This window comes from gamma proteobacterium symbiont of Scutellera amethystina (assembly GCF_059730845.1).
Genome location: NZ_AP035935.1, coordinates 566,128 through 796,813 on the forward strand (window position 1 = coordinate 566,128; position 230,686 = coordinate 796,813).

General features: G+C 55.9%; 192 protein-coding genes, 4 tRNA genes, 3 pseudogenes and 1 riboswitch (1 of these 200 cut by a window edge). Of the genes and pseudogenes, 119 read left to right on the forward strand and 80 right to left on the reverse strand.

Features of this window, described 5'->3' with window-relative positions; translation table 11 throughout:
- Positions 1-67 precede the first annotated feature (67 nt).
- Positions 68-283, reverse strand: a complete 216-nt coding sequence (gene rpsU, locus AC6I79_RS02720) for a 30S ribosomal protein S21 (protein WP_001144069.1) — start codon at positions 281-283, stop codon at positions 68-70.
- A gap of 281 nt (positions 284-564) precedes the next feature.
- Between rpsU and tsaD the strand changes: the two genes are divergently transcribed.
- Positions 565-1,578, forward strand: a complete 1,014-nt coding sequence (tsaD, locus tag AC6I79_RS02725; RefSeq protein WP_031280133.1) for a tRNA (adenosine(37)-N6)-threonylcarbamoyltransferase complex transferase subunit TsaD — start codon at positions 565-567, stop codon at positions 1,576-1,578.
- 30 nt (positions 1,579-1,608) lie between these two features.
- Here the strand turns inward: tsaD and plsY are convergent, their stop codons facing one another.
- Complete coding sequence (gene plsY / locus AC6I79_RS02730; protein WP_021509626.1) at positions 1,609-2,208, reverse strand: glycerol-3-phosphate 1-O-acyltransferase PlsY; 600 nt, start codon at positions 2,206-2,208, stop codon at positions 1,609-1,611.
- A gap of 107 nt (positions 2,209-2,315) precedes the next feature.
- Between plsY and folB the strand changes: the two genes are divergently transcribed.
- Both folB and bacA read left to right on the forward strand, forming a co-directional pair.
- Positions 2,316-2,675, forward strand: coding sequence for a bifunctional dihydroneopterin aldolase/7,8-dihydroneopterin epimerase (folB, locus tag AC6I79_RS02735; RefSeq protein WP_021509625.1), 360 nt, complete (start codon positions 2,316-2,318; stop codon positions 2,673-2,675).
- A 191-nt stretch (positions 2,676-2,866) separates the two neighbouring features.
- A complete protein-coding gene (gene bacA / locus AC6I79_RS02740; protein ID WP_031280132.1) occupies positions 2,867-3,685 on the forward strand; it encodes an undecaprenyl-diphosphate phosphatase in 819 nt (272 codons plus the stop codon).
- Between the two features lie 18 nt (positions 3,686-3,703).
- Here bacA and AC6I79_RS02745 read toward each other — a convergent pair whose 3' ends face one another.
- Positions 3,704-4,936 carry a multifunctional CCA addition/repair protein gene (locus AC6I79_RS02745; protein WP_104188250.1) on the reverse strand — a complete coding sequence of 411 codons (1,233 nt, stop codon included), beginning with the start codon at positions 4,934-4,936 and terminating at the stop codon, positions 3,704-3,706.
- A 141-nt stretch (positions 4,937-5,077) separates the two neighbouring features.
- Complete coding sequence (locus tag AC6I79_RS02750) at positions 5,078-5,701, reverse strand: TIGR04211 family SH3 domain-containing protein (RefSeq protein ID WP_010618709.1); 624 nt, start codon at positions 5,699-5,701, stop codon at positions 5,078-5,080.
- A gap of 205 nt (positions 5,702-5,906) precedes the next feature.
- On the opposite strand from AC6I79_RS02750, the gene AC6I79_RS02755 reads away from it, so the two are divergent.
- The 3 genes from AC6I79_RS02755 (at position 5,907) to hldE (ending at position 11,607) form a co-directional block, all read left to right on the forward strand.
- Positions 5,907-7,217, forward strand: a complete 1,311-nt coding sequence (locus AC6I79_RS02755) for a CYTH domain-containing protein (protein WP_498027540.1) — start codon at positions 5,907-5,909, stop codon at positions 7,215-7,217.
- Positions 7,218-7,250: 33 nt separating this feature from the next.
- Entirely contained in the window at positions 7,251-10,115 is a 2,865-nt protein-coding gene (gene glnE / locus AC6I79_RS02760) for a bifunctional [glutamate--ammonia ligase]-adenylyl-L-tyrosine phosphorylase/[glutamate--ammonia-ligase] adenylyltransferase (RefSeq protein ID WP_498027541.1), read from the forward strand.
- 67 nt (positions 10,116-10,182) lie between these two features.
- Positions 10,183-11,607: a bifunctional D-glycero-beta-D-manno-heptose-7-phosphate kinase/D-glycero-beta-D-manno-heptose 1-phosphate adenylyltransferase HldE gene (gene hldE / locus AC6I79_RS02765; protein ID WP_498006712.1), complete on the forward strand. Its 1,425-nt coding sequence runs from the start codon at positions 10,183-10,185 to the stop codon at positions 11,605-11,607.
- Positions 11,608-11,646: 39 nt separating this feature from the next.
- On the opposite strand, the gene ubiK is transcribed toward hldE, so the two are convergent.
- Entirely contained in the window at positions 11,647-11,952 is a 306-nt protein-coding gene (gene ubiK / locus AC6I79_RS02770; protein ID WP_010618705.1) for a ubiquinone biosynthesis accessory factor UbiK, read from the reverse strand.
- A 171-nt stretch (positions 11,953-12,123) separates the two neighbouring features.
- Positions 12,124-12,273: riboswitch (FMN riboswitch) on the forward strand.
- A gap of 109 nt (positions 12,274-12,382) precedes the next feature.
- Between ubiK and ribB the strand changes: the two genes are divergently transcribed.
- Positions 12,383-13,039 (forward strand): 3,4-dihydroxy-2-butanone-4-phosphate synthase, encoded by a 657-nt coding sequence (ribB, locus tag AC6I79_RS02775; RefSeq protein WP_481657323.1) that lies wholly within the window; start codon positions 12,383-12,385, stop codon positions 13,037-13,039.
- A gap of 53 nt (positions 13,040-13,092) precedes the next feature.
- Here the strand turns inward: ribB and AC6I79_RS02780 are convergent, their stop codons facing one another.
- Positions 13,093-13,476, reverse strand: a complete 384-nt coding sequence (locus AC6I79_RS02780; RefSeq protein WP_021509619.1) for a cell wall hydrolase — start codon at positions 13,474-13,476, stop codon at positions 13,093-13,095.
- A gap of 144 nt (positions 13,477-13,620) precedes the next feature.
- On the reverse strand, positions 13,621-14,388 hold the full coding sequence (gene zupT / locus AC6I79_RS02785; protein WP_021509618.1) for a zinc transporter ZupT: 768 nt from the start codon (positions 14,386-14,388) through the stop codon (positions 13,621-13,623).
- A gap of 201 nt (positions 14,389-14,589) precedes the next feature.
- On the opposite strand from zupT, the gene ygiD reads away from it, so the two are divergent.
- The gene (ygiD, locus tag AC6I79_RS02790) at positions 14,590-15,369 is read left to right on the forward strand and encodes a 4,5-DOPA-extradiol-dioxygenase (RefSeq protein WP_498027542.1); all 780 of its coding nucleotides are present in this window, start codon (positions 14,590-14,592) and stop codon (positions 15,367-15,369) included.
- 35 nt (positions 15,370-15,404) lie between these two features.
- Here ygiD and AC6I79_RS02795 read toward each other — a convergent pair whose 3' ends face one another.
- The 3 genes from AC6I79_RS02795 to tolC form a co-directional block, all read right to left on the reverse strand.
- Positions 15,405-16,568 carry a glutathionylspermidine synthase family protein gene (locus AC6I79_RS02795; protein ID WP_498027543.1) on the reverse strand — a complete coding sequence of 388 codons (1,164 nt, stop codon included), beginning with the start codon at positions 16,566-16,568 and terminating at the stop codon, positions 15,405-15,407.
- Positions 16,569-16,576: 8 nt separating this feature from the next.
- Positions 16,577-17,251: a DUF1190 family protein gene (locus AC6I79_RS02800; RefSeq protein WP_498027544.1), complete on the reverse strand. Its 675-nt coding sequence runs from the start codon at positions 17,249-17,251 to the stop codon at positions 16,577-16,579.
- Positions 17,252-17,392: 141 nt separating this feature from the next.
- Positions 17,393-18,865: an outer membrane channel protein TolC gene (gene tolC, locus AC6I79_RS02805; protein ID WP_058776524.1), complete on the reverse strand. Its 1,473-nt coding sequence runs from the start codon at positions 18,863-18,865 to the stop codon at positions 17,393-17,395.
- A 213-nt stretch (positions 18,866-19,078) separates the two neighbouring features.
- Here tolC and nudF point away from each other — a divergent pair, with 213 nt between their 5' ends.
- The 9 genes from nudF (at position 19,079) to AC6I79_RS02850 (ending at position 31,368) form a co-directional block, all read left to right on the forward strand.
- The gene (nudF, locus tag AC6I79_RS02810; protein ID WP_021509612.1) at positions 19,079-19,714 is read left to right on the forward strand and encodes an ADP-ribose diphosphatase; all 636 of its coding nucleotides are present in this window, start codon (positions 19,079-19,081) and stop codon (positions 19,712-19,714) included.
- Positions 19,711-20,136 carry a DUF1249 family protein gene (locus AC6I79_RS02815; protein WP_021509611.1) on the forward strand — a complete coding sequence of 142 codons (426 nt, stop codon included), beginning with the start codon at positions 19,711-19,713 and terminating at the stop codon, positions 20,134-20,136. Before nudF ends, AC6I79_RS02815 begins: the two co-directional genes overlap by 4 nt.
- Before the next feature lie 64 nt (positions 20,137-20,200).
- A complete protein-coding gene (cpdA, locus tag AC6I79_RS02820; protein WP_031280131.1) occupies positions 20,201-21,028 on the forward strand; it encodes a 3',5'-cyclic-AMP phosphodiesterase in 828 nt (275 codons plus the stop codon).
- A 3-nt stretch (positions 21,029-21,031) separates the two neighbouring features.
- A complete protein-coding gene (yqiA, locus tag AC6I79_RS02825; protein ID WP_058771368.1) occupies positions 21,032-21,613 on the forward strand; it encodes an esterase YqiA in 582 nt (193 codons plus the stop codon).
- Positions 21,614-21,659: 46 nt separating this feature from the next.
- On the forward strand, positions 21,660-23,555 hold the full coding sequence (gene parE, locus AC6I79_RS02830) for a DNA topoisomerase IV subunit B (protein ID WP_021509608.1): 1,896 nt from the start codon (positions 21,660-21,662) through the stop codon (positions 23,553-23,555).
- Positions 23,556-23,826: 271 nt separating this feature from the next.
- On the forward strand, positions 23,827-24,726 hold the full coding sequence (locus AC6I79_RS02835; protein ID WP_058776526.1) for a LysR substrate-binding domain-containing protein: 900 nt from the start codon (positions 23,827-23,829) through the stop codon (positions 24,724-24,726).
- Between the two features lie 258 nt (positions 24,727-24,984).
- Positions 24,985-27,108, forward strand: a complete 2,124-nt coding sequence (locus AC6I79_RS02840; RefSeq protein WP_215481563.1) for an Ig-like domain-containing protein — start codon at positions 24,985-24,987, stop codon at positions 27,106-27,108.
- A 47-nt stretch (positions 27,109-27,155) separates the two neighbouring features.
- Positions 27,156-28,034 carry an OmpA family protein gene (locus AC6I79_RS02845; RefSeq protein WP_498027545.1) on the forward strand — a complete coding sequence of 293 codons (879 nt, stop codon included), beginning with the start codon at positions 27,156-27,158 and terminating at the stop codon, positions 28,032-28,034.
- A 205-nt stretch (positions 28,035-28,239) separates the two neighbouring features.
- Complete coding sequence (locus AC6I79_RS02850; RefSeq protein ID WP_498027546.1) at positions 28,240-31,368, forward strand: Ig-like domain-containing protein; 3,129 nt, start codon at positions 28,240-28,242, stop codon at positions 31,366-31,368.
- 71 nt (positions 31,369-31,439) lie between these two features.
- Here AC6I79_RS02850 and AC6I79_RS02855 read toward each other — a convergent pair whose 3' ends face one another.
- On the reverse strand, positions 31,440-31,748 hold the full coding sequence (locus tag AC6I79_RS02855) for a putative quinol monooxygenase (protein ID WP_058759782.1): 309 nt from the start codon (positions 31,746-31,748) through the stop codon (positions 31,440-31,442).
- Between the two features lie 36 nt (positions 31,749-31,784).
- Positions 31,785-32,366 carry an NAD(P)H-dependent oxidoreductase gene (locus AC6I79_RS02860; RefSeq protein ID WP_132464291.1) on the reverse strand — a complete coding sequence of 194 codons (582 nt, stop codon included), beginning with the start codon at positions 32,364-32,366 and terminating at the stop codon, positions 31,785-31,787.
- Between the two features lie 162 nt (positions 32,367-32,528).
- On the opposite strand from AC6I79_RS02860, the gene AC6I79_RS02865 reads away from it, so the two are divergent.
- Positions 32,529-33,293 (forward strand): transporter substrate-binding domain-containing protein, encoded by a 765-nt coding sequence (locus AC6I79_RS02865; protein ID WP_159377955.1) that lies wholly within the window; start codon positions 32,529-32,531, stop codon positions 33,291-33,293.
- Positions 33,294-33,462: 169 nt separating this feature from the next.
- Here AC6I79_RS02865 and AC6I79_RS02870 read toward each other — a convergent pair whose 3' ends face one another.
- The 6 genes from AC6I79_RS02870 to AC6I79_RS02895 form a co-directional block, all read right to left on the reverse strand.
- Positions 33,463-34,326: a ketose-bisphosphate aldolase gene (locus AC6I79_RS02870; protein ID WP_021509600.1), complete on the reverse strand. Its 864-nt coding sequence runs from the start codon at positions 34,324-34,326 to the stop codon at positions 33,463-33,465.
- 103 nt (positions 34,327-34,429) lie between these two features.
- Positions 34,430-35,281 (reverse strand): class II fructose-bisphosphate aldolase, encoded by an 852-nt coding sequence (locus AC6I79_RS02875; protein WP_058776532.1) that lies wholly within the window; start codon positions 35,279-35,281, stop codon positions 34,430-34,432.
- A gap of 9 nt (positions 35,282-35,290) precedes the next feature.
- A complete protein-coding gene (locus AC6I79_RS02880; protein WP_132464297.1) occupies positions 35,291-36,382 on the reverse strand; it encodes a PTS fructose transporter subunit IIC in 1,092 nt (363 codons plus the stop codon).
- 11 nt (positions 36,383-36,393) lie between these two features.
- Positions 36,394-36,708 (reverse strand): PTS fructose transporter subunit IIB, encoded by a 315-nt coding sequence (locus AC6I79_RS02885; protein ID WP_058771378.1) that lies wholly within the window; start codon positions 36,706-36,708, stop codon positions 36,394-36,396.
- A 23-nt stretch (positions 36,709-36,731) separates the two neighbouring features.
- Positions 36,732-37,202 (reverse strand): PTS sugar transporter subunit IIA, encoded by a 471-nt coding sequence (locus AC6I79_RS02890; RefSeq protein ID WP_058771379.1) that lies wholly within the window; start codon positions 37,200-37,202, stop codon positions 36,732-36,734.
- A 17-nt stretch (positions 37,203-37,219) separates the two neighbouring features.
- Positions 37,220-38,779 (reverse strand): BglG family transcription antiterminator, encoded by a 1,560-nt coding sequence (locus AC6I79_RS02895; protein ID WP_159377954.1) that lies wholly within the window; start codon positions 38,777-38,779, stop codon positions 37,220-37,222.
- Positions 38,780-39,187: 408 nt separating this feature from the next.
- On the opposite strand from AC6I79_RS02895, the gene parC reads away from it, so the two are divergent.
- From parC to ftsP, 3 genes are all read left to right on the forward strand, one after another.
- Positions 39,188-41,461: a DNA topoisomerase IV subunit A gene (gene parC, locus AC6I79_RS02900; protein ID WP_498027547.1), complete on the forward strand. Its 2,274-nt coding sequence runs from the start codon at positions 39,188-39,190 to the stop codon at positions 41,459-41,461.
- Positions 41,462-41,499: 38 nt separating this feature from the next.
- Positions 41,500-42,237 (forward strand): 1-acylglycerol-3-phosphate O-acyltransferase, encoded by a 738-nt coding sequence (locus tag AC6I79_RS02905; RefSeq protein ID WP_021509595.1) that lies wholly within the window; start codon positions 41,500-41,502, stop codon positions 42,235-42,237.
- Positions 42,238-42,504: 267 nt separating this feature from the next.
- Positions 42,505-43,932 carry a cell division protein FtsP gene (gene ftsP, locus AC6I79_RS02910; RefSeq protein WP_031280127.1) on the forward strand — a complete coding sequence of 476 codons (1,428 nt, stop codon included), beginning with the start codon at positions 42,505-42,507 and terminating at the stop codon, positions 43,930-43,932.
- Positions 43,933-44,436: 504 nt separating this feature from the next.
- Here ftsP and dkgA read toward each other — a convergent pair.
- Positions 44,437-45,264 (reverse strand): 2,5-didehydrogluconate reductase DkgA, encoded by an 828-nt coding sequence (gene dkgA / locus AC6I79_RS02915; protein WP_498027548.1) that lies wholly within the window; start codon positions 45,262-45,264, stop codon positions 44,437-44,439.
- 205 nt (positions 45,265-45,469) lie between these two features.
- On the opposite strand from dkgA, the gene AC6I79_RS02920 reads away from it, so the two are divergent.
- On the forward strand, positions 45,470-46,387 hold the full coding sequence (locus tag AC6I79_RS02920) for an AraC family transcriptional regulator (RefSeq protein ID WP_058771382.1): 918 nt from the start codon (positions 45,470-45,472) through the stop codon (positions 46,385-46,387).
- 21 nt (positions 46,388-46,408) lie between these two features.
- On the opposite strand, the gene AC6I79_RS02925 is transcribed toward AC6I79_RS02920, so the two are convergent.
- A complete protein-coding gene (locus AC6I79_RS02925) occupies positions 46,409-47,068 on the reverse strand; it encodes a DedA family protein (protein WP_021509591.1) in 660 nt (219 codons plus the stop codon).
- A gap of 105 nt (positions 47,069-47,173) precedes the next feature.
- The gene (gene metC / locus AC6I79_RS02930; protein WP_021509590.1) at positions 47,174-48,364 is read right to left on the reverse strand and encodes a cystathionine beta-lyase; all 1,191 of its coding nucleotides are present in this window, start codon (positions 48,362-48,364) and stop codon (positions 47,174-47,176) included.
- 453 nt (positions 48,365-48,817) lie between these two features.
- On the opposite strand from metC, the gene exbB reads away from it, so the two are divergent.
- Both exbB and exbD read left to right on the forward strand, forming a co-directional pair.
- Positions 48,818-49,546: a tol-pal system-associated acyl-CoA thioesterase gene (exbB, locus tag AC6I79_RS02935; RefSeq protein ID WP_031280126.1), complete on the forward strand. Its 729-nt coding sequence runs from the start codon at positions 48,818-48,820 to the stop codon at positions 49,544-49,546.
- Positions 49,547-49,551: 5 nt separating this feature from the next.
- Positions 49,552-49,974, forward strand: coding sequence for a TonB system transport protein ExbD (gene exbD, locus AC6I79_RS02940; protein ID WP_021509588.1), 423 nt, complete (start codon positions 49,552-49,554; stop codon positions 49,972-49,974).
- Positions 49,975-50,086: 112 nt separating this feature from the next.
- On the opposite strand, the gene AC6I79_RS02945 is transcribed toward exbD, so the two are convergent.
- From AC6I79_RS02945 to AC6I79_RS02970, 6 genes are all read right to left on the reverse strand, one after another.
- Complete coding sequence (locus AC6I79_RS02945) at positions 50,087-52,444, reverse strand: Ig-like domain-containing protein (RefSeq protein WP_159377953.1); 2,358 nt, start codon at positions 52,442-52,444, stop codon at positions 50,087-50,089.
- A 196-nt stretch (positions 52,445-52,640) separates the two neighbouring features.
- Positions 52,641-54,446 (reverse strand): Ig-like domain-containing protein, encoded by a 1,806-nt coding sequence (locus tag AC6I79_RS02950; protein ID WP_159377952.1) that lies wholly within the window; start codon positions 54,444-54,446, stop codon positions 52,641-52,643.
- A 12-nt stretch (positions 54,447-54,458) separates the two neighbouring features.
- A complete protein-coding gene (locus tag AC6I79_RS02955) occupies positions 54,459-56,816 on the reverse strand; it encodes an Ig-like domain-containing protein (RefSeq protein WP_498027549.1) in 2,358 nt (785 codons plus the stop codon).
- A 195-nt stretch (positions 56,817-57,011) separates the two neighbouring features.
- Complete coding sequence (locus tag AC6I79_RS02960) at positions 57,012-58,817, reverse strand: Ig-like domain-containing protein (protein WP_498027550.1); 1,806 nt, start codon at positions 58,815-58,817, stop codon at positions 57,012-57,014.
- Between the two features lie 12 nt (positions 58,818-58,829).
- The gene (locus AC6I79_RS02965) at positions 58,830-62,234 is read right to left on the reverse strand and encodes an Ig-like domain-containing protein (protein WP_159377951.1); all 3,405 of its coding nucleotides are present in this window, start codon (positions 62,232-62,234) and stop codon (positions 58,830-58,832) included.
- A 193-nt stretch (positions 62,235-62,427) separates the two neighbouring features.
- Positions 62,428-64,272, reverse strand: coding sequence for an Ig-like domain-containing protein (locus AC6I79_RS02970; RefSeq protein ID WP_236569475.1), 1,845 nt, complete (start codon positions 64,270-64,272; stop codon positions 62,428-62,430).
- Positions 64,273-64,673: 401 nt separating this feature from the next.
- On the opposite strand from AC6I79_RS02970, the gene AC6I79_RS02975 reads away from it, so the two are divergent.
- Complete coding sequence (locus tag AC6I79_RS02975; RefSeq protein ID WP_150059411.1) at positions 64,674-65,996, forward strand: MFS transporter; 1,323 nt, start codon at positions 64,674-64,676, stop codon at positions 65,994-65,996.
- A gap of 837 nt (positions 65,997-66,833) precedes the next feature.
- Here the strand turns inward: AC6I79_RS02975 and AC6I79_RS02980 are convergent.
- The 5 genes from AC6I79_RS02980 to AC6I79_RS03000 are packed head-to-tail and all read right to left on the reverse strand — an operon-like array spanning position 66,834 to position 72,042.
- Positions 66,834-67,796, reverse strand: coding sequence for a Csu type fimbrial protein (locus AC6I79_RS02980; RefSeq protein WP_141496425.1), 963 nt, complete (start codon positions 67,794-67,796; stop codon positions 66,834-66,836).
- Positions 67,793-70,225, reverse strand: a complete 2,433-nt coding sequence (locus AC6I79_RS02985) for a fimbria/pilus outer membrane usher protein (RefSeq protein ID WP_159377950.1) — start codon at positions 70,223-70,225, stop codon at positions 67,793-67,795. The genes AC6I79_RS02980 and AC6I79_RS02985 overlap by 4 nt, the downstream gene beginning before the upstream one ends.
- Positions 70,225-70,923: a fimbrial biogenesis chaperone gene (locus AC6I79_RS02990; RefSeq protein ID WP_370445701.1), complete on the reverse strand. Its 699-nt coding sequence runs from the start codon at positions 70,921-70,923 to the stop codon at positions 70,225-70,227. Before AC6I79_RS02990 ends, AC6I79_RS02985 begins: the two co-directional genes overlap by 1 nt.
- 23 nt (positions 70,924-70,946) lie before the next feature.
- A complete protein-coding gene (locus AC6I79_RS02995) occupies positions 70,947-71,450 on the reverse strand; it encodes a Csu type fimbrial protein (protein WP_058771392.1) in 504 nt (167 codons plus the stop codon).
- 22 nt (positions 71,451-71,472) lie between these two features.
- Entirely contained in the window at positions 71,473-72,042 is a 570-nt protein-coding gene (locus AC6I79_RS03000) for a spore coat protein U domain-containing protein (RefSeq protein WP_021509578.1), read from the reverse strand.
- Between the two features lie 547 nt (positions 72,043-72,589).
- Here AC6I79_RS03000 and AC6I79_RS03005 point away from each other — a divergent pair.
- The 3 genes from AC6I79_RS03005 to AC6I79_RS03015 all read left to right on the forward strand — a co-directional run bounded on the left by AC6I79_RS03005 (position 72,590) and on the right by AC6I79_RS03015 (position 78,665).
- A complete protein-coding gene (locus AC6I79_RS03005) occupies positions 72,590-74,689 on the forward strand; it encodes a putative bifunctional diguanylate cyclase/phosphodiesterase (RefSeq protein ID WP_159377949.1) in 2,100 nt (699 codons plus the stop codon).
- Positions 74,690-74,851: 162 nt separating this feature from the next.
- The gene (locus AC6I79_RS03010) at positions 74,852-76,942 is read left to right on the forward strand and encodes a putative bifunctional diguanylate cyclase/phosphodiesterase (RefSeq protein ID WP_031280125.1); all 2,091 of its coding nucleotides are present in this window, start codon (positions 74,852-74,854) and stop codon (positions 76,940-76,942) included.
- Positions 76,943-77,234: 292 nt separating this feature from the next.
- On the forward strand, positions 77,235-78,665 hold the full coding sequence (locus AC6I79_RS03015; RefSeq protein WP_238561493.1) for an aminotransferase-like domain-containing protein: 1,431 nt from the start codon (positions 77,235-77,237) through the stop codon (positions 78,663-78,665).
- A gap of 12 nt (positions 78,666-78,677) precedes the next feature.
- Here the strand turns inward: AC6I79_RS03015 and AC6I79_RS03020 are convergent, their stop codons facing one another.
- The 4 genes from AC6I79_RS03020 to pepA all read right to left on the reverse strand — a co-directional run bounded on the left by AC6I79_RS03020 (position 78,678) and on the right by pepA (position 84,463).
- Complete coding sequence (locus tag AC6I79_RS03020) at positions 78,678-79,184, reverse strand: GNAT family N-acetyltransferase (protein ID WP_370586218.1); 507 nt, start codon at positions 79,182-79,184, stop codon at positions 78,678-78,680.
- Between the two features lie 63 nt (positions 79,185-79,247).
- Positions 79,248-82,103: a valine--tRNA ligase gene (locus AC6I79_RS03025; RefSeq protein WP_058757216.1), complete on the reverse strand. Its 2,856-nt coding sequence runs from the start codon at positions 82,101-82,103 to the stop codon at positions 79,248-79,250.
- A 5-nt stretch (positions 82,104-82,108) separates the two neighbouring features.
- Positions 82,109-82,567, reverse strand: a complete 459-nt coding sequence (locus tag AC6I79_RS03030; RefSeq protein WP_021506718.1) for a DNA polymerase III subunit chi — start codon at positions 82,565-82,567, stop codon at positions 82,109-82,111.
- Between the two features lie 384 nt (positions 82,568-82,951).
- Positions 82,952-84,463, reverse strand: coding sequence for a leucyl aminopeptidase (pepA, locus tag AC6I79_RS03035; protein WP_021506719.1), 1,512 nt, complete (start codon positions 84,461-84,463; stop codon positions 82,952-82,954).
- Between the two features lie 267 nt (positions 84,464-84,730).
- Between pepA and lptF the strand changes: the two genes are divergently transcribed.
- Entirely contained in the window at positions 84,731-85,831 is a 1,101-nt protein-coding gene (lptF, locus tag AC6I79_RS03040) for an LPS export ABC transporter permease LptF (RefSeq protein ID WP_031279533.1), read from the forward strand.
- A complete protein-coding gene (gene lptG, locus AC6I79_RS03045) occupies positions 85,831-86,907 on the forward strand; it encodes an LPS export ABC transporter permease LptG (RefSeq protein WP_021506721.1) in 1,077 nt (358 codons plus the stop codon). Before lptF ends, lptG begins: the two co-directional genes overlap by 1 nt.
- A gap of 115 nt (positions 86,908-87,022) precedes the next feature.
- Here lptG and AC6I79_RS03050 read toward each other — a convergent pair whose 3' ends face one another.
- From AC6I79_RS03050 to AC6I79_RS03060, 3 genes are all read right to left on the reverse strand, one after another.
- A complete protein-coding gene (locus AC6I79_RS03050; RefSeq protein ID WP_238561494.1) occupies positions 87,023-88,300 on the reverse strand; it encodes a DUF445 domain-containing protein in 1,278 nt (425 codons plus the stop codon).
- A gap of 23 nt (positions 88,301-88,323) precedes the next feature.
- Entirely contained in the window at positions 88,324-89,826 is a 1,503-nt protein-coding gene (locus AC6I79_RS03055; RefSeq protein WP_058776585.1) for a helicase HerA-like C-terminal domain-containing protein, read from the reverse strand.
- A gap of 170 nt (positions 89,827-89,996) precedes the next feature.
- On the reverse strand, positions 89,997-91,571 hold the full coding sequence (locus tag AC6I79_RS03060; RefSeq protein ID WP_375140417.1) for an ABC transporter substrate-binding protein: 1,575 nt from the start codon (positions 91,569-91,571) through the stop codon (positions 89,997-89,999).
- Positions 91,572-92,096: 525 nt separating this feature from the next.
- On the opposite strand from AC6I79_RS03060, the gene AC6I79_RS03065 reads away from it, so the two are divergent.
- Genes AC6I79_RS03065 through AC6I79_RS03075 form a run of 3 tightly spaced genes read left to right on the forward strand, consistent with a single transcriptional unit; the run spans position 92,097 to position 95,885 of the window.
- Complete coding sequence (locus AC6I79_RS03065) at positions 92,097-92,828, forward strand: gluconate 2-dehydrogenase subunit 3 family protein (protein ID WP_031279537.1); 732 nt, start codon at positions 92,097-92,099, stop codon at positions 92,826-92,828.
- Between the two features lie 32 nt (positions 92,829-92,860).
- Positions 92,861-94,630, forward strand: coding sequence for a GMC family oxidoreductase (locus tag AC6I79_RS03070; RefSeq protein ID WP_021506726.1), 1,770 nt, complete (start codon positions 92,861-92,863; stop codon positions 94,628-94,630).
- A 4-nt stretch (positions 94,631-94,634) separates the two neighbouring features.
- A complete protein-coding gene (locus AC6I79_RS03075) occupies positions 94,635-95,885 on the forward strand; it encodes a c-type cytochrome (protein WP_021506727.1) in 1,251 nt (416 codons plus the stop codon).
- 112 nt (positions 95,886-95,997) lie between these two features.
- Here AC6I79_RS03075 and AC6I79_RS03080 read toward each other — a convergent pair whose 3' ends face one another.
- The 5 genes from AC6I79_RS03080 to AC6I79_RS03100 form a co-directional block, all read right to left on the reverse strand.
- On the reverse strand, positions 95,998-96,675 hold the full coding sequence (locus AC6I79_RS03080) for a MarC family NAAT transporter (protein ID WP_498027551.1): 678 nt from the start codon (positions 96,673-96,675) through the stop codon (positions 95,998-96,000).
- A 385-nt stretch (positions 96,676-97,060) separates the two neighbouring features.
- On the reverse strand, positions 97,061-97,696 hold the full coding sequence (locus AC6I79_RS03085; RefSeq protein ID WP_498027552.1) for a hypothetical protein: 636 nt from the start codon (positions 97,694-97,696) through the stop codon (positions 97,061-97,063).
- A gap of 95 nt (positions 97,697-97,791) precedes the next feature.
- Positions 97,792-98,271 carry a carboxymuconolactone decarboxylase family protein gene (locus tag AC6I79_RS03090; RefSeq protein ID WP_021506730.1) on the reverse strand — a complete coding sequence of 160 codons (480 nt, stop codon included), beginning with the start codon at positions 98,269-98,271 and terminating at the stop codon, positions 97,792-97,794.
- A 12-nt stretch (positions 98,272-98,283) separates the two neighbouring features.
- Complete coding sequence (locus AC6I79_RS03095) at positions 98,284-98,889, reverse strand: FMN-dependent NADH-azoreductase (RefSeq protein ID WP_241798640.1); 606 nt, start codon at positions 98,887-98,889, stop codon at positions 98,284-98,286.
- Positions 98,890-98,900: 11 nt separating this feature from the next.
- Positions 98,901-99,326, reverse strand: a complete 426-nt coding sequence (locus AC6I79_RS03100) for a GNAT family N-acetyltransferase (RefSeq protein ID WP_021314487.1) — start codon at positions 99,324-99,326, stop codon at positions 98,901-98,903.
- 120 nt (positions 99,327-99,446) lie between these two features.
- Between AC6I79_RS03100 and pdxR (AC6I79_RS03105) the strand changes: the two genes are divergently transcribed.
- Complete coding sequence (gene pdxR, locus AC6I79_RS03105) at positions 99,447-100,826, forward strand: MocR-like pyridoxine biosynthesis transcription factor PdxR (protein WP_498027553.1); 1,380 nt, start codon at positions 99,447-99,449, stop codon at positions 100,824-100,826.
- 109 nt (positions 100,827-100,935) lie between these two features.
- Here the strand turns inward: pdxR (AC6I79_RS03105) and AC6I79_RS03110 are convergent, their stop codons facing one another.
- Positions 100,936-101,451 (reverse strand): YjjA family protein, encoded by a 516-nt coding sequence (locus AC6I79_RS03110; RefSeq protein ID WP_021506733.1) that lies wholly within the window; start codon positions 101,449-101,451, stop codon positions 100,936-100,938.
- 249 nt (positions 101,452-101,700) lie between these two features.
- Here AC6I79_RS03110 and AC6I79_RS03115 point away from each other — a divergent pair.
- The 5 genes from AC6I79_RS03115 (at position 101,701) to AC6I79_RS03135 (ending at position 105,732) form a co-directional block, all read left to right on the forward strand.
- Positions 101,701-101,785 (forward strand) — tRNA-Leu (locus tag AC6I79_RS03115).
- A 164-nt stretch (positions 101,786-101,949) separates the two neighbouring features.
- Positions 101,950-103,209, forward strand: coding sequence for a tyrosine-type recombinase/integrase (locus tag AC6I79_RS03120; RefSeq protein ID WP_498027554.1), 1,260 nt, complete (start codon positions 101,950-101,952; stop codon positions 103,207-103,209).
- Between the two features lie 155 nt (positions 103,210-103,364).
- Positions 103,365-104,060 carry a DNA-methyltransferase gene (locus tag AC6I79_RS03125; protein ID WP_498027555.1) on the forward strand — a complete coding sequence of 232 codons (696 nt, stop codon included), beginning with the start codon at positions 103,365-103,367 and terminating at the stop codon, positions 104,058-104,060.
- A gap of 9 nt (positions 104,061-104,069) precedes the next feature.
- Positions 104,070-104,453 carry a hypothetical protein gene (locus tag AC6I79_RS03130; RefSeq protein WP_498027556.1) on the forward strand — a complete coding sequence of 128 codons (384 nt, stop codon included), beginning with the start codon at positions 104,070-104,072 and terminating at the stop codon, positions 104,451-104,453.
- Between the two features lies 1 nt (position 104,454).
- A complete protein-coding gene (locus tag AC6I79_RS03135) occupies positions 104,455-105,732 on the forward strand; it encodes a DUF6575 domain-containing protein (protein ID WP_498027557.1) in 1,278 nt (425 codons plus the stop codon).
- Positions 105,733-106,035: 303 nt separating this feature from the next.
- Here AC6I79_RS03135 and AC6I79_RS03140 read toward each other — a convergent pair whose 3' ends face one another.
- Genes AC6I79_RS03140 through AC6I79_RS03150 form a run of 3 tightly spaced genes read right to left on the reverse strand, consistent with a single transcriptional unit; the run spans position 106,036 to position 107,587 of the window.
- On the reverse strand, positions 106,036-106,314 hold the full coding sequence (locus AC6I79_RS03140) for an ogr/Delta-like zinc finger family protein (RefSeq protein WP_498027558.1): 279 nt from the start codon (positions 106,312-106,314) through the stop codon (positions 106,036-106,038).
- The gene (locus AC6I79_RS03145) at positions 106,314-106,865 is read right to left on the reverse strand and encodes a phage polarity suppression protein (protein ID WP_498027559.1); all 552 of its coding nucleotides are present in this window, start codon (positions 106,863-106,865) and stop codon (positions 106,314-106,316) included. Before AC6I79_RS03145 ends, AC6I79_RS03140 begins: the two co-directional genes overlap by 1 nt.
- Positions 106,862-107,587 carry a phage polarity suppression protein gene (locus AC6I79_RS03150; protein ID WP_498027560.1) on the reverse strand — a complete coding sequence of 242 codons (726 nt, stop codon included), beginning with the start codon at positions 107,585-107,587 and terminating at the stop codon, positions 106,862-106,864. The genes AC6I79_RS03145 and AC6I79_RS03150 overlap by 4 nt, the downstream gene beginning before the upstream one ends.
- A 546-nt stretch (positions 107,588-108,133) precedes the next feature.
- On the opposite strand from AC6I79_RS03150, the gene AC6I79_RS03155 reads away from it, so the two are divergent.
- The 8 genes and pseudogenes from AC6I79_RS03155 (at position 108,134) to AC6I79_RS03190 (ending at position 116,286) form a co-directional block, all read left to right on the forward strand.
- Complete coding sequence (locus AC6I79_RS03155; RefSeq protein ID WP_498027561.1) at positions 108,134-108,400, forward strand: helix-turn-helix transcriptional regulator; 267 nt, start codon at positions 108,134-108,136, stop codon at positions 108,398-108,400.
- Positions 108,397-108,606 (forward strand): hypothetical protein, encoded by a 210-nt coding sequence (locus AC6I79_RS03160; protein WP_058781897.1) that lies wholly within the window; start codon positions 108,397-108,399, stop codon positions 108,604-108,606. Before AC6I79_RS03155 ends, AC6I79_RS03160 begins: the two co-directional genes overlap by 4 nt.
- A gap of 7 nt (positions 108,607-108,613) precedes the next feature.
- A complete protein-coding gene (locus tag AC6I79_RS03165; RefSeq protein ID WP_498027562.1) occupies positions 108,614-109,153 on the forward strand; it encodes a host cell division inhibitor Icd-like protein in 540 nt (179 codons plus the stop codon).
- Positions 109,150-109,374 carry a hypothetical protein gene (locus tag AC6I79_RS03170; RefSeq protein ID WP_498027563.1) on the forward strand — a complete coding sequence of 75 codons (225 nt, stop codon included), beginning with the start codon at positions 109,150-109,152 and terminating at the stop codon, positions 109,372-109,374. Before AC6I79_RS03165 ends, AC6I79_RS03170 begins: the two co-directional genes overlap by 4 nt.
- Positions 109,371-109,694 (forward strand): DUF5375 family protein, encoded by a 324-nt coding sequence (locus tag AC6I79_RS03175; RefSeq protein ID WP_498027564.1) that lies wholly within the window; start codon positions 109,371-109,373, stop codon positions 109,692-109,694. The genes AC6I79_RS03170 and AC6I79_RS03175 overlap by 4 nt, the downstream gene beginning before the upstream one ends.
- Positions 109,695-109,705: 11 nt before the next feature.
- The gene (locus AC6I79_RS03180) at positions 109,706-112,042 is read left to right on the forward strand and encodes a phage/plasmid primase, P4 family (RefSeq protein ID WP_498027565.1); all 2,337 of its coding nucleotides are present in this window, start codon (positions 109,706-109,708) and stop codon (positions 112,040-112,042) included.
- 854 nt (positions 112,043-112,896) lie between these two features.
- A complete protein-coding gene (locus tag AC6I79_RS03185) occupies positions 112,897-114,327 on the forward strand; it encodes a caspase family protein (RefSeq protein ID WP_498027566.1) in 1,431 nt (476 codons plus the stop codon).
- Between the two features lie 664 nt (positions 114,328-114,991).
- Positions 114,992-116,286 (forward strand): annotated as a pseudogene (locus AC6I79_RS03190) (tyrosine-type recombinase/integrase).
- A 210-nt stretch (positions 116,287-116,496) separates the two neighbouring features.
- On the opposite strand, the gene AC6I79_RS03195 reads toward AC6I79_RS03190, so the two are convergent.
- From AC6I79_RS03195 to AC6I79_RS03210, 4 genes are all read right to left on the reverse strand, one after another.
- Positions 116,497-119,517 carry a DEAD/DEAH box helicase gene (locus AC6I79_RS03195; protein ID WP_498027567.1) on the reverse strand — a complete coding sequence of 1,007 codons (3,021 nt, stop codon included), beginning with the start codon at positions 119,515-119,517 and terminating at the stop codon, positions 116,497-116,499.
- Positions 119,518-119,718: 201 nt separating this feature from the next.
- Entirely contained in the window at positions 119,719-119,916 is a 198-nt protein-coding gene (locus AC6I79_RS03200) for a hypothetical protein (protein ID WP_159377931.1), read from the reverse strand.
- A 244-nt stretch (positions 119,917-120,160) separates the two neighbouring features.
- The gene (locus AC6I79_RS03205) at positions 120,161-123,364 is read right to left on the reverse strand and encodes an Eco57I restriction-modification methylase domain-containing protein (protein WP_159377930.1); all 3,204 of its coding nucleotides are present in this window, start codon (positions 123,362-123,364) and stop codon (positions 120,161-120,163) included.
- Between the two features lie 275 nt (positions 123,365-123,639).
- Positions 123,640-123,795: a helix-turn-helix transcriptional regulator gene (locus tag AC6I79_RS03210; RefSeq protein ID WP_413230764.1), complete on the reverse strand. Its 156-nt coding sequence runs from the start codon at positions 123,793-123,795 to the stop codon at positions 123,640-123,642.
- Between the two features lie 19 nt (positions 123,796-123,814).
- Between AC6I79_RS03210 and AC6I79_RS03215 the strand changes: the two genes are divergently transcribed.
- Positions 123,815-124,961 (forward strand): IS3 family transposase gene (locus AC6I79_RS03215; RefSeq protein ID WP_159377929.1). Its coding sequence is split into 2 segments (ribosomal slippage): positions 123,815-124,062 and positions 124,061-124,961, totalling 1,149 coding nucleotides; the frame shifts between segments, so codons are not numbered across the junction.
- A gap of 191 nt (positions 124,962-125,152) precedes the next feature.
- Positions 125,153-125,938: a hypothetical protein gene (locus AC6I79_RS03220; RefSeq protein ID WP_236569472.1), complete on the forward strand. Its 786-nt coding sequence runs from the start codon at positions 125,153-125,155 to the stop codon at positions 125,936-125,938.
- A gap of 158 nt (positions 125,939-126,096) precedes the next feature.
- Here the strand turns inward: AC6I79_RS03220 and AC6I79_RS03225 are convergent, their stop codons facing one another.
- Positions 126,097-126,612: a hypothetical protein gene (locus AC6I79_RS03225; protein WP_159377928.1), complete on the reverse strand. Its 516-nt coding sequence runs from the start codon at positions 126,610-126,612 to the stop codon at positions 126,097-126,099.
- Positions 126,613-127,578: 966 nt separating this feature from the next.
- Here AC6I79_RS03225 and AC6I79_RS03230 point away from each other — a divergent pair.
- Entirely contained in the window at positions 127,579-128,457 is an 879-nt protein-coding gene (locus AC6I79_RS03230; protein ID WP_159377927.1) for an AraC family transcriptional regulator, read from the forward strand.
- Positions 128,458-128,600: 143 nt separating this feature from the next.
- Positions 128,601-128,930: a DUF1493 family protein gene (locus AC6I79_RS03235; RefSeq protein WP_159377926.1), complete on the forward strand. Its 330-nt coding sequence runs from the start codon at positions 128,601-128,603 to the stop codon at positions 128,928-128,930.
- 37 nt (positions 128,931-128,967) lie between these two features.
- Here AC6I79_RS03235 and AC6I79_RS03240 read toward each other — a convergent pair whose 3' ends face one another.
- Positions 128,968-129,747, reverse strand: coding sequence for an NAD(P)H-dependent oxidoreductase (locus AC6I79_RS03240; protein ID WP_159377925.1), 780 nt, complete (start codon positions 129,745-129,747; stop codon positions 128,968-128,970).
- A gap of 90 nt (positions 129,748-129,837) precedes the next feature.
- Here AC6I79_RS03240 and AC6I79_RS03245 point away from each other — a divergent pair, with 90 nt between their 5' ends.
- The 4 genes from AC6I79_RS03245 (at position 129,838) to AC6I79_RS03260 (ending at position 134,106) form a co-directional block, all read left to right on the forward strand.
- On the forward strand, positions 129,838-130,728 hold the full coding sequence (locus AC6I79_RS03245) for a LysR family transcriptional regulator (RefSeq protein WP_159377924.1): 891 nt from the start codon (positions 129,838-129,840) through the stop codon (positions 130,726-130,728).
- Positions 130,729-130,888: 160 nt separating this feature from the next.
- A complete protein-coding gene (locus tag AC6I79_RS03250) occupies positions 130,889-131,758 on the forward strand; it encodes an SDR family oxidoreductase (RefSeq protein WP_141496405.1) in 870 nt (289 codons plus the stop codon).
- Positions 131,759-131,801: 43 nt separating this feature from the next.
- Complete coding sequence (locus AC6I79_RS03255; RefSeq protein WP_088516723.1) at positions 131,802-132,980, forward strand: arabinose transporter; 1,179 nt, start codon at positions 131,802-131,804, stop codon at positions 132,978-132,980.
- A gap of 79 nt (positions 132,981-133,059) precedes the next feature.
- Positions 133,060-134,106, forward strand: a complete 1,047-nt coding sequence (locus AC6I79_RS03260; protein WP_058776427.1) for a DUF1176 domain-containing protein — start codon at positions 133,060-133,062, stop codon at positions 134,104-134,106.
- 33 nt (positions 134,107-134,139) lie between these two features.
- On the opposite strand, the gene AC6I79_RS03265 is transcribed toward AC6I79_RS03260, so the two are convergent.
- Complete coding sequence (locus AC6I79_RS03265; RefSeq protein ID WP_159377923.1) at positions 134,140-134,760, reverse strand: TetR/AcrR family transcriptional regulator; 621 nt, start codon at positions 134,758-134,760, stop codon at positions 134,140-134,142.
- A gap of 231 nt (positions 134,761-134,991) precedes the next feature.
- On the opposite strand from AC6I79_RS03265, the gene AC6I79_RS03270 reads away from it, so the two are divergent.
- The gene (locus tag AC6I79_RS03270) at positions 134,992-136,221 is read left to right on the forward strand and encodes an MFS transporter (RefSeq protein WP_127834575.1); all 1,230 of its coding nucleotides are present in this window, start codon (positions 134,992-134,994) and stop codon (positions 136,219-136,221) included.
- 56 nt (positions 136,222-136,277) lie between these two features.
- Entirely contained in the window at positions 136,278-137,246 is a 969-nt protein-coding gene (locus tag AC6I79_RS03275; protein ID WP_498027568.1) for an alpha/beta fold hydrolase, read from the forward strand.
- A gap of 49 nt (positions 137,247-137,295) precedes the next feature.
- Here the strand turns inward: AC6I79_RS03275 and AC6I79_RS03280 are convergent, their stop codons facing one another.
- Entirely contained in the window at positions 137,296-137,979 is a 684-nt protein-coding gene (locus tag AC6I79_RS03280; protein ID WP_058771427.1) for a YecA/YgfB family protein, read from the reverse strand.
- A gap of 206 nt (positions 137,980-138,185) precedes the next feature.
- Here AC6I79_RS03280 and AC6I79_RS03285 point away from each other — a divergent pair, with 206 nt between their 5' ends.
- The 4 genes from AC6I79_RS03285 to AC6I79_RS03300 all read left to right on the forward strand — a co-directional run bounded on the left by AC6I79_RS03285 (position 138,186) and on the right by AC6I79_RS03300 (position 141,989).
- Positions 138,186-139,205 (forward strand): isopenicillin N synthase family dioxygenase, encoded by a 1,020-nt coding sequence (locus AC6I79_RS03285; RefSeq protein WP_058780927.1) that lies wholly within the window; start codon positions 138,186-138,188, stop codon positions 139,203-139,205.
- Between the two features lie 18 nt (positions 139,206-139,223).
- The gene (locus AC6I79_RS03290; protein ID WP_159377921.1) at positions 139,224-140,006 is read left to right on the forward strand and encodes a MetQ/NlpA family ABC transporter substrate-binding protein; all 783 of its coding nucleotides are present in this window, start codon (positions 139,224-139,226) and stop codon (positions 140,004-140,006) included.
- A gap of 111 nt (positions 140,007-140,117) precedes the next feature.
- On the forward strand, positions 140,118-141,455 hold the full coding sequence (locus AC6I79_RS03295) for a serine hydrolase domain-containing protein (RefSeq protein WP_413230763.1): 1,338 nt from the start codon (positions 140,118-140,120) through the stop codon (positions 141,453-141,455).
- A 39-nt stretch (positions 141,456-141,494) separates the two neighbouring features.
- Complete coding sequence (locus AC6I79_RS03300) at positions 141,495-141,989, forward strand: RcnB family protein (RefSeq protein WP_031279558.1); 495 nt, start codon at positions 141,495-141,497, stop codon at positions 141,987-141,989.
- Here the strand turns inward: AC6I79_RS03300 and pdxR (AC6I79_RS03305) are convergent.
- Complete coding sequence (pdxR, locus tag AC6I79_RS03305) at positions 141,979-143,430, reverse strand: MocR-like pyridoxine biosynthesis transcription factor PdxR (protein ID WP_141496399.1); 1,452 nt, start codon at positions 143,428-143,430, stop codon at positions 141,979-141,981. The two genes, AC6I79_RS03300 and pdxR (AC6I79_RS03305), sit on opposite strands and share 11 nt — an antisense overlap.
- A gap of 105 nt (positions 143,431-143,535) precedes the next feature.
- On the opposite strand from pdxR (AC6I79_RS03305), the gene AC6I79_RS03310 reads away from it, so the two are divergent.
- Entirely contained in the window at positions 143,536-144,246 is a 711-nt protein-coding gene (locus AC6I79_RS03310; RefSeq protein WP_104093737.1) for a GNAT family N-acetyltransferase, read from the forward strand.
- Positions 144,247-144,271: 25 nt separating this feature from the next.
- Here the strand turns inward: AC6I79_RS03310 and AC6I79_RS03315 are convergent, their stop codons facing one another.
- From AC6I79_RS03315 to AC6I79_RS03325, 3 genes are all read right to left on the reverse strand, one after another.
- On the reverse strand, positions 144,272-144,823 hold the full coding sequence (locus tag AC6I79_RS03315; protein WP_159377920.1) for a hypothetical protein: 552 nt from the start codon (positions 144,821-144,823) through the stop codon (positions 144,272-144,274).
- A gap of 241 nt (positions 144,824-145,064) precedes the next feature.
- Positions 145,065-147,365, reverse strand: coding sequence for a phosphatidylglycerol--membrane-oligosaccharide glycerophosphotransferase (gene opgB, locus AC6I79_RS03320; RefSeq protein WP_159377987.1), 2,301 nt, complete (start codon positions 147,363-147,365; stop codon positions 145,065-145,067).
- 210 nt (positions 147,366-147,575) lie between these two features.
- The gene (locus AC6I79_RS03325) at positions 147,576-147,965 is read right to left on the reverse strand and encodes a tautomerase family protein (RefSeq protein ID WP_058757180.1); all 390 of its coding nucleotides are present in this window, start codon (positions 147,963-147,965) and stop codon (positions 147,576-147,578) included.
- A 120-nt stretch (positions 147,966-148,085) separates the two neighbouring features.
- On the opposite strand from AC6I79_RS03325, the gene AC6I79_RS03330 reads away from it, so the two are divergent.
- The gene (locus AC6I79_RS03330; protein ID WP_498027569.1) at positions 148,086-149,009 is read left to right on the forward strand and encodes a LysR family transcriptional regulator; all 924 of its coding nucleotides are present in this window, start codon (positions 148,086-148,088) and stop codon (positions 149,007-149,009) included.
- Here AC6I79_RS03330 and AC6I79_RS03335 read toward each other — a convergent pair.
- The gene (locus AC6I79_RS03335; protein WP_275028067.1) at positions 148,983-150,002 is read right to left on the reverse strand and encodes a glycosyltransferase family 32 protein; all 1,020 of its coding nucleotides are present in this window, start codon (positions 150,000-150,002) and stop codon (positions 148,983-148,985) included. The two genes, AC6I79_RS03330 and AC6I79_RS03335, sit on opposite strands and share 27 nt — an antisense overlap.
- A 415-nt stretch (positions 150,003-150,417) precedes the next feature.
- Between AC6I79_RS03335 and AC6I79_RS03340 the strand changes: the two genes are divergently transcribed.
- A complete protein-coding gene (locus AC6I79_RS03340; protein ID WP_498027570.1) occupies positions 150,418-151,371 on the forward strand; it encodes a YncE family protein in 954 nt (317 codons plus the stop codon).
- Between the two features lie 15 nt (positions 151,372-151,386).
- On the opposite strand, the gene AC6I79_RS03345 is transcribed toward AC6I79_RS03340, so the two are convergent.
- On the reverse strand, positions 151,387-151,941 hold the full coding sequence (locus AC6I79_RS03345; protein ID WP_021506764.1) for a histidine phosphatase family protein: 555 nt from the start codon (positions 151,939-151,941) through the stop codon (positions 151,387-151,389).
- A gap of 585 nt (positions 151,942-152,526) precedes the next feature.
- On the opposite strand from AC6I79_RS03345, the gene AC6I79_RS03350 reads away from it, so the two are divergent.
- The 4 genes from AC6I79_RS03350 (at position 152,527) to AC6I79_RS03365 (ending at position 157,459) form a co-directional block, all read left to right on the forward strand.
- Complete coding sequence (locus tag AC6I79_RS03350) at positions 152,527-153,915, forward strand: MFS transporter (RefSeq protein ID WP_021506766.1); 1,389 nt, start codon at positions 152,527-152,529, stop codon at positions 153,913-153,915.
- Positions 153,916-153,990: 75 nt separating this feature from the next.
- Complete coding sequence (locus tag AC6I79_RS03355) at positions 153,991-155,013, forward strand: LacI family DNA-binding transcriptional regulator (protein WP_058771438.1); 1,023 nt, start codon at positions 153,991-153,993, stop codon at positions 155,011-155,013.
- A 12-nt stretch (positions 155,014-155,025) separates the two neighbouring features.
- Positions 155,026-156,009: a nucleoside hydrolase gene (locus tag AC6I79_RS03360; RefSeq protein WP_021506768.1), complete on the forward strand. Its 984-nt coding sequence runs from the start codon at positions 155,026-155,028 to the stop codon at positions 156,007-156,009.
- A gap of 229 nt (positions 156,010-156,238) precedes the next feature.
- Positions 156,239-157,459, forward strand: a complete 1,221-nt coding sequence (locus AC6I79_RS03365; protein ID WP_021506769.1) for an MFS transporter — start codon at positions 156,239-156,241, stop codon at positions 157,457-157,459.
- Here AC6I79_RS03365 and AC6I79_RS03370 read toward each other — a convergent pair.
- The 3 genes from AC6I79_RS03370 to AC6I79_RS03380 form a co-directional block, all read right to left on the reverse strand.
- Positions 157,456-157,920, reverse strand: coding sequence for a YbaK/EbsC family protein (locus AC6I79_RS03370; protein WP_021506770.1), 465 nt, complete (start codon positions 157,918-157,920; stop codon positions 157,456-157,458). The two genes, AC6I79_RS03365 and AC6I79_RS03370, sit on opposite strands and share 4 nt — an antisense overlap.
- Before the next feature lie 95 nt (positions 157,921-158,015).
- Positions 158,016-158,810 (reverse strand): siderophore-iron reductase FhuF, encoded by a 795-nt coding sequence (fhuF, locus tag AC6I79_RS03375; RefSeq protein WP_159377917.1) that lies wholly within the window; start codon positions 158,808-158,810, stop codon positions 158,016-158,018.
- A gap of 147 nt (positions 158,811-158,957) precedes the next feature.
- The gene (locus AC6I79_RS03380; protein WP_021506772.1) at positions 158,958-160,052 is read right to left on the reverse strand and encodes a GGDEF domain-containing protein; all 1,095 of its coding nucleotides are present in this window, start codon (positions 160,050-160,052) and stop codon (positions 158,958-158,960) included.
- 229 nt (positions 160,053-160,281) lie between these two features.
- On the opposite strand from AC6I79_RS03380, the gene AC6I79_RS03385 reads away from it, so the two are divergent.
- A complete protein-coding gene (locus AC6I79_RS03385; RefSeq protein WP_058757170.1) occupies positions 160,282-160,566 on the forward strand; it encodes a DUF1435 domain-containing protein in 285 nt (94 codons plus the stop codon).
- Positions 160,567-160,654: 88 nt separating this feature from the next.
- Here the strand turns inward: AC6I79_RS03385 and AC6I79_RS03390 are convergent.
- The 4 genes from AC6I79_RS03390 to rsmC form a co-directional block, all read right to left on the reverse strand.
- A tRNA-Leu gene (locus AC6I79_RS03390) sits at positions 160,655-160,741 on the reverse strand.
- Positions 160,742-160,769: 28 nt separating this feature from the next.
- Positions 160,770-160,856 (reverse strand) — tRNA-Leu (locus AC6I79_RS03395).
- Between the two features lie 31 nt (positions 160,857-160,887).
- Positions 160,888-160,974 (reverse strand) — tRNA-Leu (locus AC6I79_RS03400).
- Between the two features lie 144 nt (positions 160,975-161,118).
- Positions 161,119-162,150: a 16S rRNA (guanine(1207)-N(2))-methyltransferase RsmC gene (gene rsmC, locus AC6I79_RS03405; RefSeq protein ID WP_104188325.1), complete on the reverse strand. Its 1,032-nt coding sequence runs from the start codon at positions 162,148-162,150 to the stop codon at positions 161,119-161,121.
- A gap of 106 nt (positions 162,151-162,256) precedes the next feature.
- On the opposite strand from rsmC, the gene AC6I79_RS03410 reads away from it, so the two are divergent.
- The 42 genes and pseudogenes from AC6I79_RS03410 (at position 162,257) to AC6I79_RS03615 (ending at position 212,237) form a co-directional block, all read left to right on the forward strand.
- A complete protein-coding gene (locus AC6I79_RS03410) occupies positions 162,257-162,667 on the forward strand; it encodes a DNA polymerase III subunit psi (RefSeq protein ID WP_031279565.1) in 411 nt (136 codons plus the stop codon).
- Positions 162,639-163,079, forward strand: a complete 441-nt coding sequence (gene rimI / locus AC6I79_RS03415; RefSeq protein WP_021506776.1) for a ribosomal protein S18-alanine N-acetyltransferase — start codon at positions 162,639-162,641, stop codon at positions 163,077-163,079. Before AC6I79_RS03410 ends, rimI begins: the two co-directional genes overlap by 29 nt.
- 20 nt (positions 163,080-163,099) lie before the next feature.
- On the forward strand, positions 163,100-163,780 hold the full coding sequence (gene yjjG / locus AC6I79_RS03420) for a pyrimidine 5'-nucleotidase (protein WP_058771442.1): 681 nt from the start codon (positions 163,100-163,102) through the stop codon (positions 163,778-163,780).
- An 864-nt stretch (positions 163,781-164,644) separates the two neighbouring features.
- Complete coding sequence (locus tag AC6I79_RS03425) at positions 164,645-165,241, forward strand: SH3 domain-containing protein (RefSeq protein WP_088516709.1); 597 nt, start codon at positions 164,645-164,647, stop codon at positions 165,239-165,241.
- Positions 165,242-165,263: 22 nt separating this feature from the next.
- On the forward strand, positions 165,264-165,761 hold the full coding sequence (gene tssJ, locus AC6I79_RS03430; protein ID WP_021506780.1) for a type VI secretion system lipoprotein TssJ: 498 nt from the start codon (positions 165,264-165,266) through the stop codon (positions 165,759-165,761).
- An 8-nt stretch (positions 165,762-165,769) separates the two neighbouring features.
- Positions 165,770-167,110, forward strand: coding sequence for a type VI secretion system baseplate subunit TssK (gene tssK / locus AC6I79_RS03435; protein WP_372771823.1), 1,341 nt, complete (start codon positions 165,770-165,772; stop codon positions 167,108-167,110).
- A gap of 19 nt (positions 167,111-167,129) precedes the next feature.
- Positions 167,130-168,371 carry a DotU family type VI secretion system protein gene (locus AC6I79_RS03440; RefSeq protein WP_021506782.1) on the forward strand — a complete coding sequence of 414 codons (1,242 nt, stop codon included), beginning with the start codon at positions 167,130-167,132 and terminating at the stop codon, positions 168,369-168,371.
- Between the two features lie 3 nt (positions 168,372-168,374).
- The gene (gene tssM, locus AC6I79_RS03445) at positions 168,375-172,004 is read left to right on the forward strand and encodes a type VI secretion system membrane subunit TssM (RefSeq protein WP_498027571.1); all 3,630 of its coding nucleotides are present in this window, start codon (positions 168,375-168,377) and stop codon (positions 172,002-172,004) included.
- A 14-nt stretch (positions 172,005-172,018) separates the two neighbouring features.
- Positions 172,019-172,732, forward strand: coding sequence for a type VI secretion system-associated protein TagF (gene tagF / locus AC6I79_RS03450; protein ID WP_021506784.1), 714 nt, complete (start codon positions 172,019-172,021; stop codon positions 172,730-172,732).
- Between the two features lie 17 nt (positions 172,733-172,749).
- Positions 172,750-173,760, forward strand: coding sequence for a type VI secretion system protein TssA (gene tssA, locus AC6I79_RS03455; RefSeq protein WP_498027730.1), 1,011 nt, complete (start codon positions 172,750-172,752; stop codon positions 173,758-173,760).
- 79 nt (positions 173,761-173,839) lie between these two features.
- Positions 173,840-174,367: a type VI secretion system contractile sheath small subunit gene (gene tssB / locus AC6I79_RS03460; protein WP_021506786.1), complete on the forward strand. Its 528-nt coding sequence runs from the start codon at positions 173,840-173,842 to the stop codon at positions 174,365-174,367.
- A gap of 2 nt (positions 174,368-174,369) precedes the next feature.
- Positions 174,370-175,866, forward strand: a complete 1,497-nt coding sequence (gene tssC, locus AC6I79_RS03465; RefSeq protein WP_021506787.1) for a type VI secretion system contractile sheath large subunit — start codon at positions 174,370-174,372, stop codon at positions 175,864-175,866.
- Between the two features lie 133 nt (positions 175,867-175,999).
- Positions 176,000-176,656 (forward strand): Ssp6 family T6SS pore-forming effector, encoded by a 657-nt coding sequence (locus tag AC6I79_RS03470; protein WP_058776444.1) that lies wholly within the window; start codon positions 176,000-176,002, stop codon positions 176,654-176,656.
- A gap of 647 nt (positions 176,657-177,303) precedes the next feature.
- Positions 177,304-177,786: an Hcp family type VI secretion system effector gene (locus tag AC6I79_RS03475; protein WP_072208636.1), complete on the forward strand. Its 483-nt coding sequence runs from the start codon at positions 177,304-177,306 to the stop codon at positions 177,784-177,786.
- Between the two features lie 404 nt (positions 177,787-178,190).
- Positions 178,191-178,817 carry a hypothetical protein gene (locus AC6I79_RS03480; protein WP_058777970.1) on the forward strand — a complete coding sequence of 209 codons (627 nt, stop codon included), beginning with the start codon at positions 178,191-178,193 and terminating at the stop codon, positions 178,815-178,817.
- Positions 178,810-179,217, forward strand: coding sequence for a hypothetical protein (locus tag AC6I79_RS03485; RefSeq protein ID WP_159377914.1), 408 nt, complete (start codon positions 178,810-178,812; stop codon positions 179,215-179,217). The genes AC6I79_RS03480 and AC6I79_RS03485 overlap by 8 nt, the downstream gene beginning before the upstream one ends.
- A gap of 273 nt (positions 179,218-179,490) precedes the next feature.
- Positions 179,491-181,311 (forward strand): type VI secretion system-associated FHA domain protein TagH, encoded by a 1,821-nt coding sequence (tagH, locus tag AC6I79_RS03490; RefSeq protein ID WP_498027572.1) that lies wholly within the window; start codon positions 179,491-179,493, stop codon positions 181,309-181,311.
- Positions 181,308-182,099, forward strand: coding sequence for a PP2C family protein-serine/threonine phosphatase (locus AC6I79_RS03495; RefSeq protein ID WP_021506792.1), 792 nt, complete (start codon positions 181,308-181,310; stop codon positions 182,097-182,099). The genes tagH and AC6I79_RS03495 overlap by 4 nt, the downstream gene beginning before the upstream one ends.
- A gap of 10 nt (positions 182,100-182,109) precedes the next feature.
- Positions 182,110-183,087: a hypothetical protein gene (locus AC6I79_RS03500; protein ID WP_058771450.1), complete on the forward strand. Its 978-nt coding sequence runs from the start codon at positions 182,110-182,112 to the stop codon at positions 183,085-183,087.
- Positions 183,088-183,103: 16 nt separating this feature from the next.
- Complete coding sequence (locus AC6I79_RS03505) at positions 183,104-183,928, forward strand: type VI secretion system accessory protein TagJ (RefSeq protein ID WP_159377912.1); 825 nt, start codon at positions 183,104-183,106, stop codon at positions 183,926-183,928.
- Entirely contained in the window at positions 183,918-184,493 is a 576-nt protein-coding gene (gene tssE / locus AC6I79_RS03510; protein ID WP_021506795.1) for a type VI secretion system baseplate subunit TssE, read from the forward strand. Before AC6I79_RS03505 ends, tssE begins: the two co-directional genes overlap by 11 nt.
- Positions 184,494-184,495: 2 nt before the next feature.
- The gene (tssF, locus tag AC6I79_RS03515; protein ID WP_498027573.1) at positions 184,496-186,370 is read left to right on the forward strand and encodes a type VI secretion system baseplate subunit TssF; all 1,875 of its coding nucleotides are present in this window, start codon (positions 184,496-184,498) and stop codon (positions 186,368-186,370) included.
- Complete coding sequence (gene tssG, locus AC6I79_RS03520; RefSeq protein WP_058775983.1) at positions 186,367-187,413, forward strand: type VI secretion system baseplate subunit TssG; 1,047 nt, start codon at positions 186,367-186,369, stop codon at positions 187,411-187,413. The genes tssF and tssG overlap by 4 nt, the downstream gene beginning before the upstream one ends.
- A 54-nt stretch (positions 187,414-187,467) precedes the next feature.
- Positions 187,468-190,077, forward strand: a complete 2,610-nt coding sequence (gene tssH / locus AC6I79_RS03525) for a type VI secretion system ATPase TssH (protein ID WP_282996619.1) — start codon at positions 187,468-187,470, stop codon at positions 190,075-190,077.
- 29 nt (positions 190,078-190,106) lie between these two features.
- The gene (locus AC6I79_RS03530; RefSeq protein WP_498027574.1) at positions 190,107-191,564 is read left to right on the forward strand and encodes a serine/threonine protein kinase; all 1,458 of its coding nucleotides are present in this window, start codon (positions 190,107-190,109) and stop codon (positions 191,562-191,564) included.
- Positions 191,565-191,580: 16 nt separating this feature from the next.
- A complete protein-coding gene (locus AC6I79_RS03535) occupies positions 191,581-193,509 on the forward strand; it encodes a type VI secretion system Vgr family protein (RefSeq protein WP_498027575.1) in 1,929 nt (642 codons plus the stop codon).
- Positions 193,510-193,518: 9 nt separating this feature from the next.
- On the forward strand, positions 193,519-194,313 hold the full coding sequence (locus AC6I79_RS03540; protein ID WP_058757152.1) for a DcrB-related protein: 795 nt from the start codon (positions 193,519-193,521) through the stop codon (positions 194,311-194,313).
- A gap of 3 nt (positions 194,314-194,316) precedes the next feature.
- On the forward strand, positions 194,317-195,579 hold the full coding sequence (locus tag AC6I79_RS03545; protein WP_394521402.1) for a polymorphic toxin type 46 domain-containing protein: 1,263 nt from the start codon (positions 194,317-194,319) through the stop codon (positions 195,577-195,579).
- Positions 195,580-195,581: 2 nt separating this feature from the next.
- On the forward strand, positions 195,582-195,932 hold the full coding sequence (locus AC6I79_RS03550; protein WP_394521403.1) for an immunity protein Tsi6 family protein: 351 nt from the start codon (positions 195,582-195,584) through the stop codon (positions 195,930-195,932).
- Between the two features lie 770 nt (positions 195,933-196,702).
- Positions 196,703-196,843: a hypothetical protein gene (locus AC6I79_RS03555; protein ID WP_394521404.1), complete on the forward strand. Its 141-nt coding sequence runs from the start codon at positions 196,703-196,705 to the stop codon at positions 196,841-196,843.
- 434 nt (positions 196,844-197,277) lie between these two features.
- Positions 197,278-198,342 (forward strand): ADP-ribosylarginine hydrolase Tri1, encoded by a 1,065-nt coding sequence (gene tri1, locus AC6I79_RS03560; protein ID WP_394521731.1) that lies wholly within the window; start codon positions 197,278-197,280, stop codon positions 198,340-198,342.
- 357 nt (positions 198,343-198,699) lie between these two features.
- Positions 198,700-199,170, forward strand: a complete 471-nt coding sequence (locus AC6I79_RS03565; protein ID WP_394521405.1) for a hypothetical protein — start codon at positions 198,700-198,702, stop codon at positions 199,168-199,170.
- 352 nt (positions 199,171-199,522) lie between these two features.
- Positions 199,523-201,658, forward strand: a complete 2,136-nt coding sequence (locus AC6I79_RS03570; protein ID WP_021506800.1) for a type VI secretion system Vgr family protein — start codon at positions 199,523-199,525, stop codon at positions 201,656-201,658.
- A 2-nt stretch (positions 201,659-201,660) separates the two neighbouring features.
- Entirely contained in the window at positions 201,661-202,815 is a 1,155-nt protein-coding gene (locus AC6I79_RS03575) for a DUF2169 family type VI secretion system accessory protein (RefSeq protein WP_282954869.1), read from the forward strand.
- Positions 202,808-204,100: a Tle-like phospholipase domain-containing protein gene (locus tag AC6I79_RS03580; RefSeq protein WP_021506802.1), complete on the forward strand. Its 1,293-nt coding sequence runs from the start codon at positions 202,808-202,810 to the stop codon at positions 204,098-204,100. Before AC6I79_RS03575 ends, AC6I79_RS03580 begins: the two co-directional genes overlap by 8 nt.
- Before the next feature lie 7 nt (positions 204,101-204,107).
- The gene (locus AC6I79_RS03585; protein WP_282954870.1) at positions 204,108-204,854 is read left to right on the forward strand and encodes an ankyrin repeat domain-containing protein; all 747 of its coding nucleotides are present in this window, start codon (positions 204,108-204,110) and stop codon (positions 204,852-204,854) included.
- A 134-nt stretch (positions 204,855-204,988) separates the two neighbouring features.
- Positions 204,989-205,615 (forward strand): ankyrin repeat domain-containing protein, encoded by a 627-nt coding sequence (locus AC6I79_RS03590; RefSeq protein WP_282954871.1) that lies wholly within the window; start codon positions 204,989-204,991, stop codon positions 205,613-205,615.
- A gap of 212 nt (positions 205,616-205,827) precedes the next feature.
- Positions 205,828-209,844, forward strand: coding sequence for an RHS repeat-associated core domain-containing protein (locus tag AC6I79_RS03595; RefSeq protein ID WP_394521406.1), 4,017 nt, complete (start codon positions 205,828-205,830; stop codon positions 209,842-209,844).
- 10 nt (positions 209,845-209,854) lie between these two features.
- The gene (locus AC6I79_RS03600) at positions 209,855-210,205 is read left to right on the forward strand and encodes a hypothetical protein (protein WP_394521407.1); all 351 of its coding nucleotides are present in this window, start codon (positions 209,855-209,857) and stop codon (positions 210,203-210,205) included.
- 636 nt (positions 210,206-210,841) lie between these two features.
- Positions 210,842-210,952 (forward strand): annotated as a pseudogene (locus tag AC6I79_RS03605) (RHS repeat-associated core domain-containing protein); the annotation flags it as partial.
- A gap of 295 nt (positions 210,953-211,247) precedes the next feature.
- Entirely contained in the window at positions 211,248-211,682 is a 435-nt protein-coding gene (locus AC6I79_RS03610) for a type IV secretion protein Rhs (RefSeq protein WP_236569469.1), read from the forward strand.
- Between the two features lie 357 nt (positions 211,683-212,039).
- Positions 212,040-212,237, forward strand: a complete 198-nt coding sequence (locus AC6I79_RS03615; RefSeq protein WP_159377905.1) for a hypothetical protein — start codon at positions 212,040-212,042, stop codon at positions 212,235-212,237.
- A 46-nt stretch (positions 212,238-212,283) separates the two neighbouring features.
- Here the strand turns inward: AC6I79_RS03615 and AC6I79_RS03620 are convergent, their stop codons facing one another.
- Positions 212,284-212,352: a SymE family type I addiction module toxin gene (locus AC6I79_RS03620; RefSeq protein ID WP_236569477.1), complete on the reverse strand. Its 69-nt coding sequence runs from the start codon at positions 212,350-212,352 to the stop codon at positions 212,284-212,286.
- 485 nt (positions 212,353-212,837) lie between these two features.
- On the opposite strand from AC6I79_RS03620, the gene AC6I79_RS03625 reads away from it, so the two are divergent.
- The 5 genes and pseudogenes from AC6I79_RS03625 to AC6I79_RS03645 all read left to right on the forward strand — a co-directional run bounded on the left by AC6I79_RS03625 (position 212,838) and on the right by AC6I79_RS03645 (position 216,074).
- Positions 212,838-213,176 (forward strand): hypothetical protein, encoded by a 339-nt coding sequence (locus tag AC6I79_RS03625; protein ID WP_159377904.1) that lies wholly within the window; start codon positions 212,838-212,840, stop codon positions 213,174-213,176.
- A gap of 375 nt (positions 213,177-213,551) precedes the next feature.
- Positions 213,552-213,908: pseudogene (locus tag AC6I79_RS03630) on the forward strand (hypothetical protein); the annotation flags it as partial.
- Positions 213,880-214,485 (forward strand): hypothetical protein, encoded by a 606-nt coding sequence (locus tag AC6I79_RS03635; RefSeq protein ID WP_159377903.1) that lies wholly within the window; start codon positions 213,880-213,882, stop codon positions 214,483-214,485. The pseudogene AC6I79_RS03630 and the gene AC6I79_RS03635, both read left to right, overlap by 29 nt.
- A 478-nt stretch (positions 214,486-214,963) precedes the next feature.
- Entirely contained in the window at positions 214,964-215,275 is a 312-nt protein-coding gene (locus AC6I79_RS03640; protein WP_394521408.1) for a hypothetical protein, read from the forward strand.
- A gap of 535 nt (positions 215,276-215,810) precedes the next feature.
- Entirely contained in the window at positions 215,811-216,074 is a 264-nt protein-coding gene (locus AC6I79_RS03645; protein WP_146068797.1) for a hypothetical protein, read from the forward strand.
- Positions 216,075-216,243: 169 nt separating this feature from the next.
- Here AC6I79_RS03645 and AC6I79_RS03650 read toward each other — a convergent pair whose 3' ends face one another.
- On the reverse strand, positions 216,244-216,918 hold the full coding sequence (locus tag AC6I79_RS03650; RefSeq protein ID WP_021506808.1) for a YtjB family periplasmic protein: 675 nt from the start codon (positions 216,916-216,918) through the stop codon (positions 216,244-216,246).
- A 107-nt stretch (positions 216,919-217,025) separates the two neighbouring features.
- Here AC6I79_RS03650 and serB point away from each other — a divergent pair, with 107 nt between their 5' ends.
- The 3 genes from serB (at position 217,026) to nadR (ending at position 220,871) form a co-directional block, all read left to right on the forward strand.
- Entirely contained in the window at positions 217,026-218,003 is a 978-nt protein-coding gene (serB, locus tag AC6I79_RS03655) for a phosphoserine phosphatase (protein WP_058780963.1), read from the forward strand.
- A gap of 13 nt (positions 218,004-218,016) precedes the next feature.
- Entirely contained in the window at positions 218,017-219,399 is a 1,383-nt protein-coding gene (radA, locus tag AC6I79_RS03660; RefSeq protein ID WP_021506810.1) for a DNA repair protein RadA, read from the forward strand.
- Positions 219,400-219,644: 245 nt separating this feature from the next.
- Positions 219,645-220,871 carry a multifunctional transcriptional regulator/nicotinamide-nucleotide adenylyltransferase/ribosylnicotinamide kinase NadR gene (nadR, locus tag AC6I79_RS03665; protein ID WP_010618490.1) on the forward strand — a complete coding sequence of 409 codons (1,227 nt, stop codon included), beginning with the start codon at positions 219,645-219,647 and terminating at the stop codon, positions 220,869-220,871.
- Positions 220,872-220,920: 49 nt separating this feature from the next.
- On the opposite strand, the gene ettA is transcribed toward nadR, so the two are convergent.
- The 9 genes from ettA to uca all read right to left on the reverse strand — a co-directional run.
- Positions 220,921-222,588: an energy-dependent translational throttle protein EttA gene (ettA, locus tag AC6I79_RS03670; RefSeq protein WP_071813584.1), complete on the reverse strand. Its 1,668-nt coding sequence runs from the start codon at positions 222,586-222,588 to the stop codon at positions 220,921-220,923.
- A gap of 116 nt (positions 222,589-222,704) precedes the next feature.
- Complete coding sequence (deoR, locus tag AC6I79_RS03675) at positions 222,705-223,469, reverse strand: DNA-binding transcriptional repressor DeoR (protein ID WP_058757230.1); 765 nt, start codon at positions 223,467-223,469, stop codon at positions 222,705-222,707.
- A 113-nt stretch (positions 223,470-223,582) separates the two neighbouring features.
- Complete coding sequence (urtE, locus tag AC6I79_RS03680) at positions 223,583-224,281, reverse strand: urea ABC transporter ATP-binding subunit UrtE (RefSeq protein WP_394521409.1); 699 nt, start codon at positions 224,279-224,281, stop codon at positions 223,583-223,585.
- A 1-nt stretch (position 224,282) separates the two neighbouring features.
- On the reverse strand, positions 224,283-225,074 hold the full coding sequence (gene urtD, locus AC6I79_RS03685; RefSeq protein WP_058771510.1) for an urea ABC transporter ATP-binding protein UrtD: 792 nt from the start codon (positions 225,072-225,074) through the stop codon (positions 224,283-224,285).
- Positions 225,067-226,143, reverse strand: a complete 1,077-nt coding sequence (urtC, locus tag AC6I79_RS03690) for an urea ABC transporter permease subunit UrtC (protein WP_058757138.1) — start codon at positions 226,141-226,143, stop codon at positions 225,067-225,069. Before urtC ends, urtD begins: the two co-directional genes overlap by 8 nt.
- A complete protein-coding gene (gene urtB / locus AC6I79_RS03695) occupies positions 226,143-227,708 on the reverse strand; it encodes an urea ABC transporter permease subunit UrtB (RefSeq protein ID WP_325969715.1) in 1,566 nt (521 codons plus the stop codon). The genes urtC and urtB overlap by 1 nt, the downstream gene beginning before the upstream one ends.
- Positions 227,709-228,047: 339 nt before the next feature.
- Positions 228,048-229,316 (reverse strand): urea ABC transporter substrate-binding protein, encoded by a 1,269-nt coding sequence (urtA, locus tag AC6I79_RS03700; RefSeq protein ID WP_031279577.1) that lies wholly within the window; start codon positions 229,314-229,316, stop codon positions 228,048-228,050.
- A gap of 30 nt (positions 229,317-229,346) precedes the next feature.
- Entirely contained in the window at positions 229,347-230,048 is a 702-nt protein-coding gene (locus AC6I79_RS03705) for a GntR family transcriptional regulator (RefSeq protein WP_058776210.1), read from the reverse strand.
- Positions 230,049-230,057: 9 nt separating this feature from the next.
- On the reverse strand, positions 230,058-230,686 hold the final stretch of the coding sequence (gene uca, locus AC6I79_RS03710; RefSeq protein ID WP_498027576.1) for an urea carboxylase. It continues 2,989 nt past the right edge of the window; the window shows 629 of its 3,618 coding nt (coding positions 2,990-3,618); its start codon lies beyond the right edge, outside the window; it ends in the stop codon at positions 230,058-230,060.

Sequence of the window (230,686 nt, forward strand, 5' to 3'; positions counted from 1 at the left end):
AAGCACGGCCTCTTACTTGACTCTGTCTGCGTTTAACACGCGGCGGAAGCGAACTTCCGAAAAGAAATTAGTACAGACGAGTGCGGCGTGCGTTTTCGCGAGCCAGTTTCTTGGCGTGACGCTTAACAGCAGACGCTTTAGCGCGCTTACGTTCAGTCGTTGGTTTTTCATAGAACTCACGACGACGAACTTCAGCCAGAACGCCTGCTTTCTCGCAGGAACGCTTGAAGCGACGCAGTGCTACGTCGAATGGCTCGTTTTCACGTACTTTAATTACCGGCATGTAACTCTCACCTCGATAAAATTCGGTTTTTGCTGCTGACTGCGGCGCCAGCACTTTTCAAAATGGTGCAGCATTTTACTCCAGGCGCGGCTGGCTTGTAAAGCACCATGGACAATTTAGAACCAACAGGAGCGTTTGCCTGTGCGGCTGCCGGTTTTTTCAGGCCGTGGAGTATAGCGCACTCTTTGCGCGACAGAAAAACACTTTTTCGCGTGCGGAAGGGGGCAGGCGTCAGCCGGCCTGTGCTACACTGCGCGCCGCAAGAAGAGGGTGATAAAGCTATGCGAGTTCTGGGTATTGAAACGTCCTGCGATGAAACCGGCATCGCGATTTATGACGATGCGTCCGGTCTGCTGGCGAATCAATTATATAGCCAGGTAAAATTACATGCCGATTATGGCGGCGTGGTGCCGGAACTGGCCTCGCGCGATCACGTGCGGAAAACCGTGCCGCTGATCCAGGCCGCGCTGAAACAGGCGGGCTTACAGGCCGGAGAGATTGACGCCGTGGCGTACACCGCCGGTCCCGGCCTGGTCGGTGCGCTGCTGGTTGGTGCCACCATTGGCCGCGCGCTGGCGTTCGCCTGGAACGTGCCGGCGGTGCCGGTGCATCACATGGAAGGCCATCTGCTGGCGCCGATGCTGGAAGACAACCCACCGGCATTCCCGTTCGTGGCACTGCTGGTCTCCGGCGGCCACACGCAGCTGATCAGCGTCACCGGTATTGGTGAATATACGCTGCTGGGCGAATCGATTGATGATGCCGCCGGGGAAGCGTTCGATAAAACCGCCAAGCTGCTGGGGCTGGATTATCCGGGCGGCCCGATGCTGTCGCGCATGGCACAGCAGGGCACGCCGGATCGCTTTAAGTTCCCGCGCCCGATGACCGATCGTCCGGGACTGGACTTCAGCTTCTCCGGCCTGAAAACCTTTGCGGCGAATACCATTCGCGAACATGACGGTGACGAACAGGCGCGCGCCGATATCGCCCGCGCCTTTGAAGATGCGGTAGTGGATACGCTGATGATCAAATGCAAGCGTGCGCTGGAGCAGACCGGCTTCAAACGCCTGGTGATTGCCGGCGGCGTGAGCGCCAACCGCACGCTGCGCGAACGCATGGCAACCATGATGAGCGCGCGCGGCGGCGAGGTGTTTTATGCCCGTCCGGAGTTCTGCACCGACAACGGCGCGATGATTGCCTATGCCGGCATGGTGCGGCTGAAAGGCGGCACGCGCGGTGAGCTGGGCGTCAGCGTGCGGCCACGCTGGCCGCTGGCGGAATTACCGGCCATCTGATGATAAAAAACCGGCTGCGCGCCGGTTTTTTTATTTCTTCTTTTTACGCTTCCACACGCGGTTTTCCTGACCGCGCCACAGGCGCTGAATATTGTCGTGATGGCGCAGCAAAATCAGGCATGACAGCATCGACACCGGAAAGGTGAACTGCGGCTTAAACCACCAGACATAAAACGGGGCAATTAACGCGCTGACGATCGCGCCCAGCGATGAGTAGCCGCTGAGCAGCACCGTCAGCAGCCAGGTGCCGGTCATCAGGCCGGTCAAATCCCAGCCAATCGGCGCGATGGCCCCAAACGCGGTGGCCACACCTTTGCCGCCGCGAAAGCGGAAAAATACCGGATAGATATGGCCAAGGCAGGCGGCGATGGCCGTGAGACCAAGATACATCGGCGTGACGTGCAGCCACCAGGCGATCCATACCGGCACCATTCCCTTCGCCACGTCGAAAATCAGTACCGCGGCAGCGGCGGCTTTACCGCCAATACGTAACACGTTGGTGGCGCCTGGATTGCCAGAGCCTGCGCTGCGGGGATCGGGTAAACCAGCGAGTTTACAAACCAGGATCGCACTGGAAATCGAGCCGCAAAGATACGCGAAAATAATCATACCAAGCGCGATAGCACTCATAGCTTCGTACCGTTCCTTTTGGGTCGTTTTGTTCTCGATAAGCGTGGATAATACGCATAATCCGCCGGAAGTGGTATCCGGCTAAGCCAAAAACAGAGAGTGACATCATGGATATCGTATTTATAGAACAACTCACCGTGTTCACCACTATTGGCGTTTACGACTGGGAACAGGGCATGCAGCAGAAGCTGGTGCTCGATGTCGAAATGGCGTGGGACAACCGTCAGGCGGCGGTGAGCGACGATGTGAACCACTGTCTGAGCTACGCCGATGTCACCGAAGCGATCCTCAGTCATCTGCAGGGACAGCGTTTTGCGCTGGTCGAACGGGTGGCAGAAGAAATCGCCGATCTGTTGATGAATCGTTTCAAAACGCCCGGGGTACGCGTGAAGGTAGGTAAACCGGGGGCTGTCGCCCAGGCGGCGAGCGTGGGCGTGAGAATTGAGCGCGGGACTATTCCTAAATAAATCCTGCGTGATTGCCATCACAATGAAACCAAACCAAATTATGGTGTGTCTCAGTGGAGGCCGCTGCGCTGATGAAGGGGAAGTGACCGAAATCCTTAAGGTTTCCTTCAGCAAGGTGCAGGCATAATTTCAGGCGGTAGCGGTGCGCGACCGCCTTTTTACTGTTTAAAACGGATAGAGGGTAAAATTTGATGGCAGACATTCATCAGCTATGGGTAGCTGCAATCCTGGGGGTTGTGGAAGGCCTTACGGAGTTCCTGCCGGTCTCATCCACAGGCCACATGATTATTGTTGGCCATTTGCTGGGGTTCGAGGGTGAGAAGGCGGAAACCTTTGAAGTGGTGATCCAGCTGGGCTCAATCCTCGCCGTAGTCGTGATGTTCTGGCGCCGGCTGTTTGGCCTGATCGGCATTCACTTCGGCCAGGAGCGCCACGAAGGCGTCGGCAGCGGAAAACTGACGCTGATTCACATTCTGCTGGGTATGGTGCCGGCAGTGGTGATTGGCCTGGTACTGCATGACCAGATTAAAACCCTGTTTAACCCGATCAACGTGATGTATGCGCTGGTGGTGGGCGGCGTGCTGCTGCTGGCGGCGGAATATCTCAAGCCAAAGCAGCCGAAGGCGGTGGGCATTGATGACATCACCTATCGCCAGGCGTTTATGATTGGCTGCTTCCAGTGTCTGGCGCTGTGGCCGGGCTTCTCGCGTTCCGGCGCCACCATCTCCGGCGGTATGCTGATGGGCGTCAGCCGCTATGCGGCGTCCGAGTTTTCCTTCATCCTCGCGGTACCGATGATGATCGGTGCTACCGGACTCGATCTCTACAAGAGCATGGGCTTCCTGACGATGCAGGATTTCCCGATGTTTGCCGTGGGCTTCGTGACCGCCTTTATTGTCGCGCTGCTGGCGATCAAAGTGTTCCTTGAGCTGATCAAACGTATCTCGTTTGTGTCGTTTGCCATCTACCGCTTTATCGTCGCGGCAGCGGTTTACGCCATCTTTATGTAATACGCGAGGCGCGGCCGGTTACGCTGGCCGCGCGTCGATTAACCCTTCCTGCAACGCCAGCACGCGCCGACGCGTCAACTCTTCCCGTACCGCCGCGCCTTTGAAACCGGCCTCGACCACCGCTTTGGTGGGCACCGCCTGCGCCAGCGCAAACGCGCGCCGCAGATAATCGCCCTGCGGATAAGCCATGCTCTCCAGCGTAGTACGCCCGCGTGCATCGGCTTCGCTGGTCAGTGCCATCTTTTCCACGCGATCGGGCTTGCGCCAGGCGTCGATGCGGTCAAACAGCGCCACCAGCGCGTCAGCCGGCTGGCGTTCAATGGTGTGCACCACATCGTGAAACTCCGTCACCACCAGGGCCAGATCGCGCACCTGGTTCGGCACACGCAGCCGCTGGCACAGCGCTTCAACAATCGGAACACCGGCCGGGCCGTGGCCATGATGGCTCGGCCACTTCTCTGGCGGCGTCAGCGCTTTACCCACGTCGTGGAACAGCGTGGCGAAACGCACGTCAAGCTGGTCGGAGAGCGCTGCGGCCATGGTCAGCGTCATCAGCGCGTGGACGCCGGTATCGATCTCCGGATGCCACTTAACGGGGGCCGGAATGCCGTACAGGTTGTCGATTTCCGGGAACAGCACCTGCAATGCATCGCAGTCGCGCAGCAGCTGGAAATAGACCTGTGGATTGCGCGTCAGCAGCGCTTTTTCCGTCTCTTTCCACACCCGCTCTGCGGTGAGGTGCGCCAGTTCACCGCTGTGCGCCATCTCGCGCATCAGCGCCTGGGTTTCAGGTGCCACACGGAAATTGAGGTGGGCGAAACGGGCAGCAAAACGCGCCACGCGCAGCACGCGCAGCGGATCTTCATTAAAAGCTGCCGACACGTGACGCAGGGTGCGCTGCTGCAAATCCTGCTGGCCGTGATAAGGGTCGATCAGCGTGCCGTCAGCGGCCTGCGCGATGGCATTGATGGTCAGATCGCGACGCTGTAAATCCTGCTCCAGCGTCACGTCCGGCGCGAACTGGGTCACGAAGCCGGTATAACCGTTGCCGCTTTTGCGCTCGGTGCGCGCCAGCGCATACTCTTCGCGGCTTTCAGGATGTAAAAAAACCGGAAAATCCCGGCCCACCTGCTGATAGCCCTGCGCCAGCATGCTGTCGGGCGTTGCGCCCACCACCACCCAATCTCTATCTTTTACCGGCAAACGCAGTAAGGCATCACGCACTGCGCCACCGACCAGAAACGTCTTCACTCAACCACTCCAGAGGCAATCCACTTTTGCGTGCCGCGCACGCTTGTTACGTTATTGTTGCATACTTTGGCGAAAAAGCGGGCATGCCAAAAGGGGCATCTTACGATCCCCTCCAGGCAAACCACAAATGGCGTGGCGGCTTTAATTCATCCAGCGATCGTTTTTCTTGCGGCGCGGCACCATGTGCGGCAGCAGCAGACCGAGCAGCAGACCCACGCCGAGCACGCCGCCGCCATACATAAACCACTGCATGATGATGGTGCGCTGTTTGTCATCCAGCTGAACGTTAGCGGCGCTGACCTTCTTCTGCGCCACAATCAGCTCGTTGCGCAGCTTCTGATTCTCTTCTTTCAGGCCGTTGATGGTGCCGTCGCTGTTGGCCACCTTGTTCTGCATCTCTGACGTACGCTGATTCCAGCTGTTATCAATGTTCGCCAGTTTGTCGGTCAGCTCTTTAACCTGCTGTTCCAGCTGCGGCACGCGGGTGCGCAGGCTGGGAGAGGCACTGAGCTGCGACAGCGGAATCCAGTTAGTTTTGCCTTCTGCATCGCGGATTTGCGCGTACTGCGAGTCATTATTGGTTTGCAGCAGCGTGACTTCCTCCCCGGCATTCAGCTTGCCAACCAGGCGATACTGATCGCCAGGGCCGCTGCGTACCCAGGTGGATAATTCGTCGGAGATGTAACGTTTTTCATCGGCCGCGTGGGCCGGTGCGATGGCGCTGAAAGCCAGCAAAGAGAGGGCGGCAAGTGTGATTTTTTTCATTCGATATCGTTTTTTCATGATGGGCGTAAATTTACCGGCACAGTCTGGAGTCGCTTCGCATAAATCTGAATGAGAACTATCCTGGTCTCAATGCGGTGCGAAAAGGGTCGTAAAAGCACAAGAAAGCAGAGACAGCAGGCTTGCGGTGCATTACTCTTCGCCAGATTAAACTCGTAAGTGCCAGCAGCGTATTGAATAAAAAATTATGACCATCGAAATCGAATTAAAGTTCATTGCCACCCCGCAAGCCGCCGAAAAACTGGTGCAGACGCTTGCCGCCTGGCCACATCAGCACCACGCCGCGCGTGAGCTGACCAACATCTATTACGAAACCGATGACAACCAGCTGCGCCGCTGGGATATGGGCCTGCGGATTCGCGGCGTGGATCAGCGCTATGAAATGACGCTGAAAACCGCCGGCAAAACGCTGGGCGGTCTGCATCAGCGTCCGGAATACAACGTCGACCTCAGCGAGCCGCAGCTGGACATTGCCCGCCTGCCGGCAGAGATCTGGCCGCAGGGGACCGATATTGCCGCGCTTCAGTCGCGTTTGCAGCCGCTGTTCAGCACCCATTTCCAGCGTGAAACCTGGCTGGTGAGCGTTGGCGACAGCGAAATTGAAGTGGCTTTCGATTGCGGCAGCGTTGCCGCAGGGGAGCTGAGCGAGCCGCTGTATGAAGTGGAGCTGGAGCTTAAGCGTGGAGCGCGCAGCGATATGCTGACCTTCGCCAGTGCGCTGATCGCCACGGGCGGCCTGCGCCTTGGCAGCCTGAGCAAAGCGGCACGCGGTTATCAGCTGGCGCAGGGCAACGCGCCGCGCCCATTGCGCGCGCTGCCGCTGCAGAAAATTGCCGCCAAAGCCACGGTGGAGCAGGGCATGGTTCACGCCATGAGCGCGGCGCTCGGCCACTGGCAGTACCACGAAGAGGTCTGGCTGCGCGGTAATGAAGACGCCCGGGCACGGGTAATGGAAGCGCTGGAAACGCTGCGTCAGGCGTTTTCCCTGTTTGGCACACTGGTGCCGCGCAAGGCCAACAGCGAACTGCGTCAGAAGCTGACCCGGCTGGAAGAGCTGCTGGCGGACAGCGAGGCCAGCGCGGAAAACGTCTGCTTCTCACCGACCTCGGTCGAAGCCCAGTTAGCACTTACTCACTGGCTGGTGGAGTCGCAGTGGCAGCCGTGGCTGGACGAGAAGAGCAAAAGTAAGCTGCAGGGATCGTTTAAACGCTTCAGCGACATCATGCTGGGGCGCATCGGCGCGGATCTGCGTGAAACCTTCGTTGACGTGCAGCTAATTAATGAATTTCAGGACAAAGCCACGCGCCTGAACCGCCAGTTGCTGGCGGTGCATCTGCTGGCGGGGGCGTATCCGGCTGAAGAAGTCAGCCAGTGGCTGGCGGGCTGGCAGGAGTTGCAGCACGCTATTCGTGAAAAACAGGAGCGCGGTCTGATTCAGCTGGTCAATCTGGCGATCCGTCAACCGCCGTTCTGGCTGAATAACGGTGCGAAACGCTAAGGCTACGGCACCATCAATCATCAGGGAGGGAAGATGTCGTTACCGTTACCGTTACCGACGCTGATGCAGGCGCAGCTCGCCAGCGTGGCAGAACGTCTGGGCCTGCCGCTGGCGGCGATCACCCCGCAGCAGGCTGGCGCACTGACCTTTAGTGACTTTATCGTGGACAACCTGCAGCAGCATCCGGCGTGGTGGCAACAGCTGCAGCAGCAACCGCCGCAGCCCGAAGAGTGGCAGCACTATGCGGCCTGGCTGGCAGCGGCGCTGCAGCCGGTAGATAACGAAGCCTCCCTGATGCGCGAACTGCGCCTGTTCCGCCGTCATATGCTGGTGCGCATCGCGTGGATGCAGGCGCTGGAGCAGGCCAGCACCGGGCAGAGCCTGACGCAGCTCAGCACGCTGGCGGAAGTGCTGATTACCGCCGCGCGCGACTGGGTGTGGCAGGATTGCTGCCGGGATTTCGGCACGCCGTGCAACGCCGCCGGCGAAGCGCAGCCGATGCTGATTCTGGGTATGGGCAAGCTGGGCGGCGGTGAACTCAACTTCTCTTCCGATATTGACCTGATTTTTGCCTGGCCGGAAAACGGCGTCACCCACGGCGGCCGGCGCGAGCTCGACAACGCCCAGTTCTTCACCCGCATGGGGCAGCGCCTGATCAAGGTGCTGGATCAACCTACCGTCGATGGCTTTGTTTATCGCGTGGATATGCGCCTGCGCCCGTTCGGCGACAGCGGCCCGCTGGTGCTGAGCTTTGCCGCGCTGGAAGATTACTACCAGGAGCAGGGCCGTGACTGGGAGCGCTACGCGATGGTGAAAGCGCGCCTGATGGGCGACGACGGCGGCCACTGGAGCCAGGAGCTGCAGCAGATGCTGCGCCCGTTCGTCTATCGCCGCTACATCGATTTCAGCGTGATCCAGTCGCTGCGTAACATGAAAGGCATGATTGCCCGCGAAGTACGGCGGCGCGGCCTGAAGGACAACATCAAACTCGGCGCCGGCGGCATTCGCGAAACCGAATTCATCGTCCAGGTGTTTCAGCTGATTCGAGGTGGACGTGAGCGCTCACTTCAGCTGCGTTCGCTGCTGCCCACGCTGCAGGCCATCGGTGAGCTGGCACTGTTAACGCCGGAGCAGGTTGATCATCTGCGCGCCGCCTACCTGTTTTTACGCCGGCTGGAGAATCTGCTGCAGAGCATCAACGATGAACAGACGCAGACGCTGCCGGAAAATCCGCTCGACCGCCAGCGCCTGGCCTGGGCGATGGGCATGGCGGACTGGGCGATGCTACTGGCACAGCTGGAACAGCACATGGCCGGCGTGCGCCACATTTTCGACGAGCTGATAGGCGATGATGCGCCGGATGTCGACGATCAGCCGCAGCTGGCAGAGTTTGCCAGCCTGTGGCAGGACGCGCTGGAAGAGAGCGATTTGCTGCCGGTGGTACCGCAGCTGCAGGCGGAACAGCGCCATGCGCTGTATCGGGCGCTGAATGATTTCCGTCAGGATGTCAGTCGCCGCACCATCGGTCCGCGCGGCCGGCTGGCGCTCGATCAATTAATGCCGCGCCTGCTAAGCGAAGTGTGCGCGCGTGACGACGCCGATGTGGTGCTGGCGCGCCTGACGCCGCTGCTGCTTGGCGTATTAACGCGCAGCACCTATCTCGAGTTGCTGACCGAATATCACGGCGCGCTGCGCCATCTGATTCGCCTGTGTGGCGCTTCGCCGATGATTGCCAGCCAGCTGGCGCGCTATCCGCTGCTGCTGGATGAACTGCTCGATCCGGCCACGTTGTATCAGCCCACTGCCACCGATGCCTATCGTGATGAACTGCGCCAGTATCTGCTGCGCATTCCCACCGATGATGAAGAGCAGCAGCTGGAAGCGCTGCGCCAGTTCAAGCAGGCACAGCATTTGCGTATCGCCGCCGCCGACATCGCCGGAACCCTGCCGGTGATGAAAGTGAGCGATCACTTAACCTGGCTGGCGGAAGCGATCATTGAATCGGTGGTGCAGCAGGCGTGGCAGATGATGGTGCAGCGCTATGGCCGTCCTTCGCACCTCACCAGCGACAGCGAGCGCGGCTTTGCCGTGGTCGGCTACGGCAAACTGGGCGGCTGGGAACTGGGTTACAGCTCGGATCTCGATCTGGTGTTTCTGCATGACTGTCCGGACGATGCCGAAACCGACGGTGAACGCGTTATCGACGGGCGTCAGTTTTACCTGCGTCTCGCCCAGCGCGTCATGCATCTGTTCAGCACCCGCACCTCGTCCGGCATTTTGTATGAGGTGGATGCGCGCCTGCGCCCCTCTGGCGCGGCCGGCATGCTGGTCAGCACCTTTGCCGCCTTTGACGACTATCAGCGCCATGAAGCCTGGACGTGGGAACATCAGGCGCTGGTGCGCGCGCGCATCGTGTTTGGCGAACTGGCGCTGTGTGAGCGCTTCGATGCGATCCGGCGCGGTATTCTGTGCCTGCCGCGTGAAGGCGCGAAGCTGCAAACTGAAGTGCGGGAGATGCGTGAGAAAATGCGTGCGCACCTCAGTAACAAGCACAAAGGCCGCTGGGAGATTAAAACCGATGAGGGCGGTATCACCGATATTGAATTCATCGCGCAGTATCTGGTCTTAGGTTACGCCGCCAGCCAGCCGGCGCTGACGCGCTGGTCGGATAACGTGCGCATTTTCGAACTGATGGCGCGCCACGGCATCATGGCTGATGAGGAAGCGCAGGCGCTGACGCACGCTTACGTCACGCTGCGCGATGCGCTGCACCATCTGGCGCTGCAGGAACTGCCGGGTCATGTCGATCCGGCATCGTTCGCTGACGAACGCGCCGTGGTGCACGCCAGCTGGCAGCGCTGGCTGGCCGCGAGCGACGCGGATGACACGGAGCAGTGAGCCTGGCGGCTTCTATGCTATTATCCGCGCATTATTTTGACTGAACGTTGAAGTCTGGAGTCTCTGCATGAAAGTAACACTGCCCGCGTTTGGCAAGGCCGCTGTGCTGGTTGTCGGCGATGTGATGTTAGACCGCTATTGGTACGGCCCGACCAGCCGGATCTCACCGGAAGCCCCGGTGCCGGTGGTCAAAGTGGATACCATTGAAGAGCGTCCGGGCGGCGCGGCCAACGTGGCGATGAATATCGCTGCACTCGGTGCGGACTCGCGCCTTATCGGCCTGACCGGTGCAGATGACGCTGCGCGCGTGCTGCGCGAAACGCTGGCGCAGGTGAAGGTTGAGTGCGATTTCGTCGCCCTTGATAGTCATCCGACCATCACCAAACTGCGCGTGCTGTCGCGCAACCAGCAGCTGATTCGCCTCGACTTTGAGGAGGGCTTTGAGCAGGTCGACCCGCAGCCGATTCACGATCGCCTGCGTCAGTCGCTGGCACAGGCGGGCGCGCTGGTGCTGTCTGATTATGCCAAAGGCGCGCTGAGCAGCGTGCAGACCATGATTCAGCTGGCGCGTGCGGCGCAGGTGCCGGTACTGATCGACCCGAAAGGCACCGATTTTGAACGCTATCGCGGCGCGACGCTGCTGACGCCCAATCTGTCCGAGTTCGAAGCGGTGGTCGGCAAGTGCAAAAGCGAAGAGGAGATTGTCAGCCGCGGTATGCAACTGATCGCCGATTACGATCTCTCCGCGCTGCTGGTGACGCGTTCGGAAAACGGGATGACGCTGCTGCAGCCGGGCAAAGCGCCGCTGCATCTGCCCACTCAGGCGCAGGAAGTGTATGACGTGACCGGTGCCGGCGATACGGTGATCGGCGTGCTGGCCGCAGTGCTGGCTGCCGGTGAAAGTCTGGAAGATGCCTGCTTCCTCGCCAACGCTGCGGCTGGCGTGGTGGTCGGCAAGCTCGGGACTTCTACCGTCAGTACCGTGGAGCTGGAGAATGCGATTCACGCGCGGCCGGACAGCGGCTTTGGCGTGATGACCGAAGCCGAGCTGAAAGTGGCGGTGGCGCAGGCGCGCCACCGCGGTGAGAAAGTGGTGATGACCAACGGCGTGTTCGACATCCTGCATGCCGGCCATGTCTCTTATCTGGCCAACGCGCGCAAACTGGGCGATCGCCTGATCGTGGCGGTCAACAGCGATGCTTCCACCAAACGTCTTAAGGGCGAAACCCGCCCGGTGAACCCGCAGGAAAACCGCATGATCGTGCTGGGTGCGCTGGAGGCCGTAGACTGGGTGGTGCTGTTTGAAGAGGATACGCCACAGCGGCTGATTGCCGAAGTGCTGCCGGATCTGCTGGTGAAAGGCGGTGATTATAAGCCGGAAGATATCGCGGGCAGTAAAGAGGTGTGGGCCAACGGCGGTGACGTGCGCGTGCTCAACTTTGAAGACGGTATCTCCACCACCAACATCATCAAAACCATTCGCAATCAGTAAACACGTAACCGGCGGGAGCGAACTCCCGCCGCGTAAACCTTACTGAGGCGTATCGATTTTGCCTGCCGGATCTGGCGTGATCACTGCCGGAGCCGGGGCCGCCGGACTTTCGCTCTCCAGCTTCGCCAGACGCTGCTCCAGCGCCGCCAGTTTTTCACGCGTGCGCAGCAGCACCTGGGTCTGCACGTCAAACTCTTCACGATTAACCAGATCCATGCGGGTTAACTGCGCCTGCAATACCTGACGAATTTTCTTTTCCACATCGTCGCCAAAGTCGCGAATACCTTTTGGCATCGCTTCGTGCACCTGGCGCGCCAGTTGTTCAATTTTTTTCGTGTCGATCATGGTTGTTTCCTGGTTACGGTGGCTGATAACAGCGCGTGTTCCGACTCATCAAGCATTAAGTGTAATGCCAGAAACGAAAAGGTTAAACCCGAAATCCGCAACGCATGAAGTGCAAAAGCATTTGCACTTTTGTTGATTGCCCGACCAGGTGATTGGCGCTATAGTAATTTCGCTTATTCTCAGGGCGGGGCGAAATTCCCCACCGGCGGTAAATCAGCTTCGGCTGAAAGCCCGCGAGCGCTTTCGCTGTACAGTGAAAGGTCAGCAGATCCGGTGTAATTCCGGGGCCGACGGTTAAAGTCCGGATGGGAGAGGGTAACGACATCAGCCGGGCTGCGCCCGCGTCACGTTATTGCCATGTGTTTTCTACGCACTCCTAAGCTCGCCCTGGTTCTGGTAACTCATATTTTATTAATAAGGTTTTTTTACCATGAATCAGACGCTTCTTTCTGAATTTGGCACGCCGGAACAGCGTGTAGAACGCGCCATTGATGCGCTGCGCAACGGGCGCGGCGTGATGGTGCTGGACGATGAAAATCGCGAAAACGAAGGCGATATGATCTTCGCCGCCGAAACCATGACCGTTGAACAGATGGCGCTGAGCATTCGTCACGGCAGCGGCATTGTCTGCCTGTGCATTAACGAAGCGCGCCGCCAGCAGCTGGATCTGCCGATGATGGTAGAGAACAACACCAGCTCTTACGGCACCGGTTTTACCGTGACTATTGAAGCGGCCAGCGGCGTGACGACCGGCGTATCGGCCACCGACCGTATCACCACCATCCGCGCTGCGATTGCCGATGACGCTAAACCGTCCGATCTGAATCGTCCCGGCCACGTATTCCCGCTGCGCGCGCGCGACGGCGGCGTACTGGCGCGCGGCGGCCACACCGAAGCGACGCTCGATCTGGTGACGCTGGCGGGCTTCAAACCTGCGGGTGTGCTGTGCGAACTGACCAATGATGACGGCAGCATGGCGCACGCGCCGGAAGTGATTGCGTTTGCGAAGCAGCACGCCATGCCGGTGGTGACCATTGAAGACCTGGTGGCCTGGCGCCGCCAGCATGAAACCCGTCAGGCCAGCTAAGCCGACGTGAAATAAATAAGGCCGGATGTGATGCATCCGGCCTTTTTTTATGATTAACGGCTGGCGTAAAAAACGTGATTGCCTATCACCACGGTACGCTGGAAGGCGTGGCGCCACGCGGGTCTGGCGCTGTGCGCATGAAAGAAGGTCGCGCCCTTTGTCACATCCGCCAGCTTACCCTCGACAATCCGCTGGGCCAGGCGCTGCGCGCGCTGCCAGCTTTTGTCATGCTGCGGCGGATGGCGATGGGGATGTTTGTGCAGAGACGTCCAGGAGAACTGTTTGGGTGCGTACACCACCGGACAGATCTCTTTGACGTCCCAGTTAGCCCGGTTCATGGTGACAGTGCCGACGGCAATCTGTCCCTTCACCGGTTCGCCGCGCGCTTCATGATAGATATTCATCGCCAGGCATAAAATGGCTCCCTGAATTAACATAACACTCCACTGCTTTCTAAGAGTCGCGTGGAGTGTAATGAGCCCGCCGTCGGGTGTTAACAAGACCCGTCTCGACTACGCCTTAACAAGTCTAAGTCGTTGAGAGTTAAGGCCGAAGTGGTGGTGAAAGAGACGAATCTCGCGTCAGCCTACCCCGCTGGTTTGCAGCAACGTCAGGCTCAGGCCCATCACCGTCATGCCGCACAGTACGCCGTAGCTGGGGTTGTTATGCGGGTCGATTTCGCGCGCCAGCGGCATCAGTTCATCCACAGACAGCGCCACCATAATGCCCGCCACCGCCGCCATGATGGCCGCAATCATCACCGGTGAGACCGCCGGCCCCAGCAGCAGAAAGGCGATAATGCCGCCAAGAATCTCCGCCATGCCGGACAGGCAGGCCCAGAAAAGCGCTTTGGCTTTCGAGCCGGTGGCGGCGTACATCGGTCCGGCCACCGCCAGCCCTTCCGGAATATTGTGGATCGCGACGGCCAGCGCGATGCCCAGCCCCAGTTCCATATCGCTGCTGGCGGTGACAAAGGTGGCAATGCCTTCGGGAAAGTTATGCAGGCTGATACCGAGCGTCAGCAGGATCGCGGTACGTTTCAGGTTGGTGGGGCGGCGATTGACCGCCATCAGATCCTGCGGATGCTGGTGCGGCAGCAGGCGATCCATGGCGAAATAACCCAGCAAACCGAGCATGAACATGCCATAGCCGAGCACCGGCGACATGCCTTCCGCATGCAGCGCGGCGGGCAGCATCTCCATCAGGGAAATCAGCAACATGATGCCGGCGGCAAAGCCGAGCGCAAAGGCCAGTACGCGGTTCGACGGCTTTTGACCGAGCACGCCAAAAATCGCGCCGACAAAGGTGGCACCGCCAGCCAGGATGGTTAGCAGCAGAGGTACTGACATGATGGGCTCCTTAATGATAATGATTACCAGTTACAATATAGTTAACCCCATAAAATATCGAGTTATTTAGCGTAAAGTTATGTCGGCAAAATCTTGTTCAAATTTGCTGATAAACATCATCATGCTTATCAGCGTTTTTCCCCTGGCGAAAGCGCGTATCGTGACAGTCATTAACGCGATCCCGACGCCAGAGGATGAATAATGACCCGCATGCCCGCTCTGTTTCTCGGCCACGGCAGCCCGATGAACGTATTAGAAGACAACCGTTATACCCGCGTATGGCAGCACCTGGGCGAAACCCTGCCGCGTCCGCGCGCTATTCTCGCCATCTCGGCGCACTGGTACACGCGCGGCACGGCGGTGACGGCAATGAGCAATCCGCGCACCATCCATGATTTTGGTGGCTTCCCGCAGGCGCTGTTCGACGTGCGCTATCCGGCGCCGGGTTCGCCAGCGCTGGCACAGCGCGTTATCGATCTGCTGGCGCCGGTGGCGGTGCAGGCCGATCAGCAGTGGGGCTTTGATCACGGCTCGTGGGGCGTGCTGGCGAAGATGTATCCACAGGCGGACATTCCGCTGATTCAGCTCAGCATCGATGGCACCCAGCCGGCGGCGTGGCATTTTGTGCTGGGACGTAAACTGGCGGCGCTGCGTGACGAAGGCGTGATGCTGGTGGCCAGCGGCAACGTGGTACATAACCTGCGCATGATTCGCTGGCAGGGCGCGGAAAGCGCTTATCCGTGGGCGGAGAGCTTCAACCAGTTTGTGCGCGATAATCTGGACTACGAAGGCGAGGCGGTGCAGCATCCGCTGGTGAATTTTCAGCAGCATGAAGGCGCGCAGCTGGCTAACCCGACGCCGGAGCACTATCTGCCACTGCTGTATGTTCTCGGCGCGCGTGCTGAAGGTGAGGCGGTGAGCATCCCGGTGGAAGGCATGGAGATGGGGTCGATCAGTATGCTGTCAGTGCAGGTTGGCTGACACCTGCGCCGCCCGCAGACCGGGCGGCACGTGCGTTACTCAATGAAGGTGTGCGGATAGAAACGCGACAGATCCTGGGTGATCAGCGCACGATCTTCCCGCAGACCGATACCGGCAGGCTGATCGTCAATCAGCCAGCTGCCAATCAGCGTATAGCTGTCACGAAACTTCGGCAGCGGCCAGAACTGCTGGACGATCATGCCCTCTTCGCCATAAGGGCCGTCGGCGCGCGCGATTTCCTGACCGTTTTCCACGATGGTGATATTGGCACCTTCGCGGGAAAACAGCGGTTTCACCACATATTTGTCCATCTGCGGCGCGCTGGCATCATCGGCAAACCAGGCGGGAAGCAGGTTAGGATGGTTGGGGAACATCTCCCACAGCAGCGGTAACAGTGCTTTGTTGGAGAGAATGCTTTTCCACGCCGGCTCCAGCCAGCGCACGCCGGCATCGGCCAGCTTGGTCGAGAACATCTCGCGCAGCATGAATTCCCACGGATAGAGCTTGAACAGGTTGCTGATCACCTGATCGTGCTGATCGGTAAACTGACCTTTTTCGCCCAGCCCGATCTCATCAATGTAGAGAAATTCACTCGGCAGGCCGGCTTCAGTGGCGCAATCCTGCAGATACTGTACCGTGGCGCGATCTTCTTCCGTATCGCGGCAGCAGGCAAAGTGCAGCCAGTTAAAACCGTGCTGCTGGTGCAGCGTGGCGAAGCGCGCAATCAGCTGCTCCTGCAGGCTGTTGAATTGATCGCTGCCCTGCGGCAGGTTGCCGGCGTTGAGCTGATCCTCCAGCCAGATCCACTGGAAAAACGCCGCTTCGTACAGCGAGGTTGGCGTATCGGCGTTGTTCTCCAGCAGCTTGATCTCGCCTGTGCCATCCCACGCCAGATCGAGGCGTGAATAGAGCGACGGCTGACGCTGCTGCCAGGATTCGCGCACGAAATCCCAGGTGTGTTTCGGAATGCAGAAACGGGTGAGCAGCGCTTCGCTGTTCACCACTTTTTCTACCGCCTGCAGGCACATCTGGTGCAGTTCCGCGGTGGCCGCTTCCAGCTGTTCAATCTGCGCCAGCGTAAACTGGTAATAAGCGTCTTCGCACCAGTAGGGTTCGCCATACATGGTGTGAAACTGAAAGCCGTACTCGGTCGCCTTTTCGCGCCAGTTCGGACGTTCGCTGATAGCAATACGTTGCATGCGCGGGCTTAGCCTCCCAGCGAGCGGCTGCCGGTGCTGGTGGCACTGCTGCGCTGCATGGTGTTCTGTTTGGCTACCGTCTCACCAAAGCCGCCACGGGTGATGGTGGACGTAGTGGCCGGTTTTGGCGCCAGCGCGGTTTTCGGCACGTTTACCTTCCGGCCCGAGGTGGCCGCACCGTAGTTCTTGCCGGAAGCATCAACAAACTGGCCGTTAGCCGGGCTGTTAGGGGTTTTTGGCGAGAATAGTGGCTGCTGCGCAAAGCCGGCACCGCCGCCCATCAGACGACCCATCATGTAGCCGGCCATCAGAGGCATCCAGAAGCTGCCGCTCTGCTGCGCTTCAGCGTTGTTCGCCGTGGTACCGACGCCCGCCTGTGCCGGGGTTTGCTGACACTGGTTTTCGCCGAATTCCGCGACACAATCTTCACGCGTGGCGTATTTTGGCGCGGTGCGCTCAGCCTCTTTCAGCGCGTTGTTGTAAGCGGTGGTGCACTGAGCACTCTGGCCCGGATTGGCTTTCGCACAATCATCGGCGTTCTGGTACATCGAAACCGTTTCATCGCTCTGTTCGCAGCCTGCCAGCATAAACACGGCGGTGACCGCCAGTGCGACCGGCGTTAAATGGCGTGCCTGCCAGCTTTTACGGAAAGCGGCATGACGAATATTTTTTGTCCGTTTCATTATCTTCATCCTGTGCCCAAAGGTGGGGCTTAGGATAGGTGATGAGTGGTGGAAAATGAAGCGGGAAGCCGGGTGGCAAGGGGATCTTTACGTTGTTATACGTTTGAATGCGAAAGGGGCCGCAAGCGGCCCCTTGAAGGCTTAATTAGCGAAAGGATTGGCGCTGTTACGTGCCGCGGCCGGACGGGCCTGAGCGGCGGCGGACGCGGAGGTCGCTTTCGGGCCGTTATCCACGCGCGCGGCCTGCTGGCTGTTTTCCGGCGCGACCACTTCTGGTGAGGTCGTCACTTCTTTGCCCAGCGTGCTGTTCAGCTGCTGCAGATCCTGCTCGTTCAGCGTGCCCAGCGCATATTTAATGTTCAGCTGGTTGATCAGGTAGCTGTAACGCGCATTCGACAGCTGCTGTTTAGCGTTAAACAGCGTAGTTGTCGCGTCTAACACGTCAACGATGGTACGCGTACCCACCTGATAACCGGCTTCCGAGGCATCTAATGAGCTCTGCGCCGAGATTACCGACTGTTTGTAAGCGTCGATGCTGCTGATCGAAGCGTTTACGTTGTTGAACGAAGAACGAACGGTCTGGATCGCGCTACGGTGCGCGCCTTCCAGCTGCTCGCTGGCGGCGACGAAGTTGTACTGCGCCTGTTTCACCTGCGAAGTCACTGAACCGCCGCTGTACAGGGGCAGTGAGAAGCTCAGGCCAACCTGGTTGGAGCCGGTGATCGAGTCAGTGGTACCGGCGCTCTGATTAGCGCGGCTGCCGCCGTATTTGCTGTTCGACAGACCGGTAGAAGCGGTCAGATCCAGCGTCGGCATGTGGCCAGACTCGGCGGAGCGAATCTGCTCACGCGCCAGGTCCTGGCTCAAACGGGCAGACAGCAGGTTGAGGTTACGGCTCTCAGCCTGTTTCAGCAGACTGGACACCGCTTCCGGACGCGCCGTTTTGAAACGATCGATATTCAGTGACGCCAGCGACAGATAATCCATACCGGTGATCTGACGCAGCGATTCCACCGCGTTATCCAGGTCGTTACGCGCGGTCACTTCGTTGGCCAGCACGCTGTCGTATTGAGCACGGGCGTTCTGCACATCGGTGATGGCCACCAGACCGACGTTAAAACGCTGAGTGGTCTGATCCAGCTCGCGGTAGATCGACTGTTTCTGCGCTTCAGTGTAAGAAAGCGTATCAATGGCCTTCAGCACGTTGAAATAGGCGGTTGCGGTGTTCAGGATCAGATCCTGCTGCGCTACCTGATAAGTAACGTCCTGAATGCCGGCCGTTTTTTCCTGCAGCGTCAGCGCACGCCATTTCGACATGTCGAAAATCGTCTGCGTTAATTGCAGCGAGGCGCTGGTCGTGTTGGAATGGAGACCGCTGTTGTCGCGATAGCCGCTGTTATAGGTATAATCTGCACCCAGACCCAACTGCGGCAGCAACGGGCTACGCGCTTCGTTAATTTTCTCAAAAGCAGCGTCGCGATCGGCGGCTGAAGCACGCAGATCCGGGTTGCTGAGGCGCGCCTGCTGGTAGACCTGCAACAGGTTTTCTGCCTGGCTGGCAAGGCTGAAACCGCCCAGGCTCAGTCCAATAAAAAGTGGGAGCAGTTTTTTCATTTGCATTCCTTGTGTTGCAGCAAATGCACAGAGAGTGTGCTGCAGGTAAGCCAAAAAATAATCGCCGATTCTACAGAGGCGGCGTCAGAGATAAGTTGGCTGAACGTGCCTTCTCCCCCTAATTTACGTAAATAATTCAGAAAGAACCACTCGGACGGAGCACAAGGGTTGGCTTTTCTTCGCTCCATCCCAATCTGCATAAGGAACCAGATGATGGCGGGTGAAAAAAAATCCCCTGTGACTTTCACAAAAAACGATGTAGAAATTATTGCACGCGATACTCGCTACGATGGTTTTTTTTCCATCGTCAGTTACCGCTTCCGCCACCGCCGTTTCAATGGCGACATGAGCGGTGAAGTGGTGCGCGAAGTTTTTGAGCGCGGACACGCTGCCGTGCTGCTACCCTATGATCCCCTGCGCGACGAAGTAGTGCTGATCGAACAGATCCGCATCCCGGCCTATGATTCCAGCGCCACGCCCTGGCTGCTGGAGATGGTGGCCGGCATCATTGAACCGGGTGAAACGCCGGAAGATGTGGTGCGTCGTGAAGCGGTCGAAGAGGCTGGCCTCAAGGTTGGCCGCGTCAAACCGATAGTGAATTACTTAGCCAGCCCCGGCGGAACCTCTGAGCGTTTGTCGGTGCTGGTGGGCGAAGTGGATGCCAGCCAGGCAGAGGGAAATCACGGGCTGGAGGAAGAGAATGAGGATATTCTTGTGCATGTGGTAAGCCGCGAACAGGCTTATCGCTGGGTGGAAGAGGGGATTATTGATAACGCGGCATCTGTCATCGCTCTGCAATGGCTGGCGTTGCACCATGAGAAACTAAGAGAAGAGTGGAAGCCAACATGAAACAGCGCTATACCCCTGATTTCCCCGAAATGATGCGTCTGTGCGAAACCAATTTCGCTCAGCTGCGCCGCCTGCTGCCGCGCAGTGACGAGGCAGGTGCGTCGGTGATGTATCAGGTGAACGGCGCCAGTTATCAGCTGACTATTGAAGAGTCGACGCGCTATACCACGCTGGTGGAGATCCGCCAGGTGGCACCCGCAGTGAGCTACTGGAGCCTGCCGTCCATGTCGGTGCGGCTCTACCATGATGCGATGGTGGCTGAAGTGTGTTCCACTCAGCAGATCTATCGCTTCAAAGCGCGCTATGATTATCCTAATAAAAAATTGCATCAGCGCGATGAAAAACATCAGATTAACCAGTTCCTTGCCGACTGGTTGCGGTACTGCCTGGCGCACGGCGCGATGGCCGTGCCGGTGTGCTGATAGCGATACCCTGAATCCGCACGGGTATATAACGCAACGATAGCGTGGAGAGAAAGGAAACGCTTTGGATAGCCTGCTAACTCTTCCTGCGGCAAATGGGTCCGATATCAGGATTTTACAAATTACGGATACCCATCTTTTCGCGGGAAAACATCAATCGCTGCTTGGAGTGAATACCTGGTCGAGTTTTGATGCGGTGCTGGACGCCATCGCGGCGCAACAGCGCGATTACGATCTGATTATCGCCACTGGCGATCTCGCCCAGGATCACACCGTCGAAGCTTATCAGCATTTTGTTGCGGGCATTGCGCGTCTGCCGAAGCCGTGCGTCTGGCTGCCGGGCAATCACGATTTTCAGCCGGCGATGGTGGATACGCTGGCGCAGGCCGGCATCGCCGCGGACAAGCATGTGCTGCTCGGCGAGCACTGGCAGCTGGTGCTGCTGGACAGCCAGGTTTTTGGCGTGCCGCACGGCATGCTGAGCGACTATCAGCTGGAGTGGCTGGACCGCACGCTGCGTCAGTTCCCCGATCGCTACACGCTGGTGCTGCTGCACCATCATCCGCTGGCCTCTGGCTGTACCTGGCTTGACCAGCACAGCCTGCGCAATCCGCATCAGCTGGATGCGGTGCTGCAAAACTTCCCGCTGGCGCGCCACCTGGTGTGCGGCCACATTCATCAGGAGCTGGATCTCGACTGGCACGGCCGCCGCGTACTGGCGTCGCCTTCAACCTGCGTCCAGTTCAAACCGCACTGCACCAACTTCACCATTGATACCGTGGCGCCCGGCTGGCGCTGGCTGACGCTGCAGGCGGATGGCACGCTGCACACCGAAGTGAATCGTCTGCAGAGCGATCTGTTCCGTCCGGATCTGGATTCCGAGGGCTACTAAACCATGGCGGCGCTGATTTATCTGCACGGATTCAACAGCTCACCGCAGTCGGCTAAAGCGACGCAGTTACAGCAGTGGTGTCAGGCGCAGCATCCGCACATTGAGGTGCTGGTGCCGCAGCTGCCGACTTTTCCCGCTGAGGCTGCTGCGCTGCTGGAAGAGCTGGTGATGCAGTATGCCGGGGAACCGCTCGGGCTGGTGGGGTCATCGCTCGGTGGTTATTTTGCCACCTGGCTGTCGCAGTGTTTCATGCTGCCGGCGGTGGTGGTGAATCCGGCGGTGCGGCCGTTTGAACTGCTGGTGGATTATCTGGGTGAAAACCGGAATCCCTACACCGGCCAGCAATATGTGTTAGAGTCTCGCCACATTTACGATCTGAAAGTGATGCAGATTGACCCTCTGGAAGCGCCCGATCTACTCTGGCTGCTGCAACAAACCGGCGATGAAGTGCTCGACTATCGCCAGGCGCTGGATTACTACAGCGCGTGCCGTCAGACGGTAGAAGAGGGCGGCAATCATGCCTATATCGGATTCGAACGCCATTTTGCGCAGATGATTGATTTTCTGGGACTGAATACTCCCTGATGCTGCGGGATGGGCCCATTTTCCTATTGCTAATCAGACTGTTACGATGAGCCAATCTAGCTATAATGCTGACGCCATTGAGGTTTTAACCGGCCTCGAACCGGTACGTCGCCGTCCGGGCATGTACACCGATACCACACGCCCTAACCATCTGGGCCAGGAAGTGATCGATAACAGCGTCGATGAGGCGCTGGCCGGTCACGCCAAACGCGTGGAAGTCATCCTGCACGCCGATCAGTCGCTGGAAGTGATCGATGATGGCCGTGGTATGCCCGTCGATATCCACCCGGAAGAGGGCGTGCCAGCGGTCGAACTGATTCTCTGTCGCCTGCACGCCGGCGGTAAATTCTCCAACAAAAACTACCAGTTCTCCGGCGGTCTGCACGGCGTGGGGATTTCGGTAGTGAACGCCCTGTCGAAGCGTGTGGAAGTCACGGTGCGCCGCAACGGTGAGATTTACCAGATCGCCTTCGAAAACGGCGATAAAGTGCAGGATCTGGCGGTGATTGGTACGGTAGGCAAACGTAACACCGGCACCAGCGTTCACTTCTGGCCAGACGAAAGCTTCTTCGACAGCCCACGCTTCTCGGTCTCCCGCCTCAAGCACCTGCTGAAAGCCAAAGCGGTGCTGTGCCCGGGCGTCGAAATTGTCTTTAAAGACAAGGTGAACGATACCGAGCAAACCTGGCTGTATCAGGATGGTCTGACGGATTACCTGAGCGAAGCGGTGAACGGCCTGCCAACGCTGCCAGAAAAACCGTTTGTCGGCAGCTTTGCCGGTGATGTGGAGGCGGTCGACTGGGCGCTGCTGTGGCTGCCGGAGGGCGGCGAGCTGCTGACCGAAAGCTACGTCAACCTGATCCCAACCATGCAGGGCGGAACGCACGTTAACGGCCTGCGTCAGGGCTTGCTCGACGCGATGCGCGAATTCTGTGAATACCGCAATATTCTGCCGCGCGGCGTGAAGCTGTCGGCGGAGGATATCTGGGATCGCTGCGCCTATGTGCTGTCGGTCAAAATGCAGGATCCGCAGTTTGCCGGACAGACCAAAGAGCGTCTCTCCTCACGCCAGTGCGCGGCGTTTGTCTCGGCGGTAGTGAAAGATGCCTTCAGCCTGTGGCTCAACCAGAACGTGCAGGCTGCCGAAATGCTGGCCGAGCTGGCGATCTCCAGCGCACAGCGTCGTATGCGCGCGGCGAAAAAGGTGGTGCGTAAAAAGCTGACCAGCGGACCGGCGCTGCCGGGCAAGCTGGCCGACTGTACCGCGCAGGATCTGAATAAAACCGAACTGTTCCTGGTGGAAGGGGATTCTGCGGGCGGCTCCGCCAAGCAGGCGCGCGACCGCGAATATCAGGCGATCATGCCGCTGAAAGGCAAGATCCTCAACACCTGGGAAGTGTCGTCGGATGAAGTGCTGGCGTCGCAGGAAGTGCATGATATTTCGGTGGCGATCGGTATCGATCCGGACAGCGAAGATCTCAGCCAGCTGCGCTACGGCAAAATCTGTATCCTCGCGGATGCCGACTCCGACGGCCTGCACATTGCCACACTGCTGTGCGCGCTGTTTGTGAGGCATTTCCGCTCGCTGGTACAGCAGGGCCACGTCTATGTGGCGATGCCGCCGCTGTACCGCATCGACCTCGGTAAAGAGGTGTATTACGCGCTTGATGAAGACGAAAAAGAGGGCGTGCTGGAGCAGCTGAAGCGGAAAAAAGGCAAGCCGAACGTGCAGCGCTTTAAAGGTCTGGGTGAGATGAACCCGCTGCAGCTGCGCGAAACCACGCTCGATCCCAACACCCGTCGTCTGGTGCAACTGACGGTCGACGAAGAAGACGTCGAGCAGACGTTACGGATGATGGACATGCTGCTGGCGAAGAAACGCTCGGAAGACCGCCGCAACTGGCTGCAGGAAAAAGGCGACCTCGCCGACCTCGAAGTGTGATGCAAACGGGACGCTGCGGCGTCCCTTTTTTATGCCGGCAACACGCGCTATCGCTGCCCGTCCCGATCTGTCCCATCGCCGCATGTCCGTTAATAAAAACCGCGTGTGCGCGGCACAACAAGGCCGCCTGCTGACCCGGGTCAGCGATAATCCCTGCGTTTTGCTGCATTGTGGTATCCTGCCGCTGCTGAACGTGGAGCAATCTACCTCAGCAGCCGTGAGAACGAGGCTAAGACCGGTCTCGAAGTAGCAATGCGCTGAGGTAGGAAGAGTGAAAATCACACTGGAAGAGTTACGCGCCTGGGTCGCGGTGGTGGATACCGGTTCGATTACCGCCGCAGCGGAACAGCTGGATCAAACCAGCTCCGGCATCAGCCGGGCGCTGAGCCGCCTCGAAAGCAAACTGCAAACCACGTTGCTGCACCGCACCACGCGTCGCCTGGCGCTGACCGAAGAGGGGCTGATTTTTCTCGATCACGCGCGGCAAATCCTCGCGTCGGTGGAGCAGGCCGAAGAGCATATCGCGCAGCGGCGCGACATTCCCTCCGGACGGCTGCGCGTCAACGCCAATACGCCATTTACCCTGCATGTTATCGTGCCGCTGGTTGCCGAATTTTGCGCGCGCTATCCGCAAATTCAGCTGGAGCTGAACACCGATGACATTGTCATCGACCTGCTTGAGCAGCAAACCGATATCGCTATTCGCATTGGTGAACTGCGCGACTCCACGCTGCGCGCGCGCGTGCTGGGCAGCAGCGCGATTCGCCTGCTGGCCAGTCCGGCCTATCTGGAAAAAGCCGGCGCGCCACAGAGCGTGGAAGATCTGCTGACACACCAGCTGCTGGGATTCAGCCAGCTGGACGCGCACAATGTCTGGCCGGTATGGCAGCGTGAAGGCGAGTTTTTGCGCATCAAACCCACGCTGTGCGCATCGAGCGGCGAAACCCTGCGCCAGCTGGCGCTTGCCGGCCAGGGCATTGTGCGGCTATCGGACTTTGTCAGCCGCGAGGATCGCGCCAGCGGCCGGCTGGTGCAGGTGCTGGAAAATGACACGCGCGAACTGCGCCTGCCGATTCACGCGGTGTACTATCGCAACCAGTCGCTCAGTTCCCGCATCACCTGTTTTCTGGATTTTTTACGGGAAAAAATTCAGGAAAATCATCTGTTATAGTCCTGTTCTGTTTGAATAACCTTTCCTGTTATGTTCTGCCCTCATCGATAAAAACGCTTTAATTCAATCGGTTAATGATTTAGCTATCTTTCGGCCGCCCATTTAAGAATTTTTTCCTAACGGGACATTTCTTATGTCTCGGATTTATCTCTTTCCGGATTATGTCGCAACTTTGAGCCCACCCGTGGGCAGAGCCAGGGAGATTGCGGCGCTTGCCTGCAAACGCGCAGTCAAAATTAATCGACGGAAGGAAGAATCATGAACGTTTCACCCGTAAGTGTGGCGGTTATCGATAAGAAAACCATAACCAAAGCGGAAGTGCTGCGCGCCGGTAAAGACGGCAAAGCAGTGAAGATTCAGGCAATTACCAACGGTAAATATCTGCTGACGCAGAACCAGGACGGCACCGCGCCTGAAAACATCACCGTTAAACGCGCAGGGAAAAACCTGCTGGTGATGCTGGAAGGCTCAGACGCCAGCAAGCCGGATCTGATTATCGAAGATTTCTTCGCTAAATCCGGCACCTTAGTGGGTAAAGCGGAAGACGGCGAAATGCACGCTTACGTCGCGACGGACGGTAATGCCGACCACGAAGCGGCCGCGCTGGCCGACGGCGAAACCACAGCGCTGGCGCTGGGTGAAGGCAGCGTTGATGATAATTCCGGCTACGCACTGGCCAGCGGCTTTGAATGGTCGCCGGCGCTGATTGCACTGGGTGGCCTGGCGGCTATCGCGGCAGCGGCAGGCCTCGGCTATGTCGCGGCGAAACACCACTACGACAATAACGACGGCAGCCACAGCGGCAAAGGTGAAGGCGGCGGTGGCAGCGGCGGCGGCGATATCAGCAAGCCCACCATCAGCGATGTGATTGATGATATCGGCGACGTAACCGGTTCGGTAGCAAACGGCGGCCGCACCGACGACACCATGCCTACCTTCAACGGCACCGGTACGCCGGGCAATACCATTGAAATATGGGATGGTGAGACGCTGCTGGGTGAAGTGCTGGTGGATGACGAGGGTAACTGGACCTTTACGCCGGAAAAACCGCTGGCTGCAGGCAATCACAGCATCGTTACCGCCGAGCGTAACGCCGATGGCGTGGTGGGTGAAGAGAGCGATCCGTGGGAATTCATCATCGATCTGACGGCGCCAGCCAAAGGCACTATTGGCAGCGTGATGGACGATATGCAGGATCCGCCGGTGCTGATCGAAAAAGGCGGCGTGACGAAAGACAATACGCCAACGCTGACCGGTAAAGCTGAAGCGGGCTCGACGGTAGAAATCTGGAACGATGGCGTGAAGCTGGGCACCGCAAAGGTGGACGCCGAGGGTAACTGGACCTTTACGGCTCCGGCGCTACAGGATGGGCGACACGAGCTGAGCATCGTGGTGGTCGATCAGGTGGGTAACAAATCACTGCCATCCGATCCGTTCATCGTTGATGTGGACACCGTGGCGCCGGAAAATCCGGGCATCGGTGTGATTAAAGACAGCGAAGGTAATCCGCTGGAAGACGGTTCCACCACAAAAGATCTGCGTCCGACGCTGGAAGGTACCGGTGAAGATGGCGATATCGTGGTCATTATCGACAACGGCAAGCCAATTGGTTCGGTGATTGTAGAAGACGGCAAGTGGACCTTCACGCCAGAAAACAATCTGAAACCGGGCGAGCACGAGCTGGAAATCGTGGTGCGCGATCCGGCCGGTAACGAATCGCCGGCCTCAGAAAAGGTCACGATTGGGTTTGAAGGCGACACGCAAGAGCCGGGCGATCCTGATCCTGTCGACGGCCTGCCCGATCCGGACGTTCCGGTTTCTGGCATGATTGAGCATATCTTTAAAGACAACAACGACGCCGGCGTGCGTACGCCAATCGAAAACGGCGGCGCGATGAACGATCCGAGCATCATTGTGGCCGGTAAAGGCGTGCCGGGCGAACTGGTAACCATCTACATTGTCGGTCTCGAGAACAGCTACAGCTTCACTACCACGATTGGGGCTGACGGCAAATGGGAGCTGACGACGCCGGATCTGGCGGATGATGTTTATCAACTGCGCGGCGTGTTCTCCAGCGATGGCGAAGTGACCGGCAAAACGGACATTTATGAAGTGGAAGTCGACACCATTCCACCGCCGCCGCCGGAGATTAATGCGCTTGAGCTGGCCGGTCTTGATATTTCCGCTCTGCTTTCGCTGGACAATCATGAGCTGTTCAATGAGGCCGACGATCAGCCGCAACCGATTAATGCGGAATTACTGCAGCTTAATAACGATGCGTTTAATGACTGGAATAATCAGGAAAGCCAGAGTGGTGTGATAGCTGAAAATAATTCCCAATCAGATGCGCTGTTCTTACAGAACGAAATCGAACAATTCTAATTTATCTGGAGCATACAGGTGCAATTTTTTGCACCTGTGAAACTTAAATGAAAATTGCAAAAAAATTACTTTTAGCTTCACTGGTGTGTACGCCAGTATTAACGACTTTTTCAACCCAGGCGCAAAATTCATTTGGTGCCGCATGGCGTAGTTTATCGCCGGTATCGGCAGAGCAGGCGCGGGTGGTTTATTATCGTCCGGCTTCATTAACCGGGGAAAAACCGGCGAATATTTATGTCGACGGTGAATTCCATACGTCGTTACTGGCCGGTGGCTATACGGTGTTTTGTGTTGCGCCGGGAACGCATTCGCTGGGCAGTTATGTCAACGACGCGCCAGATTATCAGGGTAAACGCGCGCAATCGTGGACTGATAAACTGGCTGCCGGTAAAACCTACTACATTCGCGCTAACCTCGATGAGAGCGGTCGTCCGCTGGTGGTCAGCCAGCAGCAGGCACAGCAGGAATTACTGAGCACCAAACGTCAGGCTCATCTGCTGTCGCGCGCATCGTCGGTGCAGCGCTGTCAGGAAGGAACGACTGAAGCTTATGATAACTATGCGTTTTCATCTGACCTGCTGTTCCGTTTCGGCAGCGCCAACAGCAACGACATCTCCGCACAGGGGCGCGAAGCACTCAGCAGTTTTGCCAGCATGCTGAAAAAGGAAAATGCTGCTCAACGCCACATCATCGTCACCGGCTTTACCGATCCGATTGGCAGCGACAGCAGCAATATGGCGCTGGGCCAGCGTCGCGCTGAGGCGGTGAAAGCACTGCTGATTGCTCAGGGAATAAATGCGGCCAATATCACCGCGCAGAGCATGGGTGAGTCTCAGGTTGATACTAACTGTTCAGGCAGCCTGCAGGAGCAGAAAGCATGCTATGCCAGCGAGCGCCGGGTTATTATCAGTGTAGAAAATAAGTGATCTGATTTAATTACTTTAGCAACGCATTCTCACATCTCATATTGATGAGGTGTGAGGCGTTGTGCCTCGATAAAGTTATTAATGGTTCATATAACTTAATCGATTAAGACGTTTCTCGTATTGTCTTCAGGCATAAGAAGCGAAATTAAGCCTGTATTCGGCTGGAAATCCCGAAACATTATTTAACGCAAAAGGAATACACATCATGGCTAATATTACAGCAGCAGAGAGCGCGAGCGTTATCTCGACCAAAGATCAGTTTTATAAATGGATTGATAAAGAAGTAAGAGGTGCCAACGGCGGAAAGCTGGAGATTACAATCGATGGTGAAGTGCACATGGTTGATATCAGCGAGGACGGTAAATGGTCATTCGACCCGAAAACCAGCTGGTTAGACGGCACCCATGTCATTCAGCTGGTATCGATTGATAAAGCGACTAACCCGAGCCCACCGCGTATCTTCATTCTTGATATGGATACGACGCCTCCGGCAAAACCGGAAATCTGGCGCGTGATTGATGACGCTGCGGCGGAAGATCACTACCTGACGCCGGGTGAAGCCACCAGCGATAAAACGCCGGCGCTGTCTGGTGTGGCAGAGCCTGGCACCATTGTTACCCTGTACGATAACGGTAAAGAGATCGGTTCAGTGGTAGCAGACAAAATGGGCGCATGGAGCATCACGCCGGAGCTGGCAGACGGCGAGCACCAACTGACCGTGATGGCGAAGGATACAGTTGGTCATGAAAGCCCGATCTCTGATGCTTTCAACCTGACGATTGCTGACGGTGTGGTCACTCAGGCGGTGAACGAAGCCGTATCTGTAACGCCGGCAGAATCAGCCATCGTGGATGCGGCTAATTCTGCGGGTGAACCGGTCAGAACCATCAACAAAAACGTAATTACGCTCAGCGGTGGAAACGCGGAACCTAATGCATTAGTACAGATTGTTATTGATGAAACAGTTTACACTACCCGTGCTGATGGCAGCGGCAAATGGCAGTTTGACTCGCCGGAGCTGAAAGAGGGTTTGCACGTTGCGGGTATTCGTTATCTGGACCGTGCGGGCAACTGGGGACCATCAATTCCGCGTATTTACAATATCGACACCTCCGCACCGGAAGCGCCGCAGATTATGCGCGTGATTGATAATGAAGGCAGCGCGGATACCTATCTGACGCCAGGCAACTACACCAATGACAAAACCCCAACCCTGTACGGTGTTGCTCAGCCGGACAGCCTGGTAAAAATCTACGATATTCGCTCCAATGTGATTGGCAGCGTAAAAGCCGGTGCCGATGGCCGCTGGAGCTTCACGCCGGAACTGACCACCGACGGCACCCACGTGTTTAGCGCCAGCTACACTGACCGCTTCGGCGCTGAGAGCCCACGTTCTGACAACTTCGCGCTGACGCTGGATACCTCTGTGCCTGGCACGCCATCACTGAGTGAGGTGTTGGATGACGAAGGCCGCGTTACCGGACCGCTGAAGTCAGGTGACATCACCGATGACAAAACCCCAACCCTGTCGGGTAAAGCAGATGCTGGCGTGATTGTGCGGGTATGGGACGGCGACAAACTGATCGGTTCTACCCAGGCGGACAATCGCGGTGAGTGGAAACTGGACGTTGAGCTGGGTGAAGGTGAGCACTCGCTGGTTGTGGATTCCATCAGCAAAGGCGGCACCGTTTCTGAGAAAACCGATCCGTTCAAACTGGTTATCGACAGCAACATCCTGCCGGCACCGGTGGTGGATGAGATGGTCGCCAACAACGGTGATGAAGAGCGTGTTCTGCAGCCAGGCGATTCCACCAACGACACCACGCCAGTCCTGCGCGGTGAAGGCAACGACGGCGACATCATCTATGTAATTGTTGACGGCGGCACTGAGCCGGTAGCTTCAACTGTCGTAGAGAATGGCAAGTGGCAAATTGAATTGCCGGAGCTGGCGGAAGGTTCACACGATATTGAACTGATCGCTAAAGATCCGGCCACCGGCAAAGAGTCACCGACCTCAGATCCAATCAACGTGATTATCGATATTACGCCACCGGATCAGCCAAAACCACCAACGATTGTCGATAACGAAGGTGAGAACACCGGTCCGGTTGAACCAGGTAAGCCAATTGATGACAACCGTCCAGGTTTCGGCGGCGACGGCGGCACTCCGGGCGACAAAGTGGAAGTCATCATTGATGACGGTAAAGGTAATCCGGTGGTGATTGGTACCGGTATCGTGGGCGAAGACGGCAAGTGGGAAGTGAAACCTGAGAACCCAATCGATGACGGTAACTATCAGGTTATCATCGAGATCACCGATCCGGCCGGCAACGAATCGCAGCCATCCGATCCTATCGATCTGATCATCGACACCAAAAAGCCTGGCTCAATGGAAGGTTCGTACATACTGGAGGATAACGTCGGTCCTATCCAGGGTGAGATCGAAAATGGCACGGTCACCGATGACAAACAGCCAACGCTGAAGGGCACGTCACCGGATCTGTCGCAGGTCATCATCTACATCGACGATCTGGAGCCGATCGTGGTTGACGTCGTAAACGGCGAGTGGAGCTACGAGCTGCCAGAACTGGGCGAGGGCAACCATAAAGTTGAAGTACAGCCAGTGAGCCAGTCCGGTGTGAAAGGCGATAAAGAGGCGGCGATTAACTTTGACGTTGATACCACTAAGCCGGTGCCAGTAGAAGGCGGCGACAAGGCTAACTTTGAAGGCGTCTTCGCGGATAAAACCGGCACTGAAATTCCTGTACGGCCGGACACCAACGATGACACGCTGATCTTCAGAGGTAAGGGCTCAGAAGACGGTACTATCGTGATGATTTGGGGCGACGAAGCGCGTACCCAGCTGATCGGTTCTACCGTGGTAGAAAACGGCGAGTGGCGCTATGAGTCAGACAAACTGGCAGAAGGCGATTATGCCTTTAACGTCACGGTTCGCGATGCAGCCGGCAACGAACTGGTCATCGACCATACCGTTAAGACCAACGTCGACGTCACCCCGCCGCCGCCGCCAGAGATCAACTCGATCTTCGCTGCGGGTGCCACGGATGTAGAAGGGCTGATGAGCATGTCGCTGAACGACATCATGACGCAGGGTCAGGATTCACTGTTTATCGACAACGGCAAGTCACAGCTGGTAGTGAACGCTAAACAGGGCGAGGCGCTGACGCTGGAAGACATCCTGCCAGCCGGTGAAGATGCCAGCTCCTGGCAGCAGGCGACCGGTACCGTCACCGTCGGCGGCACCGAGTACAACGTCTACAGCAACGGTGATGCGGAACTGCTGGTGCAGAACCTGCACAACGAACAGCACTGATCATTGATTAGCCGCTAAACAAAAGCCCCGGTCGCAAAACCGGGGCTTTTTTTATGCACGCAGCGGAAAAATCAGGCGGTCGGTTCCAGCACCAGAATTTTCACGTCTACCACGTCATCTTTGATGGTGGCGCGATGCGCATCCATGTGCGGCATCTGCTGATGCTGCTCCAGATGGCGCAGCGATTCCCACTGCTCGAGCATAAAGATCGAGTCTGGCGAGTTCTGCTTCCACGGCACCTGCGCCTGGTGATCGACCAGCGCATCGTACTGATGGCAACCCTCTTCTTCCAGCACGACAGGGATCAGTTTATTAATCGCCTCCAGCACCTCCTGACGGCGGCCCGGCTTAACGCAAATTTCTGCAACCACAGTTAACATAACGCTTCCTTCTGTTTTTTCCCGGTGTGCTTACAGTTAAGCAAAGATCTGGCTGAGATGAGTCCGATAACGTGCGATATCACGCGGCACGTCCGGCTGTTTAATCACGTCGTTACAGATAAAGGTCGGCAGACTTTCCATGCCGAGGAACTGATTGGCTTTATGGAAGTGCAGGTACAGGCCGTCCACGCCGACACCTTCGAAGAACTGGTCGGCATCGGTAAAGGCTTCCAGCGGCGCGTTCCAGGTCAGCGACAGCATGTATTTTTTGCCCTGAATCAGGCCGCCGGAACCGTATTTTTTGCTGGCATCGCTGCGCGAACGGCCATCGCTGGCGTACAGTGCGCCGTGGCCCTGAGTAAACACCTCATCGATGTACTTTTTCACCGTCCACGGCTCGCCCATCCACCAGCCCGGCATCTGATAAATCACCACGTCGCTGTCGAGGTATTTCTGTACTTCCTCCGCCACGTTGTAGTCGCTATCGGCAACGGTCACCTGAACCTCATGGCCCAGATCGCGCAGCTGGCTGGCCGCCACTTCGGTCAGAGTATGGTTCAGCTCGCCTTTGGAATGGGCAAAGGTCTTGCCGCCGTCGATAATCAAAATCTTGCTCATGGATAATTCGCTCCGCTTCTCATAGATGCCGCCCACTCTACGCGCGCGCGCGGGGCAAAAAAATGCGTGATTGATCACAAGACTTTTGCTCTTAAAGCAATAATGCCGTCACTTATGCAACAATCCGCACGCAAACCAACATCCACTTAAAAAGAACACACCATGAAAACTGTGATACTGAGTGCTTTACTTCTGATGGCCGGCGCGGCTCAGGCGCAATCCCACCTTGATGAAGTTCGCCAGAGCAAAATCCTGAAGGTCTGCACCACCGGCGATTACAAGCCTTACACCTTTTTGCGCAGCGACGGCCAGTATGAAGGGCTGGATATCAGCATGGCGCAGTCGCTGGCCGCCAGCCTCGGCGCAAAGGTGCAGTGGGTACCAACCACGTGGAAAACCCTGAGCGAGGATTTCGTGGCGAAACAGTGTGATATCGCGCTGGGCGGTGTCTCCGTGACGCTTAAGCGCCAGCAGATTGCCTGGTTCGCCCAGCCGCTGGGCGTCGATGGCAAGATTCCGCTGGTGCGCTGCGCGGATAAAGCGAAGTACCAGACGGTTGAGCAGATCAACCAGCCGCAGGTGCGGGTAATCGAGCCGGCCGGTGGCACCAACGAAGCGTTTGTGCACAGTCATCTGCCGCAGGCCAGCCTGCAGCTGGCGGAGAACACCGGCATTTTCCAGCAGCTGGTGGATAACAAAGCCGACGTAATGATTACCGATGCTTCCGAAGCGCTGTTCCAGCAGCAGCACTATCCGTCGCTGTGTGCCATCAATCCGCAACAGCCGATGCAATATGGCGAGAAGGCTTACATGATTCCGCGTGATGATATGAGCTGGAAGCTGTATGTCGATCAGTGGCTGCACCTCAGCACCGCCACCGGTGAATATGCGCAGATCGCCAGACAGTGGCTGGGCATAGTGAAGTAATCGTTAGCGATAAAGGGTATTACGACAGGCGTTACCGTCCCGTAGCGGCGCAATTTATTGCGCAATCAGCAGCAGTGAGGCGGGTGAATACGCGCGATAAATAAAGCCGCTACGGCATGTGCAACTGACATCCTGCACTTGCGTAGCGGCCCTATTTATTGTTTTGAAATCAACGATACAATCCGGCTTTACCCAGCCCGCCAAACAGATTCATCTTGTAGCGAATCACCGCTTTCGCGGCGGCGATGGCGTCCGGATAAATCACATTTGGATCCCACCAGCTCTCCCGCGCGAGGATCTCGCGCAGTCGGGCGAAATAGGCAAACTTCATGTCGCTGGAGATATTGATCTTGCCTACGCCCAGCGTCACCGCCTCGGCGATCTCCGCGTCCGGATTGGCCGAACCGCCGTGCAGCACCAGCGGAATGTCTACGCGCTGGGAGATATCCTTCAGAATGTGCATCTGCAGCTCGGGTTTCATATCTTTGGGATAAATACCGTGCGCGGTGCCAATCGCCACCGCCAGCGTATCGACGCCGGTGCGCTGCACAAAATCTTCCGCCTGCGCCGGTTCGGTATAAATCACCTTGCTCACGCCGCCTTCCACCGTAGTGCCGGTATCGCCGATGGTGCCGAGTTCGCCTTCCACCGACACACCCACCGCGTGCGCCAGCTTCACCACCTCTTTGGTCAGCGCCACATTCTCTTCGTACGGCAGCAGCGAGCCGTCAATCATCACCGAGGTAAAGCCGCACTGAATAGCGCGCAGCACCTGCGCAATTGAAGCGCCGTGATCGAGGTGAATGGTAAACGGCACGCGGCTTTTCAGAGTGCGTTCGCGCACGTAGCCAAAAAATTCATCGGTGACAAATTCCAGTTCGCTCGGATGGATAGAAATAATGGCGGGCGTATTGGTGGCTTCGGCTTCTTCCACCACGGCCCGGATAAAGCAGCTGTCAGCGACGTTAAATGCGCCGATGGCGAAGCGATGTTCACGGGTCGGGGCCAGCATCTCTTTCATTGAAATCAACATGTTTATATTTCCTTAGCGTGAGTTTTACCAGAGCCGGCGCACGCGCCGACCCGATGAGGGAAAAAAAGGTGGTGATTGCGCCGCGATACGGGCGGGCGCGCCGTCAGTAGCGGTTTGCTGACCCTGACCAGCTCAGATATTCAATAACCACTTCGCGACAGGCGGACTCCATCAGCGCCAGCACATCGGCCAGCTCGGCCTGCGGATGCTGGCGCAGCGCCTGCTGCACCGCGTGCTTACCGGCGTCGAACACCGCAGCGCCGACGTTGATCTTGGCGACGCCACAGGCGCTGACGCGGCGTATATCCTCCGCCGGGGTGCCCGAGCCGCCGTGCAGCGCCAGCGGCCGCGTCGTCACCGCGTGCAGCTGCTGCAGCCGTTCGAAGTCGATCTTCGGCTTTACGCCTGGCGGATAAAGCCCGTGCGCGGTACCGACCGAAATCGCCAGCAGGTCGATGCCGGTCTGCTCAATAAACGGCAGTACGTCTTCCACCCGCGTCATCTTCACGGCGGCATCGGCCAGTTCGTATGTGGGCGCATCGGCGATATGCCCCAGCTCGCCTTCAACGCACACGCCAGCGGTATGCGCCATCTTCACTACCGCTGCGGTCTGACGAATATTGTCCGCCAGCGGCTCGGCCGATGCGTCAATCATCAGACCGGTAAAGCCGGCGCGAAACGCCTGACCAATCAGCGGAAAAGCTTTGCCGTGGTCAAGCGCCAGCGCCACCGGCACCGCAGCCTGAGCCGCCAGCGCCTGTACCAGCGGCGCCGCCACCGCCGGCGGAAAATGCGCGCTGTGTCCCTGATACACGTTGAGAATCAGCGGCGCGCGCTGCTGTTCCGCCGCCTGAATCGCCGCGCGGGCGGTTTCAAGGTTGAAGCAGTTGATCGCCAGCACCGCGTACTTGTGCTGGAAGGCGGCCTGAATCAGGTCATTCATCATGGCAAACATGCGGGCTCCTTATTCCAGAGTGAATTTGATCTCTTCATCGCGGACGCCGGGTGCTTCCACGTCATCGAACTCTTCATCCTGCTGCGTGACCGGTTTTTTCATCAGCGACAGCATCACGCCGCACACCACGGTGCCAATGCCGAGCGCCAGGCAGAACAGCCACGGTTTGGTGAACAGCGGCACCACGAACATGCCACCGTGCGGCACCGGCGCTTCCACGCCCCACACCATAATCAGTCCGCCGGCCAGCGCTGAGGCCACCACGCAGCTGGCCACTACGCGCAGCAGGTCGCGTGCCGCAATCGGAATCACACCTTCGGTAATCATGCAGATGCCCATCGGGAAGGCGGCTTTCAGCGCCTCTTTCTCTGCTTTGGTGTATTTGTGGCGCGTCAGCAGATAAGAGAGGGTGATGCCGAACGGCGGAATGATGGAGCCGACAAACTTCACCGCTTCCGGACCGTAAATGCCGTCGACCAGCATGCCGTCGGCGAACAGCGACATGGTCTTATTGATCGGCCCGCCAAAGTCGAAGGTAGCCATCGCGCCGAGGATGGCGCCCATCACGAACTTTGAGCCGCCCTGCATGGAATCCAGCAGATGAATCAGCGTCTTTTGCAGCCAGACGATCGGCTGGCCGATAAAGGTCATCATCAGCAGCCCGGCGATGATGGTGCTGAGCAGCGGCAGCACCATGATCGGCATCAGCCCCTGCATCGACTGCGGCAGCCTGATCACCCGGCGCAGCAGCAGCACGGTGTAGCCGACGAGGAAACCGCCCAGAATGCCGCCGATAAAGCCGGTGCCGATCTGGCCGCAGATGAAGCCGACGATCAGGCCGGGCGCAAAGCCGGGACGATCGGCAATCGAGTAGGCGATGGCGGCGCTGATCAGCGGCACAATCAGCCCCATGCCCCAGCCGCCGATCTGGTTCAGCATCCACGCAATGCTGCCGGTCTGCTTGCCGACGTCCGGCCCGCCAATCACCTGGCCGAGCGCGATGCAGATGCCGGCGGCGACGATCAGCGGGATCATCCATGAGATGCCGGTGAGCAGATGGCCTTTGATCTCCTGGCCGTACTGACGTTTGTGATCGCTCATGATCGATCTCCTCAGGCGCGCGCCAGTGAATCCGCCACTTTTTCGAGGAATTTCACCGGTGACCTGATCACCACTTCGGTTTTCACTCGCACGATGGGTTTGCCCTGAAAGCGCTCTTCGCCGTTGATCTTGACGTCAACCGCAAGGATCACCACGTCAGCGGCGTCGATCTGCTCACGCGTCAGCGGCGTTTCAGTGCCGATGGTGCCCTGGGTTTCAACGTGGATGGTGTGGCCCAGCGCGTGAGCCCCCTTAATCAGTTTTTCGCGCGCAATGTAGGTATGCGCGATGCCTGCGGTGCAGGCCGCTACACAGACGATATTCATGTGGCACCTCAAGGTGTTGGGTGTTAACAGAGGTCGGTTTCGGCGTACTGACTAAACAGCCGGATGATATTGCCGGGGTCATTCTCCGCCAGCAGTCGGGCTATCACCTCATCATCGGCCAGCGCGCTGGCCACCTGCGACAACAGGCGAATATGGGTGGTGTTCTGATCTTCCAGCCGCACGGCGAACAGGATGATGCAGCGCACCTGGCTGCCATCCAGCGTTTCCCACGGAATGTCCTGCTGGGTGCGGCCGATGGCGAGCGTGGTTTGTCTGACCGCCGACGATTTGCCGTGCGGAATCGCGATATGGTTTTCGAAGCCGGTCGAGCCTTCCGCTTCACGCAGCCAGACATCGGCAATAAACGCGGCGCGATCGCTAATGGCGCCGTCGCTCACCAGCAGATCGGTGAGTTCGTTGATCGCCTCTTCTTTACTGGTGGCGCTGAGCGCCAGGTTAACGCGGCGCGGCGTCAGAATGCGGGAAATGTCCATGGTTGCTCCTCATTCAATCAGTGTGCGGCCAACGCGCAGGGCGTGCCGTTGGGCAGCTGGCTGCCAATCATGGCGTCAGTGACCCGCCGGATATCGTCATCATTAAAAAAGGCGCTGACATACACGGCCGGAATGGCACCGGCGTCGAGGTGGATGGTGGTGATCACCAAATCCACCGCGTGGTGCTGACAAAACGCCGCCTGATTGCTGGCTGACACCACGCCGGCAATTTCCCAGTCCGGAAAGGCGCGTAATATGCGGCTCTTTAGCAGGTGCGAGGTGCCCACGCCGCTGGAGCACACCACAAGGATGCGTTTGTGGGCGATCTGCCGCTCCAGTGCCGCCTGGAAATGGACGCACAGATAACCAATCTCATCCTCAGCCACCGGCGACAGAGCGAAGGTGCGCGCGGTCAGCTGCATTGCCTGCTGGGTCAGAGAAAATATCTCTTTCATTTCCTGTTTAATATCATCCAGCAGCGGATTGCGAATATGAATGTGATATTTAAGCCGGTTTAATAATGGTTTTATGTGCACCAGTAAACCGTCAAATAATAAACGGTCCTGAGATAAGTCCTGCTGAATAAACGCCGAGAAACGATCAATTAATTCGCAGGTTATTTTAACCGACTCGGCGGTGGAAAATTGATTATGCAGCGTCACCTGATCGCCACGCTCTTCCACTACAATGCCGGAGGAGACGATATATTGATAAATAAAACCGACTTCATCGGCCGGCAATGCACAGCCGATGCGCTGCTCAATGCGCGCCACCATCTGCCGGGCAATGGTGAGAATCGACTGATCCAGATCGTGCGCGGTGGTGAGAATGTCCAGCGCCAGCGCGTTGCCCTGCGCCATGCGGTGCATCATGATCAGGATGTGCGTGCACAGATTGAGATACCAGGCATCGCCCAGCGGATAACTCAGCTGCTGCTCCATCTGTTGCAGCAGCGTCTGCACAAAGGCCACATCCTCTTCGCCAAAATAGTGCACCAGCGCCTGCTGGCTGCCGGGATCGAGCCGCGGCAGCAGCGGCGTACCGGTGACCTGTTGCTGCATCACATCGTTGATCAGCGACACCATCGCCTGACGCAGCGCCTGCTCATGGCCCTCTATGTGCGTGCCGCCCGGGCCGCGCTGCAGCGTTAATCCCAGCGGCTGCAGCCACTCTTCGATTACTTTCAGGTCGTTCACAATCGAGGCGTGGCTGATAAAGTAGCGCTCGGACAGCTTGCTGATTGATGTGGCACGCGGCGCATCGCTCAGTAGCTGGGAGGCGATTTTTATCCGCCGGCTGTTATGACTGAGCGCGTCGCCGGCCTCGTCGCCGTTCAGCTGCTGCTCCAGCTGCAAACGCTGCTGCATATCCTCAACCCGCAGCCGCACACCGCGGCCAGGGGTTTTCTCCAGCGTCAGCGCCCAGTTGCTGAGCCAGCTCTCCAGCCACTGCAGGTCGCGCTGAATGGTCTTTCCGGAGACACCGAGCTGTAACGCCAGCTGACCAATCGGCTGCGGCGCCGCCTGTTGCAACAGCAATTTCACTAACCGGTGTTGTCGCGAAGTCAGTATTTGCATTCGGTCACCCTTTATTTTGGTAAAACCTAATGGGATTTTTCCTTGTGGCATTTATTTCATTGCCAGCAAGCCGTCGCGAAAAAGGTGTGTCTTATGGAGTATGAATTTAGGAAAGGATGGCGGCAGCAACAATACTAAATGTTGTCCCGTCAGGCGGACAGTATTAATACACCGCGATGACAGGAAATTAAATGCGAGTTTGCTCACACAATAAAGTGCTAAATAAGTGTGATGATGCTCCCAATCCTTTTTATTTTTCCAACCGGCGTCACGTTATTTAAAGCCGGGAGATTCTTTCTCTCCTCAACGGCTTCCCTGTGACTAAATCCCGCGAATAAGGTACTATCCTCGCCAAATGACCGCCGGATGACCCGCCGTTGCGGGCCACGAAGTGAGGATGCCAGCTTAATGAGTGAAATGACACAGGATGGCGCAGAGCGTCTTGCCCTGCACAAGTTTACTGAAAACGCGTACCTGAACTACTCCATGTACGTGATCATGGACCGTGCGCTGCCGTACATCGGTGACGGTCTCAAGCCGGTGCAGCGCCGCATTGTTTATGCCATGTCCGAGCTGGGGCTTAACGCCAGCGCAAAATTCAAGAAATCGGCGCGTACCGTGGGTGACGTGCTGGGTAAATACCATCCGCACGGCGACAGCGCCTGCTACGAAGCCATGGTGCTGATGGCGCAGCCGTTCTCCTACCGTTATCCGCTGGTGGATGGTCAGGGCAACTGGGGTGCGCCGGACGATCCGAAATCCTTTGCGGCGATGCGTTACACCGAATCGCGCCTGTCGAAATATGCCGAAGTGCTGCTCAGCGAACTGGGGCAGGGCACGGTGGATTACATCCCGAACTTCGACGGCACGCTGCAGGAGCCGAAAATGCTGCCGGCGCGCCTGCCGAACATCCTGCTCAACGGCACCACCGGCATCGCCGTGGGTATGGCGACCGATATTCCGCCGCACAACCTGCGCGAAGTGGCCGAAGCCGCGGTGCGCCTGATCGACAAGCCCAACATCACGCTGGATGAGCTGCTGGAGATCGTGCAGGGGCCGGACTTCCCGACCGAAGCCGAGATCATCACGCCGCGCGACGAGATCCGCAAGATCTACCAGAACGGCCGCGGTTCGATCCGCCAGCGTGCGGTGTGGAAAAAAGAGGACGGCGAGGTGGTGATCACCGCGCTGCCGCACCAGGTGTCGGGCGCGCGCGTGCTGGAGCAGATCGCCAGCCAGATGCGCAATAAAAAGCTGCCTATGGTGGAGGATCTGCGCGATGAATCGGATCACGAAAACCCGACGCGGCTGGTGATTGTGCCGCGCTCCAACCGGGTGGATCTCGATCAGGTAATGAACCACCTGTTTGCCACCACCGATCTGGAGAAGAGCTACCGCGTTAACCTCAACATGATCGGGCTGGATAACCGTCCGGCGGTGAAAAACCTGCTGGAGATCCTCTCGGAATGGCTGGTGTACCGCCGCGATACCGTGACACGCCGTCTCAATCATCGTCTGGAACGCGTGCTGCGTCGTCTGCATATCCTCGAAGGTTTGCTGGTGGCGTTTCTTAATATTGATGAGGTGATTCACATCATCCGCAGCGAGGATGAGCCGAAGCCGGTGCTGATGTCGCGCTTTGACATCAGCGAAACCCAGGCCGAAGCGATTCTGGAACTGAAACTGCGCCATCTCGCCAAACTGGAAGAGATGAAGATTCGCGGTGAACAGGCCGAGCTGGAAAAAGAGCGCGATCAGCTGCAGGCGATCCTCGCCTCAGATCGCAAAATGAGTAACCTGCTGAAGAAAGAACTGCTGGCCGATAGCCAGACCTACGGCGACGATCGCCGCTCGCCGCTGCACGAACGTGAAGAAGCGAAAGCGCTGAGCGAGAACGAGCTGGTGAGCGCTGAGCCGGTCACCATTGTGCTGTCGCAGATGGGCTGGGTGCGCAGCGCCAAAGGTCACGATATCGATCCGGCAGGATTAAGCTACAAAGCCGGCGACAGCTACCGTGCCGCCGCGCGCGGCAAGAGCAACCAGCCGGTGGCGTTTATCGACTCCACCGGCCGCAGCTATACGCTGGATCCGACCTCGCTGCCGTCGGCACGCGGGCAGGGCGAGCCGCTCACCGGCAAGCTGACGCCACCGCCGGGTGCGGTGATTGAGCAGGTGCTGATGGAAGCGGACGATCAGAAGCTGCTGATGGCCTCCGATGCCGGCTACGGTTTCATCTGTACCTTTGCCGATCTGGTGTCGCGCAACCGCGCTGGTAAAGCGCTGCTGACGCTGCCGGAAAACGCCAAAGTGATGACGCCGCTGGCGGTGCACTCTGGCGACGACATGCTGCTGGCCATCACCCAGGCGGGGCGGATGCTGATGTTCCCGGTGGCCGATCTGCCGCAGATGTCGAAAGGCAAGGGCAACAAGATTATCTCAATTCCGTCGGCGGACGCCGCCGCGGGCGTGGACAAGCTGCAGTGGCTGCTGATTCTGCCGCCGGGCAGTTCCATCACTATCTATGTCGGCAAGCGTAAGCTGATCATGCGTGATGAAGATCTGCAGAAAGTGCGTGCTGAGCGCGGCCGTCGCGGTAGCGTATCGCGCGGACTGCAGCGGATCGATAGCGTGGAAGTGAATGCGCCAGCGCGGCCAAAAAGTGACGCGAATAGCGAAGAGTAAGACTGAAAAGGCGAAGGACTGCCACATTTGAGGAAGCTATGTTACTAATTTTACGCACGTTGATCGTTGTGATTTATTCGATTCTGGTTTGTATATTTGGCAGCATCTGGTGTCTGTTTTCACCGCGTAATCCGCGCCACGTGGCGACCTTTGGTCACATGTTTGGTCGTCTGTCGACGGTGTTTGGCGTCAAAGTCGAACTGCGTAAACCGGCGGATGCCGAAAGCTACGGCAACGCGATTTACATCGCTAACCATCAGAACAACTACGACATGATTACCGCCGCCAATATCGTGCAGCCGACCACGGTCACGGTGGGCAAGAAAAGCCTGCTGTGGATCCCGTTCTTCGGCCAGCTCTACTGGCTGACCGGTAACCTGCTGATCGACCGCGATAACCGCGCCAAAGCGCACGGCACCATCGGCGAGCTGGTGGCGCAATTTAAAAAGAAGAAAATTTCCTTCTGGATGTTCCCGGAAGGGACGCGCAGCCGCGGACGCGGTCTGCTGCCGTTCAAGACCGGCGCGTTCCATGCGGCGGTGGCGGCGGGCGTGCCGATCATCCCGGTGGTGGTCTCTAACACCCACGGCAAAATCAAACTGAATCGCTGGAACAATGGCTTAGTGATCGTGGAAATGCTGCCGCCAGTGGATACCACGCAGTTTGAAACCACGTCGGTACGTAAGCTGGCGACCCACTGCCGTGAATTAATGTCTGCTAAGCTGGAAGAGTTGAACGCTGAAGTCGCCGAACGCGAAAAAAACGGTAAAATCTAGCCGGCAAAAAATGGCTCACCCGCAGCGCGCCATGGCTCGATCTGTCGGGTGCATTGATTTGTTGCGGATCCCGCCATTTGTAGGGTGCGCATTGATATGCAGCAGGTCTCGCCGTTTGTAGGGTGCGCATTCATGCGCACCGCGTCCCGGATGCGCACTGACCTGACCCGGACACACAGCCGCGCCTGTCGGGCGCTTCACAACACGATTAAAAATAACAACATGGACACGGCGTCTTCACGCCACGCTCAAAAGGTCTGAAGTTTTATGTCTTGCAGCAGACGTCAGTTTATTCAGCTTTCTGCCGGTATGGCGCTGGCTTCCAGCGTTATGCCTTACGCCGCCCGCGCCGCCGCGCCATTGGGCGATGTGCCTTTGCCGGTGCCGCCGCTGATCGAATCACGCCGCGGTCAGCCGCTGTTCCTCACGCTGCAGCGCAGCCACTGGTCCTTCAACGGCAACAGCAACAAAGTGCCGGTATGGGGCATTAATGGCCTGTATCTCGGCCCGACGGTGCGCGTTTACAGCGGCGATGATGTCAAACTGATCTACAGCAACCGTCTCAATGAACCGGTGGCGATGACCGTCAGCGGTTTGCAGGTGCCGGGCGCGCTGATGGGCGGTGCGCCGCGCATGATGTCCGCCGGCGTAGACTGGGCACCGGTGCTGCCGATTCGTCAGGGCGCAGCCACGTTGTGGTATCACGCCAACACGCCGAATCGCATGGCACCGCACGTCTATAACGGCCTGGCAGGCATGTGGCTGATCGAAGATGACATCAGCAAAGCGCTGCCACTGCCGAAGCATTACGGCGTCGATGATTTCCCGCTGATTATTCAGGACAAGCGCCTCGATAACTTTGCCACGCCGGTTTATAACCCACCGTCGGACGGCGGGTTCCTCGGCGATACGCTGCTGGTTAACGGCGTGCAAAATCCGTATGTCGAAGTGTCGCGCGGCTGGGTGCGTTTGCGCCTGCTGAATGCGGCCAATGCGCGCCGTTTCGATCTCAGCTTTAGCGACAACCGGCCGTTTACGGTGATTGCCAGCGATCAGGGCTTCCTGCCCGCGCCGGTAGCGGTGCAGACGCTGTCGCTCGCGCCGGGTGAACGTCGCGAAGTGCTGGTAGACATGTCGCAGGGCGATGAAGTGTCGATCACCGCAGGCACGGCGGCAGGCATTATGGATCGTCTGCGCGGGCTGTTTGAGCCGTCATCGATCCTGACCAATACGCTGGTGCTGACGCTGCGTCCAACCGGCCTGCTGCCGCTGGTGACCGACAACCTGCCGATGCGCCTGCTGGCGGATCAGATTCTTGATGGCGTGGCGGTGCGCACGCGTGAATTTCGCCTCGGCGACGGTACGCCGGGGATTAACGGTGTGCTGTGGGACATGAATCGCATCGATACGACGGTGCAGCAGGGCACCTTTGAGCGCTGGATCATTCACGCCGACCGTCCGCAGTCGCTGCATATTCAGGGCGTGATGTTCCTGATTAAGAGCGTCAACGGCGCGCAGTCGATGGGAGAGGATCGCGGCTGGAAAGATACGGTCTGGGTGGATGGCGATGTCGAGCTGCTGGTGAGTTTCCCGCAGAGTTCGTCAGAGCATTTCCCGTTTGTCTATTACAGCCAGACGCTGGAGCTCGCCGACCGCGGCACGGCAGGGCAGATGGTGGTGAATCCGGTCGGGTGAGGTGCGTTTCTTTTCCCTCACCCTAACCCTCTCCCGCCAGCGGGAGAGGGAACCGTTTTGAGCGAATTATAAATTGAGAGACCCACTTAAACTTTTGGTTTAAAAAGATTTTAAAGCCATTTCATTGTTTCAGACTTGCCCGGACATCTCCCTCTCCCGCGCGCGGGAGAGGGCCGGGGTGAGGGTGCCTGGTTGCACAGTATTACCCACTGGCACACCGCTTCAGATTCGCGCGGACAACTCCCTCTCCCGCGTGCGGGAGAGGGCCGGGGTGAGGGTGCCTGGTCGCACAGTGTTACCCACTGGCACACCGCTTCAGATTTGCGCGGACACCTCCCTCTCCCGCGTGCGGGAGAGGGCCGGGGTGAGGGTGCCTGGTTGCACAGTATTACCCACTGGCACACCGCTTCAGATTTGCGCGGACATCTCCCTCTCCCGCATGCGGGAGAGGGCCGGGGTGAGGGGGCAAACCGCACCTTTCACCCATCGCATCCTTAACCCACGTCACCCATTAAACTCTTCCGGATCCGGTCCCAGTCGCTTGCCTTTATCCAGCTTCGCGATCTCGCTCACTTCTGACTTATCCAGCCGGAAATCAAACACCTGGAAGTTCTCCTGAATGCGTGCCGGCGTTACCGACTTCGGAATCACTACCAGGCCGCTGTCCAGATGCCAGCGAATCACAATCTGCGCCGGCGTCTTACTGTACTTCTTCGCCAGCTCGCGAATGATCTCCTGATCAAACACGCCTTCGCCGCCCTGCGCCAGCGGGCTCCACGACTCGGTCTGAATCTGATGCAGCGCGTTCCATGCATGCAGCGTGCGTTGCTGCAGCATCGGATGCAGTTCAATCTGATTTACCACCGGCGACACGCCGGTTTCATCAATCAGCCGCTTGAGGTGCGCTTCATGGAAATTGCACACGCCGATGCTTTTCGCCAGGCCCTGCTGCTGCAGTTCCACCATTTTCTTCCACGCATCGACGTAGTGGTCTTTCTGCGGGCACGGCCAGTGCATCAGATACAGGTCCACCTGCTCCAGCTGCAGCTTCTTCAGGCTGGTCTCCATCGCCTGCTCAACGTTCTGCTGGTCATCATTCCACAGTTTGGTGGTGATAAAGATCTCATCGCGCGCCACGTCGGTTTCCTGCAGCGCCTGGCCAATCGCCTCTTCATTTTTATACGCGGCGGCAGTATCGATGGAGCGATAGCCGACCTTCAGCGCTTCCAGCACGGCATTGCGCGCTTCATCAATGCTGGCCAGCCAGACGCCAAGGCCGAGTTGCGGCATCATGTTGCCGTCGTGCAGTTTAATCCGGGGTTGCTCTGCCATAGTGACTCCTTATCGGTTGCAGTGACTTACCGTAGAAACGATGTGCTTAAGTCTAGTCAACAAACCTGACCTGAGGATCATTGTGGCAACCGAACGGCACTTTCGCCCGGTGCAATCCTGCAAAAATCTTGCCTGATTCTCCAGCCATCTGGAGCTTTATGCAGCAATGCGGCACACTGCGTTTTTTGCTGCCCGAGAGAGTGCCATGCCGAACGATGCCCTTTGCCGCCAGCTGGCGCAGCGCGTGATCACGCTGATGCGCGAGCCACAAAAGCCGCTGTGTGCGGTGGAAAACGTGCGGTTGATCTACGCAGAGGAACCGCTGCCGCGTACGCCGATGTTGTATCCGGCGGGCATAGTGATCCTGTTTCAGGGACACAAAACCGGCTACCTCGGCAGCACGGTGTTTCGCTACGACGCCACCAAATATCTGATGCTCACGGTTACGCTGCCGGTGGAGTGCGAAACTGACGCCACGCCGCAGCAGCCGCTGGCCGGCATGAGCCTCACCGTGGATCCGGCCAGTTTGCAGGATCTGCTGTTAAGCATTGGCGATGACGAGCAGTTTCAGCCGCAGCCGCAAACCTCTGGCATTCACTCTGCGTTCCTGAGCGAGGAGATGCTGTGCGCCGCGGAACGGCTGCTGGATGTGATGGATAAACCGCGTGACGCCCGCGTGCTCGGCCCGCAGCTGGTGCGTGAAATCATCTATTATGTACTGACCGGGCCGATTGGCGGTGCGCTGCTGTCGCTGGTCAATCGCCAGACGCAGTTCAGCCAGGTGGCCCGGGCGCTGCGCCGCATCGAGAACCACTTTGCCGAAAGCCTGAGCGTGGAAATGCTGGCGGCAGAGGTCAACATGAGCGTCTCGGCGTTTCACCATAACTTTAAGGCGGTGACCCAGACCTCGCCGCTGCAGTATCTCAAGCGTTACCGGCTGCATCAGGCGCGGTTAATGATGCTGCAGGATGGGCTGAAGGCCAGCGCCGCCGCCGTGCGCGTCGGCTATGAAAGCCCGTCACAGTTTTCGCGGGAGTTTAAACGGTACTTTGGCGTGACGCCGGGAGAAGAGGCGAGCCGCGCGCGTCAGACCGGGGCGCTGCAGCCGTTTGACGCCGCCTGAAACGGCGGCGCTTTACAGAGGTCAGGCTTTCTGGCGCCGCTTTTTCCAGATCACCACAATGCTGCCGCCGAGGCCGAGAAACAGCAGCACAATAGGCAGCACCATCAGGATCGCCATCACCTGATCTTCGTGGCGCTTGATAAACGGCACCTGGCTGATGCCGTAGCCCATCGCCACCACAATCCCGACCCACAGCGCGCCGCTCAGCCAGTTGAAGAACTGAAAACGCCCGTTCTGCAAACCCGAAATGCCCGCCATGGTCGGCAGCAGCGTACGCACAAAGGCCAGAAAGCGGCCAACCAGCAGTGCCATCAGGCCGTGGCGGTTGAACAGGTGCCAGGCGCGCTGGTGGTACTGCGCTGGCAAATGCATCAGCCAGCTTTTGACGATTTTAGTATTACCAAGCCAGCGCCCCTGCAGATAGCTCAGCCAGCAGCCGAGGCTGGCGGCGGTGGTCAGAATCACCATGGTCGGCACAAAATCCATCACGCCTTTGGCGATCATCGCCCCTGCCAGCAGCAGCAGACTGTCGCCGGGCAGGAACGAGGCAGGCAGCAAACCGTTTTCCAGGAACAGCGTCAGAAACATCACGCCGTAGACAATCCACACTACATCCGGATTGGCCAGCGCGGCAAAATCCTGATGCCACAGCGCCTGGACAATCTCATGTAAAACACCCATCAGCTATCCCATCGAGTCACAAGGCTTGTATTTTAACCGTCCGGGACGGCGTAATCGTTGATCTCCGCTACGCCGCACCGGATGGTTTAAGTTTGGTTTATCTTTTTACGCTTTCAGGCGGGCAAAACCAGCTTTCAGGTCATCCAGCAGATCGTCAACGTGCTCGAGACCGATATGCAGACGCACCAGCGTGCCGTCAAAATCCACGCCGCCCGCCGGACGAATTGCCGCCAGCTCTTCCGGCTGGTTCGCCAGAATCAGCGATTCAAAGCCGCCCCACGAGTAGGCCATACTGAAATGGTGGAAGCGATCGAGATAATTTGCCAGCTGCGCCGGGGTGAGTTTTTCATGCAGGATGAATGAGAACAGCCCGCTGCTGCCGCTGAAGTCGCGCCGCCAGAATTCGTGGCCTTTGCACTGCGCCAGCGCCGGATGGTTGACGCGCGCCACTTCCGGCTGTGCCGCCAGCCATTCGGCCACGCGCAGGCCGCTCTCTTCGTGCTGACGCAGACGCGTCGCCAGCGTGCGCAGGCCGCGGCTGGCCATGTACGCGGTGTCTGCATCCACCATCTGGCCCATCAGATAGGAGTTTTCGCGCAGCTGCGCCCAGCAGCGTTCGTTGGCCACCGCAGTGCCGATCATCGCATCGCTGTGGCCGATGATGTATTTGGTGCCGGCCTGGATCGAAATGTCGATGCCATGCTCCAGCGCGTTAAACAGCACGCCCGCCGCCCAGGTATTATCAATCATGATCACCGCGTCTGGTGCTTTGGCGCGCACCGCCGCGACAATTGCCGGAATGTCCTGCACTTCCATGGTGATGGAAGCCGGTGATTCAAGGAACACCACGCGGGTGTTCGGCTGCACCAGCTCGCCGATTTCACTGCCGATGCAGTGATCAAACCAGGTGGTAGTGACGTTAAGCTTCGCGAGAATTTTGGTGCAAAAATCCTGGGTGGGTTCGTACACCGCGCCGCTGACCAGAATGTGATCGCCGCTGGTGACAAACGCGAGGATGGCATTGGCGACCGCGGCCGCACCGCACGGGTAGAGCACGCAGCCGGCGCCGCCTTCCAGTTCGGTCATCGCGTCCTGGAAGGAAAAATGGGTGAGGGTGCCGCGCCGGCCATAAAACAGTTCACCGCTGGCGCGTCCGGCGGTGGCGCGTTGTTTGTCCGCGACGGAGTCAAAAACCAGTGAGGATGCGCGCTGAATGACGCTGTTAACCGAGCCCTGAGTGTAACGTTTGCTGCGTCCCGCGGTGACAAGCCGGGTATCAATTTTTTTCGTTGCCATCACTGCCTTTCCTGACACGTCTCACAAAGCATTCAACTTACCACGAATCGCGGCGCGGGGTTGAGCCCGTTTGCCGAATATCAGAGTGACGCCAGCACAATCGCGGAAAGAGGCTGGTTGTGGCTTTTATTACGCGGCGAAAAAGCAAAGCGCAATAAATTGCGCCGCTACGACCCGTGCGGTGTTTTTGCTCAATGCCACAAGCCGCACCGCATCGTAGCGGCGCGATTTATCGCGCAACCGTGCCTATTGCTCTATTCCGCAAGCCGCACCCAACCGTAGCGGCGCGATTTATCGCGCTAAACATTGCGCCGTATCAATTCAGCGGGTTACAGCTTTGTAAATAGTAATGAGAACCACTATCACTTCGGTCGGTTTTTTTGCTATGATCCGCGCTTCAATCGTGAACGGTGCAACAGAAGTCGGAGACGCAGCGTGGTAGCCAGTGACTTGATGCAAACGGACCTCTCCGTTTGGGGCATGTATCAGCATGCCGATATCGTGGTAAAAATTGTGATGATCGGCCTGTTGCTGGCCTCGGTCGTCACCTGGGCGATTTTCTTTGGCAAATACGCGGAGCTGAGCGGGGCGAAACGTCGTCTGAAGCGTGAACAGCTGGCGCTGGGCGAAGCGCGCTCACTGAATGACGCGTATCGCGCTGCCGAAAACTTCAAAGCCAACAGCCACAGTGCTGTGCTGCTCGCCGACACGCGTAACGAACTGGAACTATCTGCCGGCAGCGAAGACCTCGACGGCATTAAAGAGCGCACCAGCTTCCGCCTTGAGCGTCGCGTCGCAGGCTTCAGCCGCCACGCCGGTCGCGGTAACGGCTTCCTCGCTACCATCGGTTCCGTCGCGCCGTTTATCGGTCTGTTCGGCACCGTGTGGGGCATCATGAACAGCTTTATCGGTATCGCTAAAACCCAGACCACCAACCTCGCGGTGGTGGCACCGGGCATCGCGGAAGCGCTGCTGGCGACGGCGATTGGCCTGGTGGCAGCAATTCCGGCGGTGGTGATCTATAACGTTTTCGCCCGCATGATTGCCAGCTACAAAGCTTCGCTCGGCGACGTGGCGGCGCAGGTGCTGCTGCTGCAGAGCCGCGATCTGGACCTTGGCAACGTCGATACCGCAAAAGAAGTTAACCGTCCGGCGGCGGCCCAGAAACTGCGCGTAGGGTAAGTATTATGGCGATGCGTTTAAACGATGATGCGGTCGGCGATGGCGAAATGCACGAAATCAACGTGACGCCGTTTATCGACGTCATGCTGGTGCTGCTGATCATCTTCATGGTCGCCGCGCCGCTCGCCACGGTGGATGTGCGCGTCAATCTGCCTGCTTCCACCAGCGCGCCACAGCCGCGTCCGGAGAAGCCGGTTTATCTGTCGATCAAAGCGGATAAACAGATTTACATCGGTAACGATGCGGTGACCAAAGAGACGCTGGTAAACGCACTCACCGCGCAAACCGAAGGCAATAAAGAGACCACCATCTTCTTCCAGGCGGATAAATCAGTCGATTATGAAACGCTGATGTCGGTGATGGATCAGCTGCGTGAAGCGGGTTATCTGAAGATTGGTTTGATGGGCATGGAGACGGTGAAGAAATAGTTTCACCGGCGTAATACCAGCACCATATCTGTAGGGTCGTCATTCATGACGACCTTTTTTATTATGGCGGCCCGAGCAGGCCGCCATGTCATTATGCGGTGGCGAACCGCGGTTAAACCAGATTCACCGTTACGCCGTCCTGCACCAGCAGTTCGGCGTCGCCGTGGCTGAACACGTGATACTGGTTGCCAGCGATGGTCACGGTGCCGGTTTGCTGCGTCCAGCCGCTGACCGCTTCGCCTTCCGGCAGGATGTCGCTAAGCTGCACTGTTTCGCAGGCATGATTATCAATCATTAACTGGGTCTTACCATTGTCGATAAACAAATCCTGTTGTCCTTGCTCAAGGATTTTATCTGGATCAATTTGTAATAAACTATTGATGGCATCGTCATGCAGTTCATCAATCTGATTAATCGTTGAAGTAACAATCGGAACGGCTTTTTGCCATATAAAATTATCTAAATACAATCCTCCTAAGTCACGCACCTCAATATCAAACTTAGTAAATAACCCTTCATCGATAGAGAACTTATGGTGCAATACCCCTTCTGGTACGGAAACTTTTTCTGAATGTATGATGTTATTATCTTTGTCATAAAAATTTATTATGTAATAGCCTTTATTTCCACCTATAACGTTCAATTCTAAAATTTTCGATGGTGGGACAGTGAACTCTGCTTTAGAGTTTTCTCTCATTATAAGATTATTGCCCGTGTAAGCTTGATTGCCGACATAATAATAGTGGTTTGATAGTTGTACAACTCCGGCTAAAGGCTTCATAGCAAAATCACTTTTGAAATTATATTTGCTGTATAAGTTAAATTGACTGCCAACCCCTACACTAGGATAAGGTTTAGGTATGTGGCTTCCTAAAGATGATGGTAAACCCTCAAAATTACAACCGCTATTAACGTAATTGTATTGCTGTATATTTATAACATAGCTATCGCTGGTTTTATCGCTATCTATCGTCGAGACCGTAAACGCCCACGAGCCGAATTTAAGCGGTGGAGGGGTATAATTCCAGTCGCCTTTGTCGTTTGAGAAGACAGAAACTGTAAATGTGTCCTTACCGTCTGTATATTTGATAACCACAGTACTATTTGCTTCCGCAACGCCAGAAAGAGTGGGAGTTCGATCATCGGTTTCCCCGCCATTACGGATTATGCCTGTTGATGTTCCCTCATCATCCCAAACAGAGGTGATTTTCGGCACTATTGTGCCAGTTGTTATAATCTGCAATTCGAAAGTTTTACCAGAGGGAGTATATGTGGCGGAAGTCCCTGACTGGAATTCATAAAGGCCCTCTGTCAAATTTTTACTTTCATAAGTCCATGTTCCATCCGCTTCAGTTATTACGCTACCCAATAAGTCCCACATACCGGTTACGTTGCGATAGTGTATATAGACAATATTATTAGCTTCGGCACGGCCGTATAAAGTAGGAGTAGTATCGTCTGTAATCGCACCAGAACCGAGCATACCGGTAGACGGACCAAAATCATCGTAAGCATGAGTAATCTCAGCGCGAGTTGATGCCGATAGATCAATATTAAGTATGAACTCGTCAGTCCAGCCGCTACTATCATTGGCTCGGAACTCCCAGGTACCTGCACTCAGCGCCGGATTCGGTGTCCAGCTCCAGCGGCTACCGTCCATCACTGCGTTGCCTGCATCGATCCATTCGCCTTTATCATTTCGATACTGGATTCTCACCGTGCTACCTGCTGGTGCGTTACCGCAAAGCTCTGGTGTGGTGTCATCAGTCAGTCCGCCACTTTTCAATTCGCCAGTTGCATTGCCGACATTATCTATTGCATGAGTGATTTCCAGAATGGCGCCGGGATCGGGCGGGGTTGAGCCATCTTTTCCGATGATGATACTAAAAGCATCCGAAACCTCACCCTCGCGCACCTTACCGGCAAAGGTTTCATTCGCCACCAGCGTCAAATCATGCTGGCCGTCGGTAAGGTCAACCTCCGGCTCGATCTTCCACATCCCGGTATTTTCATCCGCCTTCGCGCTGCCGATAACCGTATTGCCTTCTTTCAGATAAACAATCACGCCTTTTTCCGCGATACCGGTCAGGGTGGGGCGGCGGTCGTCGGTCATCTTGCCAGAATCGAAGCTGCCGGTGATGTCACCCTGATCGTCGTACATGTTCAGCAGCGTCGGCGCTGCTGGCGGCGTGGTATCAACAATCAGCGTACGCAGACTGGGCGTACTGACGTTGCCGGCCTTATCAACCGACTGGAAAGACATGTTGTAGTAACCATCCTCCAGCGGCGTTGCAGGTGTCCAGCTCCAGTAGCCGTTGGCAGGGTCGATATCTACCGTAAAGGTCTCTTTGCCGACGGTAATCAGCATGGTGCCGCCCTTACCGATTTCTGAATTTGCATAGCCAAAAAACGTGGGGGTGTTGGTATCGCGCTCGAGGTATTTCACCTCTTCATAATTGAACAGTTCCATGGAGATTATTCCTGTGTTTTTTTACGTCGGGTCCACCGCAGCGAGGGCCGCTGCGCCTTGTTACAAAGAGCGCATTTTGTAATAGATGATGTAACACGCCGTATGAGATACGTCCCGAAGGGAGAAAAATCCGAACGGATTAAAAACAGAGGAAAAGAAGAAGATGATGCCGTGCTGCACGCACGGCATCGGGGGATTACACCAGCTCGATTTTTACGCCGTCCTGCACCAGCAGTTCCGCGTCGCCGTGGCTGAACACGTGGTACTGGCTGCCAGCGATGGTCACTGTGCCGGCCTGCTGCGTCCAGCCGCTGACCGCTTCGCCTTCCGGCAGGATGTCGCTGAGCTGCACGCTGTCGCCGGCCTGGCCGCTGACGCGCAGCTGGGTTTTGCCGTCGTCAATGAACAGGCCCTGCTGGCCGGCTTCCACCACGTCACTGAGCGTCAGGCCGAGCGGGGCGAGCGCGTTGATTTCCACCTCGCCCGGAGGCGTGGCGTCCACGACGATGCTGTACGCCGGCAGGCCAGCGTCGTAAGCGCCGTAGCTGACGCTGAGGCTGTGCGAGTCATCGCTGAGCTCTGGCGTGATAAAGCGCCAGTTGCCGTCTGCGCCGACCTGCACGCTGCCGATCAGCGTGCTGCCGTCGTAGACGTTGAGCACGCTGTTAGCCTCGGCAACACCGCTCAGCTCCGGCTGGCGGTCATTAGTGATGCCGCCGTTGCTGACTTCGCCGATATACAGCGCCACGTCATCGTACACGCGGAGGATTTCTGGCGTGTGCTGGCCGCCCGGCATCAGGATGAGCTCAAAGGTGTCGCTCCACTGGCTGTCGCCCTGCGCCTGCGCGGCAAACGACCAGACGCCGTACTCCAGCGCCGGCGGTGTGAAGCTCCAGTTGCTGTCCGCGCCCACTGTCACCACCACGGAATGGGTGAACTCGCCAGCAATGCCGTAGCGCACCACCACGTTGCTGTTGGCTTCGCCGCGCCCGCTAAGGGTTGGCGTGGTGTCATCGGTGAGCGCACCGCTCAGCAGCGTGCCGGTGACCGGCCCGAAATCGTCGGTGGCGTGGGTCAGCGTGGCGTGCAGCGCGTCGCTGCCGGCGAAGGCGATATCGAGCGTAAAGCTGTCGCTCCAGCTGCCTTCCTGACCGGCGCGGAACTCCCAGTTGCCGGCGTCAAGCTCAGCCGGTGGCGTCCAGCTCCAGCGGGTGCCGTCCATCTGCGCCGCGCCGCCGTCAACCCACTCGCCGCTGGCGTTGCGGTACTGCACGAAAACCGTGCTGCCCGCCGGGGCGCTGCCGTGCAGCTGCGGCGTGGCATCGTCGGTGAGCGCGCCGCTCAGCAGCGAACCGGTGACCGGGCCGGCATCATCCACCGCGTGGGAAATCACCGTGGCGGCAGACCCGTCGCGGCCAATCAGCAATTCGAACGGTGCAGACGGTTCGCCCTCGCGCAGCTTGCTGTTGAAGGTTTCGACCGCCACCAGCGTCAGCTGATGGGTGCCGTCGCTCAGGTCGGCGTCCGGCTCCAGCGTCCAGATGCCGGTTTTGGCGTCGGCCTGCGCGCTGCCGATCACCGTATCGCCCTCTTTGAGGTACACCACAGTGCCCTTTTCGGCGACGCCGGTCAGGGTCGGGCGACGGTCGTCGGTCATGCGCCCGGCATCGAAGCTGCCGGTGATGTCGCCCTGGTCATCGTACATATTGAGCAGGCGCGGCGCGTCCGGCGCCGTGTAGTCGACCACCTGAATAAACTGGGCGGGATTACCAATGTTGCCGGCGGCATCAATCATGCGCACCGACACGATGTGTTCGCCTGGCGTCCAGTCGGCGGGCGGCGTCCAGCTCCAGCGGCCCTCTGCGTCGACCTTGACGGTGTACGGCGGCTGGCCATCAATAGCGATTTCCGCGAAGCCGTTGCGCGCCTGCGGACTGGTGCCGCTGTAGCCGCGGCGCGGATCGTCGGTGTAGCGGTAAGATGCATTAAGAATCTGGTTCATGATGGCTCTCCCTTACACCAGCTCGGTTTTCACGCCGTCCTGCACCAGCAGCTCAGCGTCGCCGTTGCTCCAGACATGGTACTGGGTGCCGGCGATAGTGACGGTGCCAGCCTGCTCGGCCCAGCCGTTTTGCTCACTGCCCTCTGGCAGGATGTCTTCGAGGCGCACGGTGTCGCCCTGATTGCCGTTGACCATCAGCTGGGTTTTGCTGTCGTCGATGAAGAGATCTTTCTGGCCTTTAGAGAGAATATCTTCAATAGAGATGACATCTAAAACGTTAATATTTTCAATATTGAGTTGATGTGATGATTTATCGAAGATTTTATCTGAAGGAACATCGACGCCCCACTCAATATCATCCATATACAACAGGTCCCAATACGCCTTGCTATCTTTTATGTATTGACCGTTTTCAACGATCACTTTATGGATAAGTTCGTTTTCAGGTGCAGTAAATGTATGGTTGACCAGACCGTTATTACTACCATTAAAACTTTTAACAACCTCCTGTTCAATTAGCTTTCCATCTTTATCATAATATGACACTTTAACTTCAGAGTCTCTGTCAGTGTTAAACATGAACTTGAAGTATTTCGATTGCTCTATCAAGAATTCAATTTTTGAGGAAACATAGTTGTTGCTAGCAGGGTCAAATTTCCCTATGAATAACCTTCTATCAAGCTCGCTTTCATTTCCCCATTTAGTGTTACGAACAACTCCACTCAAAGTGTTAATTGTTAGGCCGGAGTTTAAGGTTTTAGATTGATATTGTATTAAGTTAAATAAACCACTTTCTGAAAATATTTCCTTCGACGATATGAAGTCACTTTCTTTGATTGTTAAGTTAAAAAGGTTTTTTTTTGAGTTTATAGAGTAGGCTTCAAACTTCCACTCGCCGTAAGATAAAGGTGGTGGGGTTAAAGACCAATCTCCGGAAGGGTTCGCTGTAACTGAATATAAGAAACTTTCAGAGCCGTTAGTGTATTCAATATAAACTACGCTATTTGATTCGGCCTTCCCCTTTATTTCGGGGGTGGTATCATCAGTAATATCTCCAGTTGATTTGTTACCCTGGCGTGGCCCTGTATTATCAAAGGCTGCTTCAATGGTTGGAGTAAAAGAATCAGGCGCAATGATTTGCATGCTGAAGGTTTTTCCATTTATATTTCGTGTTGGCGTACTGCTTGCCTGGAATTCATAACTCGCAACAGGTAGTCGATCGGTGTTATATTCCCAGTGGCCATCGGCATCTGTTATAACGGTATCAAGGTAATCCCAATCCCCTAGAATATTACGATAAAAAAGGTAAACTGTACTATTGGATTCCGCCCGACCATGTAACGTAGGGATGCGGTCATCAGTGATAGCACCATTACCTAGCATGCCTGTCAATTTACCTGAGTCATCCCATGCATGAGTAATTTCTGTTAGCAGGGCGGGGTTGGAATCTATATTTAGTTTAAACTCATCACTCCAGCCGAAACCAGCATTTGCCCGGAACTCCCAATTGCCTGCCTGTAACGCTGGATTCGGTGTCCAGGTCCAGGTATCTCCTTCAATGCTAGCTTTGCCACCATCAATCCATTGTCCATTGTTATTACGGTACTGAATTAAGACATCATTACCTTCTGTTGAGGAACCATAAAGTTTTGGTGAGGTGTCATCGGTAATGCCGCCACTTTTTAATAAGCCGGTATTTTCTCCGTCGTCATCAATTGCATGTCTAATTTCTACATTGACACCTGGTTTTGGCTGATTGTCGCCATCCTTGCCAATCACGATAATAAACTCGTCCGACGGCTTACCCTCGCGCAGCTTATCCGCAAAGGTTTCCGCCGCCACCAGCGTCAGGTTATGACGGCCATCCGCCAGATCCACCGTCGGCTCCAGCGTCCACAGACCGGTTTTCTCGTCGGCTTTGGCGCTGCCGATCACGGTGTTGCCCTCTTTCAGGTATACCACGGCACCTTTCTCGGCGATGCCGGTCAGGGTCGGGCGGCGGTCGTCGGTCATTTCACCGGCGTCAAAGCTGCCGGTAATGGCGCCCTGATCGTCGTACAGGTTAAGCAACGTCGGTGCGACCGGCGGCGTGGTGTCGACGACCAGCGTGTGGAGTGAAGAGCGGCTGGTATTACCTGCTTTGTCAATTGACTGAAAAGCGATGTTGTACGCTCCGTCGGCCAGCGCTTCGGGCGGTGTCCAGCTCCAGCTTCCGTCCGTTGGGTTAATATCCACGTAGTAACGCTTATCGCCGAGAGTGATCTCGATCTGGCCGCCTTTGCCTATTTCACTTTCAACTTTGCCGGTAAAGGTTGGGGTGTTGGTGTCGCGCTCGAGGTACTTAGCCTCTTTAAAATCGAACAGTTCCATGGAGATTATTCCTGTGTTTTTTACGTCGGGTCAACTGCAGCGGGAGGCGCTGCGCCTTGTGATAAAGGGCGTATTTTGTAATAGATGACGTAACACGCCCTATGAGACATGTCCCGAAGGGAGAAAAGTCCGAGCAGAGAAAAAACAGGGGTAAAGGGCAGGATTATGCCGTGCTGCGCGCACGGCATCGGGGGATTACACCAGCTCGATTTTTACGCCGTCCTGCACCAGCAGTTCCGCATCGCCGTGGCTGAATACGTGGTACTGGCTGCCAGCGATGGTGACGGTGCCGGCCTGCTGCGTCCAGCCGCTGACCGCTTCGCCTTCCGGCAGGATGTCGCTGAGCTGTACGCTGTCGCCAGCCTGGCCGCTGACGCGCAGCTGGGTTTTGCCGTCGTCAATGAACAGGCCCTGCTGACCGGCTTCCACCACGTCGCTGAGCGTCAGGCCGAGCGGGGCGAGCGCGTTGATTTCCACCTCGCCCGGCGGCGTGGTGTCCACGACGATGCTGTACGCCGGCAGGCCAGCGTCGTAAGCGCCGTAGCTCACGCTGAGGCTGTGCGAGTCGTCGCTGAGCGCCGGAGTGATAAAGCGCCAGTTGCCGTCTGCGCCGACCTGCACGCTGCCGATCAGCGTGCTGCCGTCGTAGACGTTGAGCACGCTGTTGGCTTCAGCAACGCCGCTCAGCTCCGGCTGGCGGTCGTTAGTGATGCCGCCGTTGCTGATTTCGCCGATATACAGCGCCACGTCGTCGTACACGCTGAGGATCTCTGGCGTATGCTGGCCGCCCGGCATCAGGACCAGCTCGAAGGTATCGCTCCACTGGCTGTCGCCCTGCGCCTGCGCGGCAAACGACCAGACGCCGTACTCCAGCGCCGGCGGCGTGAAGCTCCAGTTGCTGTCCGCGCCCACCGTTACCACCGCTGAATGGGTGAACTCGCCGAAGGCACCGTAGCGCACCACCACGGTGCTGTTGGCTTCGCCGCGCCCGCTCAGGGTTGGCGTGGTGTCATCGGTAAGCGCGCCGCTCAGCAGCGTGCCAGTGACCGGGCCAAAGTCGTCAGTGGCGTGGGTCAGCGTGGCGTGCAGCGCGTCGCTGCCGGCGAAGGCGATGTCGAGCGTAAAGCTGTCGCTCCAGCTGCCTTCCTGACCGGCGCGAAACTCCCAGCTGCCCGCTTCCAGCTCAGCCGGTGGCGTCCAGCTCCAGCGGGTGCCGTCGATCTGCGCCGCGCCGCCGTCGACCCATTCGCCGCTGGCGTTACGGTACTGCACGAAAACCGTGCTGCCCGCCGGGGCGCTGCCGTGCAGCTGCGGCGTGGCGTCGTCGGTGAGCGCGCCGCTCAGCAGCGAACCGGTGACCGGGCCGGCATCATCCACCGCGTGGGAAATCACCGTGGCGGCAGACCCGTCGCGGCCAATCAGCAATTCGAACGGTGCAGACGGTTCGCCCTCGCGCAGCTTGCTGTTGAAGGTTTCGACCGCCACCAGCGTCAGCTGATGGGTGCCGTCGCTCAGGTCGGCGTCCGGCTCCAGCGTCCAGATGCCGGTTTTGGCGTCGGCCTGCGCGCTGCCGATCACCGTATCGCCCTCTTTGAGGTACACCACAGTGCCCTTTTCGGCGACGCCGGTCAGGGTAGGGCGACGGTCGTCGGTCATGCGCCCGGCATCGAAGCTGCCGGTGATGTCGCCCTGGTCATCGTACATGTTGAGCAGGCGCGGCGCGTCCGGCGCCGTGTAGTCGACCACCTGAATGAACTGGGCGGGATTACCAATGTTGCCGGCGGCATCAATCATGCGCACCGAGACGATGTGCTCGCCCGGCGTCCAGTCGGCGGGCGGCGTCCAGCTCCAGCGGCCCTCTGCGTCGACCTTGACGGTGTACGGCGGCTGGCCATCAATAGCGATTTCCGCGAAGCCGTTGCGCGCCTGCGGACTAGTGCCACTGTAGCCGCGGCGCGGATCGTCGGTGTAGCGGTAAGATGCATTAAGAATCTGGTTCATGATGGCTCTCCCTTACACCAGCTCGGTTTTCACGCCGTCCTGCACCAGCAGCTCAGCGTCGCCGTTGCTCCAGACATGGTACTGGGTGCCGGCGATAGTGACGGTGCCAGCCTGCTCGGCCCAGCCGTTTTGCTCACTGCCCTCTGGCAGGATGTCTTCGAGGCGCACGGTGTCGCCCTGATTGCCGTTAACGATAATTTGTTTAGTGGCATCATCAATCGCTAGGTTCTCACTGCCGTGCCTGAGCACATCCTGCAGGCTGAGCGTCAGAGCGTTATTGCCGGCGTTGTCCATCTGGATCACGCTGGTTTTGCTGCCGTCCTCCACCTGGTCGGCAAAAATCACCGTTTGATCTTCGCTGTCGACCAGCAGCTGATAGAGCTGATTATCGGCGTCGAAAACCTGGATCGGATCATAGAGATCGTTTTCGTCAAACAGGTACAGTTTGCCGCCGTTGGTGTTGATTTCCGGATGGACGTATTCGCCCCATTTGATGTCATCAATATAAAAACCAGCATCATTGTCGTCTGGTGTGGTTTCCTGACCCAGCACTAAATCGATATGACCGATTTTTTTACCCGGCGGTGCGATAAACTGATAGGTGTCAGGGGATGTGTCAGTACGGTAACCTACGGTTGTAATCATTTCACGGTAAAGAATTTCACCGGTTGTTGAGTAAACAATAATTTCATGCTGATTAGCTGATTGTACCGAGCTCAGCGCAAATTCGACCTTATCCGTGCTGCCAAAGTCATACGTGTAAGTAGAGTTATCGCCTAATAAAAATGCACGATATTCACCTTTGCCATTAGAAACTCTGGCTTGATCTAATTTTGAGACTGAATCTGGATGTGCTTTTCCGGAAAATTTAACGCCACCAGATAGTGTGTTAACCCGGGTCATGTCGAACTTGTAGTCAACGGCATATTGATCGAATGATTCCAGTCCGGAATCGACGTTCACACCCCATTTTATATTGTCAATAGTATATCCGGGATCACCTCCAGCAACTTCATCTCCGTTTGTTATTATAATTTGTGAAATAAATTTTCCTTTAGGCGCTTCAAAATGGAAGTGATTGTTGGTCACTATTTTTGAGAGATAGTCATCAAATAAAACCTCTCCCGAAGTTGAAATGATCTTATATTTATGCGCTGAAGGAATTCCTAGATCACTGAAATCAAATGAAACTTTGTCTGTTCCGCCAAATTTCATTTCATAGGTAGCAACATCACTCAAAAAAAGTATATTGGAAATAGTTCCAAATATTGATATTGAAGCGTGTTTGCCGGAAATAGTTTTGAAAAGCAATCCACTCGGGAATCGTACATAATCCTCTCCAGCGCTAAATTTGGTGTCTTTAACCATGGTGTCGAGGTTTTCATAACCATGATCCGCTGTCGAAATACTGTCTTCTGAATAGCGCTTGGTAATAATATTGTCTACTGCAAAAGTAGTTGTTGGACCTTTTAAATGCATTTCAACATAAGATATTTCGGTATCTCCTGAATAGTATCTCAATACTTCTCTTGCTTGATCTCGTATATCGTGGGCATAAACACGGCCAATTTCTTTACCGTTTTTATCATGAAGGCTGATATATGAGCTTGCTCCTTCCCAGTCAATTGCAGTTAATTCAAAATAGTTAATGCCTTCAGAAAATGTTATTTTTTGTATGGTTTCGGTATTGGTAGTGGGATTGACTATAACAAGGCTTTTACCATACGCTGCATGATCCTGAACGCTGGTAGTCACTTTGTCCTGATTATTAAATTTGAAGTTGAGATCACCGTAAATGAAATCTTTAGTCAGGTCTCCCGGAACTATTGATTCAAAATCATAAGATTTGACCATTATTTCCTGTTCAACAACTCTCAGACCAAAATCTGCGCTGTAGCTATTACCATTAGTGGTTTTCGCCCTGAAATCCCAGTTACCATATTCCAGCTCGTCCTTGGGCGTAAACGACCAGCGGCCATTCGCATCCGCAACCGTTGACCCGCTATGCCAGGTTTTGCCGTCGCGTGAGTACTCAACCTGCACAACCGCATTCGCCTCGGCACTGCCGCGCAGTTCCGGCTGAGTATCATTGGTCAGCCCGCCCGATTTCACCTCACCGGTGATTTTGCCCACATCATCCCAGGCCATAGATATTTCTGGGGCGACGCTGCCCGGCGCCACAATCTGCAGCCCAAACGGTTTACCGTTCGTATCACGGGTTGCTGACGTTCCCGCCTGGAACTCATACGTCCCCGGAGAAAGGCGGTCAGTTTCATACTCCCAGCGGCCATCGGCGCCGGCAGTCACGCTGTCCAGCAGTTCCCATGCGCCCAGCACGTTGCGATAGTGGATATATACCAGGCTGTTAGACTCGGCGCGGCCGTGCAGGTTTGGCGTGCGGTCATCGGTAATCGCGCCGTTGCCGAGCATGCCAGTGAACGGGCCAAAGTCATCGTAAGCGTGAGTGATTTCCGTTTTTGCCGCCGGTGCGAGATCGATATCCAGCTTAAATTCGTCAGTCCAGCCGCTACCAGCGTTGGCGCGGAATTCCCAGTTACCGGCACCCAGCGCCGGGTTTGGCGTCCAGCTCCAGCTGGTGCCGTTCATTACCGCATTGCCGCCATCGATCCATTCACCTTTATCGTTGCGGTACTGAATGCGCACCACGCTGCCTTCCGGCGCGCTGCCGCGCAGCTCTGGCGTGGTGTCATCGGTGATGCCGCCGCTTTTCAGTGAGCCGGTCAGGCTGCCGGCATTGTCGATAGCCTCAATGATTTTGGCCACGCCGCCCGGATCGCTCGGCACGTCGCCATCTTTTCCGATGGTAATGTTAAACTCATCGGATACTTTGCCCTCACGCACCTTACCGGCGAAGGTTTCCGCAGCTACCAGCGTCAGGTTGTGACGACCATCCGCCAGATCCACCGTCGGCTCCAGGGTCCACAGACCAGTTTTCTCGTCGGCTTTGGCGCTGCCGATCACGGTGTTGCCCTCTTTCAGATACACCACGGTGCCCTTTTCGGCGATGCCGGTCAGGGTCGGGCGGCGATCGTCGGTCATTTTACCGGCGTCAAAGCTGCCGGTAATGGCGCCCTGATCGTCGTACATGTTCAGCAGCGTCGGTGCGCCCGGCGGCGTAGTGTCGACGATCAGCGTGCGCTGCGACGGCGTACTGAGGTTACCGGCGGTGTCGATGGTCATAAAGGAGATGCTGTATTCACCGTCGGCCAGCGCTTCTGGTGGCGTCCACTTCCAGCTGCCGTCCTGCGGGTTGATGTCGACAAAGAAATTCCTGTCGCCAAGCGTAATCATTACCTGGCCGCCTTTGCCCACTTCTGAATCGATTTTACCGAAAAACGTTGGGGTGTTGGTGTCGCGCTCGAGGTACTTCACCTCTTTAAAATCAAACAGATCCATGGGATTTTTCCTGTGTTTTACGTTGGGTCTATTGCAGCAAAGCCCGCTGCGCCTGGTTATAAAGGGCGCATTTTGTAATAGATGACGTAAAACGCTGTATGAGACCTGTCCCGAAGAGAGAAAAGTCCGAACGGGTGAAAAGCCGGGGAAAGAGGGCAGGATGATGCCGTGCTGCGCGCACGGCATCGGGGGGTTACACCAGTTGCAATTGCACGCCGTCCTGCACCAGCAGTTCGGCATCGCCGTGACTCCAGACGTGATATTGCGTACCGGCGATGGTCAGGGTGCCGGTCTGCTGCGTCCAGCCATCGACCGCTTCGCCTGCCGGCAGAATATCCTGCAGCTGCACGCTGTCGCCCGGCTTGCCGTTCACCAGCAGATGGGTACTGTCATCCTCAATGAACAGCCCTTTGCCACCTTCGCTCAGCAGTTGGTGCAGCGTCAGCGCGTCCGGCTGGGCTTCATCCTGCGCCTGCTGATCGAACGCGGCGTCAGGGCTGACGTCGAGCACGAATTTGCTGCTCCAGTTGCTCTTCATCTCACCGGTCGAGGCGCGCGCCTGATATTCCCACACGCCAGGCTGATGCAGATACGGCGAGGTGAAGCTCCATTTGCCGTCGGCATCGACCAGCACGCTGCCGGCGTGGCGCAGGCCTTCGCCCTGCACGCCATATTCGATTTCAATCACCTGGCCCGGCGTGCCGCTGCCGTGCAGCGTTGGTGTGGTGTCATCGGTTGAGTCGTGCTGATAAACCGGCCCCTGCAGCGGGCCCGCGTTGTCCCAGGCGTAATCGATGGTCGGTTCCAGCGGCGCGCCGGGGATCACCAGCAGCTCAAACTTATCGCTCCACGCGCTGGCTTTACCATCGGCCACGCCGCGCGAGCGGAAACCCCATTCGCCGAAATAGGTCAGTTCAAAGCCAGCGAACTGCCAGTTGCCCTGCGCATCGACCGTCACGCTGCCTGCGCTGTGCCAGCCGCTGTTACTCAGGTTGTACTCAATCTCAACGATGCTGCCCGGCGCACCACGACCTTCCAGCACCGGCGTTTTATCGTCGGTGGTGCCGCGATGGTACACCTGGCCGGTATGGGCGCCGGTATCGTCACGCGCGCAGTCGATAGCCGGACGCAGATTTTCCAGCGCCGACATATTAAGGCTGAAATCCGGGCGGTAGTCGTCTTTGCTGTTCTCGTAGGAAGCGTAGAAGGTGTAGATGCCGTCACCGCTGATCATCGCGCGTGACTGAATCACCCAGTCACCGTTGGCATCGGTTTTAACGCTGCCTTTATAGCCGATGCCGCCGTGATCGTTCTGCGCGAACAGATAAACGATGCTGTTCGGCTCCGCGCGGCCCACGATCAGCGGCGAGAAGTCGTCGGTGGTGGAACCGCTGGCGAGCTGGCCCTGCACGGTGCCGACATCGTCAATCGCGTAGCTGATGGTCGGCGGCACCGGTCCGCTTTCAACCACGGTGACGTCGAAGTGGTCAGAGGGTTCGCTGACGCGGCCAAACTCGTCGGTGGCGGTGACGGTTAGCTGATGCCCGCCCGCGCCCAGCAGCGGCTCCAGCGACCATTCGCCGCTTTTACTGGCCACGGTGCTGCCAATCAGCCTGCCGTGATCGTACAGCCGCACCGTGCTGCCCGGCAGCGCATAGCCCTGCACTTTGGGCGTGGTGTCATCAATGGTGTGTCCGCGCCCGACCGGGCCGGTTTCGCTGCCGACGTCATCAAATAGCGCGGTGATCGCCGGTTTGTCCGGCACCGAGAGCGCGACGTCAACAGAGAACGGATGCGGCTCACCGCTGTTGCCGATGCGCGCCACCATGTCATGGCTGCCTTCGCTCAGCGAGAACGGCGGCTGAAATGACCAGCTGCCATCGGCGGCAATCGGCGTGCTGTAGCGGTGATCATTGATAATGAATTCAATGATTTCACCGGCCTGCGCCGGCAGGCTGCCGCTCAGCAGCGGATAAGGTGTGCCCACTCGCAAGGTATTAATGGATGAAAAGGGGTCAAAGCTGAGAGGTGTTAGCATAAGTATTCTCCACCAAAATCAACAACGGCGTGATTACCGTTGCCTGCCCAGCATAACGGGGGAGGGGATGGCGCCATGTACCAGAATCGTCTCGTTTCTAAGACTGATCTTAATAAGTTCCGCTAATGAAAAAGGCATTAAAAAGAGCAGGATAAGGCTCAAGATATTGCTTGCTTAGGTTTGATATTGCTGAATTTATGCTACTGGTAAAGTCGATAGTCTGTGCTGCACCTGTCACCTGGAAAGCCCAGAATTATTAACTTTCCTCATAAGCTGATCGGACCGGCTGTGTTAACTATTTGTTACCTTTGTTTGTACTTTTGTAAAGTGCAATGGTGAACAGGATCACATCTATTCACGCGCCGGCAGGCTAAAACAGGAGAAAAACCAGGAAGGACGATATGAGCTCAAGTCACACTTTACAAAAGTCATCGCAGGGCGGTGCCAAAACCATCTTTAGCGTTACCAGCGGTAACTTTCTTGAGATGTACGATTTTATGGTGTTTGGCTACTACGCCACCGCCATTGCAAAAACCTTTTTCCCGGGCGACGATCCGTTCGCCTCGCTGATGCTGACGCTGATGACCTTTGGCGCCGGCTTCCTGATGCGCCCGCTCGGGGCGATTATACTGGGTGCCTACATTGACCATCACGGCCGGCGCAAAGGGCTGCTGCTGACGCTCGGCCTGATGGCGCTCGGTACGCTGACTATCGCGCTGGTGCCAGGCTACGCCACGCTGGGCGCGGCGGCACCGATCCTGATTCTGCTGGGCCGCCTGCTGCAGGGCTTCTCGGCGGGCGTGGAGCTCGGCGGCGTTTCGGTTTATCTGTCTGAAGTGGCTCCCAAAGGCCGCAAAGGCTTTTACGTTAGCTGGCAGTCGGGCAGCCAGCAGGTAGCGGTGATCTTTGCCGCGCTGCTGGGGCTGGGGCTTAATCATCTGCTGGCGAAGGACGCGGTGACCGAATGGGGCTGGCGTATTCCGTTTGTGGTTGGCTGTCTGATTGTGCCGTTCCTGTTCTGGATTCGCCGCATGCTGGAAGAGACCGAAGCGTTCAGCCAGCGCAAATCGCACCCGTCGATGGGCCAGATTGTGCGTTCAGTGGGACAAAACTGGGCGCTGGTGCTGGCCGGCATGCTGATGGTGGTCACCACCACGGTGATGTTCTACATGATCACCGCATTCACCCCGACCTTTGGTAAAACCGTGCTGATGATGAGTGACAAGCAGAGCTTCCTCGTGACGCTGTTTGTCGGCATCTCCAACCTGTTCTGGCTGCCGGTGATGGGCGCGCTGTCGGACCGCGTTGGGCGGCGGCCGCTGCTGATTACCTTTACCGTGTTGATGATCCTGACGACCTGGCCGGTGCTGCACGGGCTGGTGGGATCGCCGACCTTTGCGCACCTGGTGGAAGCGGAGCTGTGGTTATCGTTCCTGTACGCCAGCTATAACGGCGCGATGGTGGTGTATCTGGCGGAGATCATGCCCGCTGAAGTGCGTGCTTCGGGCTTTTCGCTGGCTTACAGCCTGGCGACCGCGCTGTTTGGTGGTTTTACGCCGGCGATTTCGAGCTATCTGATTCATGCTACAGGCGATAAAGCGATGCCGGGCGTCTGGCTGTCGTTTGCCGCAGTGTGCGGCCTGGTGGGCACGCTGCTGATCGGCCGCATGGTGAAACAGTATCAGGCGCGGCACAGCGCAACGGTAGTGGGCGCGTCGCTGTAGTTCGAGTGCGCGCGCTGGACTCACCCTGACTTTCTCTCACTGGCCCTCACCCTAACCCTCTCCCGCACGCGGGAGAGGGAACCGCTCGGTGCGGTTATGCAAATCTGCACTTCACCTCAACAACCGAGCGATCGGCTCCTTCTCCCACTGGCGGGAGAAAGCGGGGGATGAGGGCGCAAGCCTGCTGCTGCTCTGCGCGCTGGCCCTCACCCTAACCCTCTCCCGCACGCGGGAGAGGGAACCGTTCAGTGCGGTTTCGCAGACCTGCACTTCACCTCAACACCCGCGCGATCGGCCCCTTCTCCCGCTGGCGGGAGAAGGCGGGGGATGAGGGGAAAAGCCAGCTCCTGCTCTGCCTGCTGGCCCTCACCCTAACCCTCTCCCGCACGCGGGAGAGGGAACCGCTCGGTGCGGTTTCGCAAACCTGCGCTTCACCTAAACATCCACCCGGTCGGCTCCTTCTCCCGCTGGCGGGAGAAGGCGGGGGATGAGGGGCAAGCCAGCTCCTGCTCTGCGCGCTGGCCCTCACCCTAACCCTCTCCCGCACGCGGGAGAGGGAACCGTTCAGTGCGGTTTCGCAGACCTGCACTTCACCTCAACACCCGCGCGATCGGCCCCTTCTCCCGCTGGCGGGAGAAGGCGGGGGATGAGGGGAAAAGCCAGCTCCTGCTCTGCCTGCAGGCCCTCACCCTAACCCTCTCCCGCATGCGGGAGAGGGAACCGTTCAGTGCGGTTTCACCAACCTGCGCTTCACCTCAACACCCGCGCGATCGGCCCCTTCTCCCGCTGGCGGGAGAAGGCGGGGAATGAGGGAATCAGCCACTCCTTACCCGCCCGCTAAAACGCCACATCCACCACCACGCTATCGCTGTAATTGCCCGCTGCGGGCGTATTCTGCGTAGTCAGAATCTGCGCCGTATAGGTAAAGTTGCGCGTCACGGTATCCGCGTTGAGCGATGTCGAGGTCGCGCTGCTCCAGCGGTCGCTGCCGCTCGGGCCCCAGCGATTGGTGGTGGTGGTGCCTTTATAAATATCGTACGCCAGCCGGTTGGTGCCGCTCGCCATCTGGCGCGTGGTGCCGCTGTAATAGCTGCCATTACTCAGTCCTACCGTATACGTGCTGCCCTTTGAACACACCACGTTAATTGTCTGCTGCACGGTAGAAAAACTACCGACCAGCGGGGCACTGCCGAAGCTGACGTTCGGCGCCGTAATGGTGGTGCAGTCGTTGGTGATCACCATATTCACGGTGATCGGCATCGCCGTCCCGCTGCTGCTCTGCACCGTGCCGACGCACGCGCCAGCTACGTTCAACCCGGCGCACACGTTATAGCTCACCGTCAGCGTGATGGTGGTGGTGTAACTGCCGGCGGCAATCACCTGGCCAGGCACGGTGCGGAAATAGAGTGGAATGACAAAATTGAGGCTGTTGCCAAGCGCCAGCAGCGCGGAAGAGTTCCAGCGATAGCTGCCGCCCTGGCGCAGTTCGGTGGCACAGGCGCTGTCGATGCACAGCTGAATCGGCACGTTATCGGTGCCGCTGGCCGATGCCTTCATGGTGGCGCGCGTGCCGCTCAGGTAGTTGGCGGTGGTAAACGCATAGGCGACGTAATCGCTGCCCAGCAGGTTGAGCGTGCCGGTGCCGCAGTTAACGTTGGTGTTACTGGAAGTATTGACCGCCGTCGACTGCACGTAAAACGTGGTTTGCGTGCCAAAGCTGGCGCTGGGGGCCGAAAGCGAACAGAGCGCGTAGCTGCTGGCCGGCAGCAGCCACAGCAGCAAGAACAGAAATTTCCTCATGGTGAGATCCCTGACTGTGAGTTGTTGGCGGCATTCACGGCCGTACCGGGCGCGGCAGGCGGCAGCGGGCAGGTGAGTGGACCGTAAGTCTGCAGCGCTTTAGGCTGCCCCTCAGCGATAGCCAGCGTGGTCTCGCACTGGCGGCCGTCCGGCGTCACCACGCGCATCGGGTTGCTGGCGCTGAGATCTTCCATCCACACGAGGCCGTCCCAGCCGACATATTCGGTGGCGCGATCGCGGCGCAACACCTGGCTGGAGACCGGCAGCGGCTGGCCGTCGCTGTCGTGCAGGATCACGCTGGCGGCGCGCAGACGCTCCACCGGGAAATTCAGCAGATAGCCACTTTTGCGCTTCACCGCGAAACGCTGCTCCACTTTGGGCGCGGTCATGTCAGCCGGCAGATCGAGGGTATCGATATCGTACTTCGCGCCGTAATAGCTGCTGATGGACGGCACCAGCAAATAGCCGGCGTCATCGGTGCGGCCCATCGCCTGGTTCTCGTAGCGCACCGTCACGTCCGGATAGCGGGTTTTCACCACCACAAAGGCATCGTTGATGTTGTTGGCGGCGAACACATGGTTGTCCATCAGCACCAGCGAGCCGGTGAAATCGGCCCACTGCGTGGTGTTGTCATCGTCGCCGTAAAAGCCGGCGGAAGTATCAATCTTGTTGTTGCGATAGCGCAGGCTGCCCTGACGATAATCGCCGCTGTCGCCGCCCTGATGCGCCCATGACGCATCGTAAGCAAAACCGCCGTCGCTCGGCATGGCGCGCGACACGTACAGGCGCTGATTGCTTTGTCCCTGCTGATCGCGCTCGACGCTGATCGATGCGCTGCTCTGTTCGCCAAACGGAATCACCAGCGAAATCGCGCCGCTCCAGTCGCCCTGTTGCTGGTCGCGGCTGGCGGAGATGTACAGGCTGCTATTGCCCCACAGGTTTTTACTCCACGATAAATTCCACAGGCGGGTGCGATCGCCGCTGCCGCCGGCGATGTCCAGATACGCCAGACCGAGGCTGCCGTACTGGCTGAGCGACAGGCTGGCGGTGTACTGCGCGCTGCGTCTGGCGAGCGAATAGCTGGTGTTGGCGCTATCGCCGCGGCTGCCGACCAGCGCCAGGTTGCCGAAATCCGCGCTGCGCAGCGTGTGCTGGGTGCCGAGGCTGAACCAGCTGTTGTTGTACTGGTAACCCCAGCTGTACTGGGTGCCGGGCCTGCCGTCCAGCTGGCTCTGCGCCAGCGCGGCGTTGATGACGCCCAGACTGCCCAGCTTCACCAGCGCGCCGGCACCGCCCATCGCCACGTCACTGCTGCCTTCGGCGTGCGATTCCAGCGTCAGCCAGTCGCGCAGGCCGTAACGATAGGATCCGCTGGCCGCCGCTGCGCCGTAATCAAAGTTTTTGATGCCGTAGTTCTCGCGAATCGCCCCGGCGGAGAAGGCGTAATCAGACAGGCCGGTTTTCAGCAGGCTGCTGGAGACGTAGAACGGCAGCGTCGTCGTCACCTGACGGCCGACCGCGTCGGTGGTGGTGATCACCGCATCGCCCGCCCCATTAACGAACGGCACATTGGTCAGCGACCACGGCCCCGGCTGCACGTTGGCCTGCGCGCTGCGGTAACCATTGATAAACAGATCGACTGACGACGGCACCGCCGCCTGGCCGCTAAAGGCCGGCAGCGGGTAGGTAACCAGATCCGGTCGCACGCTGAAGTCACGCGCGATCTGCACGCCGCCAAGGCGCACGCTGTTGCTCCAGCCCAGCGCATCCGTAATTAAATCGCCGGCGCGCCAGCTCAGCGCGGCGTTCTCGTTCTCGTTGCTGTACCAGGTGTCGTAGCGAATATAACCCTGCTGCTGGCCGCTGGTGTCGCCCGCAAGCTGCTGAATATAGACACCGTTGCTGGAGAACTGGCCGGCCGGGCCGAACAGGCGTAGCTCGTTCCAGCTGGAGAGGCGCGAACCGGCGTTGTCGGTGCGCGTAGCGTAGAGGTCGTAGTTGAGCAGCGCGCCGTTGCTGGCCTGGCCGGGGTAGCGCGGGCCGTTTTGCGGCTGACCAAGCGTCTGCTCCGGCAGCCAGGCGGGCGGTACCGTCAGCAGCAGGCGCTGACGGCGTTCATCGTATTCCACTTTAACCTCACCCAACTGACCGGGAGCGACCTGTTCGCCAGCCAGCTTCGCCGCCGGAATGCCGGCGCGCTGCAGATCGCCGCTGCGCAGCCAGAACTCACCGTCGCGCCGCTCGACCGGCACAATCTCGCCCCGTTCGCGCTGGTTCACCACCAGTTCCAGCATGTATTGCTGGCCGCTGGCGCTGTGGCTGACGGCAGGCGGCGGTGGCAGCTCAGAGAAAGTCTCTGCGCTGCTCAGCGGGGAAAAACACAGCACGCTGGTCACCGCCAGCGCGCAGGGAGGCGGCGTCAGCTTCATCAGCGCGCGGCAGCGCTGCGCCAGTGAGTTTTATTCACCTCGGCCGCGAGTTCACCGCTCACCGGGCTGTTCAGCGGCCAGCGGTGGCTGCTGTTAGCCAGCACATAGCCAAACAGGCCGTTGCCGAGCGCGCGACCGCCGACGGTGACGTTGCTCAGGCGCGCGTGGCCGTTGCCGCGATTGGTCAGCTCCAGCCAGCGTTTGCCGTCGCGGCTGACCTGACGCCAGCTGAGATCGGCTTTGGCGCTGTCGCGCGTCAGGCCATCACCATAGACAAACAGCGGCACCGAGTAGCGCATCTGAAAGGTTAGCCCGGCCTGATTCTCGCCCGGCGAGCGCGGCGTCGGGATCTCATCCAGCACCACGCGATAGGCTTGCTCCACGCCCGCGGGCGGCGCGCTCTGGCGAATCAGGCGCACCAGCTGCTTCTGCCCCGGTTCCAGCCGCACCATCGGCGGGCTGGCGACCACCTGCTGCTGCGTTTGATACTGTTCCTGGCCGTCAATCTGCTGCCAGTTGAAGATGCGCACCTGCATGATGGTGGTGGCGTTACCGCGATTCTCCAGCCATAGTTCGCTGGCTTTTTCCTGCGGATTGATGGCGGGATCGATCGGCCAGATCATCAGCGAGTTGGCGGCGAAGCTGGCGGGCGACAGGGCCAGAAGAAACCACAGAAGCAGGGCGCGCAGGCTCATCATCTTTCGTCCTTTTTATGCTGCCGTCACCAGCTCAGGGTGACGGTTAACGTATCGGTATAGGTCCCGGCGCGCGTCGGGCCGGGCAGGGTTAACAGGCCATAAATCGGCAGCACGATGTTATTGGCGTTGCTGTAACTCAGCGCCACCGGCGAGTTAACCGGAATCGCCGTGGTGTGCGCTGCGTTGGTATACAGGCTGTACGCCACGGTATTGGTATTACTGGTGTGTTTGAGATTGCGGCTGCTGGTGTAATTGCTGCCGCCATTGATACTCATGCTGAGTGCGGTACCCGGCGTGCAGGCGAGGGTGAGGGTGGTGCTTTGCACGTAGCTGGCGCTGACGCTGCTGCTCGCCACGCCCGACTGGGTGCCAAAATTCAGCGTGCCAAACACGCCGGTATTGGTACCGGAAATCACGCAGCCTGCCACCACTGACGCAGAGACCTGGAAGGTGGCCGTCGGCAAACCCCAGGCCGGGACGCTCCCTATCAGCAGGGCCAGGCTGCCAGCACGCAGCAGCCAGACCATCCTTCTTACCCCACCGCTGGCTTTAGTAGTTCACCGCCACGTTAATAGTATCGGTGTAGGTACCGGCCGGAATCAGTGGGTTAAAGCCGCCGCCGACTACCCGACCGTAAATGGCATAGTTGGTGCCGAGCGTCGGATCGGTGGTGCCGCTGGCGGCAATGTTGGTGTTGTTGGCGATGGCGGTGGTAAACGCGGCGTCGCTGTACAGCGTGTAAGCAATGCCCTGCGTATTGTTGGAGCCGAGGATCAGGTAACGCGGCTGGCCGCTCACCGTACCGTAAATGGTGGCTGGTGCCGGATTACTGCTGGTGACCTGCACATTAAAGGTCTGGCCGGTGGTGCAGCGGACAAAAATGCCGTTCCCGGATGCCCCCACCAGGGTGGCGTTTAAGGTATCAAAGGTTGCAGCGCTGCTACCGAAGTTCAGGGTACCGAAGTTAACCCCGCTGGTGGCGGACTGACCGTTCACCAGACAGCCGGTGGTGAGCGTCAATGTGGCATTGATGGTTCCCGTTGTGGTGGCAGCAAAAACCGTTGCAGGGGCGAGCGCGGCGCTCAGGCTGGTAGCCAAAAGAAAAAGCTTGAGTTTCATAATCAATCCTTACTGATTATCCAATGTCAGTGCTTTTTCGCCTGGTGATTTATTAATGAAACGAACCCGTAAATAACAAGACGCCGCGATCGGCAAACGAACTTAATGCCCTGCCACCTAAGAAAATTCTTAAAGGCTGAGTTAGTGATTTATATCAGTTTTATTTACTATAGAACACCCTTTTGCCGCTTGTACAACGCACCGGAGAATTTTCGCTAATCAATTTCTCCTTTTCCCCGGTAATGCAGTTATAACAAGGGCTGGCGGCCCGTTAAAAAAACCAAACGGCAAGTGATTCCCCCCTCTACCGCGACTTCAGGTTCAATGCTATGTTCATGCATTAATCAGATATCATTACTTTTCCCGGCCGCGACAGACGATGAGAATAAAAAATAGCCGTGCAATACCTCCAGTTATTTATGGATCTGTTTTTATATTGCCGCATCGCTGGTGGTCATTACCTGCCTCACATTGATGTTTTCACTTTTTCTGTTGTTAATTGACGATACCGCACCTGCGCCGCCGCGGGTTGAGTTGAGGAGCGCACATGTTGCTGGTTACCTGGGATAGCGTTCTGGTTGCCGTTTCGCTGATTGTGGCGTTTATCGCGGCGTTTACGGCGCTGGATACCGCCGGGCGCGTCGCCGTGTCGCGCGGCCTGCTGGCGAAGCTGTGGCTGGTGGCCGGCGGTACGGCGATGGGGATTGGCATCTGGGCGATGCACTTCATTGGCATGCTGGCGATGATGATGCCGATGACCATGCGCTATGACATTCCGCTCACCGCCTTCTCGCTGCTGCTGGCAATTCTCACCAGCATCTTCGCCTTTGCGCAGGGCCTGCAGGGCAGCCATCTGACGCGCCGCCGGCTGCTGCGCGGCACAGTGATCCTCGGCAGCGGCGTGGTTGCCATGCACTATCTCGGCATGCTGGCGCTGCTGATCGAACCCGCCATTCACTGGGATTTGCGCCTGGTGGCGTTGTCGGTACTGATTGCCTACGGCGCATCCGGTGCCGCGCTGTGGCTGGCATTCCATCTGCGCCATGGCGAGAGCCTGCTGCTGATGCGCGCCTGCGCGGCGCTGGCGATGGGGGTGGCGATTGCCGGCATGCACTACACCGGCATGGCGGCCGCGCAGTTCAGCGCGCCCGGCAGCATGCAGCACCACGGCATGGGGCAGGAGGGGCTGGCGGTGTGGGTAACCATCATCACGCTCACCATTCTCGGTCTGACGCTGCTGATCTCTATGCTGGACGCCCAGCTGCGCGCGGCGCGTCTTGCCGCCCGGCTGCGGCGCGCCAACAGCGAGCTGCGCCAGCTGGCGCTGCACGATACTCTCACCGCACTGCCTAATCGCGTGATGCTCGACCAGCAGCTCAGCACGCAAATCAAACAGGCGACGCTGGATGACCAGCCCTTTGCCCTGATGTTTATGGATCTCGACGGCTTCAAAGCGGTGAACGATACCTGGGGGCATCACGTCGGCGATCGTTTACTGGTCGCCGTGGCGGAACGGCTGCGCACCCAGCTGGATGCGGACATTTTGCTGGCGCGCCTCGGCGGCGATGAGTTTGTCATGCTGTGTCCGCAGTACGCGGCAACCCAGGCTGAAGCGCTGGCGCAGCGGCTGGTGCACAGCATTGATGCGCCGTTTGAGCTGGATCGTTACTCGCTGCGCGTCTCGCTCAGCATCGGCATCGTGATCTTCCCGCAGCATGGCCGCAGCCCGCAGGAGATGATGTTTAACGCTGACTCGGCCATGTACCACACCAAGCACAGCGGGCGTAACGGCTGGAGCCTGTTTGAGCCAGTGATGAGCGCGGTGGCGCAGCATCAGCTGGCGCTGGCCAACGATTTATGGAACGCGCTGGAGTGCCAGGAGATGCGCCTGTTCTACCAGCCGAAGTTTCGCGCGGGCGGGACCATTCTGATGGGTTTTGAGGCGTTACTGCGCTGGCAGCATCCGCGCCGCGGCTTGCTGATGCCGGATATGTTTCTGGCGCGCGCCGAGAAAACCGGCCAGATTGTGGCGCTCGGCAACTGGGTGATCAACGAAGCCTGCCGCCAGCTGCGGCAGTGGCATGACGAGGGCAATCGCGACTGGAGCGTCTCGGTTAACCTGTCCGCACTGCAGTTTCATCAGCGCGATCTGATCGACACGCTGCGCCAGACGCTGCAGCGCTATCAGCTGCCGGAAGGCGCGCTGATGCTGGAAATCACGGAAAACATCGCCATGCGCGATCCGCAGTTCAGCCAGCAGCGCATCGCCGAACTGCAGCGGCTTGGCGTCAAAGTGGCCATTGACAACTTCGGCATTGGCTACGCCAATCTGCTGCACCTCAAACATCTTGAGGCCAGCGAACTGAAAATTGATCGCGCCTTCATTAACAGCCTGCGTGCCGACAGTGAGGATGCAACCGTGGTGACCGCCATGCTGACGCTGGCGCAAAGCCTTAACCTGCGCATGGTGGCGGAGGGCGTGGAGACCGAAGAGCAGCAGCGCCTGCTGACCGGTCTCGGCTTTGACACGCTGCAGGGGTATCTGCTGGGCAAACCGACGCCAGCGGAGCGCATCGGCGAATTCACCGCGTCAACGCCGATTGCGCCGCACTTTCCTGATAACGTGCTGCCGCTCACCGGCGCCTGACCAGCAATTTTTGTTCTCCTTCACATCGGAAGCTTTCATCGTTCAGTGACTCATATCGGCAGCCGGTCTGCCGATAATTTCAATTATAAAACCAACATTTTCTTTTTCATTTCAACAACACCACAGCTGACTTAACGCAGCTTTTTTATATGGGAAATCACTATGTTAGTGACTTCGTACGATGCGTTTACCGTTCTCGTTTCGATACTGGTAGCGATGCTGGCCTCGTTTACCGCGCTGGATATGGCGGGGCGCGTCGCTTCCTCCACCGGCCGGGTGGCGCTGGTCTGGCTGCTGGGCGGCGGTTTCGCCATGGGCGTGGGCATCTGGGCCATGCACTTTATCGGCATGCTGTCGATGAGCCTGGATATGGTGATGAGCTACGATCCGCTGCTTACCGCCGCCTCAATGGTGGTGGCGATTCTTGCCTCCATCTTTGCCCTGTGGCTGGTGTGCTCGTCCGGCGACTTGCCGTGGCGACGGCTGCTGGGCGGCGCGCTGGTACTGGGTTCCGGCGTGGTGGCGATGCACTACACCGGCATGGCGGCGCTGATGTTTGAGCCGGGCATCAGCTGGAACTGGGGCTGGATTGCGGTTTCGGTGCTGATTGCGCTGGTGGCTTCCGGTGCCGCGCTGTGGCTGGCGTTCAACCTGCGCGAAGGGCATGGCCGCGTCACGCTACTGCGCGTCGGGGCGGCCGTGGTGATGGGCTGCGCCATTGCCGGCATGCACTATACCGGCATGGCGGCGGCGAACTTCCCGATGCACAGCCACGCCACGCATCACGGCGTGAACAGCGACTGGCTGGCGATGCTGGTTACGGTAGTGACGCTGGCGATCCTCGGCATTACGCTGCTGGTTTCGATGCTCGACGCGCGTATGCAGGCGCGCACCTCGATCCTCGCGCGCTCGCTGGCAGAGGCCAACCGCGAGCTGGCCCAGCTGGCGCTGCACGATAACCTGACGCGACTGCCGAACCGCATCCTGCTGGAGGATCGCCTCGAGCAGGCGATCAACAAGGCCAACCGCGAGCGCTCGCAGTTTGCGCTGATGTTTATGGATCTCGACGGTTTCAAAGCGGTCAACGATGCCTTTGGTCACCACGTCGGCGATAACCTGCTGATTGCGGTAACCGAACGCATGACTGACCAGATGAAAGGGCACTACACGCTGGCGCGGCTGGGCGGTGACGAGTTTGTGCTGCTGATTGAGATCGGCGATCCCAACGATGCCGCAGCGGTGGCGGATGCGCTGGTAAAAGCCGTGGATCGCCCGTTTAGCGTGTCACGCTACGAGCTGATGGTGTCGCTGAGTATCGGCATCGCCGTTTATCCTGGTGATGGCAAGGACGAGCGCGAGCTGATGTTTAACGCCGACGCCGCGATGTATCACACCAAGAACAACGGCCGCAACGGCTACAACTTCTTCCAGCCGTCCATGAACACGCTGGCGCAGTCGCAGCTGCAGCTTAATAACGATCTGTGGCAGGCGCTGGATAGCAACGAGCTGCGTTTGTTCTATCAGCCTAAGTACTGCGCGCCGAGCGGGCCGATCATTGGCTTCGAAGCGCTGCTGCGCTGGCAGCACCCGACGCGCGGCCTGCTGACGCCGGACAAGTTTTTGCCGATTGCCGAGAAGACCGGCATGATCATTAATATCGGCAACTGGGTGATCAACGAAGCCTGCCGCCAGCTGCACATCTGGCATCAGCAGGGCCATCCGCACTGGTCGGTGGCGGTGAACCTCTCTGCCTTGCAGTTTGAGCAGTGCAACCTGGTCGACACCGTGACGCAGGCGCTGGAACAGCACCAGATCCCGGCGGAGCTGCTGACGCTGGAAGTCACCGAAACCACGGCGATGCGCGATCCGGAAGAGAGCGTGCGCATTCTCACCGAGCTGACCAGCATGGGGGTAAAAGCCTCGATTGATGACTTCGGCACCGGCTACTCCAGCCTGCTGTATCTCAAGCGCTTACCGGCCAGCGAGCTGAAAATCGACCGCGCCTTTGTTAACGAGCTGCAGGCGAAATCGGAAGACGCAACCATCGTCTCCGCCATCGTCGCACTGGCGCAGTCGCTGGATCTCAAAGTGGTGGCCGAAGGCGTGGAAACCCAGGATCAACAGGCGTTCCTTACCGGGCTCGGCTGCGACACCCTGCAGGGCTTCCTGCTGGGCAAACCGCTGCCGCCAGAGCGCATCAGCGAGCTACCGGACTTTGTTAAAGACAAACCCGCGGCGCTGACGGCGGAGTAGGGGCTGTTTTCTGCCGCCTGTTATTCCTCTCTCCCGCGCGCGCTGTGTGTCTTTTCTCCCTTTACCGCGTGCGCGCTGCGTGTCTTTTCACCCTCTCCCGCGTGCGGGAGAGGGCCGGGGTGAGGGCCAGACCGCACCCAACCCAACAAAAAAAGCCGCAGCATCCCCGACACCTTCGCTCAGCTTCCAGTCGTACGGTGCAACATCAGTTCTGAATGTCTCTGAGGACGCGATATCCTCTCCGAACCAATCCATGTAAACTGGCGCGCGACATTTCCGCAGCGGAGGCGCCATGGCCAAATACCAGCAGCTGGTAGATCAGCTACGTACGCAAATCGAAGCACGCATCTGGCCGCCGGGTGAAAAGCTGCCGTCGCTGCGCCAGCAGGCGGAGCAGAGCGGGCTCAGCCTGATGACGGTGATGCACGCTTACGAGGTGCTGGAAAGCCAGGGCTGGATAGTGTCGAAGCCGCAGTCGGGCTACTACGTGGCACCGCGCGCGGCGGAGAGCCGTCCGCGTTTGCCAACCCAGGCGATCGCTAAAACCGACCAGGCCGATACCAACAGCTTCGTGTTTGATGTGCTGCAGGCGACGCGCGATCCGGCTATCATGCCGTTTGGTTCTGCCTTCCCCGATCCGGAACTGTTTCCCCAGCGCCAGCTGATGCGTTCGCTGGTGAAGGTCTCGCACAATCTTAAACCCACCGATGCCCTGAATAATCTGCCGCCCGGTAATGAAGCGCTGCGAAAAATCCTCGCCCAGCGTTATGCGCAGCAGGGCATTACGCTATCGCCGGATGACATCGTTATTACCAACGGTGCGATGGAAGCGCTGAACCTCAGTCTGCAGGCGGTGACCGAACCGGGCGACTGGGTGGTGATCGAGAACCCTTCATTTTACGGCGCGTTGCAGGCGATTGAACGGCTCAAGCTGAACGCGATAGCTATCGCCAGCGATGTGGAGCAGGGCATCGATCTGGATGAGCTGGAGCAGGCGCTGCAGCGCTGGCCGGTGAAAGCCTGCTGGCTGATGACCAACCGGCAGAATCCGCTCGGCTTTACGCTCAGCGCCGAGCGCAAACAGCAGCTGGTGGCACTGCTGACGCGTTATCAGGTGGCGATGATAGAGGACGACGTCTACAGCGACCTGTATCACGGCCACGATAAGCCGTTGCCGGCCAGAGCGTTCGACCGCGAGGGTTACGTGCTGCACTGCGGCAGCTTTTCGAAAAATCTGGTGGCGGGATTTCGCGTGGGCTGGGTCGCGGCGGGGCGCTATGCGCAGCGCGTGCAGCGTATTCAGATGATGAGTACGCTCTCGACCAGCGCGCCGATGCAGCTGGCGCTGGCGGATTTTCTCAGCACCCGCAGCTATGACACGCATCTGAAAAAGCTGCGTCAGACGCTGGCGAAGCGCAAACAGCTGGCACAGCAGGCGCTGCGCCGCGTGCTGCCCGCCGAGTCGCACATCAGCGATACGCCCGGTGGCTACTTTTTGTGGATTACCTTGCCGGAGCAGATTAACGCCACGCAGCTGTATCATCTGGCGCTACAGCAGGGCATCAGTATTGCGCCGGGCCAGCTGTTTTCCAGCAGCGAGAGTTTCAGCCACTGCTTCCGTTTCAACACCGCCTGGCCATGGGATGCACGCGCCGAGGCGGCGGTAGAGACGCTGGGGGCGTTAATTGGTCAGCTGGCGCAGGGCGTTGCGGTAGAGAAGTGAGTGGTTTTTCCCTCACAACACCCGCAGCATTCTCACTTCGCAATCCACGTGGCCGGTACAGCCCATCGCGTCCGCAATCTGTTCAAAGCCCAGCGACTGATAGAGTTTAATGGCACGCGTCAGGCTGCCGGTGGTCTCCAGGTAGCAGCGCCGGAACCCGCGCTGGCGGGCAAAATCCATTGCGCGCAGCGCCAGTTCGCGCGCTAACCCCAGTCCGCGCACCGACGGCAGGAAATACATCTTCTGCAACTCACAGATATCCGGTGCGCTGCAGGCCAGTGGCGCCACGCCGCCGCCGCCGACCACCTGACCTTCATGCTCCACGATCCAGTAAGCGCTGTCCGCCGCACTGTAAAGTTCAAACAACCGATCGAGCTGCGGGTCGGACACGGTATAACCTTTATCCGCCGTCAGGCCGAACTCGGCGGAGACATCGCGGATCACCTGCGCAATCCGCGGATTATCGGCGGCGACAATCGGGCGCACCTGCAGGTTAAGTGGCGTGGCGGTGGTCATCATAATCTTCCGATAGAAAAAAGCCGGGCAGTGCCCGGCTTCGATTAAGCGTCAGGACTGAAGCGCTTACAATGCCGCAATCACTCCCTGCTGTTCAATCAGTTTTGCTTTTGATTGCTCCAGCTCGGCTACGCGCTCGCGCTCTTTCGCCACCACCGCTTCCGGTGCGCGCGATACAAAGCCTTCGTTAGCCAGTTTGGTCTGAATCTTCTCGATCTCGACATCCAGCTTCACCAGCTCTTTCGCCAGACGCTCCAGCTCGGCTTCCTTGTTGACCAGATCTGCCATCGGGATCAGCAGCTCTGCGCCATCAACAATCTTGGTCACCGAGACCGGACCTTTCTCGCCGGCTGGCAGAATGGTCAGGCTCTCCAGACGCGCCAGGCGCGACAGGAAGTTGCGGTTCTCTTCAACACGACGCTGCGCCGCCGGCGAGCAGTCGCGCAGCAGCACGTCGAGCGGCTTGCTCGGCGCGATGTTCATTTCGGCACGGATATTACGTACCGCCACAATCGCCTGCTTCATCCACTCGATATCGGCCTTCGCTTCCGCGTCTTCCTTCGCCGCGTCATACTGCGGGAACGGCTGCAGCATGATGGTATCGTGGTCGATGTTCTTCAGCACTTTCACGCGCTGCCAGATGGTCTCGGTAATGAACGGGATGATCGGATGCGCCAGACGCAGCAACGCTTCCAGTACCGTCACCAGCGTGTTGCGCGTGCCGCGCAGCTCCGCTTCGCTGCCGCTGTTCATCACCGGCTTGGTCAGCTCCAGATACCAGTCACAGAACTGGTTCCAGGTGAAGTCGTACAGAATGTTGGCAGCGATATCAAAGCGATAGCTATCCAGCGCTTCACGGTACGCTTTCACGGTGCTGTTGAATTCCGTCAGAATCCAGCGATCCGCCAGCGACAGCTTCAGCTCGCCGCCGTTCTGGCCGCAATCCTGATCTTCGGTGTTCATCAGCACGAAGCGGCTGGCGTTCCACAGCTTGTTACAGAAGTTGCGGTAGCCTTCCAGTCGCTTCATATCCCAGTTGATGTCACGACCGGTGGACGCCAGCGCGGCGAGGGTGAAGCGCAGCGCATCGGTGCCGGAAGGCACTATACCGTCCGGGAACTGCTTCTCGGTGCGTTTGCGAATCTTCTCGGCCAGCTGCGGCTGCATCATATTGCCGGTGCGTTTCTCCAGCAGATCTTCCAGCGAAATGCCGTCTACCATATCCAGCGGATCGATGACGTTGCCTTTCGACTTGGACATCTTCTGGCCTTCTTCATCGCGGATCAAACCAGTCATGTAGACGGTTTTAAACGGTACCTGCGGCTTGCCGTTCTCATCTTTGATGAAGTGCATGGTCAGCATGATCATGCGCGCAATCCAGAAGAAGATGATGTCGAAGCCGCTCACCAGCACGCTGGTAGGATGGAAGGTGCGCAGCGCTTCGGTATTCTCCGGCCAGCCCAGCGTAGAGAATGTCCACAGGCCGGAAGAGAACCAGGTATCAAGCACGTCGTCATCCTGGCGCAGCGTCACGTCGGCGGCCAGATTGTTTTCCTGACGCACTTCTTCTTCGCTGCGGCCGACATAGACGTTACCGTTGTTGTCGTACCAGGCCGGAATACGGTGGCCCCACCACAGCTGACGCGAAATGCACCAGTCCTGGATGTCGCGCATCCATGAGAAGTACATGTTTTCGTACTGCTTCGGCACAAACTGAATGTCGCCGTTTTCTACCGCTTCCACCGCGACTTTCGCCAGCGGGGCCGTGCGCACGTACCACTGATCGGTCAGCATCGGCTCGATCACCACGCCGCCGCGGTCGCCGTACGGCACCGTCAGATCGTGTGGTTTGATTTCGTCGAGCAGGCCGAGCTCGTCAACGGCGGCGACAATCGCTTTACGCGCGGCGAAACGCTCCATCTTCTGGAACTGCGGCGGAATTTCATCGGAACAGGCATCGCTGACTTCACCGTTGGTGTCGAACACTTCCGCACGCTCGCGGATGTCGCCATCAAAGGTCAGAATGTTGATCATCGGCAGCTTGTGACGACGGCCCACTTCGTAGTCGTTGAAGTCATGCGCCGGGGTGATCTTCACGCAGCCGGTGCCTTTCTCCATATCGGCGTGTTCGTCGCCGACGATCGGAATACGACGGTTCACCAGCGGCAGGATCACCTCTTTGCCGATCAGATCTTTATAACGTGGATCTTCCGGGTTGACCGCCACGCCGGTATCGCCCAGCAGGGTTTCCGGACGGGTAGTGGCCACCACCAGGTAATCTTTGCCTTCGGCAGTTTTCACGCCGTCCGCCAGCGGATAGCGAATGTGCCACATTGAGCCTTTGCTCTCGCGGTTTTCCACTTCGAGGTCAGAGATCGCCGTGCGCAGTTTCGGGTCCCAGTTCACCAGGCGCTTGCCACGGTAAATCAGGTTTTCTTTGTACAGACGGACGAAGACTTCTTTCACCGCGTTGGACAAGCCTTCATCCATGGTGAAGCGCTCGCGCTCCCAGTCAACCGAGTTGCCGAGGCGACGCATCTGGCGGGTGATGGTGCCGCCGGATTCAGCCTTCCACTGCCAGATTTTTTCGATAAAGGCGTCACGACCGTAATCCTGACGCGTTTTGCCCTCTTCAGCGGCGATCTTGCGCTCAACCACCATCTGCGTGGCGATACCGGCGTGGTCCGTACCTGCCTGCCACAGGGTGTTTTTACCCTGCATGCGCTGGTAGCGGATCATGGTATCCATGATGGTTTGCTGGAAGGCGTGACCCATATGCAAGCTACCGGTGACGTTCGGCGGCGGGATCATGATGCAAAAGCTTTCCTGGCTGGTATCGCCATTCGGTTTGAAGTAGCCCTGCTGTTCCCAGTGCTCGTAGAGCGGCTGCTCGATATCTTGCGGGTTATATGTCTTTTCCATATCTGCTATGTCGTTTGCGGCGGGGGTGGCGTCGCCGTATTCAATTGGAAACCAACGCTGCGATACGCTTTATAGCGGTCACGCGCCAGTTGTTTCAGGGATTCTTCATAAGGTACGAAGTCTATCACTTCATGGAAACCGGTAGCAAAATCTGCAAACTGCGGCAGCAGGCTGATCAGCAGATCGCGCGGTGCACTGCCGCGTCGCTGTGGCCAGGCCAGCTCAACCGGCGCGCCGTAGCGCGGGCCTTCGCCGGCCAGGTTGTGCGGCACAAAGGCGTTGGCCGGACGCTGCCACAGTGCCTCATCCAGCCGATTGGCCTGCTGTTCATCTTCGCAGGCAATCAGGATGCGCTTACCGTCTCGCCAGCGGCTGGCGGCCAAATCGCACACCAGCGCTTCGATGGCGCTTAAACCGTCGCTGGCGCTTTCAGACTCCATGACGAAGAAGGTGGCGTTTTTCATGGCAGGTTATTTCCATCAATGACAGTGGGGCGCATTGTGCGACAGTAAGATTGCGGCGTCCAATAATAAGGTCGCCATCAACGGCGACCCTGTAAACCGTGCGGCTGATAATCAGGTCGCCGTGAACGGCGACCCTACACCGTAGGGTGCGCATTCATGCGCACCGTATCAATGGCCGCACGGTATTTAACGCATTCATGCGCACCGTTTCAATGGCCGCACGGCGTCAAACGCATTCATGCGCACCGTATCAATGGCCGCACGGTATTTAACGTATTTATACGCACCATCACACCCGTAGGGTGCGCATTCATGCGCACCGTTCCAATGGCCGCACGCTTTCAAACGCATTCATACGCACCGTTGCAGCATTCGCCCCGGCTCTTAATCGTCGCCGTTCAGGCCAGCGCGGTTCAGCAGGAACTGCGACAGCAGCGGCACCGGACGGCCGGTCGCGCCTTTGGCTTTGCCGGAGCGCCAGGCGGTGCCGGCGATATCCAAATGCGCCCAGTTAAACTTGCGCGCAAAGCGTGCCAGGAAGCAGGCGGCGGTAATTGCGCCGCCCGGACGGCCACCAATGTTGGCCATATCGGCAAAGTTAGATTCCAGCTGCTCCTGATACTCATCGGCCATCGGCAGACGCCACGCGCGGTCGCCCGACTGCTCTGATGCGCTGATCAGCTCGTGCGCCAGCGGATTGTGGTTCGACATCAACCCGCTGACGTGATGGCCCAGCGCGATCACGCAGGCGCCGGTCAGGGTAGCGACGTCAATCACCACTTCCGGATCGAAGCGCTCAACGTAGGTCAGCGCATCGCACAGCACCAGGCGGCCCTCGGCATCGGTATTCAGCACTTCAACCGTCTGGCCAGACATAGTGGTCAGCACGTCGCCCGGACGCATCGCGCGTCCGTCCGGCATGTTTTCACAGCCCACCAGCACGCCGACCACGTTCAGCGGCAGATTCAGCTCCGCCACCATGCGCATCACACCGTACACCGACGCCGCGCCGCACATGTCATATTTCATCTCATCCATCGCCTCGGCAGGCTTGATGGAGATGCCGCCGGAGTCAAAGGTCAGCCCTTTACCTACCAGCACGATAGGGCGCGCATCGGCGTCGCTGCTGCCTTTGTACTCAATCACCGACATCAGCGACTCGTTGTGCGAACCGGCACCGACCGCCAGATAGGCGTTCATGCCCAGCTCTTTCATCTGCTGTTCGCCAATCACGCGGGTGGTAACGTTTTTGCTGTACGCATCGGCCAGCTGACGTGCCTGCGACGCCAGATACGCGGCGTTACAAATATTCGGCGGCATATTGCTCAGGTCTTTCGCCGCTTTGACGCCGGCGGCAACGGCCAGGCCATGCTGAATAGCGCGCTCACCGCTGGTCAGCTCACGGCGGGTCGGCACGTTGAACACCAGCTTGCGCAGCGGACGGCGCGGCTCAACTTTGTTGCTCTTCAGCTGGTCGAAGTTGTACAGCGCCTCTTTAGAGGTTTCTACCGCCTGACGCACTTTCCAGTAGGTATTGCGCCCTTTAACGTGCAGTTCGGTCAGGAAGCACACCGCTTCCATCGAACCGGTATCGTTCAGGGTATTGATGGTTTTCTGAATCACCTGTTTGTACTGGCGCTCATCCAGCTCACGCTCTTTACCACAGCCGATCAGCAGGATACGTTCGGACAGGATATTTGGCACATGGTGCAGCAGCAGCGTCTGGCCCACTTTGCCCTCCAGCTCACCGCGGCGCAGCAGCGCGCTGATGTAGCCATCGCTGATCTTATCCAGCTGCTCGGCAATCGGTGACAGACGACGCGGTTCGAAAACGCCAACCACAATGCAGGCGCTGCGCTGTTTTTCCGGGCTACCGCTTTTTACACTGAACTCCATGCACTCTCCTGAATCTTAAAGACAACGGCCTTAGCTGTCGTTAGAATGTAGCGCGTTCGTAACCCATTAATTTGTTGCGACGCCATGACAATTTAACGCCGGCGGCCATAATGAGTGGGGTGACAATGTGTTGTTTTTTCACCACCCTAACGCGTTCGTCATACTATTTTAGCTACCATGACGGCCATTGATGAAGAAAAATGGCTGATAAGCGTTGAAACTAGCGATTTTCCTGCAAAAAGACAAGTTTTCACAGGCGTACTAAGCGTGATCATCATTAGATATCTGGTTCGGGAAACGCTCAAAAGCCAGCTGGCTATCCTGTTCATCCTGCTACTTATCTTCTTTTGCCAGAAGTTAGTCAGGATTTTGGGTGCGGCGGTGGATGGCGAAATCCCAACAAATCTGGTTCTGACATTGTTAGGACTTGGCGTGCCTGAAATGGCACAACTTATCCTGCCCCTAAGCTTGTTTCTGGCGATTTTAATGACCCTTGGGCGGCTTTACACCGAAAGTGAAATTACGGTGATGCACGCCTGCGGGCTGGGTAAAGGCGTCCTGATTAAAGCGGCGATGATCCTGATGCTGTTCACCTCGCTGGTGGCGGCGGTCAACGTGATCTGGCTTGGCCCGTGGTCCTCGCGTTATCAGGATGAAGTGACACAAAATGCCAAAGCCAACCCGGGAGCGGCGGCGCTGGCGGCGGGGCAGTTCCAGACCTCCAGCGACGGCAATACCGTGCTGTTCGTCGAAGACGTGAAAGGCAACAAGTTCGGCAGTGTGTTCCTGGCGCAGCTGCGGCCGAAGGGCAATGCACGGCCTTCGGTGGTGCTGGCCGACAGCGGCCACATGGAGCAGCACAAAGATGGCTCGCAGACCGTGACGCTGGACAAAGGCACGCGCTTTGAAGGCACGGCGCTGCTGCGTGACTTCCGCATAACCGACTTCGTCAATTATCAGGCGCTGGTGGGGTACAAAGAGGCGGTGCTCGATCCTAACGATGCCGATCAGGCCGATATCAGCACGCTGATAAAAACCAAAACGCCGCAGTTCCAGGCGGAGCTGCACTGGCGTCTGACGCTGGTGTTCGCTGTGCTGGTGATGGCGCTGATGGTGGTGCCGCTCAGCGTGGTTAACCCGCGCCAGGGCCGCGTGCTGTCGATGCTGCCGGCAATGCTGCTCTACCTGATCTTCTTCCTGCTGCAGAGCTCGCTGCGCTCCAACGCGGCGAAAGGCCGGTTTGATCCGGCGATCTGGATGTGGGTGGTCAACCTGGCGTATCTGGCGCTGGCGGTGGCGCTCAACGTATGGGATACCGTACCGATGCGCCGTTTCCGCGCGCGCTTTAGCCGTGGAGGATCCGTGTGATGTTTAAGGTCCTTGACCGCTATATCGGCAAAACCATCTTCAACACCATCATGATGACGCTGTTCATGCTGGTGTCGCTGTCGGGCATCATTAAGTTCGTTGATCAGCTGCGTAAAACCGGGCAGGGCGCGTATACCGCGCTGGATGCCGGTTACTACACGCTGCTCAGCGTGCCGAAAGATATCGAGATCTTCTTCCCGATGGCGGCGCTGCTGGGCGCGCTGCTGGGGCTGGGCACGCTGGCGCAGCGCAGCGAACTGGTGGTGATGCAGGCCTCCGGCTTTACCCGTCTGCAGGTGGCGCTGGCGGTAATGAAAACTGCGATTCCGCTGGTGCTGCTGACCATGGCGGTGGGCGAATTTGTCGCCCCGCAGGGCGAGCAGATGGCGCGTAACTACCGGGCGCAGCAGCTGTACGGCGGCTCGCTGGTTTCGACGCAAAACGGCCTGTGGGCGAAAGACGGCAACGACTTTATCTACATTGAGCGCATTAAAGGCGACAACGAGATCGACGGCGTCAGTATCTATCGCTTTACCGACCAGCGGCGTCTGCTGAGCGTGCGCTATGCCGCCACCGCGGTCTGGAATAAAGATCGCAAACTGTGGGAGCTGTCGCAGGTGGATGAGTCGGACCTGAAAGATCCGAAGCAGATTACCGGTTCACAGAGCCTGAGCGGCGAATGGAAAACCAATCTGACGCCAGACAAGCTGGGCGTGGTGGCGCTGGACCCGGACGCGCTGTCGATCAGCGGTCTGTATAACTACAGTAAATATCTCAAACAGAGCGGCCAGGAATCCGGGCGCTACCTGCTGAATATGTGGGGCAAAATCTTCCAGCCGCTGTCGGTGGCGGTGATGATGCTGATGGCGCTGTCGTTTATCTTTGGTCCGCTGAGAAGCGTATCGATGGGCGTGCGCGTGGTCACCGGCATCAGCTTTGGCTTCCTGTTCTACGTGCTGGATCAGATCTTTGGGCCGCTGAGTCTGGTGTACGGTTTACCGCCGGTGCTGGGCGCGATTCTGCCAAGCGGCGCGTTCTTCGCTATCAGTTTGTACCTGTTGCTGAAACGGCGGTAGTGATGGTTGCAGGGGCGCGATTCAGGACGCCCCTGTCATTCCCGCACCGTTACCGTAGGGTCGCCCTTCATGGCGACCTTTTTTATTCATGCCAGCCAGGTCGATGCCCGCACCGTTAGCGCAACGTCTGCAGCCAACCCGGCAGCTGCGACAGCAAAAACAGCACCAGGCCAATGGTACCGCCCACCAGCGTGCCGTTGATGCGGATAAACTGCAAATCACGGCCAATGTTCAGCTCAATCTGTTGCGACATCTCGCGCGCATCCCAGCTCTTCACCGTATCGCTGATGTGACGGGTGAGAAACGCCGCAAACTCCGGCGCGACACTGCGCGCAGCGTCTTCCAGATGCTGATTCATTGAAGTACGCAGTGCTTCATCGGCGGCGAGCGTTTCGCCCAGCCACAGCGCCGCCAGCCGCACCCGCTCCTGCACGCGCGAATCATCACTGTTGAGGTCGCTCTTCAGCCAGCGGCGCAGGTCCTGCCACAGCTCGCCAATGTAACGGTTAAACGACTCATCCTCTTTCAGCCAGTGTTTGATGCTCTCAGCCCGTTCGGCCATCTCCGGATCGCTTTTCAGTCGCTCTATCAGGCGCTGTACCGCACGGTTAAAACCGAGGCGAAATTCGTGGCCCTGGTCGCGCGCCACTTCATCGAGAATCGAATCCACCGCGTTGGCGACCAGCTCGGCGCTGTGTTCGCCCAGCCATTCGGTCGGCAGCACTTTGGCTTTGATCGGATGTTCGCGTTTCAGCCAGCGCACAATCTGCAGCGCGATAAATTCGCGCGTGCCGGGTTTGTGCAGCAGACGCAGCAGCTGTTGCACCGCAGCGTCCAGCAGTTCCTGATGACGATTGTTTTTGGTCAGGCTGTCCAGCAGCAGCGTGCTGGACTGGGTCAGATCGACCTTATCCAGTGCGCGATGCACCGCGCGGCGCAAAAAGCGCTGAATACGCTGATCGTCGGTGAGATCGAGGAAACCGCGCATCACCTGCAGCAGGTGGCGACCAATGCGATCGGCGTTGCCCGGCGTATTGAGCCACTGCGCCAGCAGCTGTGACGGATCGTGGCGGCGAATCAGTGCCAGCAGCGAATCGGTATCGAGAAACTTCTCCTGCACGAAGCGGCCAAGATTCTCGCCGATGCGATCTTTATTGCGTGGAATGATTGCCGTATGGCGCGAGATGAACGGCACCGGCACGCGACGAAACAGCGCCACCACCGCAAACCAGTCGGCCAGCGCGCCGACCATCGCCGCTTCGGCAATCGCCTTCAGCCCCAGCACCCAGAACGTGGGCGGCAGAAACAGCGTCACGACAAAGGTCGCGGCGGCAATCAGCAGCAGCGACAGGGCCAGACGCTTGCTCCGTTTTAATTGTTGATATTTATCCATACCACGATCATAGCAGAGGGCGATTAACGGCGGCGTCCACCGAGCAGACTGCCCAGCACGCCGCGGATGATCTGATTGGTCACCTGGCGCGCCGCGCTTTTCGCCACGCTCTGTACCACGCCGTCGCGCTTGCCGCCGCGCGGCCCGGTGCTGCCGAACAGAATCTCTTTCAGTCCACCCAGAATGCCGTCATCCACCGCCACGCTATTGCCTTTGCTGGGCGGCGCATCGGCCTGCTGCGGCGCGGCCTGTACGCCCTGCTGCAACATTTCGAACGCCGATTCGCGATCGACGGCACTGTCGTATTTGCCGTACAGCGGCGAATGGTTGATCAGGCTGTTGCGTTCATCAGGAGTGGCCGGCCCCATGCGCGAGCCCGGCGCGATCACCATGGCACGCTGCACCATCGACGGACTGCCTTTCTCATCGAGGAAGGAGATTAGCGCCTCGCCGGTGCCCAGCGCCTGAATCGCCTCCACAGTATTAAACGCCGGGTTGGCGCGCATCGTTTCGGCGGCGCTTTTCACCGCTTTCTGGTCTTTCGGCGTGAAGGCACGCAGCGCATGCTGCACGCGGTTACCCAACTGACCGAGCACATTATCCGGAATGTCCGCCGGATTCTGCGTGACAAAGTACACGCCAACGCCTTTCGAGCGAATCAGGCGAATTACCTGTTCCACTTTCTCCAGCAGCACCGGCGGCGCGTCGTTAAACAGCAGATGTGCTTCGTCAAAGAAGAACACCATCTTTGGTTTGTCCAGATCGCCGGCTTCCGGCAGCTGTTCATACAGTTCCGCCAGCAGCCACAGCAGGCTGGTGGCGTAGAGTTTCGGCTGCTGATAAAGCTTTTCCGCTGCCAGGATATTGATGAAGCCTTTGCCGTCAGCGTCGCAGCGCATCCAGTCACGGATATCCAGCATCGGTTCACCAAAGAAGTGTTCGGCACCTTGCTGCTCCAGCGCCAGCAGGCCGCGCTGAATGGCGCCCACCGAGGCGCTGCTGATATTGCCGTACTGCGTCTGAAACGCTTTGGCGTTATCACCGATGTATTGCGTCATGGCGCGCAAATCTTTGAAATCCAGCAGCAGCAGGCCCTGATCGTCGGCGATACGGAAGATAATTTGCAGCACGCCGGACTGCACCTCATTGAGGCTGAGCAGTCGCGCCAGCAGCAGCGGGCCGAGATCGGACACCGTTGCGCGCACCGGATGGCCCTGCTGGCCGAAGATATCCCACAGCATCACCGGATTTTTCTGCGCCTGCCAGTCTGTGACACCAATCTTCGCCAGCCGCGCCAGCAGCTTTTCCGAGCCGTCGCCCGCGGCCGCAATGCCGGAAAGATCGCCTTTGACATCGGCCATAAACACCGGCACGCCGATGGCGGAGAAGGATTCAGCCAGCTTTTGCAGCGTCACGGTTTTACCGGTGCCGGTCGCGCCGGTTATCAGTCCGTGACGGTTAGCCATGGCGGGCAGCAGATGCAGTTGAAGGTCAGGCGTCTGGGCGATCAGCAGTGGGGTAGTCATGATGTTTGCGCTCTCCGGCATTGCGTAATGACTCAAAGAATAGCAAGCGGTGCGCGGGAGAGAGAGGGATATTTGGGTGAAAAATAAGGGGAGTTCCGGTTGCTGCCCGCGCGATCGGCCCTTCTCCCGCGGGCGGGAGAAGGCTGGAATGAGGGGCAGCGCGTACCGACCTACCTCTTCTCTACCGCATCGAAAAACAGCAGGCTCACGCCGATGCCCTGCTGCACGTGGCTGACGTTATTGCGCACCGCCACCTGCTGCGCGCCCTGTAGCATCACCACGAATGGAGAATCCTGCTGTACGCGCTGTTGCAGTGCGGTATACAGCGCGCGGCGCTGGCTGGCGTCGCTCTCACCGGCTGCGGTGCGCGTCTGCGCGCTCAGTTCGGGAATCTCCCAGCCGACGCGCCATGCAAGCGTTTTAGAACCGCCCGGCACGTTATAGGCAAAGGCGCTGGCGTTGGTATTCGGATCCACATAGTCCGCACCCCAGTAAATAAAGATCGACTGGAAATCACGGCCGCGCATTTTGCCCCACAGTTCCGATTCCGCCACCGGCTGCAGCTCAATCTGCACGTCGGCTTTGGCAAAGCTGGCCTGCAGCGCCTGCGCCACGTCGATGTACGGCGGCTGGTTGATCACCGTCAGCGAGAACTTGCTGCCGGGCCTGATACCGCCCTGCGCCAGAATCGCTTTGGCTTTGGCTACATCGTAATGGAACGGCTGATTCTCCAGCGCGCCATCAAAGCCTTGCGGCAGGAAGCTCTGGTGAATACGGTACTGGCCTTTCAGCAGATCGCGTGAAATGGCGTTGTAATCCACCAGCCAGCGCGCCGCCTGCCACAGCGCCGGGTTACCCAGCGCCGGCTGCGCTTTGTTTTGCGTATTAAACGCCAGGTAATAGACCAGGCTCGACGGGAATGCCTCGATGCGCAACTGCTTGTCGTTTTTCAGCGCATCGATCTGGTCCGGGCCCAGCTGGTACGCCACATCGACATCGCCCTGCTGAATCAGCAGGCGGCGTGCACCGGCATCGGCGACGCCTTTCAGCAGGATGCGTTTCAGCTGCGGCTGCGGGCTGGCGTGCGGATTTGCGCTCAGCACCAGCGCCTGCTGCGGCACATATTGCTGGATGCTGAATGCGCCGCTGCCCGCGGAGTGAGTGTGCAGCCAGCCGTTGCCGCTGTCGTTGGCGGTGATGTGCTGCTGCACGGTTTTGCTGTCCACCACCGAGGCCACCGGCGCGGTCAGCAGGCGCAGCGCCAGATCCTGACCAATCTGCGCTGGCCACTGAATCTCCAGCTGATGATCGTTCACAACCCGCAGCTGGCTGGCGATGTTGTCCGCCGTCCAGCCAAACTCAGCGAGAATAAACGACGGGGCTTTGTTGAGCTGCACCGCGCGCGTCAGCGAAAACACCACGTCCTGCGCGGTCACCGGGTTACCGCTAACGAAATGCGCATCCGGTTTCAGATTGAACACCAGGCTGTGCGGCGTGCTGCCGGGCTGCCATGAGGTGGCGAGCAGCGGCGCGAGTTTTTGTGGCGCATCGCGATCGGCCTCTACCAGCGTCTGATAAATGTTGCGCTGCACGCTGTTACTGACGGTCTCAAAACTTTCTGCCGGGTCGAAGCTGATAATGCCGTCGAGCGGCACGGCCACCACCAGCGTGTCTTTTGGCGTGGCGGCCTGCAGGGCAAAGGCGCTGCTGAATAAGGTGAAGAACAATAAGAGTGCTCGCATCATGATTATCCTGAGTAATTGATGCGACGACTTTATCGCTGTCGCGCTGCTGGCTAAATGCCGGTTTGTTCTGAGCTGTGCCGGAAATAACAATTAATACCGGCAATTAACTAATCGGTTATTTTGTGCGCGCGCTGCCATATTCAGGAAATAAACCGCTCAGACGTTGCGCATTGAGCCAATAAGCGGTTATTGATCAGAATAAGCTCTGGTATGGAAGTATGATTTTTTCTGATTAATTAAGCTGAGCGACTATTTCTCACGCCGATTTGTTTCAGTCATTTGCCCAGTCTCTGGCGCTAATCTCCTGGCATTTGTACGGTTAAAAGCGCAATTCCCGCTGCGAAAGCGCGTCCACAGCGCCTGGCGACTTTTCGTCAGGTTGATGGTTTCTCATCAAAACACATTTCTAATTTAATGCTTACATCCTGAAATATCTGTATCCATAAGATTGCCAGCTTGTTTGCCGATTTATAAATCTATTAACAAAAATAATTCCCTTTCTTAGCAAGTGAGAGTCGTCGCGCCATGCTTTTAGAAAAACCGACCACCAGACGTAAGTTTTTACTTGGGTCGTTGCTGGCTTTGCCATTAAGCGACCTGGTTTTAAAAGGACTGACTGCAGCCCAGGCTGCGGAAATGGCAGCACCGGACCTTGCCGACTATAAACCGATCTTTTTTAGCGCTGAGGAGTGGCAATTTATTCTGGCCGCGACCGATCGCCTGATCCCTGCCGGTGGCAACGGCAAAGCGCCGGGTGCGCTGGAAACCAATGTGCCGATCTTCATTGACCAGCAGCTGCACAGCCCGGAGTTCGGCGCAGAGATCTACCTGCAGGGGCCGTTTGACGTGCACGCGCCCGCCACCATGGGCTATCAGATCCCGTTCACGCCGCAGCAGATGTATCGCACCGGCATCAAACTGGTGGAGCAGTGGACGCAGAGCACCTACCACAAAGCGTTCTCGCAGCTGACGCTGGCAGAGAAAGACGCGGTGCTGACCAAAGTGAATAAAAACGACGGTATCGACTTCGCCGCGCTGGGCGAACCGAACCTGAAAGCCTCGCAGTTCTTCAGCCAGCTGCTTTCCGATACCAAACACGGCTACCTCGCTGACCCGATGTACGGCGGCAACAAAGGCATGAAAGCCTGGATCGCCATCGGCTTCCCGGGGGCACGCGCCAGCTTCACCGAGTGGGTGAAGCAGCATAACGTGCCGTATCCGCTCGGACCGGTCAGCCTGATGGGCGAACGCGCCTGAATCCCCGTATTTGGTATGTGAGACAGAAAAACATGGCACAGATTACAAAGAAAGAAGTCGACGTCGTGGTGTGCGGCCTCGGCTGGGCCGGCTCGCTGATGAGTATCGAGCTGGCAATGGCCGGTCTGGACGTGCGCGCCCTTGAGCGCGGTGGCGAGCGCGACTACCCGGATTTCGCTTACCCGAAACCGGCCGATGAGTACGCCTATAACGTGCGCAACAAAGTGTTCGCCACGCCAAAAGAAGTGGCGGTCACCGTGCGTTACAACATGGACCAGACGGCGCTGCCGACTCGTAAATGGGGGGCGTTTGCTCCAGGTACCGGCGTCGGCGGCGCGGGCATGCACTGGACAGCGGTACTGATTCGCCCCACGCCCACCGATATCAAACTGAAAACCTACGTCGATCAGGCGTATAAGCCCGGCATCCTGCAGGATGACATGCGCGTGATGGATTTCCCGTTCACCTGGGATGAGATCGAGCCGTATTTCTACAAATTTGAGCTGATTTGCGGCCAGTCTGGCACCACTGGCAATCTGCGCGGGCAAATTCTGGAAGGTGGCGATCCGTTTGAAGGCCCGCGTTCTGAGCCGTATCCGCTACCGGCGCTGGACGATACGCTGAATAACGTGATGTTCAAAGAGGCAGCAAAGAAGCTGGGCTATCATCCGTTCCCGAACCCGTCAGCCTGCGTCTCGCGCGCGTGGAAAAACCCGTACGGCAACCAAATCGCTCCCTGCAACTACTGTGGCTACTGCTCGAAATATCCTTGCCTGAACTACTCAAAAGCCTCGCCGCAGACGGCGGTGATGGACGCGCTGAAGCGCATGCCGAACTTCTCCTATGAAGTGCATGCGGAAGTGTACAAAGTGGTACTGCACGACGACGGCAAAACCGCGAAAGGCGTGCTCTATTTCGACGCTGATGGCAACGAAGTGTTCCAGCCGGCGAAGATTGTGGTGCTCTCCAGCTTCCAGCTGTACAACGTGCGCCTGATGCTGCTGTCCGGCATCGGTAAGCCCTACAACCCGATCACCGAAGAGGGTGTCGTCGGGCGTAACTATGCGTTTCTCTCCAACGGCGGCGCCACGCTGTTCTTCAAAGACAAGAACTTCAACGCCTTCGCCACCGCTGGCGCGACCGGTCAGATGTTTAACGACATCTCGCCTGGCAACTTCGACGGTCCGGGACTCGGCTTCCTCGGCGGCGCCAAAATCCACAGTTCGCAGGCGACCGGTACGCCGATTGGCACTGCGCTGCCGAAAGGCACACCGAGCTGGGGCATGGGGTACAAAGAGGGGCTGGAGCAGTGGTACAACCATTCGATGAAGATCAGTATTACCACCACCTGCCAGTCGTACCGCGATATCTATCTGGATCTGGATCCGCACTACACCGACCATCGCGGTCAGCCGCTGCTGCGCATGACCTTTAACTGGAAACAGAACGAGCTCAAGCTGCAGCAGCACCTGAAAGGCATCGTTGGCGACATCGCCAAAGAGCTGAATCCGGACAGCATGAGCATGAGTTTCCTGCCGATGGGCGCTGACTTTGACCTGACCAAATACGTCTCTACCCACAACGTGGGCGGCGCGGTGATGGGCGACAACCCGAAAACCTCGGCGCTGAACAAGTACCTGCAAAGCTGGGATGTGCACAACGTGTTTGTGCCGGGCGGTAACGCCTTCCCGCAGAACTTCCAGGCGAACCCGACCGACACCATCGGCGCGATTACCCTGATGGCGGCGCAGGCTATCAAAGAGCACTATTTGCAGAATCCCGGCCCACTGGTACAGGCATAAGCACATGAAATTAAAATCATTGTTAATCGCTCACGCGGTGCTGCTGGGCAGCTGTGCGGTGCAGGCGCAGGCAGCAGATGACGCATCACTGATTAAAAAGGGCGAGTATCTGGCGCGCCTCGGCGACTGTATGGCGTGCCATACCGTGGCGGGCAAAGCGGATTACGCCGGCGGACTGGCGATTGAGTCGAACCTCGGCACCATTTACTCCACCAACATCACGCCGGATAAACAGCACGGCATCGGCAACTACAGCGAGCAGCAGTTCTCGGATGCGGTGCGCAAAGGCGTGCTGCCGGACGGATCGCGCCTCTACCCGGCGATGCCGTACCCGGATTACGCCAAAATCAGCGATGAAGACCTGCACGCGCTGTACGTCTATTTCATGCAGGGCGTGAAGCCGGACAGCGAACAGCCGCCGGAAACAAAGCTGAGCTTCCCGTTCAGCCAGCGCTGGGGCATGCGTTTCTGGAACTGGGCGTTTACTTCGGACAAACCGTTCCAGCCGATTGGCGGCGCGTCAGCGGAGGTTAATCGCGGTGCTTACATCGTGGAAAGCCTCGGCCACTGCGGCAGCTGCCACACGCCGCGCGGCATCGGCATGAACGAGAAGGCGCTGGACAGCAGCGACGATCGCTTCCTCGCCGGCGGCAGCCTGAATAACTGGGAGGTGCCGTCGCTGCGCGGTGTGCCACGCTGGAGCGAGCAGGAGATTGTCGATTATCTGCAAACCGGACGTAACGATAAAGCCGCGGTGGGCGGCGAGATGACGTCGGTGGTGGAGCACTCCAGCTCGCACATGACGGATGCCGATCTGCAAGCGATTGCCGCTTACCTCAAGTTCCTCGGCGGCAATCCACCGCTGCAGGCGTACGACGTGCAGGCGCAGCAGAAGACCGAAGCGAAGCTGACAGCGGCGAAGAATCTGTCCGAAGGCGAGCGTCTGTATCTCGACAACTGCGGTGCCTGTCACTTTGTCACCGGCAAAGGCGCGCCGGGGATCTTCCCGGAGCTGGATCAGGCCACTATCGTTAATGCGCAGGACCCCAGCGGGTTGATTCACACCATTCTGGCCGGTGCGCAGCAGCCCTCAACGGAGAAAGCACCGTCGACGCTGGCGATGCCGCCGTTTGCGTATCGTCTGACCGATGATGAAGTGGCGCAGCTGGCCACCTTTATTCGTCAGGGCTGGAGCAACCACGCGCCGGCAGTGACGAAAGAACAGGTGGCGGATGTGCGGAAAACGCTGCACTAAAACGTAGCGGCGCGAACTGGCGCGCTGTCCTGATGGCAATGCCCGGCGTCGCGAGATGGCGGGCATTGCGCGATGAATCGCACCGCTAGCGTACGGTGCGATTTTTTATTGTTTAATGAAAGATGTGCGCCACTTCCAGCACGCCGTTGATGACAAACTGCACGCCCATACACACCAGTAAAAACCCCATCAGGCGCGAAATCGCTTCGATGCCGCCTTTGCCGACCAGCTTCATGATGGCGCCGGAGCTGCGCAGCGAAATCCATAAAATCACTGCCACCGCCAGGAACGTCAGCACCGGCGCGATGGCCACCACCCACGCGGGGAAATCGACGCCGGCTTTCACCGTCGAGGCTGAACTGATGATCATCGCTATGGTGCCCGGTCCGGCGGTGCTCGGCATTGCCAGCGGCACAAAGGCGATATTCACCGTTTCGCGCGGATCGTCGCTGGCGTCGAGTTCATCCAGCTTGTGTTTGGCCTCCACCGAATGCCCGACCGGTTTGGCGGGAAACAGCATGCGAAAGCCGATAAAGGCGACAATCAGCCCGCCGGCCATGCGCAGGCCGGGAATCGAGATGCCAAAGGTGTGCAGCACCGCGTTACCGGCGTACCAGGCGACCATCATAATCAGGAACACGTAGATCGACGCCTGCAGCGCCTGGCGATTGCGTTCCTGAAAGTTCATGTCACCCGCGAGGCCGAGAAACAGCGCCACGGTGGTTAACGGGTTAGCAAGCGGCAAAATCACCACCAGGCCGAGCCCAATGGCTTTGAACAGTTCCAGCATGATTTATTCCCTGGTTAATATCAGGCGCGCAGCTGCCAGCGCAACGGTCGCCATGAATGGCGACCCTACAGTATCCTGTGCACCGATTTTTTCGTAGGGTGCGCATTTATGCGCGCAGCTGCCAGCGCAACGGTCGCCATGAATGGCGACCCTACAGTATCCTGTGCACCGTTTTTTTCGTAGGGTGCGCATTTATGCGCGCAGCTGCCAGCGCAACGGTCGCCATGAATGGCGACCCTACAGTATCCTGTGCACCGATTTTTTCGTAGGGTGCGCATTTATGCGCGCAGCTGCCAGCACAACGGTCGCCATGAATGGCGACCCTACAGTATCCTGTGCACCGATTTTTTTCGTAGGGTGCGCATTTATGCGCACCTGGACAGCATCAATGCTTCGGCGTTTCCATCGCTTCCAGCAGCTCGGGGAAAAAATCTTCCAGCAGATCCGGCGTCATCAGCTCGGGGTAATGAATCAAATGCTCGCGAATGCGTTCATTCACGTCTGGCAACAGGCGCTGGGCGGCGTCGCTGGCGCTGATTTTCTTCTGCTTCATCAGGCGCAGCACGTCATCCGGCAGGTTATCCTCATCTTCCTCGCTCTCTACGCCTTCCAGATCGTCCAGCTCATCCAGCAACTCCATCAGCGCTTCAATCTGCGGCGTGCGTGACTGATACTCTGCCGGCTTCTCATTCTCCAGATAGCGCAGCAGCGCGCGCACCGGCGAGCCGTCCGGCGTGGCGGGCGGTTCACTGGCGAACCAGCTAAGCAGCGCATGCTGGCTCACCTGATGTACGTGATAACCGTTGTCCACCAGCTCATCGGCGAGGATATCGGCGGTGTCGTGCTCAATCAGGCAAATGTGGGTGCGACCCGGCGTGAACTGCTCCAGCCACTGATAAATCTCCTCAATCACGCTGTCGGCGTAATGAAACGTCTGGCTGAGGTAGCTGTCATCCGGCTGGTGAACGCAGATGCGAATCAGGTCGGGATCGAAGTAAATCGCAATGTTGATGCCTTTCATGCGCGGTGTCCTGTGTGGTGCAAAACCTCACTATAGCGTCAGGGCGCGCAGAAAAACATGCTATCGCCAGCAGCCGCAGCCACTGGCGATAAAAATTACCGCAAATCAGCACGATCCAGCCCGTAAGCGCTGTCGAGCGCGCCGGGTGCCATCTGCGACAGGATCATCAGCCGGTTCCAGGTATTGATCACCGCGATCTTAAAGGTCAGCTCGCTGATCTCCACCTCGGAGAAGTGCGCGCGCAGCTCACCGTACAGCGCCTCGTCAACGCCGTGCTCGCCAATGCGCGTCAGCGCTTCGGTCAGGGCAAAGGCGGTTTTCTCGCGCGCGCTGAACAGCGGCGATTCGCGCCAGATCGCCACATGGTGCAGCCGCAGCTCATGCTCGCCGTCAATCGCCGCCTGCTTGATGTGCATGTCAAGGCAGAACGCGCAGTGGTTGAGCTGCGAGGCGCGGATATCCACCAGATGCCTGAGCGACTTCTCCAGCGACGCGCTGGCGACGCTATTCGACAAATCCGACATCGCTTTGGCCAGCGCCGGGGTGGTTTTGAAATGGTTAACGCGTTGAGTCATGATTTTCCTCCGTCAGAACAGACGTTCAATGGTTTCGAGTGCTTCGGGTAACGCGCGGGCACGGCTGAGCGGGTCGTGCGTGCCGTCGACGCGGATAAACTGCACATCGCTGATGCCGATGTACGCCAGCGCCGCGCGCACGTACGGCGTGAACTGGTCATCCTGCATAAAGGGCCCGTGGGCAAACACGCTGCCGCTGGCCATCACGCAGTAAACTTTTTTGCCGCTCACCAGCCCGACTTTGGTGCCTTCGGGGGTAAAGGCGAAGGTGCGGCCGGCGCGGGTAATATGATCGAACCAGGCTTTCAGCACCGACGGCAGCCCGAGGTTCCACATCGGCGATGAGATAACCAGGGTGTCGCAGGCAAACAGCTGATCCACCAGCCGTTCCGAGGTGCGAATGGCGTTACGCTGCGCTTCATCACGCGCCTCCGGTGGGGTAAAAAAAGCCCTGATGGTGAAAGCATCGAGATGCGGCAGCGGCTGTTGCGCCAGATCCAGCACCGTCTCGTGCAGATCGTGATGGCGGCTGCGCAGCTTTTCGATCAGACGCGCTGAGGCGATGCGCGACGCCGATCCCGCCAGATCCGGGCTGACTTTAATGTGCAGCACATTCATGCAGTGGTTCCTCATACGATAGAGCGATAAAAATGCAGGCCGAGCGCCTGATAGCCGCAGCGCTGATAAAACGCCTGCGCCCGGGTGTTACTGATTGCGGTATCCAGCACCATGCGGCTGCAGCCGTACTCACGCGCCAGCACCGCTAAGCCGTCGAGCAGCGCGGCGCCGAAGCCCTGACCGCGCAGCGCGGGATCGCTCACCAGGTCATCGACGTAGCAGAAGCTGCCGTGGATAAAATTCTCCAGCAGGCGATAACCGGCCAGCACCGCTGGCTGTCCCTGATGTTCGATACCGGCGAGGCGATAACCCTGCGCCTGCTGACGCTGCGCCTGGGCGATAAACTGCGCCTCATCCGCCAGCCGCCCGCGCAGCGCACGCATCAGCGGGTAGCAGCGCGCGAGTTGTTCTGCGGTGGCGTAATGCACAATCTTCATGGCTGTCATCCGTATTGCGGGGGAAATGCCTGCATCTTAAACTTCTATGTCTGAGCGAACAGGGCCATTACGCGTGAAAACAGGTAGGACATAGCGCCGTGGCTGAGAAAGGAGTGACGCGTGGGTTACAAAGAGATTTACCAGCGCTTCCGGCAGCAGATCCTTGCCGGACAGCTCCGGCCGGGCGACCGCGTACCGGCGATCCGCATGCTGGCGGGCGAGCTGCAGGTGGCGCGTAAAACGGTGGAGGCCGCCTATGAAATCCTCATCGGCGAAGGCTATTTTGTCAGCCAGGGCGCGAAGGGCACGCGCGTTAATCCGCAGCTGAAGCTGGCGAGCGCAGCCACGCCACCGCGCGCACCGGCGACGACGCCCGCGCTGCTGCCGGTGACCGAGGGCAAAGGCGAGCTGCGGCTCGGCATCCCGGCGCTGGACGAGTTTCCGCACAAGAAGTGGCGGCTGATGTCGGCGAAAGCGGCGCGCAGCCTGCGGCCGAACGAGATGATGATACCGCCGGTGATGGGGTATGCGCCGCTGCGGGCGGCCATCGCCAGCTACCTGAACATTTCGCGCGGCCTCAACTGCCAGCCGGAGCAGATCTTCATCACCAGCGGCTACCGCGCCAACCTGCGGCTGATTCTGGCGGTGCTGGCGCAGCCGGACGACAAAGTGCTGTTCGAAGATCCCGGCTACTTCTTTGGCCAACAGCTGCTGAAGCGCATCGCGCCCAACCTGCACTATGTGCCGGTGGATGGGCAGGGCGTCGACGTGGATTATCTGCTGCGCTATCACGCCGACGCGCGCTTTGCGGTGGTGACGCCAACGCACCAGAGCCCGCTGGCGGTCAGCCTGTCGCTGCCGCGCAAGCATCAGCTGCTGGCGTGGGCGCAGCAGCATGACAGCTGGATCATTGAGGATGATTACGACGGCGAATTTCACTACACGCGTAAGGTGATTCCGGCGCTGAAAAGCCTGGATGTGCACGACCGGGTGATCTACACCGGCACCTTCAGTAAAACCATGATGCCGGCGATGCGCATCGGCTATCTGGTGATGCCGCAGCACACGCTGGCGCAGTTCGGCGAGCTGGGCGAGATTCTGGAAACCGGCCTGCCGCTGCTGCCGCAGAAAATCCTAGCGCAGTTCCTCAGCGAAGGGCATTTTTATCGCCACATCAAGAAGATGCGCATCCTGTATCAGCAGCGCCGCCGCATGATGCTGGAGGCCATCGAAGCCAGCTTTCCGGGGCTGTTTACCTTTGAGCTGACCGACGGCGGTATGCACATCGTGGCATTTCTGCGGCGCGGCACGCAGGACGTGGCGCTGGCGACGCTGTGGGCGCAGCAGGCGTTGTACGTGCGGCCGCTGTCGGGCTGGTACGCGCAGACGCAAAAGCGCTATGGCCTGGTGATTGGCTACACCAATATTCAGTCGTTTGAACAGGCGAGGACGCTGCTGGCGCGCGTGGCGGATGCGACGCTGACGTTGTTGAGGGCTTAGCGGCTACGTGGCGAGAGAAGAGGGCGCGGGGGACAGCCCGCGCCGGCTGGCATAAGGTGAGCGGCGATTCAGACGGCAGGAAGGCGGCCTCTGAACCCGCGCGAAGGAATCACATGCCGATGTATTTTTTGCCCTGCTTCAGCACCACATCGCAGGCTTTGGTTTTCAGCTTCTCACCCATCGGCGAGTTGCTCAGGCTCTGCAGATTCAGCTGCTGACCGTTGCCGGTGTTCAGCAGGCCCTGCAGCCCCTGCTGGTAATCGGTTTTCTGCTGCTGCGCGGTGGTGCTGCTCAGGCCCAGCTTGCTCAGCACCTGATCTTTCACCGACTTCACGTTGTTATCCACCACGTTGTGCTGCACGCAATATTCCATCACGCCGGCGGCGTTGGTCATACTGTTGGCGCTCACCGCTTTATCGCCGCCGTTCAGCAGGCCGCTGAGCGAAGAGAGCGACAGTCCGCCGTTCTGCGTGTTGCTGGTGGCGGTGTTGCCGCTGTTCTGCTGCGACAGCTGCGATGCGGCGCTGCTCAGCTGATCCTGCCAGCTCGCCGCCGATGCGCTACCGGCCACCAGTGCCGCCGCGATACCCCATCCCCAAACTAACCGTTGTGTTGCTTTTTTCATCTCAACCTCGTTGTGCTTATACGTCTGACTGCGTCAGTTGTGGTTAAGAGGCATGCAGCGGCAGAAAGTTCCGGAGAAGTGGCCGCCGCGCGCGTGTTTGGGAGTGTTCCGGAGGCGACTGCCGGGGTTTTGCGCAGCGTTTTTGGCAGCGCTGCTTTTTTCGACGCTTAGCGCACATCCCCATCGATTCCGGTTGCGCCGCAAGCGCGTAACGGTATAATCGCCCACGTTTTCCGCATCCTCTTCAGTGCCGAAGTGGCGAAATCGGTAGACGCAGTTGATTCAAAATCAACCGTAGAAATACGTGCCGGTTCGAGTCCGGCCTTCGGCACCAGTATCCTGTCCATCCTCATCCGAGGAAGTCAAAAAAAACCTTTAAAATCAATATGCAGGCTGATTTTGTTATCCGGCGTCGTCCGAGCACATCCATTGCAATCCAGACCCCGCTGGGGGCATAATTGGGGGCATCCCCACTTCGATAAGAAATGTGCCCCCAAAATGAAGCTGAATGCCCGCCAGGTAGATACTGCAAAGCCTAAAGAAAAAACCTATAAAATGGCCGATGGCGGCGGTTTGTATCTTGAGGTCACGACTAAAGGATCAAAATACTGGCGTATGAAGTACCGACGGCCAGCCGACAAAAAAGAAGACCGACTTGCCTTTGGAGTCTGGCCGACAGTCACGCTTGCTGAGGCGCGTGCTAAGCGTGACGAAGCTAAAAAGATGTTAGGGCAGGGGATTGACCCCAAAGCTGAACAGAAAGAAGCCCAGGCTGAAAACGCCGGGGCTTATACTTTTGAAACGATCGCCCGCGAATGGCATGCGAGCAACAAGCGCTGGAGCGATGATCATCGCTCACGAATTCTGCGCTACCTTGAGCTGTATATTTTTCCTCATATTGGTTTAGCAGATGTCCGTAAGCTTAAAACCAGCCAGCTCTTGGCACCTATCAAGGCCGTTGATGCCAGTGGCAGGCATGACGTCGCACAACGTCTTCAGCAGCGTGTTACGGCGATAATGCGCTATGCCGTGCAGAACGATTACATAGAATCTAATCCCGCTCTTGATATGGCTGGGGCACTTTCTACGGTCAAGGCCCGCCATTACCCCGCATTACCGTTCAGTCGTTTTCCTGAGTTTTTTGAGCGCCTTGCCGCATATCGTGGACGAATTATGACGCGTATTGCTGTAGAGCTTTCATTACTGACTTTTGTCCGTTCCAGTGAGCTGCGCTTTGCCCGGTGGGATGAGTTCGATTTCGAAAGAGCCTTATGGCGGGTTCCTGCACAACGAAAAGAGATAGAAGGAGTTCGTTACTCTCACCGTGGCATGAAGATGAAAGAGGAGCATCTTGTACCGCTAAGCCGTCAGGTTTTAGCCTTGTTAGAAAAGCTGAAGCAATTAAGCGGTGATAACGAGAGACTCTTTCCCGGCGATCATGATCCCAAAAAAGTCATGAGCGAAAACACAGTTAACAATGCTCTGCGCGCTATGGGGTATGACACTAAGACCGAGGTTTGCGGGCATGGCTTCAGGACAATGGCACGTGGTGCGTTGGGTGAGTCGGGGTTATGGAGTGATGATGCGATAGAGCGGCAAATGAGTCATTCAGAACGAAATAATGTTCGTGCTGCATACATTCATACATCTGAGCATTTGGAGGAACGGCGCTTGATGATTCAATGGTGGGCTGACTATTTGGAATTTAATCGAGTGCGTTATGAGTCACCATATGACTATGCAAAGAGGGAAATTTGAAGTATTTCTCATTCAATACAGTTGTTTATGATTACTTCGTTAGGAATAGGCAATTCTCATGGTGCTTTTAATACTGAAAGTGTTGTGTATTCAAACAGTTTGAAAGGGGGGCTGTATATATATACAATACATTCAAAGCCTATAGGGAAAAACATATGAGTCATCTTTTCGAAGATAATAATAAATTCAAATTAAATCAAATGGATGCGGTTGATTATCTAAAGTCTTTAGACGATGGCTCAGTAGATTTAATGATTACAGATCCAGCTTACGAGTCATTAGAAAAACATCGTAAGGTTGGTACTACTACTAGGTTGAAAGTTAGTAAAAGCTCAAATAATCAATGGTTTGAGATATTCCCAAATAGTAGGTTTGAAGAATTATTCGCTGAGGTTTTCAGAGTACTCAAAAAAAATAGTCATTTTTACCTATTTTGCGACCAAGAAACCGCATTTTATGTAAAACCGATAGCAGAAATGTCGGGTTTTAAGTTCTGGAAACCTTTGATTTGGGATAAGCAACGGATTGGTATGGGTTATCACTACCGTGCTAGATATGAGTTCATACTTTTCTTTGAAAAGGGCAAAAGGAAGTTGAGTGACTTATCAATTCCAGATGTTCTGACCTGCCCACGAATTTTGAAAGGTTATCCTACTGAAAAACCAGTAAGCCTTATGGAAATTTTAATCAAACAGAGTAGTATTACTTCAGAAATTATCTGTGACCCTTTTATGGGCGCTGGCCCAGTTGGAGAGGCGGCTCTTAGAAATGGTCGGCTTTTCTTGGGCAATGACCTTAGCTCGGATGCATACAGTATAGCTATGACGAGGTTGAGTCCATTTAAATTATAAGGAAGTTTTATGGATTACGCAGAGTACCCTTGGCCTGGTGATTTTCCTGATTTTGTGCCCCCTGCTGACGCTACCCCGGCGGAAGGAGAAGCATTTCGACTTGTCGTAAATGATCCTCCGGTGCCTAAAGATTTTGTAGGACACAATCAGGAACCCCATAAAAAAAAGGGGGCAAAATTGAAAGCAAATGACTTTGGTACTTCAATGTATCGTGATCTTCAACAGGCGATAATCTGTAGAAATTTTCATGTTGCTTTGAACAGTAAGAAGATAGCTAAGGGTACTTTGCAGCCTTTCTATGGGAAAATCTCGACGCCTAATAAAAAAACTCATTTTGAAGCGTGGTTGAGATTACGTACCGGAATTGAACAAAATTTTAAGGTTATAGAATAATATGTATTACTTACCGGAGACTAAAGAGCTTGGTAAGCTTTCCATTCAAAAGGTATATAGTTTTTACGATGTGCCTAGAACATTTTTAGCTGAAAATACTAAAAGTAGGCTTAATTATTTGGTTTATTGGTTTGCTGAAAACGAAACTGAAGATAGTTGGTATTATGCGCCGGTAAATGAGATGGAAATTAAAAACCTTGAGTCTGGATTTATTCAGGTTCGGGATTTTTTCTTGAATAAGAACTTAACTGTTTTGGCAACGCCATATGATCTTTCAGAGGCGAGGCTTTCTTATTTAAATCCTAAAGAAGTTAGTCTAAATACTTTACCCCCTGCTGGGTATTTTGTTTGTCTTGATGAAGATGGCGAGTTTTCAGTAGACTTTGAAGATGAGAAAGAAAGTCTAAGCAACGTACATGAAATTAGAATATTTCGTGATCGCAGTGAAAAAAATATTGATTGGGAACCAATACAAAAAATAATAAACTCATGGAACTCATTGTATGGAAAGGTTTCTAAGATGATGTTTGGGGAGGGGGGGTCTCTTGTGCCTTATACATCTTCTATCGGATCATATAAGTCTAAGTTTATCGCTGAAAAAAATGATGTATTCATTGGTAATATGATTGACTTCATTGAAGCGATTAAATCCCCTGATGCTGATATCAATTCCCTCGTAGATCTGGGTGTTGATCTGGATGATTTTGAGGCTTTACTTTCTAATCTACGTACTTACAATTATAAGCTTGAAGTTAAGGCTAACACCGGAGCTTCACTTTTTGTAATTGATGCAAAAAAATTAGCAACGGAGCAAGAAAGAATCCAAGAGCATAATCAGAGATATTTCTCGAGCGATCTTGTTCCACAGGCAGATGATATACACAGAATAGTGAAGCTTGTTGATTGTGCAGCTAGAAGCGAATTGTTCAACGAGGAATCTGAAGGAATTACGCCTCGGCAGATAAATTATTATAAGCATGCAGCGAGATTGCTTGGGTTGATTAAAAATAATGGATTCGTGCTTCAGCCTTTGGGATGGAAAGTTTTTTATGCTTCCGAACATTCAGAAAAAATGTCTCTTATCGCTGATGCTTTTGAAAATACGATCTGTGGTTGGGCATGGATGAAATTTTGTAATGTTGAAAAAATCATCGATATTGATGAAACGACAGCAGCAGACTTCCTGATAGAAAAAGCAAATGGTTTATCTGTGGACACTGCTAAGCGCCGATCAAAAACTCTTCAAGCATGGGCCACAGAGTTTAAAGAGGCGCGATAGAATGGCTTGTAGGCCCTGCATTAAGCAGGGCTTTTTTTGTCTTAAACAAAGTCTTCACTGTTGAATCTCATTGCGCGCACTCGTACCCCCGCCACGCCTGCCCGCTTTATGCAGTGGTTTTCATGCACCTGCATGAATGGTGCCGCGCCGCACCCGGCATGGCCTGAACGGGCATAAGCGGGGTGCAAAAACTCATGCGTTTTCATGCAGCATAGACATGCACTCGCGAATAGAGAGTCCTGCCAGGGAAAAGGCCCACAAAAAACCGGCGCTGTGGCCGGCTAAGGTAAGGGGCTTAAGGTTTCAGGCAGGGGATTGCTGCCGGCTGGACAGTTTACTGGCAGAACCGTAGCGCCCCAGCGTCTGCGGCTGGCGCGCCGCGCTCAGCGTTTCCGCTGCGGGTTCCGGTTCGGCAGGCTTCTGCGGCTTCACGATGATTTTCTCGACGCTCTCCAGCGCGGTGAACGTGCAGGAGCAGTCGAGTTTCTGGCACTGATACCAGGTGCGCTTGACGGTCGCGGACTCGTAGGCGCTGGTGCGGGTGTGTGCGGTGGTGCCGCACGCCGGGCATTTCAGGGCCATTACGCGTCCTCCTGCGGCAGCCGGCTGAGGCGCTGCGCAAAGCGCTGGTGCTGTGCCGGCGTGTAGCTGCCCTCACAGTCGCGCAGCATCCCGGCCTCCGGAGACAGGCCCGTTTCGGCCAGCGCGTCCTTATAGGCCGCCGACACCGCCGGGCGCGCCCGCTGCACCTCACGGGCCACGGCGCTGCGCAGCAGCCGGGCGGCTACCTCCAGCCCGCCGGGGCCGTTCAGGAACGGGGCCAGCGCCGAAGTCAACGCCGGGCCGTGCTCGCGCATAAAGGCGCTGAGCGCGTCCTCCGTGCAGGCTTCCAGCACAATCCGCTGCGCATACACGCCCTCGCGGGCGGCGCAGTTAATCTGCCAGTCCAGCACCGCGATGCGCTCGCGCAGCGCCGGCACCCGTTCACTGTAATCAGTCTGCTTTTCACCGGCTGACAGCAGGGCGCTGAGCGCCGTTTCCGCGTCCTGACGCGCGGTCAGGTGCGCCTGCCACCGGCTGCGGGCGGCGCGAAACTGGTCCAGCGCCTGTGCGGGTGTGGTTGCAACGGTCATTGTGCCTGCTCCTTCTGCACCATTTCGCGGCGGACCAGCATTTTGTGACGCGCTGCGGGCGAGGGGCTTTTTCTGAAGTCATCGTGCGCCCCGCGCGCCGGGAAGATGCCTGCCAGCTTAAACACGGCGTCTTCCTCCGGCAGGTCGTCGCGCATCAGCGCCGGGTCGGTGATGTGGCGCGTGATAAAATTTTTCAGCACCGTTTCCGGGTCGTTAACGGCGTGCACCGTGCCGGTTCCGTCGCTGGCCTGACGCCCCAGCGTGATTTTCAGCAGGCTCAGCGTCTGGATCAGCTGCCGGCCGTGCGCCTCCATAAACGCCTGCCAGAGCTGCATGGCGCGAAGGTTCACCATGTCATTGTGGGCGCTGATGTAGTCTCTGGCGAGGTCGGCCGTCTCCCACGGCAGGCGCTCATTTTCCTGCGCGTGCAGCGCCAGCAGGGCGTCGAACTCCTCCAGCGCCTCGCGGTCCAGCGCCACCTCCGCGCGCAGCTTCTTCATCTCCGGCGTCATCACGCCGCCGCTCTCGCGGAACAGCCGGCGCCATTCGTCGTTCTGTGCGGCCGCGTTCGTCTCGGTTTCGGCGCGGCGCTGACGGATGGTGTCCCCCTGTAAGGCGGCGGCCTCCTGTTTACTGCGTGCATCAAGCCATGCGGCCTTTGCGGTGCTGACTTTTTCCAGCGCAGCCTGCGTGCTGGCGGGAAAGGCGGTGATGTCGGTCATAACGGGTTCCTGTCAGGTCGGTTTTGGTAAGTCAATTGTGCCGGGGCTGGCACAGGCGCTGCTACCTGACGGCGTTGTGTGACGGACCAGACAAAAGCTTTCCTTCTGGCGAGCCAGGAAAAGGTCTCACGAAAGCCTGTTATCCGCTTTCAGTTTTATATAAATCCTTCACCATCCTTCACTTGAAAGAAAAAGAGAGTAAATACAGTAAATTAAGGGGTGAAGAATCAGATAATGATTGTTCACCCGCTGTTCACCATTCTTCACCAGCCTGATTCCGGCGACCCGGAATGATTAATGTTTATTGCTATTAATAAATTATTTTTGAGAGTCTGAGGCTATATGAAAAGCCGGGCCCGGCACTATCCGGTACTACCCGTTACTACTCGTTAAGAGTGGTTAACACTGTGCGAAATTCAGGCAGATTGTGTCAGCCACAGCACGCGGCCGCCCTGTTGCGCTGGCCGTAAATATGCTGAAAATAAAGCGCTACCCGACGCTGCACGTAACCGTGCGGCACTTAATGGACTCAGAAAGAGGTAGCTTATGCACACGGCTTTATCCGCGCACTCAACCGCCCCGGCGGCCCCCGTTATGCCGGCCATTGCCCCGGTTCAGGAGCGGTTTATGCGCCTGCCGGAGGTTATTCACGTCTGCGGCCTGTCCCGCTCGACCATTTACGACCTCATCAGCCGCAGCGCCTTCCCGGCGCAGGTGTCGCTCGGCGGCAAGAACGTGGCGTGGATGGCAAGTGAGGTCAGCGCCTGGATGAACGAACGCATCGCCGCGCGCGGTCAGGAGCGTGAAGCATGATCCGGCTGAACATTGGCGGTACGTCGCACGACCTGTCCGTGGAGGACGCAAAGCAGCTGGCGCTGGCCATTGCCGCTGAGGTGGACATGCCGGGCCAGCCGCAGCGCTTTCGCGGCACCGGCATCGCCTTCAGCATTGAGCGCAGCACGGCTCCCGCAGACCCGCAATCTCCTTCCCGCGCCGGCATCACCCTCACGAACTGCTGAGGTGCGTATGCCGCTCTCTTCCCTCACTCCCGGCTTGCGCGCCGGGGGCTTTCCCTGGTACAGTAATTCCGCTGTCGCAAAATCGGCAGCCGGGATTGGCGTCCTGAGCAACTCAATGGCGACACCAGACGCGCCTTGCGTCTTTTTTTGTGTCTTAGCCTCAGTGCACCCATTTTTCGGGCGGCGGTTGTGTTTACGCTGTGCCTGTCGAGTAATGGTGGCCCGGGCGGGGGCTTCTCACGAAGCGCCGGTATCCATTGAGGCCGGTTACGCCAACCCCGTTCGGGCTACCACCAGTGAAATTGGCGTTTCCGGTGGTGGCGTTAACCGCTACTCAGTGGAGACTGCCCCTATGGCTACCGTCCTTCATTCCCCGCACCCTCAGTTTGTCTTCGTTTTCGCCGCCGTGCGCCGCTGTGAGCGCCACAGCCGCGTGCTGATGCTCCGCGCCACCGCCGCAGACGAGCGCGCCGCGCGCCGGCTGCTTGCCCGCGACTACGTGCTGTCTTTTGCCTGCCGCCTGCCGGTGACGGAGGTGCGCGCATGAGCCCCGTTACGATTTCCGACGACGACCTGATGCGCCTGGAGCACCTGCGCAACGCCGGGCGCTTCGTGTCCGACATGACCCGGCTTCAGGACTGCCACGAAGCGCCGCCGCCCGCGCAGCGCGCGCAGCTGGCCTCGCTGGTCTTCCTCATCACCGAACAGCTCGACGGCGTGATCGCCCGCTGCCACGACAGCCTGATGAACGACGGAGTGACATCATGAAAATCCGCACGCTTTCCCCCGACCTCCGCGCCGCGCTGGCCCGCCGCGCGGTTGCCTGCGCCTGGCTCACCCTGTGCCGCGAGCAGCAGCGCTACCCCGGCCTGACGCTGGCGCGCCTTGAGCACGCCATCGAGTGCGAGCTGGAGGGGTTCTATCTGCGCCAGCACGGCCGCCGGCGCGGGCAGGAGATTGCCTGCGCCCTGCTGGACGACCTGCTGGCCGCCGGGCCGCTGAAGTCGGCCCCGTGCCTGAGCTTTTTAGGCCAGGTGGTGATGGACGAGCTGAGCGGGCGCATTCACGACGCGCGGCCGCTGCACTGAGGGACAACCAAATGAAAATGACCGTATCAGACGCGGCGAAGGCCGCGCGTGGCCAGTGGCCCCGCATCCTGCCCGCGCTGGGCGTGAAGGTGGTAAAAAACCGCCATATGCCGTGCCCGGTGTGCGGCGGAACAGACCGCTTCCGCTTTGACGACCAGGAGGGGCGCGGCACCTGGTATTGCAACCAGTGCGGGGCCGGCGACGGCATGGACCTTGTACAAAAGGCGCTCAGCATTAACCTGACCGAAGCCGCCGAACGCGTGAACGTCCTGACCGGCAGCCTGCCGCCGGCGGATGCGTCCGCTGACGTTGTCGCTGAGGCCGGGGATAACGACGCCGCCCGCGCCGCCGCCGCGACGCTCGCGCAGCAGCTGGTCAGCACCGCGCAGGCGGTCAGCGGTAATGCCTACCTGTCGCGTAAGGGCTGGCCGGCGCAGCGCAGCCTGACTCTCTCGAAGCCGCAGAAAGTGGCCCTGACGACCTTCCGTCCCGGCGACCTTATCGTGCCGCTGCAGGACATGGCCGGCGCGCTGGTCAACGTGCAGCTGATTAACGCGGAGGGCGTCAAGCGCACCCTGAAGGGGGGACAGGTAAAGGGGGCGTGCCACGTGTTCGGCAGCGCCGGCAGTAATGCCAGGCGCATCTGGCTGGCCGAGGGCTTTGCCACCGGCCTGACGGTGCACAACCTGACCGGTGACGAGGTGTGGGTTGCGCTGTCGTCCGCGAACCTTCTTTCCCTGGCCGGCCTCGCCCGTGAAAAGCACCCGTCGCTGCCGCTGGTGATTGCCGCCGACCGCGACCTGAGCGGCGACGGCCAGCGCAAAGCGCAGCAGGCCGCCGCGGCCTGTAACGGGGCCGTGGCCCTGCCGCCCGTGTTCGGCGACTGGAACGACGCGTATACGCAGCACGGCGAAGCCGTAATCCGGCAGGCGCTGGCTGAGGCCGCCGCGCCGCCCGCTGTCAGCCCGTTTGACGTCATGAGCGAGGCGGAGTTTTCGTCCATGAGCGCCAGCGAAAAGGCGGAGCGCGTGGCGGAACACTACCGCAGCAGTCTGGCCGTGGACGCCAGCGGGGAAATTCTCTGCCGCTACGAGGCCGGGGCGTGGAAGGTGATTTCCGGCAACCAGTTCGGGCGCGACGTGGCGAAGCTGTTCCAGCGCCTGCGCGCGCCGTTCTCGGCGGGTAAGGTGGCGGGCGTGGTGGACACGCTGAAGCTGATGCTGCCGCAGCAGGCCGCGCCGCAGCGCCAGCTTATCGGCTTTCGCAACGGCGTGCTCGACACCCGCACCGGCGCGTTCAGCCCGCACCGCCGGGAAAACTGGCTGCGCACCATCAGCGACGTGGACTACACCCGCCCGGTGGCGGGCGAGACGCTGGAGTACCACGCGCCGCACTTCTGGCAGTGGCTCGACCGCGCCGCCGGGCGCAGCGCGGAGAAGCGCGACATCATTCTGGCCGCGCTGTTTATGGTGCTGGCGAACCGCTACGACTGGCAGCTGTTTCTGGAGGTCACCGGCCCCGGCGGCAGCGGCAAGAGCATCATGGCGGAAATCGCCACCATGCTGGCCGGGCCGGACAACGCCGTGTCGGCCACCATTGAAACGCTGGAATCCTCGCGCGAGCGCGCGTCCGTTATCGGCTATTCGCTCATCCGCCTGCCCGATCAGGAGAAGTGGAGCGGCGACGGCGCGGGCATCAAGGCGATTACCGGCGGCGACGCGGTCTCGGTGGACCCGAAGTACAGGGACGCCTACTCGACCCACATCCCGGCGGTGATTCTGGCCGTGAACAACAACCCGATGCGCTTCACCGACCGCAGCGGCGGCGTGTCCCGTCGCCGGGTGATTCTGCACTTCCCGGAAATCATCCCGGCGAACGAGCGCGACCCGCAGCTGAAGGAGAAGATACAGAACGAGCTGGCCGTTATCGTCCGCCAGCTGATGCAGCGGTTCAGCCAGCCGCAGGACGCCCGCGCGCTGCTTCAGTCGCAGCAGAACTCCGGCGAGGCGATGCGCATCAAGCGCGACGCCGACCCGATGGTGGACTTCTGCGGCTACCTGTTTGCGACGGCTGAGCCAAACGGCCTGCACATGGGCAACGCCAGCATCCGCCCCCTGCAGCCGAAGCGCTACCTGTATCACGCCTATCTGGCCTACATGGAGGCGAACGGCTACCGTAACCCGCTCAGCATGAAGTCGTTCAGCCAGGCGCTGGAGAGCATCCTGCGCGAGTACGGGCTGAACTACCTGAAGCGGCGCACCAAGTCAGGCATACAGACCAACCTTGACCTGACGGACGACAGCAGCGCCGACTGGCTGCCAAAGTGCGATGATCCCATAGCGATATGACTAACCAGAACCGGCGAAAGCCGGTTTTTTTACGTCCATGCTTCACCCCCGATGAAGGATTTCTGTCACTCTACACCCATCCATCATCACGTAACTATATGTTAAATATAAATAAAAATGAAAGATGTAGAGTGTGAAGGATTCTTTGTGAAATCTTTATTTACACCAGTGCTTCTTTGGTTTGGTGCGTAATTGCACCTAACTTGAAGACCCATTCGCAATTTACTTGGCGACACTTTGCAAATTAGTTGATAACCGCATACAAAATCTGGCCGTACAGATTTGACGGTGAAAGGGGTTTATCTGAGCGTCTGCTGTTTGCCAAGAGCGGGCGTTGCAACACTACCACACGTTAAGGATTTTTATACGGATAAATTAGAATGTTCGCACCGGGCCTGGATATGGGGATATGGCAGAACTGTGGTCTAAACGCCTGAAGTGGTTACGGGATGTTGAACTGGCGGCGGAATTTGGTTTCCGTAGTGGAGAGCCTTGCTAGGAAGATCATATACTGGATCACCTGGCCGGTTAAAAAGGATCAGTTGCCGTTAATAACAAAGCCCCTTCAGTTGTATGTGACGAAAACATGCAGTAGGATAAATCAGGTTTAACATACAACAACCCTGTAAACCCAAGCTGCCAAAATACATATTAGGATGGGTAAAATAAATCCCTGATAAAGAGTGTCGAGTTTTAATGTGATTTTTTGAGAGTTAAAGTTGGCCTGCAAAGAGAATTTCAGTAGTAAAGAATGCTTTTAAAAAACGGATTACCACAACTGCTAGCCAGAAAGGCATCTGTAGCGTTTAAACGCTTACATATAATAAGATTTCAAACATCCAAATGGAGGATACATGTCTCGACTGAACGCTCTTGTTATAGGTAATTCAGATTATGAATTCAGTAACAACCTGCCAAACCCTGCTAACGACGCAGAAGATATTAGTGAAGTTTTGATTAAAGGAGGTTTCACCGTCAACAAGTTGATTAATGCCACCCTTAGAGAAATGAAGGCTGCAATCAAAGAACTCGAAGAAACTTCAAACGATGGTGGCGAGATATCCCTTTTCTTCTTTGCAGGACATGGCGCTGAAGTTAATGGTAAAAACTATCTCATTGCAAAAGACACCGTAGCTGATGATGAAGCCGATGTCGAGCATGGGGCCTTAGGTTTAAATGAGGTTCTTACTCGCATGGAGCCGAAAGGAAATGATACCCGTACCAGCATTATAATTCTCGATGCATGCAGAAATAATCCATTTATTAGGAAATGGAGGGGTGTGCCACGAGATTTAGCTCCTGTTTATGCGCCCAAAGGTACGTTAATCGCTTATGCAACCTCACCAGGGCAATTTGCAGATGACGGTTCTGGACGTAATGGAAGTTACACAGAGGCGTTACTAAAACACATAGAAACTCCTGATGTACCTATCGAGGCGATGTTTAAAAGGGTAAGAAATACCTTAGCGGCTACAACCCGTCAAAAGCAGACCTCTTGGGAGCATACATCTTTATCTGGCGAGTTTTATTTTAATTTAAGCGTGGCTGCTAGAATTTCAAGCTATAGTTCTTCTGCCGTTAAAGATAGCGATTTTATTCTTGATGAAACGAAGTGGAGCCATAGAATAATTACATCGCTCAAAGTTAGGAACTGGTACACTCAAAACCCAGCGATAAGTGATATATCGCCCGATAAAATAAACCAAGCTGGAAGCGATAGCCTTTTTGTTTTAGGTAGAAATATACTCCAAGCCGCCGATGGAAACTCAAACATGGCGTGTGAATTCATCAGTGCATTTAAGGATAAAACTAAAGGTGTTAGAGCCGATAAGGTTAAAAATCTCTTAGATGGAATTATATTTGAAATTTTCTTTAATTCAGACGGAGAACTAAGAGATAGATTCAAAAATAGTTTATTTAATGTTGTTTTCAATCTTGAGAAGTTTGCAATTTATAAAGACAGCTTTGATTTTATCTCTTCTGTTCTATTGCCTTATAGCTATAAATTCTTCGCAGTACCGGGTAAAAACCAACCTGTGACTGCAGATGTAACTTTGGATGAAAAACTCTTAGTAACAGAAGTGCATATTAATGGGCGTAATCGTCTTAAAGCAAATAGTGATTTTAATAATTTCAATGACAGATTGGATGAAGATGAAATCAAAGAAGAGATATCCAAGAAGGCGATGGTTCCATTTCGCTTGTTGAATATTGTATATAATAAATCATTGCCCAAAGGTACAGAAGTTGAACTCCCATATAGATGCACCATAACCAATGATTAAGTATTCAGTCAGAAATAATAAATAGAGCCCAAGTAACGGGTTCTATTTTTCGTCTCTAAGCGTTTTCTTGAATAAATCTGGTTTAGATAAAAAGTATCTCTTTCCTTTGCAAGTACCCCTGTAATCCGAACCATTCTCTTTTAGAGAATATCCAGAGAAAGGTTCAGTTATTCTTAGGGGTCAATGTCTGCTCCATGCTCAAAGCTGCCTATCAACTTAGTAAGGTTTTGTGTGCATTTTTAGATGGATAAGATCACAAGAAAAGCAAACAGGCAGTCAAGTAGAATGCAAATGGGTGGTCAGTTGAATGCAAACACCCTTTAGGATCCGCTGTTCGGAACCTAACCGGAGTAAGATAGATTAAAATTTATCCAATTATGTGAGGTTTCAACTGATAGGTGCAAAGTAATATGGGGGCATAAAAAGGGGCACTTTATGTTTTGTTTTTTATTTAATTGTTTAAATTCAAATGTTTGTTGTTGTTTTTGAGTCCGGCCTTCGCACCATCTGATGCAACTTAAGTCGCTTAGGAGCGGCTTTTTTTGTGCCTCAGATTCAGGCTCCGTAAGGCTTTCTTCGCTTTTCATTCAACCTAAGTCAACCTGATTCAATCCACATCAACTTACTGATGCGGATACAACTGCGGGTATTTCCCGGTTTGATAATGTTTGTATCCACACAGAACCCTTGGGAGGATAATCATCATGGCTTGAGTGATGTGAAGGTTCGTTCGGCTAAGCCTGAAGCAAAAGCCTATAAACTTACTGACGGTGAAGGCATGGTTTTGCTGGTTCACCCTAACGGCTCAAAATACTGGCGGCTTCGTTATCGTTTTGGCGGTAAGGAGAAGATGCGGGAGCTGGGAAAATATCCTGAGGTTTGATGGCTTATACCAAGGCACGCCGGGATGAAGCACGAAAGCTGTTAGCGAATGGCGTCTATCCAAGAGAGAACAAGAAAGCCGTTAAGGTAGAGCAGGAGCAAGAGGCGTTCACGTTTGAAGTGGTTGCCAGAGAGCGGCACGCCAGTAATGAGAAATGATCTTCAGTACATAGTTATCGTGTCTTAAAAAGTCTCGAAGATAATCCCTTTGCTGCCATTGGTAAGCGGAACATTGCGGAACTGAAGACACGGGATCTGCTTGTACCCATCAAAGCAGTCGAGTCATCCGGACGCCTTGAAGTCGCCGCCCGTTTGCAACAGCGAACTACCGCGATTATGCGCTTTGCTGTACAGAGCGGTTTAATCGACTACAACCCCGCGCAAGAAATTGCCGGTGCAGTTGCTACGGCGAAAAGACAGCATCGTGCGGCACTGGAGCTTAACCGTATACCTGAATTACTTCATCACATTGATCAATATTCCGGAAGACCATTAACCCGACTTGCTGCCGAACTTACCTTGTTAGTCTTTATCCGCTCAAGCGAACTGCGTTTTGCCCGCTGGTCAGAAGTCGATTTTGAAACGGCCATGTGGACGATCCCCGGTGAGCGTGAACCGCTAGACGGTGTTAAACATTTACAGCGTGGTTCGAAGATGCGGACTCCACATCTTGTTCCCTTATCGCGTCAGGCCTTAGCGGTTTTGGAAAGGATCAAAAGTATGAGCGGGAATCGAGAGCTGATCTTCGTTGGCGATCACGATCCGCGTAAACCGATGAGTGAGAACACGGTGAACAAGGCTCTACGAGTGATGGGTTATGACACAAAAACAGAAGTATGTGGACATGGTTTCAGGACGATGGCTTGTAGCTCATTAATTGAGTCGGGTCTATGGTCGAGAGATGCGGTAGAGCGGCAGATGAGCCATCAGGAACGAAACTCTGTTCGGGCCGCATACATTCATAAGGCGGAGCATCTGGGGGAGAGGAGGCTGATGCTGCATTGGTGGGCAGATTATCTGGATGCAAATCGGGAGAAGGGGGTTAGCCCGTTTGATTTTGCAAAGTTATCTGTATGACACTTCCTTTATTACATTAATATTAGTCTGCGGTGCTTCAATATCACGGAGTGAATTTAAGGTTATTGTGATTGCGAATGTTTGATGCGAGATAAATCATTGCTAATAAACTAATGATATATGGTTCTTTATAAGTCAGAGCCTGGTGGTTTTTATTGAATTGAAAAAGATGCCCCCACTTGATGGTGAGTTTGTGGGGGCATCTGTGAGCTAAGATGTGAATATTTTTATATCCACACCCATTTCATCAGCAGTACTTAGCCAATCTTCAATTAATTGGAATGCTTGTATTGTTTCAGATTGCTGGTCAGTATCCTTAGACATCTGCTGAATAAAATGCTGTTTAGAGAACGAATTGCCCATTACTATCCATATTTCCTTATTGCAAACTGGCGATTTTCTTCTTTCTGAAATTAGTTCCCAAGCTTTATCTTTAAGCTCGTTTTGTGTATCTGGAATAATTCCTTTTTTATTCAAAGCAAGCCGAAATCGTGAATTAAGTCGATGTTTTGCAGTTGGTGACGGCCATGGCTTATCCCAGATTGAAAAATTCCCAGGTAAGTTTTTGGTTGAGTGAGATATTAGGTATGATAAATTCTTTATTGCCTGACTTCCGACTTCTGCAATTGCTCCAGCAGATGATTTTGGCGAGCTTTGTGAATCCCCACATTTGACATGAATGAAGCATAATTTTTCGGGGGACGAAACGATGAAATCACAAGGTTCAGTGTTCATGTCTGTGCAAATAACAAGGTCACAATTGGGAATAAACGAATAGAAAGGCCCTAGCTCGGTAATGGTAGGATTATCATTTGAATAGTTACTTAATTGATCAATTAAATAAAAAATGGAATTTTTATCAAATTCTGTACTCGTAGTGTTAAAGTAAGACTCTTCTTTATTATACGCTCCCTTTTCGCTAAGTCCTTTAGATAACAGTTTTGGAATGCCAATAAGAGAGCGCCCAGCCCAGCTTTCTGCTGCACTAATACCTTTTTCACAAGGAAGTGAAAATTTATAAAATCTTTTGTCGCTGTATGTTGTTCCGTCCAAAAAGATTATGCGATAATAGTGATTGTTTAAATAAGAGACTATTTGGTCAATATCATCATTAGAATTTTCTTCATCCACTATTAAAGAGAAATTATGCTGTTCTTCTGAATATTTAGCAAAAAATTTAAATGATTGCGTTCCAATTAATAATTCACCACCTTCTTCATCTGAGTAAGCAATGTAGTAATAGTCGGGAGAGAATTCTTTCACAGAAATTAATTCTATATCAAAATTTGATAAGTCAAGAATAAGTGAAACTATTGGAGAGTTAGGTTTTTCATTAATAGGTTGTGAGTATGATTTTATTAATCGACCACTATTGGTATTTTCTTTAGACGTGCTTTCATCTATTTTTATTATCCATTCTGATAGGTCTTCGATGGTAAAATTGCGTTCCATTTGGTCAGAGACACGACCAGATCTAGCCCCTAAATAGAAACTACTATCATTTTTCCCTTGTTCATCCTTATTAACTACTTTCAATGTCGTTAGTGCATACATAGCATTACGCTGAGTGCTATTGATATTTTCTAGGTTTTTACCTTTTAAGGACATCGCTTCCGGTCTGTTTTTTGCTGCACCTATAGCTCTTGAGTGGGCCTCTTTTATTTCACGGACTTTAGTAGCTGCAGCTAATGCTGTTAACCTGTTGATATTTATGGGGTTGAAAAGATTAAGATCGATTCTATTTGCATACTTGACTCCAGCGCTATCAAAAATAGCTACGCTATTAGATAGCTCTTTAACTATTATGATTTCTAATTTAGGCTCAAAGAATAATTTGTCAGAAAGATACCTTGAGCTATTGAATGAGATGTATAAATATATGAATACATCATGATCATTGTTTATTTTTTTTACGAGTGAGCCTTGTGTATGTAGCTCCCAATATATCTTATCCAATAGAAGAGGTGTTGAGTAATTAGGTCCTTTTTCTATAAAACAAACAGATGCCAATGGTATTGATATATCATTCACATTTATAGATTGTAAATCTAACCTTTCTCTAAAACGACTTGAAAAGTAGCTGTATTCAGGGAAGTTATCAAGAAATCCTTTGATTAGATTAGTTGTACTTAGCGATTTTATAAAACCTTTTGAACCGACTGGTGTGGATATGTAATCATCAAATATACGGTAACTTTGCCACATTCTTTCATTGGATGAACTTGCTAAATCTATTACGGTTGGGTCTATTGAATTGTAATTTCTAACGACTCTCCCAATGGTTTGAACTAATTCTCTACCACTTCCAACCTGATAGGTTAAAACTAATAATTTTGCTTCAGGCAAGTCTACTCCTTCATCAAGTTTATGTTGGTGAATTAGTATTCTTATGTTGCCAGATTTTAATGCTGAGTTTACTGATTTGAATTTACCGCTAGCTTCATCATTTCCAAATGTCTCATGTATACTTGCTGTTTTATATTTTTTAGAAACCGCTTCGTGGTATAGTGATATATCATTTGCATCCTTGCATTTTATTATGCATTTTGTTTTTTCATTTTTTTTCAAAAAATTCTGTAATTCTCGAAGCATTCCATCCATTGAGTTAACTTGAATAAAATTTGGCTCAGTTATTATATTATCAGAGATCGCCTGTTTAAATGTAAATATAAAATAATCATCTAAGTCAACGTTTAATTCGAAAAGATCATTTCTATAAGGTGTTGCTGTGATGACGACTTTAATTGCACCTGATTGCCTTACAATTTCTCTCCATACGGGAGACGGTTCAGAATGACCTTCATCAATAATAATCAGGTCAAAGAACCTTTGTGTTTTAGAGAGGTCTTCTGGCGTTAACATAGATAGTTTTTGGAATGTTGAAATATATATACCTTCTTCACTCAAATTGTTAATGCTTTTAAAAACACTCTTTAATTTTATATTTGGATCGTTTAGCGTCACTCTAAAAAATTTATTGGAAACCTCTTTGTATAGTTGATCTTTAACCGCTCTTCTGTGACAGATAATTAAAATATTTTGCTCTTTACTTAAGTGAGAAATTAAACTTATGACACCGGTCTTACCTGCCCCTGTAGGCAAGTTTATTAGGAGTGCTTTATCGGTAACTTTTTTTTTCTTGAATTTAAAGAAAGTCTTAATAGCTTCCTCTTGACATCTTCTAATTTTCCCAGCAGAAGACTTCAAGTGTTTTGATAAAATATTTTGCATGCAATCTCCTTTACATATTCAAGTGATTTAAACTAACTCAATTATTATAAGAAGGTTTATCACCAATCATCTTGGCCCGCATTGAGATCTTCTCGAATCACATTTGTTAATATCTTGGAACAATGGGGTTTACGCAAGCTGCCTTAAGAGGCCATTCAAATGTAAATCATCAGCAGCTTGTTTATTACGTTCTACTAATATTCATTCTTGTCCTCCCCCATCATGCGGCATGCGTACAGTTACGCCACGGTGGTTGTAAACCCCAACTTCAACGTAAGTATCCACCACTCGGATTTTGGCAGACTCAAGAACATCGCAACTGGCTTTTGGGGGCCACATTTCATTTTTTGTTTCTTTTGAGGCAGAGAGAATCATGCCAATCTCATCATCATCTTTCACACTACGACCTACAAAAATTTAATAATTGACGAGTTTGTTTGACCCATGACATCAATACCGAAGAGTCATTATGACATCACAATACTTGTCTAAAAGATGAGCGTCAATGCCGAGCGTATTCTCGAGCGCTGGTTCTGAAGGGAAAAGTGCTGATATCATACTTATCGCGGGGGGCTGGTAAGATAGTCAAAACGCTACATTGTGGCGTTTTGACTATAAATATTTAACCTATGCGGAAAGGAAATTATTCGGGAAGTTTGTTACTCCATTTTGTCAATATTTCTTCAGCCAATTGTTTTGCTTCTTCCACGATAAATTTACGTTTCTCTCTATTGTGCTCCTGATGAGCAGACATAACTTTTTGTGCCAGAGCGATATGTCGATGCTCTTCTTTTCGAAACTCAGGCAAATCTAAGTGTTTGAACACGTCAGCAACCTGTATAGAAACATTATGTGCATCAATCCACTCTTGAACTGTTTGTGAATTCAAAAGCCCACATAAATAGTAAGCAGTTTCTTTGTCATCAAAAGCTGAAAAATAAACTTTATGATCAGGTATGTAGGGGCGAGTACCTAGCAAGGGAACATCAGCGCTTCCAGCTACAGCTGCATAGAATGACGAAGACATTTCAGGCCAGATGACCTTCCATGGCTTAAATGTGTAATCACCAACATTATATACGGCATGGAAAGGTGCACCTTTCATTTGTCTGCGATAAGTTGAACGTGCTTGCAGAATTGATTGAAATGAATCGAACCAAGCTGCAGTTTTTCTTAGCTCATACCTATTTAGACGTTCTTCTGCTTCAGCATACTCGGCAGTTGATATCCCAGTATTGGGCACAAATGTGTAAAGACGGTCTTTGTTGTCAAAATTAGGCGCATTGATTTTGAGATAGCACTCTTCAAAATCACCGGCCCCTTTAATAAGGGGATAGAGATCTGTAGGCTCTACCCAAGCCTGTTTAACCGGGCCTATATCTTTTTTACCAGCCTCTGGCCTACTTCGAATTTGGACATGAGTTTCATTCACGTTGAGGATAGGTACGAAGAAGACACCGTTAAGATCGGTCGTAATTCCCTTCCTACCCTTAGTCCATGAGCATTGACGAGATAAATATTTTATCGATTCAAATCGGTCTGGTGCTAATATCGCCCATGGTGAACCAGGCTCATTAACAGGAAAGGCCTCTTTTTCTTCATACTGGATAGTGCCCATGACCTCTTCAAGAGTCTGCGAAGATTTTATAGCCCGTCTTTTCCCGGCATTAGGACTCCAGACGCGATATGAGACGGGATATTCTGGCGTATTTTTGGACTTTTCAAAAACAGCAATCGTCGTGTGGTTACTGGCATCTTCAAAAGGCTTGAGACCTTTCATATCGTCAACGGATATCGGTTGAATATATAACGAGTCCTCGCGTGAAGGTTCGATTTTGAACGTTCTGAAACCAGCTGATGATGGATTTTTAAACAGTGTACCTGTAATGACAAACGCTAAACGTCCGCCATTGTTAAGCCATTTGTCTGCGACCGTATAGGTGATCATAGCGGAAATATCTAGCTCATTGCCACCGTGCATTCGAGTATTCGAGAATATCCCGTATTGCTCGCAGGTCGGTTTTACACGCTCACGATATAAGTCTGGTAATTTAGACCATCTCACCCATGGCGGATTACCAATCACTAAGTCGAAATGTCCTGCAGTAGCTGACCAGAAAAAGTTTCTTACAATCCTGAACCATATTCCGTTCCAATTCTGACGATGCAAATTCAATATTTGATCGTATGTGTAACGCAGAGGAGCATCCCATTCTTTGAGCTGATCATCGGAAAAATAATTCCCTTTCCTAACCTTTTCCATAGACTCATCAAAATCGAGTCCCAGTTCGACATCTTTACCCATGCGATCAAACATGACATCAAGGTTGATGCGATCAAGCGCTAGTGCAGCTGGCAAGTGAATATCAAGTTTTGCAAACTGACTGCCAATACGATACTGAATGATGGAGTCAGAGGCTTTAGGTGTCGACGCTGGGGAATATATCGCATCAGCCATTAGAACTGGGACCTCCAATTCTTGGCCCGGGCATTGCGATAATAAATCGGCGACTTCAATAAGAAAGTTTACTCTTGCCGTCTGTACAGCTAGTGGATTGAGATCAAAACCCCATACGGTGTCACAGACAAGTTTCAATGTTTCCCTAGCGCTGAGATTTTTCTCTTTGGCTAATTGACGCTTATTGCGAATAACAGCCAATAAAAAGGCCCCTGATCCACAAGTTGGGTCAAGGACTCTTTTTGTCATAAGACTAGGATCACTAACTTTATTCAAGGTAAAGTCAACTAGCCAGTCTGGTGTATAAAATTCACCTAGACTCTGACGCAATTTACCCGGGACTAATCCGTGATACAAATCACGTAACACGTCACGTGTCTGAGAGAGCTGATCAAGACGATAAAGTGATAAGACAGAAAGTAAGCGTCTTAGGGTTGGTAACAATTCAGGGACCGTATTCAAGCTGGCTACGTCGAGGTACCAACTGAAAATGGCTTCCTCAACGAAGCCATTAATTCCTGCCTCTTGGAAAAGAGTGGAGCGTTCTATCGCTGAACTTAGGAATTCAAGCATCTGAGCATCATTTTTCAATGCAGCCATGCTTTGCGCTGGCTGTTGTATTGACGTCAGCCCATGTGCTGAGATTATCTCCGCTGCCAGCAGTTTTATCAGCATTGAGTTGTAGGTATGAAGAACGAAGAGCCGCGCAGAGATAGAATCTGATGGTGACCCAGACCAGGTAAATTTCAGCTCTTTCGCAATGGCTTCAGCTTGTACTATGGAGAGGTCAGCAACCTGACCGTATAAAATGCGCCACTCGGCAAAGAGCATTTTTAATTTGTTATTTCCGCTGATGGCAAGTTGTTGAGCAAGCCCATCGGAGAGTTGCTGCATGAAAGCTCTAGCGTTAGCAGAGCCATGACTAAAATCAGCGAGTAAGTTTTCTGTAGTAAGTCCTTTACGAGTATCTGATCGAAGAGCATCAACTACCATTTCTACGGATTCGGGAGAAAATGGCATCAAGTGTTGGGTATTGATCTCACCATTAATAACTTGGGCAAAACAAATATGTTCTCCATCTATCGCAATACCAATAAAGTCTGACTCAGGGATTTTTGTATCTGTTGCTTTTTTTACTATATAAGGTAGCAGTCGCTCTTTAGTGGCATTCAGGAACGCGGGACTGTCTTTTTTGCCTTTAAAGTATCCAGGTGCTTTGTATTCGATTATGACGTGATTGTAACTAGCATCATTACGATCACGTTCGGCAAATAGATGCAATCCAGTTGCATCTTCCAGAGCTTTGTTCCAAGCAAACCGGACTTCTTCTTCACCCTTCCATGGCTGAAGACGTTTTTCTTGAATGGAGTTGTATGCGGATTGCTTCATGTAATGGGGCCTAGTAGCAAAGAAAAGTGTGCAACCGAGCATTATGATCTCTACAGAGGCCAGCTTCAAGATTTATTGCTCTGGTATGTCTGATCTTACATGCGGAATGTGGGCACGGCTTGAAGCTCTGGGTTTCAAACTGTTCCGGGTCCAGAGCGCCATAGGCACTGTGACTACGTATATTATTGTAATCACACTTAATTTTATTGTAGCTGAGGGGGCAGATGCGTTTAAATTTGATATTGAAATTTGAAACAGATTAAAATGAGAACAGATTAATTTCTGGATTCGTAAATACGGTAATATAACCACTCTTCCAAATCGCTTTTTAGCCAACGGGAAGCTCTGCCAAGCTTAATAGGTTTAGGGAATGCCCCATCCTGTATCTGAATCGCCACGGCTTTAACAGACACCTCGGAGTCATTTAAGATGGCTTAAAGAGAGGTGCCCATGAGCGGTAAGCGTTATCCCGAAGAGTTTAAAATCGAAGCAGTCAAACAGGTTGTTGATCGCGGTCATTCTGTTTCCAGCGTTGCAACACGTCTCGATATCACCACCCACAGTCTTTACGCCTGGATAAAGAAGTACGGCCCGGACTCATCCACTAATAAAGAACAGTCAGATGCTCAGGCCGAGATCCGCCGACTCCAGAAAGAGCTGAAGCGGGTTACCGACGAGAGAGACATACTAAAAAAACCGCGGCGTACTTCGCAAAACTGTCCGACTGAGGTACGCCTTTATCCGCGACAACCGCCGTTGCTGGCCTGTTCGTTTGCTCTGTCGGGTTCTGGACGTCCATCCGAGTGGATTTTATGTCTGGCTTCAGCAGCCACATTCACAGCGTCACCAGGCAGACCAGATGCTGACCGGGCAGATCAAACAGTTCTGGCTTGCGTCTGGCTGCGTCTATGGTTATCGCAACATCCATCTGGACCTGCGGGATAGCGGGCAGCAGTGCGGAGTGAACCGGGTCTGGCGGCTGATGAAGCGTGCCGGTATAAAAGCTCAGGTTGGGTACCGTAGCCCACGGGCACGTAAAGGCGAAGCCAGCATCGTGGTACCGAACAGGCTCCAGCGGCAGTTCAATCCGGACTCACCAGATGAGCGTTGGGTGACGGACATAACCTACATCCGAACTCACGAAGGCTGGCTGTATCTGGCCGTGGTGGTTGACCTGTTCTCCCGGAAAGTTGTCGGCTGGTCAATGCAATCCCGCATGACAAAAGAGATTGTCCTGAACGCATTATTAATGGCGGTGTGGAGGCGTAATCCTCAAAAACAGGTACTGATTCATTCTGATCAGGGCAGTCAGTACACGAGCCATGAGTGGCAATCGTTCCTGAAATCACACGCTCTGGAAGGCAGCATGAGTCGTCGCGGTAACTGTCACGACAACGCGGTTGCGGAAAGCTTTTTCCAGCTACTGAAACGCGAACGGATTAAGAAAAAGATCTACGGAACACGGGAAGAAGCCCGCAGTGATATTTTTGATTACATCGAAATGTTTTATAACAGTAAGCGTCGGCATGGCTCGAGCGATCAGATGCCACCAACTGAATACGAAAACAAATATTATCAACGGCTCGAAAGTGTCTAGATTATCCGTGGCGATTCAATGCATTACGAAAATGATTGTGCTGTTGTCTAGTAATTTCTTTATGAAATGCTTAAAATCAAAATAGATGAAGATATGAATTAATTCAGTTAATTGATATATGATGTGATCAATTTTTAGTTGGGTTAAAGATAGTGCTTGTGGTATAAATCAGAACTAAACAGGGGGGTGATATGATATATAAAACTACCGTTAATAAACTTGTAACCTTTAACTCCAAACTTGATATGTCTCAAAAAATAATAAGGAATCTTATTGTTGCAGTCGTCATTTGTTTTCTTATTGATTTTCTGGAGTTAGAAAGTTTGTGGAAGGGGAGCTTTATCCTGATTTTGATTTACTGGAGCTTTTCGGTGTTCCATAGTCTAATTAGTATATATAAAAAAGCATATGAAACAATATTGGGTAAATGGATTCTGATACTAGGAGGTACGCTTTGTTTGAATTTTGCCCTATGTCTTTCAGGTGTGGTGATCAATGATATAACTTCAGTTTCACCAACAAACTTCCCTCACTCCTTGATATTTATTGCGGCTTCGATGATTCCTTTGATCGTGCCTCTTGGTATGATCTTACTGTTCGCGGTTATTTTGGTATCAGTACCTATATGGGGCTGGTTTTTTGTGTATGACGATAAACTTAAGAAATTCTTAGTGCCAGGATATGAACCTAATCAACAGAGGTTTTTGCACAAAACCACTTTAATAATCCAGGTTATATCTTTAATGATTTATTGTGCTTTTATTTTTCAAGTTTCACGACTCATAGGTAATGACTATATATCTTATATCAGTAATAAATCTCAAGGGATGATTTACACACTCGAGATGTTTGATAAAAGTCCATGTGCCAACATTAATAATGCTAAGGTTTCATTTTTAGGTGATGGCAATGTTCTGGTTGCGACTAGGAATAATGATAAATATTCATTCAAAGTTATGAAGTGCGAGATAAAATAGTAAAGAATGCTTTGTTATAGTTATAGCATGTTATTTTAATAGGGAGCTTTGCCATTGTCTTAGCTTCCTTTGCGCCGCATGTTTTATATTTGGGGATGTGATAGTATTAATTAAAGTATACCTATCATTATTAAACACTTTTTTTCTAAAATAAAAAATTAAACTTCTCGCGATCCAAGGCTTACAGACAGCTGCCAGTTCTTAGAATTGGCCCTATTTATTATTTCTGGTATTGTTGTTACCAGTTTATCTCCCGTTATTTTGTTGTGTAGTACAACTATATGCCTATCGCCGAGAAGTTGTGATGCTATTATTTCGTTCTCAGTAATGGCAAAGAAGAAATTCCTGAAGTCCGGAGTGGTAACCCTTTTTTGATTGCAGGTTTTAAGTTCAATAAATGTTAATGATTTTAATATTCCAGCCAAGGAGCTAACGTCACTAAAGTCAATACTTACATTTTCAGGGATAGAAATAAAATCAAAGCTTGATGCCTTTATTTCAATATCTTCAAACTGCTTCAGCGCAGCTAGCAGATTTTTCATGTCTTTCCCTTTAGGTCTTTTTATCCATAAAGCTTGTGAGTCAAGTAGGCTGCGTTCCCCTAATATTCCATTTTCTGAAGAATTTCTGGCGATATGTGCCCTCTTTGATTCAATCAATTCAAGTAGACTCACCGTAATTTCCTTTTAGCTTAATATTGCATACAGAAATTTATCACATTTCATTTTTAAGGCAATGTTAAACTGCTATTACTCTTCCGATTGCGGGAACAAATGGAACTCATGAGGGGCCGATCCTCGCTCATTGAGACAACAAGTTCTTCGATACAGCCCGTCTTGTGCCAAAGGATGTCGTTGTTAATATTAGGATGTATCGATGAATGGGCGAAAGTTAGGAGGTATGATGGTAACTAGGGAAAGCATGAAACTATGGACCATAGAGTGCCTTCGGGAACGGGGTGGTAGCGCTTGGCCACGTGAAGTTTCAAAGTACGTATGGGACAGCTACGAGGCTGAGCTTAGGGATTCCGGCGATATGTTGTATACGTGGCAATATGACATTCGTTGGGCCGCTCAACAATTGAGAAACGAGGGTACTCGAAAACCAGTAAATAGACGCAGAGATTTGCCATGGGAACTAGCAAAGCAAAGCAAGAGTTAACGTTCATTTCGCAGCCAAATCTGACTTTGTTCTGAGTGGATGGTAATTGATACCTCTGAAGAAAACTTTCCTGCCAGCCTGAACCTTGCTTTGATAGCCATATCGGTGTTCTACTGATATGGCTTTATACCCATTAGTAAGGTCTATTTTTTATACGGATTTTAACTTGTGGGTACAAGTGCGGGTATAGCTATTTATTCCTGCTTATAAACTACATTTATATCAGTCTGTTAGGTGTGAAATTCGAGTCCGGCCTTCGCCCCATTTAGCATGAACCGTTCATTCATCATATTCAATGCTTAAAAAGCATGATGCCCAAGTCTGCCAGGCCTCAAATAATCGCGCAACGTAAGCGCATAATCCCCCCGCTGATTCACAGCAAAAATCATCACCGCTCTTTACTCTCCCTCAAAACTCCGCAAGATCCATCAGGCCCACTCCCAGCCATACGGGCATACTCATTCCCCAGAGAGGATGCTATGCCAGTAAACAAAAACGATCACCGCGAGACTTACCGCAAGCGCTTTGACAAAGTGTTCGACTACATCGAACGCCATCTTGATGAAGCGCTGCTGCTGGAGCAACTGAGTGAAGTGGCGCACTTTTCGCCGTACCACTTTCACCGCCAGTTCAGCGCCTGGTGCGGCATGCCGCCGGGGCGTTACATCCAGCTGATGCGGCTCAAACGGGCGTCGTACCGGCTGGCATTCAATCCGCACGAGAAAATCATTGAGATTGCGCTCGATGCCGGTTTTCAGCATGCCGAATCATTCAGTCGCGCCTTTAAGCAGGTATTTGACGTGACGCCGAGTGAATTTCGTCAGCAGCCGGTATGGATTACCTGGCATCAGCGCATGCCTCAGCCACCCGTCAATCGGAGAGAGAGTATGTCAGTCGAGATTAAAATGTTTCCCACCACGCCGGTGGCGATGCTCACGCATCACGGCGATCCGCAGCGCATCAACGAAACGGCGGCGCAGTTTATTGCCTGGCGCAAAAGCAGCGGCGCATCGCCGGTGCGCAGCAGCCAGACGTTCGGCGTCGCGCCGCACGATCCGGCCAGCACGCCAGCCGGGGATTTTCAGTATCACCTTTGCGGTTCGGTGACGGCGCCGGTTAACGAAGACAACGCCTTTGGCGTCGTCAACAGCACCATTCCCGGCGGACGCTGCGCGGTGCTGCGTCATCACGGCTCGCACAGCGCACTGACCGAGCTGGCGCGATCGCTCTACAGCGAATGGTTGCCGGCCAGCGGTGAAGAGCTGCGCGATTTCCCGCTGTTCTTCCACTATCACAACTTTGTGCATGAAGTGGCGGAACACGAATTGCTGACGGATATCTATCTGCCGCTTAAGTGATAAGGGTCCCGGTAGCAATGGCTACCGGAATTTTTATGCAGGATTGCGATACGTATTCACGGCTGACATTTTTTTCCTCCTGCCTCACGGCAAGGCATGGCAAAATGCCCTGCGATCCAATCAGCACAGGCGAAGAGGCGACGATGACAGAGCAACTCGAACAGCGTATCTATGAACTGGTGCGGCGCTATGACGGCGTGTATCTGTTCAAGCAGAAAACGCTCACGCCGCAGATTGATATCGACAGCGATCTCAACTTCGAGCGCGACGAAGCCGCCGCGCTGATGGAGGAGTTTTTCAGCGAGTTCGCGGTCGATCGCGCTAATTTTTCTATTGAAACCTACTACCCGGACGAACCGTCGCTGGCGCAAATCCTCAACCCGTTCAATAAGCGTGAAGTGCCGGTGGTGCCGGATTTCACGCTGGGCATGCTGATTGCGTCGGCGCAGGCGGGGCGCTGGCTGTTTGAATAATACGGCAGCGCGTCGCTGCGGTTTGGCGGCCTGCGGCTCAGCGCGCCACGTGCACGCCAAATCCGCGCTCGCATTCCGCAAGATCCTCGCGCAGCGTCAGCGCCGGAATCTCATATTCACCGCCGTTCTGGCGACGGAAGGCAATCGGTTGATCCTGCGCTAAGCGATCCAGTCGTTGCGCCAGCGCGGCGCACCAGTCGGCGAAGCGTTCCTGCGCCGACTTCTGCACGCGATACAACACCAGCGGTGGCAATACGCTAAAGCCGGGATAGAACAGCATGCCGTGCTGGATCGGGAATAGCAGATCCTCAATCGGGCCGTTGATGCCGCGCGGCGCGTAGTGCGACTCCCAGCCGCCGGTGGTCACCACCAGCATGGCGCGCTTGCCGGCGAGCGTGCCTTCGCCGTAGCGATCGCCCCAGTGATGATCGTTGTGCTCGCCGACGCCATAGGCAAAACCGTTGGCATACACGCGGTCAAACCAGCCTTTCATGATTGCCGGCATCGAAAACCACCACAGCGGAAACTGAAAAATCACCGTGTCGGCCCAGCGCAGCTTCTCCTGCTCGGCGGCAATGTCCGCTGCCTGCAGCTGGTTGTCGTAGGCGAAACGCGAATCCAGCGTGGCATCAAAATGCGCGCCCACCGGGGGCGCCAGCGTATCGGCGGCATCCAGCTGCGCTTTCCACTGCATGGCGTACAGATCTGACACCTGCACCTGATGGCCCGCCTGCTGCAGATGATTCACGGCAAAGTCTTTCAGCGATCCGTTCAGCGAGCGCGGTTCCGGATGGGCATACACAATCAAAACATTCATGGCGGTATCCTGTGAGATGAAAACCGCTGCAGGTTAAGCCAGCGCTGGTTATAGTAGAAATCAATTACTGATATCTCAGGTATAGCTAGCATGAATATGCACTCGCTGGATTTGAATCTGCTGCAAACCCTAGACGTGCTGCTGGTGGAGCAGAACGTGACGCGCGCAGCGCAGCGCCTCAATCTGTCGCAGCCGTCGGTAAGTGCTCAGCTGGCGCGCCTGCGGGTGCTGTTTGACGATCCGCTGCTGTTGCCTGGTCCGCGCGGCATGCTGCCCACCGCCCGCGCCGAGGCCCTGCGCGAGCCGCTGCGTCTGGCGCTGGAGGCGCTGGAGCGCGCGGTGGCACCGCCGGCAGCGTTCGATCCGGCGCGCGCGGAGCTTACCTGGCGCATTGCCGCCACCGATTACATGTCATCGGCGCTGATCCTGCCGGCGCTGAAACTCATTCGTGAAGCGGCACCGCGCAGCCGCATGGCGGTGTTCGCACTCAATCCGCCGCAGGTGGCGCAGCAGCTGGAGAAGGGCGAGCTGGATATGGTGTTTCACACCGGCGACAACGCGCCGCCGACGCTGCATCAGCGCCGCTTGTTCAGCGAGCGCTACGTGCTGGCTGGCCGGCACGATCATCCGCAGCTGCAGCAGCCCCTGACGCTGGACCGTTTTTGTCAGCTGGAGTTTGTGATGGTTTCGCCGGATGGCGGCGGCTTCAGTGCGGCCACCGATCGCGCGCTGGCAACGCTCGGCCGCACGCGCCGCGTCGCGCTCTCGGTGCCGCATTTCCTGTTTATGCTCGACACGCTGGCCAACAGTGATTTGGTCGCCGTGCTGCCGGAGCGCCTGGTGCGAAACGCGCCGCAGCTCCGCGTGCTTGCACCGCCGCTGCAGATTGAAGGGTTTGACATCCTGATGCTATGGCACGAGCGCCTGCATCGCGATCCCGCCCAGCAATGGCTGCGCCAGCAGATTGTCGCGGCACTGTAAACCTGAACTCTCGCCGAATAAGTCGCGGTCTTCATGCCCTCAGGCCTTGTCCGACAAGGCTTGCTCCTGCATTGCTGATGCGATTAGCGCCACCGCTCCACAGCACGCATCATATCAACACGACGAAACACTCGCGTTTTAACGTGCAGGGGAGAAGACCATGCAGATATTTGTCACCGGGGCCACCGGCTGGGTGGGTTCAGCGGTAGTGGAAGAATTGATCGCGGCAGGCCATCAGGTAACAGGGCTGGCGCGTTCGGCGGAAAAAGCCGTGGCGCTGGCCGTCACTGGCGCACAGGTTATTCGCGGTTCGCTGGAAGATGCCGACGTGCTGCGTGACGCCGCGCAATCCGCGGACGCCATCATTCATACCGCGTTTAACCATGATTTCTCGCGCTTCGTGCAGAACTGCGAGCAGGACCGTCAGGTAATCGAGCTGCTCGGCGAGGCGATTGCCGGATCGGATCGCATGCTGCTGGTGACGTCCGGCCTGTCCGGTATGGCGCGCGGAGCGACGGAGCTGGATCAGCCGCAGCCAGTGTCACCGCGTCAGTCGGAAGCGGCGGCGCAGGCGCTGTCGCAGCGCGGCGTGCATGTGGCGACAGTACGGCTGGCGCCGTCGGTACATGGCCTCGGCGATCACGGTTTCGTGCCGATTCTGGTGCGGCTGGCGCGTGAGAGCGGGATTTCCGCCTGGTGCGGCAGCGGTGAGAACTGCTGGTCCGGCGTGCATCGTCGCGATGCGGCGCGCGTCTATCGGCTGGCGCTGGAGCAGGGCGTCACTGAACGCGTTTATCACGCGGTGGCCGATGAGGCGGTGCCGTTCCGCGCAATCGCGGAGACGATAGGGCGCCAGCTCGGATTGCCCAGCGGCGAGCGCGACCGGGCACACTTTGGCTGGTTCGCTAACATGGCGGCGGGCAACATGGCGGTCTCCAGCCAGCGCACGCGCACGCTGCTGGACTGGTCTGCAACCCGCCCGGACCTGCTGAGCGAGCTCAATACGCCGGCCTATTACACCCATCTCTGATATCACGCTGCCGCTGCGTGCGGCAGTTTTCTGGATTATATCGATGAAAAATAATGTATTTATCACCTTGCTGCCGGTGACGCTGGCGGTGTTTATCGCTTTTCTCACCATGGGGATGCAGCTGCCGGTGCTGCCGCTGCATCTGCAGCAGAATCTCGGTATGGATACGCTGGCGATCGGCACGGTCATCGGCGCACAGTTTGTCGCGTCGCTGCTGACGCGTTCGTGGGCGGGCAACTTCGCCGATATGCGCGGCGCGAAACGCGCGGTGCTGGCCGGGCTGTTGGTGGTGGCGAGTTCCGGCGTGATCTATCTGATTTCGCTGCTGTTCATTGATCGGCCTGCCAGCTCGGTAGCCATCCTGCTGCTGGGGCGTGTGGTGCTGGCGCTGGGCGAGAGCCTGCTGGCCACCGGCGCGCTCGGCTGGGGACTCGGGCTGGTGGGACCGGCCAATGCCGGCAAAGTGATGGCGTGGATTGGTATCGCGATTTACGGCGCCTGGGCGCTGGGTGCGCCGCTGGGCGTGGCGATTTATCACGGCTGGCACTTCACCGGCATCGCCATGGCGATCATCGTGGTACCGCTGCTGCCGCTGATGTTTATCACCCAGGTGCGTGCTGTCGCGCCGACCTCGACCAAACGCACGCCGTTCTACAAAGTCATGGGCGCGGTGTGGCGGCCGGGACTGGGTCTGGCGCTCGCCAGCGTCGGCTTTGGCATGATCACCGCGTTTATCGCGCTGCTGTTTGCGGCCAGGGCCTGGGGCAACGCGTCGCTGGCGTTCACCGCGTTTGGCGTGGCGTTTATCGCGGCGCGCCTGTTCTTTGCCCATTTGCCGGATAAGCTGGGCGGCGCGCGCGTCGCGCTGGTGTGCGTGCTGATTGAAGCCTGCGGTCAGCTGCTGATTTGGGGCGCGGATAGCGCGACGCTGGTTTATCTCGGCGCGGCGCTGACCGGTTTTGGCTATTCGCTGGCCTTTCCGGCGTTCGGCGTGGAAGCGGTGCGCCGTGCGCCGCCGCACACCCGCAGCCTGGCGATGGGGGCTTACGTGGCGTTTCTCGATATCGCGCTGGCAGTCACCAGTCCGCTGGCGGGCGCGCTGGCCGCCCACCGCGGCGTGGCTTCGGTGTATCTCGCTGGCGCAATTGCCGTGGCGCTGGCGATGCTGGTGGCGCTGAGCCTGATGGCGCGTCAGCCACAACCACAGGCAGCGATGGAATAAGACCCGCCGCAAAAAATTCACTTCTCCCGCGCCGCAAAAATCATCACACTAGCCACCTTTACCATTAGGGAGAGATGGCATGAAAAGCCGATTGCTGCTGGCGCTGACGCTGTTCGCCAGCCTGAGCACGCCGTTGTGGGCCGACGAAGGCGTCTCGTTTAGCCATAAAGACTGGGAGCTGGCTTGTGATAATACGCTGACCTGCCGCGCCGCCGGCTACAGCGCCGAAGAGGGCGCGGGCGGATCGGTGCTGCTGACGCGCGCCGGCGGGCCAGACAGCCTGACGCACGGGCGCGTGGTGCTGGCCGATACCGGCGACGATGATGCGCAGCAGGTGAATGCGCTGGCGCTGTGGATTGACGATCGCGCGCTGGGCGAAGTCAGCAAAGCGGAGAACGATGAGTGGACGCTAAGCGACGCGCAGACCCAGGCGCTGATCGCCGCCATCAAAGGCAGCGCCAGAGTGGAGTTTCGCGGTGCGGCCGAGCCGTTTGAGCTCTCCGGCAACGGGGCCTTTGCCACGCTGTTGAAAATGGATGAGGCGCAGGGACGGCTGAACACGCCGGGCGCGCTGGTGCGCAAGGGTAATCAGCCGGAAGCCAGCGTACCGGCGGCAGTGGCGATGCCGGTGATCCAGCAGGTCCATGTGCTGAAAGCCGCGCCGCGCCCGCTGACGCCAGATGAACTGGCACAGGTCAAGCCAAAGCTGATTGCCTCGCTGACCGATGATGACAGCTGTGACAATCTCGCGCCGTCCGACGATCAGCCAGAAGAGGGCGCAGAACCGCCTACGCTGACGCCGGTGGATGCGCAGCACGTGCTGATCGCCGCGCTGTGCTGGCGCGGGGCTTACAACGAAGGCTACGGTTTTTGGCTGCTGGATAACGCGCTGCAGGGCACGCCGCAGCTGATCACCGATTCCGGATCTGATTATCATGACGGCGTGATCAGCGAAGCGCAGAAAGGGCGCGGCATTGGTGACTGCTGGAGCACCGCTGCATGGGTGTGGGATGGCCGCCAGTTCGTGCAGAGCAGCGAGGCCACCACCGGTATGTGTCGTGCCATCCGCGCCGGCGGCGCATGGCAGCTGCCAACGCTGGTCACCGAAGTCAAACCGGCGGGGTAATGTTCAGCGTGCGTCGCCAGGCGGCTGGGGCGCTTAATCCGTCACGGATTTCGCCGCGTCCCACACGGCCATGACGTGGGCGATGGCGGTATCGATCTGCGCGCCGTTGACGCCATCGCGCACCAGCACCGACACGCCCAGCAGAAAAGCGTCGAGGGCGATGGCGAGGGCGGCGGCATCGGTGTCGGCGCGCAGTTCGCCGCTGTCGATGCCGCGCTGCACGCAGGCCGTCATGCCTGCCAGCGTGCGGGCGCGTGAGCGCTTGAGCGGCTGCGTGACGTCCGCGTGTTCGGCGGAAGGCGCACTCATCACGCCCAGGCCGACCATACAACCCAGCGGATGGCCGGACTCACACTGCATGCTGGCCGAGCGCCGCAGCGCGGTCTCCATTGCGGTACGGGGCGGCAGGCTGTTATCCCACAGCGGCTCCACCACCTGCGCGTAGGTCGATAGATAACGCTGCACACACTCCTGAAACAGCGCCTGCTTCGAGCCAAAGGCCGCGTAGAAGCTCGGTGCTGAAATTCCGCCGGCAATTCCCGCCTTCAGCTGCGTTAACGATGTCGACTCATAGCCGTGCTGCCAGAAAATCTTCATCGCCTGTTCAATGGCCGCATCACGATCGAACGTACGCGGCCGTCCCATAGTGGCCATCTCAATGCTCCGTTAAGCTCAATGTTTAAATACTAATCGATACATAAGTCGTTGACAACGGTCTCGCGCGTCAACTAATGTATCGATCAGTATATATCTGTGCCGGCGGGCGGCGGATAGCGTATCCGCAGGGTTGTTCCTGAACCGTAACAGGTTGTCGCACTTCGCCAATTTATATACTGATCGGTACATATAATTTCAACGAGCGGCGCGCGCCTTACCTGCACGCTGATGACATCGGGAACGCTGATTGTGACAATTTTGAATACCGCCGCGGATAAAACCCGGCCGCTACCGCTGGGCGCGCTGCTGGCGCTGGCCATGACCGGTTTTATCTGCATCATCACCGAAACCTTACCGGCCGGACTGCTGCCGCAGATGGCGGCGGGCCTCGGTATTTCCACCGCGCTGGCCGGGCAGACCGTAACCGTTTATGCGCTTGGCTCGCTGCTGGCGGCGATTCCACTGACCATTGCCACCCAGGGCTGGCGCCGCCGTAACGTGCTGTTGCTGGCTATCGTCGGTTTCCTGATTTTCAACTCCATCACCACGTTCTCGACCCACTTCGCACTGACGCTGGTGGCGCGCTTTTTCGCCGGCGCAGCGGCGGGACTCGCCTGGAGCCTGCTGGCCGGCTATGCGCGGCGCATGGTGCCGGTCCATCAGCAGGGCAAAGCGCTTGCCGTGGCGATGGTCGGCACGCCGATTGCGCTGGCGCTGGGCGTTCCCGTCGGTACCTGGCTGGGCACGGCGGTGGGCTGGCGCACGGCGTTCGGCATCATGTCAGCGCTGACGCTGCTGCTGATCGGCTGGGTGCTGCTGCGGGTGCCTGACTATCCGGGACAAAGCAGCGATCAGCGTCTGCCGCTGCGCACGGTGTTCATGACGCCAGGCGTGCGCCCGGTGCTGGGCGTGGTGCTGGCGTGGATGACGGCGCACAACATTCTCTACACCTACATTGCGCCGTTCGTTACCCAGGCGGGTCTCGCCGGGCAGGTGGACAGCGTGCTGCTGGTGTTTGGCATCGCGGCGCTGGCGGCTATCGGCCTGGCCGGTCGCCTCGTCGATCACCACCTGCGCGTCGCCGTGCTCGGCAGTCTGGCGCTGTTTGCGCTGGTCTCGCTGCTGTTCATCTGGCTGGCGCGCTTGCCGCTGCTGGTTTATGTCGGCGTGGCGCTGTGGGGGCTGACGTTTGGCGGGGCGGCCACGCTGCTGCAAACGGCGCTGGCGGATGCGGCGGGCGAGGGCGCGGATGTGGCGCTGTCGATGAACGTGGTGGTGTGGAACAGCGCGATTGCCGGCGGCGGTCTGGCCGGTGGCGTGTTGCTTACTCACTGGGGCGTGGCGTCCTTCCCGCTGGCGCTGCTGTTGCTGCTGGCGGTTGGCTTCCTCATCGCACTGCAGGCGCGTCAGCACGGTTTCCAGGCCGGCGCGCGGCACCAGCGCGTACAAGGTCACTGACCTGCCGGGCTGACTTAAAAAATTTAACCCACTGTTTTAAATGGCATTATGACAAAATGGAGATCAATCACGTGTTCAAAAAATTACTGTTAACCCTGCTGCTTGCCTCGGCCGCGCTGTTTTCCGCCGCCAGCACTGCCGCGGATGAATTCCCGCTGCCCGCCGGTTTTACCAGCAGCTATCAAACTGTGGATGGCGTGCGCCTGCATTATGTGAAGGGTGGCAGCGGACCGCTGGTGTATCTGGTGCACGGTTTCGGACAGACGTGGTACGAATGGCACCAGCTGATGCCGGAACTGGCAAAAAACCACACCGTCGTGGCGGTGGATCTGCCGGGGCTGGGGCAGTCTGACGTGCCGCATTCGTATCGCGCCACCGATGTCGCGCCGCTGCTTTATCAGCTGGCACAACAGTTCGCCGGCGGCAAAAAGTTCGATCTGGTGGCGCACGACATTGGTATCTGGAATACCTATCCGCTGCTGGTGAAACATCAGGACAGCATCCGCCGCGCCATCTTTATGGAAGCGCCGATCCCGGATGAAAGCATCTATCAGTTCCCGGCCTTTACGCCTGAAGGCGAATCCCTGGTGTGGCACTTCAGCTTCTTTGCGGCGCAGGGGAAGCTGGCTGAGCAGCTGATCGCCGGTAAAGAGCGCCTGTTCTTCGAGCATTTCATCAAAGAACATGCCGCCAACAAAGCGGTGTTCACCCCGGCGCTGCTGGATCTTTACAGCAAATCCTATGCAAAACCGCACAGCCTGAATGCCGCCTTTGAATATTACCGGGTGCTGAATCAGGGAGTGGCGGACAATAAAGTGCTCTCCCGCGAGAAAATTGCTGTGCCGATGCTGGCGATTGGCGGTGGCGGTCACGGCGGACTGGGTGCCTATGAGCAGCAGGTGGTCAGCCGCTACGCCTCGCAGGTCACCGGCAAAGTGTTACCTGGCTGCGGTCACTGGTTACCTGAAGAGTGCCCTGCGCCGCTGAATGCGGCGGTGATGGAGTTTCTCGCGTCCGGGAGATAACGCGGTGCGCAGGCCAGTTTTAGCGCTGGCCTGCGTTGAGGTGAGCGCCTCAGGCTTTATTCAGGCAGCACTGCTTAAACTTTTTGCCGCTGCCGCACGGGCAGGGATCGTTGCGACCGGTTTTTTCACCGGCAAAATGCGGCAGCTGCGGAGCCGGATCGGGCTGCGCCATGCGCTGTTCCTGCCAGTATTCGTGCAGTTCCAGCGCCGCCGGGCGAATCGCCTCGATGCTGGCCTCAAACGCGTCCGGGGTGAAGGCTTCACGCTGTGCCAGCTGTTCTTCACTGCCGTGCAGCGCAATCGCCTGCAGCGCCGGTTGCTGTGCCGCCGGCAGCTGCGCCCAGTCCGCATCCAGCGCTACGCCGCGCATATAGCCATAGCACCAGTCTTCCACCACGGTAAACAGCTGGCCTTCCATCTCCTGCTCGCCGAACAGCGGATCGAACTGCTCCGGGTACTCCGCCAGCCGCTCGGCGATGTCATTGAAGTGCTGGAAAGTCAGCGCCATGAAGCGGTCCATTTCGCGCGCGTTCGCCCATTGGGGAATCTTCTTCTCACCGCCCCAGATCGCCACCAGCCATTCGCTCGGTTCGATGTCGTTCGGGCCGGAGAGCAGGGCAGTCAGCATGCCGTCCAGTTCGGCGGTGTCCACCACGGAGTGTTCGTTGCCATATTTTTCCAGCATGTCATCAAGCCAGTTCAGCTCTTTTTCGGTTAACGGACCCTGATTCATCCGGCGTCTCCTGCGGTGTGCATTGGTGGGCAAAAATTGCTGGGCGCGATTATAGCGGCAGCGCGCCTGATTTACCGCTTTTTGCATATCGATAGCCGAAGTGCGCCTAAAAAGGAATCGCCATAACTTATCGCGCAACAGTATTGGCGGGAAACGGCGGCGAATGTCAGCGTAAACGCAGGATTTACCGATAGCGAGGAGACAACATCATGGCGGATACCCTGCCAGTACTGGATCTGGCCCTGCTGGAACTACCGGACGCAGAGCAGGCAGCTTACCTGGCGCAGCTGCGGGAGACCGCGCGTGACGTCGGTTTCTTCTATCTGGTTAATCACGGCATCAACCCGCAACTGCTGCACAACGTGCAGAGTATCACGCGGGCGTTTTTTGCCCTGCCGCAGGCGGAGAAGCAGCGCGTGGCGATGATCCACTCGCCGCATTTTCGCGGCTACAACCACGCCGGCGTGGAATACACCCGCGACCAGCGCGATCAGCGTGAACAGTTTGATATCGGTGCCGAACGCGCGGCGCTGACGCTGCAGCCGGGCGATCCAGCATGGAAACGGCTGCAGGGGCCCAACTTATGGCCGGAGGCGTTACCGCAATTGCGTCCGGTGATGCACGCCTGGCAGCAGGCGATGACCGCCATCGCGCTGCGCCTGCTGCGGGCCTTTGCCAAAGCGCTGGCGCTGCCGCCGGATGCGTTCGACGCGCTGTATGGCACCCAGCCTAATGAGCACATCAAGCTGATTCGTTATCCCGGTCAGGCGGCAGAAGCCAGCCAGCAGGGCGTCGGCGCACACAAAGACTCCGGCTTCCTCACCTTTTTGCTGCAGGACGATCAGCCCGGTTTACAGGTGGAAGTGTCACCCGGTCACTGGGTGGATGCGTTGCCAAAACCGGGCGCGTTTGTGGTCAACATCGGTGAACTGCTGGAGATTGCCAGCAATGGGTATCTGCGCGCCACCGTGCACCGCGTGGTGTCGCCGCCGGCTAATCGTGAACGCGTGTCGATCGCTTTTTTCCTCGGTGCGCAGCTGGACGCCGAAGTACCGCTGTATCAGTTGCCGCCGCAGCTGGCGGCAGAAGCCCACGGCCCGACCAGCGATCCTGACAATCCGCTGCTGCGCGAAGTGGGCTGGAACTACCTCAAAGGGCGTCTGCGTTCCCATCGCGATGTGGCGCAGCGCTATTACGCTGATGCATTAAGCACAGTGAAATCATAAGAAACGTAAGGAAAGCCCATGCAGAAAACGATGATAGCGTCACTGGCCCTGATGGCCCTGTTCAGCAGCGTGGCGTCCGCCGCGGCACTGCGCGTGGCCGCCGATCCGGTGCCGCACAGTGAGATTCTCAACTACATCAAACAAACCGACAAACAGCTCGACCTGAAGGTGATCGAGCTTAACGGCAATTTAAACGCCAACGAGCTGCTGGCGCGTGGCGACGTCGATGCCAACTATTTCCAGCATGTGCCTTATCTGCGCGATCAGGAAAAAGCGCTGGGCGAAAAATTTGCCGTGGTGGCGACCGTGCATATTGAGCCACTCGGGATTTACTCGCACAAAGTGAAATCACTGAAAGATCTGCCGGATGGCGCGCAGGTGGCGGTGCCCAACAACGTCACTAACCTGAGCCGCGCGCTCTATCTGCTGCAGGCCAACGGCCTGATTACGCTGAAAAGCCGCAGCGCCAGTACGCTGGTGACCACGGCGGACATTAGCGACAACCCGCACCAGCTGAAGATCATTGAAGTTGAAGCGCCGCAGCTGCCGCGCGCGCTGGATGATGCGCAGCTGGCGATTATTAACGGTAACTATGCCCTGCAGGCCGGGCTGGTGCCGTCAAAAGACGCACTGGCGCTGGAACAGGCAAAGGATAATCCCTATGCCAACGTGCTGGTCACCACGCCAAAGCTGGCCAGCGACCCGCGCATTCTCGCGTTAGCGAAAGATCTCGAATCAAAGCAAACTGCTGAATTTATCAACCAGCACTACAAAGGATCGGTTATCCCGGTTAATCAATAATGCCCGGCGCCACCTGCGGCTGACAGGTGGCGAACCCGCTGTTCTGTGGTATATTTCGCCACCAACACCAGTGGCACCTGCTGCATAACATAAAAAATAACTTATCAATTGATGGCTACTTCCCGCTTCGTCAGGCTTCAGTGGCTGACGCTTTCTCGCGCCTGGTTGCACCTGCGGCTGTCAGCCCTGTGTCTGCTGCTCAGCGGCTGCGGAACGCTGTCGCAAACGTCCGCGCCGGTGGGCGATCGCGTCTATCTTTCCCACGCCTCCTTCCATGAAAACGTCGATGACATTGTGCGCCACTACATGCAGCAAAAGCAGGTGACCGGCATCAGCATCGCCATTATTCACCAGCGCGGCGCGCCGCAGTTTTACAGCTATGGCGTCACCGATGCGCGTCAGCGTTATCCCATCACGCCGGATACGCTGTTTGCGCTGGGCTCGCTGAGCAAAGGCGTTACCGCAGAGGTCATTATCGGGCTGGTGGATCGCGGCGAGCTGCACTGGAACGACACGCTGGCCACGCTGCTGCCGCGCGGCGTGCCGCTGAGTGAGGATGCAAAACGTATCACGCTGCTGCAGCTGGTCACGCACACCTCAGGGCTGCCGCGTCAGGATATGGATCTGCCGATGTTCCTGAAATTTATGGCTTACCTGCGCAGCGGCGAAAATTTTTACGGCAATCTGGATAGCGATGCCGTGCTGAGTTATCTGGCCGATTTCAGCGCCCCCGCGCACCCGGCGGCGCAGTACTCCAATCTCGGCTATGCGCTGCTGGGCTATATTCTGCAGCATCGCCTGCATCAGGACATTGAAACGCTGGCGCAGCATCAGCTGTTTGGTCAGCTCGGCATGACCAGCAGCAGCTTCCATCCGCAAACCCTGCGCGGCTATCCGTGGCGCGCGCTGGGCCACGCCGGCGATCAGCCGAAACTGATCGCGCGTGGTCAGCTGACGCCGGACTGGGCCTTTCGCGGCAATATGGTGGCGGCCGCCAGCCTGTACAGCAATGCGCGCGATCTGATTCGCTACCTCGATGCGCATCTGCACAGCGATGCACACGGCGCGCTCGGTCAGGCGCTGGCGCAGGTTAATCATCCTTATGAGCAGCATGGCAACCAGGCGCAGAATATCGCCTGGGTAACCGATACCTATGGTCAGCAGCAGATCACGTATCAGGTGGGGTATATTGGCGGTTATGCCAGTTTTATCGGCTACGATCGCGCCCACGGCAATGCCATCGTGGTGCTGCAGAATGCCTTCAACTGGAGCAACTATCTCGGCATTGCGCTGCTGCGTGATTTGGCGCGTAAAGATCGCCGGGATATGAACACGGTTGCTTGCAATTTTGCTGCTCAGCAAAGCGCGCCGCCTGAGGTATGCTGTGGAGCGAAATTTGACGCGCTAAGCGCGGCGCGGGAACCTTCCGCACGTGGCGCTTGTCAGTAAATGGGACAGTTAAATAATTAACCAGAGTGGAAATCACCAATGCGCAGGACACACGTCACCCTTCTTTCAGCAGGAATTTTTCTGGGCGCTTTAAGCCTGACGCCAGCAGCACTGGCAGAAGGTGAGCAAACCGATAGCGTACCGATGCCGCCGCAGGTGCAGCAAACCGCACCGGACGCCTCAGCGCCAGCGGCCACCAGCGATGCGCCCGCCAGCAGTGAACCGGCAGAATCCAGTGGCGATGTTGCGCCGATTCGCCCGTCACAAAACGGTCCGGGTGAAGCGCCATCCGCCGCCAATAATTACGATCTGCACACCATCATCATCGATTACAAAGAGTATAAAGTCGGTGACGTCGTGCCGGATGAGTACCGTAAAAAGCAGTACACCATCGTTGAGTGGCAGCCGCGCCACCTGCCTGCACCGCAGGAAGGCACGCACTGGGCTTACATCAACGCTAACTACATCCTGATCACCGACGACAGCGGCAAGATCGTGATGGGCAAATCCGGCGACATTTTCTTCAAGGGTTAATGCCCGGCAGCAGGCGCGCTAACTGCGCCACGCCTGCCATTATCTGACTGGTGCTGGTATTACCGTATCCCAGCACCAGTCCCTGCTGTTTTTGCCCGCCCAGATAAAAGCCTGACAGCGCGCCAGGCGCATAGCCATGGCGAAACAGCTGCGCCGTCAGCGCCACATCATCCACCGTATCCGCCAGCGGCAACACCAGATGCATACCGCACTCACCGCCCAGCAGCGGCACCTGAGCACCAAATGTCTCCTGTAGCGCAGCCCGCAGCGTGGCCTGCCGCTGACGATACAGGCGGCGCATTTTGCTCAGGTGGCGATTGAAATCCCCGCTGCGTAAAAACAGCGCCAGCGCCTGCTGTTCCGGCCGGTTACCGCCGCGTAACAGCTCATGCAAGGCTGGCCGCAGCCGTGGCAGCAGTGGGGCGGGCAGCACCATGTAGCCGATGCGCAGCGCCGGAAACAGGGTCTTGCTGAAGGAGCCGATGTAAATCACCGGCGTCGGCTGCGCCATACCCTGCATCGCGGCAATGGGCTCGCCGCTGTAGCGAAAATCGCTGTCGTAATCATCTTCAATAATCCACGCCTGATGCCGCTGTGCCGCCGCCAGCAGCGCCAGCCGGCGCGCGGCGCTCATGATCGCGCCGGTGGGATACTGATGCGTCGGCGTGGTGTAAATCAGCCGTGGCGGGCGCTGCTGCCAGTCCTGCGCTGTCGGTGCCAGTCCCTGCGCATCTACGGCAATCGGTTCGATCTGCAGATCGCCGAGGCGCATCGCCGCTTTGGCGCCGCGATAGCCCGGCTCTTCCACCCAGCCGGTGTCACCACGATTGGTGAGCAGCGCGACGCACAGCGTCAGCGCCTGCTGCGCACCTTCGGTAATCACAATCTGCTGCGGCGCACAGCGCACGCCGCGCGCCAAGGCCAGATGCTGCGCCAGCGCCTCACGCAGCGCCAGCTCACCCAGCGGATCGCCGTAGCCCAGCAGCTGTGCCTGCTGCGCGGTTTGATTGAGCGCGCGACGCCACTGCGCCAGCGGGAAATGCGCCAGCGCCGGCGTGCTCGGGCGCAGCGCCAGCTCCTGGCTGGAGAGGCGATGCAGCGAATGCAACCGGGCAGCGCGCGCGGAAACCGGCCAGTCGGTGCTGTCGTCGGACGCCTGCGCCGGCAGCGGCGTGTGCGCCAGCCGGCTGACGCGGCTTCCCTGGCGGTCGCTGAGGATAAATCCTTCCGCCTGCAGCTGTGACCAGACGGCGATCACCGTATTGCGCGACACCTGCAGTTCAGCCGCCAGCTGGCGGGTCGCCGGCAGGCGCGTGCCCGCCGCCAGCTGACCATTCAGTATCGCCTGGCGCAGCCGCTGATACAGCTGCTGTTGCAGCGTCAGGCTGCCGTCGGCCTCTAACGGTGCCAGCAGCAGCGATTGCCGGTTTAATGCACGCATCGGCGCCTCCGTGGATCTATCGATTTGTCACATTGTGGCGCTTTTTCCGGAACCAGCAAAGTGGCACGCTGCACGCTGTCACTCTCACACAGAAGGAATCGCCGTATGTCATCGCAGACCAATCGTTATGGACAACCCATCGGCCCGGCGCTGGAGGCGTGGCAGCCGCGCCCGCTGCCGCAGGGGCAGATTTTCACCGGCCAGTATTGCCGGCTGGAGCCGCTGGATGCCGCACGTCACGGTCGCGAGCTGTATGCGGCTTATGCGCTGGCGGAAGATGACCGCGACTGGACCTGGCTGCCGGTCGGGCGCTTTGACGATGAAGCGTCTTATCTGGCATTTGCGCAGCAGTGCCAGCAGAGTCCGGATTACCTGCACTTCGCGGTTATTGACCGGCAAAGCGGGCAGGCGGTCGGCTCGCTGGCGCTGATGCGCATTGAACCGCAGCACGGCGTGATGGAGGTCGGCTTTGTGGTGTTCTCTCCGTTGCTGAAGCAAACCCGCATGGCCACCGAAGCCCACTATCTGCTGATGCGTTACGCCTTCGAACAACTCGGCTATCGTCGCTACGAGTGGAAATGCGACAGCTGTAACCAGCCGTCGTACAACGCCGCACTGCGGCTGGGCTTCCGTTATGAAGGCACGTTCCGTCAGGTGGTGGTGTATAAAAATCGCAGCCGGGATACCGCCTGGTTCTCTATCATCGACAGCGAATGGCCGCAGGTGAAGCTGGGCTTTGAGCGCTGGCTGGCGGCAGACAATTTCGACGCCCGTGGGCAACAACGCGCCAGGCTGGAGACATTACGTCAGGCCTGACGCGCGGGCCGGGCTGGCTACCCGGCTAACCGGCAAAAATATATTTGGCGGCTGACAACACAAAGGCACTGGCCATCGCCATCATCAGCCGCCGATGCCAGAGATTATCGCGTTTGAGCTCATTGAAACCGAGCTGCATGCGATGGTCGAGATCCAGCAGGCGCTCATCCACTTTTTCAAAGCGTTTATCAATTTGCCTGAATCGCTCATCGATTTGTTCAAAACGTTGATCGATTGTCCTGAATTGCGCATCCACCTTTTCAAAGCGTTTATCGATTTCTTTGAATTGCGCATCCATCTTTTCGAAGCGTGGATCGATTTGTTCAAAGCGTTGATCAATTTTCCGGAATTGCTCATCGACGTTATCAAACCGCAGCTCAATGGCCTTAAACGTATGGCGGACCTCATTTTCAAAATGCCTGAGGCTCTGTGCCAGTTTATCGACACGTTGCGCGGTGGCGTGATTTGCCCGCATCACGCCTTCCATGGCCTGCGAAAGGTGCGTTTTGGTCAGGCTGTTTTCCTGCTGCATTTCGGCAAAAATGTCGACCATCACTTCGGCCTGGTGATCGGCCACGCCCGCCTGCTGCAGCGCTTTGAATGCCTTATGGGTGTTCATCATCGTCGGTATCATCCCTGTTGCTCCTGGTCGCCTTTCCTGTTGCCAGTAAGGTTATCCAGGTGGTGATAGTTGCACCATGTGATGATGTGAATTTTGCGCGACGTCTCGAAAAATATCAATTCGTACAAAGAGTAACGCTAAGCGGCAATAAAAAGGGCCTGCACGCTGGCAGGCCCTGGTCTGGCACGCATTTTTATCACTTTTCGGGCTGCGGAATTATTTTTATCTCCGCCATGCCGATACCGAGTTTGCGTGGATCCTGGCCGGTAATGTTGCCGAGATTAGACAGCTGTGGTTCTGGCGGCGTGATGATCAGGTTGCGGCTGGCGCCGGGGTTGGTGAAATGCAGCGTCTGCGTGGAGAACGCGTCACCCAGATTGAGCTGCTGCACTTGCTCGCCGACGCGCACCGGAATCGGTCGATGGGCGTTAGCCCCATAGGCGCGTGCGGTGATCACTACGTCAAAACGCGCCGGCAGCGGATCGACATATTCAATGTTCACCTCCGGCGCGAGGTTGGCGTTCGACCAGCGCCCCCAGCTTTCCGGCCGCGAAATACCGCTAAAGCGCTTCACGCTGGCCGGCGCGCCCGGCACGGTCAGCAGGAAGCTGTCCGCCTGGTAGCGAATGGCATTGTCCTCAATGCGCATTTGCTGCTCGTTGAGCTGATAGGTCGCCGCGCTGACTTTCACCTGCGGGAACTGCGCTTTGCCCTGCCACACCGGCTGGTCTATGCGCGTTACCGTGGGTTGTCCGCCGGTCTGGCCCATCGCCAGACAGAGATCGGTCGACAGCGCCAGCGCCGGCTGCCACAGCCGGCCCATTTTGAAGCAGCGATCGACCCAGACAAACTTATCGCTGGCGGCAAAATCGGCCAGCTGGAAGCGCAGCGGCGCGGCGTATTCGCCTTCCGGCAGCGGCTCTACCTGATGATCGGATACGCGGAACAGGATCGGCAGCCTGAACGTCGCGCCCGAGAAGCTAAAGGTGTTTTTGGGCTGGTCGATGGTGAACGTTTTCATCTGGCTGGGGAAATTCCACAGCTGAATGATATCGGCTTTCCACGCCGTGACCTTCTTCGCCATGTCATCGAACTGGCTGGAGAGCGAGGCCGAAGACAGCCCGCTGCGGCCAAGGCCAATCGCGTTATCACCGCCGAGAATATCCAGCACCGTGGCGCCGTTATCCAGCGTGCTGCGCTTGCCGTCCAGCACCTCGGCCTGCGGCTGATCGCCACGGATCACCATAAACAGATCGCGGCGCGGCTGCTTGATCAGATACTGATGCGCCGTGTTATTCATCGCCAGGTGATCGGAACTCACCACAATCACGGTGTTTTTAAACCACGGCGAGGCTTTGATGCGGGCAATCAGGCGCGCCACGTGCTCCTGGGAACAGGCCACCGCGCTAAACGACTGATTGGGTTTGCCGTCATAGCTGTAACTTTTGCGCTGACAGCTGCGCGAAATAAAGCCGTCCGGATGATGGGTGTCCACGGTGAGCGTAAACAGCGCAAAGCGTTTCTGCTGACGCGACAGCTCCTCATATTTTTCAAACACTTCATCCATCACCGTATCGTCGTAAAAGCCCCAGTTATTACGGTAGCTGGGGTCGGCGACGCGGCTCTTCAGCTCCTGCGAGCCGTACATGTTGGCGGCATCAAAACCGTGTGACAGCAAAAAGGTGTCTTTACCGGCAAAGCGCAGGTCTGCGCCCTGAATAAACCAGTTCTCATAGCCGGAGTGTTTGAGGATATCGCCGAGGCAGATATTTTGCGGATAGAAGCTGGAAAGCGAAGCCGAGGCGTTGCCGTCGAACGGCGCAAACAGCGGAATACCGCACTGCGACGCCACCAGGCCGGCGATGGTGTAATCGGTGCCGGGCAGTTGTTCGGTGTTGCTGAAGTCAATGCTGTGATCTTTTTCGCGGCTCAGCTCTGGTGCCAGTCCAGGAAAAGCCTGTTGATCGAAGTAGGTGCGCTCAAGGCTTTCGCCGTAGATATACACCAGGTTGAGCTTCGGCGCGTTAATCTGCTTGTTCGGCGTTTTGTAATAGGTTTCGAAATCCGAATCGGCCTGACGCGCGTGAGAAGCGATCAGCTCTTTTACCTGGCGAAACGCCGGCGTGGTTTGCACCGAGCCGGCAGCACAGGCGATCGCCAGCAGGCTCCAGCCGAGATGATGCGGACGTTTATGCCGGCGCAGCACCCAGGAGAGAAAACAAAACAGTAAAAACAGGCCGATGATCAAGCCAAGCGCCGGTACCACATATTTGCTCACGCCCGCGCCGGTCAGGCTGTTGGTCAGGGTATAGAGCACCGCATCGTTGATGCCATCGCCGGTAAAATAGTTGCTGGCATACAGCGTAGCGTTGAGCACGATGAACAGGGTGAGCAGCAGCAAGATCAGGATAAACCAGAATTTATTTCGCCCGGCTTTATACGAATAGACTGCGATCGCAGCCAAAAAGAGCACTATTGAAAGCAACTCCAACGGCAGATCCTCACATTAAGTAAAAAAAACGCGTTACCTGCGTCTGCGGCCCTCTGCGGGGGTTTTGCGTCAATCTATATTGGCTGTCACAGGGCTGCAACACATCCAACCAGATTTGTGCGATGCATTGCGAATCGTTTAAGGCGGGTTTAGGCGGAGTCTGATTTAGTCTGGCAGCAACCGGCGCGCTGCTGCCAGCCAGGGCGGGCGCGGGTGTTACAGCTTACCGGTGAGATACTGCGCTTCGCCGTCGGCAAAGCTCCAGTCACCTTTGCTGTTGGTGATAAAACTGATCATCAGATCGTTGCCCTGCACGCCACAATTCTCCCGCAACTCGCGCGCTAACTCTGCCATGAAGTGCGTTTTCTGTTCTTCACTTCTTGGGCTGGTGTACACGCGCACCATCACCAGATTGTCGCTGCGCGTAAAGCCCAGCCCGGTATCCTGAAAGACCATCTGATAACGCTTGTTTTCATGAACAATCTGGTAACGATCGCGCGCCGGAACCTTAAATGCCGTGAGTACCGCGCGATGCGCGGCGTCGAGTAAGGTACGAATCTCTGCTTCAGAACGGCCCTGAATAACATCAAAAGTCAGTAACGGCATCAATAAATCCTCGTTTTTGCCCACGCGGAAAGAGTAGGATGAAACGCTATGCTGCCGCTTGCTGCCGGAAAGAAAAAGCGCGCTGATTAAAATGATTATTTATTATTTTGAACAATCCTGATGAAAGAAATTAAAACCGATGCACTCTGGGTGCATTTGCACTGGCTGACGGTGCTGGCGGAACAGGGCAGTTTTACCCGCGCGGCTGAACGCCTGGATGTCAGTAAAGCGGCGATGAGCCAGAAAGTCAAAGAACTGGAGCAGATGGCGGGCGTGGCGCTGGTGCAGCGCACCACGCGCAGCGTGCGGCTGACGTCGGCCGGTGAAAAGCTGGTGGACGACCTGCGTGAGCCGTTTGCGCGCATCGCGCAGAGCTTCTTTAGCGTGCGTGACGAAGCCGGGCCGGTGCGCGGCCTGGTGCGCATCAGCGCGCCGGTGGCGTTTGCCCGGCAGCAGCTGGTGCCGATTATCGGCGACTTTCTGCGCGACTACCCGCAGGTGCGGTTGCAGCTTAACGTCAGCGATCGGCTGGTGTCGCTGGGCAGCGAAGGATTCGATCTCGCCATTCGCCACAGCCAGCAGCTGCCGGAAACGCACGTCGCGCTGCCGCTGTGTGAAACGCGCACGCTGCTGGTGGCCGCGCCGGATTATCTGACCCGTCACGGTACGCCAGATACGCCGCAGGCGCTGCAGCAGCATAACTGCCTCTATTATCCGCGCGGGCTGGAGTCGCCGCAGTGGCGCTTTCGTCTGCACAGCGATGACAACGAAACGGTGCAGGTGAAGATTCAGGGTAATTTCGCCACTAATAACAGCGAGTCGATTCGTGACGCTGCGCTGCAGGGGCTGGGCATTGCCATGCTGCCGGACTTCAGCGCCAGCGCGGCGCTGGCCAGCGGCACGCTGCAGCAGGTGCTGCCGGAGTGGCAGGCGGTCGATGCCTTTGCCGACCGCCTGTGGGTGGTGCGGCCTTACGCAGCGCAGGTACCGCGTGCCGTCACCACCTTTATCCACTGGCTACGCACGCGCTTTGTTGATGGGTGAGGCCAGCGGCGCGCTGAGCGGTGCTGTGGGCTGCATCATCGCCCCCAGCAGGCTGCGACGGTTATAGTTACCGAGACGCAGATTGAAGTCGAGATGCAGCTGCTCAATGCCGCTCAGCTTGATCACCGGCGGCGGCGTATGCGGGCGCTGATGGAATAGCACCGTGTGCGCAAAGGCGTCACTTTGCCAGTTGCTCAGCCGCTGATAGTAATAGGCGTTGGCCTCACATTTACGCAGATACAGGTTCACGCGGCGATGTTCGCGCATCGCCGCCTGCTGCGCCAGCGAACCCAGCTGCTGTGCGGGCTCGGCGATTTTCTGCGTCAGCAGGGCAAAATCATCGCGCTTTGCCAGCTCATTAAAATAGTTGTGCGCCCCCAGATGCTTGATCGGCGCGTACTGTTTTTGCCACTCGCGAATAAAAGGATTATTGGGCGCAGCGGCAAGAAACCAGTTTTCAATCACCGGTGCCAGATAGTTGACGGTGGCAATTTCACGGTAATAGCCAATCACATCCATGCGGCGTTCCTGATGCGCACGGTGCACCCAGCTCAGGTCTTCAAATAACAGCGTGCTGCAGTCAATCGCAATACCGCCGTAGCGTAATAATAATTCGAGGCGAATGACTTCACTTTTTTGCTGCTCACTTAATTGTGTCGAGGTAAAAATAAAATCCGGCAGGACTTCTTTAAGCGTTAAACGGTTTAATACATACACCTGATGGTCGGGATTATCCTGACGCAGCTGCTGGATATTTAACGCCATCGATTTCGGTAAATATTCATTTTCCCAGTACATCCAGATTTTTTTGGGTATTTCCGGCAGCGCTTTCTCACCCGAAAGCAACACGATATTGTCCTCTTCGCTGGGATCATATTCCGGCGCGCAGAGCGCAGTATGCTGTTTTTTCTGCAGTAATGTCTGGCCGGTAAAGGCGATTCTCTGCCAGTGTTGCCAGAGCGTAAGGGCTGGCTGGAGACGTTTTTTTGTCATGATGCACCTGATTATTGTGATTATGGGGAGCAAAGATTCCCTGATGCTGGCGGCTTGAGCGCGCTTATGTGTCCTGACGGCTGTGTGTAAAAAGACTACCCTTGCTTAATAATCGATCCGCAGCGGCAAGGCTACGAATTTTTTTCGCTTTCAGATTTACCGGAAACGCCGGGATCCGGGATGGCTAAAAAGAGGTATCAATAAAATGATGAGGGAGTGCGTTTTTTATTTTTGCTCGATTAAGACTATTCCTAATAAAATACCCCTCTGCAGGCGCAGGCTGCGGCGCGGAATAAAAATGAGCGATCGGCGGTCCGTTAACCGCGCTGTATTTTCCTCTGGCCTGGCCGCCGCTTGCCCAACGCGGAAGCAGGTTAGCTACGCTTAAAGCAGGCAACGAAAAAAAGGAGGCACTATGCAGCCACACAAGCGTGGGTTACTGGCGGTTGATAAGCAGGGCAACCGCGTGCTGTTTCTCAATCCCGACAGCTTCGCCGTTGAGCAGGAGCTGAATGCCTTACCGCCGCGACCGCATGAGCTGCTGATGCTGCCCGCGCTGGAGAAGGCGTATGTGCCGATCTACGGTGATGGCGTCCACGGCGACAATCCGCATCCGGGGCACAAGGTGGCGATTATCGATTTGCGCCGGCGGCAGATTAGCGGCTTTATCGATCTGTCACCGCTCAAGGCGCCGCACAGCGGCCAGCTGGGGCGCGATGGCAAAGTGTATCTTTGCTGTGAACACAGTGCCGCGGTGGCAGTGATCGATCCGCACAGCGACACGCTGGAGAAAACCATCCGGCTGCCGTCGCACAACGCGCACCGGCTGACGCTGTCGCCCAGCGGCCGCAAGCTGTTTACTGAAAACGAAGAGGACGCCAGCATCACGGTGGTGGATTTGTGCGAGGCGGAAGGGCGCATCATTGATAACATCCTGCTGCCAGGACCGATTGCCGGCATTGCCGCCTCGCCAAAGCACCCTTACCTGGTGGCCAGCGCGGCAGACGCGCCGCTGCTGTACGTGGTGGATCGTCAGAGCCATCGTATCCGCCAGCGCATCACGCTGCCCGGCCATCAGCAGCCGTGCCAGGTGGTGCGCTTCAGCGCCAACGGTGAGCGGCTGGTGGCGATTGGCGACGGGGAAGGAGTGGTGACGCTGTTTGACGACTTGCTTAATCCGTTGGGTGACGTTGCGGTCGGCAATCAGCCGATGGATGGCTGTTTTAGCGCCGATAACCGCAGCCTGCTGATCGCTAATCAGGGTGACGGTTCGCTTAGCCTGATCGATCTGACGCAGATGAAGGTTATCGCCACGCCGCAGGCTGGCACCGGCTGCGAAGTCCTGAGCTACTTTCAGCTATTGTCCTGAGTGCGACGGCCGCCATCAAATAAACGGCCGGTGATAAATCGCGCTGCTCCAGTGGCGGCTGCTGGCGTGTTTTTCTGCCTGCCAGCCGCGCTTGCGCAGTTGGCGCGCAATCAGTTTGTTCATAATACCGTGGCCCACCAGCAGCACCGTGCCCTGTTGCGACAGGGCAATCAGTTTGTCTGCCGCCCGCTGCGCGCGCTGCCGGGCATGCTGCACTGATTCCACGCGTCCGGCGTAACCGCATAGCCACAGCAGGCGCAGCAGCGCCAGCCACAGCGTCAGCGGCAGATGCAGGCGCGCAAACGGCAGCAGCGGCATCGCCACTTCACTGAACACCTCATCCACGTCCTGCGCCTGCAGACCGAGCCGCGCCAGCGACGAACGCGCACGCGGCAACGGACTGCAGGCAATTACGCTGGCCATGCGCGCAATCGCCATACTGCGCGGCGGCGGCGCATCACAAATCACCGCCTGGTCGTAGCCTTCACACCAGTCCGCCAGCGCCCGCGCCGTAAAGCGCCCGCTTACCGGATGGTCTGGCTTGCCGTGTCGCATGAGGATAATGGTCATAATGCTCCTGAGTGAAGGTCATCCAGTCTACTGCAGGCGCGCAGGATTTCGCGCGGCCCGGGCGGTTTTAAGAATAATGCCCGGGTGTCATCAAAACTTAACTGAAATGTGCGAAAACGGCGCGGTGAAAGTTTGGTCGCCGTTTTTGCCAATGATAAGCAATAGTCGTTAATCACGCAGCGTGCGTGGATTTTTTTATGACGCTGGCTGTAATGTAATGTCATGAATTAACGCCAATTTTATCTTTTTCTCCTGCGCCATTGTGAAGATAAGTTAATTATTTTCCTGTTGATCACTTGATTTATCTACGCGCGTAGATAGACTGTCTTCACAGTGACAACTCACGGTGCCAGAGACGAAGTTGGCCTTGAGATGACCCAGTTACATTTGCCGTGCTAATGCGATCGATGAAAAAAACATCGGCGAAATCAGGCAAATAGATGAATTCCAACACCAGGGAATTCTTTACTGACCTTTCATCCAGGTTTGCCTACTGAACGTCGCCACCGGGGAGTTCCGCTTGTTGCCAGGGAACCGACCCACGGATGGGCGTTTACTGTTTTCACCTCTTTCAGGGAAATGGTTATGACGGTACATCACTCCGTTACGCAACAAGGTTCACCCGCTTCCGCCGCCGATGCGCGGCTGGAAACCACCTCCGGGCGCAAAGATTTCTGGCGCGCCACCTTCTCCTGCTGGCTGGGCACCGCGATGGAATACGCGGATTTCGCCCTATATGGCCTCGCTGCCGGCATCATTTTTGGCGATGTATTCTTCCCCGAAGCCACCCCGGCGATGGCGCTGCTCTCCAGCTTTGCCACCTGGTCGGTCGGCTTTATTGCGCGCCCAATCGGGGCGCTGCTGTTTGGCTGGATTGGCGATCGCAAGGGCCGCAAGGTAGTGATGATCAGCACCATCATTCTGATGGGCGCTTCGACCACGCTGATCGGCCTGATTCCTTCCTATGCAACGATTGGTCTGTGGGCGCCGGCCTGCCTGGTGCTGCTGCGTTTCACGCAGGGGCTGGGCGCAGGCGCAGAGCTCTCGGGCGGCACGGTGATGCTGGGTGAATACGCGCCGGTTGAGCGCCGTGGCCTGGTGTCGTCGGTGATTGCGCTTGGTTCCAACAGCGGCACGCTGATTGCGTCGCTGGTGTGGCTGGCGGTGATCCAGATGGATAAAGCCACGCTGCTCGACTGGGGCTGGCGTATTCCGTTCCTCAGCAGCGTGTTGATTGCTGCGGTCGCGCTGTGGATTCGCCGTCATCTGCGTGAAACGCCGGTGTTTGAGCGTCAGCAGGCGGAACTGCAGGCGCAGCGCCATGAAACGCTGGCGCAAAGCGCGACGCAACCCGATAGCCGCAGCTTCTGGCAGCGCAGCCGCGCCTTCTGGACCATGGTGGGCCTGCGCATCGGTGAGAACGGCCCGTCCTATCTGGCACAGGGCTTTATCGTCGGCTACGTCGCCAAAGTGCTGATGCTGGACAAATCGGTGCCGACCACCGCGGTGTTCATCGCCTCGCTGCTCGGTTTCCTGATCATCCCGTTTGCCGGCTGGCTGTCAGATCGCTTTGGCCGACGCATCACCTATCGCGGCTTCTGCCTGTTACTGATGGTCTACGCCTGGCCCGCCTTTAGCCTGATGGACAGCCGCGAGCCGGCCATCGTGATTCCGGTGATTGTGGTGGGCATGGCGCTGGCGTCGCTGGGCATCTTTGGCGTGCAGGCGGCGTGGGGCGTGGAGATGTTTGGCGTCAAACACCGTTACACCAAAATGGCGGTTGCCAAAGAGCTGGGGTCTATCCTTTCAGGAGGCACCGCACCGCTGGTGGCGGCGGCGCTGCTGTCGTTTACCGGCCACTGGTGGCCGATTGCCGTGTACTTCTCGGCCATGGCGACCATCGGTTTCCTCACCACCTTTGTGGCACCGGAAACGCGCGGACGCGATCTGAATCTGCCGGAGGATGCTATCTGACGCGCAGGATCGTGCAACATTCTTTGATTACGCTGGCCGGTACTCCCGGCCAGCGGCATTAACGCAGAGGCAATATTGGCGAAATCCCCAACCGGAAATGTGACACGCAGTGACGTCGCCAAAGCCGCCGGAACCTCGGTGGCGGTGGTCAGCTATGTGATCAACAACGGACCGCGTCCGGTGGCCGAAGCCACGCGTCAGCGCGTGCTGGCCGCCATCCAGCAAACCGGCTATCGCCCGAATGCGGTGGCGCGCGCGCTGGCCTCAGGCAGTACCAAAACCTTTGGCCTGATCGTGCCGAATATCGCAAACCCGTTTGTCGCCTCAATGGCGCACGTGCTGCTGCAGGAGTCGCTGAACCACGGCCACGTAATGCTGCTGGGCGATGCCGGCGACGATCGCCAGCGCGAGCTGGAGCTGATTCAGGGTTTGCTGAATCGCCAGGTGGATGGCCTGTTTTACACCAGCGTCGATCGCCATCCCTATATTGATGTCATCCAGGCGAGCGGAACGCCGCTGGTGATGCTGGACCGCATCGAACCGCGCCCCGGCGTCAGCATGCTGTGCGTGAACGAACGTGAAGCGGCGCGTCAGGTCACGGCGCATCTGCTCAGCCACGGCTATCAGCAGGTCGGCATGATCAGCGGTCCGCGTGAGATGCTTAACGCGCAGGATCGTATTCAGGGCTGGCGCGACGCCATGGCGCAGCACGGGCTGACGGTAGATGAAGCGCTGATTTTTCCGGCCGGCTATTCACGCCAGGGCGGCTACGACGCCGGGCAGCGCATGATTGCCAGCGGCCGGGTGCCGCGCGCGCTGTTTACCAGTAACGAAGGGCAGGCGATTGGCTGTATCCGCGCGCTGTCCGAACACGGTCTGCGCGTGCCGCACGATGTCGCGCTGGTGTGTTTCAACGGTACCGAGCAATCGGCCTTTCATGTGCCCACGCTCACCACCGTGCGCCAGCCGCTGCGCGAAATGGCACGCAGCGCCATCGCCATGCTGAAAAACGGTCATGGCGAGGCGCAGCTGGCCGAATTTCCTCACCATCTGGAGATCGGTGAGTCCTGTGGCTGCCAGCTATCTCAACAAAAATAAATATATAACATTATGAAAAGACTAATTATTGATTGTGATCCGGGGAATGGTATTGCTGGCGCTAACACCGATGACGGGCTGGCGCTGGCCTTAGCGCTGGCGTCACGCGCGCTGGCCGTTGAGCTGATCACCACCGTGAGTGGCAACACGCCGAGCGCGGTGGGAGCGCGGGTGGCTAAAGATCTGCTGCAGCGGCTCGGACTGAACATTCCGGTGGTGCAGGGCGCGCTGCAGGCGCTGCGCGAAGATCCGGCGCCGTGGCGCGCGCGGCTGGATAACGTCGCCGACCCGGCGCTGGGCGAACTGTGGCGCGGCGTGCGCCAGCCGCAGACGGTGGCAGCGGACGGCAACGATGCGGCGGGCGTGATGGGCCAGCTGATTTGCGACAATCCCGGCGAGTTTACGCTGGTGGCAATAGGCCCGCTGACCAACGTGGCGCAGGCGCTGCAGCGCTATCCGCAGATGGCGGATTCCGTAGCGGAGATCGTCATCATGGGCGGCGTATTCGCGCTGGACGACTACATCAAAGACACCAATTTTGGCCTCGATCCGGAAGCGGCGCATCAGGTGCTGCACAGCGGCGCCACCATCACGCTGGTGCCGATGGATGCCACCACGCAGACGCTGCTGACCCATCAGGATCTCACGCGTCTGACCGCCTGCGATCATCCACTGCCGCAGTTTGTGCGCGAAACGCTGCGACCGTGGATTGATTACTCCATCCGCACCCGCCATCTGCCGGGTTGCTGGATCCACGATGCGCTGGTCATTGCCTGGCTGCTCAACCAGCGCGTGGCGGACGGCGTGGATTATCACGTCGATATCGAGCTGCGTCCCGGTGCCACGCGCGGCAAGACCTGGCGCTATCGCACGCCGCTGCGGCTGGACGTCGGCGTGCCGGCGGACGCGGGCGCGCTGGTGCATGTGATGCAGAACGTAAACAATCCGCTGCTGCTGGAAGTGATTGAGCAGACGTTCAACGGATTGAAACGCTGAGATTTTGCTGCGGCGCGCGGTCTCCCGGCCGGAGTACCGTGCGCCGCTTTCCTGCCGACACGCTTCCTTACATCGCGAATCACTCGCTGACAATTCCCCGCCGCGCGGCGCCTTTCTGACATGCTATATACAAATGGTTAACACAATAATAACCAGTGCAACCATTCGCTGGATAACGTTCCAATAAAAATCTGGCCGCGAGCCGGAAGCAATCAGACAGGATACCCTTATGTTTAACTGGACTGCGACCCAGCGCAACGTGGCTTTCGCCAGTTTCGCCAGCTGGACGCTGGATGCGTTCGACTTCTTTATTCTGGTGTTTGTGCTCAGCGATCTTGCGCGCTACTTCAACACCAGCGTCTCCGATGTTTCCATTGCCATTATGCTGACGCTGGCCGTACGACCGGTGGGCGCATTGATCTTTGGCCGGCTGGCGGAAAAATATGGCCGCCGGCCGATCCTGATGCTCAACATCGTGCTGTTTTCGCTGTTTGAGTTGCTGTCGGCATGGTCGCCCAACTTTGCTGCCTTCCTGACCTTCCGCGTGATTTACGGCGTGGCGATGGGTGGCATCTGGGGCGTGGCCTCTTCGCTGGCGATGGAAACCATTCCCGACCGTTCGCGCGGCCTGATGTCCGGCATCTTCCAGGCCGGTTATCCGTGCGGCTATCTGCTGGCGTCGATAGTGTTTGGCCTGTTCTTCGAACAGGTGGGCTGGCGCGGCATGTTCCTGATTGGCGCGCTGCCGATTCTGCTGCTGCCGTTTATCTATTTTAAAGTGCCGGAATCGCCGGTATGGCTGGCGGCACGCGAGCGTAAAGAGAATCACGCGCTGCTGCCCATCATCCGCCAGCACTGGAAAATCTGTATTTACATGGTGCTGCTGATGGCCTGTTTTAACTTCTTCAGCCACGGCACGCAGGATCTCTATCCGACGTTCCTGAAAGTGCAGCACCAGTTTGACGCCCACACGGTGAGCATTATCGCCATCGGCTATAACATCGCGGCGATGCTCGGCGGCATTACGTTCGGCTCGCTGTCCGAGCGTATCGGGCGTAAAAAAGCCATCATGCTGGCGTCGTTTCTGGCGCTGCCGGTGCTGCCGCTGTGGGCGTTCTCCAGCGGTTCCTGGGCGATTGGGATCGGCGCGTTCCTGATGCAGTTTATGGTGCAGGGCGCATGGGGCGTGGTACCGACCTACCTGACCGAGCTGGTGCCGGCCAATGCGCGTGCGGTACTGCCGGGCTTCGTTTATCAGCTGGGGAATTTAATTGCTTCGGTCAACGCCACGCTGCAGTCACGCATTGCCGAAGCCCACGGCGGTAACTACGGACTGGGCATGGCGATTGTCGCCGGCACGGTGGCGGTGCTGATTTGCGTGTTCGTGGCATTTGGCCGCGAGACGCGCGGCATCGAAATATCCGGGGCGGTGGCGAAAGAGACGCGTTAACGCGCCTCGCAGACGTCAATCCATTTCGCCGCCGTGAGCTCAGCCATGCGCTGCGGCGAAATGCGCACCGCGCTGTGAATCGAACCGGCCGCAGGTAACACTTCATCGAAACTGCGCAGCGACACATCGCAATAGACGGTCAGCGGATTTTCCAGCCCGAACGGGCACACGCCGCCGACCGGATGGCCGGTCCAGTTCACCACCTCATCCACGCTCAGCATGCGCGCTTTTGCCCCGAGCGCCGCCTTCAGCTTGCGGTTATCCAGCCGGGCGTCGCCGCGCGTGACAATCAGCACCACGCTCTCTTTCACTTTCAGCGACAGGGTTTTGGCGATTTGCCCCGGCGCCACGCCATGTACGCGTGCGGCCAGTTCTACGGTGGCAGTGCTTTCCGGCATCTCGATGATGTCGATATCCGGTGCGTGTTCGGCAAAGAAGTGCCGTACCGACTCCAGGCTCATTTTTTTCTCCGGTAAAAACAGAGCGTAAAAGCTGCCATAAGGCGGGAAAGCTGTAAACGGGAGAAACGGAGAATCTGTAACAGAATACGCCGCGCTTACACGGCATTTAACGTGCAGTTACCGCAGCGTTCGACTTCCGGAATGCGATAGCGCTGGCAGCAGCTGCGCCGCTCCATCGCGCCGTTGCGCGGGATCATGGTGCGATACAGCGGATTATCACTGCCGTCGGACAGGGATTTGCTGAAAAACAGCGCCTGTTCCAGTTGATGCCGGGTGGCCGCAGGCAGCTGCTGCTGCAGTTCGCCAAGGAACCAGTAAAACGAGAAGCCTAAGTTGTTCCAGATCAGCCGCGCGTTGATATCACCGTGCTGCGCCATGCCGTTAACGGCGGGGATCAGGCCGTGCTGAATCAGGCGTTCGATACGCTGCTGCGGATTGAGATAGCGCGCATCCTCATCCTCCTGCACATCAATCCAGAAGGCGCAGGGATGGCCGTTTTCGTGGAACTCAACGTGGATGCGCTGCGGCGAGCAGTCGAGCGCGCGCGGCTCCTGCAGCAGCGCCAGCATTAATGGTGGCAGCAGCAGGCCAAAATACCACTGGGCCCACAGCGACTGCAGCGGTTTGGCTTCCTGCGGAACATCGGGATGGTGGCGATAGAGATAGTCGCTGTAGCGCTGCGTCAGGCGGCGATAGTGAAACGGTGTGGACCATTCGGCCAGCGTCAGGGTGCCTGCGGGGGCCGGCTTGCCCAGCTTCACGTTTTCCCGCATGTAGCTGCGCTGGTCGCACATCAGATCTTCCAGCGCGCTGGCTAAGCTGCGATCGCTCTGCATAAAGATCAGCGGATGCGCGCTAAAGCGATGATCCTGACGCGTGATGATGGCCATGCGGCTCCTGAGTGAAAACGGGAAGCGAAAAACAAATGATAATCGTTCCCGATTCACTGAGCAAGATGCCAGCAGCGCTCACTGTCTGGCTGCCGCGCATTTTGCGTGAAATCCCCCGGAGAGGGCGCGGCGTTGTCGCCGCACCGCTTACACCAGATCGCTGCTTACCGGCGCCAGCTTCGGTAAATCCTCCCACGCCAGAATGGTGTTACGCCCCTGATTCTTCGCCACGTACAGCGCGCGGTCGGCGTTGGCCACCGCCTGGTCGAAGTCTTCTGCGAAAATCGGCGCGATACCGGCGCTGATGGTCACGTGGGTCGAGACTTTATCATTGAAGCGGTGGGGAATTTCCAGATCAACCACGTACTGACGGATGCGTTCGGCCAGCTTCATGGCAATCGAGGCATTAACGTTGGTCATCAGCACCAGAAACTCTTCGCCGCCGTAGCGCGTCACCACATCGCGCGAGCGCACCGCATCGCGAATGGCAACCGACACCCGCGCCAGCGCCTGATCGCCCATGGCATGACCGTAGTTATCGTTGTAGGCCTTGAAGTGATCGATATCCAGCAGCAGCACAAAGTGGCTGCCGGCATGATTTTCCATGATGGTATCCAGCCGGTTCTTCAGCCCGCGCCGGTTATACAGGCCGGTGAGCGGATCGAGCATGCTCAGGTCGCTGAAACTTTGCTTCTCCTCATACAGCTGGCGCACCAGCCGCAGGGTGAAGGTGTCGAAGCGGCGGCGCATCAAATGGTGCAGCGAGAAGCCGATCAGCGGCAGCGTAATGGTGAACAGAATGGTCATTAAATGCTGACCATCATCCAGTAACAGTACGGTTAATACCGGTGGCGTAATATGTAAACAGAACGCAAGCAAATAATCACTCAGGGCAATCGCGCTGATAAAAAATACGCTCAGCAGACTGATTATTAAAAAGCTACCGTCAAAATAAAACACCAGATGGTAACGATGATTGATATGCCAGGCCCACAGCGCGCCTAATAGCAATGCGACAGGATTTAATAACGGGAATTTTAGATTTGGCGCGATTAAACATAGCGCCAGCAGCGTGGTGCTAAAGCCCGCCACCAGTGTTACCGGCAGCGAATTGATGGGATTATCCGTGCCGAAAAACGGCAGCAGACAAAAAAGCGAAACGGCGACATTCAAAAACAAAAATAGCATCAGCGACAGCCGATACTTGCTGTGTTTCAACTCATCATAAGATTGTAATTTCATTATTATTACTCGTGACAGCCCTGAAATATCAAAGCGCTACCCGCAGGAAATAATCCCACAACGCGGATAGTGAGCACGTTTTTGCTGTGTTATCAAAATAGTTATCGGCGGCAATCTATCATTTTCCAGTAATTCTGTCATCCGGCGCGGGCAGGGCAAAAAATTCGCTGCAAGATGAGAAGTATTGTCATATGATAATAGGAATATTTATCATTTGTAGGGTTGCGCGATGATCATGGCGATGATGGCCGCCTGCGGCTTGTGGGGCGTAAGCTGGGTGATGGGAAAACGTCTGGATAGCGGCTGGGGCGTATTGCTGCCCTGCGCGGCCATGCCGGTGTTTGCACTGTGGGAGCCGAGTTTCAGTCAGTGGCGCTTAGTGATGATCGTCGCGCTGCTGCTTACCGTGGTGATGCTGTTCCACCATCGTCTGCGTCATTATCTGCTGCTGCCTTCCTGCCTGGCGCTGGCTGGCGGTCTGGCGGCTATCTCGGTGAATTTTCACGTCATTTAACGGCGAGCAGAAACGACAATATCACGCAAAGGCGTGATAGCAGCGGTAACAATCAATGGGGATGTACTGCAGAAGAAGTGTGACAACGTGGTGCGAAGAGAGGGACTTGAACCCTCACGTCCGTAAGAACACTAACACCTGAAGCTAGCGCGTCTACCAATTCCGCCACCTTCGCATCGTAGTTGTCTGTTTATATCACCGCATGGTGCGAAGAGAGGGACTTGAACCCTCACGTCCGTAAGAACACTAACACCTGAAGCTAGCGCGTCTACCAATTCCGCCACCTTCGCGCAGTGCACGCGATATAAACTCTGTGATTATTGGTGCGAAGAGAGGGACTTGAACCCTCACGTCCGTAAGGACACTAACACCTGAAGCTAGCGCGTCTACCAATTCCGCCACCTTCGCCTACCTGCAATACATTACAGTATTGCTAACCACGGAGGCGCATTTTAGAGATTTTACTCATTGCGTCAACACATATTTTGCGACGGTGAAACGACTGCTGCAAAAAGCAACGTTTTCCCCGTCGCATCGCGGATTTTACTACGCTTAGCGCGCTTTCGCGCCGCGGCCATATACGGCGCGATATACTTTGAAGCGGCCGGTCTGCGCCAGCACTTCATGGTTACCGAAGGTTTCATCCAGCACCTGCGGATAAGGCAGGAAGGCGTTGGCCACGATGCGCAGCTCGCCGCCGCTGTTTAGATGCTTCACCGCACCGCGAATCAGCGTGTGGGCGGCATCAAGGCTGGTTTGCAGACCATCATGGAACGGCGGGTTAGAGATGATCAGATCAAAACGGCCGCTGACGTCTGAGAACACGTTACTGGCAAACACTTCGCCTTCCAGGCCGTTAGCGGCCAGCGTGGCTTTACTCGCCTCGATGGCGGCGGCGTGCACATCGCACAGCCACAGCCGGACTTTCGGCGAATGCTGCGCTAGCGCGGCGGCTAATACGCCACTGCCACAGCCGATATCCAGCACTTTGCCTTTGGTATGCGGCGTAAGAGTGGAAAGCAGCAGATCGCTGCCGATATCCAGCCCGTCGCGGCTGAACACGCCTGGCAGGGTATGAATGGTGAGATCGTCCAGCTGATAGCGATTGCCGAACGCGCTGGCGTCAAAGCTGGCCTGCTGCGTCAGCTGGCCGTGATACAGCCCGCAGCGGCGCGCGCTGTCGATCTTCTCCAGCGTCGCCCAGTTCTCCAGCATGCCTTCGGCGCTGCGCACGCCGCTGCGGTTTTCACCGACGACAAAAATATCGCAGCCCAGCGGCAGCAGCGACAGCAGGTTTTGCAGCTGGAATTGCGCTTCCGGTTTGTTCTTCGGCCAGAAATAGACCAGCGTGTCGCAACCGGCTACGTCGGCCGCACCGGCCACCAGCCCGTACACTGCCCGTTCACCGAGGCGACGGCTGAGGTTCTGCCAGTGATGGTACTGCTGAGTGTGCACGCGGCTCGACGCGGTCTCCAGCTGGGCGGGCAGGTCATCCTGCAGGTCGCCGGCGAACAGTACGTGGCGGGCGGTAAATTCATCACTGTGGCGCAGAATCACTTCGCTGGCCGGGGTAAAAGCAGACATGGAACGCTCCTGTTAAATCAGAGCGGCGATTATAGTGCTTTGTTGGCGCATGTTCGATGGGTTTGCTAGCATAGCGTCGCATTCTGGCAGGATTACAGGTAACAGCATGAGCACAAGGCGCGACTGGCTTCTACAGCAAATGGGGATTACGCAGTATCAGCTGCGACGTCCGCGCGTGCTGCAAGGTGAAATTGCCGTCACGCTAACGCCGGACACGCGGCTGGTGCTGGTCGCTGAGCAGGCGCCGGATCTGCAGGAGCCGCTGGTGCGCGACGTACTACGGACGCTGAGCATTCAGCCGGGGCAGGTAATGACGCTGACGCCAGAACAGCTGCCGATGCTGCCGGAGCAGGTCGACTGTGCCGGCTGGCTGCTGGGCGTGACCAGCGATCATCCTTTTAACGGCATCACGTTCACCAGCGCCGTTTTCAATGAATTAATCAGCAGCGGCGCGGCCAAACGCGCGCTGTGGCAACAGATGTGTAACCATGACAGCCATCTCTTTCATCACCCCTGATTTACAGCCGCGGCTGCTGGAGATCGAGCGCCGCGCGCATGCGTTTCCGTGGAGCGAGCAGACCTTTGCCAGTAATCAGGGCGAACGTTACGTCAATCTTTGCTTGCACGCGGACGGCCAGCTGGCCGGCTTCGCCATCACCCAGGTGGTGCTGGATGAAGCGTCGCTGTTCAACATCGCGGTCGATCCCGCGTTCCAGCGCCGCGGCTATGCGCGTCAGCTGCTACAGCAGCTGATTACCGAACTGGAGCAGCGTGCGGTGATGACGCTGTGGCTGGAGGTGCGCGCCTCCAATCAGCCCGCCATTGCGCTGTATCAGCAGCTGGATTTTCATCAGGTCAGCGTGCGGCCAAACTACTATCCCACCGCCAGCGGGCGCGAGGATGCCATCATTATGGCGCTCACGCTCTGACGTCATTCAAAAGGGGCACTATGTTAAACGACTGGGACTGCATCCTGTTCGATGCGGATGACACACTTTTTCATTTTGACGCGTTTGCCGGCCTGCAGCGCATGTTTGCCAGCTACGACGTGCACTTTAGCGATCAGGATTATGCTGACTATCAGGCGGTGAATAAACCGCTGTGGGTCGATTACCAGAACGGCACCATTTCAGCGTTGCAGCTCCAGACGCGCCGCTTCACGCTGTGGGGTGAAAAACTCAGCGTGGCGCCGGAAGTGCTGAACAGCGACTTTCTCAATGCGATGGCCGAGATTTGCCTGCCGCTGGATGGCGCAGCCCGCCTGCTGGATACGCTCAAGGGCAAAGTCAAAATCGCCATCATCACCAACGGCTTCACGGCGCTGCAGCAGGCACGCCTTGAACGCACCGGTTTCCGTGACTACTTTGACGCGCTGGTGATCTCCGAACAGGTGGGCGTGCCCAAGCCGGATGCGGCGATTTTTGACCATACGCTGCAGCTGCTGGGGAATCCCGATCGCCGCCGGGTATTAATGGTCGGTGATACGCCGGAATCGGATATTCTCGGTGGTATGAATGCCGGCGTGAAAACCTGCTGGATCGATCACGGCACGCGTCCGCTGCCGGCGCACATCACGCCCACCTGGCAGGTGAAAACCTTGCCTGAGCTGCAATCTATTCTGACTGCTTAACAATCCCGATACCCGCCATTTTAGCGAATTAAACCAGCCTGGTCCGCCTGGCTGGTTTTTTTAACTGCCAGTTTGCCTTTATCACCCCTTTTTTACCGCCTGCCTGGGTTTTATTGCGCTCAGACAAAATGCGTGCCGCTCAGCGCCATTTTTTTATGACAATTTTTAATGATCGCGCGAGCAAAATTTCATCTTTCATTTACAATCTTTCACAGTTTTAATGGATTGCTAAGAATAGTCTTAGGTTTACGGGCAAAAGTGACGCAAATTTGCATTAAAAATATTTGTTAACCTTTACTGAACTAATTTCCTCTGCTAGCGGCGCGTTGAAATTTTGTCAGGCTTCTGTAAACTTCCGTCAGACATTAACAAATGGATTGTGATTGCATGCTCACGGGCAGGTTTTACCTGGCTCGTGCGGTAGCTATGATGTTTCCAGTCTTTTATATGTTGTTGATATATCTCAATAAATAGCAATACTGTCAGCGAATGCCGTAAGTTGTTGCTGTTATCCTCTTAATCGTTACCGATTAACCAGATTCATTGAACGTGATAGTTTTTAACCCAGGGATGGCATAAGAGAAACCGAGGTTTGGCTGTGGCCGACCCCTTCGCTTAGCAAAAATTGATCATGTTGCTGATCGTTTGTGAAACGATCAGAATTCTTCCGACATCATCCCTGTCACTAATGTTGCATTTTTAATACTTAATTCAGACTGATCAATTTTTGCCTCGCTGGCGCGATGCGTTAGCCACACTCATTAAAGGGTCAACTTTTTAACTGGTACTGAATCGACGCCGGCTCCAGCCGTGCGCACGGTTCATTTTGCTCTTAACCGGCCTCTGGCCACTTTTTAGGCGTTAATGGAACTAAACATGAAGAAAATGGTGAATCTCCGTATGGCGTTGGGCCTGATGTTTGTTTTCGCAGTGGCTGGCTGTAAAGCACCGCCAAAGATGACAGACGACACGATTGTCAGCAGCACCGTTGACGGCGTCACGCTGTCGCACCGTTATGCCGTCCAGCCGCCGGCACAGTTCAGCCCGGTGAACGAGGCTTATCGCGCGCTCTATCCGGCTTCGATCATGACCCGCCCCAGCTTCGGCGGCAAAGTGGTGGATACGCTGAAAAGCGGTGAAACCTACACCGTGATTGGCCAGGTTGAAAACAACTGGCTGGCACTTGGCGAGTCGGCGCAGGCCGCAGACGAAGCGCAGCCTGAGACTGCAACGGCCGATGACAAAAAAGCGCAGCAGCCGGCGGCTCAGCCTGCGGTGCAGCTGATCGGTTATGTCCCGTTCCGCGCGGTGGTGAAAAGCGCGCTGTATGAGCAGACCATCAAAGCGGACCAGCCGAAGCGTCGCGCCCGCGCCAGCAGCAAGAAAAAGACCTGCGTCGCGGTGGATGGCGACAGCAAAGCGTGCCAGAACAGCAACAGCGGCACCTGGATCATCAACTAACACGGTAAGCAGGGAGGGCTGAATGATGACGATGATTTCTCTCCGCCGCGCCGGGTTACTGCTGCTGGCTTGCCTGCTGGCCGCCTGCAGCAGCAACAGTCCGGCGCCGGTTGCACGCTACAATCTCGACTTTCAGGCACATCCGCAGATCAACGCGGGTGCGCCGCTCAAAGTCCGGGTGATGTTGCTGACCTCCGATGCGGAATTCATGTCCGCTGATTTCTACTCCCTGCAGAACCAGCCCGCCACCGCGTTGGGCAGCACGCTGCTCAACAATCAGCAGTTCTTCCTGATGTCAGGTCAGCTGAGTAAAACCCTCAGCGCGAAAAGCCTGCCGGAAGCGCGCTTCATCGGCATCATGGCCGAGTATCAGGCGCTGGACGGTAAAGTCTGGCGTCTTGCGCTGCCCTTCCCGGATGGCGACGACAGCGCATTCTGGCAGTTCTGGAAAAATAACGATGGTGAGTTGAATGCCCGCGTTGTGGCGGATATCAACGGCCTGCGCGTGGTTAAGCAGTAAGGATGCCTATGAACCGAGCCGAAAAGGTTGTCTGGACCGAGGGGATGTTCCTGCGCCCTCACCATTTCCAGCAGTCGGAAAATTTTCTACACAGCACCCTGCGCGAATGGGGGCAGTCGCAGCGCGCCTACACCTGGGGTTTTTTTGATCTCGAATTTGATGAAGCGCTGCTGCGGCAGGGAAAACTGGCGCTGAGTGCCGCCAGCGGATGTCTGCCTGACGGCACCTTCTTTTCTTTCAGCCAGCCACAGCACGGTCCGGCCCCGCTGGATCTGCCAGCAAATGTCGATCGCAGCAAAGTGGTACTGGCGATCCCGGCCCGGCGCAACGGGCGCGAAGCGGTGGCGTTTCAGGAGACGCAGGATTCACTGGCGCGCTATCTGGCGTGGGAAGCCGAAGTCGAAGATGACAACGCTCAGGCGGTCGGCTCTGCCACCGTTCAGTTCGGCAAACTGCGCCTGCGCCTGATGCTGGAACAGGATCTCACCGCGGAGTGGACGGCGATGGGCGTGGCGCAGGTGATTGAAAAACGCAGCGATAACCACGTGCGCCTCGACACCGATTACATTCCGCCGATGCTGACGCTCAACGCCAGCCGGCCGCTGCAAAGCATGCTCAATGACCTGCACGGCCTGATTCAGCAGCGCAGCCAGCAGCTGAGCCAGCGCACGCCGGGTACCGGCCGTTTTAACAGTGCCGACATGGTCGATTTTATGCTGCTGACCTTACTCAACCGTCAGCTTGGCCTGCACGCGCACTTACAGCATCTGCCGCTGCTGCACCCGGAAACGCTCTACAGTCACTGGCTGCAGCTGGCCGCTGAATTGAGCAGCTGGATGCCGGCGCGCACCCCGGACGCGCTGCCGCTGTATGACCATGACGATCTGTACAGCTGCTTTGCCCGCTTAACGCTGCTGCTGCGCCAGGGACTGTCGCAGGTGATGGAAGAGAGCGCCATCCAGCTGCCGCTGACGCAGCGCTCGCACGGCCTCAACGTGGCCACGGTGCCGGAAAGCAGTATGGTACGCGAGTTCGGCTTTGTGCTGGCGGTCAAAGCCAGCGTGCCAGCCGAAGCGCTGAAAACCCACTTCCCGGCGCAGATGAAAGTCGCGCCCGTCACCAAAATCCGCGATCTGGTGCAGCTGCAGCTGCCGGGACTGGCGCTGAAAGCCATGCCGGGTGCGCCGCCGCAAATCCCGTGGCATGCCGGCTACAGCTATTTTGAGCTCGATAAGAACAGCGAGCTGTGGCAGGAGATGGAGCGCTCAGGTGCCTTTGCGCTGCATCTGGCCGGTGAGTTTCCGGGCCTGAACATGGAGTTCTGGGCCATTCGTAGTCAGTCAGAATAATCAAAACTGAGCACGCCGCATGATGCAGGAACAACAGAAACCGAACAGTGACGTCACACAGCAGGATGTCAGCCATCAGAATGTGCTGGTCGCCGCGGCGAATCCGCTGATTAACGCGATCCCGCAGATTCGCCACTCCGTCTCGCACGACGATCCGGCGCGACTGCGCCAGCAGCTGATCGATCAGATCCGTCGCTTTGAGCTCAGCTGCCAGCAGTCGGGGCTGAGTTATGAAGTGATCGTCGGCGCGCGCTACTGCCTGTGCACCGCGCTGGATGAAGCGGCGGCGCTGACGCCGTGGGGCAGCCGCGGCGTGTGGACCAGCAACGGCCTGCTGGTGACGTTTCACAATGAAACCTGGGGCGGTGAGAAGTTCTTTCAGCTGCTGGCAAAGCTGTCGCAAAACCCGCGTCAGCACATCCTGCTGCTGGAGCTGATCTATTTCTGTCTGCTGCTCGGCTTTGAAGGGCGCTACCGCGTGCTGGATAACGGGCGTTCGCAGCTGGAAACCATCAAACAGCGTCTGCTGCAGATGATCAAAAGCGTGCGCGGCAGTTACCCGGCGGCGCTGTCACCGCATCCCACCGATCAGCCGGTGCTGCGCAAGCTGTGGCGGCCGATGATTCCACTGTGGGCCTGTGCGGCGGTGGCCGGCTTTGCTGCCTGCCTGTTCTACATCGTCCTGAACTGGCGTCTCGGCGACTACACCTCGCCGGTGCTGGCCAGCATCTATCAGACCGCGCTGCCGGAAGTCAAAATCAGCAATCCGGCACCGCCGCCGCCCGCCACGCTGAACCTGAAAGCGTTCCTCAAGCCGGAAATTGATGCCGGCCTGGTGGCGGTGCGCGATGAAGCCGACCAGAGCGTGGTCACCCTGAAGGGCGATGGCCTGTTCGCCTCGGCATCCACCGAAGTGCGTGGTCGCTACGATGCGGTGATTCAGCGCATTGCCGCCGCGATGAATAACGTCAGCGGGAAGATTCTGGTGATTGGCTACAGCGACAACGTGCCGATTCGCAGCGCCCGCTTCGCCTCCAACTATGAACTCTCGCTGGCGCGCGCACAGTCGGTGCAAACCCTGCTGCAGCAGCAGCTGGCACAACCGTCGCGGGTTAAAGCCGAAGGGCGTGGCGAAAGCCATCCGCTGGTGCCGAACACCAGCGCGGAGAATCGCGCCCGCAACCGTCGCGTAGAAATTACTCTGCTGGTCGCGCCGGATGCGACGCAAGCGGAACTCAACGGCCTGGCGAGAGGGAACTAATCCATGCTGAATATGCTTTTTGCGGTGCTGACCAGCCGCCTCGCCTGGGGTTTTGTCGGCATTACCGCGCTCTCCTTTATCATCTGGGTGATTGGCCCGGTGTTTTCCATTGTCGACTCGCGGCCGCTGGAGCCAGAGCAGAACCGCATCATCAGCATTGCGCTGCTCTATCTGGTGTGGGGGCTGAGCCAGGCGATTCCGCGCCTGTATAACTTCTGGCTCAACCGCAAACTGATGTCGAGCCTCGAAACCAGCAAAAGCGATGCGCCGGAGCAGGACCGCAAACGCCTGACCAATGAAGAACAGGTGCTGGCGAGCCGTTTCTCCGAAGCCACCGACATGCTGAAAAAAGCGCACTTCCAGCGCGCCAGCAGCAAGGGCGCGCCTTTCTGGGCGCAGCGCTTCAGCCATCAATACCTCTACCAGCTGCCGTGGTACATGATCATTGGCGCTCCGGGTGCCGGTAAAACCACCGCGCTGGTCAATTCCGGGCTGCAGTTCCCGCTGGCGGACAAGTTCGGCAAAGCGGCGCTGCGCGGCATTGGCGGCACGCGCAACTGCGACTGGTGGTTCACCAACGAAGCGGTGCTGCTGGATACCGCCGGTCGCTATACCACCCAGGAGAGCCAGCAGGAGCGCGACGCCAGCGAGTGGCATCACTTTCTCGACCTGCTGCGCAAATATCGCGGCCGTCAGCCCGTCAATGGCGTGATTGTCACGCTCAGCGTCTCCGATTTACTGACGCAATCGCCGGAAGCGCAGCGCAATCAGGCGATCGCACTGCGTCAGCGGCTGATGGAGCTGCACGATCGCCTTGGCATTCGCTTCCCGGTTTATGTGCTGGTCACCAAAACCGACCTGCTCAAAGGTTTCCGCAGCTATTTCGCTTCGCTGGATAAAACCCAGCGCGAGCAAATCTGGGGCTTTACCTTCCCGTGGGCGCAGGCGTCGACCGCAGAGTTTGAGCTCAACAGTCAGTTTCAGCAGGAGTATTCACTGCTGCAGCAGCGTCTGGATGCCGGCCTTGCCGATACGCTGTTAGCGGAAAGCGATGCGCAGGCACGGGCGGAGAGCTATCTGTTCCCGCAGGAGTTCGCTGCGCTGCGTCCGCTGATGGCGGAGGCGCTGGATACGCTGTTTGCCCGCTCTGATTTTGAAACCCAGTTCGCGCCGCGTGGTATCTATTTCGCCAGCGGGACGCAGGAAGGGCTGCCGTTTGACCGCGTGATGGGTGAGCTGAGCCGCGCCCTGCATCTGCCGGGACAGCGCAGCGGCGAATCCGGCAGCTGGGACCAGGTCGACAAAGAGTCACCGATCCCACCGAACAAAGGCCAGAGCTTCTTCCTGAAAGGCGTGCTGGAAAATGTCATCTTCCAGGAGTCGGGCCTGGCGGGCAGCAACCGCTGGTGGGAGCTGCGCAATCGCGCCGGATTGTGGTCCGGCTATCTGGCGCTGCTGGTGCTGGTAATGATTGCCGGAGCGCTGTGGCTCACCAGCTACAGCAAAAACAAAGCTTATTTACAGGAGATGGCGGGTAAAACGCCGCAGGTGGAACAGCTGGGACAACAGCTGGAACGCCAGGGCAATGGCGATCTGTTTGCGCTGGTGCCGTATCTCAACACGCTGCTGCAGCTGCCGAAAAGTGCCGACTTCTCGCTGGAAGATCCCCCGCTGACGCGCCGCATGGGGCTGTATCGCGGTACCGAAGTCAGCGACGCCACGCGCACCCTGTATGACAAAGCGCTGAAACAGCTGCTGCTGCCGCAGGTGGCGCAAAACATCACCCGCTGGCTGCGCAACGACAACGGCAGCGATGCGGATTACAGCTACGAAGCGCTGAAAGCTTACCAGATGTTGTATCAGCCAAAACATTATGACGGCAAATTCCTGCATGCCTGGCTGATGCTGAATATTAGCCGCGAACTGCCGCAAAATGTGACGCAGCAGGAAGTGAAACAGCTGGCGTGGCATCTGCAGCAGTTGCTGGAGACACAGATTCAGTCCTCGCCGTACGCGAAGGATGACGCGCTGGTAAAGCGCGAGCAGGCGCTGATTAATCAAATGCCGCTGTCGCAGCGCGTCTACGGACGTCTGAAGCGCCTGCTGCAGCGTGACGGCAGCCTGCAACCGGTCACCCTCGCGGCGCTGGGCGGGCCGCAGAGTGAGCTGGTGTTTTCACGCAAAAGCGGCAAATCGGTCAATGACGGCGTGGCCGGCCTGTTCACGCCTGACGGTTACTGGCAGCACGTTGATAAACAAATCGCACCGGTCACGCAGGCGCTGTTTCAGGATGATGTCTGGGTACTGGGCGGCGTTGCGTCGCCGGAGAACAGTCAGCAGACCGACCTCGCGGTGCGCCAGCTTTACGTGCAGGATTACATCCGCCAGTGGGAGCAGTTCCTCAGCGATATTCAGCTCAACAGCAGCGCGGATTTGTCGCAGCGCATCAACACCGCACGTCTGCTGTCGGGCAACCACTCGCCACTGCGCCAGCTGGTGGTTAACCTCAGTAAGCTGCTGACGCTGAACCGCGCACAGCCGGATGAGCAAAGTACCCAGGCACAGCCGGCGACGGGCAACAGCGCCACGCGCACTTTAGAAGCGCTGTTCAGTTCCTCCAAAGCCAGCGCGGCGCCGGGCCAGGGCGCAGCCCAGCAGGCACCGGAGCAGGCGGTGGCGGTGCACTTCGCACCTGTGCTGGAGCTGGCACAGCCGCTGCAGCAGGGCAGTAAAGTGCTGGCGGTGGATGATTTTCTGCATCAGATCGACGATCTCTACCGCTACCTGACGGCGGTGCAGGACGCCGCCAATAGCGGCATGCCGCCGCCGTCCGGTAATGCCATCAGTCGCCTGCAGGCCAGCGCCGGTCGCTTACCGGGTTCGCTGCAGAATATGGTTTCCAGCATGGCCGTGGGCGCCAGCAGCGATGCACAGCGCCGCGATATGGATAACGTGCGCAAGCGCATCACCATGGAAGTGGGCAGCTTCTGCCGCCAGGCGATTGCCGGCCGTTATCCGCTGGTGCGCAATGCGCGCAGCGAAGTGACGCCGGACGATCTGGCGCGCATGTTCGCGCCGGGCAGCGGGCTGATGGACAGCTTCTTCCGCGACAATCTGGCCAGCAAAGTGGATACCACCAACGCGGCGTGGCGTTTCACGCCAGGCATCGACGGCAAAACGCTGCCGGGCGGTGAGGCGCTGCTGCGTCCGTTCCAGCAGGCGCAGTCGATTCGTGATGCCTTCTTTGCTAACGGGGCGACCACGCCGTCGTTCCGCGTCACGCTGCGTACGGTGAAAATGGATAACGACATTCTCAACCTGACGCTCGACGTCGATGGCCAGATTCTGCGTTACAGCCACGGCCCGCAGGCGGTGCAGATGGTGAACTGGCCCGGACCGGGCGGCACCAGCCAGGTGCGGATGCAGCTTGGTCTGACCAACGGCACCACCTCAACGCTGGTGACCAGCGGTCCGTGGGCGCTGAACCGCTTCTTCGATCGCGCTCGTTTAACCGCGGTCGGTGGCCTGACCCGCGAGGCCAGTTTTAACGTCGATGGCCATCAGGTCACGTTGTCGTTCACCCCTGGCAGTATTCGTAACCCGTTCCAGCTTCCCGGCTTTAGCTGCCCCTGAAACAGGACCTGATAATGACTCATTACGCAGCACCCGGCTGGTACGGCAAATTGCCCAGCTCGGGTGACTTTGTGAAGCGACGCTTCCCCGATGTGCTGTACCGGCAGTGGTCGAACTGGTTTCAGGTCGGACTGCATCACTGGCAAACCAGTGAAGAGAGTAAAAACGCCCCGTCGCGCGCCTTTCTCAAAGCGCCGGTGTGGAATTTTGTCGTGCCGCCAATGCTCGGCAGTCAGCTGATCCAGATGGGCTGCCTGATTGCCGCCCGCGACAGCGTCGGCCGCAACTATCCGCTGTGCGCGCTGCGCCATTTTACGCCTGCCGAGTGGTCACCGGCGCTGCTGGCCCGCTCGGGCGAGTGGTATCAGCAGGTCGGCAATATGCTGCTGCGCGTGGTGCAAAACGGCGGTACGCCAGAGCAGCTCGACCAGGCGCTGCTGAGCATTCCGCAGCCCCAGCAGCCGCAAACTGACGGCGAACAATCGGACATTTTACAGGTGATTGGCGACGGCGAGCCGTCAACGCTCAACTGGAAACTGCCGGGTGACAGCTTCGACCCGCAGTTTTACACCAGCTTCTGGTGGACAAACCAGAGCGACGGTTTCCCGCTTTACACCCAGGTGCACAGCGGCAACTTCACCGCACAGCTGTTCTCACTGCTGTTCGACCCGGCCGGCGGGGCAAAACCCGGACGAAACGGACTTTATCCTCCGATGTTTGAATCCTGAGGCCAACCGCTATGACGATGAATATTGACGCGCTGCTGGCGCCGGTCAGCAGTGATAACCCCTGCGGCGACAACCTGGAGTATCACGCGGATTACCAGGCGATGGAGCAGGCCAGTACCGGTAAAGCCGAACAGCAGTTTGGCGAGACCATTATCCCGGCTGAATCAGCGGACTGGAATAAAGTCGAAAAGCTGGCGATTGACTTGCTCAGCCGCAGCAAAGACCTGCGAGTGATGTTAGCGCTTACTCACGCCTGGACCGAGCTGAAAGGGCTGCCGGGCTATGCGCAGGGGCTGAAGCTGATTGAGCAGGCCCTGCTGCTGTACTGGGAGCCGCTATGGCCGCGACTGGAAGAGTACGGCGAACAGGATCCGTTCTACCGCATCAACGCGGTGGCGCTGCTGGGCGATAAATCAGCGCTGAGCAGCGCGGTACGCCAGAGCTGGCTGTTGCGCTACGCCTCGGATGGCATCACGCTGCGCGATGCCGCAGCGCTGTGCGACGGCAGCAAGACCGAAGTTGCGGACTATCCTGGCGGTCTGCCGCGCCTGACCGATGAGCTGGCGCGCGGCGAGCAGCCCGGTATTGAAGCGGTACTACAGATAAGTGAGCGCTTGCAAACCATTACCGAAACCCTGACCGAACAGCTGGGTGAAGCGGCGGTGCCGGAGCTATCGCAGCTGCGCAGGCAGATCGCCATGATCGCCGAACGCTGTCAGGCCACTGACCTCAGCACGCTGCAGCCGGCCGTGGTAACAGAACAGCCGCCGGAACCGAGTGTCGTCGCGCCCGCCGCAGCGGTTCGCACGGCTGACTGGCGCAGCGTGCAAATCAGTTCGCGCGCCGATGCGCAGCTGATGCTGGAGAAGGTGAAGCACTACTTTGCTCAGCACGAACCCAGCCATCCGGCACCGCTGATGATCGACCGCGTACAGCGGCTGATTGAACTCGATTTTATGGACATCATCCGCGATCTGGCGCCAGACGGCGTGCATCAGCTGGAAAATATCTTTGGACGCCGCGACTAAGCGAGCGTAACAACTCAACGCAGCGAGACCTGCGCGCCTCCTGCGAAACTTTACCCGCGCACCCTTAATGGAGAAAACCATGGCACCAACGAAATCCAGTGGGCAGAAGTTCATTGCCCGCAATCGCGCGCCTCGCGTTCAGATTGAATATGACGTGGAAATTTATGGCGCGGAACGCAAAATCCAGCTGCCGTTTGTGATGGGCGTCATGGCGGACCTGGTCGGTAAACCACTCGAGCCGCAGGCGAGCCTTGATGAGCGTAAATTCCTGGAAATTGATATCGATAACTTCGATGAGCGCATGAAAGCGCTGAAGCCGCGTGCGGCGTTTCAGGTGGATAACACGCTCAACGGCGAAGGCAAACTTAACGTCGAACTGACCTTTGAGAGCATGGACGATTTCTCACCGGATGCGATTGCCCGCAAAGTTGAACCGCTGAGCAACCTGCTGGAAGCGCGTACCCAGCTTTCGAATCTGCTGACCTACATGGACGGCAAAAACGGTGCGGAAGAGCTGATCGGTAAGATTCTGCAGGATCCAACGCTGTTGAAAGCGCTGACCCATCTGCCGAAGCAGGATGAAAGCGCTGAAGGTAAGGAGGAGTAATCATGACCCAGTCTTCGCATCAGCAGCAACAGGGCGCTTCGCACTACAGCGAGAATGAACTCAGCGCCCTGCTGAACAAAGAATTTCGTCCAACCAGCGATCAGGCGCGTGCAGCCGTCGAAAGTGCCGTGAAGACGCTGGCGCAGCAGGCGCTGGAAAACACCGTCACCATCTCGAATGATACCTATCGCACCATCCAGGCGCTGATCGCTGAGATTGACGACAAGCTGTCACAGCAGATCAACCAGATTATTCATCATGAAGAGTTTCAGCAGCTGGAAAGCGCGTGGCGCGGTCTGAGCTACCTGGTGAATAACACCGAAACCGACGAGATGCTGAAAATCCGTTTCATGAGCATCTCCAAGCAGGAGCTGGGACGCAGCCTGAAGCGTTTTAAAGGCGCTGGCTGGGATCAGAGTCCGCTGTTCAAGAAGATTTATGAGCAGGAGTACGGTCAGTTCGGTGGCGAACCGTTTGGCTGCCTGGTGGGCGATTACTATTTCGATCACAGCCCGCAGGACGTGGAGCTGCTGGGCGAAATGGCGCGTATCAGCGCGGCGGCACACTGCCCGTTCATCACCGGTACCGCGCCGACCGTCATGCAGATGGAGTCATGGCAGGAGCTGGCGAACCCGCGCGATCTGACCAAAATCTTCCAGAACACCGAATATGCCGCATGGCGCAGCCTGCGTGAATCGGAAGATGCCCGCTATCTCGGCCTGGTCATGCCGCGCTTCCTGGCGCGCCTGCCGTATGGCATACGCACCAATCCGGTGGATAGCTTTGATTTTGAAGAGCAGACCGATGGCTCAAATCACAACGGCTACACCTGGAGCAACGCCGCCTACGCCATGGCAGCCAACATCAACCGTTCGTTCAAAGAGTACGGCTGGTGCACTGCGATTCGCGGCGTCGAGTCTGGCGGTGCGGTTGAAAACCTGCCGTGCCACACCTTCCCGAGTGATGACGGCGGCGTAGACATGAAGTGCCCGACGGAGATTGCCATCAGCGATCGTCGTGAAGCCGAGCTGGCGAAAAACGGCTTTATGCCGCTGGTGCACCGCAAAAACTCCGACTTTGCTGCCTTTATTGGTGCGCAGTCGCTGCAAAAGCCTGCGGAATACCATGATGCCGATGCAACCGCCAACGCACGTCTGGCTGCACGCCTGCCGTATCTGTTTGCCTGCTGCCGCTTCGCGCACTACCTCAAGTGTATCGTGCGCGACAAGATCGGTTCATTCCGCGAGCGTGATGAAATGGAGCGCTGGCTGAACGATTGGGTGATGAGCTATGTCGACGGTGACCCGGCGAACTCGTCACAGGAAACCAAATCGCGCAAGCCGCTGGCTGCCGCCGAGGTGAGCGTGGAAGAGCAGGAAGATAACCCGGGCTACTACGCTGCGAAATTCTTCCTGCGTCCGCACTACCAGCTGGAAGGCCTGACGGTGTCACTGCGTCTGGTATCGAAACTGCCTTCACTCAAATCGAATGAGAATTGATTTTAATAACAAAGCACGCTGATACAGGCGTGCTTTATTAAAAAATTCTGATTTATGCTGCTTTTTCATTTAATTGGGTTTTAAGATTTCAAAGACTTTTGTTGGTTAAATATGACTATGGAGAGTGTGAATTATGTCTGATGTAAATAAAATTGCACAAGGTATGCTTCAATTAATTAATGGCAAACAAAGTATCAGGCATACATTCTTTGAAAGTGTAATCGGTGGTTTAACTTCATTCACACAAGATATCTCTTTAGTGGCAAAAGATTACTTTGATACTGATCATCGATGGAGAAATCAGACCGATAAAATCAGACTTGCAGCACTAATCAAAAGAGGGGCATCTTCGGATAGCCTGAAGAAAATGGCGACAATAGTGGTGCAAAACTATTGGAGTAACCTCACGGCTGAACAAGCTGAAAAGCTGGCAGCAAAAGTAGGAGGTACAATTGCGGGAAAAATGGCTTTTAATTATATAGCACTCAGTCAGATTCTCATTCTTTTCTTTGAAAAAGCTATTGCGCGCTTCATTTTCTCCCTTGGTATTGGATCTATTTTTTCAATTGGTGCTGCGGCTTCAGACTCGGTTTATTCATCAAACGATCTCAAGGCACGCAATCCAAAAATATATAATGAATTACGTAGTAATGGTGATCTGGATTTACTTTACTTTCTTCTTAAAGAATACCTCGACCCATATTTAGAGGCTATTGAATTACAGAGTACCAGTCCGACTTTATCCAATAATATTTTCAATGTTTATGTCGATGGGATCAGGAATGTCTAGAAAAGTAATACTCTATATTCTAAGCCTTTTCATTAGCATTATCTCAGGTTTGCTTTTTTTTGGTTTGGGTGGTTATTGTATTTTCATCATGAACTGGTCCGGCGGGCTATGGATGAACATACTGAATGCAGTGATTCTCCTGGCAATCTTCACCGCTTCAGTATTTGTTTTACATCTGTCGGATCTGGTCAGGAAAAAAATCTAGATTTCACTTTTCTTAATAAAATAATAATTAATATAGTGAAAACAATAAATAATAACTGACCAATCAAATATCCTGAGGATATCAGGTCAATTTTCTCAAAGGCAATGGTTATGTATAAGGATTTAATCAATAAATAGCCGCAATAGCATGCTGAAAATAAAGAGAAGATTATTAAAATATTTAAAATTACTTTCATTGCTATATTAAGTGGCGATTCCTTCATTTTCTTTCCTCCGATTAATGACAATTGACGTGCGTTCAAAGAAAATAATGTTTCAATTTGAAAAAGTCAAGATTATTCAATTTTGATTTTATATCTCCATGTAGCGGAGATAACCTAGGAGCAATGGTAAACTATGGACTGGTTAAGCAGCCCCATACTTTTCTATTTGCTATTACGATGCTTCTAAAGCATTTTCTTAACTAAAGAAGAGTTGAAATTATGGCTATTGATATGTTTCTGAAAGTTGATGGTGTAACAGGTGAGTCTAAAGATTCAAACCATACAGGCTGGACAGATATTACCTCCTTTGGTTGGGGGGCAACGCAACCAGGTAATATGGCCGTAGGCGGTGGCGGCGGAGCAGGTAAGGCCGCATTTAATAATCTGGCTGTAGATGCTCTCATCGACAAATCCACTACAGCAATCCTGAAACATTGTGCAAGCGGTAAGCATATATCTAAAGTTGAACTTTCAGTTTGTAAAGCAGGTGGTCAACAAGTTGAGTATGCAAGAATTACTTTAGAAGATGTTTTGGTTGTTTCCGTAAACTATAATGGTTCTAATAACGGTGACGTTTTAGGCGTCAGCTACGCATTCCAGGCTGCTAAAGTCAAACAACAATACTGGGAGCAAACGTCTTCGGGCGGTAAAGGTGCTGAAAGTAGTGCTGGCTGGAATATCAAAGAAAATAAAGAAGCATGATTGCTTTCATGAGCGGCCCCTGTGGGGCCGCTTTGTAAGAATCATATTGAATGCAAGGTTTATTTTATTTGATTTACGAGGGTTATGATAATGGCTACTCATTGGAGAATACATGATAAAAAGACTTACCTTACTATTTGCATTAGCATGTGCTGTGAGATCTTTAGCAGTTAGGGCAGAATCCTTAGCTTTAGTTAGTTGTAAGAAACTTAATGGCAGGATAGAAGACCAGTGCGCTGAAGGAAATCTAAGTGATACAAGGTCTGGCTGACATCAATCAGCCTGAAAACACACCAATCAATATGGTTAAAAAACACTTACTGGTTCGCACATTGCGTACAACACGAAATAAAGCATGATAAATGTTCTTTTTAAAATAAATACGAATCAGGATATTTGATAGCATGAAAGCGAAATTATATTGTTGTGTACTGCCTTGCTTACTCGTTTGGAACATTGCTTCCGCGACGACAGCGCTTATACCAGGCGATAAACAAGAATATAAGCCAGCTATAATGGCCCTGGCTCAGCACAACGGACTCGAGCGTGTTCAATTGAATCTGCAGCAATCTTTCACCGTCAAACGCGACGATAAAAGCATAGGAATGCTGATACAGGGACGGGGTTGGGTGAGGGAGGTTCATCCAGTCTGTTTTATTGGCTGGAGCAGAGATGGCGAGCATGTTGACCAATTTTTGTTAACTATCGGTCAGGATGAATGGGAAGCGACAGGTTGCCACAAGATTTCTGCAGTAGGAATTATATCAGGAAAGAATGAACAGCAAGTGAAAATAGCGGTTATTTATGAGGTTGAAGCTGCCGAGCGTTATGCTTTTAATTATTATATTTTGGGTCTAAATGAAACTGATAGTGATATTTACTATGATCGGGAAATAACACATCGATTTGAAAATAGTTATCTTAATAATATTGCTGAGTTACGCAGAGTGTATGTAAAAATGTCAAATAGTTATACGCATAACAATCACTCTGAAAAAAGCGAAAATATTATTAGGAAACACTATGAATAAAGTTGATTTCTTTCTGCATTTAGCTTTTCTATTGATTTTATTTTCGTTAATTATGCAGGTTTTTTCATACTGCATCTTTAAAAAGAATGAACGTAAATACGTTGAGTTGATCAGTGAGTTTAGACGTCGTGATCTTGACTTAGACATAGTAACGAATATCTATTCTTTTTTGGGTCCTCTATTTAATGCCAATAAGATAGTCTATTTTATTGATCTCTATAATGGGAAAGAGATGAAGTTAGCGAAAGGAAAGCCTGTAAGTAAGAATGCATACAATTTCATACAGTCACAGCCTAAAGAAAATATATCATGGATGCTGAGGCTTCATAATTTAAACCTTATCAGTTTTTTTCTGTTGTTTTTAGGCGTGGGTATCGGTTTGATTGTTGGTTTTATTTAATGAGCTAAATAAATTTTTGCCACGAATTCTAATAATGCATTACAGCCAAAAAATTATATCGTTTATTGATTGGTCAACAGAATAAAATTGCAATCATTTCAAAGCTCACTCAAAGACTAAATGACAAATATGACACAACGCATCGTGCTTTAACGCATTGCCTCAATCACCTGATATTGCTCGCAGCATCGTATCACCCGCTTCCTATATTCCGCGTCTTTCCCGGAGAGCCGCGCAATATAGATGCCGAACCGCTAACCGCAGGAACCCGTTATGCGCTTTACGATAATAACGACTAAACCCGGCCACCAGCCGCCGCAAACCCGCTGTGACTTTATGCCGCCCGGCGGCACCATTGGCCGCGGAGTGGACAACAATCTGGTGCTGCCGGATGACGATCGCACCATTTCTCGCCTGCAGGCGATTGTGCATATCACCGCCGCTGGCGAATGCCGCCTCACCAACCGGGGCAACGTGACGCGCGTGCTGCTCAATGACATCCCGCTGGAGCGCGGGCGTCAGGTGGAATTACAGGATGGCGACGTGCTGGGCATCGATGATTACCAGCTGCTGGTCAACGATCTCAACGGCGCGCAGCAGCCGCAGGCCGCCACGCTGGCACCGCAGCCGGTGGTGCAGGCTCCGGTAATGGCTGATGTGCCACCGGCGGAAAAGGATGCCAGCACCGCCGCGATCCCCAGCGAGATCTGGGACAGCCTCGCCAAAGAGTTCTCGATCTCCGACGATCTGTCGAAGCGCAAAGCAGCGGCCGCGGTGCTGCCGGAGGCCAATCCGCTCACCGCGCCGGCCAGCCTCGATCGCAACCCGGAGGATCCGCTGGCTCAGCTGGTGAACGATGCGCCGCTGGATATTGGCCAGCAGCCGAAAAACACCAGCCTGTTCGATGAAGGCGATGCGCTGTTCGCACAGGAAAGTATCTTCGACGATCGCACCCCCAGCACGCTATCGGCGCAGCAGAATGCCGCCGCGCAGCCGCAGGTCGAGAGTGCCACCGAGCTCGATCCGCTCAGCCTGTTTGGCAGCCAGAGCAGCAGCGACGTGCGCAACCACGACGATCCGCTCGGCCTGATGATGGACAATGCGGTTCCGCTGGCGCAGCCGGAGATCGCGCCGGCACAGACGGTTCAACCGCAGCCTGTCGCCCAGCCGAAAACGCCCAGTGAACCCTCGCCGGAGACGGCACCGGTCGAGCTGGCGGATCTCAGCAGTTCGCCACTGTTTGATGACACCGAAACCCAGGCCACGCCGCCGCTGATCGAACCGCAGGCGGAGCAGCCGGAGACGGTCGCGCCGCAGATGGATTACGGCGGCATTACGCTGCCCACGCCGCAGGCGGTGCAACGTGTACCGTCGCCGACGCCGAAAGGGCGGCTGCGTATCGATCCGGTGGCTTCCAGCCATCAGAACGCGGCACCCGCCAGTCAGGCGACAGCCAGCCACAGCAGCGGCGACGCGCTGAAAGGCGAACTGCTGGATGCACTGCTGGAAGGCATGGGGCTGCGCGATCTGCAACCCACGCCGCAGTTCGACCGTGAGCAGATGCTGCAGTTTGGCCAGATGCTGAGCATGTTCTCGCAGGGCACCGTTGCGCTGCTGTCGTCACGCTCGATTCTTAAGCGTGGCGTTAAAGCGGATATGACGGTGATCCTCGACGACGCCAACAACCCGTTCAAACTGCTGCCGTCCGGCAAAACCGTGCTGATGCAGATGTTTGGCAGCCGCATGCCGGGCTTCATGCCGCCGCGTCAGGCGGTGCGTGATGCGCTGATCGATCTGCAGGCGCATCAGCTCGGCATGATCGCCGGGATCCGCGCCATTATCGCTTCGATGCTGCAATCCTTTAATCCGGATCAGCTGGAAGAGGAAGCACGCCAGGCGGGATCGCTGTCGCGCCTCGGCCTGCCGGGCAGCCGCAAAGCCGCGCTGTGGGAGCATTTTGTTGAGCGCTACGGCGAGACGGCGGGCGAGATTGAGGACGATTTCCATACCCTGTTCGGCGAAGCTTTCCTGCATGCCTACGACCTGGAAGTTAATCAGTACAAAGATTCACAAACCCACACGGATGACGCATGAATATCACCATTGCTTCCACGTCGAATCAGGGCGACCGCGCCAGCAATCAGGATCAAACCGGTGAGGTAATCGGTGAACGCTCAGCCTGCTTCGTGGTGTGCGACGGCGTAGCAGGATTTCCCGGCGGCGACGTGGCCGCCCGCATCGCGCGCAGCAGCCTGATGGAGGCGTTCGACGGTAACGCGCACCTGGATGCGCAGTCGATTCGCAACTACGTCAACCACGCGAATCACGCGATTCGCCAGCAGCAGAAAGCCAGCAGCGAGCACAGCCGCATGGGCACCACGCTGGTCAGCCTGTTTGTCGACCGCGACTACGAGCTGGCCTACTGGGCGCATGCGGGCGACAGCCGGCTGTATCTGTTTCGCCGCGGCTACCTCTATCACGTGACTACCGACCACAGCCTGGTGCAGCAGATGAAAGATGCCGGCCACCAGACCGAAGGTATCAACAGTAACCTGCTCTATTTTGCCCTCGGCATGGGCGATGAGCAGCGCGACGCCAGCTACAGCGATGTGGTGGAAATAGAAGACGGCGACGCCTTTTTGCTGTGCACCGATGGCTTCTGGCACGGCGTGACGCTGGAGCAGATGCAGCAGTCGCTGCACATGGTCAATACACCGGAAGAGTGGCTGACGCTGATGCAGCAAATCATCCGCAACGGTCAGCCGGATAACGGTCAGCAGGATAACTTCAGCGCGCTGGCCGTCTGGATTGGCTCACCGCAGGACACCACCTTACTGCACTCGCTGTCCGAAGCGGCGCAGTTTTTCCCTCTTCGAGATTGAGAACGCCAACATGAAACATGGATTACTGGGTCTGGCTGCGCTGCTGCTCAGCACGCACGCATTTGCTGAGAACTATCGCATCGTGCAGTCCCCGGCACAGAAACTGGATGTCTGGATTGATGACGTGAAAGATAACCAGCTGGCGAGCTGGTGTAAGCGCAATGTTGATCTGCGCATCGTCACCCACGGCGCGAAAAACGTCGCGGCGCTGGAGGATTTTCTGCCGCGCGTCGCCGGGCTGATGGCATCGCAGTGTAAAGCGCTGCAGCAGCTCAACTGGGCGCTCAATGATGATGACGGCAACCCGATCGCCAGCGGCAGCGCGGCCAAAGCGCAGCAGTGGCAAACGGTGGTAACGCCGCCGCCCGCGCCCGTGCAGCAGCCTGAGACCGCTGCGGTTGCCCCTGCCGCGCCGGTGCTCAACTCGCCGCAGGCCGATACCACGCCGTGGCTGCAGTTCAGCCTGCTCGACGGCTGTCACTTCCGCACCTGGTGGCAGCATCCGGCGCAGACCAGCGCGCTGTTCGTGCCGTCAAAACAGGGGCTGAGCTGCGGTCAGGATGGCTGGCTGAGCGGCCGCAGCAGCCTGACGCAGATGGGCAACGGTGCGGCGAAAAGCGTAGTGGTGACGTTCCTGCAGGGCTTCCCGATTGCCGGCCTGAATAACAAACAGCAGAGCGCCGAGCTCAGCATCACTACCGTCAACAGCGAACGCATGGTGCTGAGCAACGAGAAGTCGCCAGACAGCTGGCTGGTGCTGCCGTTCAGCAGCCAGTTCAACGGCTGGCAGGCACCGGATCAGGTGGTGGTGCAGATGCCCGCCAGCGATGCCGCCGATGAGAGCGCACTGCGCGCACGGCTGCAGGAAGTACGCAAAGTGTGGTCGCCGTGGCTGAGCGCCAGCGCACCGCTGAAAGTCCAGCTGGTAGAGCAGCTGCATCCGGAGCTGAAAGATCCCGCCGCCGCGGTTTACCGCACCATCAACTAACGCAAAAGGAGCTTGCATGGAGTCGTTACAATCGCGCCTGGCCAGTGCCTCACTGGCCGATAACCTCGCCGATATCACCCGCCAGATTCAGGCCAGCCCGGCCAGTGCCGACCTGCGCGCGGCGTTTGTGCAGCTGCTGTGCCTGGCGGGCAACTGGACGCGCGCGCAAACCCAGCTGCAATCGTGGCTGGCGCTGACGCCCCAGGCGCAGCCGACCGTCACCTTACTGCAGCAGGCCATTGCCGGTGAGCAGCAGCGTGAAGCGGTACTGCGCGGCGCGGCGCAGCCGCAGCTGCCAGGCAGCGCGTGGGCGTGGTGTGAAAGCCTGCTGGCTGCGCTGACCGCCGACATCCGCGGTGACTTCGCGCAGGGGGCTGAGCAACGTGCTGCCGCGCTGGCGCAGGCCGAAGCCAATCCGGGCCAGCTGCAGCAGCAGGAACAGACGGCAGACTTCGCGTGGCTGATGGACGGCGACAGCCGCTTCGGGCCGGTGTGCGAAGCCATCGCCAACGGCCGCTATTACTGGATTCCGTTCGCCGCGATCCGCGAGATGGAATTTCAGGCACCCGCCAGCGTGACCGATTTGGTCTGGCGCCATACGCGCGTGCAGCTGGTGGATGGCAGCGAGCAGATTTGCCAGATCCCGGTGCGCTATCCGTTGCTGCCGGGGGCGGATGAGCGTTATCTGCGCGCCAGCGTCACGGAATGGCAGCCGCTGGGCCACGATGACAGCCAGTTTACCGGCCACGGCCAGAAGCTGTGGCTGAGCGACAGCGGCGAGTATCCGCTGCTGACGCTGCAGCAGCTGACGTTCCAGCCAGGCGGCAGCGATGAGCCGTGATAACAGCTCGCATAACGACGGCTATGCCCAGCTGCATGGCGGTTTCCGCGCGCGTAAAAATCGCGATGCGCTAACCGCGCGCGACAAGCTGCAATCCTCGTTACTCGATCGTCTGACTGACAACGCGCCGGACAAGCAGAGCGAAGCCAGTAACACCACGCTGATTTCCCACAGCACGCTGCGCCGCCACGTGCTGCGCGATCTGCAGTGGCTGTTCAACACCATCAACAACGAAGCCCAGCAGGATCTCAGCGCCTTTGGTGAAGTGCAGCGCTCGGTGTGGAATTTTGGCGTGGCGCCGCTGGCCGGACAGAACATCTCCGACATCGAATGGCAGGATATGCAGCGCAAAATGACCGATGCCATTCTGCATTTCGAGCCGCGCATTCTGCCGCAGGGGCTGCAGGTACGCTGCGTCAGCGATCTGAAGTCGCTCAGCCTGCACAACGTGTTATCGATTGAAATAAAAGGCCGCCTGTGGTGCGTGCCTTATCCGCTGGAGTTTCTGTTCCGCACCCAGGTTGATCTGGAAAGCGGTCATTTTGAACTACTGGATGCAGGTTAATCATGGACAGCAAACTGCTCGACTACTACAACCGCGAACTGGCCTATCTGCGTGAGCTGGGCGCGGAGTTCGCTGCACGCTATCCGAAAGTCGCCGGGCGGCTGGGGATGCGCGGCATCGAAGTCGCCGATCCTTACGTTGAGCGGCTGATGGAGGGCTTTGCTTTCCTCACGTCGCGCGTGCAGCTCAAAATGGACGCCGAATTCCCGCGCTTTTCGCAGCGGCTGCTGGAGATGATTGCGCCGTCTTATCTGTCACCTACGCCGTCGATGGCGATTGCACAGCTCACGCCGGACAGCCGCAAAGGCGACATCAGCAATGGCTTCCACGTGCCGCGCGGCACCATGATGGAGAGCCAGCACCTGAAAAAAAGCGGCGTAACCTGCAGCTACACCACGGCCCATGATGTCACGCTGCATCCGCTGCGCATCAGCGACGTTTCACTCGGCGGCGTGCCGGGCGATCTGCCGCTGGGCGAACTGAAGCTCAGCGGTCGCGGTGCCGCCAGCGCGCTGCGCGTGCGTATCGCCTGCGAAGGCATCTCATCGCTCAGCCAGCTGAATGTCGCCGATTTAATGCTGTATCTCAGCGGCCCGGACATTCAGGCACAGAAACTGCTGGAGCTGCTGATGCAGCACCGCGTCAGCATCGTGCTGCAATCAGTCGAACACAAGCCGCTGCGTCAGGTGCTGCCGGATGAGGCGCTACAGCAGGAAGGCTTTGCGCCGGAGCAGGCGCTGCTGCCGGACGATCTGCGTAACTTCGACGGCTACCGGCTGCTGCAGGAGTATTTTGCCTTTCCGGCGCGCTTCCAGTTCATCAGCCTGAGCCAGCTGGCACCGTTTCTGCGCCGCTGCGATAACGCGCAGGAATTCGACATTATCATCCTGCTGGATAAGGCCGACAGCGCGCTGGAAAGCGTGGTGGACAGCAGCCATCTGGCGCTGCACTGCACGCCGGTGATCAACCTGTTTCCCAAAACGGCTGAGCGTCTGAAGGTTAGCGACAGCCAGCACGAATATCATCTGGTGGTGGATAACATCCGGCCGCTGGACTACGAAGTGCACTCGGTGCAGCGGTTGTTCGCCACCATTGAGGGCAAGCGCGAAGAGCAGATATTCCGTCCGTTCTGGAGCACCTTCAGCGGCGACGACGGCGATTACGGTGCCTATTTCTCGCTGCGCCGCGAGCAGCGCACGCTGTCTGAGCAGGCGCAGCGTTACGGCACGCGCACCGGCTATATCGGCTCGGAAGTGTTTTTGTCGCTGGTGGATGAGCATCACACGCCGTGGCGCGACGACATGCGCTACCTGTCGGCAGACGTGCTCTGCACCAGCCGCGACCTGCCGCTGATGCTGTTGCAGCAGGAGCAGGGCAATTTCGTCATGCCGGATTCGATCCCGGTCGGTCAGCTGAAATTGTGTAAAGGCCCGACGCCGCCGCGTCCGGCGCTGGCCGAAGGGCTCTCCGCGTGGCGTCTGATCAGCCACCTGCAGATGAACTACCTGAGCCTGATGGACAGCAGCGACGGTCAGGGCGCCGCCGCGCTGCGCCAGCTGCTGAGCCTGTACGCTAATCTCGCCGAAGCGGCGGTGGCGCGCCAGATTGACGGTATTCGCCACTGCCAGCTTAGCGCGGTCAATCGCCGGGTGCCGGAACCGGGCCCGGTGGTGTTTGCGCGCGGCGTCAGCATCACGCTGGAGGTCGACGAACAGGCGTTTTCCGGTGCCAGCCCGTGGCTGCTCGGCAGCGTGCTGGAACGCGTGTGCAGCCGGCTGGTGGCGCTGAATAGCTTTACCGAATTCACCCTCAACAGCCAGCAGCGCGGCGAGGTGGGCTACTGGCCGCCGCGCATGGGCAGGAAGGCGCTGCTATGAGCGAGGCGCAGATCATTCCGCTGCAGCGCGCCCAGCGGCTGCCGGACGATTTCTGGCAGGCAGTGATGGCGGCACCGTGGCGCTACGATCTGTTTCAGCTGCTGCGCCGGCTGGATGCGCAGGGCGGCCAGCGCTATCCGCTGGGACGCGCGCCGCTGCCGAAGTTCGAAGCGCTGCGCATTGGTCAGCAACCGTCGCTGGCGTTTGCCCCGGCAACGCTGGCCAGCGTGCAGCCGCGCGCAGAGGACGCGCGCCATGACGTGGCGATTTACAGCTTTGGCCTGTTTGGCCCCAACGGTCCGCTGCCGACCCATCTGACGGAATATGTGCACGAGCGCATCGTGCACCATCAGGATCACAGCCTGGCGGCGTTTGCCGACATCTTTCACCATCGCGCCACGCTGCTGTTTTATCGCGCCTGGGCCGATGCGCAGCCGGCCGTCTCGCTGGATCGCGCCGATAACAGTCGCTTTGTCGATTACCTTGCCTGTCTGGCCGGCATCGGTTTACCGGCGCAGCAGCAGGCCAGTTCGCTTAGCCTGCATGCGCGGCTGATGCTGGTCGGCCACCTCAGCCGCCACGGTCACGATGCCGAAGGGCTGGTACGCATTCTGCGTCACTACTTTGGCGTACCGGTGCAGCTGGCACAGAACGTGCCGCAGTGGCTGACGCTGGACGCGCGCGATCAGGCGCGGCTGGGAGCCGGACGCCAGATGCCGCGGCTGGGCGAATCGGCGTTCCTCGGTGTGGCGGTGCGCGATGTGCAGCACCGTTTTCGCCTGCGGCTCGGTCCGCTGAGCGCGCAGCAGTATGCCCACTTTCTGCCGGATGCGCCGGGCGCGCGCGAAGTGCGCGACTGGGTGCGTCACTATCTCGGCATCGAGATGCAGTGGGACCTCAGCCTGATCCTGGCGGCGGAAGAGGTGCAAAGCGTCACGCTGGGAGGCAATGCCCGGCTGGGCTACACCAGCTGGCTGGGACACGCGCCACAGCCGCAGGATCGCGAAGATTTCATGTTTGAGGTTGAGGCAGCCGCAAGCTAGCCCAATCGCTTTTCCCTGTTACACAGCCTGCTTCTTTCATTAAAGAGACCCGATATGTCAGAAATCAGCCGTGCCGTGTTATTCGGCAAACTGGATACGCTGTTATTTACCTCGCTGGAAAGCGCCACCGCCTTTTGTAAACTGCGCGGCAATCCTTATGTTGAGCTGGTGCACTGGCTGCACCAGCTGATGCAGCAGCAGGATGGCGACTTACAGCGGGTGATCAGCCATTTTTCACTGGATGAAAACGCGCTGACGCGGGATATCGTCGCGGCGCTCGACCGCCTGCCGCGCGGTGCGAGCGCGGTTTCCGATCTCGCCGAACACATCGACAGTGCCGTCGAGCGCGCCTGGGTCTACGCCTCGCTGAAGTACGGTGCGACGCGCATTCGCGGCGGCCATCTGCTGATTGGCATGCTCAAAACCTTCAACCTCGCCAGCGTGCTGAAAGGCATCTCCGGCCAGTTTGGCCGTATCAATGCTGATGCGCTGCTGGAGCAGTTCGACACGCTGCTCGCCAGCAGTAAAGAAGCACAGCAGGCGCTGGTGGCACAGCCGGGCGCGGAGAGTGCCGCACCGGCAGCCAGCACCAGCACGCTGGCGCAGTACGCGCAGGATCTCACCGCGCGTGCACGCGAAGGACGCATCGATCCGGTCACCGGCCGTGATGAAGAGATCCGCCAGATGGTGGATATTCTGATGCGTCGCCGGCAGAACAACCCGCTGCTGACCGGCGAAGCGGGCGTTGGCAAAACCGCGGTGGTCGAAGGCCTGGCGCTGCGTATTGCCGCAGGCGACGTACCGGCTCCGCTGCGGGATGTGCAGCTGTGGCTGCTGGATATCGGCATGCTGCAGGCCGGTGCCGGCATGAAAGGCGAATTTGAAGCGCGCCTGCAGGCGCTGATTAATGAAGTGCAGTCCAGCCCGACGCCGATTGTGCTGTTCGTCGACGAAATCCACACGCTGGTCGGTGCCGGCGGCCAGCAGGGCACCGGCGATGCCGCCAACCTGCTGAAACCGGCGCTGGCGCGCGGCCAGCTGCGCACCATCGGTGCCACCACCTGGGCCGAATACAAAAAGTACATTGAGAAAGATCCGGCGCTGACGCGTCGTTTCCAGACCGTGCAGGTGCAGGAGCCGGATGAAGCCAAAGCGATTCTGATGCTGCGCAGCACCGTCAGCGCGCTGGAGAAGCATCATCAGGTACTGCTGCTGGATGAGGCGGTCAGCGCGGCGGTGAAGCTGTCGCACCGTTACATTCCGGCGCGCCAGCTGCCGGACAAAGCGGTGGCGCTGCTGGACACCGCCTGCGCACGCGTGGCGGTGAGCCAGGGCGCACAGCCTGCGGCACTGGAAGATTGCCTGCATCGTCTGGCCGCGCTGGAGATTGAAGCGGAGATCATTGCGCGCGAAAGCAAAGTCGGGCTGGGCGATGCGGCGCGTTCGCAGGCGGTTGCCGCCCAGCGCGCAACGCTGGAAACCGAGCGCGATGCGCTGCAGCAGCGCTGGCAGCAGGAGCGTGAACTGGTCGATCAGCTGATTGCGCTGCGGGCGCGCTGCGTGACGGAGGGCGAAGCCGCGCTGCGCGATGAGCTGGACGCGACGCAACAGCAGCTGCAACAGCTGCAGGGCGAAGCGCCGCTGCTGTTTGCCGCCGTGGATGCCAGCGTGGTGGCCGCCGTGGTCGCAGACTGGACCGGGATTCCGCTGGGGCGCATGGTGAAAAACGAAATCGACGCGGTGCTCAATCTCGCCGATACGCTCAACCAGCGCGTGATTGGCCAGCGTCACGGTCTCGATCTGATCGCCAAACGCGTGCGCACCTCACGCGCGCGCCTCGACAATCCGAACAAACCGGTCGGCGTCTTTATGCTGTGCGGTCCCTCCGGCGTCGGCAAAACCGAAACCGCGCTGGCGCTGGCCGAGTCGCTGTACGGCGGCGAGCAGAACATCATCACCATCAACATGAGCGAGTTTCAGGAAGCCCACACCGTTTCCACCCTGAAAGGCGCACCGCCGGGCTACGTGGGCTATGGCGAAGGCGGCGTGCTGACCGAAGCGGTGCGGCGTCGTCCCTACAGCGTGGTGCTGCTGGATGAGATTGAGAAGGCGCATCCGGATGTGCACGAACTGTTCTTCCAGGTGTTCGATAAAGGCTGGATGGAGGATGGTGAAGGGCGCCATATCGACTTCCGTAACACCATCATTATTCTGACCTCCAACGTCGGTACGCAGCTGATCAGCGCGATGTGCGCCGATCCGGAGCTGATGCCGGATCCGGAAGCGCTGAGCACCGCGCTGCGTAAACCGCTGCTGGAGGTCTTCCCGCCAGCGCTGCTGGGTCGCCTGCTGGTGGTGCCGTATTACCCGCTGAGCGACGCGATGCTGGCGGAAATCGTCCGGCTGCAGCTGGGCCGTATTGTTCAGCGCCTCGCCGACAACCACGGCATCAGCGCGCAGATTGACGATTCGGTCATCAGCCAGATCGTGCAGCGCTGCACGGAAGTGGAGTCCGGTGGCCGCATGGTCGACGCCATCCTTACCAATACCCTGTTGCCGCAGATGAGCCAGATGCTGCTCAGCGCCCACGCCCGCGATGAACGCTATCGTCGCGTGCAGGTACGCTGTGAGCAGGGCGAGTTTGTTTGCCAGTTCGATGTCTAAAGCCGTTAGTGATCAGAGAGTTTTCGAAAATGTCGGAACACGATAATCCCCTCAACGTACCCAACGCTCTGCCGGTGGGTTACCGTTTCAATGAGTTTGAAATTAAAGAAGTGATCGGTGGTGGCGGCTTTGGCATTGTTTATCGTGCCTGGGATCATCAGCTGGAGCGTGATATCGCCATCAAAGAGTTTATGCCGGCTTCGCTGGCGGTGCGCAGCGATGATCTGAATCTGGTGCTGCGCAGCGAACGCTTCAGCAAAACCTTTCATGCCGGGCTGAACAGCTTTATTCAGGAGGCGCGCCTGCTGGCCCGCTTCAACCATCCAAATCTGTTGCACGTGCTGCGTTTCTGGGTGCAGAACGACACCGCTTACATGGGCACGGTGTTTTACAGCGGCACCACCTTATCGAACCTGCGCGAGCGCAATCCGCAGCTGGTGGATGAAGCCTGGATTCGCCGCCTGCTGCCGCCGCTGCTGGGTGCGATCAAAACCATCCACGACGCCGGTTACCTGCACCGTGATATCTCACTGGATAACATCCAGATTCAGAGCAGCGGTGAGCCGGTGCTGCTGGATTTTGGCTCTGCGCGTAAAACCATTGGTAACCTGTCGGATGAGAGCGAAACCATGCTGCGTCCGGGCTATGCGCCCATTGAGCAATACAGCGATAACGACGAAAGCGAACAGGGCGCGTGGACGGATATTTACGCGCTGGGCGCGGTGCTGCATACGCTGATCACCGGGGCGCCACCGCCGGTGAGCGTGGTGCGCAGCATTGAAGATAACTACCAGCCGCTGGCCGCGCGCCGCCTGCCGGGCTACTCCCAGGCATTGCTGACGGCGGTAGACAGCGCGCTGGCGCTCAAACCGGAAGATCGGCCGCAGGATATTGATGCCTTTGCCGGGCTGATGGCGCTGCCAGAGCGCGAACCGGAACCGCTGCTGAGCGCCAAAATCAGTGGACCGGGCACCATGCTGGTGCCGGTGGAAGAGGCGAACGAAGCCGAAACGCTTTCGCCGGTGAAATCGCTGCTGCGCCATCGCTTTGCGCTGCCGGGACTGGTGGCCGCGGGCGTGCTGGTGGGATTGTGCGTGGGGCTGCTGATGTCCGGGGGCGATGAGCCTGCGGCGCCGGCAGAGACGGTGCAAAACAGCGCGCCAGCTGCTGATCCGGCAGTTTCAACGTCAGCGCCGTCAGCGCCAGCCGCAACGGCAGCGGTAACGCCGGAAAAACCGCGCGAAGCGGAGCCGCAACCTGCTCCGCCGCCGGAGCCGGTCGCGCAGGTTTACATCAAGCTGCAGCAGGGCGAACGCGTCCAGGTGAATGGCAAACCGCAGGCGCTGGTGCCTGCCGCCAACGGTTTTGCCGCGCTGCAGCTGGCGCCAGGCAATTATACCTTTGCCATCAGCGGCCAGGGCGGCACGCGCGAGCAAACGCTGACCATCAGCGAAGAAGGCGTCTGGTTGCTCGATCCACACAGTTAATCATCAGGGATTTATTATGTTCTCACGCATCACCGCACAGCTGCCGATGGACGGCCTGCTGTTCTGGAAACTCACCGGCGCCGAGGCGCTGTCGCAGTCGTTTGAGCTGAACGCCGAGCTGCTGGCCACCGATGCGCGCATTGACCGTCACGCGCTGCTGGGGCAGCCGGTCACGTTCACGCTGCCGACGCAGAGCCTGCTGTCGCCGCGCTATCTCAACGGCAAAATCACGCGGGTGGCGGTGCGCAGCGAGGAGCTGAGCGGAACGCGCTACGCGGTGTACCAGCTGCGGGTGGAGCCGGACCTGTGGCCGATGCGACGGGACCGCAACCTGCGGATATTCCAGGGACAGACGGTGCCGCAGATAGTGCAGACGCTGCTGCAGGAGAACGGGGTAAACGTGGAGACGCGGCTGGGCAGCAGCTACCGGGTGTGGGAGTACTGCGTGCAGTACCAGGAGAGCAGCTTCGACTTCATCAGCCGGCTGATGGAGCTGGAGGGGATTTACTACTGGTTCCGCCACGAGGCGGAGCGTCACGTGATGGTGCTGTGCGACGGGGCGGACCAGCACGAGGCGTTCGCGGGCTACGAGACGATACCGTACCACGTGACGGCGTCGGGCGGGAGCGTGACGGAGGAGGGCATCAGCCAGTGGTCGCTGTGCGAGAGCGTGACGCCGGGAATGTACAGCACGGACGACTACGACTTCCGCAAGCCGAACGCGTGGATGCTGCAGGCGCGGCAGAACCCGGTGTCGCCGGTGCCGGGGGCGGTGGACGTGTACGACTGGCCGGGCCATTTTGTCGACCACAGCCACGGGGAGTTTTACACGCGCATCCGTCAGGAGGTGTGGCAGGTTGCGCACCACAGCGTGAGCGGAACGGGGACGGCGACGGGCATCGCGCCGGGGTACCGGTTCGGCATCGTGAACGCGCCGCACTTCAGCGACAACGGGGAGTACCTGGTGACGTCGGCGCGGTACGACTTCGAGGAGAACGGGTACGCGAGCGGCGGCGGCGGTGCGCGGCACAACATCGCGTTCACGGTGCTGCCGTCGTCGGTGACGTACCGGGCGGAGCCGGCGACGGCGTGGCCGAAGACGCACGGGCCGCAGACGGCGAAGGTGGTGGGCCCGGCGGGAGAGTCAATCTGGACGGACCGCTACGGCCGGGTGAAGGTGAAGTTCCACTGGGACCGCCTGGCGAAGGGCGACGACACGAGCTCGTGCTGGGTGCGGGTGTCGAGCGCGTGGGCGGGCCAGGGCTTCGGCGGCGTGCAGATCCCGCGGGTGAACGACGAGGTGGTGGTGGACTTCATCAACGGTGACCCGGACCGGCCGCTGATCATCGGTCGCGTGTACAACGAGGCGAGCATGCCGCCGTGGGCGCTGCCGGCGGCGGCGACGCAGATGGGCTTTTTGAGCCGTTCGAAGGACGGCACGGCGGACACGGCAAACGCGCTGCGCTTCGAGGACAAGGCGGGCGAGGAGCAGGTGTGGCTGCAGGCACAGCGTAACCTGGACACACACGTTAAGAATGATGAAAGTCATAATGTCGTGAATAACCAGATTATCACCGTAGGTGCTAACCATGACACGCGTGTACAAGGCGATCATAGCATCGGCACGCAGGGGGATAGCAAAACACTGACGAAGGGCAATCGTACAGAAAGGGCTCTGGCCTCTTATATTATTGCTGCTGGCGACAGCGTGCGAATTGAATGCGGTCTTAGCGCAATTGAATTAACCAAAGAGGGTGAGATTAATTTCATTGGTAAAAATTTCAATCTCACTGTAGATAGCAAAGGCCAAATTAACACTAAAAGCGGAGAGTTACACTTAAATCCAACGGGTGGTTCTGCAGCTATCGTGGCACCCGGCAGCGGACATAAAGAAGTCATTAAGAACGAAATTGATCAATATTTTTCTTCATCTGAGGGTGATTAAGGGATAAGTATGGCAATTTATACTCTACAGGAAGCATCCCTGGAATTACCAGATGTATTTAAAGATAGAACCATGAACCTGTTTACGCTGAGTGAAAATAACGCCAGCGAATTTACATTTGTAGTATCTCGGGCATCCGCCTTGCATGATGATACTGTGCAGAAAGTTGCTGCCCGGGTAATTCAGGAGATGAGCACTACCGTTCAGGCATTCAATAGCGTTACATCACAACTTATCGTGGTTGATGGTTTACCAGCGGTTGAAGCTTTTTATCATTTTGAGAATGGTGGTGTACAAATATGGCAAAAGCAAACCATTCTCCTGCTTGATGATGAACCTGGCGGGAAGAAAATTGTCTGTTATATAGGGACTTGTCCGGGACATTTCAGTGAATATTATCAAAAGCAGTATCGGGCAATTATAGATAGCATTAAGTTTAATTCACGGAATAGTGAGGTTGGGTCCGCTCCCGTTGCCTCTGACTCTTCCGATATATTTTTCTCTCTCGACAATGATACGAAAATACTCACCGCACATGAGGGCGTCAATGCACTTTATCAACACGTTGATTTAAAGAGGGCATTGAATGGTAGTTATTTATTCTATGATAAAGCAGGAAATCCTCTCCATATCGCCGCGTTAAATAATGAAGAACCTCTCCGTTATGCGCTCTGGACTTCCGTGGGCAAAAATCTCTCATCTTTAACTCAAATGATTGGGATCGCTAAAGCGATTGAGGGACCAGAAGAATTAAGTGGTGAGAAGCAAATTCTTGCTTTTCTTCAGAGGCACAGGGATGAATAAATCATGGCGGAATTCAATGCGGCCAGAGAGCAGGACGACGTAGCGCATACAGCTTCTGAAGGATGGATGATAGCCGGTCTTATCGGCGGAGCGATACTTGGAGCTGCGGCTGTGGTTGTTACTGGCGGTGCGGCGTTGATCGCGGTATCCGCTGCGGCGGCAGGAGCTTGTGCAGCAGGTGGGATAGGCGAAGTACTGGGTAGTATGTCCTGGGCACCACGACATAACACCGGTAAGCTCATGTCTGGCTCTCCTAACGTTTTTATCAACAGCAGAGCAGCGATACGTGCCCATTTATCCAAAGGGACCTGTGATGAACACAGTGGTTCGCTGCAATTGGTCGCAGAAGGTTCAGATAAGGTCTTTATCAATAATTACCCAGCCGCACGCATCGGTGACCGTCTAACCTGTAGCGCCGAGATAGCCAGCGGATCTGCCAACGTTTTTATCGGCGGAGGGAAGTACCAGACCGATGACATTAATCCGGAAATTCCTGGCTGGGTTAACTGGATCATGATGGGAGTTGGAACGGCTGCCGTTGCAGTTTTAGCTTCGCCAGCCATAGCATTACTTGGATTAGCCGGCGGGATCGGCGGTGGCTATGGCGGCAGCTGGATTGGTGGCAGGCTCTTCGGTGAAGGATCGGATGGGCAAAAATGGTCTATGCTGGCAGGGAGCTTCATTGGCGGCGCTGCTGGCGGCAAAGGCGGGATGAAGTTTGATGGCTGGCGGGCAGGCGAACTACCACAGCCAATCGAAACAACTGCTGCCCATGTAGAAATATCTCCACGGCGTGCAGAATTGAATGAAAAATTTGGACGCACTGGAGATTTAAATAAAGATATTACGATTCGGGGTAATAAAGAAATAGCTCGGGATTGGTTAGAGTCCAAAGGCTTCGATCCCCAGCAAATTAAAGATTTTGATAATGGAATTGATTATTCGCAAAGAGTAAGTATCGAAACATTCAACAGAAATAAAGTTCTATATCAAAATCAAGTGCCTGGTGGGCGTCAGGGAAATTGGTATGCATTAAGTGAAGATGTTAAGCCTACCAGGCTTGGTATCAATCCAAAGGGTACTATCTATGGAACTGAAAATGTGGTTGATAAGGTAGTTAAGCCTTATACTATACAGCATAAGGTCGAGATGTTGCGGAGTACGTCACTGCCTGCACTTGATACATGGTCGGTTAAGAACAAACCATACCAAACAGAAGGTGGAGCAATACAGTTGCTCTCGAATGAAAAAAGCGCGTTGAGGTGAAAATGGAAAAAAATGAATATACCGCTCTGGATTATATCAATAATGCTATAGAGGCAACTAATAAAAGAGCTGCGGAAAAGCCAGACTTCATACTGTTTCAAATTGCTTTGGAACAACTTATTTATATTAAAAAAATTTTAACTGGCCAAGAGAAAGATAAAAGCCCCATACATAGTATGACTTTAGGTAGTCTAGCGTCAAAAGAATTTGATACAACAGATCCAGAACTTGCGAAGCATCTTTCAAATGCAAATTATATTGCCTCACAAATTGGTGCAGGGCTTAAAGTTATCCTTCCTCATCAGGTCGATCCCGAATATGAGAAAAGGAAAAAAAGATACCTTAAAGGTTAGAGGGGAGTATACGATAATTAAATATATGTTAGTGTGTGGGATGGAGTGACCGTTTATTTTAAATCAGGAGGCGCACAAATGCGGTTTAATTTAGAGCGTCCCTTTGCTAAAGCTAAGCGCAATCTCCAGTTCAATTAATTATCCAATAATGTGATTTGGTCCTAATGCTTAGACGTTTAGCTTCGTTAGTTATTGCTTGAGATGCCTAAGCGCTGGGAACAGTGGTGGCTATGCTAGTAATCGTTGAATCGCCTTGGATAATCAAGATACTTTTGAGTCGTTGGTAATATCGTTTTTAATATTCTGTCAGTAGTATCTTCCCGCTCAAATCATGTTTACGCTTACTGTTATAAAAAATCGTTATGATCAAAAATATCGCTGTGTGCTTCTTCCAGCGTTATGTAAATATTTTCTTTATCAGTCGTAAAGTGGTGACTTGGTCAGGAGTGATTTTTAAACTTGGGGGGGAAATAGTTAAAAATTCCTGATGGCAACGAGTGGGGTGCCAGGGACACTGGCCCCATATGGCTTCCGGGTGGCAAACCACTAAATGGTGATTGGGAGGCAGTAGTGTCTACTAAAGGTGCGGAAAAGGCATTCATTACGAAGTTTATGATTTCAAAACTGGAGAGATTGATGATAAAGGGTGTTTTGATTTATGAGAAAAAGGTGACTATGCAATTGTCGAAGCTAATGATGGTTTTATATTGAAAGTATTGACCTCTAATTTTTATGAAAATTCTCATCTTGATGTAAGTAAGGGTTTTTTGATGGGTATCGATGATTTAATTAAAGAGAGAAACTTCAATGAAATGATTTCTTTGGCTGGTGATGTAAAGAAAAACTACAACTCTTACATAGATAAAGAAGTCAGGCGGGTTAATGTCATAGGCAAAAGTTTAATTGTGTGATTGTGCATTGTGAAATTAATAGTAGCAGTAAACTCATGGGATTTCACGCTGTATAAATGTGATGATTTATATTATGTTATGAAAGTTATTTTCAGTGAGGGGGATTTTAAGATAGATATTGAGAGATATTTTATTGTAACTGAATTTATTAGTGTCAATGCCACTAATGTTGAAGAACTTAAACATCTTTCAAGTAAGATAAGGGAGAGTTATTATCTTTTTAGAGGGAATGAAATAAGCAAAAAGGATTTTAATTTTATTTAAATTTAAATAATTCTGTTTTATATTAATGCATAAACCTGCAAAAAAAGAAACTTCATGCAAAATATTCTGATGAAGCTGAAGTCTTATAGCCATTTAATGCTTATTTTAAATCTATTGATAAAGTTAATAGTTGTGGTAAGGCAGTTTTAGTTTATTTATAAGGAACTATGATGATTGACTTACATGGATCTGATGATGTTATTAATCAGTACGCCGAAAGATATCATCACCTTTTGCCTGTAAGTAAAAGACAGGCATCTCGTTCTCCAGAAGGGCAGGATGCGCTAAATCAACCTGATTGGTATGAAAGCTACCCTCAGTTAAATACAGATGTTGATGCATTGGACCGGGCAAAAGGAGCTTTTCTGGGATTAGCTGTTGGCGATGCTGTGGGTACGACGTTAGAGTTTAAAATTAGAGATAGCGCCTATGTAGAAGATATGGTAGGCGGAGGCCCTTTTAAATTAAAGCCTGGTGAATGGACGGATGATACATCAATGGCTATTTGTTTGGCAGAAGCCTGTATTGAATCGGGGCGCGTTGATATTAATTTATTCCGCGATAAGATGGTTGACTGGTATAAACATGGTGTTAATAGCGTTAACGGCTATTGCTTTGACATTGGTAATGCGACGCGCTATGCCCTGGAGCAATATATGGAGAAAGGTGGGAGCTGGTTTGGAAATACGGCGAAAAATACTGCAGGTAATGCGGGATTAATCAGGCAAGCGCCAGCAGTCATTCTTAATTGGCGCTCATTGCAGGATATCTATTTCGCTACCAAAGCGCAAAGTATGGCGACGCATGCAGCTGCAGAATCATTATCGGCATGTAATTTTCATGGCTACCTTCTTCATATGTTGATCAATGGATGCAGTAAAGATGCTGTTTTTTCCCCGCATCTTATGCCATTAGTTTCAAGGGTGCTGATAATAAATGCCGGTGAGTACAAAAGTAAGCAGCGAGAACAAATTCGTTCAAGCGGATATGTTATAGACACGCTTGAGGCAGCTATGTGGGCTGTGTGGAATACTAATAATTTTCGCGACGCTATTCTCCTGGCCGCGAATTTAGCAGACGATGCTGATAGTGTTGCTGCTACAGCAGGGCAAATAGCAGGAGCTTTATATGGTTATTCTGAGATCCCTCATGAATGGCTTGATAAGTTAGCACAACGAAAAAAGTTAGAGTTGATGGCAGAGAAATTGTTTCTCATGGGATGTGAAAATGCTTGATGACAAACATCTTAACTTCATTTTTAGATGCATTGTCCTTAGGGTGGTAATTATATATTTTAATAATGAAAATTAGATTGATTCTCATCTGTCTCTTGTATGATACGGTAGTATATTTTCGACGGTGGTGGACCTTGGATACTTTGGGTATTTTTAATTATCAGTGTCTCTCTCAAGAATTTTTTTACCGATGCTATAAGTAGTCGAAGCGCCAGAAGTGATATTCGTAACTCTGGCCTTATGGTTTCAAAATAATTTTAAGCTGCGGGTTCAAAATGTGCCAGGCATCTGCTCAGTGAAATTATATTGCCGCTCAAATAAATTGTGAGCTGAAAGATTAGTGACTGGAAAATGGTTTTGGTTGGTGATAATAAAAGTGGTGGCAGCAGTATGGGGATCGCAGCGTTTTTATTTTTCTTATTGGTGACGATATATTTTATCTGGAGTAGTAAGGTTTCCTATGGAGGAAAAACACTGGCTGGCATAGGGAAAGCTTTTATTGGGATCTTTATCGCCATTATCGCTATCGGGTTTGTGCTTAAAGGACTGGCAGCGATAATCCCAGGTTTTACCAGGGACGCCGCAGGGGATTTAATGGAAGCGTTAGGTGTGTCTTTGGTTTTTATATGGGGGATGAGGTTTATGCTTGTTGCGTTGTGCAATATTTTTGGCGCAATTATGAATTTTCACAAGAAATATAATGCTGAAAATTACATAAGGTTTTCACCGGCTATCAATAAACTGACGCCAGGGCTGTTCATTTTTTCAAAGGTCATTCTTTCTCTTGGAGCTATAGTGATTTTTTACGGTATTTGGCTGGCAAACTAAATTAAGAAGGGGAACCGATTATGATTATCGATATAGACTCTGCTTTTCCTCTTGCGCTGGTTTTTTCTAAAGAAGAGATCGGGCAGCACTTCTGAAAATGCCTTTATGCTTCGGTCAGAGAAAAAATGCTGCATTACCGGGTTGTGCTGCCAAAAAGATTCAATCCAGCGGAACATTGCCCGGTCGCGGTCAATACCCGGCTCATCGGACAGTTCCCGAATATGAAATAAGAAAAAAGCACTACAAGACCGGGTGTTAATTTTTAGCGTAATGCTTATATGCTGCATTTCACGCTATGGCGTTTAACCTCCCCCGATGACTCAATCATTTAAATAAGTTACGGAATCTGCTTATGTTCTCACGCATCACCGCGCAGCTGCCGATGGACGGCCTGCTGTTCTGGAAACTCACCGGCGCCGAGGCGCTGTCGCAGTCGTTTGAGCTGAACGCCGAGCTGCTGGCCACGGACGCGCGCATTGACCGGCACGCGCTGCTGGGGCAGCCGGTCACGTTCACGCTGCCGACGCAGAGCCTGCTGTCGCCGCGCTACCTCAACGGGAAAATCACGCGGGTGGCGGTGCGCAGCGAGGAGCTGAGCGGGACGCGCTACGCGGTGTACCAGCTGCGGGTGGAGCCGGACCTGTGGCCGATGCGCCGGGACCGCAACCTGCGGATATTCCAGGGTCAGACGGTGCCGCAGATAGTGCAGACGCTGCTGCAGGAGAACGGGGTGAACGTGGAGACGCGGCTGGGCAGCAGCTACCGTGTGTGGGAGTACTGCGTGCAGTACCAGGAGAGCAGCTTCGACTTCATCAGCCGGCTGATGGAGCTGGAGGGGATTTACTACTGGTTCCGCCACGAGGCGGAGCGCCACGTGATGGTGCTGTGCGACGGGGCGGACCAGCACGAGGCGTTCGCGGGCTATGAGACGATACCGTATCACGTGACGGCGTCGGGGGGGAGCGTGACGGAGGAGGGCATCAGCCAGTGGTCGCTGTGCGAGAGCGTGACGCCGGGGATGTACAGCACGGACGACTACGACTTCCGCAAGCCGAACGCGTGGATGCTGCAGGCGCGGCAGAACCCGGTGTCGCCGGTGCCGGGGGCGGTGGACGTGTACGACTGGCCGGGCCATTTTGTCGACCACAGCCACGGGGAGTTTTACACGCGCATCCGCCAGGAGGTGTGGCAGGTGGCGCACCACAGCGTGAGCGGAACGGGGACGGCGACGGGCATCGCGCCGGGGTACCGGTTCGGCATCGTGAACGCGCCGCACTTCAGCGACAACGGAGAGTACCTGGTGACGTCGGCGCGGTACGACTTCGAGGAGAACGGGTACGCGAGCGGCGGCGGCGGAGCGCGGCACAACATCGCGTTCACGGTGCTTCCGTCGTCGGTGACGTACCGCGCGGAGCCGGCGACGGCGTGGCCGAAGACGCACGGGCCGCAGACGGCGAAGGTGGTAGGCCCGGCGGGGGAGTCAATCTGGACGGACCGCTACGGCCGGGTGAAGGTGAAGTTCCACTGGGACCGCCTGGCGAAGGGGGACGACACGAGCTCGTGCTGGGTGCGGGTGTCGAGCGCGTGGGCGGGCCAGGGGTTCGGCGGGGTGCAGATCCCGCGGGTGAACGACGAAGTGGTGGTTGACTTCATCAACGGTGACCCGGACCGGCCGCTGATCATCGGTCGCGTGTACAACGAGGCGAGCATGCCGCCGTGGGCGCTGCCGGCGGCGGCGACGCAGATGGGGTTTTTGAGCCGTTCGAAGGACGGCACGGCGGACACGGCAAACGCGCTGCGCTTCGAGGATAAGGCGGGCGAGGAGCAGGTGTGGCTGCATGCTGAGAAAAATATGGACACCGAGGTGGAAAATGATGAAACCCACTCGGTTGGTAGTAATCGCACTAAAACCATCGGCGGCAACGAAACCACTGAGGTTAAAAAGAACCGCACTGAAACCGTCGATCAGAACGAAACCATTACCATTCACCAAAACCGTACGGAAACAGTGGACGGCAATGAAACCATCACTGTGCACAGTAACCGCACTGAAACGGTTGATCAGAATGAAAATGTGCGTATTGGTCAGAATCAGTCAGTGACCATCAATGGCAACCAAACGCTGAAAGTCGATCAGACGAAAACTGAAACGGTCGCATTAGCCTCGATGTTAAATGTCGGGCTGGCGCAGAATACCAATATTGGTGCTGCTTATGTACTCAATGTAGGGGCCGGCTGGATGACTAACGTGGGTGCGATGCAAATGCACAACGTTGGCATGAAATATTCACTTAATACCGGGCGGGACATTGGCCTTTCAGCAGGAACATCGGCGGAGTTTAGTGCGGAAGACAAGATTACCCTGGTTTGTGGCGAATCGATGATCGTGCTCGAACAGAACGGCACCATTACCATCAGTGCAAACAAAATTAAGCTGGTTGGTGAGAAGGTGATAGACATTGACGGAACGCAGATAGATATCAACTAACTATGGAAAATTTTGTCAACTATAGTGCTTTCCCGGCACAGCTTTTTGAGTCGATAGACCAGCACGATCATGGATTTAGTGTGCTGGTAACACGCGTCAGTTACGATCTGGATATTCACAGCGGCCAACTTACGTTATGCGAAGATCAGGGTGAATTGGTTGAACAGGATGAATATTACGATGAGCCGGGCAGAAGCAGTGTTCGATTCGAGAGCGATCTGGCACCCTTTAAGCCGCGTTTGGATGTCATTATCAACGGTAGTGCTCACGCTCCGGAAGGTAAGCCGGCGCGTCATTTCACCGTCGGAGCGCGTATTGGCGATTTTACTCGTTTACTAAACGTGTATGGCCCACGCGAGTGGCGCAAAATGGTGACTAGCTGGCAATTAAGCGAGGCTAAAGCGATCACTGCTCTCGAATTACGTTACGAGCATGCGCAGGGCGGAATGTTCCGCTTAGATCATGGCGACGAGATTGCATCCGCCACTAATAGCGTCGGTGTTGGCTGGCTACCCGCCAGGGCGCAGAAACAGCTTAAGTTACAGCGTATCGCAGCGCCACAGTTTGAATTACTGCCCCAGCCGATTAAAAACATTGATGATGAAACCTTGCCTGCCGGTTTTGGTTTTTATGGTCGTGGCTGGAAACCGCGTATTGGCTTTGCCGGTACTTATGACGAGGCGTGGAAGCAGCAGCGTCATCCTTTTCTGCCGCAGGATTTTCGCTTTGATTACTGGTGTGGCGCTCATCCGTGGATGCAGTTTCCATTACCCAAGCCGCTGTCACATATTCCGGTTACGCTAAAAAATCTTATCTCACAACAGGATAAGCCCGGACAGGAAATCAGTTTTTCAGTACCGGTTGAAACCTTATTTGCCTTTGTCACCACACAACTGGGGGCTGGAGTAAGCTACGATTTGCAGCTGGACACGCTGGTGGTTAATTTGCCCGAGCGCAAAGTGCACTGTACTTATCGCACAGTGTTTTCTGAATTGCTTGAGGCAGCAGTAACAGAGTTACGCTTCATCACCGCAAAGGAACGTAAGGCGATAGTGCAGAAGGCACAACAACAAATCGCGGATACCAATGACGATAGTTTTACCCCGCTGCCGCCTTCACTGGTAGGGCTCATCTCGCAGGAGTCAGGTCATGGCTGATAATTACGCTGCACGCAAGGATGGTGTGTATAAGGTGGTGGGATTACTACCCGATTTGTGTTTCACCCCCGGCATTCAGCCGCCAGTGCCATATCCGGTTACTGCCACACTGGCACCCTCGAAAAGTACGGTGGAAAGCGTACGCTTCAATGGCCACCCGGCATTCGTCTATGACATTAGCTTTGTGCCGACGACTATTGGAGATGCGGCCGGGCGTAACAAGGGCGTAGTCAGCGGTACAGTTGAGGGTGACTGCTGGTCAATTGAGCACAGTCCGGATACCTATATCGGTGGTTTTCCCCTCAACCGCGTACAGGATATCTTTGCCATGAACGGCAAGGCCAAGGGAGGGCGCGGCGGTAATCTGACCAAAAAAGAAACCTGGGAGCGACGCAAGGCGCTGATAGCAAAAGGTAAGCAGAGCAGTGACCCAAAAGTTCGGGCAGCCGCTGAAAGGCTGGAACTGAATAATACGGGGATGGAAAAAGCGAGACTTGCCGACTATGTTTATGAACCACGTGATCCCACTAAGCCTATGCCAGAAATACCTGAAGGCTGGAGTGATATTAGTAATGATCCTGAAGCTCTAACCAAATATGGTTTGTCACCGCGTGACTTAAATGCGCCCGGTGCACCGCAATTCAAAGCTAAAGTCTATGCTCCAGATAAAGAAGTATTTGGAGATGATATGTCTGCTTCAGTGGTTTTTCGGGGTACTCAGTCTGGACCTGACTGGGCAGCCAATGCGCAGCAAGCATTAAATCTTCCCACCCCATACTATAAGCAGTCAGTGGAAATTGCGTCTCAGTTGGAAAACACCACGGCTAAGATTGACTGCGTTGGGCATTCACTTGGAGGAGGCATGGCTTCAGCTTGCTCTAGGGGAAGCGGAAAACCAGGCTGGACATTCAATGCGGCAGGATTAAACAAAAATACTGTTAATAAATATGGTGGTAGCGTAATAGATCGCACCGTTGAAAATGAAAACATAAACGCTTATCGCGTTAAAGGTGAGGTTTTAACGTCGGCTCAAGAGCCTGGCTTGTGGGGAGGCGCGCTGGTCGCTACTTTAGGTGGTGTAGGGGCATTACTGGGAGGTGTTGTAGGAGCTGCTATTGGTTCAACTTTAGGGATGATCATAGTTGCTCTGCCTGCTGCACTTGGATTAAAACACGATATGGATGGTGGCGTAGGAAATCCAGTCAATAGGCACTTCATGAGTCAGGTTATCCCCTGCATAGAAGCAGAAAAACAGGCTGATGAAGAAACATTAAGTACATTATGAGGGTTGTATGATAAAAAATATCAAAAATATCATGAGGTTATTTTTATTTATTCCTTTTGCTATAATGTCTAATATAGGATGTGCAAGTATGAAAGTGTCTGAGCCAGAGGCTTATTTTAGCGGCGAGCAGCTGCAATTGGCCCAAGCGATTAAAGAAGGGAATATTAAAGAAGTTGAAGCCTTATCTTCTAATGTGAATTTAAATAAGCCAGGTGGTGAGGACATGACTATACTGGTTTATTCATTGCTCGTAGCAAGTAGTAATGATACAAAAACGGGCTTTGATATCATCTCTTTACTAGTTAAGGCCGGGGCAGATCCACTATTTAATATACCAAATTACGGAAGTGCGGCTGAGGTGATGGCGACTTCAGACGATCCTCGTTACCTGAAGGCATTAATTGATGGCGGTCTGGATAAAAATGCAGTGAGCAATTATCGTCCGCTAATTATTAATGCAACTTCCCACCATTCAAGAAAAGTGCTGGAATATCTGGTCGGTATCGGTGCTGATGTAGATCAACCTGACTCAGCTGGCAAAACTGCACTGATGGTGGGATTGGGGAGGTATGATTTAGATGAAGTTGATTTCCTGTTACAACATGGTGCAAATCCTAACGTAAAAAATAAAGCAGGCTGGGGTTTTAGAGAAATGCTACAGAAAAAAATTGAAAAAGGCGACAATGATACTACAATGAAAAAACTTCTCGACATCAAAAAAATAGCCGAAAGTAAAGGCATGAGGACCTTTTAAGAAGGAAAGGGAGTGCTAAAAATTATTACAGGGACGTACTGCATAAAGTTCTTTGCTTTCGTATTCATTCTTCTTGTTGTGAATAAATGTCTGGCTAAGGCTGTTTCAGCTGAAAATAATTCTCAGGTTATGCTTTGAAAGCCGCTGTTGCTATCAGAGAGGGAAACGCTTTTGCAGTGGATACCTTAGCTAAGGTCGATATCCTGAATATGTCAGGCAAGAAGGGAATGACACTTTTGATGTACGCGCTTTTAACCGCAACAAACAAAAAAACAGATGCCAGTTTTCAAATCGTAACCGAACTGGTAAAGAAAGGCGCGGATCCATTGTACATTATTCCTCAATATGGCAGTGCTGCAGATGCTATGGCCCGCTCAAACGATCCCCGCTATCTTAAGGCATTGATTGCGGGTGGTCTTGATAAAAATGCTGTTAGTAGTGCACGTCCATTAATTATGAACGCAACGTCAGAAAACTCAATGCCTGTGCTGGAATATCTTGTCAGTATAGGTGCCGATGTTAATAAGCCCGATACCGCTGGTAAAACGGCGCTTATTTTTGCTTTGACAAGAATGGACCTCGATCAGGTTGAATACCTCTTACATCATGGCGCCAACCCAAACGCAGTGACAAAAGCGGGATGGGGGTTTAGCAATCTACCCGAAGACATGCTTAAAAAGGAAGGTAAAAACAATGATGCTACGGCACTTAAATTAATGGAAATCAAAAGACTTGCTGTTGCTAAAGGCATGCGGATTTGAGTTTAAACTTTACTGTTGTTACCTCTTAATTTATGGGGTTCTATGATTTCTCCACAAAAGATATTACCTTCAGCCTGAAATCTCAACCTACAGTTTAGTTAGTCACCATTTTAAATGGCGGCTGCGTCAACGTTACTTTACCTTTTATTAATCTGAAAGTACCCGCACATATCCTTACTCATTAATACCTGAATTTCCTGCACGGAGCTCCAATGGCAACCGGAAACACGATTGGTAAATTACAATATGCGCCTGCGCCCCAGGGTCACGTTACGGCGGGCAGTGCCAACCCGCCAAAAAAGAAAAGCTGGTGGAGCGATTATGGCGACTGGGTGCACACTGGCCTGGATGTCCTTGGCGCAGTACCCGTCATTGGTGCCGTAGCAGACGGCGCTAACGCTGCCATTTATACCGCTGAGGGCGATTATGGCAACGCGGCACTTTCAGCTGCCTCAGCTGCAGCCAACTTTGTGCCTGGGGGTGGAGCCGCTTTTAAAGCGGGTAAGCTGGCAGCGAAAGCTGGCAAAGCGGTTGAGGCGGCAAAAGTCGGGAAAACCGTCGCCAAAGAAAGCACAGCACTGGCTGAAAAGGCTGCAGTGAAGGCAGAAAGTTCTGCGGCCAGAGCAGAAACCAAAGCAGCAAAAAAAGAAGCTGACGAAGTTATTAAAGCGAAAAAGGCCGGCAGTAATAAAGGCGGAAATGATAAAGGACATGGGCAGAAAAAAACTGAGCCCTGCAAAATTCCGCAGAGGCCATTGCCAGAGGTTGAGATGGCAATTGGTAGTCCGGTAAATCCTTTACTGGGTATTAAATTACTTTTTGACGATCATGATAAAGATTTTTCTTTTCCCGCTGCGGTACCGCTTAACTGGCAGCGTTTGTATTTCTCCGACGAAACAGGTAACGGCTGGTTAGGTCAGGGGTGGTCTTTACCTTTCGCTCAGGAATTACGCAAAGACAACGAACTGCTGATTCTGGTTGATGAACAGGGTCGAGAAATTGATTTTCCCTGGCCACAGCCGGGTCGGGAGCCGCAGTTGCATCGCTATGAGCAGCTATCACTTTCCCAGCCACAGCCGGGCGAGTTTTGCATTTCTACGCCTGATGAAAGCCAGCACTGGCACTTCTCTCATCAGGCAGGAGAGGGCCGCTGGCTACTTACGGCAATCAGCGATCGCCATGGTAATCGCCTCACTCTGCAGTACAACGCGCAACATCAGCCGATAGTAATTACTGACAGTGCAGGGCGACGCTTCAATATTACCTTTACCCGACTGATGCTTGATGAAGATCGAAGCGTTGAACGTATCACTGCCGTAAGCGTTTGTTATCCATCTGCCCCCCTGAGTGCCGAAAAGCTCTGCAGCTATGATTATTCTTCTGAAGGAGATTTAAGTGCTGTTCGCAATGAGCATGATGAGGTGCTGCGTGAATTTCGTTATCGGAATCATGTAATGGTGGCACATCGTCGTGCGGGCGAACTTGAGTGTTTCTATCACTACGATAAACACGCACCGGATGGCAAAGTACTGGCGCATCGTGACTGTCTTGGCGGTGAATGGCGTTTCGACTACGCCAGTAACAGTACAACCGTCACTGACGCATTGGGCCGCGTCACGCGCTATGACTTTGACGATAACCACGAGTTAACCGGTTTTCGTGATGCTTCGGGCGGCTATATCCGCATTCGCCGTAACGCGCGTGGACAGATAATACAGCTTACTGATCAGGCTGGCCGTGTGACGCGTTATCGCTATGATGAGCGCGGTAACTGCACTGCCGTTATCGAACCGGATGGCCAGACGACACGCTTTGACTACCATGCTCGCTGGAACCTGCCAGTGCGGGTTACAAACATGCTGGGCGGTATTCGCGAATACCATTATGACGTTGCAGGCAGCCTGATTCGCTTCACTGATGAGATTGGCCGCATTACCGAATATAACCATGACGATCAGGGTAACCTGGTTCGTATCCGCGACGCGGCAGCAGGTGTTCAAAAGCTGAGCTGGAACAGCGCCGGCTTTTTAACTAGCCATACCGATTGTTCCGGACGCACCACATGCTTTGATTATGACAAGTACGGCTGGCTCAGGCAGCAAACTGATGCCGCAGGCAACGTTACCAATCTTTATAACCGTCGTGATGGCCTGCCACAGCGCATTGTGCATGCGGATGGCGGTGTCGAGCGCTTCGAGTTTGACCGCTGGCAGCGCCTGACAGCCTGGTATGACGCACAGAACCAGGCAACACGCTGGACGCTGGCGGGGGACGGTCTGCCGTTGACGCGAACAGATGCGCTCGGTAACCCTATTAGCTATGAATACGATCGCGCACGTCGTCTGGTTGCTCTCATCAATGAAAATGGCACGCGCTATAGCTTCAGTTACGATGTGCATAACAATCTGATCGGTGAACAGAGGTTCGATGGTTCTGCCACCTATTATGAATATGATGCCAGTGGAAATGCGCTGACGCGTACCGAGCGAGGCAACGGCAGCGGCCCGGAAATTCGCACGCATTATCGGCGCGATAACTGCGGCAGGCTGCTTGAGAAGCTGGTGGCACGCGGCGGAGATGCAAAGTGGCAGCGTACCCGCTTCAGTTACGATGCGCTGGGACGTCTGACAACTGGCGTCAATCACGGCGGACGTGTGGAGCTGGAGTGGGATGATGCCAGCCAGTTGCTGGCGGAGCGCAGCCTGATTCGTGGTATTAATTACGAGCTGCGCCATCAGTATGACGAGCTGGGTAACCGTACTCATACCAGGCTACCGGACGGTCGTGAGCTGAGTAACCTTTATTATGGCAGCGGTCACCGCGTGCAGGTCAATTTTGGCGGTCGCGTCATCAGCGAAAGCGAACGTGACATGCTGCACCGTGAGGTGCGCCGTACCCAGGGAGCGCTGGCCAGCGAGTATGTTCATGATGAGATGAGCCGGCTGGTGAGTCAGCGCGCTATGCGCGGTGACAGCACGGCGGTGGCACGTGATTATGTATGGCAACGCAACGGCCAGCTGATGCAGATGGTCGATCACTACACCGGTGACCACCGCTATGAATATGACGCACTGGGCCGACTCACGCGAGCGCAGGATGAGCGGTTTGCTTTTGACCCCGCACATAATTTGCTGAGTGAGGTCGGCGCGCCGCCGCTGAAGGATAACCGTCTAAGGGTGCACGAAGACCGGCGCTGGGCGTATGACAGCTTTGGCAACGTGGCTGAGAAGCGCATTGGTCGGCACACGGTGCAACAGTTTTCCTGGAACGCCGAGCACCAGCTGACAGAGGCGGTAAGCACGCGTAACGGCACAGAACAGCGCACTACTTACGGCTACGATGCGTTCGGCCGTCGCAGCTGGAAACGTGACGCCTTTGGCGTGACGTGCTTTATCTGGGACGGCAACCGTCTGCTGAGCGAAGTGCGTGGCTCGCGCCAGCATATCTGGATTTATGAAGACGAGAGCTTTGCACCACTGGCACAGATCAGTCTGCAGCAGGGTGAAACGGAGCACGCAGCGCAGGTACACTGGTATCATAATGACGTTGCAGGCATGCCGCGTGAGCTGACCAGTGCGGATGGTAGTGTAGCGTGGCGGGCAGAGTACCGGGCGTGGGGCAACACGGTGCGGGTAGAGCATGCGCAGACGCGCCATGCTGAGCCAGTACACCAGCCGCTGCGCTATCAGGGCCAGTACTACGATGCAGAAACGGGTTTGCACTATAACCGGTTCCGCTACTATGATCCGGATGCGGGGCGGTTCATCAGTCAGGACCCGATAGGGCTGGCGGGTGGGCTAAATCTTTATCAGTATGCGCCGAACCCGCTGAACTGGATCGACCCGCTGGGGTTAAGAAAATGTGATCCTGAAAAATGGGATGTAAGTTCTCATCAAAGTAATAAAAATGCTGTTAAAGGTAAAAATCTTGGACTGGACTCTCATCATGTTGGTCAGAAGAATATTATGAAAGATCTGGTTGAAGGATATGATCCTGCGACAGCTCCAGCCATATTAGTTCCTCGAGTCGGCCACACCGTATCTAAAGAAGGATTAGGCATTGTATCCAGAAGTAAAATAAATCCCAAGACTGGATTGCCATTTGCAAATGCCAGAGATGTCGTAGCGAGGGATATAAGGGAGTTAAGAAGGGTATATCCTGAGATACCAAATAGTAAACTTCAGGAACTTATCAAATTGAACAAGTCTATGTATCCTGAATTAAGATAAAGAGGCATGTATGAATCTTGACGAACAAGTAGTTAATGCTATCTTCAAAGAGTTGTTTGAAGATAACTCCGAGCGTTATAGGCAGTCTCTCAGCAAACCAGTAAATAATGATACTGATACCTATGGTAAAGCAAGAAATGCTCTGGCTAATCTAAGTCAGGCAGAAAAGGAATGTATATTTAAATTTATAGATCTCGCGATCGCCGATAGTGCTTCGGTCATATTAGGTACTCTGGATGGTTCTCATTACCCTGATAATATTGATGGTGATTTTATTGTGATCTATAAAGATGATGAAATACAAGGAAGCCTGCAAGATATATTTATAGAAAAAGCTGAAAGTAAAGGTATATATAATTAAAAAAAGCCGGAAGCGATCTTAACGATCCTTCCGGATTTTTATTAAAAATCTTGGTGGAATGGATCATATCCAGCCGATGCGAAATGGTAATTTCAGAAGCTCTTTCCCTAAAGACATGACATGGCATCATGTTGACATGCCTGCCACACCACAACTTGCTGATTTTAATAGTTATAAAAGTTAGTACAAGATTTATCATCCTGATGGTGCCGGGGGTGTAACAAATGGCGTGGCGGAAAAAAATGCAGAAAATAAAGGAGGTTAAATGATTGCTATTTAATATTTTGATGAGATGCTAAAGAAATACAAAGGGCTTCCGGATGTAGGTCGGCTATATGTGGACAGTTCATTTGATACGGAGTCTAGGGACGATATTTATAATGGAAAGTATTATCATTAAGAGAATGAAGATGAAGAAATTGATTTTGTAAATTAATATGATGATTTTTTAGACGCTCCAATGTTTACTGCTTTAATCGAAAATTACCTTGTAAAAAGCCCTGGTTCGACGAAACTCGATCTTTTCGAAGCCACGTTTTGTTATCTTGAAAATGATGACTTCTTAATGGACTAAAAAAATGGAGGCGATCTCAACATTCCCTCCGGCTTTTTCTTTTAAGCTGCCATGTTCTGTATGCGGGGCGGTTCATCAGTCAGGACCCGATAGGGTTGGCGGGTGGGCTGAATCTTTATCAGCATGCGCTGATCTCGCTGAACTGGATCGACCCGCTGGGGTTGACTAAGTGTAAGGATAGTTTGAGCAAGCCAGAAACAAAGCACTAAAGTGGCTTGAAGAAAGAGGCTTCAAGGCTGAAAAAGTTAACACAGGGAAGTTTGGATCTACCAGAGGCAAGCCTGTAGGAATGACGACTTCAGATGGTAAAACCGGATTCAGAATAGAATATGATGAGCGTAGTGGCGCTCATATAAATGTATTCAGCGGTAAAGAAAAAGGTGAGCATTATCTATTTGAAGCTACGGAGTCATCGGTGAAAAGACTGCAGAGATTATTTGACTTGCCATCAAAATTATGGAGAGCAAAGTGACTTTAGAACAGGATGTGTTATCAGATATGGATGGCTTTTCTCCAAGGCCAATAATTATTAATGAATGGGAGCCTGTTGCGGATATTCTTTCTGAAGCTTTTCAATGGAAAGGTTCAAAAATTGATTGGGATTCTTTATTAAGACATGTTGTACGGCCAATTAAATTTGATTCCATGCAGGTTGATTTTGATGTTAAAGAGTTCATAAAAGATAGTGGCTTATATGAATTCTTAAACAAAAAGGATAAAATTTACTATATCAATGATTCCTCACTTGATTTTGCGGTTTCTCTGGATCCGAAGATTTTCCTTGAGTTTGTGGTTTATGTGATTCACAATATTCCTCAGCATCACTATTTTTTTGACGAAAGTGCAAAATGGTGCTTAGCTATCACTTCTGAAGGTTATATTGATTTCGGTGTTAGGAATTAGTTATTGCAGCCATTGATTGTGATTAGAGCCTGTAAGTAATTATTTATAACAGCCCAATGCTTAAAGGTTAGCGCTCATGGGTCTACATTATTCAATGAACTGAAATTCATTGCCTGTCGCCAGTACTGAACCGGCAACTCTATTTTTGACGCATCCTTCATAGTCAGATAAATAGTATTTTGCACTGATTTATTAGTAGAGAACACCTGGCCTTTCTTTATATGTGCTTGGATCATGCTGTTTAACTATCCGATAGCGTTAGTTGTATTGATAGCTTTGGGGCTTATCCGGCGGATAATTGATTAACATTTTATCAAGTTTAGTATTGGATCGGGCTTATCATTTTTGAGGCTGAATATGCAAAGAAAAGAACTTATAGAGTTAATTGAAAAAATCCAGCGTGGTGAAGGCACAGAAGAAGAAGCGGATAATGATATTGACTTTCTTTGTAGAAGCGTTGCAGATCCTCAGGCTGCAAATTATATCTTCCAGGAAGATCTTAGTGCTGAGGAAATAGCTGACAAAATACTGGACTATAAACCTATCCAGTTATAAAAACGAAGTCGGAAGCTATCTGAATGATCCTTCCGGCTTTTTTACTTTAGCTGCCCGCCGTCAGGATCAGGCAGCCCTGTTCCACCGTCACCTTCTGACCCACCTCAAACCCCATCTCAGCCAGCCACTTCCCGGCAAGGTTTACCTGCGGCGTGCTCCGTCTCCTCTGTGCGGGCGGTATCCCACAACATACTGCCGTTCTGTCTTTGCCGCTTTATCTGCGGCGGTGCCTGACTTAGAATGCGTTCCAGCCATCATAACTACCTCACTTAGTGGTTGTGGTGAGCAGCCTGGCGGTAGCACATTGAGGACGAATCCAGGCACAAGGCTTGTCCCTTGAAGAATCTGTTTCATGGAGCCAAGACCCCCCCCTTACGGCAGATGATGCTAAGAAAATGATGATGGAGCTTAAGGGAAAGTTAAAAAACGTGATTTAACGCTAAGAAACGAGGCATTCCAAAAGGCAGAAAAATTCATAACTAATGCTAGTAAATGTGGGGGAGCTGATGCACCTGTAAGTAAAACATTTATGGTAAAAGACACTAAGCATGAACGCGTAGATATTGAAATTATTTCTGGGAAAGAATTTTTGGAGTGAATATGTTTAATAATTACCTTGTTAATGTGAATGAATATTTGGAACTGGAGTCTTCATTGCGAAATTTCTTTTTAAGCATTGTAAACAATGGAAACACAGTGGACTGCCCATATTACAATACCACCTTTTCAAATGGAACGCCGTTCATGGATGGTGATCCTATATTTTCAGCGAGAAAGAAAAATAATGGCGATGTCATTAAGGTTGTTTTAGATGAAGATACTGTTTCAATTACCGAGTTTGATAACCAAGTAGATGGTTCTTCCATCCATGTTATAGTTGCTAATGTCTCTTCTTTGGAGTTAATTAAAAAAAGAATTATTGATTGGTGCGTAAATTAAGAAGTATCTAAAGCAAAATGATATATGGCTGTATAAATTGGAAGTGACAATGATGAACTATATAGATATTCATTTTTAATACTGGAGACATTATTGGCTAAATATGATGTCAGTTTTGGATGTGGATAATTTTAATTTTGCTGAAGTAATCAAATCACAGATATAATCATCGCAAAACAGTCCAGTGTTGAAAGAAAATAAAGAAATTATTATTTTTTTCTCTACGTCTGTAATGATTATGAAGAGTCTCGACTTGCTGGTGTTTTATATTGGCTTCAAAGAGAGGTCAGTTTTATGAGTTTTAGTCTAAAAGTTTCAGTGAACTAGGAACGAAACTAGCACTATGATTCATAATTTAGCCGAATAACATTCTAAGACCCGATAGGGCTGGCGGGTGGGCTGAATCTTTATCAGTATGCGCCGAACCCGCTGGCATGGATTGATCCCCTGGGTCTTTCAAAATGCCACTTAGATAATCCTAAGAAAAAAGTAAACAGTGCTGAAATAGGCGATATAGTAAGGACTCCATCATCACATCCTGAAGATTTTGTTAAAGTAAAAGGTGGGGATTATAAGAATAATCATACAAATGAAATATGGAGTAAAAGTAATACATCGCATAGTGATAAACAAGGCGAATGGAAAGTTGGTATAGGTAAAGCGGAACCAAAGCCAAGGCATAAAATAACTATAGGTATGAGTGATGGAAAGATCATTAAAATCGATAAGTAGCCTCTCACTAAATGAAATTAATTTCTCTGGATTTAGATTGTCCAAAAGTTGGGTCGGTTTTTTTGAAAAAAAAGATTCCTTTTCATACCCTCTAATTGACGAGGCTATTTCTTTATTCGAGGGTTTTTTTGGTAAAGAGGATGAAGGTGTAATTGTTATTACAGCTCTTTCATTTAATGATGAAAGAGAGGGTGATAGAGTAACGATTGATAATTATCAGGCTTTATATGAGGAGATGAAAGATAAAAAATTACTTTCACCAATGACTGACGATTTTGAAAGTTATCTTTATGGTGATTCTTGTTTGCCGGCTTTTTCACTCAGTCTAAGTAATAACAGTAATGACTTCAGGGGATTATCAAGATTGATGATGTGCCATGCTGGAGTTGTTGGTCAGGTTTGTTTTTATATTAATCTGAATTTAAATGTGGCCATTTATCCCCACGATGATGTTGGGTTTGGATGTATTGCTCTTAATGAAAAATATAAAGAATGTGAAAAGTTTCTGCATTATTGCGCGAAAAACGAATCGTTCAATGTTTTTATTGGTGGCAGTAATGGATTGGTAAAATTATGATGGTAGATGTATTTGAAAGTTTATTATTGACTTGTTTATCCAAAACTTTCTGGATGATTAGTGGTGAGTATAAATAATAACGCAAGATACTATTAATCAATCTAATAAAACTCTTGTGAATGGGGTGGTGTTATAAATATGGGAAAAATGTAACATAATGCCATTTTGTTGACGAGGCTGATTTGTGGTCTTAATGTTTTATGGTGATCTTTATTTAATTAAGTGGTAATGATTATATTCTTTATTAATTGATTGCTATTTTTGTTAGCTATGTTTTAGTGCGTTTTTTTTAATCATTGATAAATGATTTTTACAGGGGGCTTTAGTGTTCAGGTGAATTATCCAAACGGTATTTTATTGAAATAAATGCCCAACCTCGAGTCGGGATGAATTCTAAATCAACGGTGTCATAATGATGAATTAACTGTTAATTGTGATATTTAAATTAATGATTACATAATGATTAAAGGAAATGATAGTGTCGCACATTAAAAAGAAAATCTATTTAACAGAGGCTGAGGCAATTGATTTATATAAGGAGGTTGATTATATATTGGTGTCATTAAACAATATAGCTCATTATTATTATAACGAATCAAAAATCAATGAGGAGAAGCGAAGAGCGTATGAGCGAGAAACTACCAATTTCATTGATGACAATGATATTACTACATTGTTATCGAAGATGAGAGGAATGATTGGAGGTAAATTTGACCGTGAGCCTGGAGAGGATGATATGGACGATTTGGAGAGAGCTACTGAAAACAATAAATATTGGGAAGGTCCATAATTATCAGAGTGTTAGCATAAAATTTAATTCAAACTATCCTTATGTCGATACATTGCTATATCTTTTCGGGTAAGGATAGTGCTACAACTCTCCATAAATTTTAAGAGTAGTAGATGATCAGTTAGATCTAACCGGTGGTTTAAACATTAAAACCTGTATGCCTGATTATTAAAGCTGGATCGATTCGCGGATTTTATCAAATAAACGCTACGAAAAGAAAATAGTTTTAACAATTCGATCTATTAATGGAAATTTAAAGATTATTATACTCAGCGTGATATTTTAGCGCTGATGTCATAAGATGATTGCAAAATAGTCGTCACAGTTGTTATTGTGATAATAAATTTCCCTATTATGCCAAAAACTAACAATCCGTCATGACTGGAGAGTAATCATAATTAATCTATTAGAACTTAAGGCCCCGAAGTGAAGGTTCTGCAGCTGCTCAGGGCGCTGGATATCCTGGCTTAGGATATCAAGCTGTGGTTTCAAATCTCCCCAGAACATGGGTTGTTAAAACTATGAGGGTTCCCTGGTGAATGCTTTAAATGAATTAATGAGATCGCTCGAAAAAATAATAGTTGAGCTTAATGCGAATGGTAAAATTGAGTCAGCGATTTTTTTCACTATTCGTTATAATGAAATAATTAAGTATGGTGATGATTTTTCTCTTGAAATAGTTGAAACACTATCAACATGCAGAGCTATGTCTCAATATGCTAATTTCTCCCAGAAAGAAGAAATGCTGCTTGATGATGTCGTAGATAGTGCAATAGCGATTAAAATTAAGGTCCCATAATAGTAGCCGGACGCAATCTTAACGATCCTTCCGGCTTTTTCTCTTTAGCTGCCAGTCGTCAGGATCAGGCTGTCCTGTCCAACCTTCACCGTCACTCTGTATCCCATCCCAGCCAGCCACCTCCCGGCAATATTAATCTGCGACGTGCTTCTATAGAGAGCTATCTGCCTCAACCCTCTTTCCTCTCTGTCTCCACACTCTCCGCCGCCGTCTCTTCCTCTTTATCCTCTTTCACCGTTCTGCTGGCCGTCAGCAGGAACGGGGATTGCTGCCAGCGGGTGCGGCGGTCGCGCAGCAGGGTGCGGGTCAGGATAATGCCGATCGCCAGCGCCAGCAGCATCATCAGGCGCAGAATATTGGTGGTGTTATCCACCTGACGCGATTCCGTCACCAGCACATGGGTATCCAGCGTGATACGCAGAAAACCCTGCGGACCCTCTTTCCCTTCCAGCGGCTGGACAATCTGATGATTGAAATAACTACCAGCACGTTTACCGTCGAGCGCCAGGCGGTCGCGCACATTAATACTCTCACCGCTGTGGGCCACCAGGCTACCGTCGTCGGCATAGACCGAAGCGTCCAGCACGCGGCTGTTATCCGTCATCTGATTCAGGATGGCTTCAATCTGCGTGCGGTTATCGTCGCTGTTATCCATGAGCGGTTTCAGGCTGAACGCCACCTGGCGCGTCAGCGTGTGCGCCAGCTCCTCGACCTGCTCGGAACGGGCCATCTGATGGCCAAGACTAAACCATGACGCGCCCTGCATCAGCACCACTAACAGCGCCAGCGAGATAAGAACGATCACCGTGCGATGCAGGCGAAATTTCAGTGCGGTTTTGACCATCAGAAACCCGTGTGACGTAACAGCAGAAAGGCTGGCAATTATGTTGCCAGAACCCGCGCAGACAAGGTAGCCTCTTGCGTGGTTTTGTTGTCCCTACAGGAGCTGTAATGCCAAATCGTCTTACCTGGTGCGATCTGCCCGCCGATGTCTCTCTTTGGCCGGGTTTACCCCTTTCCCTGAGCGGTGATGAAGTGATGCCGCTGGATTACCGTGCCGGTCGGACTGGCTGGTTACTGTATGGGCGCGGGCTCGATAAACAAAAACTGACTGATTATCAGCATCAGCTGGGCGCGGCGATGGTGATCGTCAGCGCGTGGAATGTCGATGAGTATCAGGTAATCCGGCTGGCGGGCTCGCTGACGCCGCGTGCCAGCAAGCTGGCACATGAGGCTGGCTTTGATGTGGCGCCGCTTGGCAAAATCCCCCATCTGAAAACGCCAGGGCTGCTGGTAATGGACATGGATTCCACCGCCATCCAGATCGAGTGCATCGATGAGATCGCCAAACTGGCGGGCTGTGGCGAGCAGGTGGCGGAAGTGACGGAGCGCGCGATGCGCGGCGAGCTGGATTTTAAAGCCAGCCTGCGCGAGCGCGTGGCGAAGCTGGCCGGCGCTGACGCCAACATCATGAAGCAGGTGCGCGACACGCTGCCGCTGATGCCGGGCCTGACCACGCTGGTGCACAAGTTGCAGGCGCTGGGCTGGCAGGTGGCGATTGCCTCGGGCGGGTTCACCTTCTATGCCGATCACCTGCGGCAGACGCTGCATCTGGCCGCTGCGGTAGCCAACGAACTGGAAATGCGTGACGGTAAGCTGACCGGTGAAGTGCTGGGGCAAATCGTCGACGCGCAATTTAAAGCCGATACCCTGAACAGTCTGGCCCAGCGCTTTGACATCGCACCGGAACAAACCGTGGCGATTGGCGATGGTGCTAACGATCTGCCGATGATTAAAACCGCGGCGCTGGGTATCGCCTATCATGCTAAACCCAAAGTGAATGAGCAGACGGAAGTGATTATCCGCCACGCTGACCTGATGGGAGTGTTCTGCATTCTCACCGGCAGCCTGATTCACGAAGAGCGTTAACTGAGGATTTGATTTGGCCAAAGCGGCAAAACGCGCCTTCGTCTGTAACGAATGCGGCGCTGACTATCCGCGCTGGCAGGGGCAATGCAGCGCCTGTCACGCCTGGAATACCATTACCGAGGTGCGCATTGCCGCCTCGCCTGCGGCCGCGCGCAATGAGCGCCTGAGCGGCTATGCCGGCAGCGCCGGCACCAGCCGGGTGCAGAAGCTGTCGGAGATCAGTCTGGAAGCGCTGCCGCGTTTCTCGACCAGTTTTAAAGAGTTTGACCGCGTGCTGGGCGGTGGCGTGGTGCCAGGCAGCGCGATACTGATTGGCGGTAACCCTGGTGCCGGTAAATCAACACTGCTGTTGCAGGTGATGTGTAAGCTGGCGGAAGGGATGAAAACCCTGTACGTCACCGGCGAAGAGTCGCTGCAACAGGTAGCGATGCGCGCCCATCGTCTGGGATTACCGACGGAAAACCTCAATATGCTGTCGGAAACCAGCATTGAGCAGATCTGCCTGATCGCCGAGCAGGAGCAGCCGAAGCTGATGGTGATCGACTCGATCCAGGTGATGCACATGGCGGAGATCCAGTCATCGCCGGGCAGCGTGGCGCAGGTGCGGGAAACTGCCGCTTACCTGACGCGCTTCGCCAAGACGCGCGGCGTGGCGATCATCATGGTCGGCCACGTCACCAAAGATGGCTCGCTGGCCGGACCGAAGGTGCTGGAGCACTGTATCGACTGTTCGGTACTGCTGGACGGCGATGCCGATTCGCGCTTCCGCACGCTGCGCAGCCACAAAAACCGCTTTGGCGCGGTGAATGAGCTGGGCGTCTTTGCCATGACCGAGCAGGGCATGCGCGAAGTCAGTAACCCGTCTGCTATCTTTTTGTCACGCGGCGATGAGATCACCTCCGGCAGTTCGGTGATGGTGGTCTGGGAGGGCACGCGCCCGCTGCTGGTTGAGATTCAGGCGCTGGTGGACCATTCGATGATGGGCAATCCGCGCCGCGTGGCGGTTGGGCTGGAGCAGAACCGTCTGGCGATTCTGCTGGCGGTGCTGCACCGCCACGGCGGCCTGCAGATGGCCGATCAGGATGTATTTGTGAACGTGGTCGGCGGCGTCAAAGTCACCGAGACCAGTGCAGACCTGGCGCTGCTGCTGGCGATGGTGTCGAGCCTGCGCGATCGCCCGCTGCCGCAGGATCTGGTGATTTTTGGCGAAGTCGGGCTGGCCGGGGAGATTCGTCCGGTGCCGAGCGGCCAGGAGCGCATTTCCGAAGCGGCCAAGCACGGCTTTAAGCGCGCCATTGTGCCGGCAGGGAATGCGCCGAAGAAGGCCATTGACGGTATGAAGGTGTATAGCGCGAAGAAGCTGGCGGACGCGCTGGCGATTCTGGACGAGCTGTAAGGCGGGTTGTTGAGGGAGGGGTGGCTTGTGGTGTGGCCTGTGCTCAACCTTTGCCTTTATCTTTGCCCTCACCCTAACCCTCTCCCGCTGGGCGGGAGAGGGAACCGTTCGCAGGGGCGGGAAGTACGGTACCGATCTGTTGTTAACCGCTCTGTTCAGGATTTTCCCCCTCTCCCGCGGGCGGGAGAGGGCCGGGGTGAGGGCCCGCGCGCACCATCCCTCTAATTCCATGCAGGAGGCACTACATGTCATCGTTTGACTATCTGAAAACCGCGATTCGCCAGCAGGGACACACATTACAGCAGGTGGCTGATGCCAGCGGGATGACCAAAGGCTATCTGAGCCAGTTGCTGAATGCCAAAATCAAAAGCCCGAGCGCGCAGAAGCTGGAAGCGCTGCACCGTTTTCTCGGACTGGAATTCCCGCGCCGCGACAAAACCGTGGGCGTGGTGTTCGGGAAGTTCTATCCGCTGCACACCGGTCACATCTACCTGATCCAGCGCGCCTGTAGCCAGGTCGATGAGCTGCACATCATCATGGGCCATGACGATCCGCGCGATCGCCAGCTGTTTGAGAACAGCGCCATGTCGCAGCAGCCCACCATCAGCGATCGTCTGCGCTGGCTGCTGCAGACCTTCAAGTACCAGAAAAACATCCGTATCCATTCGTTCAACGAAGAGGGCATCGAGCCCTATCCGCACGGCTGGGATGTGTGGAGCGCTGGCGTGAAAACCTTCCTCGCGGAGCAGGGGATTGAGCCCGACTGCGTTTATACCAGCGAAGAACCGGATGCGCCGATGTATCAGCAGCATCTGGGCATTCCGGCAGTGGTGATCGATCCGCATCGATCGTTTATGAACATCAGCGGCAGCCAGATTCGTCAGGATCCGTTCCGCTACTGGGAGTACATCCCGACTGAAGTGAAGCCGTTCTTCGTGCGCACCGTGGCGGTGCTCGGCGGTGAATCGAGCGGCAAATCGACGCTGGTCAACAAGCTGGCCAACATCTTTAACACCACCAGCGCGTGGGAGTATGGCCGCGACTATGTCTTTTCGCACCTCGGCGGCGACGAGATGGCGCTGCAATACTCCGACTACGATAAAATCGCGCTCGGCCAGGCGCAGTACATCGATTTTGCCGTCAAATACGCCAACAAAGTGGCGTTTATTGACACGGACTTCATCACTACTCAGGCGTTCTGCCTTAAGTATGAAGGGCGCGAGCACCCGTTCGTGCAGGCGCTGATCGATGAGTACCGCTTTGACCTGGTGATTCTGCTGGAAAATAACGTGCCGTGGGTGGCCGACGGCCTGCGCAGCCTCGGCAGTTCGATGGATCGCCGCGAGTTCCAGTCGATGCTGGTCACCATGCTGCGTGAAAATCACATTGAATATGTGCACGTCAAAGAGGATGACTACGACACACGCTTCCTGCGCTGCGTCGAGCTGGTGAAGCAGATGCTGGGCAGCTAGCGCAGCACAACAAAAAAGGCGCCGCGGCGCCTTTTTGTTATCACAGCGATTACTTCGCCATGCGCTTGTACTTGATACGCTTCGGCTCCAGCGCTTCGGCGCCGAGGGTGCGTTTCTTGTACTCTTCGTACTCGGTAAAGTTACCTTCGAAGAACTCCACCTTACCTTCATCCTGATAGTCGATGATGTGGGTGGCGATACGGTCGAGGAACCAGCGGTCGTGCGAGATCACCATCGCGCAGCCCGGGAACTCCAGCAGGGCGTTTTCCAGTGCGCGCAGGGTTTCGATGTCCAGGTCGTTGGTTGGTTCGTCGAGCAGCAGCAGGTTGCCGCCCACCTGCAGCAGTTTCGCCAGGTGCAGACGACCACGCTCACCGCCAGACAGTTCGCCGACGCGTTTGCCCTGATCGGTACCCTTGAAGTTAAAGCGACCGACGTAAGCGCGGCTCGGCATTTCGGTGTTGCCGATGCGCATGATGTCCTGACCGCCAGAAACTTCTTCCCACACGGTTTTGGAATTATCCATCGCATCGCGGAACTGATCGACCGACGCCAGCTTCACGGTTTCGCCCAGCTCGATGCTGCCGGAATCCGGCTGCTCCTGACCTGACATCATGCGGAACAGCGTCGATTTACCGGCGCCGTTAGGACCGATGATGCCGACGATGGCGCCTTTCGGCAGCGAGAACGACAGATCGTCAATCAGCACGCGATCGCCATACGCTTTGCTCAGGTTCTTCACTTCCAGCACTTTGTCGCCGAGGCGCGCGCCAGGTGGAATGAACAGTTCGTTGGTCTCGTTACGTTTCTGATAATCGGTGTTGTTGAGCTCTTCAAAGCGCGCCAGACGGGCTTTGCCCTTGGACTGACGGCCTTTCGCGCCCTGACGCACCCACTCCAGCTCTTTCTCGATCGATTTGCGACGCGCCGCTTCCTGAGAAGCCTCCTGCGCCAGACGCTGATCTTTCTGCTCCAGCCAGGAGGAGTAGTTGCCTTCCCATGGAATGCCTTCGCCACGGTCCAGCTCCAGAATCCAGCCGGCAACGTTATCGAGGAAGTAACGGTCGTGGGTGATGGCTACCACGGTGCCTTCGAAGTCGTGCAGGAAACGCTCCAGCCACGCGACGGATTCGGCATCCAGGTGGTTGGTCGGTTCGTCGAGCAGCAGCATGTCTGGCTTTTCCAGCAGCAGACGGCACAGCGCGACGCGGCGGCGTTCACCACCGGACAGGTTGGCGATTTTGGCATCCCACTCCGGCAGACGCATGGCATCGGCGGCGCGGTTCAGCTGGGTTTCCAGGTTGTGCCCGTCGTGTGCCTGGATCACTTCTTCAAGACGACCCTGCTCAGCGGCCAGCTTGTCGAAGTCGGCATCCGGATCGGCGTACAGCGCGTACACTTCGTCGAGACGCTTCAGCGCGCCAACCACTTCCGCGACCGCTTCTTCCACCGACTCACGCACGGTGTGTTCCGGGTTCAGCTGAGGTTCCTGCGGCAGATAGCCGACTTTGATGCCCGGCTGCGGGCGCGCTTCCCCTTCGATATCTTTATCGATGCCGGCCATGATGCGCAGCAGGGTCGATTTACCCGCGCCGTTCAGGCCGAGTACGCCAATTTTGGCGCCAGGGAAAAAGCTAAGGGAGATATTCTTCAGAATGTGACGCTTCGGCGGAACCACTTTGCCGACGCGATGCATGCTATAGACGAATTGAGCCACGTTGTGATGAGCCTCTTGGTCTGTAATGGGTGGAACGTCAGATGCTGAAGTTTAGCCGTTTTCACCCGGCAATCACAGCCGCATTGCGCGCAATCTTCCGCAGCGGCGGAATAATGCTAGCCGCAGTGCAGGGTGAGCCTGGCCGCCTGCAGCACGGCGAGCAGCGCGGGCGGAGGCGGGCTGTCGCTGACCAGCATATCAAACAGCGAGAAGTCGCCAATGCGCGCCGGCAGTACCTTGCCGTACTTGCTGCTGTCGCCGACCACGATTTTGGTCTGCGCCCGCTGCAGCGCCAGATGCTTGATGGGCAGTTCATTGAGGTTATAACAGGTGGCACCCTGCGCGGCGTCCATACCGGCGGCAGAGATAAAGGCTTTATTGGGGCAGAGCGCATCCAGCACCGTGACCTGCTCGAGCGGGGTAAACACGGCGTTATCGGCGTGGAATTCGCCGCCGCACAGAATCACCCGACAGTGCGGCTTCTCTTTTAACGCCAGAAAGGTATTGATCGCGCTGCAGATGGCGGTGAAGGGCAGATCGTTATCGATCGCTTCTATCACCAGCGGCAACGTGGTGCCGCAGTCGAAAAACACCGTGTCGTTGGCCTGTACCAGCGCGGCAGCCCGCTGTGCCAGCAGACGTTTCTTGCTGACGTTGAGGTTTTGCTGGTCGCTGACAAAATAGTGCGCCACGTTCTGCCGCGGGTCGCGCATCACATAGCCACCCAGCAGCACCACGCCCTGCGTCGCGCCGGTTAAATCGCGGCGGATGGTCATTTCTGACACGCCCAGCAGTTGCGCGGCCTGTTTTAAGTGCAGGGTGTCGCTGTGTTTCAGCGCCTGCGCCAGCTTATTGATTCGTTCGTCGCGGCGGGTTTCCATCAGTAACAGTTCGCTCAACCTTCGCTGCGGCCGGAATGGCCGGGTGGAGGGTAAACATAAGTTTTTTCTTGCAGATTAACAACCTGTCTTCTGCCTGCCCGCCCGCCGCGCGGCTAAATCGCCACCAGCCCGCGCACGCCCTCGCTCTCCATATTCGCCCCTGCGCCGCGCTGCACAATTTCGCCGCGCGACATCACCAGATAGCTGTCGGCCAGTTCGGCGGCGAAATCGTAAAACTGCTCGACCAGCAGGATCGCCATGTCACCGCGCTGCGCCAGCTGACGGATCACCGCACCGATCTCTTTGATCACCGACGGCTGGATCCCTTCGGTCGGCTCATCGAGGATCAACAGCTGCGGCTGGCAGGCCAGCGCCCGGCCGATCGCCAGTTGCTGCTGCTGGCCGCCTGACAGATCGCCACCGCGCCGCGTTTTCATCTCGCGCAGCACCGGAAACAGCTGGTAGATCTCCTCCGGGACGCGGCTGGCCTGGGCGCCGGAGAAGCGCGCCAGCCCCATCAGCAGGTTCTCTTCCACCGTCAGACGCGGAAAAATTTCGCGCCCCTGTGGCACATAAGCGATACCGGCCTGCACGCGCTGGTGGGGCTTGCGCGTGTTAATCAGCTGGTTCTGCCAGCGAATCTCGCCAGATTTGACCGGAATCAGCCCCATCAGACACTTCAGCAGCGTGGTTTTGCCCACGCCGTTGCGCCCCAGCAGGCAGGTGATCTCGCCCGGGCGAGCCTCAAACGACAGACCGCGCAGGATATGGCTGCCGCCGTAATATTGATGCAGTTCTGCTACCTGTAACATCTTAGCGCCCCAGATATACGTCGATAACCCGATCGTCCGCCTGTACCTCGCGCAGCGATCCCTCAGCCAGCACCTGGCCCTGATGCAGCACCGTCACGTGGTCGGCAATGGTTTCCACAAAGCCCATGTCATGTTCCACCACCATCAGCGAGTGCTTGCCCGCCAGGCTGCGGAACAGTTCGGCGGTGTAGTCGGTTTCGGCATCGGTCATGCCGGCTGCCGGTTCGTCCAGCAGCAGCAGGTGTGGCTCCTGCACCAGCAGCATGCCGATTTCGAGAAACTGCTTCTGCCCGTGCGACAGCAGACCCGCCTGACGCTGGCGTTCGCCGCCGAGCCGCAGCAGTTTCAGCACCTCGTCGATGCGATCGCGCTGCTCGCCGCTAAGCCGGGCGCGCAGGCTGGCCCACACCGATTTATCGTTTTTCAGCGCGATTTCGAGGTTTTCAAACACCGTCAGCGCTTCAAACACCGTGGGTTTCTGAAACTTGCGGCCAATGCCGGCGCGGGCGATTTCGACCGGCGACAGCTGGCGCAGATCGGTATCCTGGTCGTAGATCACCTGGCCGCTGTCCGGCCGGGTTTTACCGGTGATCACGTCCATCAGCGTGGTTTTTCCCGCGCCGTTCGGGCCGATCACGCAGCGCAGCTCGCCGACGCCGATCTGCAATGACAGATCGGTCAGCGCGCGGAAGCCGTCAAACGAGACGTTGATGTTCTCCAGCAGCAGCACCGGATCGGTTTGCTGACGATGGCGATCCGCCGGGTGCGGTTGGGTAAACAGTTGCTCAGTCATGACGCCTCCGGCGCAGCAGGCCAATTACGCCACGCGGCAGGAACAGCGTGACCAGGATGAACATCAGGCCCAGGAAAAACAGCCAGTATTCCGGGAAGGCGACGGTGAACCAGCTTTTGGCACCGTTGACGATGGCCGCACCCAGCAGCGGGCCAATCAGCGTGCCGCGTCCGCCGAGCGCCACCCAAATCGCCGCTTCAATCGAGTTGGTCGGCGACATTTCACTCGGGTTGATGATGCCGACCTGCGGCACGTACAGCGCACCGGCCAGCCCGCACAGCACGGCGGAGAGCGTCCAGACGAATAGCTTGAAGCCCTTCGGATCGTAACCAATAAACATCAGGCGGTTTTCCGCATCGCGCACCGCCGTCAGCACGCGACCAAACTTACTGCGCGCCAGGGCAAAGCCCAGCGCCAGGCTGAACAGCAGCAATAGCACGGTCGCGATAAACAGTGCGATACGCGTGCCGGTGGCGGTGACGCTGAAACCGAGCAGGGTAGTAAAACCGGTAAAGCCGTTGTTGCCACCAAAGCCGGTTTCGTTGCGGAAAAACAGCAGCATGCCGGCGTAAGTCAGCGCCTGCGTCATGATGGAAAAGTAGACGCCTTTGATTCTGGAGCGAAAGGCGAAGAACCCAAACAGCAGCGCCAGCAGGCCCGGCACCAGTACAATCAGGCACAGAGCCCAGAGAAAGTGCTGGCTGCCGGCCCAGAACCACGGCAGCTCATTCCACGACAGAAACGACATAAACGCCGGCAAACCGCTGCCTGCAGCCTGGCGCATCAGGTACATGCCCATGGCATAGCCGCCGAGGGCAAAAAACAGTCCGTGGCCGAGCGACAGCAGCCCGGCGTAGCCCCACACCAGATCCAGCGCTACCGCGACAATCGCATAGCAGAGGATTTTGCCCACCAGCGTCAGCGTATAGGTGGAGATCGCCAGCGGATGGCTGGCGGGCAGCAGGGCGCAGAACGGCAGCACCAGCAGCAGCGCGGTCACGATGACGCCGAGAATCAGGCTGAGGCGCGGCGCTTTGCGCACCGCGCGTAAGGTCAGTGGCTGGCTCATCAGTCAATCACCCTCCCTTTAACGGCAAACAGACCTTGTGGACGTTTCTGGATGAACAGCACAATCAGCACGAGGATCAGGATTTTGCCGAGCACCGCGCCAATCTGCGGCTCCAGCACTTTGTTGAGGATGCCGAGACCAAAAGCCGCCACCACGGTGCCGGCCAGCTGACCGACGCCGCCGAGCACCACCACGAGGAATGAATCGATGATGTAGCCCTGACCCAGTTCCGGCCCGACGTTGCCCAACTGCGACAGCGCGACGCCGCCGAGTCCGGCAATGCCGGAACCGAGGCCAAACGCCAGCATATCGATGCGCCCGGTCGGCACGCCGCAGCAGTCCGCCATGGCGCGGTTCTGCGTGACCGCCCGCACATTCAGCCCCAGCCGGGTTTTATTCAGCAGCAGCCAGGTGAGCGCCAGCACCGCGATGACAAACAGGATTACCGCGATGCGGTTATACGGCAGCACCAGATTCGGCAGCAGCTGCCAGCCGCCGGACAGCCAGCCCGGGTTGGCCACTTCGAGGTTCTGCGCGCCAAACAGCATGCGCACCAGCTGAATCAGCATCAGGCTGATGCCCCAGGTGGCGAGCAGCGTCTCCAGCGGACGACCGTATAAGTGGCGGATGATGGTGCGTTCCAGCAGCATGCCCATCGCGGCGGTGACGGCGAAGGCCACCGGCAGCGCCAGCAGCGGGTACCACGCCAGCCACTGCGGGGCAAACTGCTGGAACAGATTCTGCACCAGCCAGGTGGCGTAGGCCCCGAGCATCAGCATCTCGCCGTGCGCCATGTTGATTACGCCCAGCAGGCCGTAGGTGATCGCCAGGCCGAGCGCGGCCAGCAGCAGAATGGAGCCGAGCGACAGACCGGTAAACGCCTGCCCGAGCCAATCGCCCCACATCAGGCGCTGCCTGATGTGCTGCAGGCTGGCGGCCGCAGCGGCGCGCACCTGCGCATCGGGTTCGTTGCTGGCCTGGGTTAAGCGCGTCAGGCTGGCCTGCATCGCCGGATCGCCCGATTCTCCGAGCAGCGTGACCGCTTTCAGGCGCAGCGCGGCGTCCGGGCTGGCGAGCTGCAGATTCGCGGCGGCCATCGCCAGCACCGCGTGCACCTTGCTGTCCTGTTCGGCGGCGAGGCGCTGTTCAATCAGCGGCAGCTGGTCAGGTGCGGCATCGTTTTGTAACTGTTGCGCCGCGCGCAGGCGAGTCGCCGCATCGTCACTCACCAGCTGGTGGGCGGCGAGGGCGCTGGCAATCAGCACGCGCAGCCGGTTGTTCATGAAGAGTTTTTTGGTTTCGCCGTCCGGCTGCCGGGCGCTGTCGAGCGGCAGAAGCTGGTCAGCCTGTTTGCTGAACGGCTGTTTGTTCTGGTCGATAACCACGCTTTCATTGCGCAGCGCCTGCAGCAGCGGCAAGCGGCTGGCCTGCGGCGCCGCAGCCCACTGCTGCAGCAATGTCGCCTGCTGCGTGCGGCTGGCAGCGGCGAAGTCAGCGCCATCACCGGCCTGCGCCAGCCACGGCAGCAGTAACAGCAGGCAGCTGAGAATACGGCGGAGTGTCATGGTGATCATCCTGTTATGGTTACGTTGGGTGCGGTGTGGCCCTTAGGGGGTAGGGCGTTGTCTGGCCCTCACCCCGGCCCTCTCCCGGAGGGAGAGGGAGAAAAACGGATGAGTGCGGTGCATGGCCCTCACCCCGGCCCTCTCCCGGAGGGAGAGGGAGAAAAACGGGTGAGTGCGGTGCAAGGCCCTCACCCCGGCCCTCTCCCACAGGGAGAGGGAGACGCTGCTACAGGTGAGTTCGGTAGCGGCGTGCTGGCTCGATCGGTTCCCTCTCCCGCAAGCGGGAGAGGGTTAGGGTGAGGGCCATAGGGCCAGAGGGCGAGGACCATCAGCCTCCCCTTACTGCGCCGACTTCACCGGATAGTCCGGCTTCTTATCATTCCCGGCGATGTACGGACTCCACGGCTGGGCGCGTACCGGCTGTTCGGTCTGCCACACCACGTTGAACTGGCCGTTCTCCTCCACTTCACCAATCATCACCGGCTTGTGCAGATGGTGGTTGGTTTTGTCCATGGTCAGCGTGAAGCCGTCCGGTGCTTTGAACGTCTGTCCGGCCATCGCGGCGCGCACTTTATCCACATCGGTGGTGCCGGCTTTCTCTACCGCCTGTGCCCACATGTGCAGGCCAACGTAGGTGGCTTCCATCGGATCGTTGGTGACCACCGTACTGGCGTTCGGCAGGTTGTGCGCTTTGGCGTAAGCGCGGTAGTCGGCCACGAACTTCGCATTAGTCGGGTTATCCACTGACTCAAAGTAGTTCCACGCCGCCAGCTGACCGACCAGCGGTTTGGTGTCGATGCCGCGCAGCTCTTCTTCCCCCACCGAGAAGGCGATTACCGGAATGTCGGTTGCTTTAATGCCCTGGTTCGCCAGCTCTTTGTAGAACGGGACGTTGGAATCACCGTTGATGGTGGAGATCACCGCGGTTTTGCCACCGGCGGAGAATTTTTTGATATTCGACACGATGGTCTGGTAATCGCTGTAACCAAACGGCGTGTACACCTCTTCGATATCCTTATCCTGCACGCCTTTGCTATGCAGGAAGGCGCGCAGAATCTTGTTGGTGGTGCGCGGATAGACGTAGTCGGTGCCGAGCAGGAAGAAGCGTTTGGCGCTGCCGCCATCTTCGCTCATCAGATACTGCACCGCCGGGATCGCCTGCTGGTTCGGCGCGGCGCCGGTGTAGAACACGTTCGGCGACATCTCTTCGCCTTCGTACTGCACCGGATAGAACAGCAGGCCGTTCAGCTCTTCAAACACCGGCAGCACCGATTTGCGCGAGACCGACGTCCAGCAGCCAAACACCACCGCCACTTTGTCCTGAGTCAGCAGCTGGCGCGCTTTTTCGGCGAACAGCGGCCAGTTAGAGGCCGGATCGACCACCACCGGTTCCAGCTTCTTGCCCAGCACACCACCTTTGGCGTTGATCTCATCAATGGTCATCAGCGCCACATCTTTCAGCGGCGTTTCGGAAATCGCCATGGTGCCGGACAGCGAATGCATAATGCCGACTTTAATGGTGTCTGCCGCCTGTGCGGTAAAGGCGAAGCCCATGCTGGCAACGGTAGCGGAGAGCGCGAAAGCTTTAAGCAACGAACGTCGTTTCATCATTTAAACCCCTAACTGTGTTATCTGTTGTTATTCAATGGGTTGAAGCCGAGCCTGCTGTAACATATGCAACGTAATCTTCCTGACCTCGGCCTTACTGACGGCAATGTGGTCGGTTAAAATGCGCTGTGCCTCCTCGGTGTGTTGCTGAAAAATCGCCCGTAAGATCTGAGCGTGCTCGCGGTACGTGGCATCGACCCGGTCATCCCGCGTGAAGTCGAGACGGCGAATGATGCGGATTTTTTCTGTCAGCTCGGCGTGGATGCGCGCCATCTCCTGATTGCCCGCCGCGGCCACCAGCGCCATGTGAAACGCTTCGTCGTGCGCTGATACCGCTTTGCCATCTGCCAGCCGGGCATCGTCGATCCAGAAGGTTTTCAGCGCGGTCAGGGTTTCCGCGCAGGCCAGCGGCGGCAGCGCGCACAGGCGGCGCACCGCTTCGCGTTCCAGCACGGTGCGGAAGTCGTACAGCTCCTCGAAGTAGGCGAAATCGAACGGCCGCACCTGCCAGCCGCTGCGAAACCACACCTCGACGTAGCCTTCGCGCTCCAGCCAGAACAGCGCCTGACGCACCGGCGTGCGGCTCACCGCCAGCCGATCGGCGATTTCGTTTTCGCTGAAGCGGTCACCCGGCATCAGACGGAACTCAAAGATGTCCTGCTTTAGCGCCTGATAAACCTTTTCGGCCAGCGCTTCGGGACGGCCTTTGCTGCGGGGCGCGCTACTGTTCATACCTGCTCCTTAAGCCAGCCACAGCAGGGTGTCGCCCGGACTTACCGGACGGCCCGCCTGGCAGGCAATGCGTTTCACCGTGCCGGCCTGCGGCGCGACAATCGCCAGCTCCATCTTCATCGCTTCCACGATGATCAGCGTCTGGCCGGCCTGCACCGTATCGCCCGGCGCAACCAGCACTTTCCAGATGTTGCCGTTCATGTCAGCGCACACCGCCAGCGCATCGTCCTCTGCGTCGGCGACCACCAGCGTCTCTTCACTGGTGAGCGGCGCTTCCTGCTCTTCCTGCGCCCATAGCGTGACCTCCTGCTCAAACGCTGCGGCCTGACGTTCACGGAAAGCACTGATTTCCGGCGCGTTGTCGGCGAGGAACTGCTGATGCGCCGCGAAATCAAACTCGCTCTGCTCGATGCGGATGCGGGCACGACCGGCGCGGAAATCGTCGCGCAGCTGCGTCAGTTCCGCTTCGCTCACCGGATAGAAACGCACCTGGTCAAAGAAGCGCAGCAGCCAGGGTTCGCCGGCGGCAAACTGATCGTTTTGCAGGAACTTATTCCAGATGGGCAGCGTGCGCCCCACCAGCTGATAGCCGCCCGGTGAATCCATGCCGTAGATGCACATGTACATGCCGCCAATGC

Bases quoted from the DNA above. Each gene is read 5' to 3' on its own strand.
- rpsU (WP_001144069.1), bottom strand. From the start codon at position 283: ATGCCGGTAATTAAAGTACGTGAAAACGAGCCATTCGACGTAGCACTG.
- tsaD (WP_031280133.1), top strand. From the start codon at position 565: ATGCGAGTTCTGGGTATTGAAACGTCCTGCGATGAAACCGGCATCGCG.
- plsY (WP_021509626.1), bottom strand. From the start codon at position 2,208: ATGAGTGCTATCGCGCTTGGTATGATTATTTTCGCGTATCTTTGCGGC.
- folB (WP_021509625.1), top strand. From the start codon at position 2,316: ATGGATATCGTATTTATAGAACAACTCACCGTGTTCACCACTATTGGC.
- bacA (WP_031280132.1), top strand. From the start codon at position 2,867: ATGGCAGACATTCATCAGCTATGGGTAGCTGCAATCCTGGGGGTTGTG.
- AC6I79_RS02750 (WP_010618709.1), bottom strand. From the start codon at position 5,701: ATGAAAAAAATCACACTTGCCGCCCTCTCTTTGCTGGCTTTCAGCGCC.
- AC6I79_RS02755 (WP_498027540.1), top strand. From the start codon at position 5,907: ATGACCATCGAAATCGAATTAAAGTTCATTGCCACCCCGCAAGCCGCC.
- glnE (WP_498027541.1), top strand. From the start codon at position 7,251: ATGTCGTTACCGTTACCGTTACCGACGCTGATGCAGGCGCAGCTCGCC.
- hldE (WP_498006712.1), top strand. From the start codon at position 10,183: ATGAAAGTAACACTGCCCGCGTTTGGCAAGGCCGCTGTGCTGGTTGTC.
- ubiK (WP_010618705.1), bottom strand. From the start codon at position 11,952: ATGATCGACACGAAAAAAATTGAACAACTGGCGCGCCAGGTGCACGAA.
- ribB (WP_481657323.1), top strand. From the start codon at position 12,383: ATGAATCAGACGCTTCTTTCTGAATTTGGCACGCCGGAACAGCGTGTA.
- AC6I79_RS02780 (WP_021509619.1), bottom strand. From the start codon at position 13,476: ATGTTAATTCAGGGAGCCATTTTATGCCTGGCGATGAATATCTATCAT.
- zupT (WP_021509618.1), bottom strand. From the start codon at position 14,388: ATGTCAGTACCTCTGCTGCTAACCATCCTGGCTGGCGGTGCCACCTTT.
- ygiD (WP_498027542.1), top strand. From the start codon at position 14,590: ATGACCCGCATGCCCGCTCTGTTTCTCGGCCACGGCAGCCCGATGAAC.
- AC6I79_RS02795 (WP_498027543.1), bottom strand. From the start codon at position 16,568: ATGCAACGTATTGCTATCAGCGAACGTCCGAACTGGCGCGAAAAGGCG.
- AC6I79_RS02800 (WP_498027544.1), bottom strand. From the start codon at position 17,251: ATGAAACGGACAAAAAATATTCGTCATGCCGCTTTCCGTAAAAGCTGG.
- tolC (WP_058776524.1), bottom strand. From the start codon at position 18,865: ATGAAAAAACTGCTCCCACTTTTTATTGGACTGAGCCTGGGCGGTTTC.
- nudF (WP_021509612.1), top strand. From the start codon at position 19,079: ATGGCGGGTGAAAAAAAATCCCCTGTGACTTTCACAAAAAACGATGTA.
- AC6I79_RS02815 (WP_021509611.1), top strand. From the start codon at position 19,711: ATGAAACAGCGCTATACCCCTGATTTCCCCGAAATGATGCGTCTGTGC.
- yqiA (WP_058771368.1), top strand. From the start codon at position 21,032: ATGGCGGCGCTGATTTATCTGCACGGATTCAACAGCTCACCGCAGTCG.
- parE (WP_021509608.1), top strand. From the start codon at position 21,660: ATGAGCCAATCTAGCTATAATGCTGACGCCATTGAGGTTTTAACCGGC.
- AC6I79_RS02840 (WP_215481563.1), top strand. From the start codon at position 24,985: ATGAACGTTTCACCCGTAAGTGTGGCGGTTATCGATAAGAAAACCATA.
- AC6I79_RS02845 (WP_498027545.1), top strand. From the start codon at position 27,156: ATGAAAATTGCAAAAAAATTACTTTTAGCTTCACTGGTGTGTACGCCA.
- AC6I79_RS02850 (WP_498027546.1), top strand. From the start codon at position 28,240: ATGGCTAATATTACAGCAGCAGAGAGCGCGAGCGTTATCTCGACCAAA.
- AC6I79_RS02855 (WP_058759782.1), bottom strand. From the start codon at position 31,748: ATGTTAACTGTGGTTGCAGAAATTTGCGTTAAGCCGGGCCGCCGTCAG.
- AC6I79_RS02860 (WP_132464291.1), bottom strand. From the start codon at position 32,366: ATGAGCAAGATTTTGATTATCGACGGCGGCAAGACCTTTGCCCATTCC.
- AC6I79_RS02865 (WP_159377955.1), top strand. From the start codon at position 32,529: ATGAAAACTGTGATACTGAGTGCTTTACTTCTGATGGCCGGCGCGGCT.
- AC6I79_RS02870 (WP_021509600.1), bottom strand. From the start codon at position 34,326: ATGTTGATTTCAATGAAAGAGATGCTGGCCCCGACCCGTGAACATCGC.
- AC6I79_RS02875 (WP_058776532.1), bottom strand. From the start codon at position 35,281: ATGTTTGCCATGATGAATGACCTGATTCAGGCCGCCTTCCAGCACAAG.
- AC6I79_RS02880 (WP_132464297.1), bottom strand. From the start codon at position 36,382: ATGAGCGATCACAAACGTCAGTACGGCCAGGAGATCAAAGGCCATCTG.
- AC6I79_RS02885 (WP_058771378.1), bottom strand. From the start codon at position 36,708: ATGAATATCGTCTGTGTAGCGGCCTGCACCGCAGGCATCGCGCATACC.
- AC6I79_RS02890 (WP_058771379.1), bottom strand. From the start codon at position 37,202: ATGGACATTTCCCGCATTCTGACGCCGCGCCGCGTTAACCTGGCGCTC.
- AC6I79_RS02895 (WP_159377954.1), bottom strand. From the start codon at position 38,779: ATGCAAATACTGACTTCGCGACAACACCGGTTAGTGAAATTGCTGTTG.
- parC (WP_498027547.1), top strand. From the start codon at position 39,188: ATGAGTGAAATGACACAGGATGGCGCAGAGCGTCTTGCCCTGCACAAG.
- AC6I79_RS02905 (WP_021509595.1), top strand. From the start codon at position 41,500: ATGTTACTAATTTTACGCACGTTGATCGTTGTGATTTATTCGATTCTG.
- ftsP (WP_031280127.1), top strand. From the start codon at position 42,505: ATGTCTTGCAGCAGACGTCAGTTTATTCAGCTTTCTGCCGGTATGGCG.
- dkgA (WP_498027548.1), bottom strand. From the start codon at position 45,264: ATGGCAGAGCAACCCCGGATTAAACTGCACGACGGCAACATGATGCCG.
- AC6I79_RS02920 (WP_058771382.1), top strand. From the start codon at position 45,470: ATGCCGAACGATGCCCTTTGCCGCCAGCTGGCGCAGCGCGTGATCACG.
- AC6I79_RS02925 (WP_021509591.1), bottom strand. From the start codon at position 47,068: ATGGGTGTTTTACATGAGATTGTCCAGGCGCTGTGGCATCAGGATTTT.
- metC (WP_021509590.1), bottom strand. From the start codon at position 48,364: ATGGCAACGAAAAAAATTGATACCCGGCTTGTCACCGCGGGACGCAGC.
- exbB (WP_031280126.1), top strand. From the start codon at position 48,818: ATGCAAACGGACCTCTCCGTTTGGGGCATGTATCAGCATGCCGATATC.
- exbD (WP_021509588.1), top strand. From the start codon at position 49,552: ATGGCGATGCGTTTAAACGATGATGCGGTCGGCGATGGCGAAATGCAC.
- AC6I79_RS02945 (WP_159377953.1), bottom strand. From the start codon at position 52,444: ATGGAACTGTTCAATTATGAAGAGGTGAAATACCTCGAGCGCGATACC.
- AC6I79_RS02950 (WP_159377952.1), bottom strand. From the start codon at position 54,446: ATGAACCAGATTCTTAATGCATCTTACCGCTACACCGACGATCCGCGC.
- AC6I79_RS02955 (WP_498027549.1), bottom strand. From the start codon at position 56,816: ATGGAACTGTTCGATTTTAAAGAGGCTAAGTACCTCGAGCGCGACACC.
- AC6I79_RS02960 (WP_498027550.1), bottom strand. From the start codon at position 58,817: ATGAACCAGATTCTTAATGCATCTTACCGCTACACCGACGATCCGCGC.
- AC6I79_RS02965 (WP_159377951.1), bottom strand. From the start codon at position 62,234: ATGGATCTGTTTGATTTTAAAGAGGTGAAGTACCTCGAGCGCGACACC.
- AC6I79_RS02970 (WP_236569475.1), bottom strand. From the start codon at position 64,272: ATGCTAACACCTCTCAGCTTTGACCCCTTTTCATCCATTAATACCTTG.
- AC6I79_RS02975 (WP_150059411.1), top strand. From the start codon at position 64,674: ATGAGCTCAAGTCACACTTTACAAAAGTCATCGCAGGGCGGTGCCAAA.
- AC6I79_RS02980 (WP_141496425.1), bottom strand. From the start codon at position 67,796: ATGAGGAAATTTCTGTTCTTGCTGCTGTGGCTGCTGCCGGCCAGCAGC.
- AC6I79_RS02985 (WP_159377950.1), bottom strand. From the start codon at position 70,225: ATGAAGCTGACGCCGCCTCCCTGCGCGCTGGCGGTGACCAGCGTGCTG.
- AC6I79_RS02990 (WP_370445701.1), bottom strand. From the start codon at position 70,923: ATGATGAGCCTGCGCGCCCTGCTTCTGTGGTTTCTTCTGGCCCTGTCG.
- AC6I79_RS02995 (WP_058771392.1), bottom strand. From the start codon at position 71,450: ATGGTCTGGCTGCTGCGTGCTGGCAGCCTGGCCCTGCTGATAGGGAGC.
- AC6I79_RS03000 (WP_021509578.1), bottom strand. From the start codon at position 72,042: ATGAAACTCAAGCTTTTTCTTTTGGCTACCAGCCTGAGCGCCGCGCTC.
- AC6I79_RS03005 (WP_159377949.1), top strand. From the start codon at position 72,590: ATGTTGCTGGTTACCTGGGATAGCGTTCTGGTTGCCGTTTCGCTGATT.
- AC6I79_RS03010 (WP_031280125.1), top strand. From the start codon at position 74,852: ATGTTAGTGACTTCGTACGATGCGTTTACCGTTCTCGTTTCGATACTG.
- AC6I79_RS03015 (WP_238561493.1), top strand. From the start codon at position 77,235: ATGGCCAAATACCAGCAGCTGGTAGATCAGCTACGTACGCAAATCGAA.
- AC6I79_RS03020 (WP_370586218.1), bottom strand. From the start codon at position 79,184: ATGATGACCACCGCCACGCCACTTAACCTGCAGGTGCGCCCGATTGTC.
- AC6I79_RS03025 (WP_058757216.1), bottom strand. From the start codon at position 82,103: ATGGAAAAGACATATAACCCGCAAGATATCGAGCAGCCGCTCTACGAG.
- AC6I79_RS03030 (WP_021506718.1), bottom strand. From the start codon at position 82,567: ATGAAAAACGCCACCTTCTTCGTCATGGAGTCTGAAAGCGCCAGCGAC.
- pepA (WP_021506719.1), bottom strand. From the start codon at position 84,463: ATGGAGTTCAGTGTAAAAAGCGGTAGCCCGGAAAAACAGCGCAGCGCC.
- lptG (WP_021506721.1), top strand. From the start codon at position 85,831: ATGTTTAAGGTCCTTGACCGCTATATCGGCAAAACCATCTTCAACACC.
- AC6I79_RS03050 (WP_238561494.1), bottom strand. From the start codon at position 88,300: ATGGATAAATATCAACAATTAAAACGGAGCAAGCGTCTGGCCCTGTCG.
- AC6I79_RS03055 (WP_058776585.1), bottom strand. From the start codon at position 89,826: ATGACTACCCCACTGCTGATCGCCCAGACGCCTGACCTTCAACTGCAT.
- AC6I79_RS03060 (WP_375140417.1), bottom strand. From the start codon at position 91,571: ATGATGCGAGCACTCTTATTGTTCTTCACCTTATTCAGCAGCGCCTTT.
- AC6I79_RS03065 (WP_031279537.1), top strand. From the start codon at position 92,097: ATGCTTTTAGAAAAACCGACCACCAGACGTAAGTTTTTACTTGGGTCG.
- AC6I79_RS03070 (WP_021506726.1), top strand. From the start codon at position 92,861: ATGGCACAGATTACAAAGAAAGAAGTCGACGTCGTGGTGTGCGGCCTC.
- AC6I79_RS03075 (WP_021506727.1), top strand. From the start codon at position 94,635: ATGAAATTAAAATCATTGTTAATCGCTCACGCGGTGCTGCTGGGCAGC.
- AC6I79_RS03080 (WP_498027551.1), bottom strand. From the start codon at position 96,675: ATGCTGGAACTGTTCAAAGCCATTGGGCTCGGCCTGGTGGTGATTTTG.
- AC6I79_RS03085 (WP_498027552.1), bottom strand. From the start codon at position 97,696: ATGAAAGGCATCAACATTGCGATTTACTTCGATCCCGACCTGATTCGC.
- AC6I79_RS03090 (WP_021506730.1), bottom strand. From the start codon at position 98,271: ATGACTCAACGCGTTAACCATTTCAAAACCACCCCGGCGCTGGCCAAA.
- AC6I79_RS03095 (WP_241798640.1), bottom strand. From the start codon at position 98,889: ATGAATGTGCTGCACATTAAAGTCAGCCCGGATCTGGCGGGATCGGCG.
- AC6I79_RS03100 (WP_021314487.1), bottom strand. From the start codon at position 99,326: ATGAAGATTGTGCATTACGCCACCGCAGAACAACTCGCGCGCTGCTAC.
- AC6I79_RS03110 (WP_021506733.1), bottom strand. From the start codon at position 101,451: ATGAAAAAAGCAACACAACGGTTAGTTTGGGGATGGGGTATCGCGGCG.
- AC6I79_RS03120 (WP_498027554.1), top strand. From the start codon at position 101,950: ATGAAGCTGAATGCCCGCCAGGTAGATACTGCAAAGCCTAAAGAAAAA.
- AC6I79_RS03125 (WP_498027555.1), top strand. From the start codon at position 103,365: ATGAGTCATCTTTTCGAAGATAATAATAAATTCAAATTAAATCAAATG.
- AC6I79_RS03130 (WP_498027556.1), top strand. From the start codon at position 104,070: ATGGATTACGCAGAGTACCCTTGGCCTGGTGATTTTCCTGATTTTGTG.
- AC6I79_RS03135 (WP_498027557.1), top strand. From the start codon at position 104,455: ATGTATTACTTACCGGAGACTAAAGAGCTTGGTAAGCTTTCCATTCAA.
- AC6I79_RS03140 (WP_498027558.1), bottom strand. From the start codon at position 106,314: ATGGCCCTGAAATGCCCGGCGTGCGGCACCACCGCACACACCCGCACC.
- AC6I79_RS03145 (WP_498027559.1), bottom strand. From the start codon at position 106,865: ATGACCGTTGCAACCACACCCGCACAGGCGCTGGACCAGTTTCGCGCC.
- AC6I79_RS03150 (WP_498027560.1), bottom strand. From the start codon at position 107,587: ATGACCGACATCACCGCCTTTCCCGCCAGCACGCAGGCTGCGCTGGAA.
- AC6I79_RS03155 (WP_498027561.1), top strand. From the start codon at position 108,134: ATGCACACGGCTTTATCCGCGCACTCAACCGCCCCGGCGGCCCCCGTT.
- AC6I79_RS03160 (WP_058781897.1), top strand. From the start codon at position 108,397: ATGATCCGGCTGAACATTGGCGGTACGTCGCACGACCTGTCCGTGGAG.
- AC6I79_RS03165 (WP_498027562.1), top strand. From the start codon at position 108,614: ATGCCGCTCTCTTCCCTCACTCCCGGCTTGCGCGCCGGGGGCTTTCCC.
- AC6I79_RS03170 (WP_498027563.1), top strand. From the start codon at position 109,150: ATGAGCCCCGTTACGATTTCCGACGACGACCTGATGCGCCTGGAGCAC.
- AC6I79_RS03175 (WP_498027564.1), top strand. From the start codon at position 109,371: ATGAAAATCCGCACGCTTTCCCCCGACCTCCGCGCCGCGCTGGCCCGC.
- AC6I79_RS03180 (WP_498027565.1), top strand. From the start codon at position 109,706: ATGAAAATGACCGTATCAGACGCGGCGAAGGCCGCGCGTGGCCAGTGG.
- AC6I79_RS03185 (WP_498027566.1), top strand. From the start codon at position 112,897: ATGTCTCGACTGAACGCTCTTGTTATAGGTAATTCAGATTATGAATTC.
- AC6I79_RS03195 (WP_498027567.1), bottom strand. From the start codon at position 119,517: ATGCAAAATATTTTATCAAAACACTTGAAGTCTTCTGCTGGGAAAATT.
- AC6I79_RS03205 (WP_159377930.1), bottom strand. From the start codon at position 123,364: ATGAAGCAATCCGCATACAACTCCATTCAAGAAAAACGTCTTCAGCCA.
- AC6I79_RS03220 (WP_236569472.1), top strand. From the start codon at position 125,153: ATGATATATAAAACTACCGTTAATAAACTTGTAACCTTTAACTCCAAA.
- AC6I79_RS03230 (WP_159377927.1), top strand. From the start codon at position 127,579: ATGCCAGTAAACAAAAACGATCACCGCGAGACTTACCGCAAGCGCTTT.
- AC6I79_RS03235 (WP_159377926.1), top strand. From the start codon at position 128,601: ATGACAGAGCAACTCGAACAGCGTATCTATGAACTGGTGCGGCGCTAT.
- AC6I79_RS03240 (WP_159377925.1), bottom strand. From the start codon at position 129,747: ATGAATGTTTTGATTGTGTATGCCCATCCGGAACCGCGCTCGCTGAAC.
- AC6I79_RS03245 (WP_159377924.1), top strand. From the start codon at position 129,838: ATGAATATGCACTCGCTGGATTTGAATCTGCTGCAAACCCTAGACGTG.
- AC6I79_RS03250 (WP_141496405.1), top strand. From the start codon at position 130,889: ATGCAGATATTTGTCACCGGGGCCACCGGCTGGGTGGGTTCAGCGGTA.
- AC6I79_RS03255 (WP_088516723.1), top strand. From the start codon at position 131,802: ATGAAAAATAATGTATTTATCACCTTGCTGCCGGTGACGCTGGCGGTG.
- AC6I79_RS03260 (WP_058776427.1), top strand. From the start codon at position 133,060: ATGAAAAGCCGATTGCTGCTGGCGCTGACGCTGTTCGCCAGCCTGAGC.
- AC6I79_RS03265 (WP_159377923.1), bottom strand. From the start codon at position 134,760: ATGGCCACTATGGGACGGCCGCGTACGTTCGATCGTGATGCGGCCATT.
- AC6I79_RS03270 (WP_127834575.1), top strand. From the start codon at position 134,992: ATGACATCGGGAACGCTGATTGTGACAATTTTGAATACCGCCGCGGAT.
- AC6I79_RS03275 (WP_498027568.1), top strand. From the start codon at position 136,278: ATGGAGATCAATCACGTGTTCAAAAAATTACTGTTAACCCTGCTGCTT.
- AC6I79_RS03280 (WP_058771427.1), bottom strand. From the start codon at position 137,979: ATGAATCAGGGTCCGTTAACCGAAAAAGAGCTGAACTGGCTTGATGAC.
- AC6I79_RS03290 (WP_159377921.1), top strand. From the start codon at position 139,224: ATGCAGAAAACGATGATAGCGTCACTGGCCCTGATGGCCCTGTTCAGC.
- AC6I79_RS03295 (WP_413230763.1), top strand. From the start codon at position 140,118: ATGGCTACTTCCCGCTTCGTCAGGCTTCAGTGGCTGACGCTTTCTCGC.
- AC6I79_RS03300 (WP_031279558.1), top strand. From the start codon at position 141,495: ATGCGCAGGACACACGTCACCCTTCTTTCAGCAGGAATTTTTCTGGGC.
- pdxR (WP_141496399.1), bottom strand. From the start codon at position 143,430: ATGCGTGCATTAAACCGGCAATCGCTGCTGCTGGCACCGTTAGAGGCC.
- AC6I79_RS03310 (WP_104093737.1), top strand. From the start codon at position 143,536: ATGTCATCGCAGACCAATCGTTATGGACAACCCATCGGCCCGGCGCTG.
- AC6I79_RS03325 (WP_058757180.1), bottom strand. From the start codon at position 147,965: ATGCCGTTACTGACTTTTGATGTTATTCAGGGCCGTTCTGAAGCAGAG.
- AC6I79_RS03330 (WP_498027569.1), top strand. From the start codon at position 148,086: ATGAAAGAAATTAAAACCGATGCACTCTGGGTGCATTTGCACTGGCTG.
- AC6I79_RS03335 (WP_275028067.1), bottom strand. From the start codon at position 150,002: ATGACAAAAAAACGTCTCCAGCCAGCCCTTACGCTCTGGCAACACTGG.
- AC6I79_RS03340 (WP_498027570.1), top strand. From the start codon at position 150,418: ATGCAGCCACACAAGCGTGGGTTACTGGCGGTTGATAAGCAGGGCAAC.
- AC6I79_RS03345 (WP_021506764.1), bottom strand. From the start codon at position 151,941: ATGACCATTATCCTCATGCGACACGGCAAGCCAGACCATCCGGTAAGC.
- AC6I79_RS03350 (WP_021506766.1), top strand. From the start codon at position 152,527: ATGACGGTACATCACTCCGTTACGCAACAAGGTTCACCCGCTTCCGCC.
- AC6I79_RS03360 (WP_021506768.1), top strand. From the start codon at position 155,026: ATGAAAAGACTAATTATTGATTGTGATCCGGGGAATGGTATTGCTGGC.
- AC6I79_RS03365 (WP_021506769.1), top strand. From the start codon at position 156,239: ATGTTTAACTGGACTGCGACCCAGCGCAACGTGGCTTTCGCCAGTTTC.
- AC6I79_RS03370 (WP_021506770.1), bottom strand. From the start codon at position 157,920: ATGAGCCTGGAGTCGGTACGGCACTTCTTTGCCGAACACGCACCGGAT.
- fhuF (WP_159377917.1), bottom strand. From the start codon at position 158,810: ATGGCCATCATCACGCGTCAGGATCATCGCTTTAGCGCGCATCCGCTG.
- AC6I79_RS03380 (WP_021506772.1), bottom strand. From the start codon at position 160,052: ATGAAATTACAATCTTATGATGAGTTGAAACACAGCAAGTATCGGCTG.
- AC6I79_RS03385 (WP_058757170.1), top strand. From the start codon at position 160,282: ATGATCATGGCGATGATGGCCGCCTGCGGCTTGTGGGGCGTAAGCTGG.
- rsmC (WP_104188325.1), bottom strand. From the start codon at position 162,150: ATGTCTGCTTTTACCCCGGCCAGCGAAGTGATTCTGCGCCACAGTGAT.
- AC6I79_RS03410 (WP_031279565.1), top strand. From the start codon at position 162,257: ATGAGCACAAGGCGCGACTGGCTTCTACAGCAAATGGGGATTACGCAG.
- rimI (WP_021506776.1), top strand. From the start codon at position 162,639: ATGACAGCCATCTCTTTCATCACCCCTGATTTACAGCCGCGGCTGCTG.
- yjjG (WP_058771442.1), top strand. From the start codon at position 163,100: ATGTTAAACGACTGGGACTGCATCCTGTTCGATGCGGATGACACACTT.
- AC6I79_RS03425 (WP_088516709.1), top strand. From the start codon at position 164,645: ATGGAACTAAACATGAAGAAAATGGTGAATCTCCGTATGGCGTTGGGC.
- tssJ (WP_021506780.1), top strand. From the start codon at position 165,264: ATGATGACGATGATTTCTCTCCGCCGCGCCGGGTTACTGCTGCTGGCT.
- tssK (WP_372771823.1), top strand. From the start codon at position 165,770: ATGAACCGAGCCGAAAAGGTTGTCTGGACCGAGGGGATGTTCCTGCGC.
- AC6I79_RS03440 (WP_021506782.1), top strand. From the start codon at position 167,130: ATGATGCAGGAACAACAGAAACCGAACAGTGACGTCACACAGCAGGAT.
- tssM (WP_498027571.1), top strand. From the start codon at position 168,375: ATGCTGAATATGCTTTTTGCGGTGCTGACCAGCCGCCTCGCCTGGGGT.
- tagF (WP_021506784.1), top strand. From the start codon at position 172,019: ATGACTCATTACGCAGCACCCGGCTGGTACGGCAAATTGCCCAGCTCG.
- tssA (WP_498027730.1), top strand. From the start codon at position 172,750: ATGAATATTGACGCGCTGCTGGCGCCGGTCAGCAGTGATAACCCCTGC.
- tssB (WP_021506786.1), top strand. From the start codon at position 173,840: ATGGCACCAACGAAATCCAGTGGGCAGAAGTTCATTGCCCGCAATCGC.
- tssC (WP_021506787.1), top strand. From the start codon at position 174,370: ATGACCCAGTCTTCGCATCAGCAGCAACAGGGCGCTTCGCACTACAGC.
- AC6I79_RS03470 (WP_058776444.1), top strand. From the start codon at position 176,000: ATGTCTGATGTAAATAAAATTGCACAAGGTATGCTTCAATTAATTAAT.
- AC6I79_RS03475 (WP_072208636.1), top strand. From the start codon at position 177,304: ATGGCTATTGATATGTTTCTGAAAGTTGATGGTGTAACAGGTGAGTCT.
- AC6I79_RS03480 (WP_058777970.1), top strand. From the start codon at position 178,191: ATGAAAGCGAAATTATATTGTTGTGTACTGCCTTGCTTACTCGTTTGG.
- AC6I79_RS03485 (WP_159377914.1), top strand. From the start codon at position 178,810: ATGAATAAAGTTGATTTCTTTCTGCATTTAGCTTTTCTATTGATTTTA.
- tagH (WP_498027572.1), top strand. From the start codon at position 179,491: ATGCGCTTTACGATAATAACGACTAAACCCGGCCACCAGCCGCCGCAA.
- AC6I79_RS03495 (WP_021506792.1), top strand. From the start codon at position 181,308: ATGAATATCACCATTGCTTCCACGTCGAATCAGGGCGACCGCGCCAGC.
- AC6I79_RS03500 (WP_058771450.1), top strand. From the start codon at position 182,110: ATGAAACATGGATTACTGGGTCTGGCTGCGCTGCTGCTCAGCACGCAC.
- AC6I79_RS03505 (WP_159377912.1), top strand. From the start codon at position 183,104: ATGGAGTCGTTACAATCGCGCCTGGCCAGTGCCTCACTGGCCGATAAC.
- tssE (WP_021506795.1), top strand. From the start codon at position 183,918: ATGAGCCGTGATAACAGCTCGCATAACGACGGCTATGCCCAGCTGCAT.
- tssF (WP_498027573.1), top strand. From the start codon at position 184,496: ATGGACAGCAAACTGCTCGACTACTACAACCGCGAACTGGCCTATCTG.
- tssG (WP_058775983.1), top strand. From the start codon at position 186,367: ATGAGCGAGGCGCAGATCATTCCGCTGCAGCGCGCCCAGCGGCTGCCG.
- tssH (WP_282996619.1), top strand. From the start codon at position 187,468: ATGTCAGAAATCAGCCGTGCCGTGTTATTCGGCAAACTGGATACGCTG.
- AC6I79_RS03530 (WP_498027574.1), top strand. From the start codon at position 190,107: ATGTCGGAACACGATAATCCCCTCAACGTACCCAACGCTCTGCCGGTG.
- AC6I79_RS03535 (WP_498027575.1), top strand. From the start codon at position 191,581: ATGTTCTCACGCATCACCGCACAGCTGCCGATGGACGGCCTGCTGTTC.
- AC6I79_RS03540 (WP_058757152.1), top strand. From the start codon at position 193,519: ATGGCAATTTATACTCTACAGGAAGCATCCCTGGAATTACCAGATGTA.
- AC6I79_RS03545 (WP_394521402.1), top strand. From the start codon at position 194,317: ATGGCGGAATTCAATGCGGCCAGAGAGCAGGACGACGTAGCGCATACA.
- AC6I79_RS03550 (WP_394521403.1), top strand. From the start codon at position 195,582: ATGGAAAAAAATGAATATACCGCTCTGGATTATATCAATAATGCTATA.
- AC6I79_RS03555 (WP_394521404.1), top strand. From the start codon at position 196,703: ATGGGTATCGATGATTTAATTAAAGAGAGAAACTTCAATGAAATGATT.
- tri1 (WP_394521731.1), top strand. From the start codon at position 197,278: ATGATTGACTTACATGGATCTGATGATGTTATTAATCAGTACGCCGAA.
- AC6I79_RS03570 (WP_021506800.1), top strand. From the start codon at position 199,523: ATGTTCTCACGCATCACCGCGCAGCTGCCGATGGACGGCCTGCTGTTC.
- AC6I79_RS03575 (WP_282954869.1), top strand. From the start codon at position 201,661: ATGGAAAATTTTGTCAACTATAGTGCTTTCCCGGCACAGCTTTTTGAG.
- AC6I79_RS03580 (WP_021506802.1), top strand. From the start codon at position 202,808: ATGGCTGATAATTACGCTGCACGCAAGGATGGTGTGTATAAGGTGGTG.
- AC6I79_RS03585 (WP_282954870.1), top strand. From the start codon at position 204,108: ATGATAAAAAATATCAAAAATATCATGAGGTTATTTTTATTTATTCCT.
- AC6I79_RS03595 (WP_394521406.1), top strand. From the start codon at position 205,828: ATGGCAACCGGAAACACGATTGGTAAATTACAATATGCGCCTGCGCCC.
- AC6I79_RS03600 (WP_394521407.1), top strand. From the start codon at position 209,855: ATGAATCTTGACGAACAAGTAGTTAATGCTATCTTCAAAGAGTTGTTT.
- AC6I79_RS03615 (WP_159377905.1), top strand. From the start codon at position 212,040: ATGCAAAGAAAAGAACTTATAGAGTTAATTGAAAAAATCCAGCGTGGT.
- AC6I79_RS03625 (WP_159377904.1), top strand. From the start codon at position 212,838: ATGTTTAATAATTACCTTGTTAATGTGAATGAATATTTGGAACTGGAG.
- AC6I79_RS03635 (WP_159377903.1), top strand. From the start codon at position 213,880: ATGGAAAGATCATTAAAATCGATAAGTAGCCTCTCACTAAATGAAATT.
- AC6I79_RS03650 (WP_021506808.1), bottom strand. From the start codon at position 216,918: ATGGTCAAAACCGCACTGAAATTTCGCCTGCATCGCACGGTGATCGTT.
- serB (WP_058780963.1), top strand. From the start codon at position 217,026: ATGCCAAATCGTCTTACCTGGTGCGATCTGCCCGCCGATGTCTCTCTT.
- nadR (WP_010618490.1), top strand. From the start codon at position 219,645: ATGTCATCGTTTGACTATCTGAAAACCGCGATTCGCCAGCAGGGACAC.
- deoR (WP_058757230.1), bottom strand. From the start codon at position 223,469: ATGGAAACCCGCCGCGACGAACGAATCAATAAGCTGGCGCAGGCGCTG.
- urtE (WP_394521409.1), bottom strand. From the start codon at position 224,281: ATGTTACAGGTAGCAGAACTGCATCAATATTACGGCGGCAGCCATATC.
- urtD (WP_058771510.1), bottom strand. From the start codon at position 225,074: ATGACTGAGCAACTGTTTACCCAACCGCACCCGGCGGATCGCCATCGT.
- urtC (WP_058757138.1), bottom strand. From the start codon at position 226,143: ATGAGCCAGCCACTGACCTTACGCGCGGTGCGCAAAGCGCCGCGCCTC.
- urtB (WP_325969715.1), bottom strand. From the start codon at position 227,708: ATGACACTCCGCCGTATTCTCAGCTGCCTGCTGTTACTGCTGCCGTGG.
- urtA (WP_031279577.1), bottom strand. From the start codon at position 229,316: ATGAAACGACGTTCGTTGCTTAAAGCTTTCGCGCTCTCCGCTACCGTT.
- AC6I79_RS03705 (WP_058776210.1), bottom strand. From the start codon at position 230,048: ATGAACAGTAGCGCGCCCCGCAGCAAAGGCCGTCCCGAAGCGCTGGCC.